This is a genomic window from Pseudomonas azadiae (assembly GCF_019145355.1).
Classification (GTDB): Bacteria; Pseudomonadota; Gammaproteobacteria; order Pseudomonadales; family Pseudomonadaceae; genus Aquipseudomonas; species Aquipseudomonas azadiae.
Genome location: NZ_JAHSTY010000002.1, coordinates 1,531,808 through 1,760,116 on the forward strand (window position 1 = coordinate 1,531,808; position 228,309 = coordinate 1,760,116).

205 protein-coding genes, 1 tRNA gene and 6 pseudogenes (1 of these 212 running past the window's edge) are annotated in these 228,309 nt (G+C 60.4%); 127 read left to right on the forward strand and 85 right to left on the reverse strand.

What is annotated here, in order from left to right; all coding sequences use genetic code 11:
• Positions 1 to 84 precede the first annotated feature (84 nt).
• Positions 85 to 1,041: a LysR family transcriptional regulator gene (locus tag KVG91_RS23355; RefSeq protein ID WP_169378857.1), complete on the forward strand. Its 957-nt coding sequence runs from the start codon at positions 85 to 87 to the stop codon at positions 1,039 to 1,041.
• A 127-nt stretch (positions 1,042 to 1,168) separates the two neighbouring features.
• Here KVG91_RS23355 and KVG91_RS23360 read toward each other — a convergent pair whose 3' ends face one another.
• The 4 genes from KVG91_RS23360 to KVG91_RS23375 all read right to left on the reverse strand — a co-directional run bounded on the left by KVG91_RS23360 (position 1,169) and on the right by KVG91_RS23375 (position 4,880).
• On the reverse strand, positions 1,169 to 1,582 hold the full coding sequence (locus KVG91_RS23360; RefSeq protein ID WP_225927046.1) for a putative quinol monooxygenase: 414 nt from the start codon (positions 1,580 to 1,582) through the stop codon (positions 1,169 to 1,171).
• Positions 1,583 to 1,828: 246 nt separating this feature from the next.
• A complete protein-coding gene (locus KVG91_RS23365; protein WP_169378856.1) occupies positions 1,829 to 2,608 on the reverse strand; it encodes a carboxymuconolactone decarboxylase family protein in 780 nt (259 codons plus the stop codon).
• A 55-nt stretch (positions 2,609 to 2,663) separates the two neighbouring features.
• A complete protein-coding gene (locus KVG91_RS23370) occupies positions 2,664 to 3,650 on the reverse strand; it encodes an aldo/keto reductase (protein ID WP_217894968.1) in 987 nt (328 codons plus the stop codon).
• A 243-nt stretch (positions 3,651 to 3,893) separates the two neighbouring features.
• Positions 3,894 to 4,880 carry an aldo/keto reductase gene (locus tag KVG91_RS23375; protein ID WP_169378854.1) on the reverse strand — a complete coding sequence of 329 codons (987 nt, stop codon included), beginning with the start codon at positions 4,878 to 4,880 and terminating at the stop codon, positions 3,894 to 3,896.
• A gap of 279 nt (positions 4,881 to 5,159) precedes the next feature.
• Between KVG91_RS23375 and KVG91_RS23380 the strand changes: the two genes are divergently transcribed.
• The 3 genes from KVG91_RS23380 (at position 5,160) to KVG91_RS23390 (ending at position 7,929) form a co-directional block, all read left to right on the forward strand.
• Positions 5,160 to 6,068 (forward strand): LysR family transcriptional regulator, encoded by a 909-nt coding sequence (locus KVG91_RS23380; protein ID WP_169378853.1) that lies wholly within the window; start codon positions 5,160 to 5,162, stop codon positions 6,066 to 6,068.
• A gap of 276 nt (positions 6,069 to 6,344) precedes the next feature.
• Positions 6,345 to 6,662 carry a helix-turn-helix domain-containing protein gene (locus tag KVG91_RS23385; protein WP_169378852.1) on the forward strand — a complete coding sequence of 106 codons (318 nt, stop codon included), beginning with the start codon at positions 6,345 to 6,347 and terminating at the stop codon, positions 6,660 to 6,662.
• The gene (locus KVG91_RS23390; RefSeq protein WP_169378851.1) at positions 6,655 to 7,929 is read left to right on the forward strand and encodes a type II toxin-antitoxin system HipA family toxin; all 1,275 of its coding nucleotides are present in this window, start codon (positions 6,655 to 6,657) and stop codon (positions 7,927 to 7,929) included. The genes KVG91_RS23385 and KVG91_RS23390 overlap by 8 nt, the downstream gene beginning before the upstream one ends.
• Before the next feature lie 215 nt (positions 7,930 to 8,144).
• On the opposite strand, the gene KVG91_RS23395 is transcribed toward KVG91_RS23390, so the two are convergent.
• Together KVG91_RS23395 and KVG91_RS23400 are read right to left on the reverse strand one after the other, a co-directional pair.
• The gene (locus KVG91_RS23395; protein WP_169378850.1) at positions 8,145 to 8,501 is read right to left on the reverse strand and encodes a type II toxin-antitoxin system RelE/ParE family toxin; all 357 of its coding nucleotides are present in this window, start codon (positions 8,499 to 8,501) and stop codon (positions 8,145 to 8,147) included.
• Between the two features lie 2 nt (positions 8,502 to 8,503).
• Positions 8,504 to 8,794 (reverse strand): type II toxin-antitoxin system ParD family antitoxin, encoded by a 291-nt coding sequence (locus KVG91_RS23400; RefSeq protein WP_169378849.1) that lies wholly within the window; start codon positions 8,792 to 8,794, stop codon positions 8,504 to 8,506.
• 302 nt (positions 8,795 to 9,096) lie between these two features.
• On the opposite strand from KVG91_RS23400, the gene KVG91_RS23405 reads away from it, so the two are divergent.
• Positions 9,097 to 10,080 carry a 5'-nucleotidase gene (locus tag KVG91_RS23405; protein WP_169378875.1) on the forward strand — a complete coding sequence of 328 codons (984 nt, stop codon included), beginning with the start codon at positions 9,097 to 9,099 and terminating at the stop codon, positions 10,078 to 10,080.
• 868 nt (positions 10,081 to 10,948) lie between these two features.
• Here KVG91_RS23405 and KVG91_RS23410 read toward each other — a convergent pair.
• Positions 10,949 to 11,842 (reverse strand): AraC family transcriptional regulator, encoded by an 894-nt coding sequence (locus KVG91_RS23410; protein WP_169378848.1) that lies wholly within the window; start codon positions 11,840 to 11,842, stop codon positions 10,949 to 10,951.
• A 138-nt stretch (positions 11,843 to 11,980) separates the two neighbouring features.
• On the opposite strand from KVG91_RS23410, the gene KVG91_RS23415 reads away from it, so the two are divergent.
• From KVG91_RS23415 to KVG91_RS23425, 3 genes are read left to right on the forward strand one after another with little or no spacing between them, the layout of a single operon-like run.
• Complete coding sequence (locus KVG91_RS23415) at positions 11,981 to 12,724, forward strand: SDR family NAD(P)-dependent oxidoreductase (RefSeq protein ID WP_169378847.1); 744 nt, start codon at positions 11,981 to 11,983, stop codon at positions 12,722 to 12,724.
• Between the two features lie 17 nt (positions 12,725 to 12,741).
• A complete protein-coding gene (locus KVG91_RS23420) occupies positions 12,742 to 13,143 on the forward strand; it encodes a VOC family protein (RefSeq protein WP_169378846.1) in 402 nt (133 codons plus the stop codon).
• Positions 13,140 to 14,114 (forward strand): saccharopine dehydrogenase family protein, encoded by a 975-nt coding sequence (locus KVG91_RS23425; RefSeq protein ID WP_169378845.1) that lies wholly within the window; start codon positions 13,140 to 13,142, stop codon positions 14,112 to 14,114. The genes KVG91_RS23420 and KVG91_RS23425 overlap by 4 nt, the downstream gene beginning before the upstream one ends.
• A 24-nt stretch (positions 14,115 to 14,138) precedes the next feature.
• Here KVG91_RS23425 and KVG91_RS23430 read toward each other — a convergent pair whose 3' ends face one another.
• Positions 14,139 to 14,798, reverse strand: coding sequence for a TetR/AcrR family transcriptional regulator (locus KVG91_RS23430; RefSeq protein ID WP_169378844.1), 660 nt, complete (start codon positions 14,796 to 14,798; stop codon positions 14,139 to 14,141).
• A gap of 153 nt (positions 14,799 to 14,951) precedes the next feature.
• Between KVG91_RS23430 and KVG91_RS23435 the strand changes: the two genes are divergently transcribed.
• Both KVG91_RS23435 and KVG91_RS23440 read left to right on the forward strand, forming a co-directional pair.
• Positions 14,952 to 15,692 carry an SDR family NAD(P)-dependent oxidoreductase gene (locus KVG91_RS23435; RefSeq protein ID WP_169378843.1) on the forward strand — a complete coding sequence of 247 codons (741 nt, stop codon included), beginning with the start codon at positions 14,952 to 14,954 and terminating at the stop codon, positions 15,690 to 15,692.
• Positions 15,693 to 15,770: 78 nt separating this feature from the next.
• Complete coding sequence (locus KVG91_RS23440) at positions 15,771 to 16,181, forward strand: VOC family protein (RefSeq protein ID WP_169378842.1); 411 nt, start codon at positions 15,771 to 15,773, stop codon at positions 16,179 to 16,181.
• Positions 16,182 to 16,389: 208 nt separating this feature from the next.
• Here KVG91_RS23440 and KVG91_RS23445 read toward each other — a convergent pair whose 3' ends face one another.
• The 3 genes from KVG91_RS23445 to KVG91_RS23455 form a co-directional block, all read right to left on the reverse strand.
• On the reverse strand, positions 16,390 to 17,004 hold the full coding sequence (locus KVG91_RS23445; RefSeq protein WP_169378841.1) for a nitroreductase family protein: 615 nt from the start codon (positions 17,002 to 17,004) through the stop codon (positions 16,390 to 16,392).
• Between the two features lie 70 nt (positions 17,005 to 17,074).
• Positions 17,075 to 17,428, reverse strand: a complete 354-nt coding sequence (locus KVG91_RS23450) for a putative quinol monooxygenase (protein ID WP_169378874.1) — start codon at positions 17,426 to 17,428, stop codon at positions 17,075 to 17,077.
• A gap of 88 nt (positions 17,429 to 17,516) precedes the next feature.
• Positions 17,517 to 17,714, reverse strand: coding sequence for a tautomerase family protein (locus KVG91_RS23455; protein WP_003445639.1), 198 nt, complete (start codon positions 17,712 to 17,714; stop codon positions 17,517 to 17,519).
• A gap of 149 nt (positions 17,715 to 17,863) precedes the next feature.
• On the opposite strand from KVG91_RS23455, the gene KVG91_RS23460 reads away from it, so the two are divergent.
• Positions 17,864 to 18,766, forward strand: coding sequence for a LysR family transcriptional regulator (locus KVG91_RS23460; protein ID WP_169378840.1), 903 nt, complete (start codon positions 17,864 to 17,866; stop codon positions 18,764 to 18,766).
• A gap of 203 nt (positions 18,767 to 18,969) precedes the next feature.
• Here KVG91_RS23460 and KVG91_RS23465 read toward each other — a convergent pair whose 3' ends face one another.
• The gene (locus KVG91_RS23465) at positions 18,970 to 19,884 is read right to left on the reverse strand and encodes a LysR family transcriptional regulator (RefSeq protein ID WP_076954862.1); all 915 of its coding nucleotides are present in this window, start codon (positions 19,882 to 19,884) and stop codon (positions 18,970 to 18,972) included.
• Between the two features lie 268 nt (positions 19,885 to 20,152).
• Between KVG91_RS23465 and KVG91_RS23470 the strand changes: the two genes are divergently transcribed.
• The 4 genes from KVG91_RS23470 (at position 20,153) to pgm (ending at position 26,443) form a co-directional block, all read left to right on the forward strand.
• Positions 20,153 to 21,175, forward strand: coding sequence for a zinc-dependent alcohol dehydrogenase family protein (locus tag KVG91_RS23470; protein ID WP_169378839.1), 1,023 nt, complete (start codon positions 20,153 to 20,155; stop codon positions 21,173 to 21,175).
• A 706-nt stretch (positions 21,176 to 21,881) separates the two neighbouring features.
• The gene (locus KVG91_RS23475; RefSeq protein WP_169378838.1) at positions 21,882 to 23,291 is read left to right on the forward strand and encodes a hypothetical protein; all 1,410 of its coding nucleotides are present in this window, start codon (positions 21,882 to 21,884) and stop codon (positions 23,289 to 23,291) included.
• Positions 23,288 to 24,694 (forward strand): aminotransferase-like domain-containing protein, encoded by a 1,407-nt coding sequence (locus tag KVG91_RS23480; RefSeq protein ID WP_169378837.1) that lies wholly within the window; start codon positions 23,288 to 23,290, stop codon positions 24,692 to 24,694. The genes KVG91_RS23475 and KVG91_RS23480 overlap by 4 nt, the downstream gene beginning before the upstream one ends.
• Before the next feature lie 105 nt (positions 24,695 to 24,799).
• The gene (gene pgm / locus KVG91_RS23485) at positions 24,800 to 26,443 is read left to right on the forward strand and encodes a phosphoglucomutase (alpha-D-glucose-1,6-bisphosphate-dependent) (RefSeq protein ID WP_217894944.1); all 1,644 of its coding nucleotides are present in this window, start codon (positions 24,800 to 24,802) and stop codon (positions 26,441 to 26,443) included.
• A 147-nt stretch (positions 26,444 to 26,590) separates the two neighbouring features.
• Here pgm and KVG91_RS23490 read toward each other — a convergent pair whose 3' ends face one another.
• On the reverse strand, positions 26,591 to 27,286 hold the full coding sequence (locus KVG91_RS23490) for a pirin family protein (RefSeq protein WP_169375323.1): 696 nt from the start codon (positions 27,284 to 27,286) through the stop codon (positions 26,591 to 26,593).
• Between the two features lie 219 nt (positions 27,287 to 27,505).
• Here KVG91_RS23490 and KVG91_RS23495 point away from each other — a divergent pair, with 219 nt between their 5' ends.
• Positions 27,506 to 29,965, forward strand: a complete 2,460-nt coding sequence (locus KVG91_RS23495) for a UvrD-helicase domain-containing protein (RefSeq protein ID WP_169375324.1) — start codon at positions 27,506 to 27,508, stop codon at positions 29,963 to 29,965.
• A 50-nt stretch (positions 29,966 to 30,015) separates the two neighbouring features.
• On the opposite strand, the gene KVG91_RS23500 is transcribed toward KVG91_RS23495, so the two are convergent.
• Positions 30,016 to 30,288, reverse strand: coding sequence for a DUF1652 domain-containing protein (locus KVG91_RS23500; protein WP_169375325.1), 273 nt, complete (start codon positions 30,286 to 30,288; stop codon positions 30,016 to 30,018).
• 249 nt (positions 30,289 to 30,537) lie between these two features.
• Between KVG91_RS23500 and KVG91_RS23505 the strand changes: the two genes are divergently transcribed.
• From KVG91_RS23505 to KVG91_RS23560, 12 genes are all read left to right on the forward strand, one after another.
• Positions 30,538 to 31,347, forward strand: a complete 810-nt coding sequence (locus KVG91_RS23505; protein WP_169375326.1) for a helix-turn-helix transcriptional regulator — start codon at positions 30,538 to 30,540, stop codon at positions 31,345 to 31,347.
• A 51-nt stretch (positions 31,348 to 31,398) separates the two neighbouring features.
• Positions 31,399 to 32,805: an NAD(P)/FAD-dependent oxidoreductase gene (locus KVG91_RS23510; RefSeq protein ID WP_169375327.1), complete on the forward strand. Its 1,407-nt coding sequence runs from the start codon at positions 31,399 to 31,401 to the stop codon at positions 32,803 to 32,805.
• A 26-nt stretch (positions 32,806 to 32,831) separates the two neighbouring features.
• Complete coding sequence (locus KVG91_RS23515) at positions 32,832 to 33,173, forward strand: cupin domain-containing protein (RefSeq protein ID WP_169375328.1); 342 nt, start codon at positions 32,832 to 32,834, stop codon at positions 33,171 to 33,173.
• A gap of 60 nt (positions 33,174 to 33,233) precedes the next feature.
• Complete coding sequence (locus tag KVG91_RS23520) at positions 33,234 to 34,313, forward strand: polyamine ABC transporter substrate-binding protein (RefSeq protein ID WP_169375329.1); 1,080 nt, start codon at positions 33,234 to 33,236, stop codon at positions 34,311 to 34,313.
• 349 nt (positions 34,314 to 34,662) lie between these two features.
• Entirely contained in the window at positions 34,663 to 36,096 is a 1,434-nt protein-coding gene (locus KVG91_RS23525) for a serralysin family metalloprotease (protein WP_169375330.1), read from the forward strand.
• Between the two features lie 50 nt (positions 36,097 to 36,146).
• Positions 36,147 to 36,515 carry an AprI/Inh family metalloprotease inhibitor gene (locus KVG91_RS23530; RefSeq protein WP_169375331.1) on the forward strand — a complete coding sequence of 123 codons (369 nt, stop codon included), beginning with the start codon at positions 36,147 to 36,149 and terminating at the stop codon, positions 36,513 to 36,515.
• A gap of 101 nt (positions 36,516 to 36,616) precedes the next feature.
• Positions 36,617 to 38,368 (forward strand): type I secretion system permease/ATPase, encoded by a 1,752-nt coding sequence (locus tag KVG91_RS23535; protein WP_169375332.1) that lies wholly within the window; start codon positions 36,617 to 36,619, stop codon positions 38,366 to 38,368.
• Positions 38,365 to 39,678, forward strand: a complete 1,314-nt coding sequence (locus KVG91_RS23540) for an HlyD family type I secretion periplasmic adaptor subunit (RefSeq protein WP_169375333.1) — start codon at positions 38,365 to 38,367, stop codon at positions 39,676 to 39,678. Before KVG91_RS23535 ends, KVG91_RS23540 begins: the two co-directional genes overlap by 4 nt.
• A 2-nt stretch (positions 39,679 to 39,680) precedes the next feature.
• Positions 39,681 to 41,021 (forward strand): TolC family outer membrane protein, encoded by a 1,341-nt coding sequence (locus tag KVG91_RS23545; RefSeq protein ID WP_169375334.1) that lies wholly within the window; start codon positions 39,681 to 39,683, stop codon positions 41,019 to 41,021.
• 32 nt (positions 41,022 to 41,053) lie between these two features.
• On the forward strand, positions 41,054 to 44,011 hold the full coding sequence (gene eprS, locus KVG91_RS23550; protein ID WP_169375335.1) for an autotransporter serine peptidase EprS: 2,958 nt from the start codon (positions 41,054 to 41,056) through the stop codon (positions 44,009 to 44,011).
• Between the two features lie 91 nt (positions 44,012 to 44,102).
• Complete coding sequence (locus KVG91_RS23555) at positions 44,103 to 47,213, forward strand: autotransporter domain-containing protein (protein WP_169375336.1); 3,111 nt, start codon at positions 44,103 to 44,105, stop codon at positions 47,211 to 47,213.
• A gap of 53 nt (positions 47,214 to 47,266) precedes the next feature.
• Positions 47,267 to 48,691 (forward strand): polyurethane esterase, encoded by a 1,425-nt coding sequence (locus KVG91_RS23560; protein WP_169375337.1) that lies wholly within the window; start codon positions 47,267 to 47,269, stop codon positions 48,689 to 48,691.
• Between the two features lie 60 nt (positions 48,692 to 48,751).
• On the opposite strand, the gene KVG91_RS23565 is transcribed toward KVG91_RS23560, so the two are convergent.
• Positions 48,752 to 48,976, reverse strand: coding sequence for a YgdI/YgdR family lipoprotein (locus KVG91_RS23565; protein ID WP_078824690.1), 225 nt, complete (start codon positions 48,974 to 48,976; stop codon positions 48,752 to 48,754).
• A 187-nt stretch (positions 48,977 to 49,163) separates the two neighbouring features.
• Between KVG91_RS23565 and KVG91_RS23570 the strand changes: the two genes are divergently transcribed.
• Together KVG91_RS23570 and KVG91_RS23575 are read left to right on the forward strand one after the other, a co-directional pair.
• Positions 49,164 to 50,810, forward strand: a complete 1,647-nt coding sequence (locus tag KVG91_RS23570) for a VRR-NUC domain-containing protein (RefSeq protein ID WP_169375338.1) — start codon at positions 49,164 to 49,166, stop codon at positions 50,808 to 50,810.
• Positions 50,807 to 53,071 (forward strand): ATP-dependent DNA helicase, encoded by a 2,265-nt coding sequence (locus KVG91_RS23575; RefSeq protein WP_169375339.1) that lies wholly within the window; start codon positions 50,807 to 50,809, stop codon positions 53,069 to 53,071. Before KVG91_RS23570 ends, KVG91_RS23575 begins: the two co-directional genes overlap by 4 nt.
• Before the next feature lie 5 nt (positions 53,072 to 53,076).
• Here KVG91_RS23575 and KVG91_RS23580 read toward each other — a convergent pair whose 3' ends face one another.
• Positions 53,077 to 54,027 (reverse strand): alpha-E domain-containing protein, encoded by a 951-nt coding sequence (locus tag KVG91_RS23580; RefSeq protein WP_169375340.1) that lies wholly within the window; start codon positions 54,025 to 54,027, stop codon positions 53,077 to 53,079.
• A gap of 2 nt (positions 54,028 to 54,029) precedes the next feature.
• Positions 54,030 to 55,439, reverse strand: coding sequence for a circularly permuted type 2 ATP-grasp protein (locus KVG91_RS23585; protein WP_169375341.1), 1,410 nt, complete (start codon positions 55,437 to 55,439; stop codon positions 54,030 to 54,032).
• Between the two features lie 406 nt (positions 55,440 to 55,845).
• Here KVG91_RS23585 and KVG91_RS23590 point away from each other — a divergent pair, with 406 nt between their 5' ends.
• From KVG91_RS23590 to KVG91_RS27845, 3 genes are all read left to right on the forward strand, one after another.
• Positions 55,846 to 56,391: a hypothetical protein gene (locus KVG91_RS23590; RefSeq protein WP_169375342.1), complete on the forward strand. Its 546-nt coding sequence runs from the start codon at positions 55,846 to 55,848 to the stop codon at positions 56,389 to 56,391.
• A gap of 80 nt (positions 56,392 to 56,471) precedes the next feature.
• A complete protein-coding gene (locus KVG91_RS23595; RefSeq protein WP_169375343.1) occupies positions 56,472 to 56,663 on the forward strand; it encodes a hypothetical protein in 192 nt (63 codons plus the stop codon).
• Positions 56,664 to 56,674: 11 nt separating this feature from the next.
• Positions 56,675 to 56,809, forward strand: coding sequence for a hypothetical protein (locus KVG91_RS27845; RefSeq protein ID WP_256592792.1), 135 nt, complete (start codon positions 56,675 to 56,677; stop codon positions 56,807 to 56,809).
• A gap of 55 nt (positions 56,810 to 56,864) precedes the next feature.
• Here KVG91_RS27845 and KVG91_RS23600 read toward each other — a convergent pair whose 3' ends face one another.
• From KVG91_RS23600 to KVG91_RS23615, 4 genes are all read right to left on the reverse strand, one after another.
• Positions 56,865 to 61,874 (reverse strand): glycosyltransferase family 32 protein, encoded by a 5,010-nt coding sequence (locus tag KVG91_RS23600; RefSeq protein WP_225927047.1) that lies wholly within the window; start codon positions 61,872 to 61,874, stop codon positions 56,865 to 56,867.
• Between the two features lie 432 nt (positions 61,875 to 62,306).
• Positions 62,307 to 63,527 (reverse strand): GGDEF/EAL domain-containing response regulator, encoded by a 1,221-nt coding sequence (locus tag KVG91_RS23605; RefSeq protein WP_169375344.1) that lies wholly within the window; start codon positions 63,525 to 63,527, stop codon positions 62,307 to 62,309.
• A gap of 9 nt (positions 63,528 to 63,536) precedes the next feature.
• On the reverse strand, positions 63,537 to 63,917 hold the full coding sequence (locus KVG91_RS23610; protein WP_169375345.1) for a response regulator: 381 nt from the start codon (positions 63,915 to 63,917) through the stop codon (positions 63,537 to 63,539).
• Positions 63,902 to 65,242, reverse strand: a complete 1,341-nt coding sequence (locus tag KVG91_RS23615; RefSeq protein ID WP_169375346.1) for a sensor histidine kinase — start codon at positions 65,240 to 65,242, stop codon at positions 63,902 to 63,904. Before KVG91_RS23615 ends, KVG91_RS23610 begins: the two co-directional genes overlap by 16 nt.
• Positions 65,243 to 65,523: 281 nt before the next feature.
• On the opposite strand from KVG91_RS23615, the gene KVG91_RS23620 reads away from it, so the two are divergent.
• The 5 genes from KVG91_RS23620 to xylB are packed head-to-tail and all read left to right on the forward strand — an operon-like array spanning position 65,524 to position 71,488.
• Complete coding sequence (locus KVG91_RS23620; protein ID WP_169375347.1) at positions 65,524 to 67,056, forward strand: sugar ABC transporter ATP-binding protein; 1,533 nt, start codon at positions 65,524 to 65,526, stop codon at positions 67,054 to 67,056.
• Positions 67,049 to 68,026 carry an ABC transporter permease subunit gene (locus KVG91_RS23625; protein WP_169375348.1) on the forward strand — a complete coding sequence of 326 codons (978 nt, stop codon included), beginning with the start codon at positions 67,049 to 67,051 and terminating at the stop codon, positions 68,024 to 68,026. Before KVG91_RS23620 ends, KVG91_RS23625 begins: the two co-directional genes overlap by 8 nt.
• Positions 68,027 to 68,060: 34 nt before the next feature.
• Positions 68,061 to 68,993 carry an ABC transporter substrate-binding protein gene (locus KVG91_RS23630; RefSeq protein ID WP_169375349.1) on the forward strand — a complete coding sequence of 311 codons (933 nt, stop codon included), beginning with the start codon at positions 68,061 to 68,063 and terminating at the stop codon, positions 68,991 to 68,993.
• A gap of 24 nt (positions 68,994 to 69,017) precedes the next feature.
• Positions 69,018 to 70,010 carry a LacI family DNA-binding transcriptional regulator gene (locus tag KVG91_RS23635; protein ID WP_169375350.1) on the forward strand — a complete coding sequence of 331 codons (993 nt, stop codon included), beginning with the start codon at positions 69,018 to 69,020 and terminating at the stop codon, positions 70,008 to 70,010.
• 17 nt (positions 70,011 to 70,027) lie between these two features.
• A complete protein-coding gene (xylB, locus tag KVG91_RS23640; RefSeq protein ID WP_169375351.1) occupies positions 70,028 to 71,488 on the forward strand; it encodes a xylulokinase in 1,461 nt (486 codons plus the stop codon).
• Between the two features lie 124 nt (positions 71,489 to 71,612).
• On the opposite strand, the gene KVG91_RS23645 is transcribed toward xylB, so the two are convergent.
• Positions 71,613 to 72,062 (reverse strand): Lrp/AsnC family transcriptional regulator, encoded by a 450-nt coding sequence (locus tag KVG91_RS23645; RefSeq protein ID WP_169375352.1) that lies wholly within the window; start codon positions 72,060 to 72,062, stop codon positions 71,613 to 71,615.
• A gap of 109 nt (positions 72,063 to 72,171) precedes the next feature.
• Between KVG91_RS23645 and KVG91_RS23650 the strand changes: the two genes are divergently transcribed.
• A complete protein-coding gene (locus KVG91_RS23650) occupies positions 72,172 to 73,077 on the forward strand; it encodes a DMT family transporter (protein WP_169375353.1) in 906 nt (301 codons plus the stop codon).
• Here the strand turns inward: KVG91_RS23650 and KVG91_RS23655 are convergent.
• Entirely contained in the window at positions 73,055 to 75,034 is a 1,980-nt protein-coding gene (locus KVG91_RS23655) for a peptidase U32 family protein (protein WP_169375354.1), read from the reverse strand. The genes KVG91_RS23650 and KVG91_RS23655 overlap by 23 nt on opposite strands.
• A gap of 70 nt (positions 75,035 to 75,104) precedes the next feature.
• Entirely contained in the window at positions 75,105 to 75,485 is a 381-nt protein-coding gene (locus KVG91_RS23660; protein WP_034105287.1) for a RidA family protein, read from the reverse strand.
• 178 nt (positions 75,486 to 75,663) lie between these two features.
• Here KVG91_RS23660 and KVG91_RS28145 point away from each other — a divergent pair.
• Positions 75,664 to 76,431: pseudogene (locus KVG91_RS28145) on the forward strand (PAS domain-containing protein); the annotation flags it as partial.
• A 111-nt stretch (positions 76,432 to 76,542) separates the two neighbouring features.
• Positions 76,543 to 77,019: pseudogene (locus KVG91_RS28150) on the forward strand (methyl-accepting chemotaxis protein); the annotation flags it as partial.
• A 73-nt stretch (positions 77,020 to 77,092) separates the two neighbouring features.
• Here the strand turns inward: KVG91_RS28150 and KVG91_RS23670 are convergent.
• The gene (locus KVG91_RS23670) at positions 77,093 to 77,962 is read right to left on the reverse strand and encodes an isocitrate lyase/PEP mutase family protein (RefSeq protein ID WP_169375356.1); all 870 of its coding nucleotides are present in this window, start codon (positions 77,960 to 77,962) and stop codon (positions 77,093 to 77,095) included.
• A 366-nt stretch (positions 77,963 to 78,328) separates the two neighbouring features.
• Positions 78,329 to 78,589: a metallothionein gene (locus KVG91_RS23675; RefSeq protein WP_169375357.1), complete on the reverse strand. Its 261-nt coding sequence runs from the start codon at positions 78,587 to 78,589 to the stop codon at positions 78,329 to 78,331.
• A gap of 198 nt (positions 78,590 to 78,787) precedes the next feature.
• Here KVG91_RS23675 and KVG91_RS23680 point away from each other — a divergent pair, with 198 nt between their 5' ends.
• On the forward strand, positions 78,788 to 79,018 hold the full coding sequence (locus KVG91_RS23680) for a hypothetical protein (protein WP_169375358.1): 231 nt from the start codon (positions 78,788 to 78,790) through the stop codon (positions 79,016 to 79,018).
• Between the two features lie 21 nt (positions 79,019 to 79,039).
• Here KVG91_RS23680 and KVG91_RS23685 read toward each other — a convergent pair whose 3' ends face one another.
• The 4 genes from KVG91_RS23685 to deoC all read right to left on the reverse strand — a co-directional run bounded on the left by KVG91_RS23685 (position 79,040) and on the right by deoC (position 87,683).
• On the reverse strand, positions 79,040 to 79,267 hold the full coding sequence (locus tag KVG91_RS23685; protein ID WP_169375359.1) for a hypothetical protein: 228 nt from the start codon (positions 79,265 to 79,267) through the stop codon (positions 79,040 to 79,042).
• Positions 79,268 to 79,398: 131 nt separating this feature from the next.
• On the reverse strand, positions 79,399 to 84,855 hold the full coding sequence (locus KVG91_RS23690; protein ID WP_169375360.1) for a WGR domain-containing protein: 5,457 nt from the start codon (positions 84,853 to 84,855) through the stop codon (positions 79,399 to 79,401).
• Positions 84,843 to 86,045 (reverse strand): M48 family metalloprotease, encoded by a 1,203-nt coding sequence (locus KVG91_RS23695; RefSeq protein ID WP_169375361.1) that lies wholly within the window; start codon positions 86,043 to 86,045, stop codon positions 84,843 to 84,845. Before KVG91_RS23695 ends, KVG91_RS23690 begins: the two co-directional genes overlap by 13 nt.
• Positions 86,046 to 86,999: 954 nt before the next feature.
• Positions 87,000 to 87,683 carry a deoxyribose-phosphate aldolase gene (gene deoC, locus KVG91_RS23700; RefSeq protein ID WP_169375362.1) on the reverse strand — a complete coding sequence of 228 codons (684 nt, stop codon included), beginning with the start codon at positions 87,681 to 87,683 and terminating at the stop codon, positions 87,000 to 87,002.
• Positions 87,684 to 87,811: 128 nt separating this feature from the next.
• Between deoC and deoR the strand changes: the two genes are divergently transcribed.
• On the forward strand, positions 87,812 to 88,570 hold the full coding sequence (gene deoR, locus KVG91_RS23705) for a DNA-binding transcriptional repressor DeoR (RefSeq protein ID WP_169375363.1): 759 nt from the start codon (positions 87,812 to 87,814) through the stop codon (positions 88,568 to 88,570).
• Here the strand turns inward: deoR and KVG91_RS23710 are convergent.
• The 5 genes and pseudogenes from KVG91_RS23710 to KVG91_RS28160 all read right to left on the reverse strand — a co-directional run.
• Positions 88,567 to 89,613, reverse strand: a complete 1,047-nt coding sequence (locus tag KVG91_RS23710) for an aldose 1-epimerase family protein (RefSeq protein ID WP_169375364.1) — start codon at positions 89,611 to 89,613, stop codon at positions 88,567 to 88,569. The genes deoR and KVG91_RS23710 overlap by 4 nt on opposite strands.
• A complete protein-coding gene (fucP, locus tag KVG91_RS23715) occupies positions 89,610 to 90,941 on the reverse strand; it encodes an L-fucose:H+ symporter permease (RefSeq protein ID WP_169375365.1) in 1,332 nt (443 codons plus the stop codon). Before fucP ends, KVG91_RS23710 begins: the two co-directional genes overlap by 4 nt.
• Positions 90,942 to 90,969: 28 nt before the next feature.
• Positions 90,970 to 91,890: a ribokinase gene (gene rbsK / locus KVG91_RS23720; RefSeq protein WP_169375366.1), complete on the reverse strand. Its 921-nt coding sequence runs from the start codon at positions 91,888 to 91,890 to the stop codon at positions 90,970 to 90,972.
• Between the two features lie 195 nt (positions 91,891 to 92,085).
• Positions 92,086 to 92,949: a methyl-accepting chemotaxis protein gene (locus KVG91_RS28155; RefSeq protein WP_404822463.1), complete on the reverse strand. Its 864-nt coding sequence runs from the start codon at positions 92,947 to 92,949 to the stop codon at positions 92,086 to 92,088.
• A pseudogene (locus KVG91_RS28160) lies at positions 92,944 to 93,699 on the reverse strand (HAMP domain-containing protein); the annotation flags it as partial. The pseudogene KVG91_RS28160 and the gene KVG91_RS28155, both read right to left, overlap by 6 nt.
• Positions 93,700 to 93,856: 157 nt before the next feature.
• Between KVG91_RS28160 and KVG91_RS23730 the strand changes: the two are divergent.
• Both KVG91_RS23730 and KVG91_RS23735 read left to right on the forward strand, forming a co-directional pair.
• Positions 93,857 to 95,062, forward strand: coding sequence for a multidrug effflux MFS transporter (locus KVG91_RS23730; RefSeq protein ID WP_169375368.1), 1,206 nt, complete (start codon positions 93,857 to 93,859; stop codon positions 95,060 to 95,062).
• A gap of 114 nt (positions 95,063 to 95,176) precedes the next feature.
• Positions 95,177 to 96,034, forward strand: a complete 858-nt coding sequence (locus KVG91_RS23735; RefSeq protein ID WP_169375369.1) for an SDR family oxidoreductase — start codon at positions 95,177 to 95,179, stop codon at positions 96,032 to 96,034.
• Between the two features lie 123 nt (positions 96,035 to 96,157).
• Here the strand turns inward: KVG91_RS23735 and KVG91_RS23740 are convergent, their stop codons facing one another.
• Together KVG91_RS23740 and KVG91_RS23745 are read right to left on the reverse strand one after the other, a co-directional pair.
• Complete coding sequence (locus KVG91_RS23740; RefSeq protein WP_169375370.1) at positions 96,158 to 97,072, reverse strand: site-specific integrase; 915 nt, start codon at positions 97,070 to 97,072, stop codon at positions 96,158 to 96,160.
• A gap of 108 nt (positions 97,073 to 97,180) precedes the next feature.
• On the reverse strand, positions 97,181 to 98,005 hold the full coding sequence (locus KVG91_RS23745; protein WP_169375371.1) for a M949_RS01915 family surface polysaccharide biosynthesis protein: 825 nt from the start codon (positions 98,003 to 98,005) through the stop codon (positions 97,181 to 97,183).
• Between the two features lie 412 nt (positions 98,006 to 98,417).
• On the opposite strand from KVG91_RS23745, the gene arnC reads away from it, so the two are divergent.
• The 15 genes from arnC to KVG91_RS23820 all read left to right on the forward strand — a co-directional run bounded on the left by arnC (position 98,418) and on the right by KVG91_RS23820 (position 115,766).
• Positions 98,418 to 99,449: an undecaprenyl-phosphate 4-deoxy-4-formamido-L-arabinose transferase gene (arnC, locus tag KVG91_RS23750; protein ID WP_169375372.1), complete on the forward strand. Its 1,032-nt coding sequence runs from the start codon at positions 98,418 to 98,420 to the stop codon at positions 99,447 to 99,449.
• Positions 99,446 to 101,449 carry a bifunctional UDP-4-amino-4-deoxy-L-arabinose formyltransferase/UDP-glucuronic acid oxidase ArnA gene (arnA, locus tag KVG91_RS23755; protein ID WP_169375373.1) on the forward strand — a complete coding sequence of 668 codons (2,004 nt, stop codon included), beginning with the start codon at positions 99,446 to 99,448 and terminating at the stop codon, positions 101,447 to 101,449. Before arnC ends, arnA begins: the two co-directional genes overlap by 4 nt.
• Positions 101,449 to 102,333 (forward strand): 4-deoxy-4-formamido-L-arabinose-phosphoundecaprenol deformylase, encoded by an 885-nt coding sequence (gene arnD / locus KVG91_RS23760; protein ID WP_169375374.1) that lies wholly within the window; start codon positions 101,449 to 101,451, stop codon positions 102,331 to 102,333. The genes arnA and arnD overlap by 1 nt, the downstream gene beginning before the upstream one ends.
• The gene (arnT, locus tag KVG91_RS23765; RefSeq protein WP_169375375.1) at positions 102,330 to 103,985 is read left to right on the forward strand and encodes a lipid IV(A) 4-amino-4-deoxy-L-arabinosyltransferase; all 1,656 of its coding nucleotides are present in this window, start codon (positions 102,330 to 102,332) and stop codon (positions 103,983 to 103,985) included. Before arnD ends, arnT begins: the two co-directional genes overlap by 4 nt.
• A complete protein-coding gene (gene arnE, locus KVG91_RS23770) occupies positions 103,982 to 104,329 on the forward strand; it encodes a 4-amino-4-deoxy-L-arabinose-phosphoundecaprenol flippase subunit ArnE (RefSeq protein ID WP_169375376.1) in 348 nt (115 codons plus the stop codon). The genes arnT and arnE overlap by 4 nt, the downstream gene beginning before the upstream one ends.
• The gene (arnF, locus tag KVG91_RS23775) at positions 104,326 to 104,739 is read left to right on the forward strand and encodes a 4-amino-4-deoxy-L-arabinose-phosphoundecaprenol flippase subunit ArnF (RefSeq protein ID WP_169375377.1); all 414 of its coding nucleotides are present in this window, start codon (positions 104,326 to 104,328) and stop codon (positions 104,737 to 104,739) included. Before arnE ends, arnF begins: the two co-directional genes overlap by 4 nt.
• A complete protein-coding gene (locus KVG91_RS23780; RefSeq protein ID WP_169375378.1) occupies positions 104,736 to 106,124 on the forward strand; it encodes a UDP-glucose dehydrogenase family protein in 1,389 nt (462 codons plus the stop codon). The genes arnF and KVG91_RS23780 overlap by 4 nt, the downstream gene beginning before the upstream one ends.
• Positions 106,125 to 106,127: 3 nt before the next feature.
• The gene (locus KVG91_RS23785; RefSeq protein ID WP_169375379.1) at positions 106,128 to 107,750 is read left to right on the forward strand and encodes a phospholipid carrier-dependent glycosyltransferase; all 1,623 of its coding nucleotides are present in this window, start codon (positions 106,128 to 106,130) and stop codon (positions 107,748 to 107,750) included.
• Between the two features lie 63 nt (positions 107,751 to 107,813).
• The gene (locus KVG91_RS23790; RefSeq protein ID WP_169375321.1) at positions 107,814 to 108,179 is read left to right on the forward strand and encodes a type VI secretion system contractile sheath small subunit; all 366 of its coding nucleotides are present in this window, start codon (positions 107,814 to 107,816) and stop codon (positions 108,177 to 108,179) included.
• A gap of 144 nt (positions 108,180 to 108,323) precedes the next feature.
• A complete protein-coding gene (locus KVG91_RS23795; protein WP_169375380.1) occupies positions 108,324 to 109,034 on the forward strand; it encodes an HPP family protein in 711 nt (236 codons plus the stop codon).
• Positions 109,035 to 109,302: 268 nt separating this feature from the next.
• The gene (locus tag KVG91_RS23800; protein ID WP_225927048.1) at positions 109,303 to 110,922 is read left to right on the forward strand and encodes an acyl-CoA dehydrogenase family protein; all 1,620 of its coding nucleotides are present in this window, start codon (positions 109,303 to 109,305) and stop codon (positions 110,920 to 110,922) included.
• 1 nt (position 110,923) lies between these two features.
• Positions 110,924 to 112,543: a cytochrome P450 gene (locus KVG91_RS23805; RefSeq protein ID WP_169375381.1), complete on the forward strand. Its 1,620-nt coding sequence runs from the start codon at positions 110,924 to 110,926 to the stop codon at positions 112,541 to 112,543.
• A complete protein-coding gene (locus tag KVG91_RS23810) occupies positions 112,540 to 113,391 on the forward strand; it encodes an alpha/beta hydrolase (protein WP_169375382.1) in 852 nt (283 codons plus the stop codon). Before KVG91_RS23805 ends, KVG91_RS23810 begins: the two co-directional genes overlap by 4 nt.
• A 116-nt stretch (positions 113,392 to 113,507) precedes the next feature.
• The gene (locus KVG91_RS23815) at positions 113,508 to 114,611 is read left to right on the forward strand and encodes an enoyl-CoA hydratase/isomerase family protein (protein WP_169375383.1); all 1,104 of its coding nucleotides are present in this window, start codon (positions 113,508 to 113,510) and stop codon (positions 114,609 to 114,611) included.
• 3 nt (positions 114,612 to 114,614) lie between these two features.
• On the forward strand, positions 114,615 to 115,766 hold the full coding sequence (locus tag KVG91_RS23820) for an acyl-CoA dehydrogenase family protein (protein WP_169375384.1): 1,152 nt from the start codon (positions 114,615 to 114,617) through the stop codon (positions 115,764 to 115,766).
• Positions 115,767 to 115,899: 133 nt separating this feature from the next.
• On the opposite strand, the gene KVG91_RS23825 is transcribed toward KVG91_RS23820, so the two are convergent.
• Genes KVG91_RS23825 through KVG91_RS23840 form a run of 4 tightly spaced genes read right to left on the reverse strand, consistent with a single transcriptional unit; the run spans position 115,900 to position 119,786 of the window.
• Positions 115,900 to 116,673 (reverse strand): enoyl-CoA hydratase, encoded by a 774-nt coding sequence (locus KVG91_RS23825; RefSeq protein ID WP_169375385.1) that lies wholly within the window; start codon positions 116,671 to 116,673, stop codon positions 115,900 to 115,902.
• Positions 116,674 to 116,684: 11 nt separating this feature from the next.
• Entirely contained in the window at positions 116,685 to 117,812 is a 1,128-nt protein-coding gene (locus KVG91_RS23830) for an acyl-CoA dehydrogenase (protein WP_169375386.1), read from the reverse strand.
• A gap of 9 nt (positions 117,813 to 117,821) precedes the next feature.
• The gene (locus KVG91_RS23835) at positions 117,822 to 119,006 is read right to left on the reverse strand and encodes an acetyl-CoA C-acyltransferase (protein ID WP_169375387.1); all 1,185 of its coding nucleotides are present in this window, start codon (positions 119,004 to 119,006) and stop codon (positions 117,822 to 117,824) included.
• A 12-nt stretch (positions 119,007 to 119,018) separates the two neighbouring features.
• Entirely contained in the window at positions 119,019 to 119,786 is a 768-nt protein-coding gene (locus KVG91_RS23840) for an SDR family NAD(P)-dependent oxidoreductase (RefSeq protein WP_169375388.1), read from the reverse strand.
• A gap of 202 nt (positions 119,787 to 119,988) precedes the next feature.
• On the opposite strand from KVG91_RS23840, the gene KVG91_RS23845 reads away from it, so the two are divergent.
• The 5 genes from KVG91_RS23845 (at position 119,989) to KVG91_RS23865 (ending at position 129,277) form a co-directional block, all read left to right on the forward strand.
• A complete protein-coding gene (locus tag KVG91_RS23845) occupies positions 119,989 to 121,047 on the forward strand; it encodes a tetratricopeptide repeat protein (RefSeq protein ID WP_169375389.1) in 1,059 nt (352 codons plus the stop codon).
• 143 nt (positions 121,048 to 121,190) lie between these two features.
• Complete coding sequence (locus KVG91_RS23850) at positions 121,191 to 122,690, forward strand: ATPase domain-containing protein (RefSeq protein ID WP_169375390.1); 1,500 nt, start codon at positions 121,191 to 121,193, stop codon at positions 122,688 to 122,690.
• Positions 122,690 to 124,360 (forward strand): response regulator, encoded by a 1,671-nt coding sequence (locus KVG91_RS23855; RefSeq protein ID WP_318840912.1) that lies wholly within the window; start codon positions 122,690 to 122,692, stop codon positions 124,358 to 124,360. Before KVG91_RS23850 ends, KVG91_RS23855 begins: the two co-directional genes overlap by 1 nt.
• 171 nt (positions 124,361 to 124,531) lie before the next feature.
• A complete protein-coding gene (locus KVG91_RS23860; RefSeq protein ID WP_169375391.1) occupies positions 124,532 to 127,867 on the forward strand; it encodes a hypothetical protein in 3,336 nt (1,111 codons plus the stop codon).
• A gap of 84 nt (positions 127,868 to 127,951) precedes the next feature.
• Positions 127,952 to 129,277: a YopT-type cysteine protease domain-containing protein gene (locus KVG91_RS23865; RefSeq protein WP_169375392.1), complete on the forward strand. Its 1,326-nt coding sequence runs from the start codon at positions 127,952 to 127,954 to the stop codon at positions 129,275 to 129,277.
• Positions 129,278 to 129,313: 36 nt separating this feature from the next.
• Here the strand turns inward: KVG91_RS23865 and KVG91_RS23870 are convergent, their stop codons facing one another.
• The 5 genes from KVG91_RS23870 to KVG91_RS23890 form a co-directional block, all read right to left on the reverse strand.
• Positions 129,314 to 129,691 carry a response regulator gene (locus tag KVG91_RS23870; RefSeq protein WP_003217591.1) on the reverse strand — a complete coding sequence of 126 codons (378 nt, stop codon included), beginning with the start codon at positions 129,689 to 129,691 and terminating at the stop codon, positions 129,314 to 129,316.
• 78 nt (positions 129,692 to 129,769) lie between these two features.
• A complete protein-coding gene (locus KVG91_RS23875) occupies positions 129,770 to 130,963 on the reverse strand; it encodes a hybrid sensor histidine kinase/response regulator (RefSeq protein ID WP_169375393.1) in 1,194 nt (397 codons plus the stop codon).
• Positions 130,957 to 131,556 (reverse strand): chemotaxis protein CheB, encoded by a 600-nt coding sequence (locus tag KVG91_RS23880; RefSeq protein WP_169375394.1) that lies wholly within the window; start codon positions 131,554 to 131,556, stop codon positions 130,957 to 130,959. The genes KVG91_RS23875 and KVG91_RS23880 overlap by 7 nt, the downstream gene beginning before the upstream one ends.
• Positions 131,553 to 132,383, reverse strand: a complete 831-nt coding sequence (locus KVG91_RS23885; RefSeq protein WP_178115045.1) for a CheR family methyltransferase — start codon at positions 132,381 to 132,383, stop codon at positions 131,553 to 131,555. The genes KVG91_RS23880 and KVG91_RS23885 overlap by 4 nt, the downstream gene beginning before the upstream one ends.
• A 15-nt stretch (positions 132,384 to 132,398) precedes the next feature.
• Positions 132,399 to 135,896, reverse strand: a complete 3,498-nt coding sequence (locus tag KVG91_RS23890) for a response regulator (RefSeq protein WP_169375395.1) — start codon at positions 135,894 to 135,896, stop codon at positions 132,399 to 132,401.
• A gap of 238 nt (positions 135,897 to 136,134) precedes the next feature.
• Between KVG91_RS23890 and KVG91_RS23895 the strand changes: the two genes are divergently transcribed.
• Positions 136,135 to 136,494 (forward strand): response regulator, encoded by a 360-nt coding sequence (locus KVG91_RS23895; protein ID WP_169375396.1) that lies wholly within the window; start codon positions 136,135 to 136,137, stop codon positions 136,492 to 136,494.
• Positions 136,495 to 136,639: 145 nt separating this feature from the next.
• On the forward strand, positions 136,640 to 138,040 hold the full coding sequence (locus tag KVG91_RS23900; protein ID WP_169375397.1) for a DUF1254 domain-containing protein: 1,401 nt from the start codon (positions 136,640 to 136,642) through the stop codon (positions 138,038 to 138,040).
• Positions 138,041 to 138,093: 53 nt separating this feature from the next.
• On the opposite strand, the gene KVG91_RS23905 is transcribed toward KVG91_RS23900, so the two are convergent.
• Positions 138,094 to 138,765, reverse strand: coding sequence for a DUF3313 domain-containing protein (locus KVG91_RS23905; protein ID WP_169375398.1), 672 nt, complete (start codon positions 138,763 to 138,765; stop codon positions 138,094 to 138,096).
• A gap of 107 nt (positions 138,766 to 138,872) precedes the next feature.
• Positions 138,873 to 139,367, reverse strand: a complete 495-nt coding sequence (locus KVG91_RS23910; RefSeq protein WP_169375399.1) for a hypothetical protein — start codon at positions 139,365 to 139,367, stop codon at positions 138,873 to 138,875.
• A gap of 186 nt (positions 139,368 to 139,553) precedes the next feature.
• On the opposite strand from KVG91_RS23910, the gene KVG91_RS23915 reads away from it, so the two are divergent.
• Complete coding sequence (locus KVG91_RS23915) at positions 139,554 to 140,246, forward strand: aspartate/glutamate racemase family protein (protein ID WP_169375400.1); 693 nt, start codon at positions 139,554 to 139,556, stop codon at positions 140,244 to 140,246.
• On the opposite strand, the gene KVG91_RS23920 is transcribed toward KVG91_RS23915, so the two are convergent.
• The 5 genes from KVG91_RS23920 to KVG91_RS23940 form a co-directional block, all read right to left on the reverse strand.
• Positions 140,243 to 140,755, reverse strand: coding sequence for a GNAT family N-acetyltransferase (locus KVG91_RS23920; protein WP_169375401.1), 513 nt, complete (start codon positions 140,753 to 140,755; stop codon positions 140,243 to 140,245). The two genes, KVG91_RS23915 and KVG91_RS23920, sit on opposite strands and share 4 nt — an antisense overlap.
• A gap of 59 nt (positions 140,756 to 140,814) precedes the next feature.
• Entirely contained in the window at positions 140,815 to 141,534 is a 720-nt protein-coding gene (locus KVG91_RS23925; RefSeq protein ID WP_169375402.1) for an HNH endonuclease family protein, read from the reverse strand.
• On the reverse strand, positions 141,531 to 142,805 hold the full coding sequence (locus tag KVG91_RS23930; protein WP_169375403.1) for an AAA family ATPase: 1,275 nt from the start codon (positions 142,803 to 142,805) through the stop codon (positions 141,531 to 141,533). Before KVG91_RS23930 ends, KVG91_RS23925 begins: the two co-directional genes overlap by 4 nt.
• 102 nt (positions 142,806 to 142,907) lie before the next feature.
• The gene (locus KVG91_RS23935; RefSeq protein WP_169375404.1) at positions 142,908 to 144,047 is read right to left on the reverse strand and encodes a glycerate kinase; all 1,140 of its coding nucleotides are present in this window, start codon (positions 144,045 to 144,047) and stop codon (positions 142,908 to 142,910) included.
• 91 nt (positions 144,048 to 144,138) lie between these two features.
• Positions 144,139 to 145,245: a sugar diacid recognition domain-containing protein gene (locus tag KVG91_RS23940; RefSeq protein WP_169375405.1), complete on the reverse strand. Its 1,107-nt coding sequence runs from the start codon at positions 145,243 to 145,245 to the stop codon at positions 144,139 to 144,141.
• Between the two features lie 162 nt (positions 145,246 to 145,407).
• Here KVG91_RS23940 and KVG91_RS23945 point away from each other — a divergent pair, with 162 nt between their 5' ends.
• Positions 145,408 to 146,718: an MFS transporter gene (locus KVG91_RS23945; RefSeq protein WP_169375406.1), complete on the forward strand. Its 1,311-nt coding sequence runs from the start codon at positions 145,408 to 145,410 to the stop codon at positions 146,716 to 146,718.
• 270 nt (positions 146,719 to 146,988) lie between these two features.
• Here KVG91_RS23945 and KVG91_RS23950 read toward each other — a convergent pair whose 3' ends face one another.
• The gene (locus KVG91_RS23950; protein WP_169378713.1) at positions 146,989 to 147,693 is read right to left on the reverse strand and encodes an SDR family oxidoreductase; all 705 of its coding nucleotides are present in this window, start codon (positions 147,691 to 147,693) and stop codon (positions 146,989 to 146,991) included.
• Positions 147,694 to 147,794: 101 nt separating this feature from the next.
• Between KVG91_RS23950 and KVG91_RS23955 the strand changes: the two genes are divergently transcribed.
• The 3 genes from KVG91_RS23955 (at position 147,795) to rarD (ending at position 150,706) form a co-directional block, all read left to right on the forward strand.
• A complete protein-coding gene (locus tag KVG91_RS23955) occupies positions 147,795 to 148,697 on the forward strand; it encodes a LysR family transcriptional regulator (RefSeq protein ID WP_169378714.1) in 903 nt (300 codons plus the stop codon).
• A gap of 80 nt (positions 148,698 to 148,777) precedes the next feature.
• Positions 148,778 to 149,788, forward strand: a complete 1,011-nt coding sequence (locus KVG91_RS23960) for an aldo/keto reductase (protein ID WP_169378715.1) — start codon at positions 148,778 to 148,780, stop codon at positions 149,786 to 149,788.
• 36 nt (positions 149,789 to 149,824) lie between these two features.
• Positions 149,825 to 150,706, forward strand: coding sequence for an EamA family transporter RarD (gene rarD, locus KVG91_RS23965; RefSeq protein WP_169378716.1), 882 nt, complete (start codon positions 149,825 to 149,827; stop codon positions 150,704 to 150,706).
• A 57-nt stretch (positions 150,707 to 150,763) separates the two neighbouring features.
• Here the strand turns inward: rarD and KVG91_RS23970 are convergent, their stop codons facing one another.
• Entirely contained in the window at positions 150,764 to 151,924 is a 1,161-nt protein-coding gene (locus tag KVG91_RS23970) for a dermonecrotic toxin domain-containing protein (RefSeq protein ID WP_169378768.1), read from the reverse strand.
• A gap of 304 nt (positions 151,925 to 152,228) precedes the next feature.
• Here KVG91_RS23970 and KVG91_RS23975 point away from each other — a divergent pair.
• A pseudogene (locus KVG91_RS23975) lies at positions 152,229 to 152,822 on the forward strand (reverse transcriptase domain-containing protein); the annotation flags it as partial.
• A 79-nt stretch (positions 152,823 to 152,901) separates the two neighbouring features.
• On the opposite strand, the gene hppD reads toward KVG91_RS23975, so the two are convergent.
• Positions 152,902 to 153,978, reverse strand: a complete 1,077-nt coding sequence (hppD, locus tag KVG91_RS23980; RefSeq protein WP_169378717.1) for a 4-hydroxyphenylpyruvate dioxygenase — start codon at positions 153,976 to 153,978, stop codon at positions 152,902 to 152,904.
• A 243-nt stretch (positions 153,979 to 154,221) separates the two neighbouring features.
• The gene (locus KVG91_RS23985; protein WP_169378718.1) at positions 154,222 to 155,145 is read right to left on the reverse strand and encodes a DMT family transporter; all 924 of its coding nucleotides are present in this window, start codon (positions 155,143 to 155,145) and stop codon (positions 154,222 to 154,224) included.
• Positions 155,146 to 155,221: 76 nt separating this feature from the next.
• Between KVG91_RS23985 and KVG91_RS23990 the strand changes: the two genes are divergently transcribed.
• The 3 genes from KVG91_RS23990 (at position 155,222) to KVG91_RS24000 (ending at position 158,295) form a co-directional block, all read left to right on the forward strand.
• A complete protein-coding gene (locus KVG91_RS23990) occupies positions 155,222 to 156,091 on the forward strand; it encodes a LysR family transcriptional regulator (RefSeq protein ID WP_169378719.1) in 870 nt (289 codons plus the stop codon).
• A 98-nt stretch (positions 156,092 to 156,189) separates the two neighbouring features.
• Complete coding sequence (locus KVG91_RS23995; RefSeq protein WP_169378720.1) at positions 156,190 to 157,731, forward strand: EAL domain-containing protein; 1,542 nt, start codon at positions 156,190 to 156,192, stop codon at positions 157,729 to 157,731.
• Positions 157,732 to 157,929: 198 nt separating this feature from the next.
• On the forward strand, positions 157,930 to 158,295 hold the full coding sequence (locus tag KVG91_RS24000; RefSeq protein ID WP_169378721.1) for a histone-like nucleoid-structuring protein, MvaT/MvaU family: 366 nt from the start codon (positions 157,930 to 157,932) through the stop codon (positions 158,293 to 158,295).
• 111 nt (positions 158,296 to 158,406) lie between these two features.
• On the opposite strand, the gene KVG91_RS24005 is transcribed toward KVG91_RS24000, so the two are convergent.
• Positions 158,407 to 158,943, reverse strand: coding sequence for a DUF4946 domain-containing protein (locus tag KVG91_RS24005; RefSeq protein ID WP_169378722.1), 537 nt, complete (start codon positions 158,941 to 158,943; stop codon positions 158,407 to 158,409).
• Between the two features lie 197 nt (positions 158,944 to 159,140).
• Between KVG91_RS24005 and gloA the strand changes: the two genes are divergently transcribed.
• The gene (gloA, locus tag KVG91_RS24010; RefSeq protein WP_169378723.1) at positions 159,141 to 159,662 is read left to right on the forward strand and encodes a lactoylglutathione lyase; all 522 of its coding nucleotides are present in this window, start codon (positions 159,141 to 159,143) and stop codon (positions 159,660 to 159,662) included.
• Positions 159,663 to 159,775: 113 nt separating this feature from the next.
• Here gloA and ahpF read toward each other — a convergent pair whose 3' ends face one another.
• From ahpF to KVG91_RS24025, 3 genes are all read right to left on the reverse strand, one after another.
• Positions 159,776 to 161,341 (reverse strand): alkyl hydroperoxide reductase subunit F, encoded by a 1,566-nt coding sequence (gene ahpF / locus KVG91_RS24015; protein ID WP_169378724.1) that lies wholly within the window; start codon positions 161,339 to 161,341, stop codon positions 159,776 to 159,778.
• Positions 161,342 to 161,461: 120 nt separating this feature from the next.
• Positions 161,462 to 162,025, reverse strand: coding sequence for an alkyl hydroperoxide reductase subunit C (ahpC, locus tag KVG91_RS24020; protein WP_003191303.1), 564 nt, complete (start codon positions 162,023 to 162,025; stop codon positions 161,462 to 161,464).
• A gap of 144 nt (positions 162,026 to 162,169) precedes the next feature.
• On the reverse strand, positions 162,170 to 163,102 hold the full coding sequence (locus KVG91_RS24025) for a site-specific integrase (RefSeq protein ID WP_169378725.1): 933 nt from the start codon (positions 163,100 to 163,102) through the stop codon (positions 162,170 to 162,172).
• Between the two features lie 170 nt (positions 163,103 to 163,272).
• Between KVG91_RS24025 and KVG91_RS24030 the strand changes: the two genes are divergently transcribed.
• Positions 163,273 to 164,280, forward strand: coding sequence for a DNA-binding protein (locus KVG91_RS24030; protein ID WP_169378726.1), 1,008 nt, complete (start codon positions 163,273 to 163,275; stop codon positions 164,278 to 164,280).
• Here the strand turns inward: KVG91_RS24030 and gorA are convergent, their stop codons facing one another.
• Complete coding sequence (gorA, locus tag KVG91_RS24035; RefSeq protein WP_169378727.1) at positions 164,281 to 165,639, reverse strand: glutathione-disulfide reductase; 1,359 nt, start codon at positions 165,637 to 165,639, stop codon at positions 164,281 to 164,283.
• A 105-nt stretch (positions 165,640 to 165,744) separates the two neighbouring features.
• Complete coding sequence (gene galU / locus KVG91_RS24040) at positions 165,745 to 166,584, reverse strand: UTP--glucose-1-phosphate uridylyltransferase GalU (protein WP_046068218.1); 840 nt, start codon at positions 166,582 to 166,584, stop codon at positions 165,745 to 165,747.
• A gap of 305 nt (positions 166,585 to 166,889) precedes the next feature.
• Between galU and KVG91_RS24045 the strand changes: the two genes are divergently transcribed.
• The 11 genes from KVG91_RS24045 (at position 166,890) to KVG91_RS24095 (ending at position 175,758) form a co-directional block, all read left to right on the forward strand.
• Positions 166,890 to 167,075: a hypothetical protein gene (locus KVG91_RS24045; protein ID WP_169378728.1), complete on the forward strand. Its 186-nt coding sequence runs from the start codon at positions 166,890 to 166,892 to the stop codon at positions 167,073 to 167,075.
• Between the two features lie 509 nt (positions 167,076 to 167,584).
• The gene (locus KVG91_RS24050) at positions 167,585 to 168,094 is read left to right on the forward strand and encodes a fimbrial protein (protein WP_169378769.1); all 510 of its coding nucleotides are present in this window, start codon (positions 167,585 to 167,587) and stop codon (positions 168,092 to 168,094) included.
• Between the two features lie 51 nt (positions 168,095 to 168,145).
• Entirely contained in the window at positions 168,146 to 168,706 is a 561-nt protein-coding gene (locus KVG91_RS24055) for a fimbrial protein (protein WP_169378729.1), read from the forward strand.
• A 19-nt stretch (positions 168,707 to 168,725) separates the two neighbouring features.
• Positions 168,726 to 171,329, forward strand: coding sequence for an outer membrane usher protein (locus tag KVG91_RS24060; protein ID WP_169378730.1), 2,604 nt, complete (start codon positions 168,726 to 168,728; stop codon positions 171,327 to 171,329).
• Positions 171,326 to 172,087: a fimbria/pilus periplasmic chaperone gene (locus KVG91_RS24065; protein ID WP_169378731.1), complete on the forward strand. Its 762-nt coding sequence runs from the start codon at positions 171,326 to 171,328 to the stop codon at positions 172,085 to 172,087. Before KVG91_RS24060 ends, KVG91_RS24065 begins: the two co-directional genes overlap by 4 nt.
• A gap of 21 nt (positions 172,088 to 172,108) precedes the next feature.
• The gene (locus KVG91_RS24070) at positions 172,109 to 172,681 is read left to right on the forward strand and encodes a fimbrial protein (protein WP_169378732.1); all 573 of its coding nucleotides are present in this window, start codon (positions 172,109 to 172,111) and stop codon (positions 172,679 to 172,681) included.
• 10 nt (positions 172,682 to 172,691) lie between these two features.
• On the forward strand, positions 172,692 to 173,186 hold the full coding sequence (locus KVG91_RS24075; RefSeq protein ID WP_169378770.1) for a fimbrial protein: 495 nt from the start codon (positions 172,692 to 172,694) through the stop codon (positions 173,184 to 173,186).
• Between the two features lie 13 nt (positions 173,187 to 173,199).
• Positions 173,200 to 173,679: a fimbrial protein gene (locus KVG91_RS24080; RefSeq protein WP_169378771.1), complete on the forward strand. Its 480-nt coding sequence runs from the start codon at positions 173,200 to 173,202 to the stop codon at positions 173,677 to 173,679.
• Positions 173,680 to 173,690: 11 nt separating this feature from the next.
• Positions 173,691 to 174,239: a fimbrial protein gene (locus tag KVG91_RS24085; RefSeq protein ID WP_169378733.1), complete on the forward strand. Its 549-nt coding sequence runs from the start codon at positions 173,691 to 173,693 to the stop codon at positions 174,237 to 174,239.
• A 98-nt stretch (positions 174,240 to 174,337) separates the two neighbouring features.
• Positions 174,338 to 175,309, forward strand: coding sequence for a fimbrial protein (locus tag KVG91_RS24090; protein ID WP_169378734.1), 972 nt, complete (start codon positions 174,338 to 174,340; stop codon positions 175,307 to 175,309).
• Between the two features lie 167 nt (positions 175,310 to 175,476).
• Positions 175,477 to 175,758, forward strand: coding sequence for a hypothetical protein (locus KVG91_RS24095; RefSeq protein ID WP_169378735.1), 282 nt, complete (start codon positions 175,477 to 175,479; stop codon positions 175,756 to 175,758).
• Between the two features lie 9 nt (positions 175,759 to 175,767).
• On the opposite strand, the gene KVG91_RS24100 is transcribed toward KVG91_RS24095, so the two are convergent.
• Together KVG91_RS24100 and KVG91_RS24105 are read right to left on the reverse strand one after the other, a co-directional pair.
• Complete coding sequence (locus KVG91_RS24100; RefSeq protein WP_025856013.1) at positions 175,768 to 175,998, reverse strand: hypothetical protein; 231 nt, start codon at positions 175,996 to 175,998, stop codon at positions 175,768 to 175,770.
• Positions 175,999 to 176,126: 128 nt separating this feature from the next.
• The gene (locus tag KVG91_RS24105) at positions 176,127 to 176,480 is read right to left on the reverse strand and encodes a hypothetical protein (RefSeq protein ID WP_169378736.1); all 354 of its coding nucleotides are present in this window, start codon (positions 176,478 to 176,480) and stop codon (positions 176,127 to 176,129) included.
• A 212-nt stretch (positions 176,481 to 176,692) separates the two neighbouring features.
• On the opposite strand from KVG91_RS24105, the gene KVG91_RS24110 reads away from it, so the two are divergent.
• The 11 genes from KVG91_RS24110 to KVG91_RS24160 all read left to right on the forward strand — a co-directional run bounded on the left by KVG91_RS24110 (position 176,693) and on the right by KVG91_RS24160 (position 186,586).
• Positions 176,693 to 176,995 carry a DUF1883 domain-containing protein gene (locus KVG91_RS24110; RefSeq protein ID WP_027606593.1) on the forward strand — a complete coding sequence of 101 codons (303 nt, stop codon included), beginning with the start codon at positions 176,693 to 176,695 and terminating at the stop codon, positions 176,993 to 176,995.
• Between the two features lie 25 nt (positions 176,996 to 177,020).
• A complete protein-coding gene (locus KVG91_RS24115; protein ID WP_090219980.1) occupies positions 177,021 to 177,188 on the forward strand; it encodes a hypothetical protein in 168 nt (55 codons plus the stop codon).
• 4 nt (positions 177,189 to 177,192) lie between these two features.
• Positions 177,193 to 177,858 (forward strand): DNA oxidative demethylase AlkB, encoded by a 666-nt coding sequence (gene alkB, locus KVG91_RS24120; RefSeq protein WP_169378737.1) that lies wholly within the window; start codon positions 177,193 to 177,195, stop codon positions 177,856 to 177,858.
• A gap of 75 nt (positions 177,859 to 177,933) precedes the next feature.
• On the forward strand, positions 177,934 to 178,980 hold the full coding sequence (gene ada / locus KVG91_RS24125; RefSeq protein ID WP_169378738.1) for a bifunctional DNA-binding transcriptional regulator/O6-methylguanine-DNA methyltransferase Ada: 1,047 nt from the start codon (positions 177,934 to 177,936) through the stop codon (positions 178,978 to 178,980).
• A 120-nt stretch (positions 178,981 to 179,100) separates the two neighbouring features.
• Entirely contained in the window at positions 179,101 to 180,159 is a 1,059-nt protein-coding gene (locus KVG91_RS24130; protein WP_169378739.1) for an NAD(P)H-dependent flavin oxidoreductase, read from the forward strand.
• A 265-nt stretch (positions 180,160 to 180,424) separates the two neighbouring features.
• Complete coding sequence (gene modA, locus KVG91_RS24135; protein ID WP_169378740.1) at positions 180,425 to 181,177, forward strand: molybdate ABC transporter substrate-binding protein; 753 nt, start codon at positions 180,425 to 180,427, stop codon at positions 181,175 to 181,177.
• Complete coding sequence (gene modB, locus KVG91_RS24140) at positions 181,178 to 181,858, forward strand: molybdate ABC transporter permease subunit (protein WP_169378741.1); 681 nt, start codon at positions 181,178 to 181,180, stop codon at positions 181,856 to 181,858.
• Between the two features lie 2 nt (positions 181,859 to 181,860).
• Positions 181,861 to 182,940: a molybdenum ABC transporter ATP-binding protein gene (gene modC / locus KVG91_RS24145; RefSeq protein ID WP_169378742.1), complete on the forward strand. Its 1,080-nt coding sequence runs from the start codon at positions 181,861 to 181,863 to the stop codon at positions 182,938 to 182,940.
• A 75-nt stretch (positions 182,941 to 183,015) separates the two neighbouring features.
• Entirely contained in the window at positions 183,016 to 184,065 is a 1,050-nt protein-coding gene (locus KVG91_RS24150) for a DNA topoisomerase IB (RefSeq protein WP_169378743.1), read from the forward strand.
• 124 nt (positions 184,066 to 184,189) lie between these two features.
• Positions 184,190 to 185,812 (forward strand): ABC-F family ATP-binding cassette domain-containing protein, encoded by a 1,623-nt coding sequence (locus tag KVG91_RS24155; RefSeq protein ID WP_169378744.1) that lies wholly within the window; start codon positions 184,190 to 184,192, stop codon positions 185,810 to 185,812.
• A 69-nt stretch (positions 185,813 to 185,881) separates the two neighbouring features.
• Positions 185,882 to 186,586: a YoaK family protein gene (locus KVG91_RS24160; RefSeq protein WP_169378745.1), complete on the forward strand. Its 705-nt coding sequence runs from the start codon at positions 185,882 to 185,884 to the stop codon at positions 186,584 to 186,586.
• A gap of 143 nt (positions 186,587 to 186,729) precedes the next feature.
• Here the strand turns inward: KVG91_RS24160 and KVG91_RS24165 are convergent, their stop codons facing one another.
• The 4 genes from KVG91_RS24165 to KVG91_RS24180 form a co-directional block, all read right to left on the reverse strand.
• Positions 186,730 to 187,083, reverse strand: coding sequence for a hypothetical protein (locus KVG91_RS24165; RefSeq protein WP_169378746.1), 354 nt, complete (start codon positions 187,081 to 187,083; stop codon positions 186,730 to 186,732).
• A 172-nt stretch (positions 187,084 to 187,255) separates the two neighbouring features.
• Positions 187,256 to 187,567, reverse strand: a complete 312-nt coding sequence (locus KVG91_RS24170) for an AzlD domain-containing protein (protein WP_169378747.1) — start codon at positions 187,565 to 187,567, stop codon at positions 187,256 to 187,258.
• Positions 187,564 to 188,259: an AzlC family ABC transporter permease gene (locus tag KVG91_RS24175; RefSeq protein ID WP_169378748.1), complete on the reverse strand. Its 696-nt coding sequence runs from the start codon at positions 188,257 to 188,259 to the stop codon at positions 187,564 to 187,566. Before KVG91_RS24175 ends, KVG91_RS24170 begins: the two co-directional genes overlap by 4 nt.
• A gap of 71 nt (positions 188,260 to 188,330) precedes the next feature.
• Positions 188,331 to 188,546 (reverse strand): hypothetical protein, encoded by a 216-nt coding sequence (locus tag KVG91_RS24180; RefSeq protein ID WP_005788169.1) that lies wholly within the window; start codon positions 188,544 to 188,546, stop codon positions 188,331 to 188,333.
• A gap of 249 nt (positions 188,547 to 188,795) precedes the next feature.
• Here KVG91_RS24180 and KVG91_RS24185 point away from each other — a divergent pair, with 249 nt between their 5' ends.
• The 10 genes from KVG91_RS24185 to KVG91_RS24230 all read left to right on the forward strand — a co-directional run bounded on the left by KVG91_RS24185 (position 188,796) and on the right by KVG91_RS24230 (position 199,987).
• Positions 188,796 to 190,079, forward strand: a complete 1,284-nt coding sequence (locus tag KVG91_RS24185; protein WP_169378749.1) for an arsenic transporter — start codon at positions 188,796 to 188,798, stop codon at positions 190,077 to 190,079.
• Between the two features lie 13 nt (positions 190,080 to 190,092).
• Positions 190,093 to 190,566 carry an arsenate reductase ArsC gene (locus tag KVG91_RS24190; RefSeq protein WP_169378750.1) on the forward strand — a complete coding sequence of 158 codons (474 nt, stop codon included), beginning with the start codon at positions 190,093 to 190,095 and terminating at the stop codon, positions 190,564 to 190,566.
• Positions 190,563 to 191,249, forward strand: a complete 687-nt coding sequence (gene arsH / locus KVG91_RS24195) for an arsenical resistance protein ArsH (RefSeq protein WP_169378751.1) — start codon at positions 190,563 to 190,565, stop codon at positions 191,247 to 191,249. Before KVG91_RS24190 ends, arsH begins: the two co-directional genes overlap by 4 nt.
• Before the next feature lie 50 nt (positions 191,250 to 191,299).
• A complete protein-coding gene (locus KVG91_RS24200; protein WP_169378752.1) occupies positions 191,300 to 192,091 on the forward strand; it encodes a helix-turn-helix transcriptional regulator in 792 nt (263 codons plus the stop codon).
• Positions 192,092 to 192,165: 74 nt separating this feature from the next.
• Entirely contained in the window at positions 192,166 to 192,777 is a 612-nt protein-coding gene (locus KVG91_RS24205; RefSeq protein WP_169378753.1) for a LysE family transporter, read from the forward strand.
• Positions 192,778 to 193,226: 449 nt separating this feature from the next.
• Positions 193,227 to 193,754: a DinB family protein gene (locus KVG91_RS24210; RefSeq protein ID WP_169378754.1), complete on the forward strand. Its 528-nt coding sequence runs from the start codon at positions 193,227 to 193,229 to the stop codon at positions 193,752 to 193,754.
• A gap of 216 nt (positions 193,755 to 193,970) precedes the next feature.
• Positions 193,971 to 194,057 (forward strand) — tRNA-Leu (locus KVG91_RS24215).
• 371 nt (positions 194,058 to 194,428) lie between these two features.
• Positions 194,429 to 195,232 (forward strand): response regulator transcription factor, encoded by an 804-nt coding sequence (locus tag KVG91_RS24220; protein ID WP_169378755.1) that lies wholly within the window; start codon positions 194,429 to 194,431, stop codon positions 195,230 to 195,232.
• A 29-nt stretch (positions 195,233 to 195,261) separates the two neighbouring features.
• Complete coding sequence (locus KVG91_RS24225; RefSeq protein WP_225927050.1) at positions 195,262 to 197,634, forward strand: hybrid sensor histidine kinase/response regulator; 2,373 nt, start codon at positions 195,262 to 195,264, stop codon at positions 197,632 to 197,634.
• Between the two features lies 1 nt (position 197,635).
• A complete protein-coding gene (locus tag KVG91_RS24230; RefSeq protein WP_169378757.1) occupies positions 197,636 to 199,987 on the forward strand; it encodes a TonB-dependent receptor in 2,352 nt (783 codons plus the stop codon).
• On the opposite strand, the gene KVG91_RS24235 is transcribed toward KVG91_RS24230, so the two are convergent.
• The 6 genes from KVG91_RS24235 to KVG91_RS24260 all read right to left on the reverse strand — a co-directional run bounded on the left by KVG91_RS24235 (position 199,971) and on the right by KVG91_RS24260 (position 206,550).
• Positions 199,971 to 201,056: a sensor domain-containing diguanylate cyclase gene (locus tag KVG91_RS24235; protein ID WP_169378758.1), complete on the reverse strand. Its 1,086-nt coding sequence runs from the start codon at positions 201,054 to 201,056 to the stop codon at positions 199,971 to 199,973. The two genes, KVG91_RS24230 and KVG91_RS24235, sit on opposite strands and share 17 nt — an antisense overlap.
• Before the next feature lie 131 nt (positions 201,057 to 201,187).
• Complete coding sequence (locus KVG91_RS24240) at positions 201,188 to 201,583, reverse strand: response regulator (RefSeq protein WP_169378759.1); 396 nt, start codon at positions 201,581 to 201,583, stop codon at positions 201,188 to 201,190.
• Positions 201,580 to 203,763 carry a PAS domain-containing sensor histidine kinase gene (locus KVG91_RS24245; protein WP_169378760.1) on the reverse strand — a complete coding sequence of 728 codons (2,184 nt, stop codon included), beginning with the start codon at positions 203,761 to 203,763 and terminating at the stop codon, positions 201,580 to 201,582. Before KVG91_RS24245 ends, KVG91_RS24240 begins: the two co-directional genes overlap by 4 nt.
• Before the next feature lie 117 nt (positions 203,764 to 203,880).
• Complete coding sequence (locus KVG91_RS24250) at positions 203,881 to 204,381, reverse strand: CinA family protein (RefSeq protein WP_169378761.1); 501 nt, start codon at positions 204,379 to 204,381, stop codon at positions 203,881 to 203,883.
• A 23-nt stretch (positions 204,382 to 204,404) separates the two neighbouring features.
• Complete coding sequence (locus KVG91_RS24255; protein ID WP_169378762.1) at positions 204,405 to 205,490, reverse strand: zinc-binding metallopeptidase family protein; 1,086 nt, start codon at positions 205,488 to 205,490, stop codon at positions 204,405 to 204,407.
• Positions 205,491 to 205,620: 130 nt separating this feature from the next.
• Positions 205,621 to 206,550 (reverse strand): ZIP family metal transporter, encoded by a 930-nt coding sequence (locus KVG91_RS24260; RefSeq protein ID WP_169378763.1) that lies wholly within the window; start codon positions 206,548 to 206,550, stop codon positions 205,621 to 205,623.
• 355 nt (positions 206,551 to 206,905) lie between these two features.
• Here KVG91_RS24260 and KVG91_RS24265 point away from each other — a divergent pair, with 355 nt between their 5' ends.
• The 4 genes from KVG91_RS24265 (at position 206,906) to KVG91_RS24280 (ending at position 208,596) form a co-directional block, all read left to right on the forward strand.
• Positions 206,906 to 207,082 (forward strand): con-10 family general stress protein, encoded by a 177-nt coding sequence (locus KVG91_RS24265; protein ID WP_169378764.1) that lies wholly within the window; start codon positions 206,906 to 206,908, stop codon positions 207,080 to 207,082.
• A gap of 293 nt (positions 207,083 to 207,375) precedes the next feature.
• Positions 207,376 to 207,726: a con-10 family general stress protein gene (locus KVG91_RS24270; RefSeq protein WP_076954898.1), complete on the forward strand. Its 351-nt coding sequence runs from the start codon at positions 207,376 to 207,378 to the stop codon at positions 207,724 to 207,726.
• 53 nt (positions 207,727 to 207,779) lie between these two features.
• Positions 207,780 to 208,331, forward strand: coding sequence for an ATP-dependent Clp protease proteolytic subunit (locus tag KVG91_RS24275; RefSeq protein ID WP_169378765.1), 552 nt, complete (start codon positions 207,780 to 207,782; stop codon positions 208,329 to 208,331).
• Positions 208,332 to 208,356: 25 nt separating this feature from the next.
• Complete coding sequence (locus tag KVG91_RS24280; protein ID WP_169378766.1) at positions 208,357 to 208,596, forward strand: DUF2934 domain-containing protein; 240 nt, start codon at positions 208,357 to 208,359, stop codon at positions 208,594 to 208,596.
• Between the two features lie 471 nt (positions 208,597 to 209,067).
• Here the strand turns inward: KVG91_RS24280 and KVG91_RS24285 are convergent, their stop codons facing one another.
• Positions 209,068 to 209,337, reverse strand: coding sequence for a DUF6555 family protein (locus KVG91_RS24285; RefSeq protein ID WP_169378772.1), 270 nt, complete (start codon positions 209,335 to 209,337; stop codon positions 209,068 to 209,070).
• A 453-nt stretch (positions 209,338 to 209,790) separates the two neighbouring features.
• Here KVG91_RS24285 and KVG91_RS24290 point away from each other — a divergent pair, with 453 nt between their 5' ends.
• Entirely contained in the window at positions 209,791 to 210,624 is an 834-nt protein-coding gene (locus KVG91_RS24290) for an SRPBCC family protein (protein WP_217894945.1), read from the forward strand.
• Positions 210,624 to 211,794: pseudogene (locus KVG91_RS24295) on the forward strand (zinc-dependent alcohol dehydrogenase). The gene KVG91_RS24290 and the pseudogene KVG91_RS24295 overlap by 1 nt, the downstream one beginning before the upstream one ends.
• A 60-nt stretch (positions 211,795 to 211,854) precedes the next feature.
• On the opposite strand, the gene KVG91_RS24300 reads toward KVG91_RS24295, so the two are convergent.
• The 4 genes from KVG91_RS24300 to KVG91_RS24315 all read right to left on the reverse strand — a co-directional run bounded on the left by KVG91_RS24300 (position 211,855) and on the right by KVG91_RS24315 (position 215,679).
• Positions 211,855 to 212,580 carry a DUF892 family protein gene (locus KVG91_RS24300; protein WP_169374471.1) on the reverse strand — a complete coding sequence of 242 codons (726 nt, stop codon included), beginning with the start codon at positions 212,578 to 212,580 and terminating at the stop codon, positions 211,855 to 211,857.
• Entirely contained in the window at positions 212,577 to 213,752 is a 1,176-nt protein-coding gene (locus tag KVG91_RS24305) for a hypothetical protein (protein ID WP_169374472.1), read from the reverse strand. The genes KVG91_RS24300 and KVG91_RS24305 overlap by 4 nt, the downstream gene beginning before the upstream one ends.
• 149 nt (positions 213,753 to 213,901) lie before the next feature.
• Entirely contained in the window at positions 213,902 to 215,233 is a 1,332-nt protein-coding gene (locus KVG91_RS24310) for an APC family permease (protein WP_225927051.1), read from the reverse strand.
• A 131-nt stretch (positions 215,234 to 215,364) separates the two neighbouring features.
• Positions 215,365 to 215,679, reverse strand: coding sequence for a hypothetical protein (locus KVG91_RS24315; protein ID WP_169374473.1), 315 nt, complete (start codon positions 215,677 to 215,679; stop codon positions 215,365 to 215,367).
• Between the two features lie 418 nt (positions 215,680 to 216,097).
• Here KVG91_RS24315 and cyoA point away from each other — a divergent pair, with 418 nt between their 5' ends.
• The 5 genes and pseudogenes from cyoA to cyoE form a co-directional block, all read left to right on the forward strand.
• Positions 216,098 to 217,042 (forward strand): ubiquinol oxidase subunit II, encoded by a 945-nt coding sequence (gene cyoA, locus KVG91_RS24320; protein WP_169374474.1) that lies wholly within the window; start codon positions 216,098 to 216,100, stop codon positions 217,040 to 217,042.
• A gap of 2 nt (positions 217,043 to 217,044) precedes the next feature.
• Positions 217,045 to 219,018: a cytochrome o ubiquinol oxidase subunit I gene (cyoB, locus tag KVG91_RS24325; RefSeq protein WP_169374475.1), complete on the forward strand. Its 1,974-nt coding sequence runs from the start codon at positions 217,045 to 217,047 to the stop codon at positions 219,016 to 219,018.
• Between the two features lie 3 nt (positions 219,019 to 219,021).
• On the forward strand, positions 219,022 to 219,636 hold the full coding sequence (locus KVG91_RS24330; RefSeq protein ID WP_169374476.1) for a cytochrome o ubiquinol oxidase subunit III: 615 nt from the start codon (positions 219,022 to 219,024) through the stop codon (positions 219,634 to 219,636).
• A 1-nt stretch (position 219,637) separates the two neighbouring features.
• On the forward strand, positions 219,638 to 219,976 hold the full coding sequence (gene cyoD / locus KVG91_RS24335; protein WP_169374477.1) for a cytochrome o ubiquinol oxidase subunit IV: 339 nt from the start codon (positions 219,638 to 219,640) through the stop codon (positions 219,974 to 219,976).
• A pseudogene (cyoE, locus tag KVG91_RS24340) lies at positions 219,934 to 220,821 on the forward strand (heme o synthase); the annotation flags it as partial. The gene cyoD and the pseudogene cyoE, both read left to right, overlap by 43 nt.
• Here the strand turns inward: cyoE and KVG91_RS24345 are convergent.
• The 5 genes from KVG91_RS24345 to KVG91_RS24365 all read right to left on the reverse strand — a co-directional run bounded on the left by KVG91_RS24345 (position 220,802) and on the right by KVG91_RS24365 (position 224,549).
• The gene (locus tag KVG91_RS24345) at positions 220,802 to 222,403 is read right to left on the reverse strand and encodes a histidine kinase famiy protein (protein ID WP_178114965.1); all 1,602 of its coding nucleotides are present in this window, start codon (positions 222,401 to 222,403) and stop codon (positions 220,802 to 220,804) included. The pseudogene cyoE and the gene KVG91_RS24345 overlap by 20 nt on opposite strands.
• 111 nt (positions 222,404 to 222,514) lie before the next feature.
• Positions 222,515 to 223,024: a ferritin-like domain-containing protein gene (locus KVG91_RS24350; protein ID WP_169374478.1), complete on the reverse strand. Its 510-nt coding sequence runs from the start codon at positions 223,022 to 223,024 to the stop codon at positions 222,515 to 222,517.
• Between the two features lie 66 nt (positions 223,025 to 223,090).
• Positions 223,091 to 223,975, reverse strand: coding sequence for a manganese catalase family protein (locus KVG91_RS24355; protein WP_169374479.1), 885 nt, complete (start codon positions 223,973 to 223,975; stop codon positions 223,091 to 223,093).
• Positions 223,976 to 224,139: 164 nt separating this feature from the next.
• On the reverse strand, positions 224,140 to 224,370 hold the full coding sequence (locus KVG91_RS24360) for a hypothetical protein (protein WP_169374480.1): 231 nt from the start codon (positions 224,368 to 224,370) through the stop codon (positions 224,140 to 224,142).
• Positions 224,371 to 224,402: 32 nt separating this feature from the next.
• On the reverse strand, positions 224,403 to 224,549 hold the full coding sequence (locus KVG91_RS24365; RefSeq protein WP_169374481.1) for a hypothetical protein: 147 nt from the start codon (positions 224,547 to 224,549) through the stop codon (positions 224,403 to 224,405).
• A gap of 247 nt (positions 224,550 to 224,796) precedes the next feature.
• Here KVG91_RS24365 and KVG91_RS24370 point away from each other — a divergent pair, with 247 nt between their 5' ends.
• From KVG91_RS24370 to KVG91_RS24395, 6 genes are all read left to right on the forward strand, one after another.
• The gene (locus tag KVG91_RS24370) at positions 224,797 to 225,561 is read left to right on the forward strand and encodes an OBAP family protein (protein WP_169374482.1); all 765 of its coding nucleotides are present in this window, start codon (positions 224,797 to 224,799) and stop codon (positions 225,559 to 225,561) included.
• Between the two features lie 81 nt (positions 225,562 to 225,642).
• Positions 225,643 to 226,155 carry a short chain dehydrogenase gene (locus tag KVG91_RS28165; RefSeq protein WP_169374483.1) on the forward strand — a complete coding sequence of 171 codons (513 nt, stop codon included), beginning with the start codon at positions 225,643 to 225,645 and terminating at the stop codon, positions 226,153 to 226,155.
• A 42-nt stretch (positions 226,156 to 226,197) separates the two neighbouring features.
• On the forward strand, positions 226,198 to 226,479 hold the full coding sequence (locus KVG91_RS24380; protein WP_169374484.1) for a hypothetical protein: 282 nt from the start codon (positions 226,198 to 226,200) through the stop codon (positions 226,477 to 226,479).
• A 97-nt stretch (positions 226,480 to 226,576) separates the two neighbouring features.
• Positions 226,577 to 226,834 carry a DUF6555 family protein gene (locus KVG91_RS24385; RefSeq protein WP_169374485.1) on the forward strand — a complete coding sequence of 86 codons (258 nt, stop codon included), beginning with the start codon at positions 226,577 to 226,579 and terminating at the stop codon, positions 226,832 to 226,834.
• Positions 226,831 to 227,073: a hypothetical protein gene (locus KVG91_RS24390; RefSeq protein ID WP_169374486.1), complete on the forward strand. Its 243-nt coding sequence runs from the start codon at positions 226,831 to 226,833 to the stop codon at positions 227,071 to 227,073. The genes KVG91_RS24385 and KVG91_RS24390 overlap by 4 nt, the downstream gene beginning before the upstream one ends.
• A 411-nt stretch (positions 227,074 to 227,484) precedes the next feature.
• A protein-coding gene (locus KVG91_RS24395) for a CheR family methyltransferase (protein WP_169374487.1) crosses the window boundary here: on the forward strand, positions 227,485 to 228,309 show its beginning. Its footprint extends 3,318 nt past the window's final position; the window shows 825 of its 4,143 coding nt (coding positions 1-825); it begins with the start codon at positions 227,485 to 227,487; its stop codon lies off the right edge, out of view.

Below are 228,309 nucleotides of genomic sequence, written 5' to 3' on the forward strand. Positions count from 1 at the left end.
GGACTGTACGGCGGCCGAGCAATGCGCTACAAATCGAATCTCGCTTAAAGGCGATAACCTAAGGGTATCGATTAAAAGGAAAAAATGCGTAGTCCTGCGATCTCTCCCAGCCTGTTCAACCGCCTGCGCTACAAGCATTTGCATATGCTGGTGGCGCTGAGCTCCAGCCAAAACCTGCACCGCGCGTCACAGGCCCTGAACATGTCGCAGCCTGCCGCCACGCGTATGCTGCACGAGATCGAGGACATGTTCGGCTGCGATCTGTTCGAACGTTTGCCTCGGGGGATGCGCCCTACGGCACTCGGCCAGCAACTGATCAACTTCGCCGAGTCGGCGCTGAGTGGCCTGGACCGCTGTGCCGAAGATTTAACGGCGCGTAAGCAGGGCGGTTATGGCTACCTGTCCATCGGTACCATCATGGGCGCCGCGCCGGACCTGGTGATGGACAGCATTGCGCAGATCAAGTCGCTCAACCCGCAACTGCGTATCCGCATCATGGGCGACACCAGCGACCAAGTGATCCAACTGCTTGAACAGGGCCGTATCGATCTGGCGATCTCACGCCGCAACGCGGCCACCGACAACGAGCACTACAGCTTCGAACCCTTGGGCAATGAGCGCCTGATGGTAGTGGTACACGCCGGTCACCCGTTGGCCCAACGCGATCAGCTATCGCTGGCGGAATTGGTACGTGACTGGCCGTGGATTCTGCAACCGCAAACCAGCCCGGCGCGTATCAGCTTTGACTTGGCGTTGCAGGACCTGGCACTGCCCAGCCCGGCCGATATCATCGAATGCAGCTCGGTGTATTCGATGCAGCAACTGATCCAACTGACCGATGCGGTGATGGTGTTATCGGAAAGCGCCCTGCGTGACTACCTGAAGATGGGCTTGGTGGTGGCACTGCCGGTTGCGTTGGACGTGCGGCTGGCACCGTTTGGCTTGCTGATGCGCAAGGGCGAGCCGGTGAGTCGGGAATTGGGGTTGTTTATCGACTTGTTGCGGCAGAAAGCAGCCACTCTGGACGCTGCCCCTGCGTAGGCTCGGGCTTGATCGCGAAGGTCGTTGACGCGAACTGTCTGAATACGCGCGTTGTTCTCGGTTTCTCAGAAAAACCATTCAGCTTCATTGGTCATGCTCCTTCGCAAGATTGAAGGGACCTTGGCCGTCAGTCAGGCTGTAGCGCTTTGGCGCTGAGTTGGACGGGCTGTGTTTCAATCAGCTTGCGCGACACGATCATGGGCTGTGTGATCGCTACATATTTCTTGAAGTGCGGGGATTCGATGTGTGCTCGATAGGCTTCCTCGCTAGCGTAAATCTCAAAAAAACGAAGACTGTTGGGCTTTCCCTTTTCCGCGACTGAATAGATGGCGAGCACGCCAGGTTCAACGCGGATGGATTCTGCCATTTCTTCCCTGACGGCCACCTTGTAGGCTTCAAGCTGTGCCGGATCGATCACCAATTCGGCAATGCGTACAACGGTCGTAGGCGCCTCTTGTGCCTGCACCTTACCTGCTCCGAGGCTATATGCCATACCAGCGCAAAATACCGTCGGCAGGAGTCGGTTTCTGTTTTTCGTCATGTGATATCTCCTTGGGTCAATGGGGTCTGATGCAGCGGCAAATGACCTACCTTTCAAAGACCAGGTCATTGGCGAGGTAGCCAGCGTCGGGGGCGATGATCGTCTGCGCGTTCGACCCATCGGGATCGACGGCGCGAATGGAACCCTGTCGCATATCGCCCACCGATGCGATGAAGATGCGTCCATCTTTGTGAATGGCCTGCCGCGCCGAGGTTGTTTTCGGGCACGACGACCGAAAGCTGGCGATCAGTTGCGTCGTTTTTCGAAAACGCCCTTGGCGACGGGCAGGGCCGACATGGCGTTCGGCCAGCCAGCGTAGAAAGCCAGGTGGGTGATGACCTCCGAAGCCTGTTCTTCGGTCAGGCCGCTGTCCATCGCGCGGTTGAGATGGTAGGTGATTTGCTCGACCTGGCCGACGGAGATCAGCGCGGCGACAGTGACGAGGCTGCGGTCGCGGGGCTTGAGGTCGGGACGAAGCCAGAGATCGCGGAAGAGGTAATCGGTGGTGTACTGGACAAGGCCCGGCGCCACGGTGTTGAACTGCTCACCGACCCGTGCTGCACGCTGGGCTTCGGCTTTTTCATCGAGGGGCAAAGGGTCCGGGCGAATGGCCGGCAGTTGATCTGCCTCGATACCGCGCTTGGCGAATACCTCGCCTACAGGTCCGACCGCGGCCATGGCCTTGCCCCATCCCGAGTAATAGGCGAGGTGGGTGATGACTTCTGATATCTCTGCCGGTGTTACGCCGGATTCGATTGCCAAATCGGCATACTGGGTCAGCTCCGGCGCTTCGCCGCGCGCGATCAACGCCGCGAGGGTAACCAGGCTGCGGTCGCGACTGCTCAGGCCGGGGCGGTTCCAGACATCGCTGTAAAGGCGGTCCTGCGTGTACTGTTCGAGGGCGGGGGCGACCGACCGGACCTGCTCAGGCGAAAAGCGGCGGCCCTCGTTGGTTGGTTGCCGGGCTTCGGTGCTCGTGGTTGTCATGATGATGGCTCCTGCGATGATTGGGGCGAGGCGCTTCATATCTGTATCTCCTCGGCATGAACTGAAAGGTTGGAGCGAAGGCGGCACTCGCCGCTTAGCTGCGATCGAACTGGCTTTCGGTGAAGGGGTCGGCCCGGCCGCCGCGTAGGGTGATTTTGGCCAGGCCCGCATCGATCTCGCGCAGCTCGTTGGCGGTCAGTTGGACGTTTACCGCCCCGATGTTTTCGATCAGATGGGGATACTGCGTCGTGCCAGGGATCGGAACGATCCACGGGCGCTGGGCGATGACCCAGGCGAGGGCGAACTGGACAGCCGTCGTGTTCTTGCGTCTTGCCCAATCGCGGGCGAACTCCAGCAGCGCCATGTTGATGCGCAGTGCATCTGGCTGGAAGCGGGGCAGGTTATGCCGGCGGTCCGTCTGGTCGAAGCGATGGCTCGGATTGACTGCCCCTGCCAGGAAACTACGCGCCGTCGGGCAGTAAGGGACGAAGCCGATGCCAAGCTCCTCGAGGGTCGGAAAAATCCGTGTCTCGGGCTCACGCCACCACATTGCGTATTCGCTCTGGACTGCGGCAACGGGATGCACGGCATGGGCACGTCGGATCGTAGTGGCGCTTGCTTCCGACAGGCCCCAGTGTTTGACTTTGCCTGCCTGGATCAGATCCTTGATTGCCCCTGCAACGTCCTCGATCGGCACTTTAGGATCGGGGCGATGTTGGTAGAGGAGATCGATGTGGTCGGTCTTAAGGCGCTTGAGCGAGCCTTCAACGGCCCGACGGATATGGTCGGGATGGCTGTTGAGCGCGGTTGGCTGGCCTTCCTCGACGCCAAAGCCGAATTTGGAGGCGATCACGACCTGGTCGCGAACGGGGGCCAGCGCTTCGCCGACGAACGCCTCGCTGAGATGAGGTCCGTAGACCTCTGCGGTATCGAAGAAGGTGACCCCTTGCTCGAAGGCGGTACGGATAAGCGAAACCATCGCTTTACGGTCGCGTGGCCCGCCGCCGTAGTAACCCACCATCGGCAGGCATCCGAGCCCCATGCCGGAAACCTCCAGCGAGCCGAGTTTTCGAATGTTCATGGACTGCTCTTTGACGGGAGTCGCAGTGGATGGGCTGCTGCTTGCTGCGGTGTTGGTCGATTGCGCCAACGCCTGTCCGGCCTTCCCAAGTGACGTTGCTGCCAGCAGGACACCGCTCCCGGCGATGAGAAAGTTGCGACGATCAGTGGACACTTGATCGCCAACGAAACGATCGTCAGACGTTGTATCGCTCATAGACTGGATGCTCCATGTAGTTGAATGCGAGAACCTGACGCCCCAGCGCTACCAAGCGTAGGCTTGCGGCGCTTCGCCGCCGGGACCCGGCCAGATTTCTTCGAGGCATCGCACCGTGTCATCGGACAGGCTGACCGTTGTCGCACGAAGGGCATCTTTCAACTGCTCGACAGTCCGGGGACCGATGAGGGGCGCGGTAACGATAGGGTTTTGAAGAAGCCAGGCCAGCGCCACATCAGCAGGGGTCTCTCCCAGGTCCTCGCACAAACCTTCGTAGGCTTCGAGCTGAACCCTATGTTGTTCGATCCGCTTGGCCAAAGCCGGCCTTGCGCGACGACCGTTGGCCGCCTTTTTCAGGACCCCGCCGAGCAGGCCTCCGGCCAGAGGACTCCAGGGGATGAGACCCAGCCCGTAATGCCGGCAAGAGGGAATGACCTCCAACTCCACTGTGCGAGCTGCCAGGTTGTACAGGCTCTGCTCGGCGACCAGACCGAGAAAATGCCGTTCGTTGGCGGCCGATTGCGCGGTGGCAATGTCCCAGCCTGCGAAATTGCTGCTGCCGACATATAGGACCTTCCCCTGCTGGACAAGGATCTCCATGGCTTGCCAGATTTCCTCCCAAGGCGTGTGACGATCAATGTGGTGCATCTGATAGACATCGATGTGGTCGGTCTTGAGTCGACGCAGGCTGTCCTCGCAGGCCTTTCGGATGTGGTATGCCGATAGCCGTCGGTCGTTCGGGCCCGGGCCCATCGGTTGATAGACCTTGGTGGCCAGCGCGATCTGATTGCGTCGGTCACCCTGTTCAAGCCAGCGTCCAATTATTTCCTCGCAGAGGCCTGTACCTTGCTTGATGTCGGGCGACTGCTCGGTGCCGTAGACGTCGGCGGTGTCGATGAAGTTGATACCCGCCTCAAGCGCCTCGTCTAGAATCCGGAAGCTCGTGGCCTCGTCGGTGACGTCTCCGAAATTCATGGTGCCCAGGCACAGACGGCTAACCTGAAGGCCAGTACGGCCCAAATGCGTATAGTCCATTCTCTTGCTCCGTGACGTGATTGCGCCAAGCCGGAAGTTCATCCTGTCCAGGCGCGGGATGAATCCAGCATAACGATGCATACGCAGGTCAGTTACAGGGGCACGTAGGATGGACTTGTGAGGAATATTCAGGATCAGCAACGAAAAAACAGGCGAGACGTAAATTACTATGGACTAATGGCGCTGCCCGCCGAGCAGCACGGCATTGGGCGAGAAGGTGCACGATAAATATCACCGTGTGGCGAGGTAGCTCTCGTTTAACAGAGAGGTCGAATTGACATGCAGACCAGTCGCGCAGATGTAGCCGATCTGATTTATTTTCTGGCCATCGCGCGCCACCGCAGCTTCAGCCGTGCAGCTGTGGAGATCGGCGTGAGTGCTTCGGCGCTGAGCCACGCGCTAAAGGGGCTGGAAAGTCGACTTGGGGTTCGGCTGCTCAATCGCACCACAAAGAGTGTGACGTTGACAGCAGCCGGTGAGGCGCTTGCCCAATCGATCGGCGATCCTTTTGAGGCGATTGATACGGCACTGGAAACGCTGAACCGGTTCCGAGATACACCCAGTGGCAGGGTCAGGATCAATGCTGCTGTCGAGGCGGCAAATCTTTTACTGGCGCCTATTATGCCGGCCTTCATGGATCGGTATCCCGATGTCGAGATCGATATCGTTGCCAGTAATCGTTTGGTGGATATGACCGACGCCGGCTTCGATGCCGGAATCCGTTACGGTGGTACCGTCCCCGAGGACATGGTGAGTCGGCGCCTCTCGGCCGATATTCGCTGGGTTGTCGCGGGGGCACCCAGTTACCTTGAGCGGTTCGGAACACCCGAACATCCGGATGACCTGTTGAATCACCGATGCATCAGCAACCGTCTTGGAGATGATCGGGTTTATCGGTGGGAACTGGAACGCAATGGTGAGGCATTCCAGATCACCGTACCAACGTCCGTCACGGTCGACCAAGCTGAGACGGGCCTCATCGCGGTGCTCGGTGGTGCTGGCTTGATGTATTTCCCGCAGCCTCTGGTTGAGCCTTATGTGAAGGACGGGCGGCTCCGCCTGGTGCTTGCGGAGTGGGCCCCGCTGGAAGATGGCTTTCATATCTACTATTCGAGCCGACGGCAACTGCCAACAGGTTTGCGCTTACTGATTGATTTCATTCGAGAAGTTAAGCCTCTTGGCTTGTAGCCTGATCTGCAGACTTAAACCATTGCTTGGCTACGTACTCGAAGGTTCGCTCCTCAGGGGCGCAATGCAAGATATCACCAAGAATACGGATCTTAACGGTCCCCAAACAGTGCTCACTATTTTTGGCTTTATGGTAGATAAGTCCATTAAATTGTGGCTTAAGTTGCAAATTAATCGATAAGGCACAGGTTTAGGGAATTAACTCTCTTGATAGGCTGGAGCGTTAATTCTATAATTTTGGGGACTAAATCGCCCAGAATGGTCTTGGTGCACACTATGTTGGATTTAAGCTTCAGCAAGCCGAGCGAGGTCGTCAGGCGCCTCTGCGATCGCTTGCGTACAGAGCGCTTGGCGCTGGACATGACACAAGCCGACTTGGCCGGACGTGCCGGCATTGGCACAAACACAGTGTCGAACCTTGAAGCAGGGCGCAATGTTGGATTCGAGAACGTCGTTCGTGTGGCGATGGCTCTTGGTCGAACCAAGGAACTTGAAGGCCTGTTCCTGCCAAAGCTGGACAGCATCGAGGACATTCGGCGCTACGAAAACAGCGCCAATCGTCTGCGTTCAAAGAGGAAGCCCGGCAATGCTTGAGCAGGTGAACGTCTTCTACGAGGGCTGGGGTGAGCGATGGCAATGGGGCACGCTCGTCTCCACTACCGCGCTGACCGGTCGGCCGCTGATCGTGTTCCAGTACAGCAATGAAGCCAGGCAAAGGGGCTTGGAACTGTCCTCCTACACGCTCCCGTTGGAGGGGGCTCAGTTGCGCCAAGGTTTTCCAGACCACCAACTGTACTTGCCTGGGCCTGTTTACGATTCCTTGCCCGATGGGTGGGGCCTGTTGCTGATGGACCGTATGTTCAGGCGCCGCGGGCTCACCACGGCGCGCATCGGCTCACTGGAACGGCTGGCATACATCGGTTGCAACGCAATGGGGGCCATGACATTTGAGCCCGTGGCACCAGAAGGGCAGGTGTCTGAAGTCCATATCCCACTGGAGCAGCTTGCCGCCGAAGTGCAGGAAGTGCTCCATGGAGACGGCGGCGAGTTCCTGCAGACGTTGCTGCTGGTGGGTGGCTCGCCTCAAGGTGCGAGGCCCAAGGCCCTGGTCTATCGCGATCCAGAAACTGGCCGTTTTACCACTGTCGTTACGGCGGGCTTTGAAGCTTGGTTGGTCAAGTTCCCGGCGAAAGACGAGCATGCCGAGGTGTGTGCTATCGAGATGGTCTACGCCGAGTGCCTGCGCATGTGCGGCATCGAGACCCCTGACACGCAGTACTTCAGTCTGCCTAATGGGTTGGCTGCATTTGCCAGTAAGCGATTTGACCGCCGGGATGATCTGCGCGTCCCCATGCAAAGCCTCGCGGCCTTTACGGGGGCAAATTACCGGTCTCCGGGGGTATTGGACTACGTCAACTTCTTGCGGGCAACACAGATGTGTACCAACGACGTGCGAGAGATGGCGGTGGCCTTCGAACGTGCCGTCTTCAATGTTGCATTCAACAACCGAGACGATCATCCCAAGAACTTCGCCTACATCATGTCGCAAGACGGTCAGTGGAACCTGTCACCGGCTTACGACGTGACCTTCTGCGAGGGACCAGGTGGATACCACCAGATGGATGTGATGGGTGAAGCGCTGGCGATTTCCCGCAGGCAAATGCTTCGGCTTGCCGAGGAAGCCGAGGTGCCCCCGGATGTTGCAGGCAGAGTGATTGACGGCGTTTGTGATGTGGCGAGCCAGTTTGCGAGCATCGCAGAGAACCTCTATCCACAGGTTATTACTCAAGACACCTTGCGCACGATTCAAGGCCGCATCGATCAGAACGTAGCGCGGTTACACCGCGGTCATGTGGAATGATCAGGCTGAACAGCCCACCCGACGACGCCTAAAGACTCTCAGGATCGCTAAAAAACATTTTGACTGGGCTCTGGGACAATATTTTCAGGTCGATAACACTTTTGTTTGCCCCCACTTTTGCCCCCATTCGTACCGAGTGTGCGAGTGATCGCGAATGGCGATCTCGACGGACTTCGCTATTCCTTGCCAGTTAAGCCGTTGGGCCAGGTCGCTGATCAGTCGTTAGGCAAGTGCAACTGCACTTCCATGGCGTCATGAAGGAGTCTGGCGACCTCGATCACGTCGTCGTTTGTCACACGATAGAACACGATATGGCGTGGGCTTTTGACCGTTCCATGGGTTTGTTTGGCCTGCTGGCGTGAATAGATGAGGTGATAGCTGCGAAGGCCCGGTGCAAGTTCATCGCGGTCGTGGCTGCCAATGCGATAAGGCGTGTCGGCAAGCGCTTGCAGCGCCGCGAGGATCAGCGCCTGGTAGCGCTGGCGTGCTTGATCGCCGAACTGCGTCTGGGAGAGCCTAAGGATGTCGACAATGTCGGTGCGCGCCGGGTTAGAAATCCGATACTGCGGCATACTCAGTGCTTCTCTCTCGTGGAGAGGGTTGCCTCCAGGCTCAAGCCCTCGAGGTAGTTCTCCAGATCACCCTCGTTCACCTGGGTAAAGCGCCCGTGCTCAAGATCCATGATGCCGATCGAGGTCGCCTGACGCAGTGCCTCAATTTTGGCGGTGTCTTCGGCGACGCGCTGCTCCAATAAACGTAAACCTTCTCGCATCACTTCGCTGGCATTCTGATAACGGCCGGACTGCACCAAGTCATGGATAACCTGTTCCTGGTGAGGGGTGAGCACAACGTTTCGCGTCGCCATAACTAGCTCCAGTTCTATGCAAACAGGTACTTTTGATGTTGGCATATTATGCCAATTTCGCTCAGGAGAATAGCTTGGGGCCGACATCCGGCGATCAGGTGACGGCTGACTGGGCGCCAATCAGCAAGGTTCAAAGTCATCCTCCCATAATGAAAGCAACCGGCAGATTGATTTGAAGATTGATATGCCTGACTGTGCGTGGGAGGAGGCGCGCGATGTGTGCTTCTCGATCCGCCCTGAAATCGATCGGCATGTTCGATGCCCATCAATATTTGCGTTTAGAGGCATCAAGAGAGGTTCCAATGCCCTACGAGTTAGAAAATCGCCTGGTGATTGGCGTCGCTTCCAGCGCTGTGTTTGATTTGCTGTCATCGGACGCAGTGTTTCAGAGTCAGGGGGAGGAGGAATACCGCAAGTTTCAGCAAAAAAATCTGCACGTCCCGCTTCCTAAGGGGATAGCGTTCCCCTTCATCAAGCGTTTACTGTCAGTGAATGACCTGAGCGTCGATCCTACGGATCCGCTCGTCGAGGTGATACTTCTTTCGCGCAATGATCCCGACACTGGGCTGCGCGTACTGAAGACTATCGAGCACTACGGGCTTGGGATGACAAGGGCGATTTTCATGCAGGGAAAATCTCCTTATGAATACATACCAGCACTGAATATCGCTTTATTTTTGTCGGGTGACAAAAAAGACGTGGAAGCGGCTATCAGGGCCGGGTACCCGGCTGGCCAGGTTCTCGATTCAAAATTTGAAGACGACGAGACTGATAAAACCCTACGCATCGCATTCGACTTTGACGGCGTGCTCGCTGGCGATGAGTCCGAAACAATCATGCAGGCCTCTGGATTGTCTGAATTCCATGCGCACGAAGTGAAGAATGTCATGCAGCCCCATAACCCTGGGCCGCTGAAGGAATTCATGGTGCGGATATCCAAAATCCAGTCGGTCGAGGAGAAGCACAAAAAGCTCAATCCTGAATACGAAAACCGCATACGCGTCTCGATCGTCACAGCCCGCAATGCTCCGTCTCATGAGCGTGCGATGAATACACTCAAGAGTTGGGGTGTCATGGCCAATGACGCATTCTTCCTAGGCGGCATCGAGAAAGGAAAAATTTTAGGTGTATTGAAACCACACATCTTTTTCGATGACCAATCAGGGCACCTTAAATCGACTAGCGCAGTTGCTCCATCCGTGCACATTCCTTTCGGCATCACCAACCATGTCTCTACTGTGGATGCGATAGAGCCTGAAGCGGATCAGGTCCAGCAGGTGGTGTAAAACGGTGGCTTGAGCGCGTAGTACCACAGGAATTCGTATCGGTTCTGTGCTGCGCACCCGTTCCAGCCTTGATGACGACGTTGTCTCGTCGATTTGCAACCAGTCACCAACGTGTTCGATAGCGAATCCATTTCCCGAACGATGAACCCCAAGGTGGGTAGGGTTCAACGTGACTATCGATTCGGTAATTTCCGCCCGGTCTGGTCTGATCGGAGCGGTACCATTGATAGGTTGGTGGAGGAGAGGACACGGGTGCATCCAGTGCCTTACTATGCCCCAACTGACATAGCGTTTTTTCCATCCATGGCCAAATTCTTTCCAGCACTCGATCATGCGGAATTCCGCAGCAAAGGCGAATTTACGCTTTTTCAGGAACTAGCGGCACTTGACGATGGGTTTGCGAGGGTTGCTTCGCGCAGGGCCAATGACGGAGTGGCTCCTTGAGCCTCTGATGGTGAGCTCGCCACGTTCTGAGACAATCAGAGTAGGCCATGACAGGTGCTCCCGGTTTTCAATAACTCTCCGGGTTCCCATCGATACGTTGAAAACCTCAGGCCTGTCTATCAACTCGCAGAGCGTCCTGTCTTCGAGAAAAGGGCTGTTGGGCCTCCGGCTGAGGCATCCTCTTAAAGCATGTCTTCAGATGTGCCCCCACCTACAGCCCGCTGTGCTAGCGATCATGAATGGCGAATCCTGATAAACCCCAGCGTGGTTTTGGCTGGCTTCCAGTGTAATTCCACATTTGATCTGGAAGGAGGGGCCAGAACACAATCGTCAAGAGACCGGCTATCAGCGAGGCCACCCGGTAAATCGGAATTCGCTGACGGCCATGGATCTTTTCTAGCCGGTTACCCAACCCTCCAACTGGTTAGCGTCTGATGGCGCTCGTTTCCCCGAGGATCCTCCCGGCATCTTGTGCAGGTGGAAGTCCAAACACCCGTAAATAATCCCTGCTGAATTGTGTCGCACTTTCATAACCGACCTCGAAGGCAGCCGCCATGACACTCTTGGCGTGGGCCACCATCAGTGTTCTAGCCTGGAGCAGGCGAACCCGTTTTTGATACTGCAAAGGACTCAGGCTGGTGACTGCCTTGAAGTGGCGATGAAACGCCGAGACGCTCATTGATGCTCTTTGCGCCAATTGTTCCACCCCAATTGGCTCCGCAAAGTCACGGCGGATCCACTGGATCGCCATGTTGACTCGGGCCATCGCCGTATCCGGCGCTGCGATCTCCCGCAACATCCAGCCATGGGGGCCCTGGAGCACTCGGAAGATGATTTCCCGTTCATAAACCGGAGACAGGGCTGCGATCGCGTCCGGGTTCCCCATCAATCGCAGCATTCGTACCCACGCATCCATCAAATCGGTTGTGACTGGCGCTACTGAAAACCCGAGATTGTTCTCAGGGCGGCTGACAGGTTTGGGCAGGTCTTCAAATAGCGTCGACAACACAGTTGGATCAAGAGTAAGGCTGACTGCCAAGTAAGGTTCTCCTGATACGCTCGGATGCACAGACCCCACTGCTGGCAAATTAATGGACATGACGAAATAAGTCGCAGGGTCATACCGAAGCGTCCGATCCGCCACACTCATGCTTTTACTGCCTTGCAGGATCAGATTGATCATCGGGTCATAGACCGCCGCCAGCATGTGTTCGGGGATCTTGCCCTTGACCATGGCCACGCGGGGGATACCCGTTTCGGTACGGCGATTTTCAGCCTTGGCCGCGAGCGACCTGAGTTCATTCAGTTGATTGTCCATGCTGGGCATGCTGACGGCAGAACCCTGTGCCATGCAAGCGAAAAGCAGAAACAGGCAGGTTCCGAGTAGGAATGGGTACGCCCCTTGCGATCGTGATAAGTACTGTGGGGCCACCTATAAGCCACAGAGGAATATCAAATGAGCGTCATCGTCATTACCGGCGGCAGCCGTGGAATCGGTGCCAGTGCAGCCGAGCACATTGCTAGGCGCGGTATGGGTGTCATCTTGACCTACAACAATGATCCCCAGGCTGCCGCCTCAGTCGTGGAACGCATCGAGCGCGTCGGTGGCAAGGCTGTTGCTCTCAAGCTCGACGTGTCTGATGTCGGCAGCTTCGAAGCGTTTCGTAAGTCAGTAGTACTGACCTTACGGGACACCTGGAACGCCACCCTGCTGAGTGGCCTGGTCAACAATGCCGGGTACGGCCTGTTCAATCCCTTGGCAACTGTCACCGAGGCGCAGTTCGACGGCTTGTTCAACGTGCACCTCAAAGGGCCGTTTTTTCTCACTCAAACCCTACTGCCGCTGTTCGCGGAAAATGCCAGTATCGTCAACCTGACCAGTGCCACTACCCGCGTCGCCACCGCTGGCGTGGCGCCCTATGCTGCCTTCAAGGGCGGGCTCGAGGTGCTCACCCGTTACATGGCCAAAGAGTTCGGTGAGCGGCGCATACGGGCCAACGCGGTATCACCCGGCGCCATCCGCACCGAATTGGGCGGGGGGCTAAACGCTGAATTCGAGGCGAATCTTGCGGCGCAAACGGCACTCGGCCGGGTCGGCGAGCCAGAAGACGTTGCGCGAATTATCGCCATGTTGCTGTCAGAGGAGGGCGCCTGGATCAATGCCCAGACCCTCGAAGTGGCCGGCGGCTACAACATCTGAATCAAGAGGGTTTTGCCATGCTGGATCATATCTTTCTGTCCGTGAGCAATATCGAACGGTCCATCCGTTTCTACGAAGCTGCCCTGACCCCGTTGGGTATCACCGCGCGCCTGGACTACGACGGCAAGGATGGCCCACCGGGCCATCCTGACCTGAAAGGCTTTGGTGCCAACGGCCGGATGTTTTTCTGGTTGCGTGAAGGCGTTGTGGAAGGGCGCGCGGTACATGTTGGTTTTGTCGCAAGCAGCCAGGCTGAAGTTGATGCCGCTTATACCGCCGCCCTGCATCAGGGTGCGGTCGACAACGGCCCGCCTGGGGCACGCTTGCATTACGATCCCGACTACTACGCTGCCAATGTGCTGGACCCGGATGGGTACAGCCTCGAATTCGTCTACAAAAAATGGCAGCACGTCCAATGAGTACACTACTGATCTACGGAGCTACAGGCTATAGCGGTCGTATGGCGGCTGAGCGAGCAAAAGCGCTCGGTCTGGATTTCGAAATCGCCGCGCGTAATGCCAAGCGCCTCGAATCGCTCGCAGCGCAATTGGACGTTCCTTATCGGGTGTTTGATACCCATGATGCCGAAGACTCTTTATCTGGCATTTCAGTATTGCTGAACTTCGCCGGGCCGTTTGCACAAACGGCCGAGACGTTGATGCACGCTTGTATAAAGGCCGGCGTGCACTATCTGGACATCACTGCCGAGATCAATGTTTACCGCATGGCCGAGGGTCTGGGTACTGAAGCGGCTGCGAACCACGTCATGCTGTTGCCGGGGGTCGACTGGGATGTCGTTCCTACCGATTCGCTGGCGGTGCATGTTGCCAAGCGTGCAGTAAAACCGGTTGCGCTGAGTATCGCGCTTCAGGTCCCCGGGTCGATGTCTCGCGGGTCTGCGATGAGCGTCAGCGAAATCATCGGGGCAGGCGTGCTCACCAGGGTCGATGGCGAACTTATTGCGACGCCGGATGCCGCACCACGCCACTTTGATTTTGGCCACGGACCGGTCCCCTGTGCGCCGTTGTCATTCGGCGACCTAGTGACGGGATGGCATTCGACCGGCATCCGCAACATTGCGATGTTCGTGCATATCTCGGGCGACGCGTTTCCCGAAGGTGATCTGTCGCAGTTGCCTGATGGTCCCACACCCGAGCAAAGGGCTGCTCATCGCGCGCGGGCAGTGGTTGAGGTCACCGGGACTGATGGCGCAATCGCGCGCTCGGTGATTGATACCGTCAACGGCTATTCCTATACGCCGCTGGCGGCGGTAGAAGCTGCGCGGCGAGTAATGAACGGTGAGCAGCAGCCGGGTTTTGCAACGCCGGCCAACGTGTTTGGTGGTGGGTTTGCCGAGAGTATTGCCGGGACGGTGATCACCGATTTCTGAGGTGGGTGGTGGCCGTTCAAGATTTCAAGCCGAAGAACGCCCTGAGTCGAAGCTTTTTGGAAGATGCGCAGCACTGAGTGGCTCAGAAGTCTGCGGTGGCGCGTATTCTGCCAATTCCAGGGAAATTGCTTTGCCGGCAACTTGGGCTACTTCGATCAAGCGTTTTCGAGACAGGCCACTGCATGCGGCGGCGGATAGGCCTCGCAGGGTAATCAGCACGTAGTCGGCCAGCGTTTGCGCGCGTTGCGGGCAAACCTGGTCAAGATAACCCCGGATCGTCTGAATCGCGGCATCACCCAATGTCTCTGCCATGTTTCGGGCAATCGGGTCATCCGCCCGCATGCCCTCGGTGATCAAACATCCACGCAAGGTTTTATCTCGTCCGTATTGCGTCGCAGCGCTAATCAATAGTGCAGTCAGCGCTTGAGCAGGAGGTCGATCCGGCGCCAGAAGTCTGTCTAAACGTAGCGCGCTTTCACCGGCGTAACGACGCATCGCCCGCTCGAAGAGCTCCGCCTTGCTGCCGTAGGCGGCATAGAAGCTCGGGGGTTTGATGTTCATGGCATTGGTCAGGTCGGACAGGCTCACGGCGTCAAAACCGTGTTGATGAAACAGTGCCTGAGCGATGGCTATCCCTTGCTCGCGGTCGAAGGCGGGACGGCGCTGCCGGTTGTTTTCGTTCATGTTCATCTCGCTGAGTCGGTACCGTAACTGTAGCGACCGCTACAGCGTATATCAATCGCAGAGTGCAGGGTTTATGTAGTGGTTGATAAATAACTTGTTGGTGAGCGCAAACGCATGTAGTGTTCGCTACATAAATTCCTGAAGGTATTCCCAATGCAATTCAATAATAAACTCGTGCTGGTAACAGGCGGGTCTTCGGGCCTTGGCTTCGCGATTGCAGAAGCGTTCGCCAACCAGGGTGCCACTTTGATCATCACCGGGCGTCGCCAGGCCCAGCTCGACGATGCCGTGAGCCGCCTCGGTGCGCACGCGTCTAGCGTATGCACAGACATTTCGGACCCCGCCGACCTTGACGCGTTATTCGCTCACATACAGGCAGTCCATGGCCGTATTGATGTGCTGATTGCCAACGCTGGGACAGGTGCAATCGAGCCCTTGGGAGCAATCACCGTCGCAGGCTTCGATAAGCTGTTTACAACCAACGTCAAAGGCACGACTTTCACGGTGCAAGGGGCGCTACCCTTAATGGGCAAGGGGAGCAGTATCGTCATCATTGGCTCGACCGCATCGATCAATCCTGGCCCCGGCCTGGGTGTCTATGGGGCTACCAAGGCAGCGCTACGGGCGCTGGTGCGCAGCTGGATCCTGGATATCAAGGGTTCTGGCGTTCGTATCAACCTGCTCAGCCCAGGCCCGGTGAACACCCAATCTCTGCGCGATGTACTGGGCGAGAACGCACAGCAGATCATCGATGTTCTCAGCGAGAAGAGCACGCTTGGTCGTATCGGTCAGGCCCACGAGATCGGCCAGGCCGCGCTGTTCCTTGCAAGTGATGCGTCGAGCTACGTCAATGGCGCCGAACTGTTCGCCGATGGTGGTGCATCTCAGGTCTAGGCGGGTACGGAGCAGACCTCCCCCTGTCGTTAAAAAGCTGTATTCGCTGCCGATGAATCGGCCATCAAGGAGTACCTAATGAGCGACTTTACGGGGTCGGCAATAGATCATATGGGCATCGCTGTTTCGGACACCTCGTATTCTCAAGCCTTCTACGAACCCGTGCTCAGGCCGTTAGGGATTACCCTGGTGATGAGTATCGAGGCGAATCCGCCAGGGCCGAAGCCTCGACGACTGGGGTTTGGTTCTGGAGGAAAGCCGTTCTTTTGGCTGCATGACGCGTCCGTCGCCAGTCACGGGGTGCATATAGCGCTGATCGCCCCAAGTCGTGAGTCGGTTGATGCTTTCCACGCGGCCGGCATTGCTGCCGGCGGACGGGACAACGGGTCGCCGGGCATCAGGCCGCACTACCACGCCAATTACTACGCCGCTTATGTGCTGACACCTGATGGCGTGAATCTGGAAGCCGTTTGCCAAGTGGCCTCTTGATCGAGGCTCACATCAGGTCCATTTCAGATGCCAGGGGGCAGCCTCAATTTTTAGAAGCGGCATCGGCTACCAGCGGCAGCACCTCCGTCGCTGCGCGAAAGCGCCAATTACTGCGTTTGAGGATCGAACTGTTTGTCTCGGATAAATAGCGCCGAAACACGCCGCAAATAAAGTAAGCCGAGCTCATCACTAGAAAGAGCGACAAGCGCTAAACGAACTGCAATACGTTGCTTACTTCTTTACGCGGTTTCTGGGGCCAGTTGGCCACACCCGGGTAGCCAACCGTGATCAACATCACCGGCACTTCTTCATCCGACAGCCCAAACTCCTTGGCCACTGCAATTTGATCGAACCCGATCATCGGCGTCGAAACCAGGCCTTGGCCCTTGGCGGCCAACATCAGGGTCATCGCGGCTAGTGAGCCAGAGCGGATGGCTTCGTCGCGCTGCAATTGAGCGTTTTCCTTGTACATGCCTTGAGCCGCACCCACCCACATGTCATAGACGGACTGGTCAATGATTCCGGCATCCAGGGTCGGCTTCAATGCATCGGGCAAAGTTAGATGCGGGTTCAGGGTGCCGCAGACAATAAACGTCACAGCGGCGTCCACGACCTTTTGCTGACCGAATGCCAATGGCAACAAGCGCGCTTTGGCTTGAGTGCTGTGTACTGCTAGGAACTTCCAGTTTTGCAGGTTGAAGGCGGACGGCGCGTGCGTAGCCAAGTCGACCAACGCGGTGATCTGAGCGATCGTCAGTGAACGTTCAGTGTCGTAGCTGTTGGCGGAGACGCGAGACTTAATAACTTCAGCGATAGCGGACATGGTGATCTCTGTGCGGGATAAGGATAGGCAGGGCACGTTAGTCACTGTTGAACCTGCGCCTTGTTTCAATTCAGCGGCTGAAACCATCGAATGGGGTCATGTAAACGGCGCCGAACGGGTCCAGGCGCTTGCGGATTTCAGCGTCGGGGGTGCCGTAGACCACCAGGCTAGTGACGGTGCACAACTCCAGGAAACGCTGGCCGAAAGGCGCAAACGTGGTGTCGACGTGGCTTACCACGGCATCGACGTTATAACGCTCAAGGATGTGCACGGTACTGTTGTCTTCGTTGACGCTGTATTCGTAAACCAGTGTGCCCGGCTCAGCCTTGGTGGCAGCAACGATTGTGGCGATCAGTGCTTTGAATTCAGCGAGCTCTGCGGGCTTGACCGCGAGGGAGAACAGGCAGGAAATATGGGGATGCATGGTGGCGGTCTCCGGCAGATGGATGACAAAAGTCTGCACGGCCACATCGCTGGGTTAGCCGATGCATGCGGTGCAGGTTGGGGCAGCGTCAGGACTTTTCGGGTGCTTCGCCGAACAGCTTGCCGGCGCCGGCCCAATCCGAGGCGGCTACGTCTTCGAAAATCACATAGATGTAATTGGCATCGGTACCGGTGTGTTTAACGATGCTTTCGGTGATATCGGCTGCAACAGCAGCTTTCTGCGCGTGTTCTTTACCTTCGAACCAGCTCACACGTACGACGGGCATGAAATATTCCTTCTAGGGCATTGACTGGGAGAGGTGCGCGAAGTGCACCGTTGTCTGACTGGAATCCATCGTACTGTTGAACACTGTGGCGATAAACGGCCTGCAACTATAATCTTGGTAGATCAAAACTCTACAATGGCGGGCTCATCATGGTACCTATCGACTCCTTTCAGGGCGTCATCACCTTCGTTGTGGCCGCGCGTTCGTCCAGCTTTACCCAGGCAGCAGATCGCTTGGGACTGTCAAAATCTGCCGTTGGCAAGGCCATTGCGCGTTTGGAAGAGCGTCTGGGCACGCAGTTGTTTCATCGCACGACGCGACGGATATCTCTCACCGCCGATGGTGAGGCCTACTTCGTCGCGTGTTCCACGGCCTTGGAGGAAATCGGCACCGCTGAAAGCGGTCTGGGGCCAGGTGGTGGTGAACCTTCTGGCCGTTTGCGGGTTGATGTCCCGGTGGCCTTCGGACGGCGGGTCGTCGCGCCACTGTTGTTTGAGATCGCCAACAAATACCCGGCGCTGCAATTGAGCCTGACGTTTTCCGATCATCTGGTGGACCCGTTCGAAGAGGGTATTGATTTGTTGGTACGGTTCGGCGAACTGCAGGACACCAGCGGCCTGGTAGCGCGACGATTGACCCGCCAACGCTGGGCCGTCTGCGCTTCCCCTGACTACCTTGCGCGCTTTGGCACCCCGCAAACGCTGGAAGAGCTGACCCAGCATCGTTGCATCGTCGGCCATCGGCGCGGCCAGCCGCTGGCGTGGCGAGTGATGCAGGCGGGTCAGACCGTCCGTTACGCCCCTCCTTCAACGCACCAGATCGGCGATGGCGAAGTCATGATTCTTGCCGCCGTGGCTGGCGCCGGCCTGTGCCAGATGCCACGCAGCCTGTTCCAGAATGACATCGAGGCCGGCAGGCTGGTCGAGGTGCTGCAAGCCTATGAGCCTGAAGCGGTCGATGTGCATGCGGTCTGGCCGAAGGTGTCGCACCTTCGTCCCAAGGTTCGGTATGTGGTCGACGAGTTGGTCAAGTTGTGCGCGCATTGGCAGTAAACGCTGTACACGCAGTCATTCGCTGAACCGATCGAACATCAGTTGTCCGAACCATTTATTTCCGGGTCCGGTTGTATTTGCTCGGCCAGAATAAGTTGATGGCGATTTTGGGAAGCAACGGAACTGGAGGGCTGGGAAGTGAATGGATCTCCATGCCCATAAAAAGCCAGAAATGATCAGTTAAACAGCCTGTCCAACGACGCCTAAAGACTCTCAGGGTCGCCAAAAAACATCTGAATCCGCGACCGCAACCACCGCTCACCCGGATCATTATCCTGCGACCCACGCCACGCCATATGCAGTTCAAAACTGCGCACCGGCAACGGCGGGTCTTCCGCTCGCAGACCTCCAGCCGAGGTCAGCGCCTGCGCTGCGTAATCCGGCACGGTCGCCAGGATATCGGTACCCGCCAGCAGTGTGCCCAGGCCGTTGAACTGCGGCACCGCCAGTACCACGTGGCGTTTGCGGCCGAGTTTTTCCAGTTCTTCATCAATAAACCCGCTCAAGTCACCGGCAAACGAAACCAATGCGTGGGGGCGGGCGCAGAAGTCGTCCAGGCTCAGGGAGCCCGGTACGCTGTCGGCGCGCAGCAGTTTGGGCAGGCTGCGGCGCAGCACTTTGCGCTTGGCGTTGGCCGGCAGGTCGGCGGTGTAGCTCACGCCGATGGAGATTTCGCCGGAGGCGAGCAGGCCGGGCATCAGGATGTAGTTGACGCGGCGCACCACCAGTACGATGCCGGGAGATTCGGCGCGCAAGCGCTTGAGCAGTGGGGGCAGCAGGGCGAATTCGACGTCGTCGGACAGGCCGATGCGGAACACGGCGGTGCTGGTGGCCGGGTCGAATTCGGCGGCGCGGCTCACGGCGGTGGAAATCGAGTCCAGGGCCGGGGAGAGCAGGGCGAAGATTTCCACCGCGCGGGCCGACGGTTCCATGCTGCGGCCGGTGCGCACGAACAGCGGGTCATCAAACAGCCCGCGCAGGCGTGACAATGCCGCGCTGATGGCCGGCTGGCCGAGGAACAGTTTCTCGGCGGCGCGGGTCACGCTGCGCTCATGCATCAAGGTTTCGAATACGATCAAGAGGTTAAGGTCGACACGACGCAGGTCGTTACGGTTCATCTTGTGTCCTGGAAGAGTCAGCTGACTTGACGAAAGCGATCATATAAGAACCCCGGAGATTCCATTTGGAAGCATGACCGGCATGAATCTTACGGGGAAAGGCTGTTACTCTGCACAGGAAAATTGAGTTTTCCTACGATACTTGAAGGCTATTCCGCAGAGGCGGAATCAATGATGGGCATGTTGACTATTAATGGCGACCGGTGGTCTTACCCGCAAAGCCCAGATAGAGTTCATGGCATTAGACGTTACTTTGACGAGGTTTGCGATGTCCCGCACGATTCGTTTTCACAAGTTTGGTCCGGCCGAGGTGCTCAAATGCGAAGAGCATGCAGCCGCGCAGCCCGCACCGGGCGAAGTGCAGGTGCGTGTCGAAGCGATTGGCATCAGCTGGTACGACATTCTGTGGCGCCAGAACCTGGCGTCGTCCCACGCTCGTTTGCCGTCCGGCCTTGGCCATGAGATGGCCGGCGTAGTCGTTGCTGTTGGCGACGGCGTGGATGACCTGGCCGTGGGCGATAAGGTGGCCAGTTTTCCGGCCGAGAGCCCCAATGATTACCCGGTGTATGGCGAGCAGATCGTCTTGCCCCGTTCGGCCCTGACCCGGTACCCGGATGTCTTGAGCCCTATCGAGGCCAGCGTGCATTTCACGCCGCTACTGATTGCCTACTTTGCGTACATGGATCTGGCGCGGGTCAAGCCCGGGCAATTTGCCCTGGTGACTGACGCCAGCCACTGCGCCGGCCCGTCCTTTGTGCAACTGGGCAAAGCCCTGGGGGTACGAGTGATTGCAGCCACCAAGGACAGCGCGGAGCGCGAATATCTGCTCTCGCTGGGTGCGGAAAAGGTCATTGTCACCGAAGAGCAGGACCTGCTGATGCAAATCAACAAGTTCACCGACAACCGCGGTGTCGACGTGGTGTTCGATGGCTTGGGTGGCCCACAAATGTCGTTGCTCGGCGATGTACTGGCACCGCGTGGCAGCCTCGTGCTGTATGGCTTGCAGGGCGGCAACCAGACGCCATTCCCAGCGTGCGCGGCGTTCCAGAAGAATATCCAGTTCTTTGTGCATTGCATCGGTAACTTCACCGGCAAACCTGAGCTTGGCATTATCCAGGACCAAGTTGCCTTGCAGCGGGCCCTGCGGGATATCAACCAACTGACAGCCGACCGCGTGCTGGTGCCGCTGAAAACCACCGTGTTCCCTTTCAGTCAATTCGTGGAAGCGCACCGCTACATGGATGAATGCCCGTGCCGCGAGCGCGTCGCGTTGCAGGTTGAAGCTGTTTAGGGTGTAGGAATGTTCTCAATCGAGCATTCCTCGCCGTTGGCGCATGGGGCAAATGCGCCATATGACAGGGCTTAACTAGAGCGCCCATCCAGTGCCTCGCTGGCACTTTACCCCCCTGAATCCTGATTTTTTCGCCGACGCCGCCCTGAATTCCAGCGCGGCGTCTTTGTGTGCATGTGATTCGGTTGTTCGCCTTTATCCATCTGCATGGGTTTTCGACAAGCTTCTGTATCTATTAATCATTATTCCAGCGCTGATAATTACACCTTCACTTTCATCTCAAGGACTGAGCAATGATCGATTGTCTGATACTTGCGCCGCGAGTGCCTGAAACTAACGTTGAGGTGTTCCCGGAGCGCCAGGTAAGCAGGCGAGCCTATGGGCTGCGTCAATACAATAAGTGGGAAAGTATGTCGTGGTTATTTGTAAGACGCTTCTTTTAATAGTCAGTTAAAGGTGTGTAAGAGCTCGTAGGAAAGATCCTAAAGCCGCGATCGGATCCATTCAGGCCCAGTAAAGCAGGGGTTTCTCAACGTTTTCGAGGCGAGGGCTCCGCACGAGGGCGGGCATGTCATTTTGTTGCGTAGTGCTAGTGTCAAGTCAAAGACGCACACGGTAGTGCACGCATGTCTTACACACGTAATAGGTCGAGCAAATACTGTCAGCAGTTGCTTGAAATTGATATTTGAACTCAGGTAATAGAATGATGAGCACTATTCACGAGCAGGCGATGACTTATGTTTACCAGCAAGTTCTGCAACGTTTGATCGGGCACTTTACCCGCGAAGAACGAACGGCACTCCAGTTGTTGGTCCAGCGAATCATTGTCGCCGCAGGAGGCATGGAGCAAGTAGGCGGATACAAAGTGCTGGTGGCGCATGGGGGCGGCGAAGTGAGCAGCTACACATTGGCACTGTTGCGTGCCGCGCAGTTAACCATTGCTGGCCGAGCCCCGCGCACCTTTCACCTGCGCGTCGCAACGTTGAGGCATGGGGGAATGACCGAGAGCACGCTCGATGGCATCAACCAGGGCTATGGCCGTCTATTTCTGCACGACGATCCAAGGGTCGAACTGCTGATGGTGGAGAATCAGGAAGTACTGCCTTTTAACCACTTGCGGCCCGCATCAATCGCTGGGCGACAAATCAGCCAGCGCAATAGTCTGATGCTGGGTCACCTGAGCTCCGGTGATTGCCGCGCCACGTTGTGCAGCGATACCTACCTGGCACTGGGGGATTTTTACCAGCGTGTCACCTGTTGGCAGGGCGGGGTGCATGCACTGGTCAGCGGTGACTCACCGCGCAAGCAAAGTCATTTTCTGGCATGGCTTAAAAACATGGCACACGGCGCGGGTATCGCAATGCCCGACGCGTGGCCGTCGTCGCTCACCGGTCTGTTCGCCCAAATGAACGACTGGAGCACAGGTTATTATCGCGACGTGTACGGCGAGCATTATGTCGAGAGTGCGAACCCCAGCAAAGCCAGCCATCGTCACCTGGCCTACATCAGCGTCGCCGATTTGATTGACGACATAGACCTGCGAACCTCGACCATGCTCACCGAGTTCATGGCCTTCGCCCATGACCCGATGGGTTTTCACTTCAGCCACCCAGGCTACTCCAGCCCCCGGCTGATGGCTCATCTGCGTGGGCTCCAGGCCGAATGCCTGCGAGACCTGACCTATGAAGAAGGAGTGCAAGGTTTTATCCAGCGGTCGGCCCGGTACCTGCCCGAAGCGTTTCTCGCGCAGGCAGGCACCCGTGAAGGGCGCATGGAATCGAGCGCCTGTGCCCAGCAGTTCTTTGGGCTGGACGAAACTCAATTGATCTGCCTGCTGTTTTCACCGTTTATTCATCATGGTGAGCGGCTGGAAGGTTATCTGCGCCAGTGCCACCCAGGCATGCTGGTTGCGCTGCCCGAGCTGCACAAGGTCCTGCAGGGCCAGCCGTGCGCCGACATGCTGCAACAATGGGCGACTGACACCAGCGGCTTGCCGTTGCCTTTGTTGCAGCACCTGTACCGCAAACGGCCCTCGGGCAACGCAAGCAACAAATTGCGCAGTGCTGGCATCTCTGCCCATGGCAGTGCGCAGGCCTGTCAATTGTCCGGGCGATGACACTGCGCGGCGAGCGGCGGGCGGATTTCGCGTATCAGGCGGTTTACCGCTACATGATCAACCTGATCAACGACGTCAGCACCGATGCGCGGGTAAAGCTGCCGTCCCTGCGGCAGTTGGCGGGGCGCTTGAACGTATCGATCTCGACGGTCCAGTACGCCTATTCGCTGCTCGAGAAGGAGGGCAGGGTCTATTCGGTGGCCAAGTCGGGTTATTACGCCTGGCCGCTGTCGGCAAACCCGATGGTGGGGGCAGGGGGGGACCTGCTCGACCGGCTCTACGCAGCGGCGCGTCGCCCAGGCATGGTGGTGCTCAGTGGGGATGATCCCTCGTTGCTGGCATCTCTGGACAGCAGCCTGTTGCGCCTGGAACGCGAGCTGGTGCGCCAATACCCGCGGCAATTGCAACCGTGGGCGCAGCCCTGCGGTGTCTGGGAACTGCGTGCAGCGCTGGCGGCGCGGTATACCTCATCGCCCACGCGCTGCTGGCACGCCGATGACGTCTACATCGGTGCCGACCTGCGGGGCGTGCTGGACATTCTCATCGAGGTTCTGGGTCTTAAGGGAACCACGGTGATTGTGGAATCACCGTGCGATTGGCTGGTTCTGCGCCTGCTTCAGGATGCCGGGGTACGCATTATCGAATTGCCGTGGACGTCCCAGGGGCGTCTGGACCTGGTGAGCCTGGATCAGTTGTTGTGCGATGAACCTGTGCACCTGGTGTTGCTGTCATCCCGATTCAGCCTGCCGGCCGGGACCGTCATGCCGACCCAGGACCGCCTGGCCCTCGCGCAAATGCTCGATCAATATGGTTGCTGGTTGCTGGAAAACGACACTTTTGGCGAATTGGGCTTCAAGGAACCGCAGGCGGCGCTGCACGAGTTGGTGAACCCTGAACGATTGATGGTGTTTTCTTCGTTCGAGAAAGTATTGGGGTCGGAAGCGCCCTATGGCTATCTGCTCTCTCGGCGTATGAGCAGCGAGTTGCAGCGTCAGTTTTTGCTGCGTTCCTTTCGCCTGTCGTCGATCCGCCAGCGCGCCATCGCCCGTCTGTATCAGAGCGGACGAATCGACCAGCACCTGCGCGCTTTGCGCCTGCTGTTGCATCAGCAGGGGGAGCAGATGTGTCAACGCCTGGACCAGCATCTGGGCGATCAAGTGGCCTTCCGGCCGCCGGTTGCCGGGGCGACGTTCTGGCTGGGTTCCACAAGACCTGTGGATATGCGCCAGGTATTCCAGCGCCTGCTCGCCCGGCAGGTGGTGATTGCACCCGGTGAGTTATTCAGCGTCAGCGGCCTGCATCAGCAATATTTGCGCCTGAGCCATACCTTTCACGGGCAGCCCGACCTGGATATTGCCCTGGCTGCGATAAGCGAAGCGCTGCATCAGGCGCAGACCGATTGAATACGCGAAGTTTCTGTTAGTTTTGTCGGATCGATAACGTCGCGCGGTAGTCGAACTCTCAGTAAACTGCCTTCACTTCCGAATTCTTCTTTGCGAGGTCCATGCATGACAATCAGTCCTTTTGCGGGCAAACCGGCGCCAGCCCAGTTGCTGGTGGATCTCCCGCGACTGGTTACGGCCTATTACACCGGCCGGCCTGATGCAGCTATCTCCACCCAACGCGTCGCTTTTGGTACCTCCGGGCACCGTGGCAGCTCGTTCGATTTGAGCTTTAACGAATGGCACGTGCTGGCCATCAGCCAAGCCATCTGCCTGTATCGCGAAGCCCAGGGTATCAACGGCCCCCTGTTTGTTGGCCTGGACACTCACGCGCTGTCCACGCCTGCCGGTGCCAGCGCCCTGGAGGTGCTGGCCGCTAACGGCGTGCACGTGATGCTGGCCGAAGGCGATGAATACACGCCGACCCCCGCCATTTCCCACGCGATCATCTGCTACAACCGTGGCCGTACCAGCGGCTTGGCCGACGGCATCGTGATCACGCCGTCGCACAACCCGCCGCAGAGTGGCGGCTACAAGTACAACCCGCCCAATGGCGGCCCGGCCGACACCCATGTGACCAAGTGGATCGAAGCCAAGGCCAATGAACTGCTGGCCGCTCAATTGGCCGGGGTCAAGCGCATGCCCCATGCTCAGGCACTCAAGGCCGCCACCACCCATCGTCATGATTACCTCAATAGCTACGTGGCAGACCTGGTCAATGTGATCGACATGGACGCCATCCGCAGCGCAGACCTGCGCCTGGGCGTAGACCCATTGGGTGGCGCAGGTGTGCGCTACTGGTCGGCGATTGCCGAGCACTACCGGTTGAACCTGGAGGTGGTGAACACTGAAGTCGACGCCACGTTCCGCTTCATGAGCGTCGACTGGGACGGCCAGATCCGCATGGACCCGTCTTCCAGCTACGCCATGCAAGGCCTCATCGGCCTCAAGGAGCGCTTTGACGTGGCCTTCGCCTGCGACCCGGACCACGACCGCCACGGCATCGTCACCCCGTCCGGTGGCCTGTTGGCGCCCAACAATTACCTGGCGGTGTCCATCGACTACCTGTTCCAGAATCGCCCCGAGTGGCGCGCCGACGCGGCCGTGGGCAAGACCGTCGTCAGCAGCGGCCTGATTGACCGCGTGGCTGCGCGTATCGGCCGTCGTCTGTACGAAGTGCCGGTGGGCTTCAAATGGTTCGCCGATGGTTTGTTCGAAGGTTCGCTGGGGTTTGGTGGCGAAGAAAGCGCCGGCGCTTCGTTCTTGCGCAAGGACGGGACCGTGTGGAGCACTGACAAGGACGGCTTGATCCCCGCGCTGCTGGCGGCGGAAATGACCTCGCGCAAAGGCCAGGACCCCAGCCAGATCTACCGCGGCCTGACCGACGCCCTGGGCGAGCCGTTCGCGATTCGTGTGGATGCCAAGGCCACCCCGGCGCAGAAAGCCTTGCTCGGCAAGTTGTCGCCCGACCAGGTGACCTCCACCGAGTTGGCCGGCGAAAGCATCCAGCAGATTCTCAGCCACGCGCCGGGCAATAACCAGGCGATCGGCGGGCTGAAGGTGATGACCGAAAACGGCTGGTTCGCCGCACGGCCATCGGGTACCGAGGACATCTACAAGATCTACGCCGAGAGCTTTATCGGTGAAGATCACCTCAAGCGGTTGGTGGAAGAGGCGCAGGTGCTGGTGGACGGTGCTATCACCCAATAACGCTGAAAGACTGTAGTGAGCGGGCTTGCCCCGCGCTGGGGGGCAAAGCCGCCCTAAAACCAGGCACCGCGTTCTGTCTGACAGACAGCGGTATTTTATTGGGGCGGCTTCGCCCCCCAGCGCGGGGCGAGCCCGCTCACTACAGGTTCAGGCGAGGTCGACCAGCACGATCTCGCTGTCTTCAAGCGCTGTTACCCGCAAGACCTGCTCATCTTCAACCGCAACACCGTCTCGAGCTTGCGCACGCACGCCATTGACGTCAATCACTCCCGTCGTCGGTACGAGGTAGGCGCGACGCCCGCTCTCCAGTCGATATTCGGCGCTTTCCCCAGCCTTCAGGTTCGCCGCCACCAAGCGTGCATCAGCGCGGATGCGCAGGCTCTCGCTGTCTCCCGCCTTGCCGCTGGCAAGGGTCACAAAGCCTTCCAGGCCGCCTTTGGGAAACGGCTTGGCGCCCCACGACGGCGGCAGACCGGCTTCGTTGGGCATAATCCAGATCTGGAAAATCTTGGTCGGTGCGCCTTCCAGGTTGTACTCGCTGTGGGCGATCCCGGTGCCCGCGCTCATCACCTGGACATCACCTGCCTCGGTGCGACCCTTGTTGCCGAGGTTATCGGCATGGCTGATCGCACCTTCACGCACATAAGTAATGATCTCCATGTCGCGATGTGAATGCTGCGGGAAGCCGGTGCCTGGCGCGATGATGTCGTCGTTCCAGACCCGCAGGTTGCCCCAGTGCATGCGCTGGGGGTCGTGATACTCGGCAAACGAGAAGTGGTGATGGGCGTCAAGCCAGCCATGATGGGCGCCGCCCAGGGAGTTGAAAGGTGGCAGTTCAAGCATGATCGTCTCCTGTGGATGGCGCCTATGATCCTGCAGCTCATGATCGATAAAAAGCGTAAAAACTGCCTGATTCCTATCAGTCTATTAGATTGGTTGCAGGCGTTTTGACTTTCAGTTCATCGCCTAACTGCATGAACGCAAAGCAATTGGCTGGAATTGAGCGTCGATTCCGGCGACCATGGCGCCTGTGTCAGCCTCACACTCATCGCAGGAGTCCGCGTGTCGCTACAACCGCCTGATTTGCCCACTGATCTTCCCATTGAGCTGCGCCCGCTGGCAGAGATGCCTTGGCTCAAGCGCCTGGCCGCACGCCTGTTTGGCCATGGCCTTACGCGTTTGCGCGCCCAGCACCGGTTTTCCTGGTTGCACGGGCAGGCCGATGGCTTTCGCAGCGGGCATGAAGCGGGCGTCGAGTACGGCTATCGCGAGGGCAAGGCCGAAGGCATCGAGGAAGGCCGGCAGGTTCTGCTGATCCGCGATTTTCGCCCGGATGAGCACCGTGCGCCGGGGGTCGACGACAATCTCTTCAACGATTGGCGCCTGCCGCTCACCGCCGAGTTGAAGAGGCGCATCAAGGCGGATGTAGCGCGCTTGCTGCCGGCCCACGCTCAGCCGAGCACGGCGCAATGGAAAATGATTTTCAGCGACACACCGTCGACCTCGGTCATTGCCGGTGCCGGGGCGGGCAAATCCACTTCGCTGGTACTGCGGATCTTGCTGCTCACCCATTACCTGGGCTTTGAGCTCAGCTCCATGACGGTGGTGACCTTCACCCGGGAGTCGCGTAAAGACTTTATCAGCAAGCTCATGGAGGTTCTTGACCTTTGGGGCCAGCCCCTCGGAGTGAAAGAGGCCCAGGCCGTGGTGCGCACCTTCCACTCGCGCATCCTGCCGATGGTACGCAGCCTGCCGGGCTTTGAGCGTCTGCAAGCGTTCGAAAACCTCAGCTCGGGCTTTGAAGACGCCGACAGCAACCCCTTTGACCTGCGCATCAACGAAGCCCAGCGCCAGCACATGAATGCCTGTTACCACCGGCTGCACGGGCACCATGCGCGCTTCCGTGAACTCATCGCGCCACTGGCGCGCCACGGGCTGCAGCTCAAGGCGTTGGAAAGGGATCATCCCGACGTCCAAAAACGCGTGGCCGTGACCGAGCTGGCCGCCAAGCGTGATGAAGAACTCTGCGATGTGATCGAGGACCTGTGGTTCCGCGCGGGTGCCTGGCCGATCAGGGGCATTGAGCCCAATCGCCAGACCGTGGAGATCAACGGCGCGCAGTTTCATTGCCATGGCTATATTCCCGAGCTGGACGCCTGGGTGGTGCTGGGCTTCGACTCGCGTGAAAACCCCCAGATCAGCCGGCCGAACGCGAAACTGTCAGTGCGTGCAGAGTGGGCTGTTAAGCGCACCTTGTTTCAAGCTTTCTGTCATAAGCCGTTGATATGGCTAGATAACTATGAATCATCAAAGCGACTGTTAAGCAGCTTGGCCGGCGATGCCGCAGCGGGGCCGGGCTTTGATTACAAGGTCAAGGGTGAATTGTCCTCGGCGCCGTTGCTGGACAGTTTCGTGATGGCGGCAGGGTTTATCGAGAACCTTGGGCTCGACGTGCCGAGCGCCGTCGGGCAAATGAGCTTCGCCAAGGACGATCCGGACCGTTTCTTCTTTGAAGCCCTGAGTATCTTCTGGAAGGCCTTGGAAGATCATCTGCTTGGCCAGTCGCCACCGATCATGACGTATAACCGCATGTTTTCGCTGTTCGGCGAAAACACCCCGGAAAACCTCAAGCTGCTCAGCGACCCGCTGTTGCGGCCGTTGTCGCACCTGATGATCGACGAATTCCAGGACGTTTCGCCGCAAATCGTCTCGTGGATCCGCGCCAGCCTGCGCGAGATCCGCAGCCGTGGTCCGGCCATGCACGTTGGGCGTGGCGCACAGCAGTCATCGCTGCTGTGCGTGGGGGATGACTGGCAGTCGATTTACGGCTGGCGCGGGAGCTCGCCCAAATACTTCATGGCCTTCAACCAAGAGTTTCCGTCACCGGCCACCACCCGCGTGATGCTGGGTGAGAACTACCGCAGCCATCAGCACATCATCGACGCGGCCGAGCACATCGTACGCGCCGCGCCGGCGATCCCTGGTAAGAAGGCCAAGGCCAGTGGGGCGCCCAAGGCGTTGGTGCCGGTCAAGGTGCTGGAACGGGCCGACGCGGCAATGGGGCAGCAATTGCTGGAGCACTATCAAAAGGGCGATTCAATTTTGATGCTTTATCGAAGAAGCAGCGATAAGTTGTTGATTCAGGAGCATATTCAGGCGGTAGTTAATGTAGATTCTAGCTTGCCGCGCGAGGCGCGCAGGCTCAAGCAGTTGACTTATCACAGTGCCAAGGGGTTGCAAGCCGACGCGGTGTTTCTGCTGGGTGATTGCCAGCATGTCACCCGCTCACCCTATAAAAACCAGGTGTACCGCATGGCGGGCCTGGGCAAGGAAGGCGACAGCGAGCCCTATGACAATGCGCAGAAGGATGAGGTGTTGCGCCTGGCGTATGTGGGCATTACCCGGGCGGTGAGCCATTGCTACTGGTATGTGGAGAAGCCTGATGGCCAGGCGGTAAATGTGCCCAGGGCGTCGGAGCGCGTGGACGGTAAAAAGGCATTTTTCGACGATCAACGCAGTTAACGATGAACACAATTCAAATGTGGGATCTCCAGTGTTTGGTAGAGAGTTGATCAAGCCCGCAATAACTGCGGCGGCACAAATGAGGCCAGCTCATCTTCCACCGCCTCGATAATGCGCTCGACATCTGCCGCATTCATCACCGTGGCACAGGGGATCCCAGCAATGGCGATCAGGGTTTCGCCGCTGGCGCGGTCGAACAGGCGCACGATCATACTGCCCGGTGCGTCCATGCTGCCCTCGAAACCCATCGGATGAAAGTGCCAGCGCATCAGCTGGCAGGCGTTGGGAAACGTCACTTTGTTCATGTTGCCCACCTTGTTCATTGAGCGCTTCCTTTAGCTCGCGGCAGGGGGGCCAGGACCGTCAATGGTCGTGGCGTCGTAGAGCTTAAAAAATAGCATTCGTTCGCAATTGGCTGGTGATTTTTTTGGCCCCGTTCGGCAGTTGTCTTGACATGGATCATGTCTTACCTGTAATTGGGCAAAAGGCCATTACCCGGTGCCGCCAACTGGCGATTGTACGCGCCGGCAAACTTCGGCAATCTCCACGGTTTGTTCGCCCCAGAGCCCGCCATGCCAGACATCGCTGCAGACGATGATGCCCAGCACTCCCAAGCCACACGCGAGCTGGTACTGCGCCACCACCTGTGCTGGCGCCATCGGGATCTGGAGGGCGTGATGTCCTACTATCACCCGCACATCCAGTACCACGATTTCTTCCAGAACCGTGTGGTCGGTTTCGCTGAGTTGCGCGAATACCTGCAGGCCAGCATGCCGCGAGAAGCGGACGAGGCGATTGAGCACACTGACCGTATCCGTGTCGACGGCGATACCGCGTTTATCCAATACCGCATTACCTTGCGGGGCGGCCAGGGCCTGGTGTCGTTTCGCACCAGCGAAGCCATCACTGTGCGCGACGGGTTGATCTGGCGGGTCAACGAGTACGCGTCCCTGGTACACGAGCGACCTGCCCAGGCCGCGCGGCCTTCGTTCAGCCGCTTGGGGCTGTCGCCCCAGCAACTGGGGCACATGGCCAACGACCTGCAGCAGTATTTTGAACGCAAACAACCCTACCTGGACCCGGAGCTGGACCTGCAGCGCGTTTCCAGGGAGTGCGGCTACAGCCGCAATCAGATTTCCTATCTGCTGAATCAGGTGCTGGGACAAAGTTTCTATCGCTACGTCAACCAGGCCAGGCTCCAGCATTTGCTGGCCGCGCTGGACAAGGCCGTGCCGCCGATAAAGATCGACGACCTGGCGTTCGCGGCCGGTTTCAACTCGCTGTCGGCGTTCTACAGCGCGTTCCGCCAGCACACCGGCCAGTCGCCCAAGGCCTACGTCAAACACATTTCCCTGCGTGCACGCGCGCAAGACAATCCCTGACCGCGCGCTCTAGGATCCACCCTATCAAAACGAGGTAGGGGAGAACCCGGCATGCCGGCATGGCGCAACATCAGCTTATGGATGGACCAGTTGGACGACCCGCTGCGCGCGCGGCCAGCCCTGGAGCATGACTTGGACGTCAACGTGGCCATCATCGGCGCCGGCTATACCGGGCTGTGGACCGCGTATTACCTGAAACGCCAGGCCCCCGAGCTGAAAGTCGCGATTATCGAAGCGCAAACCGCCGGTTTTGGCGCGTCGGGTCGCAACGGCGGCTGGTTGATGGGCAACCTGTTGGGCGAAGACCGTTTGCTGGCCGGCCTGAATCCCGAACAGCGGCGCGCCTCGTTCGACCTGTTGCACGCCATTCCCGACGAAGTGGCCCAGGTGCTGGCGCGTGAAGGCATCGATTGTGACTACCGCAAGGGGGGCGCGCTGTACTGCGCAGCCCGTTACCCCGAGCAGGAAGGCAGCCTGCGCCGCTACCTGGATAAACTCTACGCCCAGGGCCTGACCGAGGCCGACTACCGCTGGCTCAGCCCGCAGCAACTGGCCGAGCAGATCCGCATCGCCAAGCCCTACGGCGGCATTTACGCGCCACACGTCGCAACCATCAACCCCGCCAAGCTGGTGCGCGGCCTGGCACGGGTGGTTGAAGCCATGGGCGTGACGCTCTACGAAAACAGCCTGGTCACCCATTGGCAGTCCGGCGGCCTGCGCACGGCTAAGGCCAGTGTCCGCGCCGGCTGGGTGGTGCCGGCGGTGGAGGGTTATGCCACCACCTTGGCGCCACTGGGCCGTTACCAACTGCCGGTACAAAGCCTGATCGTTGCCACCGAGCCGTTGCCGGCCAGTACCTGGGATGAGATCGGCTTGTGCCATGGCCAGGCATTTGGCGAAAGCAGCCGCCAGGTAACCTACGGCCAGCGTTCGGCGGATAACCGCCTGGTGTTCGGCGCGCGTGGCGGTTATCAGTTCGCCAGCAAACTGCGCCACAACTTCGACTTGACCGACAGCGAAGTGGAACTGCGTCGCTACCTGTTCGGTGAGCTTTTCCCACAGCTCAAGAACGTAAGGATCACCCATTCCTGGGGCGGCAACCTGGGTATGTCGCGCAACTTCCGACCGCACATGCTATGCGACCACAGAACGGGTATCGCGCTGTCGGGGGGGTATGGCGGGGAGGGCGTAGGCGCTACCCACTTGGGCGGGCGCACCCTGGCCGATCTGATCCTGGGGCGTGACACCGCGCTGACCCACCAGCCCTGGGTGATCCGCGAACGCGGCCTCGAGGCGCTCAGACCCTGGGAGCCCGAGCCGTGCCGCTGGCTGGGTTACAACGCGATCATTCGCAGTTTCGTCCATGAAGACCAAGTGCTGGCCAGCCCCAACACCGCCCCTTGGCGTCGCAAGCTGGCGACCGGCGTGGCCGGGTTCATGGAAAGCTTCATGCACTGAATTGTTTCATTCACACGGAAAAAGCCATGAGCATCACTCAATTCAAAGACACGTTGAACGCCCATTTGCCGGACTCATCGCCCGTGGCGGTGCCGCTGAACGAGCCCATCGCCGTGGCCTCGACCCTGAGTGTCGAGCGCAGCGACGGCGTCGAAACCGGCATCTGGGAGTGCACCCCGGGCCGCTGGCGTCGGCAGATCAAATCCCAGGAGTTTTGCCACTTCATCCAGGGCCGCTGCACCTTCACCCCGGACGCCGGTGAAATCGTCCATATAGAAGCCGGCGATGCACTGATGTTGCCGGCCAACAGCACGGGCATCTGGGATATCCAGGAAACCGTGCGCAAGACGTACGTACTGATCCTGTAACCCTTTGATCCTTGATCGCCTGCCATAACAACAGCCCTAAAACCGCCAGGAAATCGAACCATGAAAGCCATTGCCCTGTTGCCCTTGATGTTGGTGGCCTCTATCAGCCAGGCCGTCGAGACAGTGAAGATCTACAACTGGTCGGACTATATCGCGCCGGACACCACCAGAAACTTCCAGAAAGAAACCGGTATCGGTTTCACCTACGACGTGTACGACAGCAATGAAACCCTCGACGGCAAGTTGATGACCGGGAAATCCGGCTACGACGTGGTGTTCCCGTCCAACCATTTCATGGCGCGGCAGATCCAGGGCGGCGCCTTGAAGAAGCTCGACAAGCGTCAGTTGCCCAATTGGAAAAACCTCAACCCGGTGTTGCTCAAGGCCCTGGAAAACAACGATCCGGGCAACGTCCATGGTTTCCCATACCTGTGGGGCAGCACCGGCATCGGCTACAACATCGACAAGGTCAAGGCGGTACTGGGCGACAATGCACCGGTCGACTCCTGGGACCTGATCTTCAAGCCCGAGAACATGGCCAAGTTGCAAAAATGCGGCGTGGCGATTCTCGACAACGGCCCGGAACTGCTGCCGGCCGCGCTCAACTACCTGGGCTTGCCGCACCACAGCAAAAAGACTGAGGACTACAAGAAGGCTGAAGAGCTGCTGATGAAAGTGCGACCGTATGTGGCGTACTTCCATTCCTCGAAATACACCGCAGACCTGGCCAACGGCGATATCTGCGTGGCGGTGGGCTTCTCGGGCGACATCCTGCAGGCCGAAAGCCGTGCCAGGGAAGCCAAAAACGGCGTGAACATCGGCTACAACATTCCCAAGGAAGGCGCCGCGATCTGGTTCGACATGGTCGCCATGCCCGCCGACGCGCCAAACGAAAAAGCCGGCTATGCCTTCATGAACTACCTGCTGCGCCCGGACGTGATGGCCAGCATCACCAACTACGTGCATTACGCCAATGGCAACGCCGCGGCGGACAGCCTGGTAGACCCGGCAATCAGGGCGGACACCAAGGTGTACCCAAGCCCGGAAATGATGGGCAAGTTGTTTGCCTTGGAGGCGATGCCGTTGAATGTCGACCGGGTGCGTACGCGAGTGTGGAATACCATCCGTACCGGCCGCTAGGTTAGTTCAACAGTAGTGGCTGTTTAATGTTGCCAATGCCACTGTGGCAATCTATTGGATCCATTTACCAAGTGCCCCGCTCATGTTGAGCGCTTTAGCGCTATTTAATATTTAAATATGAGCGGTTAGTTTTTTGGCGGCCGAATCGTAATACCCCAATAAATACGGTAGAAAACTTGCGCTAGTTCACCGGTCGCGGATTTTCCACCCTGGAAATAGGACTAGACGAACGATTTGTAGTTGTGTCAGTTTCATGACGCCTTCAAAAGAGGCGAGTGATAGGACGATCTCGCCCGCGGGGTTCCTATCGATCAAAGACTGATGCACTTGCACACAAGGAAGTACGTATATGTCAAAAGTAAAAGACAAGGCTATCGTGTCGGCGGCGCAAGCCAGTACCGCCTACTCGCAAATTGATAGCTTCAGCCATCTGTATGACCGCGGCGGTAACCTCACGGTCAATGGCAAACCCTCCTACACCGTTGACCAGGCAGCCACCCAGCTGCTGCGCGACGGCGCGGCGTACCGCGACTTTGACGGCAACGGCAAGATCGACCTGACCTACACCTTCCTGACCTTGGCCTCCTCGAGCACCCTGAACAAGCATGGTATCTCGGGCTTCAGCCAGTTCAGCGCGCAGCAGAAAGCACAGGCTGTACTGGCCATGCAATCCTGGGCGGACGTGGCCAAGGTCACCTTCACCGAGAAAGCCACCGGCGGCGACGGTCACATGACCTTCGGCAACTACAGCAGCGGCCAGGATGGCGCAGCAGCCTTCGCCTACCTGCCCGGCACCGGCGCAGGCTACGACGGCACTTCGTGGTACCTGACCAACAACAGCTACACGCCGAACAAGACCCCGGATCTGAACAATTATGGCCGGCAGACACTGACCCACGAAATCGGGCACACCCTGGGCCTGGCTCACCCCGGCGACTACAACGCCGGCGAGGGAGCCCCAAGCTATAAAGACGCGACCTATGGACAGGACACGCGCGGCTACAGCCTCATGAGTTACTGGAGTGAGAGCAACACCAACCAGAACTTCAGCAAAGGCGGGGTCGAAGCCTATGCCTCTGGCCCGTTGATCGACGACATCGCCGCGATCCAGAAGCTTTACGGCGCCAACTACAGCACCCGCGCTGGCGATACCACCTACGGTTTCAACTCCAATACCGGGCGTGATTTCCTCAGCGCCAGTTCCAACGCCGACAAGTTGGTGTTCTCGGTATGGGACGGTGGCGGCAATGACACCCTGGACTTCTCCGGTTTCACCCAAAACCAGAAGATCAACCTCAATGAAACCGCGTTCTCCGACGTCGGCGGCCTGGTGGGCAACGTGTCCATCGCCAAGGGCGTCACGGTCGAAAACGCCTTCGGCGGCGCGGGCAACGATCTGATCATCGGCAACAACGCGGCCAACCTGATCAAGGGCGGGGCCGGCAACGACCTGCTCTACGGCGGCGGCGGTGCCGATCAACTGTGGGGCGGCGCGGGCAGTGACACCTTTGTGTTCGGGGCCAGTTCCGATTCCAGGCCAGGGGCGGCGGACAAGATCTTTGACTTCACCTCGGGTTCGGACAAAATCGACCTCAGCGGCATCACCAAAGGCGCCGGCCTGGCCTTCGTCAACGCGTTTACCGGGCATGCCGGCGACGCGGTGCTGAGCTACGCGGCAGGCAGCAACCTGGGGACCCTGGCGGTAGACTTCTCCGGGCAAGGCGTGGCGGATTTCCTCGTCACCACCGTCGGCCAGGCAGCGGTCAGCGACATCGTCGCGTGAGACAAGGGCGCGGCGTTTCGACGTCGCGCCTTTCACGATGGAGCGTGAAGATGCAGGGTATTTTCAAAGTGATCATCTGCGCGTTGCAGGTGATGTTCGTGTCGGCAGGAGCCCACGCAATGGCGAGCAGTCTTGTATTACCGACCACGGCCCAGTTGGCTGGGCATTGGCAGTTGCACCAGAAGGACCAGGCGTGCGCCCTTGATCTGCTTGAGCCGGCCAACGCCTTGGGCGGCGACGTGGCCTGTGCCGCACGCTGGTTGGGAGAAAAACCCCTGACCTGGTCGCCCACGCCAGACGGCATCTGGCTGTTCAATGCCGAAGGCAGCGGGATCACCCACTTGAATCGCCAGGAGAACGGTGATTACCAAGCGCGCACTTCAGTCGGCACCATCGTTGAATTAAAACGAATGCCTTAGTTGTCGTTATAAGCTTATTACTGACTTTATTAGTTGTTCGGCCCTTACCACTGGCTCGGGCAACTTATGCGTGCATTTCGGTTCAAGGAAGATCAAAACATATGGCCAAGCCCGCTGCCGTCGCGCCCTTATTCAAGGCGCTGGGTGAATACAAGAGCATATTGATCAGTATTGGTTGTTTCACGGCCTTGATTAACCTGCTAATGCTGGTGCCGTCGATTTACATGCTGCAAGTGTATGACCGGGTACTGTCCTCCCAGAACGAAACCACCCTGGTGATGTTGACGCTGATGGTCGTGGGCTTCTTTGTGTTTATTGGCACCCTGGAAGTGATCCGCAGTTTTGTCGTGATCCGTATCGGCAGCCAGTTGGAGCGGCGTTTCAACCTGCGCGTGTACAAAGCCGCGTTCGAACGCAACCTGCAATGCGGGCAGGGGCATGCAGGACAATCCCTGGGCGACCTGACCCATATCCGCCAATTCATCACGGGCCCGGCGCTGTTCGCGTTTTTCGATGCGCCGTGGTTTCCCATCTACCTGTTCGTGATTTTTCTGTTCAACGTGTGGCTTGGCGTGCTGGCCACGGCCGGTGCGCTGTTGCTGATCGGCCTGGCTTGTCTTAACGAATACTTGACCAAAAAGCCCCTGGGCGAGGCCAGTGCGTTCTCCCAGCAATCGACCCAGTTGGCCACCAGCCATTTGCACAACGCCGAGACCATCCAGGCCATGGGCATGCTCGGTGCGCTGCGCAAGCGCTGGTTTGCCGTGCATGGGCAGTTCCTGGGGTTGCAGAACCAGGCCAGTGACACCGGTTCGGTGATGACCTCGTTGAGCAAATCCTTGCGCCTGTGCCTGCAATCGCTGGTGCTGGGCCTGGGCGCGTTGCTGGTGATCCGCGGCGATATGACCGCCGGGATGATGATCGCAGGTTCCATCCTGATGGGCCGGGTGCTCAGCCCCATCGACCAGTTGATTGCGGTGTGGAAACAATGGAGTTCGGCCAAGCTGGCCTATCAACGCCTGGATGAATTGCTGCGCGAATTCCCGCCGGAGGATGAGCAGATGGCCTTGCCCGCGCCCAAAGGCCAGGTGAGTTTCGAACAGGTGAGCGCGGGCCCGCCAGGGCGGCGTCTGGCGACCTTGCATCAGGTCGGCTTCACCCTTGGCGCTGGCGAAGTGCTTGGCGTACTCGGCGCCTCGGGTTCCGGAAAATCCACCTTGGCCCGTGTGTTGGTGGGCGTGTGGCCAACCCTGGCCGGAACCGTGCGTTTGGACGGCGCGGATATTCACCGTTGGGACCGCGACGACCTCGGCCCGCATATTGGCTATCTGCCCCAGGACATCGAACTCTTCAGCGGCAGCATCGCCGACAATATCGCGCGTTTTCGTGAGGCCGACCCCGAGCGCGTGGTGAAGGCTGCGCAGCAGGCCGGCGTGCATGAGCTGATCCTGCGCTTGCCCCAGGGCTACGACACCGTCTTGGGCGACAACGGCGGCGGCCTGTCCGGCGGGCAGAAGCAGCGCGTCGCCCTGGCCCGTGCGCTGTATGGCGGGCCGCGTTTGATTGTGCTGGATGAGCCCAACTCCAACCTCGACACCGTCGGCGAAGCGGCGCTGGCCCGTGCCATCGCGCAGATGAAAGCCCAGGGCAGCAGCGTGGTCCTGGTCACCCACCGTTCCTCGGCGCTGGCCCAGGCGGACAAGTTGCTGGTGCTCAACGAAGGCCGCCTGCAGGCATTCGGGCCAAGCCAGGAGGTGCTGCGCGCCTTGTCCGGCCAGCAGGAAGCGCCGAAGGACAAGGCCGGCGTCAGTTTCAGTCGTCAGTACCAAGCCGCAGGGAATCCAGGCGCATGAGCAGCATCACTGTTGAACCAGGTTTCAAAGAGCGCGAAGCACGGTTTTTTGTGCGCATGGGCTGGCTGCTGACCGTGGTCGGTGCCGGTGGTTTTTTCCTGTGGGCCGGCCTGGCGCCGCTGGACCAAGGCATTCCGGTGCAGGGCACGGTGGTGGTGTCCGGCAAGCGCAAGGCCGTGCAAACCCTCAGCCCCGGCGTGGTCAGCCGCATTCTGGTGCGCGAGGGCGAGCGGGTGAAGCAGGGCCAGCCGCTGTTTCGCCTCGACCAGACCCAGAGTCAGGCCGATGTGCACTCGCTGCAGGCCCAGTACCGCATGGCCTGGGCCAGCGTGGCGCGCTGGCAGAGCGAGCGGGACAACCAACCCGGTGTGACGTTTCCCGCCGAGCTGAGCACCCAACCTGATCCGGCATTGGCGCTCGTACTCGAAGGCCAGCGCCAACTGTTCAGCAGCCGCCGCGAAGCCTTTGCCCGCGAGCAGGCGGGCATCCGCGCGAATATCGATGGCGCCACGGCGCAGCTCAACGGCATGCGCCGCGCCCGCAGCGACCTGACCGCCCAGGCGCAATCCCTGCGCGACCAATTGAGCAACCTGCAACCGCTGGCCGACAACGGCTACATCCCGCGCAACCGGCTGATGGACTACCAGCGCCAGTTGTCCCAGGTGCAACAGGACCTGGCACAGAACACCGGCGAAAGCGGCCGGGTAGAGCAGGGCATCCTGGAGTCGCGGCTCAAGTTGCAGCAGCACCGCGAGGAATATCAGAAGGAGGTGCGCAGCCAACTGGCCGACGCGCAACTGCGTAGCCTGACCCTGGAACAGCAGCTCACTTCCGCCGGGTTCGACTTGCAGCACAGCGAAATCAACGCGCCGGCGGATGGCATCGCGGTCAACCTCGGCGTGCACACCGAGGGCGCCGTGGTGCGTGCGGGCGAAACCCTGTTGGAAATCGTGCCCCAGGACACGCGTCTGGAAGTCGAAGGGCACCTGCCGGTGCACCTGGTGGACAAGGTTGGCACGCACCTGCCGGTCGACATTCTGTTCACCGCTTTCAACCAGAGCCGCACCCCGCGGGTACCGGGCGAGGTCAGCCTGGTCTCCGCCGACCAGATGCTCGATGAAAAAACCGGCGCGCCTTACTACGTGCTGCGCACCACGGTCAGTGACGCCGCACTGGGAAAACTCCACGGCCTGGTGATCAAACCCGGCATGCCCGCCGAGATGTTCGTGCGCACCGGCGAGCGCTCGCTGCTCAATTACCTGTTCAAGCCGCTGCTCGATCGCGCCGGCTCCGCGTTGACCGAGGAATGAGCATGAAGCCCGTGTTCATTGCCTTGCTATTGACTTGCGCCAGCGCCCAAGCCGCCATGGGCCCGTTCGACGTGTACGAGCAAGCCCTGCGCAACGACCCGGTGTTCCTCGGTGCCATCAAGGAGCGCGACGCCGGCCTGGAAAACCGGACCATCGGCCGCGCCGGCCTGCTGCCCAAGCTTTCCTACAACTACAACAAGGGCCGCAACAACTCCGAGGCGCACTTGCCGGACGGGCGCGGCGGCAGCTATCGCGACGACCGCAACTACAACAGCTACGGCTCCACCTTCAGCCTGCAACAGCCGTTGTTCGACTACGAGGCCTACGCCAACTACCGCAAGGGCGTGGCCCAGGCGCTGTTTGCCGACGAAAGCTTTCGCGACAAGAGCCAGGCGCTGCTGGTGCGAGTGTTGACCTATTACACCCAGGCGCTGTTCGCCCAGGACCAGATCGACATCGCCCGTGCCAAGAAGAAGGCCTTCGAGCAGCAGTTCCAGCAGAACCGGCACCTGTTCCAGCAGGGCGAGGGCACCCGCACCGACATCCTCGAAGCCGAGTCGCGTTACGAGCTGGCCACCGCCGAGGAGATCCAGGCGCTGGATGAGCAGGACGCGTCGTTAAGAGAGCTGGGCGCGCTGATTGGCGTGCAGAGCGTCGACATCCACGATCTGGCACCGCTCAACCAGGGCTTTGCCGCGTTTACGCTGAGCCCGGCGAACTACGACAGTTGGCATCAACTGGCGATCAGCAGCAACCCCACGCTCGCGTCCCAGCGCCAGGCCCTGGAAGTGGCGCGCTATGAGGTGGAACGCAACCGCGCCGGGCATTTGCCCAAGGTCACGGCCTACGCCAGTTCGCGCCAGCAGGAATCCGACAGCGGCAATACCTACAACCAGCGCTATGACACCAACACCATTGGCGTCGAGGTGAGCGTGCCGCTGTATGCCGGTGGCGGCATTTCGGCCTCCACCCGCCAGGCCAGCCGCGCGATGGAGCAGGCCGAGTACGAACTGGAGGGCAAGACCCGCGAGACCCTGATAGAGCTGCGTCGCCAGTTCAGCGCTTGCCTGTCCGGCGTGAGCAAGCTGCGCGCTTACCAGAAGGCCCTGGCTTCGGCCGAAGCGCTGGTGGTGTCGACCCGGCAAAGCATCCTGGGCGGCGAGCGGGTCAACCTCGATGCGCTGAATGCCGAACAACAGCTGTACAGCACCCGTCGCGACCTGGCCCAGGCCCGTTACGACTATTTGATGGCCTGGACCAAATTGCATTACTACGCGGGCAACCTGCGTGAGACCGACCTGGCCAAGGTGGATGAAGCCTTCGGCCCGGAGGGAAAACGGTAGGAGCGGCGATAACAATAAATAGGAGTGTACGGATGATCACGGATTCACCACGTTTCAAACCCTTCACCGCAGGCTCGTTGCTGCTGCTGTCCGTTGCGGCACAGGCGCAGTACACCGAGCCCGGTCAGCCGGGTAATCCAGCCAGTTGGCGTTCCGCCGAGTACCAGAGCGACTGGGGTCTGGGGCGCATGAAGGCGGATGAAGCCTATGCCGCCGGGATCAGCGGCAAGGGTGTGAAAATCGGAGCGCTGGACTCAGGTTTCGATGCCAATCACCCAGAAGCGTCCATGGACCGCTTCCACCCGGTCACCGCCAGCGGCACTTACGTGGATGGCAGTGCCTTCAGCACCACTGGCGCGCTCAACCCCAACAACGATTCCCACGGCACTCACGTCACCGGCACCATGGGCGCGGCGCGCGACGGCGTGGGCATGCATGGCGTGGCGTATAACGCACAGGTCTATGTAGGCAATACCAACGCCAACGACAGCTTCCTGTTCGGCCCGACCCCAGACCCCAAGTATTTCAAAGCGGTGTACAGCGCCCTGGTGGATTCCGGCGTGCGCGCCATCAACAACAGCTGGGGCAGCCAGCCCAAGGACGTCAGCTACCAGACCTTGGGCGATCTCCACGCTGCCTATGCCCAGCACTACAACCGCGGCACTTGGCTGGACGCAGCGGCGCAGGTGGCCAAGGCTGGCGTGATCAACGTGTTCAGCGCCGGCAACAGCGGCTATGCGAATGCCAGCGTGCGTTCGGCGCTGCCCTATTTCCAGCCGGAGCTGGAAGGTCACTGGCTGGCGGTGTCGGGGCTGGATCAAGCCAATAACCAGAAATACAACAAGTGCGGTATCGCCAAGTACTGGTGCATTTCCACCCCGGGTGCGTTGATCAACAGCACCATCCCCAATGGCGGTTACGGCGTGAAGTCCGGCACCTCGATGTCGGCGCCCCATGCCACGGGCGCGCTGGCGCTGGTGATGCAACGCTACCCCTACATGACCAACGACCAGGCCTTGCAGGTGCTGCTGACCACCTCCACTCAGCTGGACGGTTCGACCACCCAGGCGCCCAACACCACTGTGGGCTGGGGCGTGCCCGACCTGGGGCGGGCGATGCGCGGGCCGGGGCAATTGCTCGGTGTAATGAACGTAAATCTGGCCGCGGGGCAGAGCGATCGCTGGAGCAACGGCATCTCTGACCAGGCCCTGATCCAGCGCCAGGCCGAGGATGCTGCCGAGCACACCGCCTGGCAGCAAACCCTGAAAGACAAGGGTTGGCAAAACGGCCTGGGCGCCAATGCCAGCCAGCAGGACCAGACAGACTACGCCGTCGGCGCGGCACGTGACCAGGCTGCGGCGAACCGGGCCTACGCAGGCAGCCTGATCAAGTCCGGCGCGGGCACGCTGGTGCTCACTGGCGACAGCACTTACCGTGGAGCCACCAGCGTCAACGGCGGGTTGCTGGCGGTCAACGGTTCGCTGGCTTCAGCGGTGAGCGTGAACGACAGCGGCACCCTCGGCGGCTCCGGGCGGATTGGCGCGCTGTCGGTGAACAGCGGCGGCCGCGTGGCGCCGGGCAACTCCGTGGGCACCTTGCAAGTGGCGGGGGATGTGAATCTGGGCGCGGGCTCGACCTATGCCGTGGAACTCACGCCCACCGGCAGCGACCGAATAATCGCCGGCGGCCAGGCAATCCTCGGCGGCGGCAACCTTACGCTGGCCCTGGAAAACAGCCCGACGCTGCTCAGCGCGGCGCAGGCGCAAAGCCTGATCGGGCGCCAGTACGACATCCTCCAGGCGGCGGGTGGCATCCAGGGTCAATTTGGTCGGGTACTGCCCGATTACCTGTTCATTGGCGCCAGCCTCGATTATGCCGCCAATGGCGTGCGGCTGGACGTGGTGCGCAATGACGCGAGCTTCGCCAGCGTGGCTGCCAATCGCAATCAGCGGGCGGTAGCCAACGCCGCCGAACAACTCGGCGCGGGCAACCCGGTGTATGAGAGCGTGCTGCGCTCCGACTCCCTGGGCGCTGCGCGGCAGGGTTTGCAGCAACTGTCCGGCGAGATCTACCCGGCGCTGGGCGCCATGCTGATCAACGACAGCCGCCAACTGCGCGACGCCGTGGGTGAGCGGCTGCGCGAACAGCCTGTAACGGGGCAGAGCAACCTGTGGCTCAAGGCGCTTGGCGCCTGGGGCAAGACCGACAGCCGCAGCGAGACCGCCGGTTCCACTGCCTCCCTGGGCGGCTTGCTGCTGGGCATGGACGGTGCGCTGGATGAGCAGACCCGCGTCGGCGTGGTCGCGGGCTATAGCGACGGTTCGCTGAGTATGGGCAACGCCAGCCATGCCTCGGCGTCGGTCGACAGCTATCACATAGGCGCTTATGCCGGCCGCGAACTGGATGAGTGGCGCCTGAGCCTGGGGGGTGCGTACAGCTGGCACCGTGGCGATGTGAAGCGCGACCTGCAATACGGCGAGGTCAGCGCTAAGCAAAAGGCCAGGCTGGATGCGCGCAGTGCCCAGCTGTTTACCGAAGCTGCCTACCGCCTCCCGCTACAACCGCTGACGCTGGAGCCGTTCGCCAATCTGGCCTACGTGCACCTGGACAGTGATTCATTCCATGAAAGAGGCGATGCCGCCGCCCTGCAACGCGGCAGTGACCGGCGCGACGCCGTGCTCGGCACCCTCGGCCTGCGCGCGCTGAAGACCCTTGCACTCAACGATCACCAGCAACTGGACCTGTCCGGTTCGCTGGGCTGGCAACACAGCCTGAGCGCCGTCGAGTCTGAAGAACACCTGGCGTTTGTCGCCGGTGGCCCGTCATTCACCGTGCGCAGCGCACCGGTGCAGCGCGACGCGGCTCTGCTAGGCGCGCAGGCGAGCCTGGCGCTGAGCCCGGCCATGCGGCTCAACCTCGATTACAACGGCCAGTTGGGGGGTCGAGCGAAAACCCAGGGGGTGGGCTTGAGCCTGAACTGGCAGTTCTGAACACACCCCGAGGCCTGTTCCCATCTGGGATAGGCATCGTTTTGAACAGAGTGTTTCACCTACCGGCAATAAAAAACTAAGGAAGGTCACCGTGAACAAACGCAAGTCAGGGTTAACTAGCGCCATCCACACCGCCCTGGGCTATCCGTCCAGGGCCAACCGCAGCGCACCTTACGGCGCGCTGCTGTGTTGCCTGGCCAGCTTGGGAACCGCTCAGGCCGCGCCGTACGTAGAAACCGGCAAGACGGGCGATGCGGCCAGCTGGCGCAGCAATGAGTTCAAGGCCGACTGGGGCCTTGGCGCCGTGCACGCCGACACCGCGTATGCCGCCGGCTACACCGGCAAGGGCGTGAAACTGGGGATATTCGACCAGCCGGTATATGCCCAGCACCCCGAGTTTGCCAGCCCGGGCAAAGTGGTGACTGTGGTCACCGAGGGTATTCGTCAATACACCGACCCCTATATTCCGGTCAAAGCCGGTGACGCCTTTCGTTATGACGGCACGCCGTCGCTGGGCTCCAACGGCAAGCTGGGCAACCACGGCACTCATGTCGGCGGCATTGCCGCAGGCAACCGCGATGGCGGACCGATGCATGGCGTGGCGTTCAACGCTCAGATCATCAGCGCCGAGAACGGCGACCCAGGGCCCGAAGACGGCATCATCCTCGGTAACGACGGGGCGGTGTACAAGGCCGGTTGGGATGGGTTGGTCGCCAGCGGCGCGCGGATCATCAACAACAGCTGGGGCATCGGTATCGGCGACCAGTACGCCCAAGGCGGTCGTGACCCAGCGTTTGCGAACTTCACCCTCAAAGAAGCACAGGCCCAGTTCGACAATATCCGGCCGATCCTTGGCACGGTGGCAGGCGGCGCTTATCAGGGGGCGATCGATGCCGCCCGCAGCGGCGTACTGACCATCTTTGCCGCCGGTAACGACTACAACCGCAACAACCCCGATGCGATCTCAGGGCTGGCGTATTTTGTGCCACAGATCGCGCCCAACTGGTTGTCGGTGGCCGCGTTGCAGCAGAACCCAGACACCAGCAGCGCCAATCCTTATGTGATCAGCACCTTTTCCTCGCGCTGCGGGTACGCGGCGAGTTTTTGCGTGTCGGCGCCGGGGACCCGGATCTACAGCTCGGTGATCAATGGCACCAGCCTTGAAAACCTCACCACTGACTGGGCCAACTTCAACGGCACCTCCATGGCGGCGCCGCATGTGGCCGGCAGTGCTGCGGTGTTGATGGAGCGTTTCCCGTATATGAGCGGCGAGCAGATTTCCACCCTGCTCAAAACCACCGCCACCGACCTCGGCGCGCCAGGCATCGACGCGCTGTATGGCTGGGGCATGATCAACCTGGGCAAGGCCGTCGACGGACCGGGGATGTTTATCACTGCCGAAGATATTCCTGCCGAGTTTCGTATCGATGGCGCTTATGGCAGTGGCCAATTCGTCGCCGACCTGCCAGGCATCGGCGCGGTGGTGGATGCCGGCAAGCCGACCCAACGCCTGTGCAATGACGTGCACTGTGGCCTGGATGTGTGGCGCAACGACATCTCGGGTCATGGCGGCTTGACCAAGCTGGGCATCGGTTCGCTGGTACTGACCGGCAGCAATACCTACAGCGGTCCGACCCTGGTCAATCAGGGGCTGCTGGCGGTGAATGGCTCAATCACTTCCGACGTCACCGTCAGCCAGAGCGGCGTGCTGGGCGGCTCGGGGCGCGTCGGTTCGCTGCTGGCCAAATCCGGCGGCACCGTGGCGCCGGGCAATTCCATCGGCACGCTGAATGTGGCGGGAGACGTAACGTTCGAAGCAGGTTCCACTTATGCGGTAGAAGTCTCACCCACCAGCAGCGACCGCATCGTCGCCGGGGGCACCGCCACGCTCAATGGCGGCACCGTGACCCTGGCCCTGGAAAACAGCCCGACGTTATTGAGCAGCGCCCAGGCCACGAGTTTGATCGGGCGCCAATACGACATCCTGCAAGCGGCAGGCGGTATCACCGGCAGCTTCGGTGCGGTGCTGCCCGACTACGTGTTTATCGGTGGCAACCTGAACTATGCCGCCACCGGCGTGCAACTGGCGGTCGCGCGCAATGCCAACAGTTTTGCCAGTGCGGGCGCGACCGACAACCAACGCGCCGTGGCGGCCGCCGCCGAGCAATTGGGGGCGGGCAATGCCGTGTATGAAAGCGTGCTGCTGGCACCGAATGCGGCGTCGGCGCAGGGCGCGTTCCAACAGTTGAGCGGGGAAATCTACCCGGCGCTGCAGAGTGCGCTGGTCAATGACAGCCGCTATCTGCGCGAAGCCGTGGGCGAGCGCCTGCAAAACGGCGAAATGGGCGCCAGCAGCCAGACCGTCGACACGCGGGGCAACGTGTGGGTCAAGGCGCTGGGCGCATGGGGCAAGTCCGATGCGCGCAGCGACACGGCCGGCTACACCACCTCCATCGGCGGCCTGCTTGCCGGGGTCGACGGTGCGCTGGACGATGACACGCGCCTGGGCCTGGTCGCGGGTTACAGCGATACCTCACTGAACATGGGCAGCGGCACCCATTCCCGGGCCGCCGTCGACAGCTACCACTTCGGCGCCTACGCCGGGCACGAAATCGGTGCCTGGCGTTTGAGCGGTGGCGCCACCTATAGCTGGCACCGCGCGGATGTAAAGCGTGACCTGCAGTACGGCGAGGTCGCCGGCAAACAGAAAGCCAAGGTCGACGCACGCAGTACCCAAGTGTTCGGCGAAGCGGCGTATCGCGTCAATCTGCAGCCCCTGGCCCTGGAACCGTTCGCCAACTTGGCGTATGTCCACCTGGACACCGACGGCGTGACCGAAAAAGGCGATGCCGCTGCCCTGAAAAGCCGTGATGACCGCCGTGACCTGGTGTTGAGCACCTTGGGCGCGCGTGCGCTGAAAACCTTCAACGTCAATGACCACCAGCAACTGCAGCTGTCGGGGACCTTGGGCTGGCAGCACACGCTGAGCAGCACCGCGTCGCAGCAGCACTTGGCGTTCGCGTCGGGCGGCCCCTCTTTTGCGGTGCAGAGTACGCCGATGGCGCGCGATGCTGCGTTGGTGGGCGCACGCGCCAGCCTGGCATTGAGCAAAGAGGCACGGGTTAATTTCGACTACAACGGCTTGCTGTCCGGCAAGGAAAAGGTCCACGGGGTGGGGCTGAGCCTCGACTGGGCGTTCTGATGGTTCAACGCCCCGCAAGGGGCGGTATCCAACAATAAAAAAGAGGATGCACCATGGGTGTCTTTGACTATAAAAACCTCGGAACCGAGGGTTCCAAAGCGCTGTTCGCCGATGCCATGGCGATCACGCTGTATGCCTATCACAACCTGGATAACGGCTTTGCCGTAGGCTATCAGCACAACGGTCTGGGGTCGGGCTTACCCGCGACGCTGGTGGCGGCGTTGCTGGGCAGCAGCGATTCGCAAGGCGTGATTCCGGGCGTGCCCTGGAACCCCGACTCGGAAAAAGCCGCGTTGGAGGCGGTCCAAAAGGCCGGTTGGACACCCATCAGCGCCAGCCTCCTGGGGTATACCGGCAAGGTCGACGCGCGGGGTACCTTCTTTGGCGAAAAGGCCGGCTACACGACGGCCCAGGTCGAGGTGCTGGGCAAGTACGATGACGCGGGTAAGTTGCTCGAAATCGGCATCGGTTTTCGTGGCACCTCTGGCCCCAGGGAAACCTTGATCAGCGATTCCATCGGCGACCTGGTCAGTGACGTGCTCGCGGCGTTGGGCCCCAAGGACTATGCGAAAAACTACGCGGGCGAAGCCTTTGGCGGTTTGCTCAAGCATGTTGCCGACTATGCAAGCGCCCAGGGCCTGAGCGGCCACGACGTGGTGGTCAGCGGCCACAGCCTGGGTGGCCTGGCGGTCAACAGCCTGGCTGACCTGAGTGACAGCAAATGGAGCGGATTCTACAAAGACGCCAGCTACTTGGCCTACGCCTCTCCAACCCAGAGCGCTGGCGACAAGGTGCTCAATATCGGCTATGAAAACGACCCGGTATTCCGCGCGCTGGACGGCTCATCCTTCAACGGATCGTCGCTGGGCGTGCATGACCAGCCACACGCGTCGACCACCGACAACATCGTCAGCTTCAACGACCATTACGCCTCGACGCTGTGGAACGTACTGCCGTTTTCCATCGTCAACCTGCCGACCTGGGTCTCGCACCTGCCCACCGGGTATGGCGACGGCATGACGCGCATCCTCGAATCCGGGTTCTATGAGCAGATGACCCGCGACTCGACCATCATCGTCGCCAACCTGTCCGACCCGGCCCGTGCCACCACCTGGGTGCAGGATCTCAACCGCAACGCAGAGCCGCACACGGGCAACACCTTTATCATCGGCAGTGACGGCAACGACCTGATCCAGGGCGGTAGAGGCGCGGACTTTATCGAGGGCGGCAAAGGCAATGACACGATCCGCGACAGCAGTGGGCATAACACCTTTTTATTCGGTGGGCCGTTCGGTCAGGACCGAATCATCGGTTACCAGCCGACGGACAAGTTAGTGTTTACGGATGTGCAGGGCCGTGCCGATTATCGCGATCACGTCAACGTTGTGGCCGGGGATACGGTGATCAGTTTTGGTGGGAATTCGGTGACGTTGGTGGGGGTGAGCGGAGTGTCAGGGGAGGGGATCGTGATCAGTTGAAGATGCAATGCGATCAAATCCGGGGGCGGGTTGACCGACCCCAGCTTTGATCGGTGTTGACTAGTTTTCCTTGCGCACGGTAGCCACATCATCGGCCTTGACGCGTATACGCTTGCCGGCGATATCGGTGAATTCGTAAAAACCGTCGGCGGTCTTGGCGTTTGGTGTGTCCTTGGTCAAATACTGGGTACCATTTTGCAGCGTCACGACGGTTTGCGTGGCGCAACCGGCCAATACCAGAAAAGTGAGTGCAACCAGTGGCAGCCCCAAATTCTTCATGTTCATAACCCTTACCTTTAACCCTGGAAAGTCCCGCGCCAAAGGCCGCGGGGTATAAATGTTACGCCATCGACTCTCCCATCTGATTACTTTTATACAAAAAGTTGCGTGCGCCATTTATCTATTACTGATTGCAACAGGGCATTTGCACCGGCACTCTGTATGCATAACCAGTATTTGATCGGCGCGCACCATGGCCAACCCCCTCGAAGACCCGCACTATTACCTGCATAACTTCCGTCAGGTCCTGCATTGGCTGGGGCAGCGCTATGCAGATCTGCTCGATCCTGACGAACAGCATTTCATTCAGCAATTTGACAGGTTGCCCCAGGCGTCCCAGGCACTTTTGGTGCGAATGGTGATGCGCAAGGGTATGCATTTTCGTGGGGGCAAACTCAACTATCAGGAGATCGGCTGCCCCCACGCCGCTGCCGCACCGTTGCTGGCACTGGGTTGGGTTGACGCGCACCGCTTGCTGACTTTTGAAGAGCTGTTCGCCTTGCTGCAAAAAAGCGAGCTTCTCTGCGCGTTCAAGCCCTGGATCGAGCAGCCCAAGGGCAAGAAATCCGATTGGCTGGTAGGCCTGGCAGCGCAATTGGGCGACAGCCGCAGCTTTGCCAACTGGTGCCCCGACCTTGCCGATACCCTGTACAGCCTCACCGTGATGGAACTGTGCGATCGCCTGCGCCTGATGTTCTTCGGCAACTTGCATCAGGATTGGTCGGAGTTCGTGCTGGCCGACCTGGGTATCTACACCTACGAAAAAGTCGAGTTCTGTGCAGCATCCCGCAGCCTGCGTAGCCGTGAGGATGTGCACGGGTTTCTGTTCCTGCATCAGTGCCAGCAGGCCTTTGACACCGGCGAAGCGTTGGAGGACGTCCTGGCCAGGATCGCCACCCTGAATACCGATAACCCGTGGCTGGAAAAACGTCGGGCCAAGCTGTTGTTCCAGGTGGGGCAGTATTGCGAGCGCATCGCCGAACTGGCGTTGGCGCAGCGGATTTATCGCACGTGTGCCTACCCCGGCGCCCGCTCGCGGCTGATCCGCGTGCTCGAACGTCAGGAAGATTACGCCCAGGCCATGGCCTTGGTGCACACCGCGCAACAGGCGCCGGAAAGCGCCGCCGAGCAGCAGCACCTGCAGCGCGTAATGCCTCGCCTGCGCCGCAAGTTGGGCGAACCGGCCGTGCCCCGGGCCAAGCCACGGCCCATCACGCGGCTGGACCTGGCCCTGGCGCTGCCCGAGCCGCTGATGTCGGTGGAGTACTGCGTGCAGGCTCACCTCAGCGAACCCGAAGCGCCGGTGCACTATGTGGAAAACGGCCTGATCAATTCGCTGTTCGGCCTGTTGTGCTGGGACGCGATTTTTGCACCGTTGCCGGGGGCGTTTTTCCACCCATTCCAACGGGGCCCCGTGGACCTGCACAGTGAAGACTTCCACCATCGCCGCGCGCCGCTGTTCGCCGCGTGTTTCGAGCAGTTGCAGGACGAGCGCTACAAAGCCACCATCCGCCGGCGCTACCGCGAAAAGTGGGGGATCCAGTCGCCTTTCGTGTTCTGGAACCTGCTCAATGAAGAACTGTTGGAACAGGCATTGGCCTGCCTGCCCGCCGCACATCTGGGTTATTGGTTCGAGCGGCTGCTGCTGGATATCCGCGCCAACCGCGCCGGCTTGCCCGACCTGATCCAGTTCTGGCCGGCGCAAAAGACCTACCGCATGATCGAGGTCAAGGGCCCTGGCGATCGCCTGCAAGACAACCAGCTGCGCTGGCTGGAGTTCTGCGGCGAATACCAGATGCCCGTAACGGTCTGCTATGTGCGCTGGGCGCAGTCCCTTTGAGCTACAGCGTTGCCGTGCGCGCATTGTGCGAGTTCACGGCGAAGGTCGGCGACCTGGACCTGCGCTTTACCCCATCCCCCAGCGCCCAGGAAGGCATTGTCGGCCACCGCACCGTCGCCTCGCGGCGCAGCGCGCATTACCAGAGTGAGGTTGCGCTTGAAGGCGAATACCAGCAACTGAAGGTACGGGGCAGGGCGGACGGTTATGACCCCGACGCCAACCGCCTCGAAGAAGTGAAAACCTATCGCGGCGACCTCGACGCCCAGCCGGCCAATCATCGGCAACTGCATTGGGCCCAGGTCAAAGTGTACGGCTGGCTCATGTGCCAGAAACTCGGCCTGTCGGAGATTGACCTGGCGCTGGTGTACTTCGATATCGTCGGTGAAGGCGAGACGCTGCTGAACCAACGCTTTCAAGCCGCTGAACTGGAGCCGTTCTTCAACCAGCAATGCGCGCTGTTCCTGGGTTGGGCCCGGCAGGAAATGCAGCACCGCGAAGCGCGCAACCGCAGCGCGCAAGCCTTGGCGTTTCCCCATGCCGGTTTCCGTCCCGGCCAGCGCTCGCTCGCCGAGTCGGTGTACAAAGCCGTCAGCACCGGTCGCTGCCTGATGGCGCAGGCGCCAACCGGCATTGGCAAGACCATCGGCACGATTTTTCCGCTGCTCAAGGCCCTGGCGCCCCAGCAGCTGGACACGCTGTTCTTCCTGACCGCCAAGACGCCCGGGCGTAAACTCGCCCTGGATGCCGCCCACGTGCTGTATGCCGCCAGCCCCGACTTGCAACTGCGCGTACTGGAACTGGTGGCGCGGGACAAAGCCTGCGAACACCTGGACAAGGCCTGCCATGGCGATGCCTGCCCCTTGGCCAAGGGTTTCTACGACCGGCTGCCCGCCGCGCGCATCGCCGCGTCCAAGGTGCGCCTGCTGGACCAGCGCAACCTGCGCGAGGTGGCCCTGGCCCATGACGTGTGCCCGTATTACCTGAGCCAGGAAATGGCACGCTGGGCCGACCTGGTGGTCGCCGACTACAATTACTACTTCGATTTTGGCGCCATGCTGTTCGGCCTGGCCCAGCTCAACCAGTGGCGCGCGGCAGTGCTGGTGGACGAGGCGCATAACCTGGTCGAGCGTGCCCGTTCGATGTACAGCGCCAGCCTCGACCAGTACAGCCTCAAGATCCTGCGCGGCACCGCCCCCGAACCCTTGAAGAAACCCTTGCAGCGCCTCAACCGTGAGTGGAACGCGCTGCACAAGGACCAGCTCGCGCCGTACCAGGCCTATGCCACGCGGCCTGAAAAACTGCTGCAGGCCCTGAGCCTGTGCGCCAGCGCCATGGGCGAGTATTTTAACGAGCACCCCGAAGCCCTCAGTGGCGACCTGCAGGCGTTCTATTTCGAGGTGCTGCAATTCGCCAAGGTCGCCGAGCTGTTCAACGAACACTTCATTTTCGATATCAGCAAGCGCCAGCTCATGGGCAAGCGCAGCAGCTCGACCCTGTGCCTGCGCAATGTGGTGCCCGCCGAATTCATCCGCCCGCGGTTGACCGCAGCGCGCAGCAGCACGCTGTTTTCGGCGACCCTCAGCCCTCGTCATTATTACGCCGACTTGCTCGGGCTGCCGGCGGATACGACCTGGATCGACGTGGAGTCGCCGTTCAAGGCCGAACAGCTGCAGGTGCGCATCGTCGATGAAATCTCCACGCGCTTCGTCCATCGTCACGCCTCGCTGGAACCGATCGTTGAACTGATCGCCCGCCAGTACGCCCAACAGCCCGGAAACTACCTGGCGTTTTTCTCAAGTTTTGATTACCTGCAGCAGGTGGCGCAGCTGTTGGCCGAGAAACACCCGCACATCGCATTATGGCAACAGTCGCGCGGCATGGCCGAGGCCGAGCGCCAAGCCTTTCTTGACCAATTCACCGAGCACAGCCAGGGCATCGGCTTTGCCGTGCTGGGTGGCGCATTCGGTGAAGGCATCGATCTGCCGGGCGCCCGTTTGATCGGGGCCTTTATCGCGACGCTGGGCTTGCCGCAGCTGAACCCGGTCAACGAACAGATGAAACTGCGCATGGGTGCGATCTTCGGCGCCGGCTACGACTACACCTACCTGTATCCCGGCATCCAGAAGGTGGTGCAGGCGGCAGGCAGGGTGATCCGCAGCCAGCAGGACCGCGGCGTGGTGATGTTGATCGATGATCGGTTCGGCGAGGCGCGGGTGCGCCAGTTATTGCCGAGCTGGTGGGCACCCACGACTGGCGCCTGACGATTTCAGACTACTTCCAGGTAAGAGCTGTGAATCGCCTGGGCCAGTTCGCGCACTGTGTCGATGAACTGCGTGAGACGACTGTGCAGCCCGTCCGCCAGAATCTCTTCAATGCCGGTGTACCTCAGCCGTGCTTCGAACTCCGCCGCCAGCCGCTGCGCCGTGCGCCCGTAACTGCCAGGCAAATCCGCGAGGATATGACTCAACTCCTCGATACACGCATGCAACGAGCGCGGAACATCGCGGCGCAACAGCAGCAGTTCGGAGACCGAGCGTGCATTCAACGCATTCGGATACAGCTGCGTATAAGCCTCGAACGATGACAATGCACGGAGCAGGGCGCTCCACTGGTAATACCCGCGTGCCGACAAATCGCTGACTTCCTCGGACTCTTCGCCGAACATCTCGTAGCGCGCATCCAGCAGGCGTAAGGTGTTGTCCGCGCGCTCGACAAAGGTACCCAGACGGATAAACCGGTAGGCGTCATTGCGCATGATGGTTCCCGAAGTAGCGCCGCGGAACAGGTGCGAACGCTGCTTGACCCAGTCGCAGAAATGGCTGATGCCATGCCGCGCCAGGCCGCCGGCGGCGATGCTGCGTATTTCCAGCCAGGTGGCGTTGAGGTTTTCCCACATGTCGGCGGTGATGCGCCCACGCACCGCGTGGGCGTTGCCGCGTGCGGTGCGCAGGCAGTTGTAGATGCTGGCCGGGTTCTCTTCGTCAAGGGCGAAGAAGTGCAGCATGCGCTCGGCATCCAACTGTTTATGACGCTCCAGGTAGCTCTCCAGGGTGCCGCTGCTGAGCAACGACATGGCCAGTTCATCCAGGCCATCGCTACGCCCGGCCTGGGGCATCAGCGACAGGGAGTAACTGACTTCAAGCATGCGCGCCAGGTTCTCGGCGCGCTCCAGGTAACGGGACATCCAGTAAAGATTTGCGGCGGTTCTACTCAGCATACTCAGCCCTCCACCACCCAGGTGTCCTTGGTTCCACCGCCTTGCGACGAGTTGACGATCAACGAGCCTTCCTTCAAGGCCACGCGGGTGAGCCCGCCGGGCACCAGGCGGGTCTCCTTGCCCGAAAGCACAAAGGGCCGCAGATCGATATGCCGAGGCGCGATACCGCTTTCGACAAAGGTCGGGCACGTCGACAGGCTCAGCGTGGGCTGGGCGATGTAGGCATGGGGCCTGGCCTTGATGCGCTGGCGGAAGTCCTCGATTTCGGCGGCGGTGGCGGCCGGGCCGACCAGCATGCCGTAGCCACCGCAGCCCTGGGTTTCCTTGACCACCAGTTCCGGCAGGTTGGCCAGCACGTGGGACAGCTCATCGGGGTTGCGGCACTGGAAGGTCGGCACGTTTTGCAGTATCGGTTCTTCATCCAGGTAGAAACGGATCATATGCGGCACATAGGGGTAGATCGACTTGTCATCGGCCACGCCGGTGCCGATGGCATTGGCCAGCACTACGTTGCCTGCGCAGTAGGCGGCCACCAGGCCGGGCACGCCAAGCATGGAATCGGGATTGAAGGCGTGGGGGTCGAGGAAGGCGTCGTCGATGCGCCGGTAAATCACGTCCACGGGCTTGGGGCCGTCGGTGGTGCGCATGAATACCTTGAGGTCGTGCACGAACAGGTCGGCGCCTTCCACCAGCTCCACGCCCATTTCCCGCGCCAGGAACGCGTGTTCGAAGAATGCACTGTTAAAGCGGCCCGGCGTCAGCACCACCACATTGGGGTTGTCCAGGCGGCTCGCGCTTTTCAAGGTCTTGAGCAGCAGGTTGGGGTAGTGGTCCACCGGTGCGATGCGCTGTTTGGCGAACACTTCGGGGAACAGGCGCATCATCATCTTGCGGTCTTCGAGCATGTAGCTCACGCCGCTGGGGGTACGCAGGTTGTCCTCGAGCACGTAGTAGGTGCCATCGCCATCGCGCACCAGGTCCACGCCGGAAATATGCGAATAGACGCCGCGGTGCAGGTCCAGGCCGACCATGGCTTTTTGATAACCCTCGTTTCCCAGCACCTGCTCTGCCGGAATGATCCCGGCCTTGATAATGCGCTGGTCATGGTAGATATCGGCCAGGAACATGTTCAGTGCGTTGACGCGCTGGATACAGCCGCGCTCGATCACGGCCCACTCGCTGGCGGGGATGCTGCGGGGAATGATGTCGAAGGGGATCAGGCGCTCGGTGTCGTGTTCATCGCCATACAGGGTAAAGGTGATCCCGGCGCGGTGGAACAGCAAATCGGCTTCACGGCGGCGCTGGGCCAGCAGTTCCGGCGGCGTGTTCGCCAGCCAGCGGGAGAAATCCTGATAATGCGCACGACACACGCCGTCTGCATCATTCATTTCGTCAAAGAAAGATCGAGCCATTCCAGTACCTTGTCAGTGCCGAGGGGAGCAGGGGGGGGCACTGCCGTTTCAAAAAACGCATTTTTTATGAGCCCGTGGCTGATGGTGCCAGCGGGCCTGGTCGTTACTTTCTCGTGAGGCCGGCTCTGGGTCAGGGGGTAACGAATGCTCCTGTTTTCGGGCAGATGAATGGATAAAGCAATGCCTGTGCCGAATCGCTTTGACGCGGATGATTTACCCTGCGGCAAAAGAACATGTTGTAGCGGGCGGGCTGTTGTGGAGAGCGGGCTTGCCACAGTAAGCCCGCTCGCCACAACAAGCCTGCCCGTCATAAGGGCAGGGCCCGCCCCAATTGGGTGCGAACAAACTTGAACTTCACCCACCGCCAACTCTTCTAATAGGCCTCTAACACGCGTGGAGTAGCGATGTGCCCAGAATCATCTCACCCGACACCCCGGAATCGAGCCTGACCGATCACAGCGAACACAACGCGAAGATCTTCGGCTCGCCCAAAGATCGCCTCGACTTCTACCGCCGCGAAATCCAGTACGAAACCTCGATCCTGGCCAACCGTACCGATGCCTACCTGACGGCGCAGTCGTTCCTGGTGATAGCCTTTGTTTCCGGCATGGGTAACCTCAACCCGGAGTGGGGCAAATTGTTTACTTTGGTGGTCCCGCTTTTCCTGGCGCTGCTGGGCATTCTCAGCTCCCTGAACGCCTGGCCCGGCATTCGCGCCGCCTATGACATCATTGATCACTGGCATTTCAAGCAGAGCGAACTGCTGCGCAGCGAACCGGTGATGGGCTTGGCCTACGATGAATCCCCGCTGTTTTCCGAGGTGGAGTCCAGCCACAAGGGCTACCGCAAATCCTTGCTGTTTTCCGTGCGCACGCCCTGGATCTTCATGGTGTTCTGGATACTGCTCGCCACGTATGCGGTGTACATCCAGTTCGATAATCCGGGGTCGTAAGCAATTGGAACTTCAGGGCCCCGCGCACGACCTTAGGTTTACGCAGGCTGCATTTTCCCGATACTGCGAAGAGGTGACCCATGAATACAAGCCACGATCCCCAGGCCAGCGGTGGCAACGGACCGGCACCCGCTACAGCCGCCGACGCGCCCAAGGACCCGGTCCCGGCCAAAGACCCCACGGCCAAGGAAAACGACTACAGTCCGGATTTCAAGTCTGAGCCTGAGCCCAAGACTGAAACCGATGCCGATATCGATACCCAAGGCGGTTAGAGGAGACGGTCATGTCAAAAGAACTCGATGAAGAACTCAACGACCCGGGTAATGAAGACCCGGGTTCGTTGATGGATGATGCAGAAGTACCGTTGAACGATCTGGATGAAGCGGCAGATGTCGGCAACACAGAGGACCAGGACTGAGCATCAGAACGCTCCCGGCCCGTGCCCGTCTGACGAGCACGGCCGGGTGCAGGGATCAGGAATCGATCCAGGAGTGCTCGGCGCCAACCTGTACGTTGAATTTATGCTGAAGCGGAAAGTAATGTTCCTTCAGCTTTCCCAGCTGTTTTCTCACCTGCATGTGTAGTGTGTCGGGGGGAGAGATACCGCTTCGCTTATAGGACTGGCGCACAGAATCTTCAAACTGGACTATTGGCCCGTGGGATTGGAGTTTTTGTTCGACCACTTTGTTCTCCCTGGTGATGCCATCTAAGCCCAGGTCGTACATGTCAGGTCGCTTCAGCTTAAGATTGTCGTTGAACAATGTCGGGCCGACCGTTTCAAAAATCTTGCGTTCGTAGGCCGTGAACTCGGGTGTGTATTGCACTTGACCGCCGGGGCCCTTGCTCACCGTAGGGCGGTTAGCCTGGAAGTAGGCCTTGTTGGCCGCGAAGCGCTTTTTCATCTCGGCGATCATGTCAGTAATGACCGGGTTATTCGCCTGCGTGCCGAAATTGCTGGTGTTATAGAACACGGTGTAGTCGGTGAGACTATGGGCGACCGGCCTGTTGAGCAGTACATCACTCGCGCCGGCATTCACCGCATCCGCCCCGACCTTGGCCTGGATGACATCATCCGTATCCAGATAGAACCCCCCGTATTTGTTGATGATCGGGTACCGCGCGACGTCCGAGGCGGCGGCCAGGTTTTTTCCTTGCCCTTGCCGAAAGTAATCGTACATCTCTTCGCTTTTCAACTGCTTGAAGACGTCATCTTCCTGCAGGTTGCGCACTTCCAGACCCGGGGCCTTGCTCTCAAGTTTCTGCTTTATCTGCTGGAAAATGGCGGGGCTGTCGGCATCCACGTGCAGGATGGATTTATACCCGGGGGCCTGGGCGGCGTTCTTGGCCATGGTGTCGATCAACTTGGGGGGGATGTCCTGGCCCGCCCAAAAGTAGTGAATGTTTTGGGGTATCGGCTTTACATCCTTCGGGATTGTCAATCCCGGCACATCCACAAATGCATAACGATGCGCATCTGGCTTTTTCGCTTTCAAGAACTCGTTGAATGACCCGCGTTGCCATTTGCCTTTGCCGGTGCGCCAGAAGTACTGGTGATTGAGCGCGTCGGCGTCTTTCCAGGCGCCCGCCGCACTGTCGAAGATGACGTTATGGTCCGTGCCCTTGTAGTTGAGCTTGAAGGGCGGCGTTGAGCTATCCACGACCTTGATGTCATCCATGGGGACGACATAGGTGCTGTCCCCCAGCTTCCAGCGCGAGATGGGTTCGCTTGTGCCACCCAGCAAGCGCGCGGATCGGGTAGTGGGCTCCCATCCCGAAGCGCCCAGGTCCCTGACCGGAATATCGGGCCCTGTGCCCTTGGGGTGTCGGATAACGCGTTGACCGTTATTAAGCCGGGACTCATACAGCACCCCGTCGATCTTCACATATTCCTTCTGGCTACGGCCCACATAAACATTGGCTTGCAGGCCCTGGCTCGATAACTCGTTCGCGCCGACGTACTTGGCTTCATAACCCAGCAGTTGCGTGTCGATGGGCCTCACCTTGCCGCCGGCCGCTACTCGACTAGGGGTGAAATCTTTCAGAGGGGGACCCACGGGGTGTTTCTTGATCGCATCGTACCGGTGCCAATTGCCTTGAAACATGACGGCGGTGCCTTCTACCGTCTCTTGCCCGACCTTGAACTTCCCATTGGCTGCCAGGCCGTGTTGCTGGCTGGCGGCCGTCACTGCGTCAGCGCTGCCAACCGCTTGCAAGCTGTCTGAGCGACTGGCGCCTGGGGCCTCAACAACGAAATTTTCCAGCGGTTTGCCGTAGGCTTGCCGGGTGCGGGGATCATAGGCGTACCATTTGCCCGCGGACTCATCGAATTGGGCCAGGGCTTTGCTTTCAACCGTGCGATTGAGGGCCTTATAAGTGCCTTCGGCGATGTCCGGCTTTTTAGCCAATTCAAGCAGGTTGACGCTACGGTATGCCCGCAACTGCCGCAGGCCCTTATACCCCGCCCCAAGCACGCGTGCCGAGCCATTCACCACGCCGCGCGCCAAGTCATCCAGCCCGCCAACCGGATTGAGCGCACCCAAGGCCGCGCGTCCGACAATCTTGAGGTTATGCCCGAGCCTGGCGAGTGCCGCAGCGCCGGTTGCCGCGGCTTTCGCGCCTTTGAGCGCGCTACCGAAACCGACCAGAAAACCGAACACATCCCATGAAAGATCACCCAAGCCCTGGGCAATTTTGCCGTTTTGAAAATTGACGACAGCCGACCTGAACGGAATGAGGTTCAGGGCGAACGCTGCGGCTTTTTCATGGGTAGGCACTTCAGTATCAAAGGTGGTTTGCCCCCTGGCCGCGCTTTTCAGCCCAGTCATATCCATATCCCGGAGGATGGCGTCTGCCAGGTAGGCGGTTCTCGCGCTGCCGAAGCTGTCGGGCACACCGGCTGACCCCTTGGACTCGTCCGCAACCGTGGCGGGGTACTGGCCTTGCGGGGTGATCACCTTGAATTCGTTGAAAGGCCGGGACCCTTTGTAATAGGGCTCACCTGTCTTGAAGTCGCCCAAGTCGGGGCGCTGGGTGATTTTCCCCTGTAGGCGGTCCAGTTGGTAGTTGTAGATTTGGCCATCGCGTTCGATCTTGATCTGTACGCAACCTTCAGTCGATTTGTTGCGTTCACTGACGGTTATACCGCCCCATTCGTAATGGACTTCCTTGGCGACGGTGATTTTTCCGTACTCGAAATGCTGACGGTCCACCAATGGCAGTTTCGATACCATGTGTTTTATGTGCGCGGTGGTGGCCGTCTTGACCGCACCGGAATAAGCCGAGAATGCCGCATCGAACGCCTCGGACAGAGGCGGCAGTTGTTTGAGTTTTGCCAAGACGGCATTGATGTCGACTGCAGCCGATGAAGAGACCCAGGCACCCGGCCTGCCGTCAGGGGGCAAATCGGCGCCGCCCAACGTGACGGCTCGCAGAACGTCTCTACCGGTTTGCCCCCAGTTATCCCCGGAACTCGGTGCTGCCGGGACGCCCCGGCCATCGATGTACAAATCGAGTATCGAGTAGGGCCCCGGAAAATATCGGTTGGCAGGAACGACGCTGATGCATTTTTCTTCGAAGAGCTTTGGATCCAGGTCCGGCATGGCCTTTTTCAACTGCTCCAGCGCCATGCCCTTGGCGGTCGGCATCTCTGCCATGGAGGCGTGCGAGGCCTTCTGGAGCTCGCTGATCTGCGCTGAAAACAGGTTGCGCACGCGCGTCATCGCGGCGTCGGTTGCCGGATACGGCATTCCGTTGGCAACGGCCCAGTCCTTGAGGGCTGCGCTCTGGGCGACAAACTCCGTGTGCTTCTCTTCTTCAGATATGGGGGCGATGCTGGCCTGAACCATGACTTGGGCGTAGCTCATCGTCGCCGTCGCGCCCGGAGCGAGCGCTTCGATACGGGCAACCGCGGTGGCGAAGCTGACCCAACTGTGGGTGCCCAGGCGCAGGTCCTGCGGCATGTCCTTGACTAGGAACTCCGGTGCTCGGCTGCAAAGCAGCAGTCTGGCTTGAATGGCTGCCTGTTCAGGAGAGAAACGCTCGTCTGCCTGTGCCAAGTGGGTGGTTAACTCGCTGACAACCGTTGCAGCGGTCTTGCCCGCGTTTTGCGCGGATAACAGCGTGTAACCCGCTATATGAGTTTGCGCCGCTGCCGGCGAGCCCTGCGCGGGGATGGAAAGGTCCAGGGTCAAAGCTGCCAGCAGCCAGTCATTGACGCTGCCTTTGACCGAGCGCGCTTCGAATTGAGCCTGAATGGCCTTGCCCAATGCCTGCCCCTTGGGCGACTCGATCAAACTGTCGATCAGACGCCTTGGATCAGCGGTTTGCGCAGGGAGCACCTGTCTGCCGTCCAACAAATACGCCAATAGGCTCTTGGAGGGGCGCAGGTCGATATCACCGATTCTGCCCTGCAGGATAGCGGTTCTCAGTTGTTGTTCACTCACCGCATCCAAGGGTTCGGGCCATGCGCGCGCACCGCCATAGTTGCCGTTGGCGGGCGCCTTGGGAGAGGGGGTCAGCAACGCATTGACCAAGTTGTCCAGTTGATCAAGTGAGGTGGGAATGCTCCAGCCATGATCCTGGATGAATTGCCTCAGACTCACGCTATTGTGGTTGCCGGCGTTCGCAGGTGTGTAAGTCCCTGCGCTGTCGACATACACCACACGGGTGTCCAACTCGCGGGTTATTTCCGACAACTCCCGGGAACCTTCCCTGATAAAACCGGCCAGGTTCCGCAAATCGAGAGCAGCCCGGTGACGGTTGTGGATATCGGCCAACTGCGCCTGCTGTTCCTCAAGCCGTTCCTCGCTGCGGCTACTGAGCAGGTTCGAAAACAATTGCGGCTTCAGTTCGGTAAAGGCGTAGTCCCGTTGCAGTTCGGCCACGCGTTGCTTGATGGCATCGGGGGACAAGAGCACGGGCTCTTTATAAAAGCGCTGCACCAGGTTGAAGGGTGCACTGTCGGCAGTGGCTGATAACGGCGGAGAAACCGTAGTGTCGATGTCTCCCGATACGACGACTCGACCAGCATTCAAGAGCGGACCGCTGACCGCTGCCCAGCCTGGGTCGTCGAGCCCCAACGTATGCACCTCTTGTCCGGGGCCTGTTTTAAGCGTGAAAGAAATCTGGCCCGATGCCGGATTGATTTTTATCGAGTCTGGTTTTATGTCCCTGTCTTGCATCCACTGCTGGAGGTCAGGGGACCTGAACGCCTGACCCAATTGCCGCCACCACTGCCCGAAGGTCGAGTTGGCCGGGATGGGATAGAGTTTGAGGTTGGATCCTTGCCCTGGGTGCCCAATGGTCTTGGCCAGCGCGTTGCGATAAAGCGCCGCCAGTTCGCTGTCGCCTTCCGTGCGGGTATCGGGTTCATAAGTGTCGATGCCGGCAGGCTCGTCAGCCTCGCGCCGCAGCCTTGCAGGGCCCGTCTGAGGTAAATCGACGGGCATTTCAGGGGGGGTGTTTACACGGCTTGAACTGATCATCGTGGAGTGGCTCGTGATGTGATTGACAGGTTAATCGCCGAGGCATTGACTGCCTGCCGATTCACATCTGTGTCACCACCGTCCACGGTGATTCCAATCGCGAACTGCTTGTTTGTTGCTGTATCTATCCAGCGCCACTGTTACAGCGGCAGCCGTCGGCAATACCGCAAATCAGGATTGATCCGGTGGCGGGCCAGAGGGGGCGCTGAGTTTGAACAAAAGTAAATGTGGGAGCTGCCTCGCCCCGGCGAGGCTGCGAAGGCGGCGGCACTGCTGGCATTTTCTTCGCCTGACCCACCGCTTTCGCAGCCTCGCCGGGGCTCGACAGCTCCCACAGGGGATGAAATCAACCTCTGAAAGTTGTGCAGATACCCATGCGCATCGCAGGCAAGCCAGCTCGTACACAAGCCAGCGCCCGATCTCCCACAGGGTTTACAGACGCTCCAGCAACAAACGCTTCAAGGTGTCCACCGGCAACGGCCGGCTGAACAGGTAGCCCTGAATCTGATCGCAGCCGGCCTCTTTCAGGAACGCCAACTGCGCCTGGGTTTCCACGCCTTCGGCCACCACTCGCAGCTTGAGGCTGTGGGCCAGTTCGATGATGGTGCGGGTGATCGCCGCATCCTGCGGGTTGGTGGTGACTTCGCGGATAAACGCGATATCGATTTTCAACGTATCGATGGGAAACCGGCGCAGGTACGCCAGGCTCGAATAGCCGGTGCCGAAGTCGTCAATGGAGATCTTCACGCCCATGGCGTGCAGGCGCTGCAGGCTGGCGATGGTGTGCTGGGTGTTTTCCATCAGCGAGCCTTCGGTCAACTCGACCTCCAGCAAGTCGGGCGCCACGCCTGTTTGCGCGAGGATGCGGGCGATATCGGCAATCAGGTCGCCTTCGATCAGCTGATGGCCGGAGACGTTGACCGACACTTCCACAGGGCCAATGTCACCGCTTTGCCATTCGGCAATCTGCTGGCAGACGGTGTCGATGACCCAACGCCCAACGGGCACGATCAAGCCCAGGCTTTCCAGTATCGGCACAAACATGGCCGGGGACACCGCGCCATAATTGGGCCGCTCCCAGCGCAGCAGTGCTTCCAGGGCGCAGATCCGGCCACTGGCAACCTCGACTTTGGGTTGGTAATGCACGCTGAATTCACTGCGCTCGACGGCTTGGCGCAGCGCGTTCTCCAGGTCCTGGCGAGCCAGGTCGTGCACGTTCATACCGGTTTGCCGTGGCGTCAGGTCAGGCGTGTTGGCGGCCAGATCGCCGCGCGCCTTGAGCCGCAGCAGGTTACGCACGCGCAGCCATAGCTCGACCCGTTCCACCGGCTTGCTGATGAACTCCTCGGCGCCGGTTTCCAGCCCGCTCACGCGTGCGCTGGTTTCACTGAGCGCCGACAGCATGATGATCGGTATGCCCGCGGTGGCTTCATCGCCTTTGAGTCGGCTGGCCACTTCGTAGCCGTCCATGCCCGACATCATTACGTCCAGCAGGATCAGGTCCGGCGCCTGTTTCGCCACGCTTTGCAGGGCTTCTTCACCGCTGCCGGCGCTCAGGGTCAGGTAGCCTTCGTGTTGCAGCAGCGCTTCCAGGAGCTTGCGCACCTGGGGGTCATCATCAACGATCAACAACGTTGCGGGTTGGCTGGCCATGGAGCGGACTCACGTGAGGGGTCTGTCGGGCTGCAGCAAGGTGTCGATCACCTGGTACAGCTCTTTGTAACGAAGCGGTTTGATGATGTAGGCGTCGCACCCGGCCAACCGGGTCTTTTCACGGTCTTCTTTCATCGCCATGGCCGTCAGGGCAATGACCGGGATGTGCGCGGTCAGCGGGTCCTGCTTGAGCAGTGCGGTGGCGGCCAGGCCATCCATGCCGGGCAGCTGGATATCCATGAGGATCAAGGCCGGTTGCTCTGCGCGGGCCAGGGTCAGGCCGGTCTCGGCATCGGCTGCCCACAACACCGTATGCCCGGCATTGACCAGCAACAAACGCGCCAGGCGCATGTTGGCCTCATTGTCTTCAACGATCAGGATCTCGGCCATGGGGCCTCCGGGGTACGGTGCAGCGGCAACCATGCGACAAACCGCGCGCCGCAGCCTTCGCGGCTGGCCACGGCGACGCTGCCGCCATGCAAATCGGTCAGTTGCTTGACCATCGCCAGCCCCAGGCCCGTGCCTTCGAATTTGCGCGCCAGGCTGCTGTCGATCTGGCTGAACGCCTTGAACAGCTTGCCCATGTCGTCTTCGGCGATGCCTATGCCGGTGTCGCTGACGCTCAGTTCCAGGAACTGCTGGTGCACGCTCTCGGGCAAGGCAAAGTTGTACACCGGCCATTCACCGGGAATCTGCCCGACCTGCTCGCGCGCCACCTGGCGCACCGTCAACGTCACCGAGCTGCCGTGCTCGCTGAACTTGACGGCGTTGGCCAACAGGTTGTAGATGATCTGCTTGGTCTTGCGCAGGTCAAGTTCCAGGTAGCCCAAGTCTTCAGGGCAGTGCAGCTTCAACTGGATGCGTTGCAACGCGGCCTTTTCGCGCACGATCAGCAGGCTGTTGGCCAACAGGCCCGCCAGCTCGACGCTTTCCAGCTCCAGTTCCATCATCCCTGCCTCGACCTTGGACAGGTCGAGGATGTCGTTGATCAGCGACAGCAGGTGCTGGCCGCTGGTGAAGATGTCGCCGATGTATTCACGCTGGGTCTCGCTCATCTCGCCGACCAACCCGTCCTTGAGCGCCTCGGAAAAGCCGATCACCGCGTTCAGCGGCGTGCGCAGTTCGTGGGACATGGTGGCGAGGAACTCGGACTTCATGTGGCTGGCATGCTCCAGCTCCAGGTTCTTTTCTTCCAGGGCGCGCTCGAACCCTTTGCGTTCGGCTTCTTCCTGCTTGCGCGCGGTGTTGTCGGTGCCGATCAGCAGGTAACCGATGATGGTGTCGTGGCGGTTGCGCAGGGCCGTCACCGAGACCATGGCCGAGAGGCGACTGCCGTCCTTGCGGATATAGGTCAGCTCATAGATGTCTTCGATCCCCCGCGAGGCCTTGAACACCAGCGCTTCGAAGCCCGGCGTGATCGGCGTGTCCAGCTCCTGGCTGAGGGCGGCGGCGCGGGTGACCAGTTCGATGGGGTCGGAGATGTCCGCGGGGGTGATGCGGTTGACCACATCGGCGGCGGCATAACCCAGCATGCGTTCGGCGCCGACGTTGAAGATCTGGATCACGCCTTTTTCGTCGGTGGCGATGCTGGAAAAGTAGGCGCTGTTGAAGATCGCGTCTTGCAGGGCGCCGGTCTTGAGCAGGGTTTTCTGGCGCTTGAATTCGACGATTTTTTCCGCGCGCGATTGCGGCTGTTCGGGTAGCGGTGTGTCCATCGCTTCGTCCTTCCATGAGGTTCAGACCCGCCATCGTCAACTGGCGATGGCGCAGAGCATGCTCACAGAAGATCACCTGGCGGCAACGAGGAGGAGATGAGGTCAGTGGACAATAGCAGACAAACGGTAAATTCGATGCTTTCTGTGTTTAATCAACAAACTGGCCTGATGAATCGTTTCTTCTAGCGGAAAAAACCAGAGGCAAGCGCTTGCGTAAGCAAATGTATCTGGACTAGAGTCGGCCCACTGACCACAAAAATAATAATGCCAGGAGCTCATTCATGAGCCTTGAACCCTTGCTTGAGATGCAGGGCATCAGCAAAACCTTCAACGGTTTGCGCGTGCTCAAGAATGTCGGTCTGAAGGTCTACCCCGGCGAGATCCACGCCTTGATGGGAGAGAACGGCGCCGGCAAATCTACCCTGATGAAAATCCTTTCCGGCGCCTACCAAGCCGACTCCGGCGGTGACATCCGCATTGCCGGCGAACCTGTCGCCACTTTCGACCCTGCCACCGCCAAAGCCCTCGGCATCGCCGTGATCTACCAGGAACTGAGCCTGTGCCCCAACCTGAGCGTGGCCGAGAATATCTACCTGGGCCGTGAACTGCGGCGCGGCTGGACCATCGACCGCAAAGGCATGGAAGCGGGGTGCATCGAAGTGCTGCAACGCCTTGGCGCGCAGTTCACCCCGGCGACGCGGGTCAGCAGCCTGTCGATCGCCGAGCGCCAACTGGTGGAAATCGCCCGCGCCCTGCATGCCCACGCCAAGGTCCTGGTGATGGACGAGCCGACCACGCCGTTGTCATCCCGCGAGACCGACCGCTTGTTCGCGCTGATCAAGCAGCTGCGCAGTCAAGGGCTGGCGATCATCTATATCAGCCACCGCATGGCCGAGATCTACGAGCTGGCGGACCGTGTCTCGGTGCTGCGCGACGGCCAGTACATCGGCGAACTGACCCGCGATGCGCTGTCGGCCGAAGTGCTGGTCAAGATGATGGTGGGTCGCGACCTGTCGGGTTTCTACAAGAAGGAACACGCCGCGTATAACCCGGGCAACGTGGTGATGCGCGTGCGCGACATGGCCGATGGCAAGCGCGTGCGCAACTGCAGTTTCGACCTGCACGCCGGCGAAGTGCTGGGCATTGCCGGCCTGGTCGGGGCAGGGCGCACCGAGCTGGCGCGGCTGATCTTCGCCGCCGACCCGCGCACCTCGGGCACCCTGGAGGTGGTCGGCAAGACCGTCACCCAACTGCGCACCCCGGCGGATGCGATTCGCGCAGGCGTCGTGTACCTCACCGAAGACCGCAAGGCCCAGGGCCTGTTCCTGGACATGAGCGTGGCGGACAACATCAATGTCTGCGCCTGTGTGCCCGATGCGCATGCCGGCGGTGTGCTGGATCGCGGTCACGCGGCGCAACGCGCCAATGCTGCGATCAAGTCACTGTCGATCCGCGTGGCGTCGGGCAAGGTCAATGTCGGCGCACTGTCCGGTGGCAACCAGCAGAAGGTGTTGTTGGCCCGGCTGCTGGAGGTCAAGCCCCATGTGCTGATCCTCGACGAGCCCACGCGCGGCGTGGACATCGGTTCCAAGTCCGAGATCTACCGCATCATCAATCAATTGGCCCAGGCCGGTGTCGGCATTGTGGTGATCTCCAGCGAGTTGCCGGAAATCATCGGCACCTGCGACCGCGTGCTGATCATGCGCGAAGGCCAGCTGGTCGCAGAAGTCGGCGGCGCGTCAGGCCACGCTATTTCCCAGGAACGCATTATTGACCTCGCCACCGGTGGCGATCAGGTGGTTGCCCATGGCTGAGTTGAATGTAGCAACAATCGGTAAGGCAGAGCGCGCGCGCGAATTGATGCGCACGGTCGGCATGCTGCCGGTGCTGATCCTGCTGGTGGTGGGCTTCGCCCTGGCCAGCGAGAATTTCCTGACGATGCAGAACCTGTCGATCATCACCCAGCAGGCGTCGGTGAACGTGGTGCTGGCGGCGGGGATGACCTTTGTGATCCTCACGGCGGGCATCGACCTGTCGGTGGGGGCGATCCTTGCCGCGTCGGCGGTGGTCGCGTTGCAGGCCTCGATGTCGCCGCAGTTCGGCATGTTCGGGATTGCCGCCGGTATCGGCTTCGGGCTGTTGCTGGGGCTGGTCAACGGAGGCTTGATTGCGTTCATGCGCTTGCCGCCGTTTATCGTCACGCTCGGTGCGCTGACGGCCATGCGCGGTCTGGCGCGCCTGCTGGCGGACGACAAGACCGTATTCAACCCCGAGCTGCCGTTCGCCTTTATCGGCAATGACTCGATCCTCGGCGTGCCATGGCTGGTGGTGATCGCCGTGGCGGTGGTTGCGCTGTCGTGGTTCATCCTGCGCCGCACGGTGATGGGCGTGCAGATCTATTCGGTGGGCGGCAACCCGGAAGCGGCGCGGTTGTCGGGGATCAAGGTGTGGAAGGTGCTGCTGTTCGTCTACGCCATGTCCGGCGCGTTGGCCGGGCTGGGCGCGGTGATGAGCGCTTCGCGCCTGTTCGCCGCCAACGGCCTGCAACTGGGGCAATCCTATGAACTGGATGCAATTGCCGCCGTGATCCTTGGCGGCACCAGCTTTACCGGCGGCGTCGGCACCATCGGCGGCACGCTGATCGGTGCGCTGATCATCGCGGTGCTGACCAATGGCCTGGTGCTGCTGGGGGTATCGGATATCTGGCAATACATCATCAAGGGCATCGTGATCATTGGCGCGGTGGCGCTGGATCGCTATCGCCAGTCCGGTGCGCGGACCTGATTTCACTCCAATAACAATCACAAGAGAGACCCGCATGAACGTCAAACGCATTTTTCCCGTTATGGCCCTGGCTGCCTTGATGTCCCAGGCCGTCGAGGCGCGCGAGCTCAAGGCCCTCGGTATCAGCATGGGCTCGCTGGGCAACCCGTATTTCGTGACCCTGGCCGACGGCGCCACGGCCCGGGCCAAAGCGTTGAACCCCAGCGTCAAGGTCACCTCGGTATCGGCCGACTATGACTTGAGCAAGCAATTCTCGCAGATCGACAACTTCATCTCGTCCAAGGTCGACCTGATCCTGATCAACGCGGTCGACCCGTCCGCCATGGCGTCGGCGATCAAGAAAGCCCGTGACGCCGGCATTGTGGTGGTTGCGGTGGATGTGGACGCCAAGGGCGTGAACGCCACGGTGCAGACCGACAACGTCGAAGCCGGCAAGCTGGCCTGCCAGTACCTGGTCGATAAGCTGTCGGGCAAGGGCAATGTGATTATCCAGAACGGCCCGCAGGTCACCGCCGTGACCGACCGCGTCAAGGGCTGCAAGTCGGCATTGGCCGCGGCGCCGGACATCAAGGTGCTGTCCGATGACCAGGACGCCAAGGGCTCGCGTGAAGGCGGCTTGAATGCAATGCAGGGTTACCTTACGCGCTTCCCGAAAATCGACGGCCTGTTCGCGATCAACGACCCGCAAGCCATCGGTAGCGACCTGGCGGCCAAGCAGCTCAAGCGCAGCGGTATCATCATCACGTCGGTGGACGGCGCGCCGGACATCGAGAATGCGCTCAAGACCGACACGCAGATCCAGGCCTCCGCCAGCCAGGACCCTTGGGCCATGGCGCAGACCGCCGTGAATGTCGGCAATGACATTCTCAACGACAAGGCGCCGGCCGAAGCGGTGACCCTGCTCACGCCAAAACTGATCACCCGCGACAACGTCGGCACGTACAGCGGCTGGTCGAGTAAACGTTGATCACGCGATAAGAGGAGCCGCGCCGTGGTGACCATGGATGACGTCGCAAGCAGGGCGGGGGTGTCGACGTCGACGGTGTCCCATGTGTTGAACGGCACCCGCAAGGTCAGCCCGGCGACGGTGCAGGCGGTGCAGCAGGCGATCCATGCGTTGGGCTACATCCCCAACACCCTGGCGCGCTCGCTGGCGCGGTCGAGCACCAGCACGATTGGCGTGGCGATCTCGGCGCTGTCCAACCATTACTTCAGCGAAACCGTGCACGCGATCGAAACCGAGTGCGCCAAGCACGGCTACATGATGTTGTTTGTCGACACCCATGACGACCCGGAGCAGGAGCTGCGGGTGGTCACGGCGCTGCATCATCGGCGGGTCGACGGGATTGTGCTGGCGCCCTCGAATGGCTCCAAGGCCTTGGAATACCTGCGGGCCAACGAGATTCCAGCGGTGCTGGTGGACCGCATGATGAGCGAGGCGTTTGACCAGGTCGGGGTGGAAAACACACAGCCCACCCAGGCGCTGGTTGAACACCTGATCGCCCATGGCCACCGCCGGATCGGCTTTATCGCCGGACGCGAGGGGTTCAGTACCACGGATGAGCGAGTGGCCGGGTATCGCGCCGCGTTGCAGGCGGCGGGGCTGGCGTTTGATCCGCATTTGCTGGTCAATGGCGGTTCCAACACTGAGCCGGCGCGCGAGGCCACGGTGCAGTTGCTGGGTTTGGCCGCGCCGCCCACTGCGATCATGGCCGGCAACAACTTGATGACGCTAGGCGCCATGCATGCCTTGCGTGACGCTCACATCGCCGTACCGGGGCAGGTGGCACTGGTCGGTTTTGACGATTTCGACTGGGCGGACTTTTTCGAGCCGCGCCTGACCCTGATCGCCCAACCGGTCAAGGCGCTCGGCGCGCGTGCTGTCGGCCTGTTGTTGCAACGCATGGCTTGCCCCACGGCTGCGCCCCAAAGCGTGCGCCTGGCACCGAGCCTGCAACTGCGTCATTCCTGTGGCTGTCATTGATTTTTGGAAAAGTGCGTATGAACACTCCTGTTTCCCTCGGCATCGACCTCGGCACCTCGGAACTCAAGGCTATCCTCATGGACCTTGACGGCCGGGTGCTGGCTCGCACTGGCGTGCGCTTGAGTGTGTCGCGGCGCCACAGCGGCTGGTCCGAGCAGGCGCCGGAAGACTGGTGGCAGGCGTGCGTGCAGGCGCTTGCGCAACTGCGCGGGCATGTGGCGTTCGCCCGTGTGGCCTGTATCGGGCTGTCCGGGCAGATGCACGGTGCGGTGCTGTTGGGCGCCGACAACCGCGTGTTGTACCCGGCGATCCTGTGGGACGACTCGCGCGCTGTCGTCGAGGCCGAGCAACTGGGCGCCGAATTTTCCGGGGTCACCGGCAGCCTGCCCATGGCGGGGCTGACGGCGCCGAAACTGCTGTGGCTGCAGGCCCATGAGCCCGAGGTGTTCCAGGCGATTGACTGCGTGTTGTCACCCAAGGATTACCTGCGCCTGCGCCTGAGTGGCGAGCGTATCAGCGACATGTCCGATGCCGCGGGTACGTTGTGGCTGGACGTGGCGCGCCGTGAGTGGTTTGGCCCGATGCTGCGCGCCACCGGCCTCACGCCGGAGCAGATGCCCCGGTTGGTGGAAGGCGGAACCGCGAGTGCTTGTGTGACTGCGTCCGACCTGGGGCTGTCGACGGACGTGGTGATCGCGGGCGGCGGTGGCGATAACCCGGTAGCAGCCGTCGGGATCGGTGCGATCAAGGCCGGCGACGGCTTCATAACGTTGGGCACCAGCGCGGCCATCGTCGCCATTACCGATCACGCCGCCGGCAATCCGGCCAGCGCCGTGCACAGCTTTTGCCACGCATTGCCCAACCGCTGGTACACCATGGGCGCCATGCTGGCTGGCGCCAGTTGCCTGCGCTGGGTCACGCGGCTGACCAGCCAGCCGGACGAGCAGACGCTGCTGAACCAAGTGCAAGCGCAGTTGCCGATCGCGCTGCCAGTGCCCTTGGAAACACCGTTGTTCTTGCCGTACCTCGCCGGTGAGCGCACCCCCCATAACGACCCGTTGCTGCGCGGCGGTTTCATGAACCTGGGTCATGACTGCACCCCGGCGATGCTTGGGTATGCGGTGATGGAAGGGGTGGGTTTTGGTTTGCTGGATGCCTTGCATGCGGTGCAGTCGGCCGGCGCCGACGTCAGTGCTTGTGCACTGGTGGGCGGCGGAGCACGCAGCGCGTATTGGGCGCAGTTGTTGGCCAATATCCTGCAGCGGGAGATTTTTACGCTGCAAGGCAGTGAGTTGAGCGCATGCATTGGCGCGGCGAAGCTGGGGTTTTTGGCGATCGGGCAAGGGGATGGGTTGTTACAGGAGGGGATGCCGGTGAAGGCGCGGTATTTGCCGGATGTAGCTCAACAGTCAGTGCTGCAAGCGCGTTATCGCAAGTTCCGAGGGTTACTGGTAGCGGCCAAGACGCTGCACGCATAGGCACAACAGGTCTAACTGTGGGAGCTGGCTTGCCTGCGATAGCGGTGGGTCAGCAATACAAGTATCCACTGGCAGATCGCAGTCGCAGGCAAGCCAGCTCCCACAGTTGAACTGCTGCGCTCATCTAACGTTGCTCATCCGCCAACGGTGGCAAGCGCCGTTTCACCGGGGTTTTCTTGACGATGGCGGTATTGGTCTCGGCGTACGCGTTGATGCGGTCCAGCAGGCTGTCCAGATGATCCATGGTGCGCACATGCAGGCGCGCGATGAAGCAGTCCTCACCCGTGACTTTGTCGCATTCGGTGAATTCGGGGATCGCCTGGATCTGGCGTTCAACCTCCTGCAGTTTGCCGGGCAGGGGGCGGATGCGCACGATGGCTTGCAGCAGGTAGCCGAAATGCCTGGGGTCGATGTCGACGGTGTAGTGGGTCAGCACGCCGCGCTCCTCAAGACGCCGCAGGCGTTCGCCGACGCTGGGGGAGGACAGCCCGGTGATACCCGCCAGGGCCTTGAGCGACAGGCGCGAGTCGTCCATCAAGGCGGCGATCAGTTGCTGGTCGATGGTGTCGATCATGGTTTAAACCTAATAAGTAAAGGTGATTAAGGGTTTTTGCCTTTTTTAGTCGCTGGAGCCGCTGCCCAGCAGATTGCCATACTTGAGCCTCACTTGAGGAGCCTCAAACATGGATACATCCATCCGTCGCGGTTCGTGGGAAATGGTCGCCGCCATGCTGATTTCGGGCACTATCGGCTGGTTTGTGCTGGTGTCCGGCGTGTCGGTGATCGAGGTGGTGTTCTGGCGCTGCGTCATCGGCGGCCTGACCTTACTGCTGGTATGCGCCTGGCTGGGTTATCTGCGCGGGGATCTGCTCAGTTGGGCCAGGCTCGGCCTGGCCATGCTCAGTGGCGTGGCGATTGTCGGCAACTGGTTGCTGTTGTTTGAATCCTATTCCCACGCGTCAATCGCCATCAGTACGGCGGTGTACAACGTGCAACCGTTCATGTTGGTGATGCTGGCGGCGGTGTTTCTCAACGAAAAAATCACCCTGCAGAAACTCGCGTGGCTGGGCGTGGCGTTTCTCGGCATGCTGGCGATCGTCAGCGCCCATGGCGAACAGCAAACGGGGGGAGGGAATTATCTGGCGGGTATCGCGCTGGCGTTGGGGGCAGCGTTTTTGTACGCCGTGGCGGCGTTGATCATCAAGCGCTTGAAACAGGTGCCGCCGCATTTGATGGCGTTGATTCAGGTGATCACCGGTGCGTTGCTACTGGCGCCGCTGGTGCCCTGGGACAGCCTGCCGGCGCCCGGTAATGCCTGGGCGGCATTGGCGACCCTCGGCGTGGTGCATACCGGATTGATGTACGTATTGTTGTACGGGGCGATCCAGAAACTGCCGACGGCGATCACCGGCGCGCTGTCGTTTATCTATCCGATTGCGGCGATCCTGGTGGATTGGATTGCGTTCGGGCATCGCCTGGGCTGGCTGCAATGGCTGGGCGTAGCGGCGATTCTGCTGGCGGCGGCAGGGTTGCAGCGGGGCTGGAAATGGCCCCGCTCCCACAGCGTCAGTGCGTTCCCTGAAAGATGATATTTTCCGGGTTGAAATGCTCCACGGCACTGCCCGGCTGCGGCAACCCAAGGATATGCCCCTTGATCTTGCCCACCACGTGCATCTCGCACGGCTTGCAGTCGAACTTCAGGGACAGCACTTCATCGCCATGGATCAACTGCATCGGCGCGACCTTGGTTTTCACGCCCGTGACGCCCTTGGCCTGTTTAGGGCACAGGTTGAACGAAAAGCGCAGGCAGTGCTTGGTGATCATCACCGGCACTTCGCCGGTTTCTTCGTGGGCTTCGAAGGCAGCGTCGATCAGCTTTACGCCGTGACGGTGGTAGAAGTCGCGAGCCTTCTGGTTATAGACGTTGGCCAGGAACGACAAATGCGCGTCCGGGTACACCGGCGGTGGCGAGGTCTCGGCTTTGCGGCCGCCGCGCGGGTGGGCGGCCACACGGGCGGCGGTCAGCGCTTCGATCACTTCGCGGCGCAATGCCTTGAGCTGCGAATTGGGGATGAAGAACGCCTGCGGCGCATCCAGCGCGATGTCGGTCGCGTGGTATTCGGTGGTGCCCAGTTGACCGAGCAGGTCGCGCAGGGTATCCAGCGCCTGTTCCGGCTTATTGGCCACGCCAAACGGGCCGGGCAGGGTGGCGCTGGCGCTGATGCCTTCTTCGCTGGAGGCGGTGACTTCAAGCCGGTCTTCGCGCAGACGCGCGACCCAGGCCAGGCCGATACGACGTTCGGCGGAGGTCTTCTGCAAGGCCTGCTGCCAGTTGTGGTCCAGGTTGCGGTTCAGCGGATGGTTGGGGCGCACTTGCTGCAGGCCGGCCGGCATTTCGTTGGGCTCGACGCGGTAGCGGTAGCGCTTCTCGCCGTCTTCGTCAAACTCACCCTTGGGCTCGGCGATGTTGGCGCGAAAACCCACCACTTCACGCTTGACCAGCACGTTCAGGCCGTCGCCGTTGGACAGCGGCTCATGGGTGACCACCTGCAGGTCACGCTTGCCGACTTTTTCCACCACACCCACCGGCAGCCCGGTGAAGGTCGGGGTGTCAAAGGCGCCGATGTCGATCTTGCGGTCGCTGACGAAATAGTCGGTGCTGCCGCGGTGGAAGGTTTTTTCCGGGTCGGGCAGGAAGAAGTGCGCGGTGCTGCCGCTGGAGGCGCGGGCCAGGTCCGGGCGGTCTTCAAGGATCTCGTCGAGGCGCTGGCGGTAGTAGGCGGTGATGTTCTTCACGTAGCCCATGTCCTTGTAGCGGCCTTCGATCTTGAACGAGCGCACGCCGGCTTCGACCAGGGCGCGCAGGTTGGCGCTCTGGTTGTTGTCTTTCATCGACAGCAGGTGCTTTTCAAAGGCCACGACGCGGCCCTGGTCATCTTTCAAGGTATACGGCAGTCGGCAGGCCTGGGAGCAGTCGCCACGGTTGGCGCTGCGGCCGTTTTGCGCGTGCGAGATATTGCACTGGCCCGAGAACGCCACGCACAGGGCGCCGTGGATGAAGAACTCGACCGCGGCATCGGTCTCATCGGCGATGGCGCGGATCTCTTGCAGGTTCAGCTCACGGGCCAATACCAGCTGCGAGAAGCCCGCCTGGTCGAGAAACTTGGCGCGGCCGAGGGTGCGAATGTCGGTCTGGGTGCTGGCGTGCAGCTCGATGGGCGGAATGTCCAGCTCCATCACGCCCAGGTCCTGCACGATCAACGCGTCGACGCCGGCGTCGTAGAGCTGATGGATCAGCTTGCGCGCGGGTTCCAGTTCGTTGTCATGCAAGATGGTATTGATCGTGGTGAAAACGCGCGCGTGATAGCGACGGGCGAATTCCACCAGGGACGCGATCTCGCTCACTTCGTTGCAGGCATTATGGCGCGCGCCGAAGCTCGGGCCGCCGATGTAGATGGCATCGGCGCCATGCAGGATAGCCTCGCGCGCAATGGCGACATCGCGGGCAGGGCTGAGCAATTCCAGGTGATGCTTGGGCAAGGACATAGTTTTTTTAGTCAGGCTTGTCACGGTTGAGGTGCGCATTGTAGCTGTGAAATGCCTGACCGGCATCAACTCAGGCCTGAGCGGCCATCGCGGTCACTTCCACGCGCATGCCTTCTACCGCCAGCGCTGCCACGCCAACCGCCGCGCGCACGGGCCAGGGCTTGGCGAAAAAGCGTTTGTAGACCTCGTTGAAGGCGGCGCGATCAGCCATATCCGTCAGATAAATGGTCAGGTGCATCACCCGGTCCATGGAGCTGCCGGCCTTTTCCAGGGCGACTTTCAGTGCCTGCAGGGTGCATTCGCTCTGCTGGGTGATGTCACCCAGTTCCAGGCTGCCGTCGGCGCGGGTCGGGATCTGGGTGGACACCAGGATGCCGTTGAAGCCGATCACATCGGAGGAAATCGAATCGGCATCGGGGTCAGGAGTGTAGTGCAGGTCGTGGTTGGCCATGGGCGCCTCGCGGTGGCAAAAACAGAGGGCGCCCATGGTCCCCGAAAACAGCCCCAGGAGCAAATTGCTCAGCGTTTTTTTGACGCCATAAAATAATCATTCGAATCGCGTTAAGTCCCGTATTCCGGCGCCGATAGCCCGACTAGAGAACGGTTATTCGCACGGCTGAGGGTACGTCATGTTCAACACAACATTAAAAATAGAACTGGCGGCCAGGACGGCCGAAGTCACCGATTACAAAGGATTGATCGCAGCACTGGAACGCTCCATGGCCGTGGTCGAATTCGACCTCAACGGCAAGGTCCTGCGCGCCAATGACAATTTTCTCAAGACCCTGGGCTACAGCGCCGCTCAACTGGCCGGCAAATCCCACCGTGATTTTTGCCCGCCGGCGCTGACCGGCAGCCCGGCCTACAATCAGTTCTGGAGTGATTTGAAAGCCGGTAAATTCGTCTCCGGCACCTTCAAGCGCGTGGACGCCAGCGGCAGGACCCTCTGGCTGGAAGCCAGTTACAACCCAGTGCTGGATGACCGTGGCCAGGTGCTGAAAGTGGTCAAGTACGCCCTGGACGTCACCGCCAAGGTCGAACAGGAGGCGGCGACCCGCAGTAAACTCACGGCGTTGGACCGCGCAATGGCTGCCATCGAGTTCGACCTGAGCGGCCAGGTGCTGGATGCCAACCAGAACTTCCTGAATGTACTGGGCTATACGCTGGCGGAGATCAAAGGCAAACACCACCGCCTGTTTTGCGAACCAACCTTGATCAACAGCCATGAATACACGGATTTCTGGCGACGGTTGAACAATGGTGAATTCTTCACCGGGCAATTCAAGCGCATCGGCAAGCATGGGCGGGTGGTGTGGTTGGAGGCCAGTTACAACCCGGTCTACGACGGCGAAGGCAAGCTGATCAAGATCGTCAAGTTCGCCAGCGACATCACCGAGCGCGTGGAGAAGTTCGAGGAAGATTCGCGCGGCGCCTCACGGGCCTACCACATTTCCTCGGAAACCGAGCGTTTCGCCGAACACGGCACCCAGGTCATCCAGGAAACCGCGAGTGAAATGCGCCGCATCGCGGACAACATCGGCGCCTCGGCACGCTTGGTGGGGCAACTGGGTGATCGTTCCGAGCAGATCACTGCCATCGTCAACACCATCCGTGGCATCGCCGACCAGACCAACCTGCTGGCGCTCAACGCGGCCATCGAGGCGGCGCGCGCCGGCGATCAGGGGCGCGGTTTCGCGGTGGTGGCCGATGAAGTCCGGCAACTGGCCGGGCGCACCAGCCGCTCCACGGCGGAAATTGCCGAGATGATCGGCATGATCCTGTCGGAAACCCGCGACGCGGTGACCAGCATGAATGCCACCCAGGAAGGCGCGCAACGCGGCGTGAGCCTGGCCGATCAAGCGGGTTCGGTGATCCTGCAGATTCGCACCAGCACCAGTGATGCGGTGGAGGCCGTGAGCATGTTTGCCTCGAAGCTGGACGAGTCCGAAGTCATTCCTAAAACGGCGGTCGGTTGGGTGGGCTGAAGCGGTTGAGTCGGCCGACGGATCACGCCGTTTGTGGAGGAGGGGGGCCGGCCCCCTCGTTTCGGCGGGAAAATTACTCCTTTACATCCATGAACTCTTCAGCCCACGCCACGTAGCTTTCCGGCAAGGTGTACGTGTGCGTCAGCTCGGTGGCACTGAGGTTTGAGGTGCTGTGGGTCAGCTGGCGCTGGGCACGCAGGCTGTCATAGGTCGCCTTGATCGCGGCAAAATAGGCTGCGTGACCGGCAACTACCACGCGCACGCCGAGGCTGGCGAGGCGTTGGGCGTCATGCAGCTTTGGATTGCCGTAGGTCACCAGCATCAGCGGCACCGTCAGGTTCTCGGCGATTTTTTCCAGATGCTCGAAATCAGCCACGCCGACCATGCAGATCCCGTCGGCGCCGGCTTTCTGATAGGCCAGGGTGCGCTCGATGACCGCTTCGGTCGGCAACACACCGGCGTTGGTGCGGGCGATGATCGACAGTTGCGGATCAACCCGCGCTTCCAGCGCCGCGCGGACCTTGCCGATGCCTTCTTCAATCGAGATAAGGTCGGTGGACTTACGCCCGAACTGCGCAGGCAGCAGCGTGTCTTCAATGGTCAACGCGGCCACGCCGGCGCGCTCGAGTTCTTCGACGGTACGCATCACGTTCAGCGCGTTACCGTAGCCATGGTCGGCATCGGCAATGAACGGCAACTGGGCCACACGCCCGATACGGGTGGCCTGTTCTACGAACTCACTCAGGGTGATCAGCGCAAAATCCGGCGCCGCCAGGACCTGCAACGAAGCAACGGAGCCACCGAGGATACCCACTTCGAAACCCAAGTCGGCGGCGATACGCGCGGACATCGGGTCGAAGACGGAGGCCGTTTCTACGCAGGTAGGGGTGGCGAGCAATTCACGGAACTGGCGGCGCAGGGCTGAGTGAGAAATCTTTGGCATGTTCTTTCCTGGTTCTGGTCATCGTCACATGACGATCAATGTCTATTCATGGTGGTGCGAGATTACCATGCAGACGAACACGGGATGATGACGTTTCAGCACGAGCAAACGCTGACGCATGAATCTTCAGCCTACGCATAACCTGTAGCGAGCGGGCTTGCCCCGCGTTGGGCTGCGAAGCAGCCCCAAACCAGCCTCTACGGAGTATCTGATACACCGCATTCTGCTTACTGGGGCTGCTGCGCAGCCCAACGCGGGGCAAGCCCGCTAGCCACAGGGGGAGCTCGCCAGCCTCTGAAAGTTGTGTAGATACTTATGGCTATCGCAGGCAAGGCAGCTCCCCCATTATTTATGTGTGATGCCAGGTCAAGGCGAAATCGGGTCGCTCGCCGGGAAGGTTTCTTCCACGGCCTCATCGAGTTTCGAATCGCTGATGCTGCGTTCCTCCAGTGCAACGCCGCGCTCGCAATGGCAATTGTCCGAGGGGCACGGTTGCCCGGCCGGGTGCAGGTCGGCACATGCCTGGCTGCAATAGGCTTTGCCGTCGCGCTGATAGCGCGTGTCCTCGGTGACGTGGCAACTGCAGTCGGGGCACGCGCAAGGCAAATCGGTGGTGGCGTGGTTCATGAATCCTCCGCAAATTCAGTGATGTAAGGGTCGACACACCTGTTTTTGAACCCTGAAAAATCTGCAAGGTTTTAAAAAAACACGGTTTGAGTGATGAGCGGTGCAGTCGGCTACCGACCGGCAGAAAAAACGAACCGTCCACGGCCCAGGGCGTCCATGGAGGTAACAGCGTCAATCCATGAATGAGGAGGTTTACCGATGAATAACTACCCATTGGACGACAACGATGCCGGCCAGCGCAATCGCCAGATCGGCCACGCCATCGGCTTGGCCGCCGACGAGGTCGAGTTGTGGGTCACCTCGGTCGAGGAAGATGGCAGCGGCATGGGCTACGTGGTGCATTTTTCCGCAGGCACGCCCAGCGATGTCCTGGCCAAGGTCGAGGGATTGGGCGCTGACCGTACGATCAATATTGGCCCGATCGACTGAAACGGTCAGCGCTAAAGCCATTTATGGCTGTTTGTAGTGGCCGGGAACGTCATGGCCTTGGTCAACGGGTTTGGTGCGCTTTTGCACCTGAACGTCGCTCAACGACGCATCCTTGAGTTCAGGGAAGCGCTGCTTGAGCAGAGTCTGCGCCAACTGCGGGTCAAGGTCGTGTGCATCGTGCTCGAGCGTTCGGCTTTGTGGTTGGTTATCGACGATGAAGCTGACGAGGTAGTGCGGTTTTTCGAACATGGAGGTTTCCTCAAGGCAATTACCGATGGGGTATTTGTTTGAGCGGCGGAGCGCAGGAGGATTCAGAAAAAATGGCTGACAGCGCGTTCAAATTGAACGCGCTTGTCTCATTTATGCTGGACCGACCCGGCTCACTGCGGGGCGATTGAGCCCGGTTGCTCTTGATACCCCTTGCGCAGTTTCTCTGCGATCAGCTTTTGCGCTTCACGCAAAGCGCGCTCGGGACTGTCGAGGGACTTGATCAGGGTCTGGCCCTTGGTGCCGATACGGCCGAAATTTACCACCACCTCAGCCTCGGTGACGCCGATACGCCAGAACTTGTTGGAATTGCCTTCACCAAAAGTGAACTCGCGCATCAAGGGTGTCGCTTCAGGGGTGACTGGCGGCTGGGCTTGGATCTCAATGGTTTCCTCTGGCTGTTCCGGTTCTGGAAGTGCAGCGGCTTCCTCGCCCCTTAGCAACGCTTCGATGCGATTGAGCACCTCTTCTTGGTCACGCAGCCAGTCAATACTGAGCACGTCGATGATCTTCCAACCGAAACTGCGCAGTACCGTCGGGCGGAAGATGTAGCGCTCACGTACATCAGCGGTGGCCGCCATATCCCCGTCCAGCAGTACCCCGAGGCTGAAGTGTTCACCACTGGCGTCACTGATCGCGAGGTCGCAGCGGAACTGGGAACGTCCAACATATTCCTGAACCGAATGCCCACGTTTGCGCAACGCGGCAGCGAGCGCGCCGCGCAGGTGGTCCTTGGGCAGGCTGACGGCAAAGGACTGCTTGGCACCTGGATTGAGGTTGGCGAGGATACCCTGGGAGCGCGGCGCATCCCCGCTGGCACTGGCCTGGGCGAACTGCAGGAACGCACGCAGTGCGGCGGCCCCATCGTTGTGGGTGTTGGTGATGGCTTCGGACTCAATGCTGGAGACAATCGCCATGCGCTTGCGCGCGCGGCTGAAGATCACATTCAGGCGTTTTTCCCCACCGCGCTGGTTGATCGGGCCGAAGTTCATCAGCATCTTGCCGTTCGGTCCTGGCGCGTAGCAAATGCTCAGGATGATCACATCGCGCTCATCTCCCTGGACGTTCTCCAGGTTCTTGACGAACAGGCCATTGAACTGCCCGGCATCTTCACGCACGTATTCGCGCTCAAGCCGTGTGGCAAAGGCCGAGTCGCCGCTGGCCAAGTCTTCCAGGGCCTGCTCGATGGCGCCTTGCTGGGCCTCGGAAAAGGCCACGATACCCAGGCTCAGTCCAGTCTCCCGTTGCAGCAGCTCCCGTACCAGGTTAGCGATATACCGCGCTTCGGCCAGGTTGCTGCGGCTGAGGTAGACACCGTCGCTCATCCTCAAGAAGCTGATCGGGCTGTCGAGCAGCGTGTCGGCGCCGCGGATGGCTGACTGGGCGTCCGTGGAGTCCAGTGCGGTCTGGGCCGGGGCAGGGCGCTCGATACGGCGGTCGGGAATAGTGATCAGCCGCCCTTCGTAGAACGCCGCGTTGGAAAAACTGATCAAGGCTTCGTGGCGGCTGCGGTAGTGCCAGGCCAGGAGGGTGGCCGGCAAGTTTCGTGCGGCTTGGCTCAGCAGGCTATCGGCATCGAGATTGATTGCGATCTGTTCGCCATCCTCCATGGCAATCAGTTCGTTATCGTCTTGGTCGCCGGCACTGGAGAAGAAGTTGGTCGGTGGCAATTGCATCTCATCACCGACCACGATCACTTGCTGCGCACGGCTAAGTGCAGGCACGGCTTCTTCGCTGGGGATCTGACTGGCTTCGTCGAAAATCACCACGTCAAACAGGTCCGGTGTCAACGGCAGGGTGTCGGACACGGACAGCGGGCTCATCAACCAGATGGGCTTGAGGTCGTTGATCACGCGGCCACTGTCGCCACTCGCCATTTCGCGGATAGAGCGATAGCGCATGGTCTTGCCCAGCTCATGTTCCAGTTCACGGCGGCCTTTGGCGTAGGCTTTCTTGAACTCACGGGCCTGGGCGTCGAGTTGCGTCACTGACATCGCCGATTGCTTCACATGCTCCAGAAAACGCTGGTGCAACGTGGCGCTCAGCACGTGGGCGTTGCTTTTGAGCAGGTTGCATTCAGCCTGGCTGACCTGGCGTGCGGCCAAACCCAACGCCGGGCCGTCGAAGCGCGCCAGCTGTGGATTGGCGCGGTACAGGCGGGTCAGGTTTTCCTGGGCAATCAAACCGTCCAGTGCGCGTTGCGCCAAGGCGTACTGTTGCACGACCGCCAGGCAGACAGGATCGGCTTGGTGCAGCTCATTGAGCAGGGGCAGGGTGTCGGGCAGTTCGTCGAGTTCTTCACGCAGGTCACGCAGGTACTCGGCCAACTTACCCAGGCTCAGCGACGGGTCGAACACACAATGCTGCGCAACCAGCTCGGCCAAGCGCGCTACTGGCTGGCGCAGGCTGGCTTCCTGGCGTACACCGGGCAGGCCGTCCGGATTACCCCGCAGGCTCTCAACCCATTGGCGCAACAGCGGCGATGCGCTCAGTTGCTCAAGCAAGGCTTGCAGGTTATGCACGAACAGGTCGATATCCGGGATGCCATAACGGCCTTGCAAACGTTGCTGCTCGGCGTGCACTTCGGCAGTAGCGCGATGCTCGTCGGCCAGGTTGTCCAGCACGCTACGGAAACTGGGTCGAATCGCGTGCTGGCTGAAGTCGTAGCGTCGTTGCAATTCACTGCGCAGCCGCCACCAGCCGGGCTGCAGCCAACGCAGCAGCGAGCCTTCCAGCCGCTGTACCAGATCGATGGCAGCCTGGGTGTCCTGGGGCGCGAGTTTTTCACGCCAGTGGTGAGTAGATTCACGGGCGTTGTGTTGCTGTACGACCAGTGCTTGCAACGCCGCCTGCTCGGCGTGCAGCGCTTGGGCGCCTGATGAGCCCGGTTCCAGCAGGTCGAGGTGCGCTGCCAGGTTGGCGCTGGTCAATTGTTCGGCGGCCTGGGTCAGCACGCACGCATCCGCCAGGCGGGTGCCACCGGACAACAGGCTCGACGATGACTCCAGAAGTTGCTCGACGCTGTCGATCAGCCCACTGGCTTCATCCAGGAACGCCTTGAGTTGGCCGTATGCGTGTTCGTGGGTAATCAGGCTTGAGGCCAAGCGGCTGAAAGGGTGGCGTGCGAAGCTGTCGAGGCCGAAACGTTCTTTGAACGCCTGATAGACGCGACCGGTCAGCTCGCTTTGTGCCTGCCAGTGACGCCATTCGGGCAAACGTTCCAAGGCTTCGGGAGGCAGCTTGGCAGCAACGGGCGGCAGTTCGATCAAGTGACGTACCAGCCCGCGTACCGAGCATGCCAAGGACTCCGGCATTCCACGCATTGCCTGTTCAAAACGCTCTATCAAGCCCAGCTGCTGGCTCAGGCCAGCCAGTAAGGTGTCGCGCCTGGCTTGCGCCTGCGACGACTGCGCATCGCCAGCGATCCAGCGCTCATAGCACTCGCGCAGGTTGCCCACGAAGGCCTTCTTGTCGGTCTGGGAATCGTGGATCAGGCAGCACAAATCACCCAGTTCACTTTGTTGCAGGCGATGGAACACCACGTCCAGCGCCGCACGTTTTTCACAGACAAACAGCACTCGCAGGCCACGCCCGGCGTAGTCCGCAATCAGGTTAGTGATGGTCTGGGATTTGCCGGTGCCTGGCGGTCCCTGAATGATGAAGTTACGCCCGGTACGGGCCAGGCTGACGGCCGCATTCTGCGTGGCGTCGCCCGCCACCACGTTCCACTGTTCGGGCAACGGGATCGGGTCGGGGGTCTGAACCTCGACGTCCCGAGGCTCGATTGAGAACATCCGGTCAAACGCTTCGTTCTGCGCCGGTTCGTCGATCAATTGTGCATAGTCACACACCAGCGACATCTTGCGATAATTGAAGTTGGCCAGGGTCACCTGGGTCAGGTCTATGTCCCAGGCGTAGCGATGCCCTTGGTTCTCGGGCATGGCAAAAGTGCTGTTTTCGGCGCTGCTGGCAACCATCTGCGGGTGTTGGTTGCGAAGAACGGGTTTGGCGCCTACGGCCATGCGTAGCGGCAACTCGCTGGGCAGCACCTTCTGCTGGAACAACTGCAAGCCCAACGGACGGAAGTCTTCGCGATCGTAGCTGAAATCCGGCTTCGCCAAAGGCGTCGACATGCGCTGGCGGGCACGACGGCGCTGGAAGTGGTGCAGATGCTGCACGGCTTTTTGGTGGATCAGTTCGATTTGCGGTTTGCTTTGCAGGCGTAACTCGACGCCGGGCTCGGTCAGTTTGATCTGGCGCGCAATATCGGCGTGGATGTCTTCCAGCGAAGTCTTTTGCAGGTCGACGGTTTCCGGCAACTGGATGTCGTAGAGCTGACGCAATTGATGACGCAGTACCGGGTTGAATTCGGCCTCGGTTTCATCGCACTGCAACACGAACTGGTCACGTACGCCTTTTTTGCGACTCAATTCCACCGGCAACCACAGCAGCGGGGTGACGATGCGTTCTTCCGGCGTGTCCTTGAGGTTGTGCCAGCGCATGAACGCCACTACCAGGCGAAGGTTACTGAAGCCAAATTCGGCGCGGTCGCGGCGGGTTTCCTGGATGATGCGCTCCAGCGACGCCTGCAGCCAGGTCTGGTCTTCGAACCGTAGCCATTGCTGCAGGCCGACCGGTTTACCGCTCAGCACTTGTTCGGAGAATCCGCCGAAGGTGGGCTGCCAGGTGCACAGCGCTTCGGGCAGGATACTTTCAATGCGCATCACCAACGGAACGCTGGCCACGGTCAAGTTGACGTTGGCCTGAGTCGGCCGGAAATACAGCAAGCGATTGCGACGTGAAAGGTCAAACAACCGGTTGCGCAGATGTTCCAACACCACAGTGCGTCGCGAAGCCGGGCCTTCGGCCTGGGCCAACACACGCTCGACATCCAGGCTGGCGGGCTGTTCGCGCCAGGACTCCAAGCGGCGTGCCAGCGAGCCCACATCAGTGGCGCGCTCATGGCGGTTGAGCTCAGTCATCTCCACTATAAGGTTGGCCAGCACCGGGTTCAGTCGGCCATTGAGCTGGAACAGATTGCGACGGTGCCGGGCAAACGTCTCGAGGTCATTGATATCGGAGAAATCCAGCCCGCATGCCAGGCACGCCAGCAACTGGCCGAGCTGGAATATGTCGGTGATCTCATCGTGGTGCCCGAGGCGATGCTCCCAGCTATGCAGGTCAGGAAGGAACACCGGGTGGTCGATGGTTTGATGCAGATCTTCCTGGACTTGCAGGTCGGTAATGGCCACGCCGCTTTCCGAATCCCGAGTCAGGCGGACTTTGCCGACGACGTTAAGCGCCGACTCCGGATTGGGCTGCACCTGCTTGATCGCGTCCATCGCCAGCCGCGCAGGGACACCCTCCGGATTGCGCAATTGCAGCGTGCGCTCCGGCCCCTGTATCACATCGAGATAACTGAGCTGGGCGACACGTCCCAGTTCATGCAGTTGCGCCACTTGGCGTAGCAGCGGTAACGCCAGGAACAATACATCGTCGATGGGCAGGGCAGCGCCATCGTGGCTATTGAGTAACTCAGTGAATGTGACGGGTTGGATTACTGGGTCCATGTGTCGACCTCCGCTTTGAGCGCACGAACGATCGGGTCGAGCTCACGTTTTGGTAATTTGATATCGCGCTTGAGCACGTTGATAAAGTCGTCGGCGCTACCTAGTTTCTTGGCGGTGCGCGCGGCGTGCAGCAGGGCTTCATCCCGCAGGTCGCGGTCCACCAGGCTCAGGTCGAGCATGATGAAGTGCAGGTATTCATGGACGCTTGTGTCGATACGCTCGGCATTCAGCGTCGCCAGGTCGAGTGGCGTTTCGTTGTCTTTCCAGTCGGGAAAGAAACCGCGCACCTGGTTGAGCACAACTTCCGATTGCAATACGGATGGGCCGATGAAATGGGCAATAAAGCTGCGGGTGAGGGCGGTCAACTCGACCTGATCGGTCACGTCCAGACGATTGAGCGACAACGGTCCGTGCAAGCGGCGGTTTAGCCAGTTGTCCATATCCGGGAGTTGTTGCCACCAGCTGTCCACCGCTTGGGAGCGTAGAAACGTCTCCGGATGGGAAATGCCCTGGGATAACGGTGCATCCTTGCCGTCCAGCTCACGGGCCTGCTTCAGGTAGCTGGCGGCATCAACGCTGATAATCCCGGTGTGAACCTTAACCAGCGACGTAATCGACGCTTCTGGACCATTGGCAACCAGGGCGGCACCGCGGTCGGCATAGATTTCAGTGTGCAGGCTATAGAGACGTGCGGTCTGTTCCAGGCTGGCCGGCGTATTCACATCGGCCATGGCATGATTGAGAATCCGCTCGGCGGTGAGAAAGTCGCCATCGTGCTCCGACCATAAGCGGTAATGGGCCAGCTCATGCCCGAGCAACGCCAGCAACTCCTGGGCATCCAGGCGCTCAAGAATCGGTCCGTAAAACACCACATGCACTTCATCGGCCAGGTAGTACAGGCTCGCATTCATCGCACCGTCGCCAGCCTGGTAAAGGGTTGCGGGTGCCTTGATCTGCAAGCACTGCAGCGCCGTTTCACAGGCTTGATAGGCCTGCGGATGGGCCTCGGGGCTCAGGCGATAGGTGTCACGCAGCAATTGCGCGCGCACATCCTGGGCATGCTCCTGCTGAACGCCCAACGACGAGGCCCATTCCCACACGACAGCTTCATGGGCTTTCAGGTAGTCGACCACTCGCTGGTGGTAAGGCAGTGGCGTCAGGCTGCTGATGTCCAGCGCGGTGGTACTCATTGTTCAAACGTCCTTGAGAGGATACGGCTCCATGTACTGCGGTTGTGCAGCAGAGACTTGGGTCGGCATCCCGGTATCAATGATTGGTAACAAACGCGGAGCATACCTATGGGGAGGGGAAAATACTTGTGAAAGAAAGTGGACGTCGGGGGAGATTGTGGAATCAGGGCTTTAGACTGCTCATGAGCATATCGAGCGTAGTACGTGATTTAACATAATATACATTATGCGAACTGTCCTATACGGAGCTGGGGGGCTCTGGTGGTCAGATTTGAAGCCTGGCGAGACCTCTTCCTTCAGCTTGGCGATGCGTCCCCCGCATGCTTGAATGCCGGCCGACAAACGTGCCTCATCAATTGACGGAGAAATTGCAGGTGGCTTTGTACCGAATGGAAAACCGACTGGGACGCTGTAGCTGCTGTCGCAACGGCTGCTGCTGCGATCATCGCACTTATTATCTGGAGCTCTGACAAGGCTCAAAGAAAACGTGAACGGGCCGCAAGCGCGAAGCTCCTAGCTCAGATCATGACAACACCTGTTTGAGCCACGCAGAAAGCTATTTGCTCGACCTGATAAATGATGAAAACGCACGAAGGAAACTAGCTGAAAAAGCTGCACTGATCACACTTGATCTGCCGTCTCAGTTTTGGATAAGGCCGACTTTTTTAGCGAAACTGTCACCAATCGGCTTGCCAACGCGTTTTCCTAGGTTAACCGTCTCAAGGTAATGTCAGGCTTGCTCGGTGAGTTGTCAGCTTCGGCAAGCGAAGAAGAAATCAACCCTATGGCTGTTCTAACTCAAATCAAAGACGTAGAACAAGCCGCCGAGGAAGCCTGCCAGGCTCTCTTAAAGGCCGGAAAATCTTCTTAAGGTTTAGGTCTTCCCTACTCCACCTTTATAGCCAAATATTATAACTATGCTAAATAGTCATTTAGTTGAGTTATATACTTGATTCAGTAGCCAACCGCTGCCGTCAGCGCGCCACCCACAATCGCAATCCCCGAGCTGCTGCCCAGGCGTGTCGCTCCAGCCTCAATCATCTTCAACGCTGTCGGATAGTCGCGCACGCCACCGGACGCCTTTACGCCAACCCCGGCACCCACGGTCTGGCGCATCAGTGCCACATCTTCGACCGTAGCGCCGCCGCGGCTGAACCCCGTCGACGTCTTGACGAAGGCCACGCCCAGGTCGCGGCAGATTCCACAGGCCTGGACCTTCTGCTCGTCATCAAGCAGGCAGGTTTCCAGGATGACCTTCAACGGCACGGCGCCGCAGGCCTTGTGAACCTGGGCAATGTCTTCACGCACGGCGTCCAGCAGCCCGTCCTTCAACCAGCCGATATTGAGCACCATATCGATCTCCCCTGCCCCGGCGGCAATCGCCTGTTGGGCTTCGAACGCCTTGGTGCCGCTCAGGCCAGCGCCCAGAGGGAAGCCCACCACCGCACAAATCACCACGGATTTGTCGCTCAGGCACGATGCCGCGTAAGGCACCTGCCCAGAATTCACGCACACCGAATAAAAGCCGTGTTCCCGGGCCTCTTCGCACAAGGTGCGGATTTGTTCACGGGAGGCGTCGGCGGCGAGCAAAGTGTGATCAATGTATTTGGCTAATGCTGCGGGTGGAAGACTGTTCATTTAAGGGGTCCTTGCCTGTATGTTGCCAATGAGTGTGCGGAGCGTGTCACGACGCTCACTTCTATCAGTTGCGATATTAACATTTAATGTTAGTTATTTAACATCAACAATCAAGCCCTGGAATACTCGTGGACAGTAGAAAAGCCGAGCGACTGAAGCTTATCCAACAAGCCTTGCAAGACCAGAACGCCATTCACTTGAAGGAAATGGCCGCCCTGCTGGACGTTTCCGAGATGACCCTGCGCCGCGACCTCAACCACTTCAGCAAGCACCTGCGGCTGCTGGGTGGCTACATCACCCGGGTCGGCAACGAGGTCGGCGATTACCGGGTAGCCGAGCAGGACACGCGTCACGTCGAGGAAAAGCGCCGCATCGGTAAACTCGCCGCCCAGTTGATCCAGCCAGGCGACACGGTATTTTTCGACTGTGGCACCACGTCGCCGTTTGTCGTGGATTTCATCCCCGATGCGCTGGAGTTCACCGCGGTGTGCAGCTCGTTGAACGTGCTGCTCAAGCTGCAGAACAAGCCCAATTGCCACATCGTGTTGTGCGGCGGCACCTTCCACCGCAAGAACCAGGTCTTCGAAAGCAGTGCCGAAAGCAGCATTCTCGACAGCGTGCGTCTGACGTGGGCCTTCGTCACTGCCGCCGGCGTCAGCCAAGAATTTGGCGTGACGTGCTTTAACTTCAATGAAGTCGAGGTCAAGCAAAAGGTCATGCGCCTAGCGCAGCAACGCGTATTGCTCGCCGATTTCAGCAAGTTCGACACCGTACGCACCGCTCACTTCGCCGCTCTGCAAGACTTTCAGTACGTGGTCAGCGACAAGAAAATCCCCCGCGGCTATAAGGACGTCATCCAGGCCAACGGTGCGCAATTGCTGGTTTAACCCAACAGCTTCTGCCGTTCCTGCGCATTCAGGTAACCGGTGGTGACACTGAACGAAGCGCTGGCTCCAGCCGCCAGTTCGCGCACGTGACCTTTGGCTTTCTCGGCGTTATAACCCTCCGGCTCGCAGGTGGACGGCAGCACGAACGCCGCCACTTGCTGATCCGGCGTGTATAGGATCCAGCGCACGGCATGCTCGAACTGCTCGGGACGGTAACGGGTGTAGAACGCAGCTCCGTCGGGATGATCCAGCAGAAAGTGCGCCTGGCCGCTGGCGTCTGTGCCTACGCCGTCGAAAAAAAACACGATCTCCGGGTCGTACAGTGCCGGCTGTTCAAGGTGGGTCAATTGAGCCGGGTGCTCGGCCAGTTGCGCCATATAGGCGCTCCAGGCCGGTGTTGGCTTGACGTGGTCCGGCACGCTGGTCCGCAGGCGCATGCTCTGCAGGCCCTGCGGCTCGACAAACCGCGCACCGGTCACGAATGCGTAGTTCATGTGGGCCATGTACATCAGGTCCATGGGCTTGCCGGCCAGGTTCGTCACGTCCATCTCGATATCGAACAAAGCCGAATCGGCGCGCAGTGTCACGCCGGGACTCGCCCGGTAGCGATCGCCGAACCCCTTGGCATATTGATAAGAACCACGCAGGCGCAAAATGCCCTCGCCGACTTCCAGCCAGGCCGAGTCCATCGGCGCACAGGGCATCTCGCCGTGCAAGGCATGGGTGTCATCCGCCGCCGGGCAACCGTTGCGCAGCAAGCCGCTGTGAAACATGAAGCAGCCATAGGTATCAATGATTGTCGGGCTGGGCTTGGGTTGGTCGAACAGGTTGCTCATGGTCAAGTCGCAACCATCGAACACGGCTGACCAGATCATCTGACCCTGATAAGGCAATACCACCAGCCTTCCACGGCTGTTTTCAAGGCTCAGGGCCAGGACGCCGGACGGGTAAGTCCAGGCGCTGACCTTGAATGCCGGCGATTGCAGCAGGGTTTTTTCCTGCTCGCCGAACAGCGCAGGGTACAGTGGGATACGCGTATTCATGAGGCCACCGCCCCCGCCGCGCCCACCGGCAAGGTGCCGGGTTGGCGCATGCACTTTAGCGCATACATCACAATCACGATGAAGCACAGCAACGGCACGCTGTAGGCCAGTTGCATATTGCCGCCGCTGGCGTCGGACAGCAGGCCCTGGAAGATCGGGATCACCCCGCCGCCGACAATGCTCATCACCAGCAATGAACCGCCGACGCCGGTGTCTTCACCCAGGCCATCGATGGTCAGGCCGTAGATGGTCGGCCAGCACGGGCCGAGGAAAATGCTCACGCCGACGGCTGCATACACCGCCGAAATGTTCGGCACCAGAATCGTGTACGCCAGCAGCACGATGCACAGCACACCGTAGATCGCCAATACCTTGGCCGGATGCAGGCGCCGCATCAACAGGTTGGCGATCATCTTGCCGACAAAGTAGGCGGCAAAGGTGGTCAGTAGAAACCAGGAAGCGCTGCGCTCATTCATACCGCCCATTTGCATGGCCAGGCGAATGGTGAAACTCCAGACACCGACCTGCGCGCCCACGTAGAGAAACTGCGCCAATACCCCAAAGGTAAAACGCGGGTTGCGCCACAGTCGGCCCAGGCTCTGGCGCAGGCTGCCAGGCTTGCTGCCTGCGGGCTGATTACCCTTGCAGGCGGGAAATCGGGTAATGGCGATCAGGATAAATACCAGCACCAGCACGGCGATCATCCACTTGTAGGGCAACAGTGTGGACTGGATCATTTGCAACTGCTGCACCGCCGCCTCGGAAGCGCTCATCTGGGCCAGTTGTTCAGTGGTGGCGTCGGTGTCCTTGAACATCACAAAGCTGCCCACGTACACCCCGGTCATTGCACCGAAGGGGTGGAAGGTCTGGGAGATGTTCAAGCGCCGGGTCCCGGTTTCCCGTGGCCCCATCAGTGTCGAGTAGGTGTTGCACGCGGTTTCCAGGAACGACAGGCCGGCGGCGATCACAAACAGCGCCAACAGGAACATGCCGTACTTGGCCGTGGAGGCCGCCGGAAAAAACAACAGGCAACCGAACATATACAGCATCAGCCCGATCAGGATCGTGCTCTTGTAGCTGAAACGACGTACCACCATCGCGGCCGGAATCGCCACGAAAAAGTAGCCCAGGTAAAACGCCGATTGCACAAAGGCGGTCTGGAAATCACTGAGCAAAAACGCTTTCTTGAAGTGCGCGATCAGCACATCGTTCATGCTCGCCGCCGCGGCCCACAGTGCAAAAATGCTGCACAGCAGGATAAAGGCGAACCAGGGCGTGCGGTTCAGGTAGAAACCATCAGGTGTCTGTTGCAGCGCAGGTTTGTTCATTATTGTTCTCCGGGCTGGTTTGAAGGTGTTATCGCTGTTGCTGAAAGCGCTCGAACGTTTCGGCGTCGGGGTAAGACGTCTGCGTACCCAATCCCATGACCGAACAGGCGGAATACGCCACGGCCTGCTCCATGGCCTGGCGGATGTGGCCGTCGCGGTTCCAGTGATGGATGAAGCAGCCGATAAAGGCATCGCCGGCTCCCGTGGTGTCGCGGGCCGCCACCTGTACGCCAGGTACTTGGAACTCGCCCTCCTCGCCCACATACAGCGCACCGTGTGCGCCGAGGGTGACGATCACATGGCGAATGCCGTTGGCCACCAGGCTACGCGCGGCGGTTTGGGCTGACGCCGGCGAGTCCACCACCTGGCCGCTGATCAACGCCAGTTCCGATTCGTTGGGGATCAGAAAGTCAAGCTGCGCCAAGTGCTCGGCGCTCAGCCCGGCCAGGGCGGGTGCCGGGTTGAGCAGCACCGCGATGGCGTTGCGCTGAGCGAATTCGATGGCGTGGTAGACCGTCTCCAGGTTGATCTCCAGTTGCAGCACGATCAGCGTGCATTCGCGCAGGTCGGCCGCAGCGGAATCGATGTCCGCCGGCGATAAATGCGCATTGGCGCCTTTGACGATCAATATGCTGTTATGGGAATCGGCGCGGACGAAGATCGGCGCGACGCCGCTGGAGACGCCCGGCACGCGCTGTACATAACGGGTGTCGATGCCAAAGCGCTGGAAGTTGGCCACGGTGTTGTCGGCAAACATGTCGTCGCCGACCTTGCTCAGCATCAGGACATCGGCGCCAAGCTTGGCGGCCGCCACGGCCTGGTTGGCTCCCTTGCCGCCACAACCGAGGGCAAAGCCCGGCGCTTCCAGGGTTTCGCCCTGGGCCGGCATGCGGTCGATATAGGTAATCAAATCCACCATGTTGCTGCCGATGACTGCGATCTTGCTCATTGCTATTCCACCTTGTTGCAGCACGACCAGGCCGACGATGCCGCTCTTGTTTTGTTATTTAAATAACATTAGGTGTGAATATTCAATCTTTTTTTGCAGTAGTCGAGCAATGAATCCTGCGTAACGCACAAAAAAACCGGCCCGTGGTGGGCCGGTCGGTCAATCGCCGGTTTAAGTCAGGTAAGGTTGCCTGCGTTACAAGCTGAAGCGATCCACGGACTGCGATAACTTGCCGGCCAAACCCGACAGCTCATCGGTGGTAGAGGCGGTTTCCCCAATGATGCGGCTGTTGCTGGCCGACATCCCCGCAATCATCTCCACCTGGTGCGCGATTTCATTGCTGGCCAGGCTCTGCTCGCCGATCGTACGCGAGATATCGTTGACCATTTCGGTGGTGCTCAAGGTGGCCTGGAGAATCTCGCGGATCGCCCGCTCCACCTCGGCGGTCACCGCCATGCCTTTATCCACTTGGGCAACGCCCTCCTCCATGCTGGTGACCGCTTCGCGCGTGCTCTGCTGGATGCGGCCGACCATGCTGGCGATTTCCTGGGTCGACGCGCTGGTGCGTCCCGCGAGGCTGCGCACTTCATCGGCGACCACTGCAAAACCACGTCCCTGTTCACCGGCGCGTGCGGCCTCGATTGCGGCGTTCAGGGCCAGCAGGTTGGTTTGGTCGGCGATTCCTTTGATCACCTGGATAATGCTGAAAATCGCCTCGGACTCTTTGTCCAGCGTGCGGATTACCTGGGCCGATTGCTGCGCGGAACGGGCGATGCCGTCCATGTCGCTGACCACTTGGTGAATGACCCGGCCACCGTCCTTTGCCAGGATTTGCGCCTGGTTGGCCATGTCCAGGGCGCGCCCGGCGTGCCGGGTGATTTCCTCGATGCTGGCGGTCATTTCACTCGCGGCGGCGGCCATGGTGCTGGCCGCTGCGCTTTGCTGCTGGCTGCTGTCGGCGACTTCATGGCAGCCCTGGCTCAGTTGCCCGCTCATGCCGCTGACGCCATGGGCATTGCTGCGCACCACTTCGATCATGCTGCGCAGGTCGCGTTGCATGGTGGCGAGGCTGCGGATCAGCGAGCTGGCTTCGTCCTTGCGCTTGGGTTCTTCAATCGGCTCGCTCAGATTGCCGCGGGCGATGCTCGCGGCGATCCGGCTGGCGGTCTGCAGCGGCCCCATGATGCTCAGAATGACCCAGCGACCCTGCGCCAACAGCAACAAGAGGCTGGCAATCAGCACGGTGCCCAGGGTGAAATTGGCGGTGTGAATAGCTTGTTGTGTGCCGGCGCTGGCCCGGTGAGTGTGGTCCTCGATCAGTCCGCTCAGGCTCGCCATCTGGTCTTCCAGCTGGCCGAAAGCGGCATGGAAGGTATCCAGCTGCCCGCGCGCGGCTTCGGGATTGTCCAGCGCGAGTGCAACAATACGTTCGCCAGTGCTGATGTAGGTTTCGAGGCTGGGCTTGATGTTTTCCAGGCCCACCTTGATCGTGTCTTCCACCGGCAGCTTGAAGTTATCGCCAAGCACCTGGCGGAAGTGTTCGGCATGCTCCTTCAATGCGCTGTTGACCTCGGCCTTGGTGGTGGCGCTCTTGCCCAACCCCACCAACATCGCCGACAACACGTCGGCGCGCAGAGCGTCGTGCATCATGTCGGCCTCCATGTGGTTGCGCAGCACTGTCATGCTGACCTCGCTGTCCTGCACGGCCTCGTCCATGCGCATATTTCCCACGTAACTGACCAGGCTCATGATCAGCGCAGTGAGCAACCCGGTCGCTATCAACAGCATCAAGCGTATTTTGATCGTCATGCCTGTTATCCCCGTAGCCTGCGGCCGGTTGGGAGCCCAACCCGTTGAGCGTCGCTGATAACGTTATCGGCAGCGCCTGTCCGTTAGTGAAGCCCAAGTTTGCGGATCTGCGCGGATCCCTTAAGCTGGCGGCCCTTTGCTTGGCCCGGAATTGCACATGTCTCGACGTATCGCCCATCTCGCCCTGCTCCTGGGGCTGATCACCGCCGTCGGCCCTTTCGCCATCGACATCTACCTGCCGGCGTTGCCAACCCTGGGCGCCAGCCTGCACGCCTCGCCGGCGCTGGTACAGATGAGCCTCACGGTGTTCTTCGTCATCATTGGTGTGTGCCAACTGTTCTATGGGCCACTCAGTGATGTGTTCGGGCGCAAGCCGCCGATCTATGTCGGCCTGGTGATCTTTGCCGTCGGCAGTGTGGGCTGTGCCTTCGCGCCCAACATCGAAACGCTGATCGCTTTTCGTGCGCTGCAGGCGTTCGGCGCCTGCGCGGGCATGGTGATTCCGCGGGCGATCGTGCGCGACCTGTACACCGGCCATGAGGCCGCGAAACTGATGGCGCTGTTGATGCTGGTGATGAGTGTCTCGCCGATCCTCGCGCCGCTGGCCGGCAGCCTGGTGATCTCATTGTGGAGCTGGCGGGAAGTGTTTGCCGTGTTGGCCGTCGTGGCCGTGGCGTGCCTGGTGATGACCATCGTGCAACTGCCGGAAACCCATCCCGCCGAGCGCCGGCTGGGCAAGACCCTGGGCAACGCGTTCAGCAGTTATGGGGCGTTGCTGCGCGACCCTGTGTTCATCGGCTTATCGGTGGTCTGCGGCTTCGGCCTGGCCACATTCTTCGTGTTTATCGGCAGCGCGCCGTTCGTGTATATCGAGTATTTCGGCCTGACGCCTACGCAGTTCAGCCTGTGCTTTGCCCTGAACGCCGCGTCGTTCTTTGCCATGAGCCAATTGACCGCCCGCCTCAGCGCACGCTTTGGCCTGGCCCCGTTGATTCGCGGGTCTGTGATGGCGGTAGCGGCGGTGATGGTAGTGCTGGCGATCACCACGCTGTGGGTCGACAACCTGGCCTTGATGATGGCGCTGCTGTTTATCGGCTTCGGCTTTCTGGGCCTGCTGCTGCCGGCCGCCGGCGTATTGTCACTGGAGGATCATGGTGCGGTAGCCGGCTCCGCGTCGGCCTTGCTCGGGGCGATCCAGATGATCACCGCCGCCGTGTCGATGACCCTGGTCGGCGTGTTTGCCGATCACACGCCCGCGCCGATGTTGATCGGCATCGCGCTGTGCGCCGTCGCGGCCATGCTCACAACGCTGTGGACCTTGCGCCGCATGCCCGCGCACCTGGCAAGCGCCCCGCCCTCCTGAAAGGCATCGGCCCGACGCACACCATTCGTCGGGCCCGACCGGCATCCACTACAACTATCACTTAGCTGCCAACTACTAATCCCATAGCACCTCTGACAACTATGGAGATTAACCATGACTGACTATCCTCGCCCACCGTTCGCACCTCAGACTCAATCCGTGCCCGGCTCCCAGAAAAAAATGGATCCCTACCCCGATTGCGGCGAACAGAGTTACAAAGGCTCGGGTCGGTTGGCCAACAAAATTGCGCTGATCACCGGCGCCGACAGCGGTATCGGCCGCGCAGTCGCCATCGCGTTCGCCCGTGAAGGCGCCGACGTGGCAATCGCTTACCTGGATGAGCACGACGACGCCAAGGAAACCGCGCGCTGGGTCGAAGAAGCCGGACGCCAGTGCCTGCTGCTCCCCGGCGATATTGCACAGAAAAGCGTGTGCCAGGCGCTGGTCGACAAGACGGTCGAGCAATTCGGCCGCATCGATGTGCTGGTCAACAATGCTGCGTTCCAGATGAGCCATGAAACGCTCGAAGAAATCTCGGACGAAGAATGGGTCAAGACCTTCGATATCAACATCACGGCGATGTTTCGTATCTGCAAGGCCGCCGTGCCGCATATGCAGGCCGGCAGCTCGATCATCAACACCACGTCCGTCAATTCGGACATGCCCAAGCCGACCTTGATGCCGTATGCCGCGACCAAGGGCGCGATTGCCAATTTCACCGGTGGCCTGGCGCAGTTGCTCGGCAGCAAGGGCATCCGGGTCAACAGCGTAGCGCCCGGGCCGATCTGGACGCCGTTGATCGTGGCAACCATGACCGATGAAGATGTGCAGAACTTCGGCGCCGAAACCCCGCTGGGCCGGCCTGGTCAGCCTGTGGAGGTGGCGCCGATTTATGTGCTGCTGGCGTCGGATGAAGCCAGTTATATCTCCGGCTCGCGTTATGCGGTGACCGGCGGTAAGCCCATCCTCTAACCCAGTGTACAAGCTGGCTTGTGTGGGAGCTGGCTTGCCTGCGATGCAAACACCTCGGTGTATCAGTCATACCGAGGTGATGCTATCGCAGGCAAGCCAGCTCCCACATAAGCCCGGCTGCCATTACAGATCAAACCGATCCACCGCCCGCCGCCGCTCATTATCGTCGCGCACGTCATAACTGGCGGTGGTCTGGATATTGGTGTGGTGTGCCAACTTTTGCGCGATCGATAAATCATGCTCTTCAATCACCCGCGTGATGAACGAGCGGCGAAAGTCATGGGGCATGATCTTCACCCCCACCTGCTCACCGCGCTGACGGGCGATGTAGTAGATCGCGTGCTTGGTGATGCGCTCGCGGGTGATATGGCTGCCGCGACGGATACGGTTGAACAGGAAGCTGTCGTCCTGCTCGCCTTCCTTGAGCTGCTCGCGCCGAAACGCCAGCCATGCCTGCAACTTGGCAAACGCCCAGTCCGGCGCGTACTTGATCAACTCCTTGTTACCCTTGCCGATCACCCGCAGGCTGCGTTCTTCGAAGTTGAGCTGCGCCAGGTCGAGGTTGACCGACTCCGACTTGCGCATGCCCGAGCCGTAGAGAATGCCAATCACCGCTGCATCCCTCAGGCCTTGCGGGCGTGGGTCGGCGGCGCAGACTTCCATCATTTCGCGGATCAGGCTGCGCCGCAGGTTGCGGCCCTGGCTCAACCGCGTGCCGGAGGCGGCCTTGACCGTGCGCATGCGCAACAGGTGTTCCTGGCTGATCAGGTTCATGCGCCAGGCTTCGTTCATCACTCCGCGCACCGCGTTGACGTACAACGATGAAGTATTCGGCGCGTAACCGTCCTCGCGCAACGCGCCGACCAGAGCAATGACGTGTTCGGGTTGCAACAGGTGCCAGTCGATGTCTTCGAGGTTGATGTCCTCGAAGCCCAGGCGGTCGGCTGCATCTTGCAGCACATAGCGCATGGTCAGCTGGCTGGAGGGGGCCAGGCGGGTCAGGTACAGGGTCAGCGGGTTGCGGATAGACTCAGTCAATGTAGATCAGCCTTTGGATTAAATACCCCGAACAAGCCTTTGTTTAATTGAGGTATTTAGTGAATTGGCGAGGGCCGAGTCTAACCCAGGATCGGCCCTGGCACCAAGTCATGGGGCCGTGTCGTCTTCCTCGGTGGGCACCTGCGGCTGGAGCTGGGCCTGGCTCCATTCGCTGTCCTGCTTCTGCATCAGGGCGAACCAGTGCTCGCGCATGAACGTCAGGTAAGCCTGTGGCGCCTTGGCAAAGTCTTTTTCATCGCCATAACAGCCTGGCAACGGCAACTCGGTGCCCTGCTCCTTGTACTGGCTGACCAGCGCCTGCTGCCCGGCCACGCTGCAGTCCTTGGGCAACGGCATGCCACGCAGCGCCCCGGCCTCTTCATCCCACCAGGCCGCGCCGTAGCGGTCGACACCGCGCAAACGGTATTTCTGCGCCTTGCCGACATGCATGATCAGTTTGAATTCGTTGGGGCTGACGTCACTGGTGCAGGTGCGCGAATACCCCACGGTCGCCTGGGTGATGCCATCGCCGCTCAAGTCGGTGACCTTGGTCGCGGCCCTGTCGAAGCGCAGGGAAGCATCGAACTCGCAATGCTGCACGTCGTCGTAGAGCATCCACACGCGCTTTGGGCGGTTGCCGTCGATCAGGTACTGGGCCGCGTACACGAACGCCGACTGGGTGCCGTCGTCGTCCCGCTCGCCGATTTGCTCGGCGAGTACCAACAGGTTCCTGCCTTGTCTGTCGTCCCAGGTATAGGCGGCGATCTGCTTGCCGCGCACTTCCACGCCGTCCGGCACCTGGTCGATGCTGGCCAGCGCCACGGCGTCGTCAGCCTGCGCGGGGGCGGCGCACGCAACGGTCATCAACAACCCTATCAACGATCCCAACACAGCAGGCCGCAACTGGCCGCGTAAAAGCTGCACGCTATTCATCCGATCACCCTGGCAAGAGAGGGCTTACTTTACCGGCACTTGCAGCGCATTGCAGAGAAGATTCTTCACCAAGATTCATTGGCGACGCGCAGGCGCGCCCATTGAACCAAATACCCGCTTCACGGCTCCTATTTCGCCCGGCAACTAAAGCCTGCAGGCCCCTGGTTGTCTAGCTGAACCCTAGCTGTCTACCTGTCAAATAAACGAGTTTTTCATCTGTCTTTCATATCTGTTCCACATTTTTACGCTTAATCTTGAACACAGCACTTCATCGTTCACTGCGCTACAGCGTCTAACCTATTGATTACACTTCACCTTTGGCGCCGTTCCTGACGCTGCGACCTGGACTTTCGCCCAATGATTGCTGCTGTTTCCACGCTCCAAGTTGCTCAAACCCTGAGGTCATGAATCTTTGAAACCCTACCCTATTCATTGCGTGTCGATCGTTATCCCGGTCTACAACGAAGAAGAGAGCCTGCCGCAATTGCTGCTGCGCACAACCGCAGCCTGCAAGCAACTGGCCTACGAATACGAAATCATCCTGGTGGATGACGGTAGCCGCGACAATTCGGCGCAATTGCTGGAAGACGCAGCTTCAGAAGATGGCAGCAACGTGGTGGCGGTGATCCTCAACCGTAACTACGGCCAGCATGCGGCAATCATGGCCGGTTTCGAACAATGCCGGGGCGACGTGGTGATCACCCTCGACGCGGACCTGCAGAACCCGCCGGAAGAAATCCCGCGCCTGGTGGAGCAAGCCGCCCTGGGTTACGACGTGGTCGCCACGGTACGCAACAATCGCCAGGACTCGGCCTTTCGCCGCTGGCCTTCGCGCCTGATCAACCTGGCGGTGCAGCGCTCCACCGGCGTGGCCATGACGGATTACGGCTGCATGCTGCGCGCGTACCGCCGCACCATCGTCGACGCCATGCTCGCCTGCCGCGAACGCAGCACCTTCATCCCGATCCTGGCCAACGGCTTTGCCCGTCACACCACCGAGATCCTGGTGCACCACGCCGAGCGCGAACACGGCGAATCCAAATACAGCGCCATGCGCTTGATCAGCCTGATGTTCGACCTGCTGACCTGCATGACCACCACCCCGTTGCGCCTGCTGTCCATCGTCGGTTTCAGCCTGGCGGCGCTGGGCATGCTGTTTGCCTTTGCGCTGATCGTCATGCGCCTGGCCTTCGGCGCCGACTGGGCCGGCGATGGCTTGTTCGTGCTGTTTGCGGTGCTGTTCGTGTTCACCGGCGGCCAATTCATCGGCATGGGCCTGCTGGGCGAATATCTGGGCCGCATGTACAGCGACGTGCGCGCCCGCCCGCGCTTCTTTATTGAAAAAGTGCTGCGTAATACGCCGGCAGCACCGGCTCCGGTGGTCGTCGTCGACGGCCTGGTGTCCTCCCATACTTCTACTTCTGCGGATCAGGTCCAATCATGAGTTCAAAAGCTGTTGTCTTCGCGTACCACGATATTGGCTGTGCCGGGATTGAAGCGCTGCTCGCTACGGGTTACGACATTGCTGCCGTGTTCACCCATGCCGATGACCCCAAGGAAAACAACTTCTACGCCTCCGTCGCCCAGCTGTGCGCGCGCAACGGTATCCCGGTGCACGCCCCGGAAGACGCCAACCATCCGCTGTGGGTCGAGCGCATCGCCAAGCTCAGCCCGGACTACCTCTTCTCGTTCTACTACCGCAACCTGCTGAGCGAGCCCTTGCTGGCCACCGCGCGCCAGGGCGCATTCAACCTGCACGGCTCGCTGCTGCCCAAATACCGTGGCCGCGCGCCGGCCAACTGGGTGCTGGTCAACGGCGAAACCGAAACCGGCGTGACCCTGCACCGGATGGTCAAGCGTGCCGATGCCGGCGCGATCCTGGCCCAGCAGAAAGTCATCATCGAGCGCAACGACACCGGCCTGACCTTGCACGCCAAGCTGCGTGACGCCGCCAGCAGCCTGCTGCGCGATGCCCTGCCGCAACTGGCCGCGGGCAAGCTGACCGAAACCGCCCAGGACGAAAGCCAGGCCACCTGCTTTGGCCGCCGCACCGCCGCCGACGGCAAGCTGGAATGGAAAAAACCGGCGCAAGCGCTGTTCAACCTGGTTCGCGCCGTGACCCAACCGTACCCAGGCGCCTTCTGCGCCGTGGGCGAGCACAAGTTGATCGTGTGGCAAGCCGAGGTGGTCAAGGGCAACGAAGGTCTGGCGCCTGGGCGTGTGATCAGCGTCAATCCGCTGCGCATTGCCTGCGGTGAAGACTCGCTGGTGATCACCTTCGGCCAGCGCAACGACAATGGCCTGTACCTGGCCGGCCCGTCGCTGGCCAGTGAACTGGGCCTGGTCGACGGTTCCGTGCTGCGCGGTGCCGAGTCCGGCCGCAAGCCGCGCCGTACCCGCGTGCTGATCCTCGGCGTGAACGGTTTTATCGGCAACCACCTGTCCGAGCGCCTGCTGCGTGACGACCGCTACGAAGTCTATGGCCTGGACATCGGCTCCGATGCCATTGAGCGCCTGCGCAGCCACCCGAACTTTCATTATGTGGAAGGCGATATCAGCATCCACACCGAGTGGATCGAATACCACATCAAGAAGTGCGACGTGGTCCTGCCGTTGGTGGCCATCGCCACGCCGATCGAATACACCCGCAACCCGCTGCGCGTGTTCGAGCTGGACTTCGAAGAGAACCTCAAGCTGGTGCGCTATTGCGTCAAGTACAACAAGCGCGTGATTTTCCCGTCGACCTCCGAAGTCTATGGCATGTGCCAGGACCAGTACTTCGACGAAGACACCTCCAACCTGGTGGTGGGCCCGGTCAACAAGCAGCGCTGGATCTACTCGGTCTCCAAGCAACTGCTGGACCGTGTGATCTGGGCCTACGGCGCCAAGGGCCTGAACTTCACGCTGTTCCGTCCGTTCAACTGGATGGGCCCGCGCCTGGACCGCCTGGATTCGGCGCGTATCGGCAGCTCGCGCGCCATCACCCAACTGATCCTCAACCTGGTGGAAGGCACGCCGATCCGCCTGTTCGACGGTGGCGAGCAGAAGCGTTGTTTCACCGACATCGCCGACGGCATCGAAGCCCTGGCGCGCATCATTGATAACGACAATGACGTGTGCAACGGCCAGATCATCAATATCGGCAACCCGGAGAACGAAGCCAGCATCCGCCAACTGGGCGAAGAGCTGTTGCGTCAGTTCGAAGCCCACCCGCTGCGCGGCAACTTCCCACCGTTCGCCGGTTTCCGCGACGTGGAAAGCAAGGCGTTCTACGGCGCCGGTTATCAGGACGTGGCGCACCGCAAGCCGAGCATCGAAAACGCCAAGCGCCTGCTGAACTGGACGCCGACCGTGGAAATGAGCGAAACCATCGGCAATACGCTGGATTTCTTCCTGCGCGAGGCCATGCTTGAAATCGCCCAGTCTACCGAAGAAGCCAAATAATGCGGGCAGGCCTGCGCATCGACGTCGACACCTACCGTGGCACCCGTGAAGGTGTGCCGCGGCTGCTTGAGTCCCTGGACGAGGCAGGGGTCAAGGCGACGTTCTTCTTCAGTGTCGGGCCGGACAACATGGGCCGCCACCTGTGGCGCCTGATCCGCCCGCAGTTTCTGTGGAAGATGCTGCGCTCCAATGCCGCCGGCCTGTACGGCTGGGATATCTTGCTGGCCGGCACCGCCTGGCCGGGCAAGCCGATCGGCCGCGACCTGGGGCACTTGATGCGCCAGGCCAAGGCCGCCGGGCACGAAGTCGGCCTGCACGCCTGGGATCACCACGGCTGGCAGGCCAACACCGGGCGCTGGAGCGAGGCCCAACTGGTCGAGCAAATCCGCCGGGGTGTCGACAGCCTGAGCGACATCCTCGGTGAGCGCGTCGACTGTTCAGCCGCCGCCGGTTGGCGTGCGGACGAGCGCGTGGTGCAAGCCAAGCAAGTTTTCAATTTTCGCTACAACAGCGATTGCCGGGGCACCAGCCTGTTTCGTCCAACCCTGGCCGATGGCAGCGCGGGCACCCCACAAATTCCGGTAGACCTGCCGACCTTCGACGAAGTCGTCGGGCCGGTGGTGGCTGCCAAAGACTTCAACGGCTTCATCCTCGACCGGTTTGCCGCGTCGAAGCTCAACGTCTACACGATCCATGCAGAGGTAGAAGGGATTCTGATGGCCCACGATTTTCGCCAATTGCTCGCCCAGGCCGGGCAGCGCGGCATTGACTTCCAACCGCTGGGCGACTTGTTGCCGGCGGACCTCGCCACCCTGCCCCGGCAACAGCTGGTACGCGGCGCCTTGAGCGGCCGCGAAGGCTGGTTGGGAGTGCAACAGGTATGATCCGCCGCTGGGCCCTGCCTTTGCTCCTGCTGGCCTTTGGCGTGTTTTACCTGCTGCCGCTGGCCACCCATGGCCTGTGGATTCCGGATGAAACCCGCTACGCGCAGATCAGCCAGGAAATGCTGCTGACCGGCAAGTGGGCCGCGCCGCACTTCATGGGCATCCGCTACTTCGAGAAGCCTGCTGCAGGCTACTGGATGATCGCGCTGGGCCAGGCGATTTTCGGGCAGAACCTGTTCGGCGTGCGCTTTGCATCGGCCTTGAGCACCGGCTTGAGCATCCTCCTGGTGTATTGGGTGTCGCGCCGGTTGTGGAACGACCCGCAAAAGAGCCTGGTCAGCAGCGTGCTGTACATGAGTTTTGTCAGCGTCGCGGCCTTGGGCGGCTATGCCAACCTCGACCCGCAGTTCACTTTTTGGGTGAACCTGACCGGCGTGGCCTTGTGGTTTTGCTTCGACAGCACCACACGCAGCGCTCGGCTAGGGTCCTGGGCATTGCTCGGCCTGGCCTGCGGCATGGGCTTCATGACCAAAGGCTTCCTGGCCTGGTTGCTGCCGGTATTGATCGCCCTGCCCTACGCGCTCTGGCAGAAGCGGTTGCGTGAGCTGCTGGGCTATGGCCTGGTCGCCGTGGTGGTAGCGATTGTCGTCAGCCTGCCATGGGCACTGGCCGTTCACCTGCAGGAACCCGATTACTGGCACTTCTTCTTCTGGCATGAGCACATCCAGCGCTTTGCCGGCGAAGATGCGCAGCACGCCGAGCCGTTCTGGTATTACCTGCCGCTGCTGCTGGCGTTCAGCCTGCCGTGGATCGCATTGTTACCGTCAACCCTGCGTCAGGCCTGGCAGGACAAGCGCAGCGCGAACATCGGCTTCGTGCTGTTGTGGCTGTTAATGCCGTTGGCGTTCTTCAGCCTGGCCAAGGGCAAGCTGCCGGCCTACATCCTGCCGTGCCTGCTGCCGCTGGCCTTGCTGATGGGCCATACCCTGGCTGACAAATTGGCCGAGGGTCGTTACCGGGCCTTGCGCATCAACGGCTGGCTGAACCTGATCATGGGCGTTGTGGTGCTACTGGCCCTGACCTGGTTCCAATTGAAAAAGCCGGTCTACGCACCCGGCCAGGAAACCCTCAGCCTGGTGCTGGTGTTCACCGCGCTGTCCGGCTGGATCCTCGTCAACCTGCTGCAAGCGGCGCAGCCTTTGCGGCTGTGGGCGGCGCCGGTGATCGGCAGTTGGCTGATGGTGGCGTTGCTGCCGGCCGCATTGCCGCATTCGGTGGTGTACAACAAGACTCCGGATCAATTCATCATCGACCACCTGCAGCAATTGCAACCGGCCAGCGCTCTGCTGAGCAATGACCTGGGCGCGGCGTCGGCGCTGGCATGGCGCCTGGCGCGCCCGGACGTGACGCTCTACAACACCGTCGGCGAAGTCAAATACGGCCTCGCCTACCCGGATGCCGGCCATCACCAGGTGGACACCACCCAAATCCAGCAATGGATGAACGAGGCGCGCAAGAAGGGCTCGGTCGGTGTGGTAATGCGGGTCAAAGGTGAGGATGAACGGGCCGAAGTCGCCTTGCTGCCCAACGACGGCACGCGCTATGAACAAGGCAACATCGTGATCCTGATCTTTGCGCAGGTGACGCCTTGATCACGCTGCTGCTGCTATTGGCCGCCTGCCTGCTGACCTGCATGGGCCAGGTGTCGCAGAAATTCGCCGTGGACAGCTGGCGCGACCTGCCGGATGGCTGGGCGCTGAAACTGCGCTCGCCCTGGTTGTGGTCGGCGCTTGCGTGCCTGGGCCTGGGCCTGCTGGTGTGGTTGCTGGTGTTGCAGCGCCTGGAAGTGGGCATTGCCTACCCCATGCTCAGCCTGAATTTTGTGCTGGTCACCCTGGTAGCGCGCTTTGTGTTTGATGAGCCCATTGATGGCCGCCACTGGCTCGGCGTGGCCCTGGTGATTGCCGGTGTCGTGCTGTTGGGGCGCCAGGTATGAGCCGGGTCCGAGGTTTTGCCCTGGCGCTGGGCAGCGTCGGCCTGGTCAGTGCGGCCCAACTGGGTATGCGCTGGAGCATGACGCGCCTGCCGCTGCCCAACGCATGGCTGAGCGCGTTCAATAACGGCGGTATCGATCCCGGCGCCCTTGGCGTGGTGCTGCTGGCCATTTTCGCCTACGCCCTGTCGATGCTCTGCTGGCTCGGCGCGCTCAAGCATTTGCCTCTGGGCCGCGCCTATTCGCTGCTGAGCGTCAGCTATGCGCTGGTGTACCTGCTGGCGGCCAGCCTGCCGGTGTTCAACGAAGAATTTTCCGTTTCAAAGACCCTGGGGGTGGCGCTTGTCATCTTCGGTGTGTTGGTTATCAACTCTCGTCGTGCTAGCGCTACAAGTCCCAGGAATGCCCCATGAAAATCAGTGTATTTGGTAGTGGTTACGTCGGCCTGGTGCAGGCCACTGTATTGGCCGAGGTGGGTCACGACGTCATTTGCATGGACGTCGACCAGAACAAGGTCAAGCTGCTGCAGCAGGGCCATGTGAGCATCTTCGAGCCGGGGCTGGCGGCGATGGTGAAGGAGAACCTGGAGAGCGGGCGTCTGCACTTCACCTTTGACGAAAAGCTGGCCGTCGAGCACGGCGAGGTACTGTTTATCGCCGTGGGTACGCCTTCGGACGAAGATGGCTCGGCGGACCTGAAGTACGTGCTGTCGGTAGGCGATGCAGTGGCCCGGCACCGCAGGGATCCGGTGATCCTGGTGGAGAAATCCACCGTGCCCGTCGGCACCGGCGACACCCTGCGCGCGCACATCGAAAAGGCCCTGCACCTGGCCGGCCGGCACCTGGAGTTCGATATCGTCTCCAACCCGGAGTTTCTCAAGGAAGGCTCGGCCGTTGCCGACTGCCGCCGCCCGGACCGCATCATCATCGGTTGTGAGCGCGAAGCAGTGCGCGAGGTGATGCGCGACCTGTACGCCCCGTTCAACCGCAACCATGACCGCATCATCTTCATGGACCTGCGCAGCGCCGAGCTGACCAAATACGCCGCCAACTGCATGCTGGCCACCAAGATCAGCTTTATCAACCAGATCGCCGAATTGGCCGAACACCTGGGCGCCGACATCGAAGCCGTGCGCCTTGGCATCGGCGCCGACTCGCGCATCGGTTACCACTTCATCTACCCCGGCTGCGGCTACGGCGGCTCATGCTTCCCCAAGGACATGCGCGCGCTGATCCACAGCGCCAAACAGGCCAACTGCTCCAGCGATTTGCTCGAGGCGGTGGAAGCCATCAACCAGCGCCAGAAGAGCAAGCTGTTCGAACGCATCAATGCGTTCTTTCAGGGCAACCTGCGCGGCAAGACCTTTGCCCTGTGGGGCCTGGCGTTCAAGCCCAACACCGACGACATGCGCGATGCACCCAGCCGCGTGCTGATGGAAGCGTTGTGGGCCGCTGGCGCCAATGTCCGCGCCTTCGACCCGGAAGCCATGCAGGAAACCCAGCGCCTCTACGCGGACGAAACGCGCCTGATGCTGATGGGTACGCCGGAATCGACCTTGACCGGTGCCGATGCGCTGATCGTCTGCACTGAATGGCAACAGTTCAAGGCGCCGGACTTCGACCTGATCCACCAGCGCCTGAAAACCCCGGTGATCTTCGACGGACGTAACCTCTACGACGGCGAACGCCTGGCGCGCAAGGGCTTCCAGTATTACCCGATCGGCCGTGGCGATTCCTGCCAGTTGCCGATTCCCCAGCAGCAATGGCTGGCGCAGTTGCCGCAGGTTGTGGAAGCCTGATACGTGAACAAAGATCGACCGCCCCTGCTGAGCCCGACGATCCGCCGCCAATCCCTCGGCTTGGGCTTGCTGGGGCTGTTGCTGTTTATCGCCGGCAGCTGGCACCAGGCGATCATTGGCTTCGACTCACGCTTCGTGGTGTTCGCCCAGGAAATGTTGCGCCACGGGCCAGGCTTCTTTCCCACCACGTACGGGCAGCCCTATGCGGACTACCTGGCCACGTCGACGCTGCTGACCTGGCTGCTGTCGTTACCCACCGGTCAAGTCACCAGCCTCACCGCCTGGTTACCCACGGCGATTGCCTCGGCGTCGATCGTCATCCTGATCTATCGCCTGACGGCGCCCTACTCCCAGCGCTGGGGCCTGTTGAGCATTGCGATACTGCTGCTGAGCAGCACGTTTATCAGCGAAACCCGCGCAGTGTCCCTCGACCAGATGCTGGCGGCGATTGCCTTGGCGGTGTTCTATTTGGGGTATGCCCATGACCACTTCGCTGCGGCTAAGCGCCTGCATTGGCTGTACCTGCTGCTGATCCTCGGCTTTGCGGTGCGAGGGCCGATTGGCCTGGTCATTCCAACGGGCATGCTGTGCAGTTACTACCTGCTCAACCGCCAATGGCGCCAGCTCATCAGTTTTGGCTTGTTGGCGCTGGCCTTGCTGGTGGCCTGTGTTGGCCTGCTGTTGCTGATGGCCAAGCTCAGCGGCGGCGAAAGCTTCATGCAGGACGTGATCCGCATGCAGTTTCTGGGGCGCATGGATGGCAGCGAAGGCTCCAGTGGCGTGCTGTATTACTTCACCAGCTCCCTGGGCAACGCCGCCATGGCGTATCCGATGGCCCTGCTGGTGTTGTTGGCCATGCTGATCAGCGGGCGACGAGCGCCGGGGCCGGCGTTGCGGCTGGTGGGGTACTGCGCGGCGGCGGGGCTGCTGGTCATGCTCGGCCTTTCCATCCCCCAGGCGAAAAAGGCGCGTTATGTGCTGCCGATGTTGCCCATGGCGGCGATTATTGCGGCGTATCCGTTCCACGTCGCGCACGGGCGGCTGTTCGCCGGGTTGCGTGGGCTGATGCTGGGGCTCTGGACGTTGGTGCCGACGCTATTGATCGCCAGCCTGTTAATCGCACGTAAGCGCTACCCGGAGCAATTGAACGATCTGGGCTGGGTGTTCGGCGCGCTTGGGGCGCTGCAGGCCTTGGCCCTGTTAATGCTGCTCAAACCGCGTCTGCGCCCGGTCGGCCCCGCGTTTGCAGCGGTATTGGCCGTGTGGGGCAGCTATATCCTGGTGGTCGAGCCGCTGCTGCGCAGCGTCTATGACACCCGCACCTTCACCCTCCAGGTACATGAACAGGTGATGCAGCAGCGGGCGCCGGTGGTGTTGCACGGTTTGGGCAAAGACGCCAAGGCCATCAAGTACATGGTCAACCTCGACTGCGACCAGGTGCCGTTGTTTACTCAAAAGGCTACGGACCTCAAACCCATCCAGGGGCCCGCCTGGCTGGTGATGAGCGAAGCGGACTATGAAGGTTTGGCAGACCCGCGCTTTCGCGCCATCACCCCGACGTTGTCCGGTGAGTTCGACCGCAACCCTTACGTGCTGCTGCACCTGGACAAGACTGCGCAACCTTAATGTTTGCACCGCGCTCGCGGCGCAGAAAACTCCTACGCAGCTTTACGTAATGACTGGTGCCTTTTGCCTTTCCTGCACGCAAAACCCGGCGGTAAACTCGCCTCGGTGCGGTATTTATTGACCGCCACCGGCCATGGGTGGCAACAAGGACGAGAGGATGACGCCGTGCCAGATGATGTTTCGTTAGACAACGCCTCACTGGCCCGCGCCGAAGTGGGTGTCGGTTACGTGCCGTTACCGCCGCTGGAGCGCCTGAGAGGGTTGCGCGATGCCCTGGTGGCCTTGAAGGGCCCGCTGGCCAATGAACCGGGGCTCCAGGAAAACCTTCAAAGACGCTTTCTGGATGAAGACACCCGAAACCGCGTGCTCGGTAAAGTCTGTCGTCATTGTCCGACGGAGGCCGTTACAACTCACTATTTTTGCACTTGACCCTCATTAATATGCATTGGCGCGCTCTGTGCGAGGGCGGCACACTGCGCGGGTTCCTTCCCCCAAATGCTGGAACTTTCAAAGGGCTTTTCCGGGCAACCAGACAAGCCTTTTTTTTGCCCGCTGTTTATGGATCCTCTTTCAATGCTCGCTCGCTGGTTCCCCGCTGCTATCAACACCCGCCCCGCCGAATGGAGCCGTGCCGCCATCGGTATGGCCCTGGGCACCCTGTTCAGTGTCTGGCTGTGCTCCAAAGTGTTTGGCATGGACGTCGCGCTGCACCTGCTCGGCCCGCTCGGCGCGTCGGCCGTGTTGTTGTTCGCCGTCTCATCCGGTGCGTTGGCGCAGCCTTGGTCGATCATCGGCAGCTACCTGTGCGCGGGTGTGGTGGCCTTGCTGGTTACCCGCGTGCTCGGCCCATCCCTGGGCGGCGCTTGCCTGGCGGCGGGCATGACGGTGGTGGTGATGTGCTGGCTGCGCTGCCTGCACCCGCCGGCCGGTGGCCTGGCCATGACCCTGGTATTGGCCGACCCCGCCTCCGCCGCCCTCGGCTGGTACGAACTGGGCGCCGTGCTGCTGGGCGCCGGTGGCTTGCTGGCCTGCGCGCTGGCTTACAACAACGCCACCCGCACGCGCTATCCCAAAGGCGCTGCCGAACCAGCCCCCGCACTCCTGGTCAACCCCAACGCCGGCAGCGACCCCGCCATCACCGCCGCCGATCTGAAGCTGGCGCTGGCCGAAATGGAGCAGTTCTACGACGTCGAGCCCAGCGAGCTTGAACAACTGATCCACGCCGCTGAAACGCACGCCAGGCGCCGCAGCATCGGGGAAGTGCTGGCCAGTCGGGTGGTATGACAGGTGCGACGGACGGCGAATGCCGCACCTTGCAATGGGTCATGCGCGGGCTAGAGTCAATACACCACTTGTGGTTGTCTGCTGTTCACCCTGACGTCTGGATCCGCGTTGTTCCAGTAGCGAAGACAAAGGAATGTCTGGCTATGGATCAATGTCCATCGAGCGTCGTCGTGTATCGGTCATTTCCGTTACCTCCTCACGCCTCGCCTTGCCGGCGCTCCCGCTCAAGTGTTTCGACAGTCAATGTTGGAAACGGGAGAGCCCGGCCATGGACGCCACTTTAAAAGCGCTGTTCAGTTCATCGCTGTTTGAGCCAAGACAACGACATCAGCTCGACCTTCAGGCCTATATGGACCTGACCATCCAGCGCATGCATGCGATTTTTGATAGCGGCGCCATCAATAATGAGCTGTGGCTGGGGCAGTCGCGGCAACGGGCGTTCGCCAAGCTCTGCGAAATCATGGGTTGGCTGGGGGCATTCGATTACGCGCTGCACTCCTCGATCGTCGACCATATGATCGCCGTCGATGCGCTGTTCAACCACGCCAGCCCCCGCCAAGTGGCGCGCTATCGCGAAGAGGCCCTGCGCCTGCGCAAGGTCTATGCCTTCGGCTGTACGGAAGTGGGCGTGGGCACCGACGTGCGCAATGTGCAAACCCAAGTGACGTACGATCGTAAGCGGCACTGCCTGGTGCTCCATTCCCCCTCCCCCGAAGCCTGCAAATGCTGGATCGGCAATGCGTTGCGTGCGGCGCAGGTGGTGATGGTGATTGCACGCCTGATGGTGGATGGCGAGGACCAGGGGCATCACTGGTTTCGCGTGAAGATTCGTAAACGGGAAAACGGCCGCCTGCAAGAGGGTGTCCGGGTGATGGCCTGCGATCCCAAGGGCGGTATTCACGCCAATCAGGTCGCCGCGATCCGCTTCGACCAGATGGAACTCCCGGTCGATGCCCTGCTGCAACGGCACGCACACTTTACCCCCAAAGGTGTCTTTGTCAGTGACCTGCCATTGGGTGATCGCTTCATCCATTCGTTGAAGACCTTCCTTCAGGAGCGGCTGTTGTTCATGGCGGGCATTCGCCACAGCGCGGGCCTGGCGGCGCATCTGGGCTATCGGTTTGCCCGGCATCGGCTGATCCACGGGGCAGGTGGCCGCGAGCCACTCTTGCGTCAACCGCTGTTCCGCCAGCGCCTCTACGCCATACAGCTCAAAGCCTTGGCGCTCAAGTACCTGGAGCAAGCGGTACGCAAGCGCTTCGAGGCGCATTGGGCGCAGCCCCAACGACGTAAGGAGCTGCACCTATTGGCGGCACAGAACAAGTCAGTCGGCGCCTGGCTGGGGATCGAGGTGATCGGCCTGTCCCGCGAGCTGTGCGGCTCCCAAGGTTTTCACCACTACAACCAGATCGTCACGCAGCGCATGGACTGCGAAGTCGCCAATACCTTTGCCGGTGACAGCTCAGTGATGGCCTACCAGATCATCAAGGATGCGTTGGCGCGGCCACGCTTTGTCGGTAGCACGCCGACCAATCTTGGCCAGTGGGTAGAAGCGAAGATTGTCTCGCAATGCGCCGAGGCCGACGGGTATACCCATCAACAAGCCGTGGGCATGGCCTACGCGCGGGCGCTGGACCTGATCATCCAGGAAGTCGAAGGCCAGCGGCGGCTGGATAGCGAAACGCTTGGCGACCTGATCCAGGTGTTGCGCCCACCGTTGCATGCCTGGCTGGATGCCGGTGCCGATAGCCTCAGCCAGCATGCCAGCCAAAAACAGGTTGTGCGCCTGGCCGGCCTGCTCAGGCCGCCACGTGCGCTGGTCAGCGCGATGATCGATAAGCCTGACTACATCCGTCAATTCACGCGCTCACTGTATGAGGAGCAATGAAATGGCACTCCAGACCCCACCTGATTTTTCCGATCCGAAAATCATTCGCGATCCCTACCCGGCCTTCGCCTGGTTGCGCACGCACGACCCGGTGCACTGGTGCGAGCACCACAAGGCTTGGCTGCTCACCCGGTTCGCTGACGTCAGCGCCGCGCAGGTGGATGCTAAACGTTACTCATCCAATCGCATGCGCCAACTGGCGGACGCACAGTTATCCAAGGCAAAACGCGCGGTGCTGGAACCTTTTGTCAAGAAAGCGTCCCGCTGGATGTATTCGAAGGACGGCAAGGAGCATGAGGCAGGGCGTAAAGTCCTGGGCAAAACCTTCAGCCCGAGTTCTATCGAGGCGCTTGGCGGTGCGATTCGCAAGATTGTCGACAACCAGCTGAAGCAGTTGAGCCCTCGTCCGGAAATGATGGTTGAGCTGTTCAACAAGATCCCCGCATTGATTCTGGCGCATTTATTCAGGATTCCAGCGCGTGATGCTTTGAAAATCAGGGGTTGGACCGACGCCATTATCGTGTGCATGGTGGGCAGCACCGACCCGGCTTACGGCCCCAAAGAGGCGTTGCAGGCCATCGAAGAGATGTACGCCTATTTTTCGCGGCTCATTGATCAACGCCGACTTGCACCCGGAAACGACCTGGTCAGTCATGTCATTGCCGCCGCCGAAGCGTCGGGCATGAGCGAGGAAGACGGCCTGGCCCAACTGGCATTCGTCCTGGTTGCGGCCACCACCACCAGTGCCGACCAATTGGGCATCATCTTGTTCTACCTGCTGAACAAGCCTGGAAGGTGGACGGCAGTCAGAGAGCATCCTGATGCGCTGCTGGACGCGGCTATCGAAGAGGCATTGCGCATTTGCCCGGCCGGCCAGCTCAGTCATCGAGTGCTGACTGAGGACGTGGCACTGCACGGTAAAACGATGCGCCAAGGCGATTTGGTGTTTCTGGTGCGGGCGGCAGCCAACCGCGATCCCGCACACTTTTCCCGCCCTGATCAGTTCATCTTGAATCGCAAGAAGCAGGACCACTTGGCTTTTGGGCGCGGCCCGCATTTCTGCATGGGGCGGCTGCTGTTTAAACTGGAGGCCAACATTCTGTTTAGCGCCTTGCTGCGGCGTTTTCCGCACATGCATCTTATTAAAGGGCAGCCGCCGCAGTGGCGTGACAACAGCGTGCAGTTTCGTGGCTTGAGTCGGATTCAAGTGGATTTGGCTCCCGCCGCCGATGCTATTACCCGTTGTTTTTCCGCGGCGCCCTGGGAAAAGAAAGGTGGCTACTGCCGTGCGCTGCGCGCCGGCAACCTCATCATGACCAGCGGCACCGTCGCGTTCGATGAGCGAGGCAAGCCATTCGCCGAGGGCGATGTCTATGGTCAGACCTGGCGATGCCTGGAGATCATCGAAGCGGCGCTCAAACAACTGGGCATCGATCGTACCCGCGTGGTTGCCACGCGCATGTACACCACCGACATGGAGCTGTGGCGCGAAATCCTCAAGGCCCACAAGAAGTTTTTCAACAACTGCGAACCCACGACGATGTTGCTCTGCGTAAAGGCGCTGATAGCACCTCAATTCCTGATTGAAATCGAGACCCAGGCCGTGGTTGGCCAATCATGAACGTGGCCCATGAGCGCCAGGCGGTACGCGATGCAGTGGTCATGCGGGTAAGCGATATCACTCTGACCACTCAGGGCCGGCCGGTGCCGGTGAGGCTGTATCGGCCGGCGCATCCGGATCCGGCGCCGGTGCTGATGTTCTTCCACGGGGGCGGCTGGGTCGCGGGCGACCTGGACACCCACGACAGCTTCTGCCGAGTCATGTGCGAGTGGGCCGGCTGCGCGGTGGTGGCGGTGCACTATGCCCGCCCGCCCGAGCATCGCTTTCCCCGGGCAGTGGAAGACTGTTACGCCGCTACCGAATGGATTGCACGCGAAGGCGCCGACCTGGGGCTGGCCCCCTCACGCATGGCCGTCGCAGGGGGCGGTTCGGGGGGGGGCTTGGCTGCCGTGATTTGCCAGATTGCCAGGGATCTGGGAGGACCCGACATTAAGTTTCAGTTGCTGCTGTACCCGTTGCTGGATTGCCTGGCGCGCAATCGCTCCCGAGAGCAGTTCGCCGAGGGCTTCGGCCTGACGGCTGAAAAGCTGGAGGGGTATGTGAGCCATTACCTGCCACCAGGCATTCCCCGGAGTCACCCCTGGCTGTCGCCTGCACGGGCCGATCGCCTTGACGGTTTGCCTACTGCGCTGATCATCACCGCCGGCTGTGACCTGCTGCGCGATGAAGGACGTGCCTTCGCGCGCCGCCTGAAAAAAGCCGGTGTGCCGGTGTGCCACAAGGCGTACGCCGGTATGTGCCACGGTTTTATCAACTACCCTGGCGCGAACCCACAGGCCAGACGCGCCATCCTGCTCTGCGCCGAAGCGTTGGCGAGCCATTTCACGGAGGCCGGCACCTCTGCATAAATGCAAAAACGACCTGCACGATTGAAGGTTGTACTGGGCAAATTTGCGCTGGTACGATCACAAGAGAGTTCGCCCGCGAACATCTTGATAAAAACAATAAAAGCAGGGAGTTATCGATGACTGCTCAGGTTTCATCCGAGGCACGCCACGCAGAAACGCTTCAGGACGAAGTGCTCGCCGAGGTCCGCAACCATATCGGCCACCTCACCCTCAACCGTCCCGCCGGCTTGAATGCCATAACGTTGCCAATGGTGCGCAGCCTGGCGTCCCAGCTACAGGCATGGGCCGATGACCCGCAGGTGTATGCCGTGGTGCTGCGCGGCACCGGCGACAAGGCGTTTTGCGCAGGCGGCGATATTCGCTCGCTGTACGACAGCTTCAAGAACGGCGATACCCTGCACCAGGACTTCTTCGTCGAGGAATACGCACTGGACCTGGCTATCCACCATTACCGCAAGCCGGTCCTGGCGTTGATGGACGGGTTCGTCCTGGGCGGCGGCATGGGCCTGGTGCAAGGCGCGGATCTACGTGTCGTCACTGAGCGCAGTCGCCTGGCGATGCCGGAAGTGGCCATCGGTTACTTCCCTGACGTGGGCGGCAGCTATTTCCTGCCGCGCGTTCCTGGCGAACTGGGGATCTACCTGGGTGTTACCGGGGTGCAGATCCGCGCCGCCGACGCGCTCTATTGCGGCCTGGCTGACTGGTACCTGGAAAGCGCCAGGTTCGCCGACCTCGACCGCAAGCTCGACGGCTTGCAGTGGCAAGGCTCGCCGCTCAAGGACCTGCAGGGCGTGCTGGCTAAACTCGCCGTGCAGCAACTGCCCGATGCGCCGCTGGCCGCCTTGCGCCCCGCCATCGACCACTTCTTCGCGTTGCCGGACGTAGCGAGCATCGTTGAACAGTTGCAGGAAGTGACCGTCGCCGACAGCCGCGAATGGGGGCTGACCACCGCTGACCTGATGAAAACCCGTTCGCCGCTGGCCATGGCCGTCACCCTGGAGATGCTGCGCCGTGGCCGTCGCCTGCCCTTGGAGCAGTGTTTCGCCCTGGAACTGCACCTGGACCGCCAATGGTTCGAACGCGGCGACCTGATTGAAGGCGTGCGCGCCTTGATCATCGACAAGGACAAGCGCCCGCGCTGGAACCCGTCCACTTTGCACGAGCTGACCCCGAGTCAGGTGCAAAGCTTCTTCGATCACTTCAAGAAGGTTGTGAATTAAGCCATGCAAGACATTGAATACACAGAAGAACAAGTGATGATCCGCGACATGGCGCGCGACTTTGCCCGTGGTGAGATTGCGCCCTACGCCCAGGCCTGGGAGAAAGCCGGCTGGATCGACGACGCCCTGGTGGCGAAGATGGGCGAGCTCGGCCTGCTGGGCATGGTGGTGCCGGAAGAATGGGGCGGCACCTATGTCGATTACGTCGCGTATGCCCTCGCCGTCGAAGAGATTTCCGCCGGGGACGGTGCCACCGGCGCGCTGATGAGTATCCATAATTCAGTGGGTTGCGGCCCCATCCTCAACTACGGCACAGAGGCGCAAAAGCAAACCTGGTTGGCCGAACTCGCCAGTGGCCAGGCCATCGGTTGCTTCTGCCTGACCGAACCCCAGGCCGGTTCTGAAGCGCATAACCTGCGCACCCGCGCCGAACTTCGCGACGGCCAGTGGGTGATCAATGGCGCCAAGCAGTTTGTCAGCAACGGCAAGCGCGCCAAGCTTGCCATTGTGTTCGCCGTGACCGACCCGGACCTGGGCAAAAAAGGCCTTTCTGCGTTTCTGGTCCCGACCGATACCCCAGGTTTTGTGGTGGATCGCACCGAACACAAGATGGGCATTCGTGCCTCGGACACCTGCGCGGTCACTCTGAACCAGTGCAGCGTCCCCGAAGCGAACCTGCTGGGTGAGCGCGGCAAAGGCCTGGCGATTGCCCTGTCCAACCTGGAAGGCGGTCGCATCGGCATCGCCGCCCAGGCGTTGGGCATTGCGCGTGCTGCGTTTGAGGCCGCCTTGGCCTATGCGCGCGACCGCGTGCAATTCAAACAGGCGATCATTGAGCACCAGAGCGTGGCCAACCTGCTGGCCGACATGCAAACCCAGCTCAACGCTGCGCGCTTGTTGATCCTGCATGCGGCCCGCCTGCGCAGCGCGGGCAAGCCGTGCCTGTCGGAAGCGTCCCAGGCCAAGCTGTTTGCCTCGGAAATGGCCGAAAAGGTCTGTTCGTCAGCCGTGCAGATTCACGGCGGCTATGGGTACCTGGAGGACTACCCGGTGGAGCGCTACTACCGGGATGCGCGGATCACGCAGATTTACGAGGGCACCAGCGAGATTCAGCGGATGGTGATTGCCAGGGAGCTGAAGCACTACCAACTCTAGCTGAACACCGTAAAACCATGTGGGAGCTGGCTTGCCTGCGATAGCATCACCTCGGTCCGACTGATAAACCGAGGTGTCTGCATCGCAGGCAAGCCAGCTCCCACATTTGCTGCTCAGTGTCTGGAAGACCGAGTTATCGGTCCTTGAACGCCGGCGCCCGTTTGGCCACGAACGCCGCCATGCCTTCCTTCTGATCCTGCGTCGCGAACGCCGCATGGAACACCCGGCGCTCGAAGCGCACGCCCTCCGACAGGCTCACTTCAAACGCGCGGTTCACGCTTTCCTTGACCATCATGCTGATCGGCACCGACTTGCCGGCGATCAGGGTGGCGACTTTCAGCGCTTCTTCCAGCAACTCATCGGCCGGCACGATACGCGCGACAATTCCGCAGCGCTCGGCTTCCACGGCATCGATAAAACGCCCGGTCAGGCACATTTCCATGGCCTTGGCCTTGCCGACCGCGCGGGTCAGACGCTGGGTGCCGCCCATGCCCGGCAGCACGCCGAGGTTGATTTCCGGCTGGCCGAACTTGGCGTTGTCACCGGCCAGGATAAAGTCGCACATCAACGCCAGTTCACAACCGCCGCCGAGGGCGAAGCCGTTTACGGCGGCAATGATCGGCTTGCGGCGGTTGGCCACGCGGTCGCTGTCGCTGAACAGGTCGTCGAGGTAGATCTGCGGGTAGGTCAGCTCGGCCATTTCCTTGATGTCGGCACCGGCGGCGAAGGCCTTCTTCGAACCGGTCAGCACGATGCAGCCGATCTCGGGGTTGGCTTCCAGGCCGTCCAGCGCCTGGTTCAACTCGCTGACCAGTTGCGCGTTCAGCGCATTCAAGGCTTCGGGGCGATTGAGGGTGATCAGCCCGACGCGGCCCTGGACGTCGAGCAAAATGGTTTCGTAACTCATGTAGCGGCTCCTTAAAGATTGCGTGAGATGACCATGCGCTGGATATCGCTGGTGCCTTCGTAAATCTGGCAGACCCGCACGTCGCGGTAGATCCGCTCAAGGGGAAAGTCGCTCAGGTAACCGTAACCGCCCAGGGTTTGCAAGGCGGCGGAGCAGACTTTTTCGGCCATTTCCGACGCAAACAGTTTGGCCATCGAGGCCTCCACCAGCGCGGGTTTGCCGCTGTCGCGCAGGGCGGCGGCGTAATGCACCATCTGCCGGGCGACCGCGATCTGCGTGGCCATGTCTGCCAGGCGGAAGGCTACGGCCTGGTGTTCGATGATGGGCTTGCCGAAGCTTTCACGCTCGCGGGCATAGTCGCGGGCCGCTTCAAACGCGGCACGGGCCATGCCCACCGCTTGCGAGGCGATGCCCACGCGGCCGCCTTCGAGGTTGGCCAGGGCAATCCGGTAGCCTTCGCCTTCCTGGCCAAGTCGGTTGGCGACGGGCACGTTCACATCCTCAAACAGGATCTGGCAGGTATCGGACGCATGCTGGCCGAGTTTGTCTTCGACTCGCGCCACACTGTAGCCCGGCGAATCGGTCGGCACGATAAATGCGCTGATCCCGCGCTTGCCGGCCGCCGGGTCGGTCACGGCAAACACAATCACCACCCCGGCGTTCTGCCCGGAGGTGATGAACTGTTTGCAGCCGTTGAGCACGTAGTGATCGCCTTCCAGGCGTGCGCGGGTTTTCAGGCCGCTGGCGTCGGAACCCGCCTGGGGTTCGGTGAGGGCGAAGGCGCCGAGCATGGCGCCGCTGGCCAGGGGCTCGAGGAACTGCGCTTTCTGCTGGTCGTTGCCGAACGTGAGGATCGGCACGCAGCCGACCGAGTTGTGCACGCTCATGATGGTGGAACAGGCACCGTCGCCGGCGGCGATTTCTTCCAGCGCCATGGCGTAGGCCAGGTAGCCGGTGTCGCAACCGCCCCACTGCTCCGGCACCAGCATGCCGAAAAAGCCCAGTTCGGCCATTTCAGCCACGGCCTCCTTGGGAAAACGGTGTTCGCGATCCCAGTCGGCGGCGAAGGGTTTGAGGCGCTCCTGGGCAAATTGCCGGGCCGCATCGCTGATTTGCAACTGTTCGTCATTGGGCAGCATCGGGGTTCCTCAATACAGGCATTCGACGGCCATGGCCGTGGCTTCACCGCCGCCAATGCAGATGGCGGCAACGCCACGCTTGAGGCCGTTCTGGCGCAGGGCCGAAAGCAGGGTCACCAGGATCCGCGCACCGGAGGCCCCGATCGGATGGCCCAGGGCGCAGGCGCCGCCGTGGATGTTGACCTTGGCGTGGGGGATTTGCAGCTTGCTCATGGTCACCAGGCTCACCACCGCGAAGGCTTCGTTGATCTCGAACAGGTCAACGTCATCCAGATTCCAGCCGGTCCGGGTCATCAGTTTGCGGATAGCCCCCACCGGCGCTACCGGGAACAGGCCCGGCTCGTCGGCAAAGGCCGCGTGCCCATGGATGACCGCCAGGGGCTTGAGCCCGCGTTTCTCGGCCTCGGACTGACGCATCAGCAACAAGGCCGCCGCGCCGTCCGAGATCGAGCTGGAGTTGGCCGCGGTCACAGTGCCGCCTTCGCGGAACGCGGGTTTCAGGCTGCCGATCTTGTCCAGCCTGGCCTTGGGCGGCTGCTCGTCATGCAGGATGGTTTTCTGCTCTTTGCCGACGGTGACCTGGAGCGCAACGATCTCTGCGGCAAAGTTGCCGTGGGTAATGGCCTCTTGTGCGCGGGTCAGCGAGGCGATGGCGAATGCGTCCTGAGCCTCACGGCTGAAACTGTTGTGCAGGGCGCAGTCCTCGGCAAAGGAGCCCATCAGGCGGCCTTTGTCGTAGGCGTCTTCCAGGCCGTCGAGGAACATATGGTCGAGCACCCTGCCGTGGCCCATGCGGTAGCCGCTGCGTGCGCGGTCCAGCAGATAGGGAGCGTTGGACATGCTTTCCATGCCCCCGGCGATGACCACGTCAACGCTGCCGGCCATCAGTGCGTCGTGGCCCAGGATCGCCGCCTGCATGCCCGAGCCGCACATCTTGTTGAGGGTGGTGCAACGCGTGGCCTTATCCAGCCCGGCAGCCAATGCCGCCTGGCGCGCGGGCGCCTGGCCGAGGCCTGCGGGCAGTACGCAGCCGAACAACACTTCGTCCACGGCATCGCTGGCGATACCGGCACGTTCGACCGCGGCACGAATCGCGGCGGCCCCCAGCTGCGGCGCGGTCAGGCCCTTGAGGTCGCCCTGGAACCCGCCCATGGGCGTGCGCACGGCGCTGACGATAACGATGGGATCTGTCATGGAGAACTCTCCTTACTTGGCCGCCATGCGCAAAGCGCCGTCGAGACGGATCACCTCGCCATTGAGCATGCTGTTTTCAATGATGTGCCGCACCAGCGCGGCGTATTCGTCGGGTTTACCCAGGCGTGGCGGAAATGGCACGCCCGCGGCCAGTGACTCGCGTACCTGCGGGGTCATGCCGGCCATCATCGGCGTTTCGAAAATGCCGGGGGCGATGGTCATCACGCGAATGCCGAAGCGCGCGAGTTCACGTGCGGCCGGCAATGTAAGGCTGGCAATCGCGCCTTTGGAGGCCGCGTAGGCAGCCTGGCCGATCTGCCCGTCAAAGGCGGCCACAGACGCGGTATTGATGATCACACCGCGCTCGCCGTCGGCATTCGCTTCGGTCTGCGCAATGGCCGCCGCCGCCAGGCGCAGCAGGTTGAAGCTGCCGATCAGGTTGACGTTGATCACCTGGGCGAAGCTGGCCAACGCATGGGGGCCGTCCTTGCCGAGGATTTTTTCGCCACGCACCACGCCGGCGCAATTGACCAGCCCATGCAACCCGCCAAATGCCGCAACCGTGGCCTGCACGGCAGCCTCGGCGGCCGCTTCCTGGCTGATATCCGCGACTACGCTGCGGGCGTTATCCCCCAGCTCGCGGGCCTTGGCCGCCACGGCATCGGCATTGAGGTCGACCAGCATCACCTTGGCACCCGCATCAATCAGCATCTGTGCGGTCGCCGCACCGAGGCCCGAAGCGCCGCCGCTGACCAGAAAGATCTTGTTTTCAATCTGCATTATTGTTGTTCCCTTGAACGGTCCGAATGGGCCCAATAGTCGCCTTGGAGCGCCATCGCGGCAATGGTCAAAGCCTTCAAGCGGTCTGACCGTTTTGGCCATGGGTTTCTTTCATAACCTGTAGTCAGCGGGTTTGACACCTGCGGTGGTCTGACCGAAGCTGATGGCTTTGCACTCACTGCCCCAGTTCCCGGACGCCTGCATGTCAAAGTCACGCCGTTACTCCATCATCGGCCTGTGCGCCCTGTTGTCTATTGCGCTGATCACTTGGTATTTCTCCCGCGCCACGCCGGTCGCCGTAGCCCCCGCGATTGCCCATGGTTATTCCAAAGCCCTGAAACAGGCGCACAACGGTGAGCCGGGAGCCGCCCGCGTGCTGTACCAGCAGCTCGGCCGGCCGGACCTGTCGCCCGAACGCCGCGCGGCGTTGCATGCCGAACTGCCCAATTACCCCAGCCCCCAAGCCTTGAAACTGGCGGATAAAGACTTGAACAGCGCTTCGCCGCAGGTCCGCGAGGCCGCCATCCACAGCATTGTCGGGCTGGTGCCCACCGGTCAGCGCACGCTGTTGCTCGGCCCGGTACTGGATGACCCCGAACAAGCTGTGCGGTTTGCCGCCGCCAACGCCTTGCTGGGTCTGTCGCCCGATACCCTGGGCTTGTATTTCGGTCCGTTGCAGCAGGTGCTGGATGAATTTGTGAAAACGCTCAAGGCCCAGCCCGAAACCGCCGAGGGCTGGATCCAACTGGCGCGACTGTACATTCATAGCGCCCAGTTGCCGGAAGCCCAGCATGCGCTGGAACAGGCCATGCGCCTGCAGCCGGACAACCTGCAAGCCGTGGTCGCGCAAATCGAGCTGCTGGATAAACAGGGCAAGACCGACGAGTCCCGCCAACTGCTGGCGCGCCAACTGGCGGCGCACCCGGAATCGGCGTATCTGCAACACGCACTGGGGATGTGGCTACTGCACCATGGCGAGCGGCCCTACGCCCTGCTCGGCCTGTCCAAAGCCGTGGAACTGGAACCGGACAATCAGGATTACCGCTACGACCTGGCCACTACCCTGCACGCCCAGCAGGAACTGGAAGCCGCCCAACGCCAACTGGAAGACATCATCCAGCGCCACCCAGCCAATCGCAAGGCGCGGGTGTTGCTGATCAGCTACTGGAAGGAAAGCGGCCAGCTGCAGAACGTACAGGTACTGCTCGCGCAACTTGAGCAACAGAATCCGGACGATCCGGCGTTGCAGCAAGGCCTGTAGCGACGCGCCCGAACACCTGTAAGCCCATGCCCCTGTTGTACAAATTTGATGAATCGTTGAACCGCTACAAGCCGCTACGGTCAAGTGAATATGGCGCGCCCAGGGCGGCGCGCTCTTATTTGTACGTGACCTGAGGGCACTCCTTGTCTATACCCAACGAGCTGTTCAGTGAAAAGGCGGCCACCGGCATTGAAGGTCTTGATGACATTCTTTCCGGCGGGCTATCGCGCAGCCACCTGTTCCTGCTGGAAGGTGAACCCGGTACCGGTAAGACCACCGTCGCCCTGCATTTCCTGCAGGCCGGCGCGAAAAACGGCGAGACATCGTTGTACATCACCCTGTCCGAAACCGAGCGCGAACTGCGCCAGGGCGCCAAGTCCCACGGTTGGGACCTGGACGACAATATCCATATCTTCGAGCTGACCCCACCCGAAAGCCTGCTCAACGCCGAGCACCAGCAAAGCCTGTTGTACTCCTCCGACCTGGAGCTGGGCGAAGCCACGCGGCAGATTTTTGAAGCGGTGGAGCGTTTCAAACCGACCCGTGTGGTGCTCGACAGCCTGTCGGAAATCCGCTTGCTGGCGCAGAGTTCACTGCGTTATCGCCGGCAGATCCTGGCGATCAAGCATTACTTCGTGCGCTATGACGCCACCGTGCTGCTGCTGGATGACCTGACCACCGAATCCCTCGACAAGACCGTGCACAGCGTGGCCCACGGGGTGATTCGCCTGGAAGAACTGACCCCCAACTACGGCGCTGAACGCCGTCGGGTGCGGGTGGTGAAATACCGGGGGCAAAAGTACCGCGGCGGTTTCCACGACTTCACCATCATGGGCGACGGTGTGCATGTGTTCCCGCGACTGGTGGCGGCGGAACACCGTGGCGGCTACAACCGCCAGACCCTGTCCAGCGGCATCGCCGAGATGGACGCCTTGCTCGGCGGTGGTGTCGAGACCGGCTCAAGCAGCCTGATCCTGGGTCCGGCCGGGACCGGCAAATCCTTGATCTCGATGATCTTTGCCGCCGCCGCTGTCGGCCGTGGCGAAAAGTCAGCACTGTTCATTTTTGATGAAGAGTTAGGCTTGTTGTTCGAACGCATGAAGAACATGGGCATCGACCTCCAAGCCCTGCAGGCCACCGGCAACCTGTTGATCGAGCAGGTGGACGCGGCCGAGCTGTCGCCCGGCGAATTCTCCCATCGGGTAAGGCGCTGCGTGGATAAACTCGGGATCAAAACCGTGGTAATTGACAGCATCAACGGCTACCAGGCCTCGATGCCTGAAGAAAATGCGTTGATCCTGCACATGCATGAGCTGCTGCTGTACCTTAACCGCCGCGGCGCAGCGACGTTCATGACGGTGGCCCAGCATGGCCTGGTAGGTGACATGCAAACCCCCGTCGATATTACCTACCTGGCCGACACCGTTATCCTGCTGCGTTACTTCGAGGCGTTGGGCAAGGTCCGTCGCGCCATCTCGATCATCAAGAAAAGGACCGGGTCCCATGAATCGACCATTCGCGAATATCGCATCAGCAGCAGCGGCATGACGCTCGGCGAAGCACTCAATAACTTCCAGGGCGTGCTACGTGGCATTCCGACCTATATGGGCGCGGGACAACCGTTGCTTAAGGATGAGGACTAGTGCCAACCCGATCCCTGGCTGCCGAGCGCGCGATCATTCTTGCCCCCTTGGGGCGTGACAGCGCGCTGGCACTGACGATGCTCAATGAAGCCGGCTATGCCGGCGTCATTGCCAACAACCTGGAAATGCTCTGCGAGATGCTGGCGCAAGGCGCCGGGCTACTGATCATCGCCGCCGAAGCGCTGCGCGGTGCCAATCTGGAGCCGTTGCTGGAGCAGTTGCATGAGCAGCCTGCCTGGTCGGACTTGCCCATTGTGCTGATGACCCACCATGGCGGCAGCGAGCAAAACGGCTCATCGCACTTGAGCGGGCTGCTGGGCAACGTGACGTTTCTGGAGCGCCCGTTCCACCCGGTGACGCTGATCAGCCTGGTCAGCGCTGCGCTGCGCGGCCGGCGCCGGCAATATGAGGCGCGCGACCGCCTGGTCGATCTGAGCCAGAGCGAGCTACGGTTGCAGCGCACGATGGAAACCCTGGAGCAGCAGGTCGAGGAACGTACCGCGCAGTTGCGCAGCAACGAAGAAGCGCTGCGCCAATCGCAAAAAATGGAAGCCGTCGGCCAATTGACCGGTGGCATCGCCCATGACTTCAACAATATGTTGACCGGCATCATCGGCAGCCTGGAGTTACTGCGACGACGGGTATCGCGAGGCAAACTCGATGACCTGGACAGCCTGATAGACCTGGGCGTCACCTCCGCCAATCGCGCCGCCAGCCTCACTCACCGCCTGCTGGCCTTCTCCAGGCGCCAGTCCCTGGACCCCAAGCCTGTGGAGATCAACAAGCTGGTGTCGTCGATGGGCGAACTGCTCAAACGCAGCATCAACGAAAGCATCGCGCTGGACATGCGCCTGAGCGAAGCATTGTGGACCGCAGAGGCCGATCCCAACCAGCTCGAAAGCGCATTGCTCAACCTGGTGCTCAACGCGCGGGACGCCATGCCCGGCGGCGGCAGCCTGATCGTGGAAACCACCAACCGCCACCTCGACAGCGTATTCACCGCCGCCTACGGCACGTTGACGCCAGGTGACTACGTGGAACTGAGCGTCAGCGACACCGGTTGCGGCATTCCCGAGAGCGTGATCGGCCGCGTCTTCGATCCGTTCTTCACGACCAAGCCGATCGGCCAGGGCACCGGCCTTGGGCTGTCGATGATCTACGGGTTCACCCGCCAATCCAACGGTCACGTGACGATCCACAGCGTCGTCGGCGAAGGCACCACCGTCAGCTTGTTCCTGCCGCGTTTTGTCGGCGAAGTGGTTGCCGCCGAGACCGCCAACCCTGCCCTGCTGCCCTACGCCAACGCGGGCGAGACGGTGCTTATCGTTGAAGACGACCCGGCGGTACGGATCCTGGTCAGTGCGGTGCTCAAAGAACTGGGCTACGCCTACGTCGAAGCCGGCGACGCGAATGCGGCCATGCCGATCATCGAGTCCGATCAGCGCATCGACCTGATGATCAGCGATGTCGGCCTGCCCGGCATGAACGGCCGCCAGTTGGCGGAAATCGGCCGGCAGATCCGGCCTGAACTCAAGGTGTTATTCATCACCGGCTATGCCGAGCATGCGGCCGTGCGCGGGGGGTTCCTGGACCCGGGCATGCAACTGATCACCAAGCCTTTTACATTCGAGCTGTTGACAGCGAAGGTCAGGGAAATGATCAAGCAGTAACCACTACGCTGGCACCACTGTCAGGCACCAGGCGGTGGTCCTGTATTATTCAGCCAATATTGCGCATGGGGATTTTGGAATCAATTGTTTCTGTCAGGTCACGAATGGGTAGCAAACCATCGCAGAAGGACGCTGCGAACCTAGTCGAAAAGCCCGATTGAGACTGCGCTGATGACCCTGTCCGCGAATCGCTTTAACCCGCCGCTTGCTCCTGCTGTCCCGTATGAAAACCCCTCTATCCAGACCTCCCGCCTATCGCTGTCGGCCCCGCAAACCAATCCGCCGCAACAGACGGCAGGCCTTGACGGTGACGATCAGCTGCTTGAGCAGTATGCCCGGCATTTGCGTACTAACAGTGACGCGCCCTGGCTCCTCGGTGGTGATCTGATTGGACCGATTCCGCCTGATTCGACGCTCGGGAAATGGCGCCTGCACCTAGAGACTCTGCTGCAGTCTCCGGATGTCAAGGCCTGGGCGCGGAGCAACAGGATTGACCTTTCAAAAGCGATTGGGTTGTTTGCGGCGCGCGGCAATACCCCAGGTTTTGCTTCGTTCACTGTCAAGCCATTGGCTGGCACAGGCAGCCAGCTAGGTACCGTTAAGTATTTCGGCAGTTTCGTCGGCGATAGAAGCCACACGCTGCCCTTGTCCTGGCCGCTCATCATGCAGGCAGCGGCTGTCCTGGCGAACGGCCAAGCCGTCATATTCGCGCCCAGGGGTGACATGGCGCGAGTCAAGGACGTGGCGGCGTTTTATGGCGAGTCCCTTCCCGCGACCAAGGACGCCACCCTCGAACGTGCTACGCAGCTGGAGAAGCAGAAGGTTTTTGCTGGGCGCGCGCACTTGAACAAAGACGAAGTGTTCGAAACTCAAAAGAGTCAGAGAGGCGATCTCAGTAACCTGAACGCATTTAACAACCAGATCACCCATTCGCTATTGGATGCATTTGTGCCGTTGTACCTCGGTGCTCAGCAGAGAACCCAATTGCAGCCAGGCGCCGCCGGATACTTGGACCCTGATCAGTTCAAGGCCAAGGTAAAAGACGATCTGGAAACGCTTCTGGGTCGCCTCACCCTGCCCATCGACCCGCACTCCTCGTATTATCGGGAGCAGGCGCTGGCGCCTGGCGACAGCGTGAGCCTCAAGCGCTTTATCGAAGACAGCGGTTGGTTGATGCCAACCACCCTTGCAGAATTGCGCAATCTTTATAGCAGCAGCGCCGCCCCTTCCCCCCTGTCGCCACCCTATGGAAATCTGGGGGGCGCCTTGTCCTGGCCAGTTCCTCCAAACCATCAGGAACAACTGGGCAGTTACCAGCCGCTTGCGATGTTGCCGGGGGCCAAATACGGTCTGTTCAGGCAATTGACCAGCAAGCTGGCTCTGGATGCGTCAACGATGGCCCAGCCGCGCAAGGTTATCGAAAGCATTCTCGACTCAGCCGAAGGGCTGCGTGTGGGTAAATCACTGCAAGCCAAATTCGCGGGCATTTCGACCGAGACCAGTGTTGCGGATTGGCTGTTGACGGCGCTGCAATTGTCCTTGGATCAGGAAACCCTGCTGGAGCGTTCCAGCGTTCCCAATCGCAATAAGGTTGCAGGTTTCGACCTGGCAAATCCCGAGCACTATGGCAAACATCCTTCGACGGTGGTCAAAGCGCTGTCCGACCATCTTGAGAGTAAGCAAAAAGCCACTACCGAAATGGCGCCAGTGGCCGCTCACTTACTGTTGTCGCGCCGGGCGCCTGCTTATCTGGTCAAGGACATCCCCGCCGGCCTTACCTACGGGTCCCACTCGTGGGTCAGCCTTGAGGTTGCCGTGGCGCGCCAGGAAGCCAAGGCACCGGGGTCGACTACGCTTATGACCTATGAGCAAGTCATCAACCTTGCTGAGCTGGCGCCCATCACCGTTGAAGACCGGGCGATAGAAGCCTCTGCGCAAAGCGCTGCGCTTAAGGATTGGGGAGTGGCCAACGGTGTTATCACTGCTAACGACAAGGGTGAGTACACGCCGGACCAGATGGCCGGTGTGCGCGCGGCTTTCAACGCCCAACTCGTTGAGTTGGCGCACGGGGCACAAGCCTCCTCCAGTGAGATGCCTACGCGTCGTGCATTGGCACTCCAAGCGTTGAAGAAGCAATTTGGCGAAGGCATCGACTTCGAAAAACGGAACCTTGAAGCGATCATCAAAAATCGAGATGACGTAGGCCCGCAGTCGCTCGTCGATATTTACATGAACGGCGGCGTTCCAGTGGGGCTTCGAGGTTTGCAGTGTACTGACCCCAGCGTGCCCATTCACCGCCTGCAGGTGGTGCACAACTTACCCGATATCAATGAGGCGTTCGCCAAAGCGTTTTCTGCCTATTGCGCCACAATGCACAAAGCGCTGGGCGCACAGGTCAAGCACCTGATCGCTACCCTGCCCTTGGAAGATCGCAAGAATATTGAGTACGGTAAGCTTGCGACCTTCAAACAGGTAAAAGTCAGCACGAATAACTTCGCAGTCACCAGCAGAACCCCCCTGACCAATAGGAGGAGCCTGCTTTTGCGAACCGAACGCCGGGGCGTTGTCACTGTTTATGAGATTAACCTGGAGCACAACACACTGCGCCGGCGTGACGACTTGAAAAACGTGACTCCCGGCGAATTGGTCGAGTACCCGCAGGCAGGTGTATCTTCTTCTGAATACCCAACTGTACGGCCGGCGGGTCACTCTGCAGCGACGATCACTGACCAAGTGCCCTCTGACAACATTCCCAATAGCTTTGCCAGTGCCCGAACCGCCTACATCGCCGACGCACTGCTGACCCATACCGATTTGGCTTCATTTGAAGATCAGGCCAGAGACCAGACCGCCTTCGATACTGAGTTGCCTTGGTACAAACACGCCAGGAAGTTTCTCGCAAACTTTATTCCTTTATATCCGGCGATCAAAAACTTCCAGGCGGGGAATATAGGTGAGGGCATCATAGACTTGGCGTTTGACGTATTCGGTTTCATGGTCGGGCTGGGCGCTGCTGCAAAAGCCGCCAAAGGCATACAAACCGGGACGTCCGCCCTCAACAGGCTGGGCAAACTTACCAAAATATTTGGCCGAACGGCCATCCCTGCGCTCAACCCCTTCGACACCTTTTTCACGCTGGCAGCGCTTCCTCTCAAAGGCCTGAAACAGGGCGCCGTGGGCGGGTACAAGCTGGCGGCCGGCAGCATTGGCAGTTATGACGTACTCAAGGCGGGCAAAACCGCCGACGCCTCCGCTTACGGAACGTTCAAATTCAACAACGACTTCATGGAGGGGCCTGCGGTTTTAAAACAAGGCAAGTGGTACGGCTATAACCCCATCACGCAACAGCCATATGGCTCGCCGCTGAAGAATTTTTTACCTGCGGCACGCATCGAGCTGGATCATTTCGGTAAGTGGGCCCGCGCATCGGACCCCACCATGAGCCTTGATGAGGGCGTCGTCAAAACATGGAAACGCGTTGTGAGTGACCATCGCAACGGCGCATAAAAATCCCAGTTTGAAGACGGCTACACGTTTGGAGACCCGACGATCGTTGGTGGACTTTCCCGTACCTCATCGATTGAAGACGTCATGCGTCTGGCCAGTAAAGAGGGTATGACAGCGCAACAGATAGGCGTGCTCGTGCGACGCTACGATGACATCGCCTACCAGGTCGGCAAGAGCAGTTCCACTCGTTTTATAAACAGCGTAGAGCCACGATTCGGTAACGTAGTGCCTATGCCTCAAGTGGTGTACTTCAGTCAAACAGCGCAATTGTCAGAGGGGCAATGCGCCGCTCTTTCGCGGGCCATGGCAACCGCCATGGCGCACGGCAAGGAAAAAACCTTGATCAGTAACATGTACACCGCCGCAGCCTTTCCTTCTGATCCGGCTTCGCGCAGCTTTATCGAGCGGCTGAGCAAACTTCAGGTTCAAGTAGGTAGCGAAACCAGCTTTCATGCACAGATGCCCATTCGACAGCTGTCCTACCAACACATGGTTAAAGAGCTGGACGCGGCCACCGCATCGAAATCCATCATGATTGACTCGGCGCGACATGCAATGGCGGCGGGCGTGCGAATCGAAGGAGGGCAAAAGTCATTCTATTTTTATGACCCCAACATTGGCGTTGCGACATTCTCCAACGCTGATGCCATGGAAGCGGGCCTGAAAAAAGTCTTTCATGATAAAAAGCTCAAACAGCACTATAAAACCCATAGCACAAAGGCCAATACGCTGGAATTCAAAGTCTTTGATCACGACGACGCCTGGCAGGTCAAAAACAGCGTGCACACCGATGACTTTAAAAAACTCTACGAAGACCCGATTATTCCCTCGCGTGCGCCTCGCAGCCTCTCCCACCTTGAGTTGAAAAAAAACTGGGAGACATTTCATGCCCACCCGGAAAACCAGGGTTTGATCTGCTACATGGCGGCTTTACGCGTAGGACAGGCGGAAAAGACACTCTCCCCCAACGTGTTCGACGCTGTTTTTGCCAAGACGCAAGCCTTGACGACTACCAACTATACGCCCGGTTACCTGGACCTCATGGGAATCAGGCCCGATAACCTGAAAACCACCTTCAATGCCGCCGACATCAAAGAATCCGGGCTTATCAACTTCAAGCACGCCCATGAAGGTGGGGAGTTCGGCCACACGGTTTATATCCAGAAGACCAAAAACAACGAGTTGTTCCTGTGGAATACAAACAATCCGGACCTGGATGTGGCGATGATCAGAAATGGCAACCCACCCCAGATCTACGGTGGGCTGACGGTGTACAACCTGGACAATGCCAACGGTAGAGGCCTTCAAACCTTCCTCGAAGGATTCGACGGAAAGTCAGGCTGGCAATTCGCGTTTACACCGTCAAGCGTGCTCAACGCGAACGTGCAGAAACTTACGCCCCAAGGTTGAGAAATGAGCGGCGCCTGCCGGTAGGCGCCGCATCCTTCAGGCCAGCAAACGCTGGATATGCTCTTGCAGCGTATCCAGGTCGAACGGCTTGGCCAGGATCGGTGCATTGCGCGTGATCGGGCTGTTGCAGTCGAGGATTTCCTGCGGGTAACCGCTGATAAAGATCACTTTCAGTTCCGGTCGCAACTTGATCGCCGGCTCGGCGATCTGCACCCCGGAGATTCCGCCGGGCAGGCGATAGTCGGTGACCATCAGGTCCAGGTGCGGCTTGGTCGCGAGGATTTCGAAGGCCTGCTCCCCATCAATCGCTTTCAATACGCGATAGCCCAGGCCGGCCAGGTACTCACCCAGCACAAACATAATGGATTCGTCGTCCTCGACGATCAGAACGACATCTTGCGCATCTTCACTCATGGGAAGCCTTTGTCCGGTCAATTGCTGCAATTACGACCCTGGGGTCACGCAGAGGTTGCGTCGAGGTGACGATTGATTTCATGTCGACGCTTCGAGCGGCAAACACACCCGGAACAAGGCGCCCTCGCCTATGCGGCTCTCGACCTCGATGGTACCGCCATGGGCGGTAACGATCTGCTCGGAAATAAACAGCCCCAAGCCCAGGCCGGCGGCCACTTGGCTGGCGGAGACGCGCTCGAACTGCTGGAAAATCCGCTTCTGGTTTTCTTCGCTGATCCCAATCCCATGGTCGCGCACTTCCACGCGGGCTTCGCTGTGCTCGCTGTACACGCGCACCTCCACCGGGCTCTTGGCCCCGTAGCGCAGCGCGTTGGTCAGCAAGTTGGTAATCACCTGCTCGATACGGAACTCATCCCAATGGCCTTCCACGGGGCCTTCCACAACCAGTTGCATGGAAGACTCGGCGGCCGCCACCTGAGGTGCGAAGTTCTCCACCAGGTTGCTCACCAGTTGCGCCAGGTCGAAACGCGCGGGGCGTATCGATAATTTGCCGGTGCGGATGCGCGACACGTCGAGCATGTCTTCGATCAAGCGGATCAGGCTCTGGATCTGGCGCTCGTCGCGGTCGACCATGGCGCGCATCTTGTCCAGGGTGAACGCTGCGGCGTTGTCCCGGGCCAGGTGCATCTTGCGCAGTTGGGTCTCCAGAATCAGCCCGTTGAGCGGCGTACGCACTTCATGGGCAACGATCGACATGAAGTCGTCACGCATGCGCACCGCCTGTTCCAGCTCGGCCTGGGTGGACTGCAGGCGCGTGAGCAGCAGCTCCTGCTCGCGACGGCTGCGTTCAAGCGCCTCCACCTGCTGCTTCATCGCCTTGCTTTGGCGATACAGGTCGACAAAAATGTTGACCTTGCTCTTGACCGCATGGATATCCAGCGGTTTGTGCAGGAAGTCCACGGCGCCGCTTTCATAGCCCTTGAAGGCATAGTTGAGTTCGCGGCCGGCGGCGCTGACGAACACGATCGGGATGTTCTTGGTTTTTTCGGTGCCGCGCATCAGCTCGGCCAGTTCGAAACCATTCATGCCGGGCATCTGCACGTCCAGAATCGCCATGGCGAACTCGTGCTCCAGCAACAGGGACAGGGCCTCGTCGGCGCTCAAGGCCTTGAACACCTGGCGGTCCTCGCGCTTGATCAGCGCTTCGAGGGCCAGCAGGTTTTCCGGCAGGTCGTCGACGATCAGCAGTTTGGCCTGGATAGGACTTAACATGGGGAATATTCCAGGGAAGCCAGTAATGAGCCAATCCGGCTCAAGGTAAGAATATGGTCGGGCGTATGCAACGCCAGGGCTGCCAGAGGCATGACCGCGACCCGTGCTTCAGTGGGTTCTTGCACCACCGTGGTGCCACCCTGCTGCTTGACCTGGGCCAGGCCCCGCGCGCCGTCGTGGTTGGCCCCGGTCAGCAGGACCGCCAACAAACCCGCGCCATAGGCATCCGCCGCGGACTCGAACAGATAGTCGATGGACGGCCGCGAGTGGTGCACACGGTCTTCCTGGCTCAGCGAGAGGCTGCGATCGTGCTCCACCGACAGGTGATAGCCGGGCCCGGCAAAATACAGGGTGCCAGGCTTGATCGACTCTTTGTCACGGGCTTCCACCACGGGCAGCGCAAGGCGACGGGCAAACACTTCGGCCAACTGGCTGCGGCGCTCGTCCGGCAAATGCAGCACGGCAATGATCGGCAGGCCGAAACCCTTGGGCAACACGCCGAAAATACTCAGCAACGCCTCGACACCGCCGGCGGACGCGCCGACGACGATGGCTTCAATCCCGCGAATGGGGCTGGATGCAGCGTCGTTCATGATTTTCGGTAGATCCGTTCCTGCTTGACCAAAGGCTCGAATTGCTTGCTGTAGGCGGAAAAATCCAGGGTTTCCTTGCTGCCCAGCACCAGGAAGCCGCGATGGCACAGCGACTCATGAAACAATCCAAACGCTCGATCTTGCAATTTTTTATTGAAGTAAATCAATACGTTACGGCAAGAAATTAATTGAGTTTCTGAGAATACACTGTCCGTCGCCAGGCTGTGATCAGCAAAGGTGACATTCTCGCGCAGCGTCTTATCGAAAATCGCGTAATCGTAAGCAGCTGTGTAGTAGTCGGCAAATGAACGCTGGCCGCCGGCCTGCTGATAGTTGGCGGTGTAGGCCCGCACGTTCTCCAGGGAAAAGATGCCCTGCTTGGCTTTGTCCAGCGACGCCGGGTTGATATCGGTGGCGTAGATGATCGTGCGCTCCAGCAACCCTTCTTCGCGTAGCAGGATAGCCATGGAGTACACCTCCTCGCCCGTGCTGCAGCCGGCGATCCAGATCTTGATCGACGGGTAGGTCTTGAGCAGCGGCACCACTTCCCGGCGGATCGCCAGGAAGTGCGACGGGTCGCGAAACATTTCGCTCACCGGGATCGTCAGGAACTGCAGTAACTGCATGAACGCCGCCGGGTCGTGCAACACACGCTCCTGCAAGGCAGAAATGGTTGCGCAGTCGAACTGGCGCAGGGCGTGGGCCACGCGACGCTTCACCGACGCCCCGGAATAATCCCGGAAATCGTAGCTGTACTTGAGGTAAATCGCCTCGATCAAGAGACGCAGCTCAATGTCGTCGCTTTTTTCCAAGAAACTTTTTTCCAAGAAGCGTTGCTCCACTTAAATGCGTTCCATCTTGGGTAGCCATACGCGAATCAATGAAAACAGACGATCCAGGTCGATCGGCTTGGCCAGGTAATCGTTGGAACCGGCCGCAAGGCAGCGTTCCTGATCGTCCTTCATGGCCTTGGCCGTCACTGCGATGATCGGCAGTTTCTTCCAGCGCGGGTCCTGGCGAATCAGGGCCGTGGCCTCGTAACCGTCCATCTCCGGCATCATCACGTCCATCAGCACCAGATCGATATCCTCGACTTCGTTGAGTTTGTCGATGGCTTCACGCCCGTTACGCCCGATCACCACCACCGCGCCCTTGTGCTCCAAAGCACTGGTCAGGGCGAAGATGTTGCGCACGTCATCGTCCACCAGCAGGATCTTGCGGCCCTCGAACACCTTGTCGCGGCTGCGTGCGGTCTTGAGCATCTTCTGGCGATCATGGGACAGCTGGGATTCGACTTTGTGCAGAAAGAGTGTGACCTCATCCAACAGGCGCTCCGGCGAGCGGGCGCCCTTGATGATGATCGAGCGCGAATACTTGCGCAGCTCGTTTTCTTCATCGCGGGTCAGGTTGCGCCCGGTGTAGACGATGACCGGCGGGAACGAGCAGATGTCCTCGGTGGCCATGCGCTTGAGCAACTCGTTACCGAGCATGTCCGGCAGCTTGAGGTCGATGATCATACAGTCGTAAACGTTGGTGCGCAGCAGGTCCAGGGCGGCCTGGGCGTATCCGACATCGGTGATTTCGATATCCTCGTCACCGATCAAGCGGGCAATGCTGTCACGTTGCAGGTCGTCGTCCTCCACCAGCAGCACACGCTTGACCTTCTGGGTCAGCTTGGCTTCCAGGCGTGCGAACACGTCCTTGAGTTCTTCGCGGGTGGTGGGTTTGACGGCATACCCGATGGCACCCATGTGCATGGCGGCTTCGACGCGGTCTTCCACGGAAATCACATGCACCGGGATGTGGCGGGTATTGGGATGTTCTTTCAGACGTTGCAGCACGGTCAGCCCGGAATGGTCCGGCAGGCGCATGTCCAGCAGGATCGCGTCGGGAATGTAGGCCTCGGCCAGGCTGTAGCCTTCGTCCGCGCCATGGGCCACCAAGCAGTTGTAGCCCAGCTCGTGGGCCAGGTCGAAGAGGATGCGGGCGAAGTTCGGCTCGTCTTCCACCACCAGAATGCAGCGGGTGGTGAATGGGGCCTTGTCGCGGTCATCGGCGAAACGCGGAATTTGCTTGGTCTCGGCCACCGGCAGCGGCGCCACGTTGATCGGTGCCGGCGCGGGCGCTGCCACCACTTGACGCGGCTGCTCGATCGGCGCGGCGTCTTCTTCGCGCTCGACATACTGCTCCGGCAGTACCAGCGTGAACACGCTGCCCCTGCCCGGTTCGCTGGTGACACTGATGTAGCCGCCCAGCAACGTGGCCAGGTCGCGCGAGATCGACAGGCCCAGGCCGGTGCCGCCGTAACGGCGGTTGGTGGTGCCGTCGGCTTGGCGGAAGGCTTCGAAGATGCTTTCCTGCTGGTCCGGCGCAATGCCGATGCCGGAATCGCGCACGGTAAAGGCGATACCTTCCCCCGGTGCGCGCGACACTGACAGGCTGACCTCGCCCTGTTCGGTGAACTTGATCGCGTTGGACAGCAGGTTCTTGAGGATCTGCTCCAGGCGCTGGCGATCGGTAAACAGCATGCCCGGCGCGTCTTCCTGCACCTCGACCTGGAAGGCCAGTTTGCGATCGGCCGCCAGCGGTTCAAACATGCCGCGCAAACCGTCGACCAGCCGCGCCACGCTGGAATTTTCCGGACGCATTTCCAGCTTGCCGGCTTCAACCTTGGAGATATCCAGGATGTCGTTGATCAGGTTGAGCAGGTCATTGCCGGCCGAATAGATCGACTCGGCAAACTTGACCTGTTCGGCGCTGAGGTTGTCCTGCGGGTTCTCGGCCAGCAGCTTGGCCAGGATCAGCGAACTGTTGAGCGGCGTGCGCAGCTCGTGGGACATGTTGGCGAGGAATTCGGACTTGTACTTGCTGGAGCGCTGCAGTTCTTCGGCGCGGTCTTCCAGCTCGAGCTGGGCCTGATTCAGCTCGATGTTCTTGCGATCCATGGCGTCGCGCTGCTCGGCCAGGGTCTCGGTTTGCTCCGCCAGTTGCTCGTTGGTCTGCTCCAGCTCAGCCTGTTGGGTTTCCAGGTGGGCCTGGGACTCTTTGAGGATGCGCGACTGTTCTTCCAGCTCTTCGTTGGCCGTCTTGAGTTCTTCCTGTTGCACTTGCAGCTCTTCGTTAAGCTGTTGGGTCTCGGCCAGCACTTCCTGCAGGCGCTGGCGATAGCGTGCGGCTTCGATGGAAGTGCCGATATTGCCGGCGATCAGCTCCAGCAGCTCTTCGTCACGTTCCTCAAGCGGGCGCAGGAAGCCCAGCTCGATCACACCATTGACGCGATCATCATCCGTGGTAGGCACGACCAGCACGCTGCGGGTATGGCCTTCACCCAAGCCGGAGCTGACCTTGAAGTAATCCACCGGCACGTCGTCGAGGCGAATCAGGCGATCGAGCTGGGCAGACTGGCCGATGATGCCTTCGTCGCTGTAGATCGCCTGCTCCTGCTGTTCCTGCTCACGCGAGAAGCCATAGGTGGCCACGCGCCGCAGGCCGCCGTGTTCTTCACGCACATACAGCGCGGCCACGGCCGAGCCCATGTATTGGGCAAAAAATTGCAGGATGTTGCGCCCCAGCATGTTCAAGGTGAGCTGGCCGAGCACCTGTTCGGCCAGTTCAGTCTGGCCGTTGCGCAGCCAGGCTTGCTGCTCCAGGCGCCGAGCGATCTTCTTTTGGGACGCGAGGTTTGCGCTGTAACTGTCTGACAAGGCAACCAGATTCTTACGACCGATATATGCCAGCAAGCCACTCAGGCCGAGCACAAACACCAGGTACAGGGTGACGCTGATCACGGTGGTGCGGGTGACTTCGGCATTGCGTGTGATGCGGAACTGCTGCTCCATCGCCACCGCGTCGTCGTATTCCTTGCGGATCTCATCGGTCAGACGCTTGCCGCGCCCTGCCTTGACCGCGCTGCGGTAATCGCCGCTGTTGCGCTGCATGTCAATCATCGACTGGGCGTAGTTGTTCCACTCCACCTGCAAGGCTTCCAGGCGCTTGAGACGGTCCACCTGCTGTGGGTTATCCGCCACCAACTCCTGCAGGTTGCGCAGGTCGGCAATGATGCGCGGCTTGGCCACCTCGTAGGGGTCGAGGAAATGCTCATCACCGGTGATCAGGAACCCGCGCATGCCGGTTTCCAGGTCGACGGTCAGCTTCGACGTCTCATTGAGGTTGTTGATCACCCGGTCGGTGTGCTCGACCCATTGGATCACCGACAACAAATAGGTGATCAGGCAGACGAAAAACACCGCACTGAGCACGCCCACACCCAGGGGCAATGCTACGTTTCGGCTCAGTAGGGTACGAAAGCTCTTTTCATCGACGGACGACGCGGGAGTCATGGGCATGCCTTGGCCAAAGGTGGAAAACCCGGGAGTTTGCCCCAAAGTGGCAGGCAAGACCATTTTTCTAGGTCGGTTTTGTACAGATTCCTACAGAGGAACAGGCTATTCTCTCTGGTCTTTCGTATCGCATTGTTTTTGAGTCCGGCGGGAACTTGTCATGAGTGCACGCTTACTCAAGCAAGAGGCCTGTCAGAACGGCCGCCTGTAACCTCGCCTTTTTCGGGAAACCCATACTATGTCCGCAGTCACCTCCACCATCCTTGTCGTCGAAGACGATGCCATCGTGCGCATGCTGATCGTCGATGTTCTGGAGGAGTTGGAATTCAGCGTGCTGGAAGCCGCCGATGCTGAAGAAGCGCTGGCGCAGGTGCGAAACACCGATCAGGTCATTGACCTGATGATGACCGACGTCGGCCTGCCGGACATGGACGGCAAGCAACTGGCAACCCTGGTGCGCGAGCTGCGCCCTTCCCTGCCGATCCTGTTCGCCAGCGGCTATGCCGAAAACATCGATGCGCCGGCCGGTATGCAGGTGATCGCCAAGCCGTTTTCCATCGATCAGTTGCGTGACAAGGTCAAGTCCATGCTGCCTTGACGCAAGCGTCGCTCGAATGCCGCCTGCCTGGGCGGCATTTTTGTGTCAGGTGCGTAGAGATTTACGTGACCTGCGACGCGGAAAACCGGAAACTCTGCGCTTTATCGCCCGCCCCATAAAAGCATTCTTGGAAGGACGCAACATCATGATTGGAAAACCGACGCGCCTGCTGTTGGCGAGCCTCTCGATACTCGTCAGCTCCGGCGCCTGGGCCGACTTCACCGCGACGCCGAGTGAAGCGCGGGCCATTGCCAAGGAAGCCTACCTGTATGGCTTCCCGGTGGTGGAGATGTACAAGACGCTCTACACCCAGGCCGTCGACAAGGGCGGTGCCAACTTCAAGGCGCCGCTGAACCATATCGGCCATGGCGCGCAAACGCTGACCCCGAAAGACACGGCCGTCGCAACACCCAATCCGGACACGTCCCTCTCCTTCGTCTGGATGGACCTGCGCACCGAGCCCCTGGTGCTGACGCTGCCCAAGATAGAAGACAACCGTTATGACTCGGTGCAGTTGATCGACCTCTACACACACAACATCGCGTACCTGGGCACCCGCAGCACCGGCAACAACGGCGGCCATTACATGATCGCCGGGCCCGATTGGAAAGGTCAGCAGCCCGTCGACGTGGACCGGGTGGTCTACAGCGAAAGCACTATCGCCTACGCCCTGTATCGCACCCAGGTGTTTGATGAAAAGGACCTGAGCAAGGTCAAGCAGATCCAGAACGGCTACACCGTGCAGCCGCTGAGCCGCTACGTGAAGCAGGCGCCACCGGCCAGGGCCGCCCGCATCGAATGGCCCAAGCCCACGGCAACCATGAGCGACAGCCCGCAACTGTTCCGCTACCTGAACTTCATGCTCGCCTTCGCGGCGCCCCAGGACAGCGAAAAGGAGTTGATGGCACGGTTCGCCAGGATCGGTATTGCGCCAGGCGCGCCATTCAAGGTCAACCAACTGAGCGCCGAACAACGCAAGGCGCTGGAAGATGGGATCGCGGATGGCCAGGCAGCGTTTGCCGCGTTCAAAAAAGACCGGATTGATACACGCCAGGTCTCCAGCGCGGCGCTGTATGGCAGCCGTGACCGCCTGAAAAACAACTACCTGTATCGTTATGCCGGGGCCAGCCTGGGTCTGTTCGGCGGTTCCAGCGACGAGTTTGCGTCCTTTACCTATGTTGACGACAGCGAGGGCAAACCCGCCAACGGCGCGCGCCATAGCTACACCGTGCATTTCGCCAAGGACCAATTGCCCCCGGCCGATGCGTTCTGGTCCCTGACCCTGTACGACGCCAAGACCCACCAACTGGTGCCCAACCACAAGAAGCGCTACCAGATCAATTCGCGCATGCTCCCCGACCTCAAATGGGACGCCGACGGCGGCCTGACCCTGGCGCTGCAGCATCACGAACCGCCGAAGGCTGAACAGCGCAACTGGCTGCCGGCGCCCCCCGCGCCCTTCTACGCGGTGCTGCGCATGTACCTGCCGGAGCCGCAAGTCAGCAGTGGCCAGTGGCAGCTGCCGCCGTTGACACCGCTCAAGTAGCGCCACCTGGCCGGCGGTTGCCACAGCCCGCCGGCCAGACATGCGTTTAGAGTTCAGCGTTTTTTCAGTTTCAGGTAGGACTGGTGCAAGTCCGCCGCCCAGCCATCGACAACCCCTTTCACATCGTCGGCCCGCATCACTTGCGAGTCGTTGGCCAACGGCTTGCCGGTGCCTTTGCGCACCACTTGGGCCAGCACCTTGCCACTGGCGCCATCGAGGAACTGCGCCTCGGTGCCCAACGTGGTTTCCTGGTCGCGAATGCCTGTACCGGTACTGACCGCCGCGGCCACCAGTGCCACCGGCACAAACTCATAGGGCTTGAGCCCTTCAGTCTTGCTGCTGACTGCCGTGATTGCCGCGCGCACCACGATCACGCCTGGCCCGGGCCCGTCAGCCAGAGGCAGCGACTTGGCCAGTTCGCGCTTGAGCGCGCGGTTGAAGTCATCGTTGATACCACGCAGGGTGCTGTCCGGAATCTTTGCGGTGGCCTGGGGCTCGGGGTAGAACTGCGTCGGTTCGACGTACACCGCGCGGTAGCGGCTCAGGTCGAGCGTGGGATCGACCCAGCGCATCACTTCGGCGCCGGACGGCGACTTGGCTTGCTTGAGTTGACTGTAGTCGGAGAGAAACCCTGAATATTCATCCGGTTGCGTAATCTTGCTGGCGCAGCCCGCCAGCGCAAGCGAGGCGACGCACAGCACGGTCATCATTTGCCCAAGTTTCATCTTTGAACTCCCTGGCAGTCGGCGTTGGAACATTGAGCTCTAGGTATAGCCAATCCCTGGAAAATAGCTCTGTTTCACACGCCGGTTCAGCAGGCAGGCGCAAAGCCTCAGGCGCGTTCGCGCGGAATCAGGCTCTGCAATTGCGAGGCCAGGAAGTTCGCGTCGAAGCCAAAGGTGTCCGGGTCTTTCAGGCCGTTGGTCTTCTTCCACCGCCAGTCGTTTTTATCCGCGGGCAGCACCAGTGAAACGCTGCCGTGGCGTGCCGCGGTCAAGCCCATTACAGACACAGAGATCAAGCCGCCGGCGCCCATCACGTCCGGCACGAACTCCACCGATTTGCCGGTGATCTGCACGGTGAGTTTCTCGGTCTTGAACGGCGATGTCTCCACGGGCACGCTCGGGCCGCTGGCCACGTAGGCTTCACGGTGAACGTCCAGCAGCCCCACGGTCTTCACCGGTTCCAGCCACAGCTCGATCTGCCCGAACAGCTCGCCGAGCTTTTGCGCCCAACGGGCCGACTGCAGGTCAAATTGCTGCTTTTTGTGCGCTTCGCTATCGGCGTAATGACGAAGCATCTCGCCCAGTTGCTGTACATCGTCCATTGCGGGTTCCTTGAGTGAGCCAGAGTGCAAAGCCCGATCATGGCAGATGCGGCGGCTCAGCGTACGGCTTAAAACCTGGGCCAGCCAGGCATCACAAACTGCACCGGTCATTTGGCGGTCAACTGCGTATGACGAATCCGCCGCCGATGGGTAAGGTGAAGCGACTGTCATTGTCAGGAGCATCGCATGCGCACCATCGGCCTTATCGGCGGCATGAGCTGGGAGTCCAGCGCCGAGTACTACCGCATCATCAACCAACGCGTGCGCGACAAGCTTGGCCCGCTGCGTTCGGCGCAACTGTTGATGTACAGCGTGGATTTCGGTCCGGTGGAGCAGGCTCAACACGCCGGTCGCTGGGATGACGCCGCGCGGATCCTCGAAGCGGCCGCACGTCGTTTGCAGGCCGGTGGTGCCGAGTGCGTAGTGCTGTGTACCAACACCATGCACTTGGTCGCGCCGCGTATCGAAGCAGCGGTGTCGATTCCATTTCTGCATATTGCCGATGCCGCCGGCGCGGCTGCGGTGCAGGCCGGCACGCTCACGGTCGGCCTGCTTGGCACCGCGTTTACCATGGAGCAGGACTTCCTCAAAGCGCGCCTGGCGGCACAGGGCCTGACCGTGCTGGTGCCTGAGGCGCCGGAGCGCCAGGCCGTGCACCGGATCATCTATGAAGAGTTGTGTGTCGGCGTGATCAGCGATGCCTCACGCAAGGTATACCAGGGCGTGATCCAATCCCTGGCCGCACGTGGCGCCCAGGCGATCATCCTTGGCTGCACGGAAATCAGCCTGCTGATCAAACCCGAACACAGCGACCTGCCGCTGCTGGACACCACTGAGCTGCATGCGCAGGCTGCGGTGGCGTTTGCGTTGCAGGACTAAGCCGGCATGCGCAGGCGCGCCATGCTCAGGGTGTCGACAAACCGGCCGTCACGCACGGCGTAATCGCGCAGCACGCCTTCGACCTCGAAGCCGAACTTGCGATACAGCGCCTGCGCCGCCTGGTTGTCGGCGTACACCGTGAGTTCCACCCGGTGCAGGTTCATCCAATTGTCAGCCACCTCCAGCGCGGCCGTCAGCAAGCGGGAACCGACGCCCTTGCCCTGCCACGCCGTCGCCACACCCATGCCGAACGAACCGACATGGGCCTGGCGCACGCGCAGGTACTGTTCCAGGCCAAGCTGGCCGATCACTTCATCGCCGTGCACAGCCACCAGCTGCAGCCGTCGCTCATTGTCCATCACCAGGCGCTTGCGCCACGCCGCGGCGGACTGGAAAGGCATTTGCAGCACCTGACGGCACACGGCCGGCTCGTTATAGAGCGCAGTGACGCCTTCAAGGTGGGCTTCGGTGAAGCGCTGGATGACGATAGCGGGTTCTGGCGGGTGCATTGTGTTTCGTCCTTTGAAAACAAGTGGCCGGGCAGTTTCGCGGGTTTTACGGGCAACCTTCAAGTCCTTAGCTGGCCACGGACGCGCGCAGCGCGTCTTTCAAGACGCATTGCATGGAGCTCGGCTTGCTGCTTAAGCGCCTGACAGTACTCGGGAAGGCAATGCTGAGCATCGGGTGTATCCACTTCGTCAGCCAGGCGCCGAGCAGTTGCAGCGGATATAGGGGTACCGCGCGGCTTCAACCGGCCCTTGATAACAGCAGCCCTGTCGTTGACCAACGTAGGATGGTTGAGTTTAAGAACGTCGATAGTGATGATGGCTTCAGGCGTCAGACCTTCTACATAGCCATCGCTGGAATATCTGAAGTGGCGCTCGATATTGACTGTCAGGGGCGAAACAAAAGGCTTTCGGGCCGAGTCGTAGTCATCTTTTTGCACGGCGCCATAAGCGCAAGCAATGCCGGTTTGACTGGATGGGTAACACGCCACCAAGTTGGCGTAGGCAATGCTCTGGGCCTTGTAATGCTTTTGTGGGAGTACATGCTCAATGTGGCAACTGAATTGTGTGCCCTGCCCCCTTGACTGGCATTCGGCGGCTGTCGGTAAGCGCCTTAATGTATAAGCACATAGATGAAATTGCTCTTTTAGAAGAGACTGCCGCACCGGCTCACTCGGAAAGCTGCTGCCCTTACCGTAGAAAAGATTGTGCTGCGTCTCGCGGTTTTCCCTTCGCCATTCAATCAACGCCCTTGGTTCGGCACCCTTTTTGATAGACCTCACGCTCCGCCCTCTTCTAGCGACCTTAGAGAGTCTATATTTGCTTGGGCTTCAAGCACGTCAGGGATTCTTCCAACCTGTTCGCGCAACTGTGCAAGGTCAGCTTGGGCAGACTCAAGATTGTCAGCGTCAAGGTCGCGATGGATTTTCCGAAGTTGTTGGCTGACGTACTGGTTCTGGGCCAGGCCGCCCATCAGCTCCTCGATAACCTCACCACTGCGAAGGCCCAAGGCCCGTTCCGGATGACCTAGATATTGGCCGTCTTTGAGTAGCATCACGGATTCAGCAGGTAACTCTCCCAATATCTGCGGAGAGTGAGTCGTAATGATGAATTGGCAGTTGGGGAATGTTTTTTCCAGATTGGCGACAACAGTTCGCTGCCAACCTGGATGCAGGTGGAGGTCCAGTTCGTCGATAAGGACAACGCCCCTTCCTTCCAATGGGTCGAGTACCTCGCAGTTAAGCAATGTCAGCCTGCGGGCTAGGTCTCCGACCAGTGCCAACAGACATTTCTCTCCATCCGAAAGTTGCAGCACGTTGAATTCGAGTCCGCCTTTTAGAACCGTCATTCGCAGCGCAGGCTTGCGGCGAATGCGGACATCTCTAAAGCCAGTAAAGGTTTCGATTGCCCGGCGAACAACCGAAAGCGCGGGATCTCGATAGCCAGGAGTATCCCGGCTATTTTCATTTTCCAGATCTTCTTGATTGCGGAACCAAATAAAGAACCGTTTGAAGTCCGCACCGCCATGTCCGAGCGCGTCGTCATAACCCTCAGCAATAGCATTCACCAGGCGTTCGCGGACCCGTAGCGGCACGTCCAGCACAGCTCGGTGAACATCGTAGTAAACCGCCAAGGGCAGCTCGATCGGCCCACCACCCTCAAATTCGTGCTGAGTGATGCCGTATTCAACACCATCGGCAGCATCATTCAATCGAGACAACTCGCTGCTGCGCTCACGTGGATGTTTGCCAGCCTTGCGATTCAGCGCAATCGCCCAGTCTACGGCGTAGTTTTCAAACAATTGTGTATCGACGTGCAAGCGTGTGAATTCGGCCCCAACTCTGATGTCATCTTTCGCGATTGTCCTTGACTTAGAGGGTTGACCAACCATACGGGCGGTCAAATTCGAAAGCGTAATCGCCAACGCATCCAGAATCGAAGACTTGCCCACGCCATTGACGCCCACCAAAGCGACAGTCTGCTTACCCTCGAAATCGAGTTCCATTTTCTCGATGCCGCGGAAATTGACGAGGGTAAAACGCTTGATCTGCATGATCGGCTTCCAACGTGCCCGGCCAGGTCAGCCAGTCTTCAAGGTAAGCAGCGATCATAGTAATTATCGACAGCTCTGTCACGACGCCAACGACAGCCTCTATCAACCCCTTGAGGCTACCTGCCATAGCCGCGCAATGTCCGCCGCTCGTTCGCGCAACAACCTGGGCGCCTCTGCGCACGCTTGCTCCAGGCTCATGGGGCCGGATGGCAAGGCGAACGCGGCATCCACGCCATGGGCATACATCTGCTCATAGCCATCACCCAGGGTGCCGGCGATGACGATCACCGGTACGCCGTGCTGCTGTGCGATGCGCGCCACACCGAAGGGGGTTTTGCCGCGCAGGGTCTGGGCGTCGAAGCGGCCTTCGCCGGTGATCACCAGGTCAGCGCCGCGCACGGCTTGCTCCAGGCCAACCAGTTCGGCCACCACCTCGACACCGGCGCGGAACTGCGCGCCCAGAAAAGCCTTCGCCGCAAAACCCAGGCCGCCGGCGGCACCGCTGCCGGGTTCGTCGCGGACATCCTTGGGCAGCACCTTGGCGCAATGGTCGGCGAAGTGACCCAGGGCAGCGTCCAACTGTTGCACCTGCTCGGGACTCGCGCCTTTTTGCGGGCCGAAGATAGCGGAGGCACCGTGGGCCCCGCACAGCGGGTTGTTCACGTCGGCGGCGATTTCAAAGCGGACCCGGGCCAGGCGTGGGTCGAGTTGCTCGAGGTCGATACGCGCCAGACCCGCCAATGCCAGGCCGCCAGCTGCAACGCTGCGGTTTTCGGCGTCGAACAGCTGCACGCCGAGGCCCTGCATCGCGCCCGCACCGCCGTCGTTGGTGGCGCTGCCGCCGATCGCCAGGATGATGCGCTGCGCCCCCAGGTCTAAGGCCGCGCGGATCAGTTCGCCGGTGCCATAGGTGGTGGTTTTGCAGGCATCGCGTTGCCCCGGCGGCACCAATTGCAGCCCACTGGCTTCGGCCATTTCGATGATTGCGGTATGGCTGTCGGCCAGCCACCCCCAGCGCGCTTCAACCCTTTCGCCCAAGGGGCCGCGCACGGTGTGGCGACGCAGCTCGCCGTTGCAGGCGGCCAGCACCGAGTCCACCGTACCTTCACCACCGTCCGCCATTGGGCATTGGATCACCTGTGCGTCCGGCCAGACCTGGGCCAACCCTGCCGCAATGGCTTGGGCAACGCCTTCAGCGCTCAGGCTGTCCTTGAACGAGTCGGGGGCGATGATGATTTTCATGGGTGTTCTCCGGTTTTTATGCCACCCATGCTGCCAGTTGGCAGGACCGCTGACGCCGGTCCGATGCACAAGTGCGCAGGCACTTTGTTGTTCATTCCGACAAAGCCTTGGGCAGCAGCTGTACGCCCAGGTAGAGCGCGAGCATGCCGTCCAGGGTGAGCGGGTCGACGCCGCTGAGCTCGGCAATGCGCTCCATGCGGTAGCGCAGGCTGTTACGGTGAATGCCCAGCGCATCGGCACACGCCTGGCTTTGCCCATCGTGTTCGCACCAACTGCGCAGCGTGGCCAGCAGTTGGCCGTTGGCGTCCTTGGCCATTACTTTGCGCAGGGGGTTGAGCAGCTCGTCGAGCGCGTCGTCGTTGCGATGCCGCCAGAGCATCACGGGCAGGCGATAGCGATTGAGCGTCAGCAGGCGCGACTGCGGCAGTATATCGCGGCCATAGGCGAGCAAATCACCGACGCGCCGATAGCAGCGGCGCAGGCCGGCCAGCCCTTGCGCCTGCCCGCCAACCGCCACGCGCAGGATGTTCCAGCCGAGGCCTTCAAGTTTTTCCAGCAGCCGTGGGTTATCCACCGGGACCGCCGCCGGGCGGCACCACAGCAGTGAGTACTGTGCCGAGCTGACACACCAGCTATCCGGGTAACGTGAGGCCAGCCAGGCGCTCAAGTCTTGCGCCGATTGCCCCGCGCCCAGCTCGAACAGGTACGGCGTGCGCGCCAGTTGCGGCTTGAGCCCCAGTTGCTGGGCTTCGTCCACCAGGCGCGGCGATTCACCGGCGTCGGCCAGCAGCAAGGCCAGCAGGTCATCGCAGCGCTGGCGCCGCCATTGCTGCTCGGCCTGCTGGTGGCGGTGGCTGACGAGCATTTCGGCGGTCATGCGCACCAGTTCTGCATAGGTACGCAGGCCTTCCGGTTCGCCGGTGATGCCCAGCACGCCGATCAAGCGGTCGTCATGCAACAGCGGCAGGTTGATCCCCGGTTGCACGCCCTTGAGGTGCTTGGCGGTCTGGCCGTCGATTTCCACCACGCGGCCATTGGCGAGCACCAGTTGCGCGCCTTCATGCCGGGTATTGATCCGCTCAGGCTCACCGCTGCCGAGAATCAGGCCCTGGCTGTCCATGACGTTGACGTTGTAGGGCAGAATCGCCATGGTTCGATCGACAATATCCTGCGCAAGGTCATGATCAAGCTCGAACATGCGATTTAAGTTTCCTTGAAAGCGTGGTTGTTCACAGGCACAGCGCAAAGCCGGCTTCGCTGTGCGCGAGCACAAAGACAGCAGCCTGCCGGGTGGCCGAGACTCAATGGGCGATCAACGTTACCCTCGCATCGCGAAAAATCATAATAAAGAGAGATTGCCATGTCACAGAGCGCCGCGACCCCCTTGGCCACCGATGACGATAAAAACGCCATCTACAAGCGCATTACCCTGCGCTTGATCCCCTTCATTTTCATCTGCTATCTGTTCAACTACCTGGACCGGGTAAACGTCGGCTTTGCCAAGTTGCAGATGCTCGATGCGTTGAAATTCAGCGAAACCGTCTACGGCCTCGGCGCCGGGATCTTCTTTATCGGCTACGTGCTGTGCGGCGTGCCGAGCAACCTGGCGTTGACCCGGTTCGGTCCGCGGCGCTGGATTGCGCTGATGATGATTGTCTGGGGCACGCTGTCCACCTGCCTGCTGTTTGTCACCACGCCGACGCACTTCTACACCCTGCGCCTGTTCACGGGCGCCGCCGAAGCCGGCTTCTTTCCCGGTGTGGTGCTGTACCTCTCGCAATGGTTCCCGACCTTCCGCCGTGGGCGGATCATGGCGCTGTTCATGTCAGCCATCCCGGTCTCCGGTTTGCTCGGCAGCCCGTTCTCCGGCTGGATCCTCAACCACTTCGCCGCCGGCCAAGGTGGCCTGGCGGGTTGGCAGTGGATGTTCCTGTTGCAAGGCGTCCCTACCGTGATCCTGGGCGCCCTTGCCTACTTCCTGCTCAGCGACAGCTTTGCCCATGCCAAGTGGCTCAAGCCCCACGAGCGTGCGGTACTGGAAGCCGACCAGGCGACCGATTTGGCGAACAAACCCAAAACCAGCACCGACTCCCTGGCCGAGGTGTTCAAGAACCCGGCGATCTGGGCGTTCGGCCTGATCTACTTCTGCATCCAGAGCGGCGTTTACGCCATCAACTTCTGGCTACCGTCGATCATCAAGAACCTGGGCTTCAGCGATAACCTGGTGATCGGCTGGCTCAGTGCGATTCCCTATCTGCTGGCCGCGGTGTTCATGCTGCTGGTGGGACGTTCCGCCGACTTGCGCAAGGAGCGCCGCTGGCACTTGGTGGTGCCGATGTTGATGGGCGCGATTGGCCTGGTGATCGCAGTGAATTTCGCCACCACCCCGGCCATTGCAATCCTCGGCCTGACCATCGCCACCATGGGCGCCCTGACCGGCCTGCCGATGTTCTGGCCGGTGCCCACCGCCATGCTCAGTGCGGGCGCGGCGGCAGGTGGCCTGGCGTTGATCAACTCCATGGGCCAGATGGCCGGCTTCCTCAGCCCGTATATCGTCGGGTTTGTGAAGGATGCCACCGGGTCCACGGACACGGCGCTTTACCTGTTGGCGGCGGTGATTGTCGGCGGCAGCGTGTTGGCGTTGCGGATGACGCGTACTCTCAAAGGCTAGTGAGATCCGTGTGGGAGCGGGGCTTGCCCGCGATAGCCATAGGTGTCTACACAATTTTGTAGTGAGCGGGCTTGCCCCGCGCTGGGTGGCGAAGCCGCCCCAATAAAGACACCGCGCAGTTTCAGACAAGCCCAATTCGCCTGGTTTGGGGCGGCTTCGCCACCCAGCGCGGGACAAGCCCGCTCACTACAGGGAATTGCCAGTCTCTGAAAGTTGTATAGAGGCCTATGCCATCGCAGGCAAGCCTGCTCACACCTGTTGGTACTGTATTTACAGCAGGCCGCCGCCGTCGATGTCGATCACGCTGCCGGTCATGTAGCCATTTTCCATGGCCAGCACATACCCTGCCGCCACTTCCTGCGCCTGCCCTACGCGCCCCACCGGCAATGCACCGCCCGCCTTGGCAAACATCGCCAGGCGCTGGTCTTCGGCCAGCCCTGCATACGCGGGGGTATCGATTACGCCTGGGCTGATCACATTGACACGTCGCGGCGCCAGCTCTTTGGCCAGTTGCTTGCCCAATGCTTCAGTCGCGGCATTGATGCCGACCTTGATGAATTGCCCCGGCGCCAGCTTGCGCCCCAGTTGCCCGGACGTCAGGCTGATGCTGCCGTGTTCGTCGAGAAAGGGCAGCGCCAATTGGATGGCCCGCAGCGAGCCCCAGAGTTTGACGTTGAAGTTTTCCTGGGCCTCATTCAGGTCGGTTTCGATCAATGGCTTGGCACGCACACTTGGCCCCGAGGTGTAGACCAGGTGATCAAAACGCCCCACGCGCTCGAACAGACGTTGCAGCGACACGGCATCGGTGACATCCACCGGTTCGCTGCGCAGGCCGTTTTCAACGCCGGACGCCAGACGTCGCCCGGCCAGCACCACCTGTGCGCCGCGCGCGGCGGCGGCCTTGGCCACCGCCGCACCGATACCGCTGCTGCCGCCAATCACAATGACCGTTTTGCCGTTGAGGGGAGAAGTCATGGGGAAGATTCCTGTGGGAGAAAGTGAGCGTTCATCTTCCCAGCTTGGCAATCGACGAAAAATCCGGGTAAAACGACAAGATCTTTAAAGGATTTTTACAAATGAGCTCGATCCTTGATCTTGAAGTCTTCGTGCGCACCGCCGACACGGGGAGCCTGTCGGCCGCCGCACGCGGCCTGGGTTTGACGCCGGCGGCCGCGAGCATCGCGCTCAAGCGCCTCGAAACCCGACTGGGCATTCGCCTGCTGGCGCGTTCTACGCGCAGCATGCGTTTGACCGAAGAAGGCCGGCGTTACCTTGACAGCGTGCGCGTGGCACTGGCGGCATTGTCCGAGGGCGAACAAGCGCTCAAGCAGCAAAGTCAGGGCCTGACGGGGTTGCTGCAGTTGGCCGCGCCGTCGGATTTCGGGCGCAATGTGGTGCTGGGTTGGCTGGATGAATTCAAAGCGCAGCACCCCAATATCCGCTTGCAGTTAATGCTCAACGACAGCAACGCCGACCTGTTCCGCGAAACCGTGGACATCGCCCTGCGTTTCGGCGTGCCCCAGGATTCCAGCCTGGTGGCGCTGCCCATCGCGCCCGAACATTGCCGCGTCGCCTGTGCCAGCCCGGCGTACCTGGCGCGTCACGGCATGCCCCGTGAGCCGATGGACCTGGCCCGGCACAGCGCGCTGCGGTACATGCGCCAGGGCCAGGTGAGCAAGACCTGGCGCTTTCGCCAGGGCACGCAGTTGCAAGAGGTCGACGTGAGCGGGGATTTCCTCAGCGATGACGGGGAAATCGTGCGGCGCTGGGCGTTGGCGGGCCACGGGGTCGCGTACAAGGCCAGGCTCGATGTGGTCGCGGATATTGCCGCCGGCCGGTTGGTGCCGCTGTTCGAGGAGTGGACGGGAGAACCTGCGCCCTTCAACCTGATGTGCCCCCACCGCCTGCAAGTATCGGAACGGGTGAAGGTGCTGCATCGCTTTTTGCTTGAGCGGTGCCAGGCATTGCTGGGCACCTGACGAAATGCCTGCAGGGCTTGTCCCAGAGCCTCTGAGTCTGGTATTGCATGGGGCACATTTGCTGCCTCGAGGAGTTATCCATGATTTACCGCACATTGGGCCAGTCCGGTTTGAAGGTCAGCGCCTTGACCCTGGGCACCATGATGTTTGGCGAACAGACCAGCACCGAGGACTCGCTGCGCATCATCGCCAAGGCCTGGGACCAGGGCATCAATTTTATCGACACGGCGGACGTCTACACCGGCGGGCGCTCCGAGGAAATCGTCGGTGAGGCCATCGCGCGGCAGCGTCAGGACTGGATCGTGGCGTCCAAAGTCGGATTCGGCCCGGCTGACGGAGTGCCCAACCGTAGCGGCCTGAGCCGCAAGCGCCTGTTCAATGCGCTGGACGCCAGCCTGGCGCGGCTCGAGACCGATTACCTGGACATCTACTACCTGCACCGCGAAGACCACAACACCCCGCTTGAAGTGACGGTGTCGGCAATTGGCGACCTGATCCGCCAGGGCAAGATCCGCTATTGGGGCCTGTCCAACTATCGCGGCTGGCGCATCGCTGAAGTGATTCGCGTGGCTGAACGCCTGGGCGTGGATAAACCCATTATCAGCCAGCCGCTGTACAACATCGTCAACCGTCAGGCCGAGGTCGAGCAGATCACCGCTGCAGCGGCCTACGGCCTGGGTGTGGTGCCTTACAGTCCGCTGGCCCGGGGCGTGCTCAGCGGCAAATACGCCCCGGATGTCACGCCCGAGCCCGGCAGCCGTGCCGCGCGCCAGGACAAGCGCATTCTGGAAACCGAGTGGCGGGTTGAATCACTGCGCATTGCCCAGCAGATCCAGCAATACACTCAAGGGCGTGGCGTGGGGATCGTCGAGTTCGCAATCGCCTGGGTGCTGAACAATGCGGCGGTGAGCTCGGCGATTGTCGGGCCGCGAACCGAGGCGCAGTGGGACGCCTACACCGGAGCGCTGGCGGTGAAGATCAGCGCTGAGGACGAGGCGTTCATTGATTCGTTGGTCACGCCAGGGCATTCGTCCTCGCCGGGGTTCAACGATGTCGGGCATTTTGTATCCGGTCGATTGGCACGCCTGTAGACTACCCGCGCAATAATTGGCCTTCGCGAGGACAGCGTGTCTAAAGGTGTTGTGTTATCGGTCTTGGCCTCGGTGTTGTTTGCCGTGATGTATTACTTCACATCACTGCTTACGCCCCTGAGTGGCCTGGACATTTTCGGCTGGCGCATGTTGCTCACCGTGCCCTGCATGACGGTGTTCATGCTCGTCAGCGGCGAGTGGCGCAGGGTTTGGGAACTGCTGCGCATGCTCGCGGCCAAGCCACGGCTGATCGGCGGCGTACTGGTGTCGTCGGCCTTGCTCGGCGTGCAGCTGTGGTTGTTCATGTGGGCGCCGCTCAATGGGCGCAGCCTGGACGTGTCCATGGGGTATTTCCTGCTGCCGTTGACCATGGTGCTCACCGGGCGCCTCGTCTACGGCGAGCGCCTGTCGCGGCTGCAACAGATCGCCGTGGTGTTCGCCGCGCTGGGCGTGTTGAACGAGCTGTATCAGGCCGGTGGTTTTTCCTGGGCAACACTGGTGGTGATCATCGGCTACCCGGTGTATTTCGTGGTGCGTAAATACCTGAGCACCGACCATTTGGGTGGGCTATGGCTGGACATGGCGTTGATGCTGCCGCTGGCCTGGTGGTTTGTACAAAGCGGCGAACAAGGCTTTGCCGTACTGGATGGGCATCCAAAGCTCTATGCATTGATTCCCATGCTGGGCCTTATCAGTGCCTCGGCGCTGGTGAGTTATATCATTGCCAGTCGCTTGTTGGCGTTCAGCCTGTTCGGGCTGCTGAGCTATGTGGAGCCGGTATTGCTGCTGGGCGTGGCGCTGCTGTTGGGCGAAGGGATCGAGGGCGGACAGTGGCTGACCTATATTCCGATCTGGCTGGCGGTGATGGTGCTGGTGTATGAGGGGTTCAAGCATTTGGTGCGTCAGCGCCGGGCTTGATGGGAGGCTGAGAGTGGAGTCGGCTGTGGGGGCGTCCGTACCCCTCTGTCGACTGAGTCAGGTCCTGACTTCGGTTGTCGGCACTTCAGGTGTGCCGGCAACTTTTTCAATGACGTTGGCGGTATTGTCCAACCTCTTTCGCCACTTACCGTAATAGGGGATCTTGTTTTGAGCTTGGTTGCCTGCGCTTTCCAGCACGGCATCCATCTCTTGCTGATCGACACCAAACAGCTTGCCGATACGATTGTCGCGATTCAATTCAAGCAACGTTCCTTTGACGGGGTCTTTCAAGATGGTTTCGATGGAGTGCGCTATGTCTTCAGGAACGCCCAGCGCTTTCAACGCGGTGGCGAGGCCATGCCCAGGACTTCTGAGTTGCTTCAGGAATTCGTCGTAAAGACCGTTTAGATTATTCGCACCCACATTGTCCATGGAAACACTGGTTATTTTTTTGCGGAACTCATTGAACGTCATGGGTTCAAGCGGCTTGTTTTCGTTCAACCCATTTTGAACGAAATAAAATCTGCGTCCCTTGCCGTCCTTTTTTTGGCCGCCGCCTTGCAAGTTTCCATAAGCGTCGTAGCAATAGACGATGGCTTCTCCATCTGGCCGATATCCGACATAAAACGCCTTGCCATCTGGCTCCAGTTTATAAAGCTGCGTTCGTACCAGCCCGTCGACCTGAACGGGTGGGATCGAAGCGTCTTTGTTTAAACGCTCGAAGATATCCCCCTTCTCATAACCAAAACTTCCCACCACTGCATTGATATCGCCATCAGCGAACATACCGAATTTCTGGTTGACCCGCTCCTCCTGCTTGGGCGCTTGATCATTGGCAAAATGCTTTGTAAATCGCTTGCGCTCAGTCGGGTCATTGGCCACTTCTTTGAGCCAGTCCGTCATCTCCTGCGCATTATTGAACTCATGAAACGAGGTCACGTCGTCTTCCGGCATGTACAGGATGAAATTAGGCCCCTCTTCTGTAGGCGGCACCCGCTTGATCATTATCATGTCGTTGGACTGAGCACCATCAACGGCAAATGTCGAGACCTGCACCCCTGGACTTCCCGGTTTGTTGGGTGACAGCGCGGCCTTCGTCAGTTGATACCCTTTGGCGCTGAGTGTGTTGCCCAAATACTCGGTTTCACTGTCATCGACAAACTTTTTACGCGCCTGATCGACCGGTTCTGAATGACCGGTTGAATGGACATTGCGCACTGGCCCTGCCTGCTCAGTTGATAAAGATGGCTCGACTGGGCGTTGTGGGATAGGAGAATTTACAATCATAAGAAGGTCTCTTCATGGTGGAAGCGCAGGCCTTTTCTGCGTCCTACCCCCTGTGTGATATTTGAAGAACCATCTGTTCCTATTAAGCCGCAGGTCATTTGCAACACGATGCATCAAAAAAGCCCGGTAAAAAACCGGGCTGTTTTGCTTGTGCGCCAGGCATGGCGCGTTGCGCGTAAGCGCAACCAGCTTGGCTGTGGTGGCCTCGCTGGTGACTTGGAGGTGAAAGTCCTCTACACACCCGGCAACAGCGGGTCACCGCTGGTGCGTGGAACTCGATTTGGAAAAGTTCTTCGATCGGGTCAATCACGATGTATTGATGGGTTACATCGAGCGTCAAATCGAAGACAAGCGTGTGCTCGCGCCGACCCGTCGCTATCTCGAAGCGGGAACGATGTCGGGCGGGCTCGTCGGCCGACGGCAGGAAGGGACGCCGCAAGGCGGCCCACTGTCGCCGTTGTTGTCGAATATCCTGCTCAACGAACTCGACCACGAGTTAGAGCGACGGGGCCATCGATTCGTACGCTATGCCGACGATGCGAACATCTACGTGCGCAGCCAGCGGGCAGGTGCACGGGTGATGGCTGGGTGCGACATAAACTTCGCTGTATCATCTGGCGCCAATGGAAGCAGCCCTCTACGAGGGCCCGCCTTAATGCGCCTGGGACTCAACGAGGCGCGTGCTTGTAACTCGGCATTCAATGGTCGAGGCCCTTGGTGGAGCTCCGCAGCCTCCCATATGAATCAGGCGCTGCCAAAGAAATTATGGGATCGACTCGGGTTGGTCTCGATACTGGATACGATAACCCGGCTTAACCGCTTAACCTGAACCGCCGTATACGGAACCGTACGTACGGTGTGAGAGGACGGCGGACGCGAATCCGCCTCCTACTCGATTAGCCTGTCGATCAATCGGCGGTCAGTACACCACGACGCACCTGGTCGCGCTCGATCGACTCGAACAGCGCCTTGAAGTTGCCCTCGCCAAACCCGTCGTCGCCTTTACGCTGAATGAATTCGAAGAACACCGGGCCCATCAGGGTTTCCGAGAAGATCTGCAGCAGCAGGCGCTTGTCACCGGCAACCGACGAGCCGTCCAGCAGGATGCCGCGCGATTGCAATTGATCCACTGGCTCGCCATGGTTCGGCAGGCGGCCTTCGAGCATTTCGTAGTAAGTGTCTGGTGGCGCGGTCATGAAGCGCATGCCGATCTTCTTCAGCGCGTCCCAGGTTTTGATCAGGTCGTCGGTGAGGAACGCTACGTGCTGGATCCCCTCGCCATTGAACTGCATCAGGAACTCTTCGATCTGCCCGGCGCCCTTGGACGACTCTTCGTTCAAGGGGATGCGGATCATGCCATCCGGCGCGCTCATGGCCTTGGAGGTCAGGCCGGTGTACTCGCCCTTGATATCGAAGTAGCGCGCTTCACGGAAGTTGAACAGCTTCTCGTAGAAGTTGGCCCAATAGGCCATGCGCCCGCGATAGACGTTGTGGGTGAGGTGGTCGATGACCTTGAGGCCGGCACCTTGCGGGTTGCGCTCCACGCCTTCGAGGTACACGAAGTCGATGTCATAGATCGAACTGCCTTCGCCGAAACGGTCGATCAGGTACAGCGGCGCACCGCCGATGCCCTTGATCGCCGGCAGGTTGAGTTCCATCGGGCCGGTGTCGATGTGGATCGGCTGTGCACCCAGTTCAAGAGCACGGTTGTAGGCTTGTTGCGAGTCCTTGACGCGGAACGCCATGCCGCACACCGACGGGCCGTGCTCGGCGGCGAAGTAAGAGGCGATACTGTTGGGTTCGTTGTTGAGGATCAGGTTGATCTCGCCCTGACGGTACAGGTGCACATTCTTCGAGCGGTGGCTGGCGACTTTCGTGAAGCCCATGATCTCGAAGATCGGCTCCAGGGTGCCTGGGGTTGGCGATGCGAATTCGATAAATTCAAAGCCCATCAGGCCCATTGGGTTTTCGTATAGATCTGCCATGGTGGCACCTCATCATTCTTGTAATGAATACTGTTATTTGCGAGCAAGGATGAGGTGGCGGGGTGGCGCGCAGGAAAGGCCTCGCACGCTGCGGGCGAGGAAGTCACCGAAGATGAGGGCGCAGCCAAATAGCTTCATGGTGTCATCGGTCTCTGACGGCTTAGGCTTACGTGAGCGCAAGTCCATATTCTTGTATGCGTAAATCGATTCTACACAGCGTAACAGTGTTTGTCCGTACTCTTATCAAATCCCCATTGCCTTGGCCTGCGCAAGGGGTTTGTTGCACAGGCAGATACCCGACAGGATCACGGCACCGCCAACCATCATGGGCAGGGTCAACTGTTCGCCCAGCAGCACGGCACCACAGATCACGGCCGTGAGCGGGTTCAGCGCAATAAACACGCCGGCGCGTGTCGCGCCGATTTGGCGGATGCCATCGTAATAGCCGATATAAGCCAGCGCCGAACCCAGCACACCGAGGTACATCAGGCTGAGTACTTGGGGGGAATGCAGGCGGCCCATGGCCTCCAGGCTGAAACGCCCCATGACCAGCGTGACGACGCTAAGCATCAGGGTGCCCAACAGTATCGACCAGGTCACCGTCTGCAACGGCCCGAGGCTCTGGTTCAGTTCGCGGGAAAGCAACGAGTAGACGCCCCACCCCGCTACGCAGCCGACAATCAGCAGATCCCCACGCCAGGTGCCGGTTGCTTCGCTCAGCACCTGGGGGTTGCGACTGACGATGACCAGGGCAGCGCCCGTCAGACATAACGCAATACCCGTGATCTTGCCGCCATTCAGGCGTTCCTTGAATAACCACCATGACGCCAGTGCGATGACTGCGGGGTTCAGCGCCACGATCAGTGAGGCCCGGGATGCGTTGATGTACTGCAACCCATAGAAGAAACACAGGTTGTAAAAAAAGATGCCGAAGAAACCCAGCATCGCCAGGTGCATCATCTGCGGGAGACTCGGGCGAGCCAAGGGGATGCGCGCGAACCCCAGGAACCCGAGCAACGCCAGGCTGGCCAGCACAAACCGCAGGCTGGCCGCCAGCAAGGGGTCGACTGCCTCGCTCAGGTAGCGACCGGCCACGAACGTCCCGCCCCAGATCATGGTGACGGCGGCCAGCTTCAGGTAAGTGATGCGGTCCGAAGGTAAATGCACGGGAGTTGACTCTTATGACTTGGGATTGGCCCATTCTTCTGGTAATAGGTCCTCATCGTAAAATGAGTGATGACTCATGACCTTGACCCAACTCGAAATCTTTTCCCTGGTCGCCGAACTGCAAGGTTTCACCAGCGCGGCACACCGCCTGGGTATCAGCCAATCGGCGGTGTCCCATGCAATCAAGGGCCTGGAGCAGGAGCTGGGCGTTGCGCTGTTCAGGCGTCACCAGGCCCAGGTGGAACTCAGTGATATTGGCGCGCAGTTGCTGGGCCGCGCCCGGGCCATGCTTGGCCTGGCCAACACCTTGCAGCAGGAAGCGGCGGATGCGCGCGGCATGAAACGCGGCACGCTGCGCATCGGTTCTTTCGGCCCGACCGCCTCGGCCCGCCTGCTGCCGAAAATCCTCGGCCGGTTTCGGCTGGAATACCCTGGGATCGAAGTGCATGTGGACGAGGGGCCGGACAGGCAAGTCATCCAGTGGCTCGACGAGCGCCGTATCGACATCGGCTTTGTGGTGCTGGAACAGGAACGCTTCGACACCTTCGCGCTGTTCGAAGACCAGATGGTTGCGCTGTTGCCGGCCGGGCATCGGCTGGCGGCGTGCGAGCAGGTGAGCCTCAAGGACCTGTGCGACGACCCGTTCGCGCTGACCGAGGCCGGCTCCACTGAACTGGTGGTGCGTCTGTTCAACGAGGCGCGGTTGACGCCGAACGTGCGTTATCGCTGCTCGCAGTTATTGAGCACTCTGGAGACCGTCAGCCGGGGCGATGCCGTGAGTGTGGTGGCGCAGGCATCCTTGCCGGTGGCGGGCGATCCGCGTTATGTGCAGCGTGCGCTATCACCCCGAGTGCCGCGTCGGGTTGGCCTGGCCGTGCTCGACCGGCGCCAGTCTTCGCCGGCGACGCTTGCCTTTATTCGTATTGCCCAGGGCCTGGCGCTGTAGCGCTGCAGACTGGCCAAATGGCTAGGTGGCACGAGCTAATTTGGGCCTGGCGATCTATCATCGATTGAATCTGACCTTTGCAACAGGCCGTTCACTTCATGCCCCTGACCGTCAACGGCCCGCGAAAACGCGCCACTCGTTACTTGATCACCTGCTTGAGTACCTTACTGCCGATTGCGCTCGGGGTGGTCATCTTGCACTGGCAAGCCGAACGCACCCTGCAACAAAGCACCGCCCAGAGCGCCCAGGAAGCGGTGCGCCAATTCGACCTGATGCTCGACAACACCGCTCTCGCCGCCCAGGCGCTCCTGCCTCTGGCTGGACAGCCCTGCGATAACGGGGCGCAGTTGGCCCTTCGCGAACAAGTCACACGCCGGCCATTCGTACGCGCTACGACCCTGTCCTGGCAAAAAAACATCTACTGCAGCTCGTTGTTTGGCGGCGACTATGAGCAGCCGGTCAATCCGGATGATTACGTGGATGGCAACTTATGGCTGATGAATGGCAACCCGGTGACGCCGGGCACCGCCCTGCTGGTTTATCGGCTAGCGGACGGTGATAAGGCGGCTTTTGCGTCCATTGATGGTTATCACCTGGCCAATACCCTGCGCCTGATCAGCCGTTATGCCCACGTCGTGCTGCAAGTCGGTCCGAATTGGCTGGGGGCTGATGGCGAGGTGCATGGCGGCGCTGTGCCAGTATTTGCGGTCGCCGATCATCAGTTGGCGTCCGAGCGCTACCACTACCGTGTCGAAGCGGGCATGCCGGCCGGTGAAGTGTGGCGGTATATGCAGGCCCGATACCCGGCACTGTTCAGCCTGGTGATGTTGTTCAGCGTGCTGGCGGGCCTGTTGGCGCATTGGCTGCAACAGCGCTCATCGGCACCGACCCATGAACTGCAACGGGCGCTGGGCGCCAACGAGTTCATCCCTTACTTCCAACCGGTGGTGTGCGGCGACACCCGTGAATGGGCCGGCTGCGAGGTGCTGATGCGCTGGCAGCACCCGAAGGAGGGGCTGGTGCGCCCCGACCTGTTTATTCCGCTGGCCGAGCACTCGGGCCTGATCGTGCCGATGACCCGCGCGCTGTTGCGCCAGACCGCCGCGCAATTGGCCCCCCATGCGGCGCACCTGCGCCCTGGGTTCCATATCGGCGTGAATATCACCGCCCGTCATTGCCAGGACCTGGCGTTGGTGGATGACTGCCGTGAGTTTCTCGGCGCGTTTCCCATAGGCCAAGTGACCCTGGTGCTGGAATTGACCGAGCGCGAACTGATCGTGCCCACCGACATCACGCGTCGCCTGTTCGACACGCTGCATCAAATGGGCGTGATGATTGCGATTGATGACTTTGGCACCGGCCACTCAAGCCTGGGTTACTTGCGCAACTTCAATGTGGACTATTTGAAGATCGACCAGAGTTTTGTCGCCATGATCGGTGCCGATGCACTCTCTCGGCATATTCTGGACAGCATCATAGAACTGTCCGGCAAGCTCGACTTGGGCATCGTTGCAGAGGGTGTGGAAACCGTTGAACAGTGCGAATACCTGGCCGCGCAAGGCGTGGATTTCATGCAGGGCTACCTGTTCGGCAGGCCGTTGCCGTGCGAAGAGTTTATTAAATCCCTGGGCAGCCATTGATTAGCCATGCATTCAATACACTGAAATAATGTTGTTTAGACAAAAGACATGATTTACTCACGACGGATTAACTACTACAATTTTTCCTGCCTGTGCAGAATTCGCAGGACGACTTCTTTCTTGGGTCGCCTTAAAGCGCTTGGCTTATAGCTTTGTCTGCCGTTGATATCAGCCAACTACACTATTGGAGTACAGATTTTGTCCAGACTCGCCGAATTTCGCGCAGCAGAAAAAGCCCTTCAAGAGCAGCTTGCGCAGCTGGAATCCCTGAAGAACGACGCTGGCCTGAAGAAAGAAATCGAATTCGAAGAAAAGCTTCAAGCCCTGATGAAGTCCTACGGCAAAGGCCTGCGCGACATCATTTCCATCCTTGATCCAAACCCGGGCAAGTCCAACGCCAGCGCCGCTGCCGCCCCAAAACAGCGCCGCGCACGTGTGGTCAAGGTTTACCAGAACCCGCACACCGGTGAGCTGATCGAAACCAAAGGCGGCAACCATCGCGGCCTCAAGGCGTGGAAAGAAGAGTACGGTGCCGCCACCGTGGATTCCTGGCTTCGCGGCTGATCGTTTGCACTAACAAAGAGCCCCGCGCACGCGGGGCTTTTTTTATTCAACGGTTCGAAAACGAACTTAAATAACCTTTCATCGTGTTCAGAATCATCGGACACTACACACTTAAAGTTTCAGGCTATCGCGTACCGAACTGACTTCATCCTTGCTTGCCTCATAGGCATCAGCCTGCCCTGCGTATGAAAAAACATAGGCTTTATCGGTATCAACCGCGCCCACCAATGTTTGAGAAAGCACGTGGCGGCCGTTTTCTGTAATCATGCAAGTAGTTTCCAGCGCGTCTAGACGGCTCAATGTTGTAGGGCGCATCTTGCTGCACACACTTTGATACCCGCCTTGAGCAAAATCCTTCTGGATGGACTTGCGCATCTCCATCAGCACGCCTTGCAGGTTAACCTTGTGCCCCGCTTCAATAGGCGTACCGGTCAACTCCATGACCATCAAGGTCGCGCCATTTTCATCGTGTTTGATTGCACGCTGCCGAGAGACAGATTGAGGCTGTGCAGGGGCCGCATCGTCAGGCATCACATCTTCGATCTGCCAGCCGCTGGGCCAGTGAATGTCCGGGGCGGCCGCCAGTACGAAGGGACTGCCCAATAGCAGACACACAGCACTCAACAGCGGTTTACGAAATTCGATCATTGCCAACACCACCCAAGGTTCCAGCGCCGAAGTTTGAGCCCCGGCCCCCTTGGGTCGCAAGGCCTGCGTGGGGTTTTTCATTTGGCGCCCGACGCAGGCCTTGCGTATCATGGCCGGGTTGCACGGATGCCAGCCGCAAGCCAAGGAACCGCTCATCTCTGAGAGCAGCGTTTGCCCCACTTTTTTCTGGAGGGCCCATGAGCCTGCACGAACTGAACACCTTCCCGGGCGTCACTGCCCAACCTGACAGCGCCACCACCCATTTTGTGTTCAACCACACCATGCTGCGGGTCAAGGACATCACCAAGTCGCTGGATTTCTATACCCGCGTCCTGGGTTTTTCCCTGGTTGAGAAACGCGACTTTCCGGAAGCCGAATTCAGCCTGTACTTCCTGGCCCTGGTGGACAAATCCCAGATCCCGGCCGACGCCGCCGAGCGCACCCAGTGGATGAAGTCGATCCCTGGCATCCTGGAACTGACCCACAACCACGGCACTGAAAACGATGCCGACTTCGCCTACCACAACGGCAACACCGACCCACGTGGCTTTGGCCATATCTGCATCTCGGTGCCGGATATCGTTGCCGCCTGCGAACGCTTCGAAGCCCTGGGCTGCGACTTCCAGAAGCGCCTGAGCGATGGCCGCATGAAGAGCCTGGCGTTCATCAAGGACCCGGATGCGTATTGGGTCGAGATTATCCAGCCGGCGCCGATGTAATAAGCACTGCGTGACGCGGAGCGTCACCGGATGCATTCCCATGCGGAGCGTGGGAACGAGAAATAAAAAAACCCCATGATCGCTCATGGGGTTTTTCATTTGCGGGTTGGCATTTACGCCGGCGCGGAGGTGCGAATCAAGTGATCGAAAGCGCTCAGGGAAGCCTTGGCGCCCTCGCCTACTGCAATCACGATCTGCTTGTACGGCACTGTCGTAACGTCACCTGCCGCGAACACGCCTGGCAGTGACGTTTCGCCACGGGCATCGACGATGATTTCGCCGCGCGGTGTCAGCTCCACGGTGCCTTTGAGCCAATCGGTGTTAGGCAGCAGGCCGATCTGCACAAAGATCCCTTCCAGGTCGATGGTCTTGAACTCGCCGCTGTCGCGATCCTTGTACGCAAGGCCGGTAACTTTCTGGCCGTCGCCCTTCACTTCGCTGGTCAGCGCACTGGTGATCACGTCAACGTTCTGCAGGCTGTAGAGCTTGCGCTGCAACACAGCGTCGGCGCGCAACTTACTATCGAACTCAAGCAAGGTCACGTGGCTGACGATGCCGGCCAGGTCGATGGCCGCTTCAACGCCGGAGTTGCCACCGCCGATCACCGCCACACGCTTACCCTTGAACAACGGACCGTCGCAGTGCGGGCAGAAGCACACGCCCTTGGCCTTGTATTGCTGCTCGCCCGGTACACCCATTTCGCGCCAGCGGGCGCCAGTGGCGAGGATCACCGTCTTGGACTTGAGGCTCGCGCCGCTTTCGAAACGGATTTCGTGCAAGTCACCGGCGTTTTTCGCCGGGATCAGGCTGCTGGCACGTTGCAGGTTCATGATGTCCACGTCGTATTGACGCACGTGGGCTTCCAGGGCGCTGGCCAGTTTCGGGCCTTCGGTTTCCTGTACCGAGATGAAGTTCTCGATGGACATGGTGTCCAGCACCTGGCCACCAAAGCGCTCAGCGGCAACACCGGTGCGAATGCCTTTGCGTGCGGCGTAGATCGCTGCTGAAGATCCGGCCGGGCCACCGCCGACAACGAGCACGTCAAAGGCGTCCTTGGCGCTGATTTTCTCGGCGGCTTTTTCGATACCGCTGGTATCGAGCTTGGCGAGGATTTCTTCCAGGCCCATACGGCCCTGGCCGAAGTTCACGCCGTTCAAGTAGACGCTTGGCACCGCCATGATCTGGCGCTCATCAACTTCCGCCTGGAACAGCGCGCCGTCGATGGCGACGTGGCGGATGTTCGGGTTGAGCACGGCCATCAGGTTCAGCGCCTGGACCACGTCCGGGCAGTTCTGGCAGGACAGCGAGAAGTACGTCTCGAAGCTGAACTCGCCTTTGAGGGCGCGGATCTGTTCAATCACTTCGACACTGGCCTTCGACGGGTGGCCACCGACTTGCAGCAGGGCCAGCACCAAGGAAGTGAATTCATGGCCCATGGGGATGCCGGCGAAACGCAGGCTGATATCGGCACCCGGGCGGTTGATGGAGAACGACGGCTTGCGCGCATCATCACCATCGGTGTTCAGGGTAATCAGCGTGGTGAGGCTGACCACATCCTGCAACAGAGCGAGCATTTCCTGGGATTTCGCACCGTCGTCGAGGGAGGCGACGATCTCGATCGGCTGGGTGACCCGTTCCAGGTATGACTTCAACTGAGCTTTAAGATTGGCGTCCAACATACGGGCGATTTCCTTTAATTCTGGGTAAAAAAAACGCCCGAGCGAATCTCGCCCGGGCGTTTTAGGGCGGTGCAGCTTACTTAAGGTGCGGCAAAATCCGCCCTGAGGTGTTTCACAGACTTAGATCTTGCCGACCAGGTCCAGGGACGGAGCCAGAGTGGCTTCGCCTTCTTTCCACTTGGCTGGGCATACTTCGCCTGGGTGGGCAGCCACATACTGAGCGGCCTTGATCTTGCGCAGCAGCTCGGAAGCGTCACGGCCGACACCGCCGTCGTTCAGTTCAACGATCTTGATCTGACCTTCCGGGTTGATCACGAAAGTACCGCGGTCCGCCAGGCCAGCTTCTTCGATCAGTACGTCGAAGTTGCGGGAGATGGTCAGGGTCGGGTCGCCGATCATGGTGTACTGGATCTTGCCGATGGCTGGCGAAGTGTTGTGCCAGGCAGCGTGGGCAAAGTGGGTGTCGGTGGAAACGCTGTAGATTTCAACGCCCAGCTTTTGGAACTCGGCATAGTTGTCAGCCAGGTCTTCCAGCTCGGTTGGGCAAACGAAGGTGAAGTCGGCTGGGTAGAAGAACACTACCGACCACTTGCCTTTCAGGTCAGCGTCGGTCACATCTACGAAGCTGCCGTTTTTGAATGCGGTGGCTTTGAACGGTTTTACTTGGCTGTTGATGATAGGCATCGTTGATTCTCCGTCAGGGTTGTAGAAGGGCTTGGTAAGTTGATGAGATGAATCCTACCCACTCTCTCGGTCGATGGCTCATTGGCAAACCTGATGCTGACGATTGGTTTTCCCTATCAGGTGACTGTATTAATAGAAGAAACCCTAAAGAAGCGGTTGAGTCGCCAACGTCATCCCAAGGAAGGGCGTTGCTTCAACATAGCGCATGGCGGATTTCATGTCGCTCCACCCGACGTAACTCATCAGTGACTTCAAATCCCAACCGCTGCGGTGGGCCCACGTCGCAAAACCCCGGCGCAGCGAGTGGCTGGTGTATTGCTCGGCAGGGATGCCGGCGCGCTCCAGCGCCTGGCGCAGCAGCGGGATCACGCTGTTGGGGTGCAACCCCTCCTCTCCCAGGTTGCCCCAGCGATCAATGCCACGAAACACCGGGCCACGCACCAGCGCGGAGGCGCTGAGCCACTCGCTGTAGGCGTGCACCGGGCACAAGCGCAGCAGCGCCGGGGTGTGATAGGTCTTGCCGAGGTTGTCGCGATCGCTTTTGCTGCGCGGCAGGTACAGGCTGATGCCGGCACCTGGCGCGGCTTGGACATGCTCGATGGCGAGGCGACACAACTCATCGCTGCGAAAGCCGCGCCAGAAGCCCAGCAGGATCAGTGCAGTGTCGCGCTTGGCGCGCAGCAATCGCGGCGAGTCTTGTGCCGCAGCCGCCTCTTTCGCTTCGACCTCAAGCGCCGCAACCACCTGCTCCAGATGCTTGAGCTGCAACGGCTCGGCCTGTTTCTGTCGCGCCGGGTGCACGGCACGAATGCCCTTGAGCACTTTGCGCACCACGGGCGCTTTGGTCGGGTCGGGAAAGCCCTGGCTGGTGTGCCACTGCGCCAATGCCGACAACCGCAGCTTCAACGTATTGACCGCCAAGACCCCCGCATGCGCGACCAGATAGCGCGCCACGCTGTCGCTGGTCGCAGGCAGAAACCCGCCCCAACTCACTTCGAAGTGCTCGATGGCCGCGCGGTAACTGCGTCGCGTGTTGTCGCGGGTGGCGGCGTTGAGATAACGGTCCAGATCGCTCATGGGGGGCCTATTCGTACTGCTCGCGGGCGCATTGGCGGATTCAAAGCGCATGACACGGGATAATACGCCAATATCCCATCTGTTAAATCATGAATTTCAACGCGTTTTAATCCCTGATATAGTATGTATGTACATAATACATACCACAGTACCAAATCGACGGAGATCCCATGGCTCGCGGCGGCATAAACAAAGCAGTTGTTCAAACGGCACGCTTGGCGATCCTCGCCCGCGGCGAAAACCCCAGCATCGACGCGGTACGCATCGAAATGGGCAACACCGGTTCTAAAACCACCATTCATCGCTACCTGAAGGAACTGGATGAGAGCGAGACGCGCCTCACCATCACCGAAGCGCCAATCGATGACGAGCTCGGCGAACTGGTTGCGCGCCTGGCCCAGCGCTTGAAAGAGAAAGCCCAGGAGCCTATCGACCTGGCCCTGGCGCAATTCGAACAGCACAAAGCCGCCCTGCTCGCCCAACTGGAAGCCCTTGAAGAGGCCCACGGCCAACTCAAGCAGCAATTCGATATCCAGGCCGCCGCCCTCGCGGAACAAAGCGCTGCACTGCAAACCGCCAGCACCAGCCTGCAGACCGAACAAACCCGTAATGCCGGGCTGAGCCAGGCGTGCAGCGATTACGAGCTACGCATCAGCGACAAGGACGAACAGATCCGCTCGTTGGAAGAAAAACATCTGCACGCCCGCGATGCGCTGGAGCACTACCGCAACGCGATCAAGGAGCAGCGCGAACAGGAACAACGCCGTCATGAAGGCCAGTTGCAACAGGTACAGGCGGAGTTGCGCCAGGCTCAGCAGAGCGCCATGGTGCGCCAGGACGAGATCACCCAACTGCATCGCGACAATGAGCGGCTATTGATCGAACATCGGGTGACTGCTAAGGAATTGGCGGCGCTGCAAGAGCAATCGCGCAAAGACCAGACCCATCAGCTCAAGCTGAGCGAACAGGTCAGCCTGATTGACAGCGAACGCACCCTGCTTCAGGAGCGTCTGCGGGTTGCCTTGCTGGAAAGCCAGTCGCGCCAACAGGCGCTGACCGAGCACCAGCACGCCAACAAGCGCCTGGAACTGGACCTGGTCAAGGCCCAGGCCAGTATCGAGGCATTGCGCCTGGCGGCCGCCGTTGCAGCGACGCCAGAGGTAACGCCCGACGCTTGATCAGCCCGCCACAGGCGTACGCATGGTGACAAACTCTTCGGCCGCCGTGGGGTGCACGCCAATGGTGTCGTCGAAATGCTGCTTGGTCGCGCCCGCCTTCAGCGCGATCGCCAGGCCCTGGATGATTTCGCCGGCATCCGGGCCGACCATATGGCAACCCAGCACCTTGTCGGAGTCGGCGTCGACGATCAGTTTCATCAGGGTCTTTTCCTGGCAGTCGGTCAGGGTCAGCTTCATCGGCCGGAAACGGCTTTCGAAGACCTGCACCTTATGGCCCTTCGCTTTCGCGTCTTCTTCGGTGAGGCCAACCGTGCCGATGTTCGGCAGGCTGAACACCGCCGTCGGGATCATTGCGTAATCCACCGGGCGATAGTGCTCAGGCTTGAACAGGCGTCGCGCCACCGCCATGCCTTCAGCCAGGGCAACCGGCGTCAACTGCACGCGACCAATCACGTCACCAATGGCCAGGATCGACGGTTCGGCGGTCTGGTAAAGGTCGTCCACTTCAACGAAACCACGCTTGTCGAGCGTGACCCCGGTGTGTTCCAACCCGAGATTATCCAGCATCGGACGCCGGCCGGTGGCGTAGAACACGCAATCGGCCTCCAGTACGCGACCGTCTTTCAGCGTGGCCTTGAGGCTGCCATCGGCTTGCTTATCGATACGCTCGATATCGGCGTTGAATTGCAGGTCGAGGCCGCGCTTGGTCAGCTCTTCCTTGAGGTGAGTGCGCACCGAGCCGTCGAAACCACGCAGGAACAGGTCGCCGCGGTACAACAGCGTCGTCTGGGCGCCCAGACCGTGGAAGATACCGGCAAACTCAACGGCAATGTAACCGCCGCCGACGACCAGTACGCGCTTGGGTAATTGCTTGAGAAAAAACGCTTCATTGGAGCCAATGGCGTGTTCATGCCCTGGAATCTCCGGAATCTGCGGCCAGCCGCCCGTAGCAATCAGGATGTGCTGGGCGGTGAAACGCTCGCCGTTGATCTCGACCTGATGCGGACCAACCAGGCGCGCATGCCCCTCATGCAGAGTCACGCCACTGTTGACCAGCAGGTTGCGATAAATGCCATTGAGACGGTTGATCTCACGGTCCTTGTTCGCGATCAGAGTCGCCCAATCGAAATTCGCTTCGCCAAGCGACCAGCCAAACCCGCTGGCCTGCTCAAACTCTTCGGAGAAATGCGCGCCGTATACCAGCAGCTTTTTCGGCACGCAGCCGACGTTGACACAGGTGCCACCCAGGTAGCGGCTTTCCGCCACGGCCACCCTGGCACCAAAACCCGCAGCAAAACGTGCCGCACGCACACCGCCGGAACCGGCGCCAATTACATACAGGTCAAAATCGTAGGCCATTTCACTCTCCTCGGCAGGACATCAGCATACCGCCTTACATGGGGCTGAAAAACGAAAAAGCCACCCGAAGGTGGCTTTCTCTTGGAACAGGCTGGCTGACGTGGATCAGTAAGCCTTGCCAGTCTTGTAGAAGTGCTCGAAGCAGAAGTTGGTCGCTTCGATGTAGCCTTCAGCACCACCGCAGTCAAAACGCTGGCCTTTGAACTTGTAGGCGATGACGCAACCGTCTTTGGCTTGCTTCATCAGGGCGTCGGTGATTTGAATCTCGCCGCCTTTGCCCGGCTCGGTTTCTTCGATCAACTTGAAGATGTCCGGCGTCAGGATGTAGCGACCGATGATGGCCAGGTTCGATGGCGCGTCTTCAGGGGCTGGCTTCTCGACCATGTCACGGACGCGGATCAGGCCGTCACCAATGTCGTCACCGGCAATCACGCCGTACTTGTTGGTTTGCGATGGGTCCACTTCCATGACCGCAACGATGGTGCAGCGGTATTTCTGGTACAGCTTGACCATCTGGGTCAGCACGCCGTCACCGTCGAGGTTGACACACAAGTCATCCGCCAGCACCACGGCGAACGGCTCGTCGCCGATCAGTGGGCGACCGGTCAGGATGGCGTGGCCGAGGCCTTTCATCTGCGTCTGGCGAGTGTAGGAAAACGAGCACTCGTCCAGCAGTTTGCGGATGCCGACCAGGTATTTCTCCTTGTCGGTGCCCTTGATCTGGTTTTCCAGCTCGTAGCTGATGTCGAAGTGGTCTTCCAGCGCGCGCTTACCGCGGCCGGTCACGATGGAGATTTCGTTCAGACCGGCATCCAATGCCTCTTCGACCCCGTACTGAATCAGTGGCTTGTTCACCACCGGCAGCATCTCTTTGGGCATGGCTTTGGTCGCTGGCAAGAAGCGAGTGCCGTAACCGGCTGCTGGGAACAAGCATTTCTTGATCATATGGGTCCTTACATAGGGCTGTGTGTACGGAATTCGGCGCAGTCTAATCAGGCCGCAGTCACCTTACAATGGCTCCTGCTGGCGTTGCGATGTCATCATAGAGAAAAAATGTCGGCGTAAGTTCCGCTAATCTTGCGAAGCGGGTTCCCACCGGCAGGGCAAAATTGCCTGCACCTCGGTGTTTCAAGGGCTGCGACCCTTTTAGCACGCTTTCGTCCCCGGCACACTGACCGAGAATAACGCGCGCGGTCCTGTGACATTTGGCGCTATCATTACGCCCTTGAACCAGACCACGAGATTGATAGATGTCAGAACCAAAAGGCGTAAACGGCTACCTGATCACGCAGCGCGAGGACGGCTGGCACCTGATCAACTTCCACGGCGACAGCGTCGCCGGAGCCTTTGCCACCGAAAGCCAGGCGATTGCGGTAGCCGAAGTATTTGTGGATGAAGCAGGCCATGCGTCGAGCAAACGGCCCAAGGGCAAGTAAGTTCCGCAAGCGTGTACATGAAGCCCCGTTTACGGGGCTTTTTTGTGGGCGCTTATTAGAGGCAGGCTAATTGAGACGGCAGTTGCGCGGTTACACAAAGCCCCTTGATCAATATTGTATTCCCGAAAATGTAATCCTATTCTGACGGAAGTAATAACAGCTTGTGCTTCCACGCCCGAATGTAGTCAATTTCCGACAGTCAATTATTGATTTTTGGCAAAATGCCATATTCCTCTTACACATCTCGAAATAACACGGCTACGCAACTAAGCGAATCGGGCGACTTACTTTTTTTGAGGCAAGCCTGACAATTGCCGGCGTTCGAACGCAGTCCCGAGTGGCAATACAACTAGTTGGAAAATTAGCATTTCCCAACCTGCACTCTGGTCAGCGGCGAGCTGAGTTCCCTGCACGTTTTTAACTTTAAGAACGACGGTTCGGTCCACGCCTGCCTGCAGGGATCCTTTACGACGTTATTAACAGATGGGTCTTTGCTGATGAAAATTGAAATGAAAACTGCACTGTTGTCGATCGGGCTGCTGATGGGCTCGATGTCCGCTGCCCAGGCGGCGGATGGAACAGTCACATTCTTGGGTTCGGTGCACTCGGGTGCCTGTTCGATCAAGCCTGACTCCGTGGATCAGACCGTTCATCTGGGGGCAATTGCAAAGCATCAATTGCAAACGGGCGGCAAATCCGAAGCCCGCCGTGTATTGATTGAACTGGAAGGCTGCGATCTCACTGGCCTTACCGACAATACCGTGACCACCACCTTTACCGCGGCGCCATCAAGTGCTGTTCCAGGTGCGATCGGCACCGTCGGTGGCGCGGGCGGCATCGGCATCATGATGACCCACGGCAGCAAGCCCATCGAGCTGGGCGTCGCCACGACGCCGCAAGCCATTGTCGCCGGGGATAACACGCTCGAGTTCGGCGCCTACGTACAAGGTGCCGCGACGGCCCCCATTGTTCCCGGCGATTTCAGCGCAGTCACCAACTTCACCTTGGCTTATCAGTAAGTGATTCCCCCCGCCATTCACAGGGCGGGGGGAAGCTGACGGGAGATAAAGGTGAAAACACTCAAACACCTTGCCATCACCTCATGCTTGGCATTGCTCATCAGCCCTGACGCGAACGCGCAGCCGCCAGCGCAGGGCGACGGCGTCGTCACGCTGGGCGGAGAAGTCATCGACTCGGCGTGCGGGTTGGAGTTGGCCAGCGCCGACCAGTCCATCGAAATGGCGCCTGAGCCTATAGGCCGGATTCTGCGCAATACGATGGGGGAACCCCATCCCTTCCAGTTGCGCCTGGTCAACTGTTCGCTGAGCCGTCCGGACCCGCAGCGCCCCGGTGCAAGCCTGCCGGACTGGCAGCATCTGCAGGTGACGTTTGACGGTCCCCGCGACCGGGAGGGCCGCTCGTTTGCCGCCTCGGGTTTCTCACAGGGGGTTGCCTTTCATATCTGGGACGCCGCCGGCCAGGAGAGCGTTCCAGGCGAACCCATGGCGCTGCTTCCGCTGACTGAAGGCGACATGACCCTGCACTACACGATTCGCCTGGTCGGTAACGGACTGCAACTTGTGCCGGGTGCCCACGGCGCCGCCGTGCGATTCAAGTTGGATTACTTTTGAACATTGATGGACTGCTTTCATGTTGAATGCGTCGAAGATCAAAAATACGCTTCGCCCAAGCCTGTTTGGTGGGTTGATATCCGTGGCGGGATCGGCATTGGCTGCCGGGGATATTGAGTTTAATACGGATGTTCTGGATCTGATTGATCGCACTAATATTGACTTGTCCCAGTTTGCACGCAGCGGTTTTATCCTGCCGGGGACTTATTCAATGGTGGTGCAGATAAACCAGCAATCGCTTTCTGAACAATCGATAGCGTTCTACCCGCCCGACAACGATCCCAAAGGCAGTGAGGCCTGTTTATCGGCCGGCCTTGTGGAGCAACTGGGCCTGAAAGCCTCCGTTGCCGCAGAACTTGTTTGGTGGAAAGGCGGGGAATGCCTGGATATCCGGGGTTTGCCGGGCATGCAGGTCAATGGCGACCTGGCGACCGCCACGCTGAACATTAACCTGCCGCAAGCTTACCTTGAGTACAGCGCCATCAACTGGGACCCGCCCTCTCGCTGGGATGAAGGGGTGCCCGGGCTGTTGATCGACTACAACATGACGGCGCAATCGAGCCACCAGAAGAATGACCGGGTGCGCAACGATTTGAGTGGCAACGGAACACTGGGTGCCAATGCCGGAGCCTGGCGCTTGCGGGCGGATTGGCAGGGGCGTGTCGACAAAGACCGCGAACGGGCAGACAGGCGTTCCAGGCTGGAATGGAGTCGGTACTACGCCTATCGCGCCATCCCTGCGCTCAAGGCACGCCTGGTGGTGGGCGAGAACTATCTGTATTCGGACCTTTTCGACAGCTTCCGCTTTACCGGTGCAGCCCTCAATTCCGATGAGAGCCAACTGCCACCCAACTTGCGCGGTTACGCGCCGGAAGTTGTCGGTGTTGCCAAGACCAATGCAAGGGTCATCATCAGCCAGCAAGGCCGCGTGCTGTATGAAACGCTGGTTGCCGCGGGCCCTTTTCGTATCCAGGACCTTAATGACGCGGTGTCCGGCCGGCTGGACGTGCGCGTGGAAGAACAGGACGGTTCGGTACACAACTTCCAGATCGACACGGCAGGCGTCCCCTACCTCACTCGCCCAGGCCACGTTCGCTACAAACTGGCCACCGGACGCCCTTCCGACCTGCAATACGGCGGTGATGGCGACGTTTTCGGTTCGGGCGAGTTCTCCTGGGGCGTAAGTAACGGCTGGTCGCTGTTTGGTGGTGGCATCACCGATAACAACTACCGCGCCCTGACGGTCGGTGCAGGTCGAGACTTGCTGGTGTTCGGTGCCGTCTCGGTGGACGTGACCCAAGCCCGCGCAAACGTGTGGCACGAGACACTCTCGGGCAAGTCCTACCGCCTTCAATATTCGAAGAACTTTGAACAATACGACAGCCAGATAACCTTCGCCGGCTACCGTTTTTCTGAAAAGAATTACTTGAGCATGAGTGAGTACTTGGATGCTCGCCATTACGGGAGGAACGGTGAGCTCGCCGGGCGCTACAAGTACGATGGGTACACAGAAAACTGGAAGCCCATTGGCGGCAGCAAGGCGCTTTATACAGCGACGATCAACAAGCATTTTCGTGATTTAGGCGCCACCGTCTACGCCAGTTATAACAAACAAACCTATTGGGAGCGGCCCGCCACCCAGCGCTGGAACTTGTCCGTGTCACGTTACTTCAATGTCGGCACTGTCAAGAACATGAACCTGTCCCTGAACCTTCATCGCACTCAGGAATATAACTATAAGGATAACGGCATAGCGTTGACGGTCAGCCTGCCCCTGGGGCGCAGCGGTACCTTGTCGATGGACGCCAACAGAGCCGCAGGCGATAACCGTTTCGCCACGCGCTACGCCGATCGCCTGGATGAACGCAACAGCTACCAGCTCAGCGCTGGCAACAACGCCGCCAGCGGTTACCTGAGCCATATCGGTGACCAGGCGGACATCGACGTCGCCGCCAGCAAGCAAGAAGGCGGTTACACCACCCTCGGAGTGTCCGCTCGCGGCGGCGGTACGCTGACGCCTTACGGTGGCGCATTGCATCGTACCAACAGCACGGGCGGCACCCGCCTGATGGTCGATACCGGCGGGGTACCCGATGTGCCCGTGCGCGGTTACGGCACACCGACCCGTAGCAACGCCTTCGGCAAAGCGGTCATTTCCGACATCGGCAGTTATCAGCGGATGGCGGCCAGCGTCGACCTGGAACGCTTGCCAAGCAATGTTGAAGCCACCCAATCGGTCACGCAACTGACGCTCACCGAAGGCGCCATCGGCTACCGGTCCCTGGCGGTGATTGCCGGTGAAAAAGCCATGGCGGTGGTTCGTCTGCCGGACGGCAGCTCACCGCCCTTCGGCGCGACGGTGAAGAACCTCAAGCAGCAAGACACCGGCATCGTCAACGACGGCGGCAATGTCTACCTGAGCGGCATCCAGCCTGGCGCAGAGATGACCGTCAGCTGGGGTGGTTCAGAGCAGTGCATCGTCACCCTCCCCGTCCTTCTACCTACTGATGGCTTGACCGACGCCCTGCAACTGGGCTGCCGAATGGTAGCCCGTGATCAATCCCTGCCCGAGCCGGATGCACTGACCGGCACGCGTAACGATACGGAGAAAACATCCTCATGATGCTGAACACGCGCTACACACTCCCGGCCTGCGTGATGCTGGCCCTGGGCTTGAGCCAGAGTGCCAACGCCGCGATCGGGCTGGACCGTACCCGGGTGATTTTTGATGGCGGCAAGGACGCCACCAGCGTGAACATCACGAACAACAACACCCAGTTACCGTATCTGGCCCAAGGCTGGATCGAAGATGAAGCCGGTCAAAAGATCACCACGCCCTTGGTCGTGCTACCGCCGGTTCAGCGTGTGGAGCCAGGCAAGCAAAGTCAGGTCAAGGTCCAGGCGCTGCCGGCGGCCAAATCCTTACCGCAGGATCGGGAGACGGTCTACTACTTCAACCTCAGGGAAATTCCGCCGCGCAGCGATAAGTCCAACACCCTGCAAATTGCGCTGCAGACCCGGATCAAATTGTTCTATCGACCGCAGGCCATTGCGCCGAGTCAGCAAGACCTGTCCAACCCCTGGCAGGAAAAACTGACCCTGACGCGCGCCGGTGAGCACTACACAGTCAGTAACCCGACGCCTTACTACGTCACGTTGGTGGATGCGCGCAGCACCAAGGACGGCAAAACCGCACCGGGCTTCGAGCCGTTGATGGTCCCACCAAAAGGTTCGCTGACCTTGGGGCCCACCGCCAAGGCGCTCGGCGCGGCCCCTTACCTGGCCTACGTGAATGATTACGGCGGCCGCCCGCTGATGGCCTTCACCTGCAGCGGCGACACCTGCAAGGTGAACGCGCAAGCATCAACGCCCAATGAGTAGCGCCTGCCGCCGGAGAACACCATGAAGTCACACACTGTGAAGGCCTTGGGCGGGCTGCTCCTGGCCTCTGTGGGCGGCGCGCAAGCCGAGGATGTCGAGGGCATGAGCGGGATGCTGAATATTTCCGGAAGCATGCATGAAATTCCCTGCGTGCTGGAAATGACCTCACGGCATCAAACCATCGACCTTGGCGCCGTATCGACCAGCCAACTGCAACGCCCCGGCGATCAGGCAAGGCCGGTGTCATTCCAATTGCGCTTCAACGACTGTCAGCGTACCGCCGGCAGTATTCGCAGCGAACGTACGGGCAACCTGACGTGGAGCGCCTTTCAACCGGTGCTGTCGGTCGCGTTTTATGCACCCGCCGATACCGATGATCCGCGGTTGGTAAAGGTCCAGGGCATCACGGGAATGGGCTTGCGCTTGACCGACCCCCAGGGGCGGGATGTCCAGCTGGGCTCAAGGGGCGAACCCTTGTTCCTCCCGCTGGGCAGCAACACCCAGACCTGGACCGTTCAACCCATGCGCACGGCCGCACCGTTGACCAGCGGGGCATTTCGGGCTGTGGTCGACTTCAGGCTCAATTATGAGTAAGGGCATGACAATGGCTAAGCCAACCGGCCCGCGGGCCTTTCTTATCGGTGGCGGCCTGCTGTGGGCCGCCAGCCAGAGTGTGCACGCCGACAGCAACCTGACCATCCGCGCGGTCATTGTTGCGCCTCCGCCGTGCGTGATCAACGGCGGGAGTACGCTGGATGTGCCGTTTGGCAATGACCTGCTGACCTCGCGGGTAGACGGGGTCAATTATCGTCGAGCGGTGCCGTACACCGTCACCTGCAACTCGCCCGCCAATAATGCGCTGACCCTTGAACTCAAGGGCACGGCGGCAGCCTTTGACAATCGCGTGCTCATGACCGGCAAAGCGGACCTTGGGGTAAAGCTGTTCGCAAATGGTGCCGACTGGCCACTCAATACAGTCGTGAAATTTACCTACCCGAACTTTCCAGCGGTGCAGGCGGTGCCTGTCAAACGTGCGGGCAGCAAGCTGACCGGAGGCGCCTTTGATGCGGCCGCCACGCTGGTGGTCGATTATCAATGAAGAGGACATTTCAATGACAGGTTGGCAGCAGCGAGCGTTGCTCGCCGTGTGTTCCCTAGGCCTTTGCAACGGCGCGTCGGCCAACGTGACGTTCAGCGGGACGTTGAACGAACCGCCTCCCTGCACGATTGATGCGGGCAATACGATTGAGGTCGACTTTGGGGATGTCGGGATCAGGCGCGTCGACGGCACGCACTACCGGCGAGGCGTGGGTTATGCGATCAACTGCGGCAGCGACACCCTGCCCTGGGCGCTGAAACTGAGCGTCAACGGCACACCGACGGCGTTTGACGGCTCGGCGGTGCAAACCAGCGTGCCGGGCTTAGGTATTCGACTCTTTCAGAACAACGTGCCGTTTCTACTCAATACGCCGCTGGATATCACCCTGTCGTCACCGCCGGCGCTGGAAGTCGTTCCCGTCAAACAGCCCGGCGCCGTGCTGACCCCCGCAAGGTTTACGGCGGTGGCCACGCTATTGGCCGAATACGAGTAGGAGCTGAGCTTATGCAACATGCAATAGGGCCTAAAGGATGGCCATGTGCCGGGCTGGCGTTACTGCTGAGCATCGGCCTGGTGACCGATGGCCATGCGGCGGACAACCTGAGTTTCAAGGGCAACCTGGTGGAAGAGGCCTGCACGATCCGTCCGGGTGACGAAGCGATCACCCTGCAACTCTGGGATGTCACCAGCAAGTATCTCTACCTCAATACACGCACGCGGGGCCAGGGTTTCAAGGTGCACCTGGAGGACTGCGATACCACGATTGGCAAAACGGTCACCATCACGCTGGGCGGCCGGGAAAACCCGGCGCTGCCCGGGTTGTTCGCGCTCGATGGTGGCAGTGGCGCGTCGGGCATCGGGCTTGGCATCGAAACGCCAAACGACAAGCCGTTGCCCTTGAATACCGCCAGCGACGAGCAGGCGTTGAGCAATGGCAGCAATGTTATTGCACTCAAAGCCTATGTGCGCGGTGAGCCGGATGCAATCAGGGACCAGAGCATTGGGCACGGCAATTTCACCGTGACCTCGACATTTACCCTGGACTATCCCTGACCGCCTCAGACAAACCTCAACTCTTCCCGGACAGCTTTGCAACACGGACAGAACGTCCGTCGGGCAACGTCCGGGGGGAGGAGCAACGAGAGATCATAATGAAACGACTATATGGCGCCACGGTGCTTTGCCTGCTGATGGCTGTTGCAACAAACGCGAAAGCAGCTCAATGCCGCGTGAACGGCGGTCCATGGCAGCAGGTAGATAACGGCGGGACGCTGAACCTCCAAGTTCCGGTAACGGTAAAGCTAGGCTCGGACACTACCCGTATTCTCCTCGAAGGGGTAAGGCTGGAATGCCGTTTCACGCCCTACGGCGGCACTCCTGCCTGGTGGGAGGACTATTGGGCGACGTCCGCACAAGCTGGCCCCGCCTGGACGCCCGGTCCGAAATTCGTCAGCCAGGGCACCGGTTTGCGCATCAACGGGGTTTTCCGAAATACGCCAGTTCCGGATGGCATTCGGATCTCGACCATGCGCAATAACGCCCTTGGTGTCCCTGTCGACGTAACGCCTTATATCTTGATACGCAATAACCCAACGAACCCGATTGACGTTCGAGTAGGTGACGTACTTGGCGTGTTACGTCTGAACCAGACCAATAATTACAATACACAGCGCACAGGGCTCATGCTTACGTACACAGCCGCCAACAACTTCTCCGTCTCCCCCTCCACGTGCACGATCAACAATAACAACCCGATCGAAATCAACTTCGGCAACGTGAACCAAAGGGAAATCGGCGCAGACCCACTGACGACCCCCATCCGCAGTAACCGCAGACTTACCTACTCATGCCCTACCGGCGGGATCACCACCCCAATCACCATTACCTACAAGGGCACGCCCTCGTCATTCGACACACGCCTCCTGACGATGAGCAATCCAAACGTGGGCACAGCCATGGTGCGCGCCGGGTCGGCGGTGCGGGTCAATAGCTCGTTCCTCACCCACATCACCAACAGCGTGGGCGGAGACGACGTGACATTTGCTCTTGTCCAGCGCCCTGGCTCCCTGCCTGCGGCCGGGCCCGTCACGGGAAGCGGCGTGCTGGTGATGGGCGTGCCCTGACACGCCTGGAGGGCTGAAGTATCGGTCTTCTGGCGTCATGCCGTGGGTCGCGCAGTCGCGGAACTTGATTCTGCGACTGCACACCAGGTGGCAATTCGCTATAATCGCGCACCAACGCCCCACGACAGTGTCAGCGTCCCCTCCAACACCCTCGACGATGAACCCTTATGAACAAGTTTCTGGCACTGACTGCGGTACTGGCGCTCGCCGGGTGCACCACCACCTCTGACGTCTATCTGAAAAACGGCGAACAGGGCCTGACGGTCGACTGCTCAGGCGAAGCCAATTCCTGGGCCAGTTGCTACGAAAAAGCCGACGCTTCCTGCGCGGGCACCGGCTACCGTATCGTCGGCACCGAAGGCACGCCTTCGCTCAAAGAGAGTGAAAAGACCCTGGGCCAGGACGTAGGCAACTTCAAAGGCCGCAGCGTGGTTGTGGTCTGCAAGTAAGCGTTATGCCTACAGCTGGATGTCGGCAAACTTGATGCCCAGGCCGCGAATGGTCTCGACCAAGTCATCCAGGCGCGGGAAAGACTCGACTTCATCCTGATCGTCCACCAGGAAAAAACTGCGGCCGCCGCTTTTTTTGAAGAAGACAATCCACTCCCCCAGGTCGGCCGGGTTCTGGATGATATGGGTCGCCGTTATCTGGCCTTCGGCCTGGCGAGCCCTGACGTGTTCACGCTTCATGAAAGATTCCCAAAAAACGGATGCCGGCATCACCGGCAACTCGCAGAACGCGCTAAAAAAGCCCAGCGCCACGCTCGCGGGGCCAGGCTTTTTATCGGATTAAAAAGTAGTGAGTGAAATGGGCCGTATCAGCCGGAGATGCACTCTTCGCCAGCCTTCTTCACGTCACCTGGACGGATCGGCACGTTGGACATGCTCTCGTAGAGCTTGATGCTGCTGCCACTGGAACGTTCATCAATTTCGAAAATGGCCGACGGGTCCGCCGAAAACTTTTGCGGCACGATTACCTGCACGCCACCTTCCTTATGCGGTTCAATCTGCGGCGGCCGGCGGGTAGCGGAGAGTTTGTGCACTACACAGGCGGCGTATTCCTGCGGCTTCTTTCCGGAAATGACCACCAAGGTCGGCGGGGTCTGCTTGATATCCGCGACCGAAGCACACCCACCAATCGCCAGGGCCAGCACCAACACACTCCACTTCATATAAAACCTCCGATAAAGACCCTACGACAGCGGGGATGGTAAATTTCTCCCGCCCACGTAGGATTTATCCCTGATAACTCGGTAAATAACTGTTTTTAATTGTCGACGTCGTTGAAGACGACCCGATAATAAACGCGCTGGGGCTGATAAACTCCATCTTAACCTACGTATCGTTCTGATTTTTCAGAAAAAGCCCTTCTGGAGACACCCCAATGAAATTCATCCACCAGCGCGAGCACCTCAACGAGGGGGACATTGTCGTCATCGAATGCTCGCAAACTTGTAATATCCGTCTGATGAGCGACGCGAATTTTCGCAGCTTCAAGAACGGCGGCCGCCACACCTATCACGGCGGCGCCTTTGACACGTTCCCTGCCAAAATCACCGCGCCGAGCACCGGGTTCTGGAACATTACCCTGGACGTGGTCACGCGCCGCGCCATCAGCGTGACCCGCAAACCCGCGTTGTCCCACAAGATCCGCATTGTGCGACGCACCAGCACCAAGCTGAGCTGATCTGAACCTTTCACAGGAAATAGCCGTGACGACCACTACCAAATACGTGATCAAGTACAAGCTCAACGGCGAGCGCCGCTTTGAGTTCGCGCAACTGTCCAGCAACAGCGTGGAAGAAGCCAAGCAGGCGCTGGCGAAAATTCATGATGCCAGTGATGAGATCACCGACATCAATGTGAGCAAGGCGCTGTAAGACCATGCCTGGCCCCACCGCGGACCTGTTCGCCGAGGACGCGCTGCAGCAACCTGCCGGGCGCGAGCAAATTGGCGAACAGTCCTACGTGCTACGCGGTATCGCCCTGCCCTGGGTTGAGCGCCTTCTGCCAGAACTGCGGCGAGTGCTGGCTCAATCGCCGTTTCGGCAAATGGTCACACCCGGTGGCTTTACCATGTCGGCGGCGTTGAGCAGTTGCGGCGACCTGGGCTGGACCACCGACAGTTCCGGTTATCGCTACACCCCGCTCGACCCGCGCAGCCAGCAGCCCTGGCCGCTTATGCCCGATGTCCTGCGCGAATTGGCGGTGCTGGCGGCGGCAGAGGCCGGTTTTCCCGACTTTGCACCCGACGCCTGCCTGATCAACCGTTATGTGCCCGGCGCGAAAATGTCCTTGCACCAGGACAAGAATGAACGCCGCTACAGCGAACCCGTCGTGTCGCTGTCGCTCGGCTTGCCGGCGATTTTCCTGTTTGGGGGGCACGCGCGCGGTGACAAGGCCCGGAAAATCTCGCTGTTCCATGGCGACATGGTGGTCTGGGGCGGCGTCGACCGCCTGCGCTTCCACGGCGTGATGCCGATCAAGGATGGCGTGCACCCGGTCATGGGCCCGCAACGCATCAACCTGACCTTTCGCACCGCCGGTTAATTTGACCGCAAGCTTCAGAGTGCCAGGTGTTGACGGCACGACTAATCTGGCCAGGATCCGTCAAGAGTGTCGAGCATGACTACCGAACAAGACCCGCGCTGGGCAGCGATTCTCGCCCGTGATCCCAAGGCCGATGCGCTGTTCGTCTATGGCGTGAAGACGACCGGCGTGTATTGCCGCGCCAGCAGCGTTTCGCGCTTGCCACGCCCGGAAAACGTCGAGTTCTTCGACACCCCCGCACAGGCCGAAGCCGCCGGATATCGTGCGAACAAACGCGCCGCCGCAGACCAGACCCAGCTCGCCGCGCAGCATGCACAACGGGTGGCCGACGCCTGTCGGCATATCGAACAGGCCCAGACGCCACCCAGCCTGAACGCACTGGCCGCACACGCCAAGCTGAGCCCCTTCCACTTTCACCGCGTGTTCAAAGCCGTGACCGGCCTGACGCCCAAGGGCTACGCCAACGCCCATCGTTCGCGCAAGGTGCGCGATGGCCTCAAGGGCTCGCACTCGGTGACCGATGCGCTGTATGACGCGGGCTTCAACTCCAATAGCCGCTTTTATGAGTCGGCCAACCAGCTTCTGGGGATGAAACCCAGTGACTACAAGGCTGGCGGCACCCACAACGCGATCCTTTTCGCTGTCGGGCAATGTTCGCTCGGGGCCATCCTCGTGGCACAAAGCGCCCGTGGCGTGTGCGCGATCCTGCTGGGCGATGACCCGCATCAGTTGGTGCGTGACCTGCAGGATCAATTCCCCAAAGCCGACCTGGTGGGTGCCGACCAACGCTTCGAACAGTTGATCGCTCAGGTCGTCGGCTTTGTCGAAGCGCCCGCACTTGGCCTGGACTTGCCGCTGGATCTGCGTGGCACCGCGTTCCAGGAACGGGTGTGGCAGGCCTTGCGCGAGATTCCACCGGGCAGCACGGCCAGCTACGCCCAGATTGCCGAGCGAATCGGCGCGCCGACGGCGTTCCGCGCGGTGGCACAGGCCTGTGGCGCCAACCGCCTGGCGGTGGCAATCCCGTGCCACCGCGTGGTGCGCAGCGACGGCGACCTGTCGGGCTATCGCTGGGGAGTAGCGCGCAAGCAGCAGTTGCTGGAACGCGAAAGCGAAGGCTGAACCCACATGCTTCACACACCACGAAACATCACCTGAGTCCAGTGAATAAAACAGACTGGCCGCAGGCCCAAGGCCCTGTTAAAACAGCGCAAAGCCCCACTGACGCTGGAGACACACCCCATGAGCACCTGGCCAGACACCCGCCTTCTCGACCTGCTGGGCATCGAGGTTCCGATCATCCAGGCTCCCATGGCGGTCGGCACCACCACGGCCATGGTCATTGCCGCCAATAACGCCGGCGCGCTGGGCTCACTGCCGGCGGCGGCACTGAGCATCGAACAATTGCGCGACGCGCTGACCGAGATCCGCCAGGCCAGCTCGCGTCCCATCAACGTGAATTTCTTCTGCCACCAGCCGCCTGCGCCCGACGCCGCCCGCGATCAGCGCTGGAAGGCATTGCTGGAACCCTACTACCGCGAATTGGGTGCCGACTTTGATGCGCCAACGCCGGTCTCCAACCGCGCACCGTTCAACGACGCGGCGTGCCAGGTGGTCGAAGCGTTCCGCCCTGAGGTCGTCAGTTTTCACTTCGGCCTGCCGGAAAAGTCGTTGCTGGATCGGGTAAAAGCCACGGGCGCCAAAGTGCTGTCGTCGGCCACCACGGTAGAGGAAGCCGTCTGGCTGGAACAACACGGCTGCGATGCGATCATCGCCATGGGCATTGAAGCCGGCGGCCACCGGGGTTTGTTTCTGAGCGATGACCTCAACACCCAGATCGGCCTGTTCGCCCTGGTCCCGCAAATCGTCGACGCCGTCAGCGTGCCCGTGATTGCCGCCGGCGGCATCGGCGATGCGCGCGGGATCGTCGCGGCATTCGCCCTGGGCGCCTCGGCGGTACAGATCGGCACCGCTTACCTGTTTACCCCCGAAGCCAATGTCACCGCCTCCCACCGCCATGCATTGCGCCACGCCCAGGCCAGTGAAACCGCGCTGACCAACCTGTTCACCGGGCGCCCGGCCCGGGGTATCGTCAACCGGGTGATGCGTGAATTGGGGGCGATCAACCCGGCCGCCCCGGCATTCCCGACCTCCGGCGGCGCGCTGATGCCGCTCAAAGCCAAGGATGAAGCCGGCTTCAGCAACCTGTGGTCAGGCCAGGCGCTGCGCCTGGGCAAAGACATCAGCAGCTATGACCTGACGCGCGAACTGGCGGAGCAGGCGCTGGCCAAGCTCAAGTAGAGGCGTCACCTGCGGCAACGTTGCGCTGTACCGGCACTGGGCAACCGCTATATATTCGCGTACATAGCGATTAAGCCTTCTATCCTGGCTCCTTGTAGTGAGCGGGCTTGTCCCGCGCCGGGGGGCGAAGCCGCCCCATATCAGGCGCCTGGGTTCTAACTGGAACTCCGCGGTGTCTTGATTGGGGCGGCTTCGCCACCCAGCGCGGGACAAGCCCGCTCACTACAGGTGCAAGCCAGCCGTACGTATTCAATGGAGCTGTTCGATGACGATTCACGCCTCACGCCTGGCCGGCCTGGTTGCGGCCCTCGCTTTCGGTTCGGTGCATGCCGATGAAGTCCAGGTGGCCGTGGCCGCCAATTTCACCGCACCGATTCAGGCGATTGCCGCCGATTTCGAAAAAGCCACCGGCCATACACTGGTCGCTGCCTACGGCGCTACCGGCCAGTTCTACACCCAGATCAAGAATGGCGCGCCGTTCCAGGTGTTCCTGAGCGCCGATGACACGACGCCGCAAAAGCTCGAAGCCGAAGGCGAGACGGTCAAGGGGTCGCGCTTCACTTACGCCGTCGGCGCGCTGGCCCTGTGGTCGGCGCAGCCAGGTTACGTCGACGCCCAGGGCGAAGTGTTGAAACAGAACCAGTTCAAGCACCTGTCGATCGCCAACCCGAAAACCGCGCCTTACGGCCTCGCCGCCACCCAGGTACTGGCCAGGGCAGGCCTCATCGAACAGGTCCGGGACAAGCTCGTGGAAGGCCAGAACATCACCCAGGCCTATCAATTCGTCTCCACCGGCAATGCCGAGCTGGGCTTCGTCGCCTTGTCGCAGATCTATAAGGACGGCAAAGTCACCCGCGGTTCGGCCTGGATCGTTCCGGCGTCCATGCACGATCCGATCAAACAGGACGCGGTCATCCTCAACACGGGCAAAGACAGCGTTGCGGCCAAGGCGCTGGTTGAGTACCTCAAGGGGCCTGACGCCGCCGCCATTATCAAGTCCTACGGTTACGAGCTCTGAATGCCGCTGTCGAGCGCCGATTTTTCCGCGATCTGGTTGACCATAAAGCTGGCGTCACTGACCACCGTGATCCTGCTGGTCATCGGCACCCCGATTGCCCTGTGGCTGTCGCGCACCCGTTCCTGGTGGCGCGGGCCCATTGGCGCCATCGTCGCCTTGCCGTTGGTATTGCCGCCGACGGTCATCGGCTTCTACCTGCTGCTGACCATGGGGCCCAATGGCTTCTTCGGCCAGTTCACCCAGTGGCTGGGGCTGGGCACCCTCACCTTCAGCTTTGCCGGGCTGGTCATCGGCTCGGTGATTTACTCCATGCCGTTCGTGGTGCAGCCGTTGCAAAACGCCTTCTCGGCCATCGGCACGCGCCCATTGGAGGTGGCCGCGACCTTGCGCGCCAACCCGTGGGATACCTTCTTCAGCGTGGTCCTGCCCTTGGCACGCCCGGGGTTTGTCACCGCCGCCATCCTGGGGTTTGCGCACACCGTCGGTGAATTCGGCGTAGTGTTGATGATCGGCGGCAACATCCCGGACAAGACCCGGGTGGTGTCCGTACAGATCTACGACCACGTGGAAGCCATGGAATATGCCCAGGCCCACTGGCTGGCCGGCGCCATGGTGGTGTTCGCGTTCCTGGTATTGCTCGCGCTCTACGCCAGGCGCAAGACCCCGATGAGCTGGAGCTGACGATGATTGATGTACGCCTGCACCTCACGTATCCGGGCTTTGCCCTCGACGTGGATGTGCACGTGCCCGGCCGCGGGGTGACCGCGTTGTACGGGCATTCCGGCTCCGGCAAGACCACCTGCCTGCGCTGTATCGCCGGGCTGGAGCGCGCCGACGAGGGCTTTATCCAGATCAACGATGAAGTCTGGCAAGACAGCCGCAAGGGGCTGTTCGTAGCCCCGCACAAACGCGCGCTGGGCTACGTGTTTCAAGAGGCCAGCCTGTTCGCGCATTTGTCGGTGCGGGCCAATCTTGAGTTCGGCCTCAAGCGCATTCCGCGCCAACAGCGCCGCGTGGACATGGCCCAGGCCACGCAATTACTGGGCATCGGCCACCTGCTCGATCGCCAGCCACACCACCTGTCCGGCGGCGAGCGCCAACGCATCGGCATCGCCCGCGCATTGCTCACCAGCCCGAGCCTGCTGTTGATGGACGAGCCCCTCGCGGCCCTGGACAGCGCGCGCAAAAGCGAAATCCTGCCCTACCTTGAACGCCTGCACGATGAGCTGGATATCCCGGTGCTGTATGTCAGCCATGCCAGGGATGAAGTCGCGCGCCTGGCCGATCACCTGGTCTTGCTCAGCGACGGTAAGGCCTTGGCCAGCGGCCCCATCGGCGAAACCCTGGCGCGGCTCGACCTGCCGCTGGCGCTGGGCGACGACGCGGGTGTGGTGATTACCGGCACGGTGAGTGCCTACGATGAGCACTATCAATTGCTCACATTGCAACTGCCCGCCAGTACCCTGCAGATGCGCGTCGCCCATGCGCCGTTGGCTGTGGGCAAGGCGTTGCGCATCAAGGTGCAGGCGCGGGATGTCAGCCTCAGCCTGCAAGCGGAGGAACACAGCAGCATCCTCAACCGCCTGCCGGTGACGGTTACCCAGGAGATTGCGGCGGATAACAGCGCGCATGTGCTGGTGCGCCTGGACGCCGATGGCACACCGTTGCTGGCGCGCATCACGCGGTTCTCGCGCGATCAATTGCACCTGCACCCAGGGCAGGCGCTGTGGGCGCAGATCAAGGCGGTCGCGGTATTGGCGTAGCAAACCTTTTGGCACGTCCGCAAGCGGCTGCGGTCAATCAGACATACCGGCCTGATTTGCCAAGGAACCCGCACCATGCCCGATTCTGCTTTACCTGCCGACCTGCCCCGCGACCTGCACTACGTTGACGACACCCAGCCCGGCATCCGCCGAAAAAAAGTGCGGGGCGCGTTCCAGTACTTCGGCCCCAAAGGCGAACGCATCACCGATGCCGACGAGATCAAGCGCCTCAACGCCCTGGCCGTGCCGCCCGCCTACACTGATGTGTGGATCTGCGCCGACCCGCGCGGCCATCTGCAAGCCACTGGCCGCGACGCACGCGGGCGCAAGCAATACCGCTATCACACACGCTGGCGCGAAGTGCGCGATACCGACAAATACTCACGGCTGCAGGCGTTCGGCAAGGCGCTGCCGAAACTGCGCAGACAGCTCGAAGCGCAAATTGCCGAACCGGGCTTCACTCGCGAAAAAGTGCTGGCCACGGTGGTGATGCTGCTGGATGCGACGCTGATCCGGGTCGGCAATACCCAGTATGCGCGGGACAACAAGTCCTACGGGCTGACCACCCTGCGCACCCGCCATGTGGACGTCAAAGGCAGCGAGATCCAGTTTCAGTTCCGCGGCAAGAGCGGCGTCGAGCATCAGGTCAGCGTCAAGGATCGGCGCCTGGCCACGGTGGTCAAGCGTTGCCTGGAATTGCCGGGGCAGAACCTGTTCCAGTATCTGGACGAGGACGGCGAGCGGCACACTGTCAGTTCCCACGACGTGAATGAATATCTGCATCGCCTCACCGGGGCGGACTTCACCGCCAAGGACTACCGCACCTGGGCCGGCACCGCGATGGCGCTGGCGGTGCTGCGCGAACTGCAGTGGCAGCCTGAGTCCGACGCAAAAAAACACGTGGTGGCCATGGTCAAGGACGTCGCCAAGCAACTGGGGAATACCCCGGCGGTGTGCCGCAAGTGCTACATCCATCCCGCCGTGCTCGAGCACTTCAGCCTCGGTGAGCTCTCCAGACTGCCCAAGCCGCGCCTACGCAAAGGGCTCAAGGCCGAAGAGGTTGCGTTGGCGATGTTTCTTGAACAGCTTGCGGCGCACTTGCCGGAAAAAGCCAGGACGGGTTAGGCTGCGCCTCCCTCCTGCCTCACGGGACGACCGCCGACGTGAACAACTAAGCCTTCCAGAATGTATCTGCAACGAGCCGCCTGGCGCGCTTGTTGGCCTGTCCGACATTTTTTTGGAGGTGCTGATGACTGACGTCAACCGGCTGCCCACACTTGTTTCCCTGCAACACCTGAGCTTCCAGTTCGCCAATGGCGAAACCTTGCTGGACGACGTGACCTTGTCCATCGATCACACCCCTACCGGCATCGTGGGGCGCAATGGCCGGGGTAAAAGTGTGCTGGCCAAATTGATCGCCGGGCTGCTGCTGCCCTCCTCCGGCACCTTGAGTCGCCCGGCCGAGGTGGCTTACGTGGCGCAGAACGTGGTGATCGTGCCGGGCGAAACCATCGCTGACATCACCGGTACCGCAGCGATACTCGCAGCCCTCAAGCGCATGACCCAAGGTGCCGCGCACGTCGACGACCTGGCATTGATCGACGACCGCTGGGACCTGGCCGAGCGCTGGCGCAGCGCCCTGGACGCTGCGGGTTTGTCGCAACTGTGCCCGGACGCCCCGGCCGACCAGCTCAGCGGCGGCCAACTGGCCCGCGTTGCGGTGATCGGTGCGCTACTCGCTGCGCCAGAGCTGCTGGTGCTCGACGAGCCTACCAACCACCTGGACAGCAACGGCCGTGCATGGCTATTGCGCGTACTCGGCGATTGGCGCGGCGGCCTGGTGGTCGTCAGTCATGACCGGCAACTGCTCAATACTCTGGGGCGCATCATTGAACTCTCCCCCCTCGGCGTTCAGGTGTTCGGCGGCAACTACGCGGCCTACCGCGCCCAGCGCGATGCGCAACAACAGGCCGCCGCCGCCGCGCTGGAGCATGCGCGCCTGGCGCGCAGCCGCGAACATAGGCGTCTGCAAAGCGAGCACGACAGCCTGCAACGTCATGCCGCCCGCTCACGTCAGCAGGCGCAAACCGCCAACGTCGACCGCTTCACCAAGGCACGCTGGAAAGGCGCCGCCACGCAAATCGTCAGCAGCGTGCGCAGCGCCCATGGGCAACGCAAACACACGCGGGACGCGCAAGTACGCCAGGCCTACGAACGGGTCGTGGATGAAACGCCAACCCTGCTGGCCGTGCCCGCCTGCGCGGTGCCCAATGGCCGACAGGTGTTATCGCTGGTCGATGCGCAGTTGCCATGGCTGCCGTCGACCCGCCTCAACCTTCATCTGGCCGGCCCGGTGCGTGTCGCTGTGCGCGGGCCGAACGGCTGCGGCAAGTCCACGCTGCTCAAGGTGCTTGCCGGCGATTGCGCCTTGGCCAGTGGGGAATGCAGCGTGCACGTGCCCAGCGCCCATATCGATCAGCACCTTGCGCTGCTGGACGCGCATCGCTCGGTTGTCGAGCAGCTCAACCTGCTCGACACGCCGCTGGCCGAAGCCCAATTGCGCACGCGCCTGGCCCTGCTGCAACTCGACGCCTTGCGCGTGACCCAGCCTGCGGGGCAACTCAGTGGCGGTGAACGCTTGAAAGCCGCCATGGCGATTGCCTTGTGGCGCGAAGTGCCGGCGCAACTGCTGTTGCTGGACGAGCCGACCAACCACTTGGATGTGGAATCGGTGGAGGCTTTCGAACAGGCGCTGCGAGGGTTTACCGGCGCGCTGATGGTGGTGTCCCATGACCCAGTGTTTGTGCGAGCGATCCGGCCAACCCATTTCCTGGACTGGCAGCCTGCGGGTTGGACCCTGACGTGTGCCTGAGGTCATTGCATGCGCGCTCAAAGCATCCTACGGTAGTGGCCGGATAATCTCACCGAGGAGCCCGGCCCTATGCTGCCTTCGCCCCGCAAGCCTCACGCCAACGCCGCACTGGCCCATCAACAACGCTGGCGTGGCCGGGTCGGGCTGATGCTGGTGGCCAGCCTGTCGGTGCTGGCGGGGATGACCGATGCCATCGGCTTCATGGCCAGCGGTGACTTTGTGTCGTTCATGAGCGGCAACACCACGCGTCTGGCGGTGGCAATCAGTGCGGGGGACTTGGGCCTGACCGGCCGGCTGCTGTTGCTGGTGGCCACCTTTGTCGCCGGCAATGCCTTGGGCGTGGTGGTCAGCCGACTGAGCCGTCGCCGTGCGCTGCCGTTGCTGTTGTGTATTGCCGCCTTGCTCTGCGCCGCCGCACTGCTGCCCCTCGCCGATACACTGCCTGCGCTGCTGGCGGCGATCATCGCGATGGGCATGCTCAACGCTGCCGTGGAAGAGGTCAACGGATTGCCGGTGGGACTGACTTACGTCACCGGCGCGCTTTCCCGGTTTGGTCGCGGGCTTGGGCGTTGGCTGCTCGGGGAGCGCCGCAGCGGCTGGCGCGTGCAATTGATCCCGTGGGCGGGCATGTTCGTGGGCGCGGTGATCGGCGCGCTGCTGGAGCAGCAGATGGGACTCAAGGCGCTGCTGATCAGCGGCGTACTGGCCGGACTATTGGGGTTGGTGTCGCTGAAGATACCAAGGCGCTGGCAGTTGGGTTACATGCCGCGCTGAAAAAAGAGGATGCTCGCCCGGCGTTCAGGCCTCGACGTCCATGTACTGGTAAAGAGCTATCATGCCGGGCGAGCGGGTGAATCATATGCCAATGCCTTGCGCCTGTCGTGCCAGGTATTTCCTAAATCGCCTTAGGCAACGGACTACAGGCAAGTCGCGAGTGCGGCCAAACGACGCTTGGCGGGCATCGTGTCCTCTGCCGCGTAATACTTGATGGTTGAACCGGCACCCGCGCTTTGCACGTCGACAAAGTAGTCACCCGCCGTGGTGTACACGGTAAAACCACCCGCCCCGATCGGCTCCTTGAAGCCACCGGCATCAACGCCGAACACGCTTTCGTCCTGCCAGCCGAACTGCACGCATTCGGCAACCACCAGGGTGGTCTTGTCCGAAGCCAGGGTTTTATAGGGCGCGCCCGCGCGCGCCTCCTTCATCTTCGAACCCGCGCAACCGGCCAACGCGGCCAGTACCAGTGCGCCTATTACCACCTTGTGCATGCCATTGCTCCGTTGGAAAAAACGCGACTGTATCATTGCCGTGGGCCGGTCTGACGACTGCATGAACTTTGTTTCACTGCCAGGGGGAAGATGCGTCGCTTAGAGTAACCACGCTCATTTTTGGAAACCTCCCTTCTGCCCGCTCCCCGGCGGGCTTTTTTTCGTCCGGGTTTCAGATCAGCCAGCGAAACAGGTAAAACAACCCCATGCTCAGCAGCACCGTGATCAACACATTGCGCGTCCAGAACATCAATGCCACTGCGCTGATCCCCGCCAGCAGGTAAGGGTTGGCCAGGCTCAGGTTTAGTTGATGGTCGTGCAGGAAAATGATCGGCCCGCAAATCGCCGTCAGCATGCCCGGTACCGCAAACCCGAGGAACTCGCGCGCGCCTCGGTTGAGGCGCACCGGCAGGCGCGGTTCGATGAACAGGTAACGGTTGAAAAATACCACCAGCCCCATGGCCACAATCATGATGTAGATCATCGCTGCCCTACTCCCAGGCGCTTGCAGGCATAGCCCGCGCTCATGCCCAGCACGCCGGACACCACCACCGCCGATTCCCAGTGCAGGAAACTCAACCACACCGAAAACAGCAACGACACCGCCACACAGACTACCGTGGGAATGTCACGCACCACCGGTGTGATCAGCGCGATAAACGTGGCGGCGATGGAGAATTCGAGGCCAAGCTGGTCAAGACCGGGAATGCTTTTGCCGAGCACGATGCCGGCCAGGGTGAACAGGTTCCAGATGATATAGAACGTCAGGCCGACGCCCAAGGCGTACCAGCGGTTGAAGGTCTGGCGATCGAAGTGGTTGACCAGCGCGAAGAATTCGTCGGTCAACAGAAAGCCCAGGCTCATGCGCCAGCGGGTTTTGAGGGGCGCGAGGACCGGGCGCAAGTGCATGCCATACAGCAAATGCTGGGAGGTCAGCAGCAACGTGGTCAATACGATGGAAATCAGGCTGGCACCGCTCTTGACCATTCCGATGGCGACCAGTTGCGCGGCACCGGCAAACACGATGGCGGACAAGCCCTGGGCTTGCAGAGGGGTGAATTGGGCATCGATGGCCATGGAACCGGCCAGCAGTCCCCACGGCGCACAGGCCAGGGACAAGGGAATGACGGCGATGGCGCCGCGCGCGAAGGCATATCGAGGTAAGGCAGTGGGCATGGAAACGGCTCATCGACAAACAGTCGCCAAGCATGCCAGCGTCACAATGGGCGTGTCTTGAACGATCTTGCTCAGGCGAGCCTTACCGACACCTGTTCCACCGAATCCCGTGCTTCGCGCAGCTCATAGGCGTCCTGGTTGAGGCGGTGGATGGTATTGAGCAGGCGCTGGCGCAGCACTTCATCGCCGAGTTTTTCGACGGCGCGCATCAGGTCGAATGCCGCGGTTTCGTTATTTTCCGCGACGGAATCCAGGGTCTTGCGCAGGTTGCGAGTGGCACGGGTCACACGGTTCTTCCTTCATCAGTAATGGGCGGGCACATTAGGACATTCATGTTTCATTTTAATTTCAACCACTTGTGGCGGATTTCGGTATCTTTGATCCATGTCAAATCGATACAAGGTTTGACTGAATGAAACGCAGCGATGCTATTGATCCACCCGGGCAAGAACTTTACGGACGCCAACCGATCCATGCTCTGCCTACCCTACTACTACGCGCCAGCAGCCCCTGCTGAGCCACCGGAGCGCTGATCGATGCTTGTCGCCATTGCCATTTTCATCTTCACCATCGTCCTGGTCATCTGGCAGCCCAAGGGCCTCGGCGTCGGCTGGAGCGCCACAATGGGCGCGATCCTGGCCCTGGCCTGCGGTGTGATCAGCCTGGCCGACATTCCGGTGGTGTGGCACATCATCTGGAATGCCACCGGCACCTTCGTCGCGCTGATCATCATCAGCCTGTTACTCGACGAGGCCGGTTTCTTTGCCTGGACCGCACTGCATGTGGCGCGCTGGGGACGTGGCCGCGGCCGGCGTCTGTTTGCTTATATGGTGCTGCTGGGCGCGCTGGTGTCGGCGCTGTTCGCCAACGACGGCGCCGCGCTGATCCTTACGCCGATCGTGATATCGATGCTGCTGGCCCTGCGCTTTTCTCCGGCGGCGACCCTGGCATTCGTCATGGGCGCCGGTTTTATCGCCGACACCGCCAGCCTGCCGCTGGTGGTGTCGAACCTGGTCAATATCGTCTCGGCGGACTATTTCAAGATTGGCTTCAACGAATATGCCGCGGTGATGGTGCCGGTCAACCTGGTCAGCGTCACGGCCACGCTGGCGGTGCTGTTGTGGTATTTCCGCCGCGATATCCCGCAGGCCTACGACCCGGCCGACCTTGATGACCCTGCCAGCGCGATTCACGACCGCGCCACCTTCCGCGCCGGTTGGTGGGTGCTGGGCATCCTGCTGGTCGGTTGCTTTGCCCTGGAACCGCTGGGCATCCCCATCAGCGCCATTTCCGCGGTGTGCGCGGTGTTGCTGTTGGTGATCGCCGCCAAAGGCCACATGATTTCCACGCGTAAAGTGCTGAAAGAAGCACCGTGGCAAATCGTGATCTTTTCCCTGGGCATGTACTTGGTGGTCTATGGCTTGCGCAACGCGGGCCTCACTACCTACCTGGCGACCTGGCTCGATACGTTCGCCACTTATGGCGTATGGGGCGCGGCCATGGGCACGGGCGTGCTGACGGCCCTGCTGTCGTCTGCGATGAACAACTTGCCGACCGTGTTGATTGGTGCGCTGTCGATCGAGTCCAGCCATGCCATGGGCGTGGTCAAGGACGCGATGATCTACGCCAACGTGATCGGCAGCGACCTGGGCCCGAAAATCACTCCGATCGGCAGCCTGGCGACGTTGCTGTGGCTGCACATTCTGGCGCGCAAGGGCATCACCATTACCTGGGGCTATTACTTCAAGGTCGGGATCGTGTTGACGCTGCCGGTGTTGTTGATCACGCTTGCCGCCCTCGCCTTGCGCCTGAGTCTTTGAAGGAGACGCCGCCATGAAAGTCCTGTTCATGTGTACCGCCAACAGCTGCCGCAGCATTTTGTCCGAAGCGGTGTTCAATCACCTGGCCCCACAGGGTTTCGAAGCCGTCAGCTCCGGCAGCTTTCCCAAGGGCCAGGTGCTGCCGCGCAGCCTCGCCACGCTGCAGGCGGCGGGCATCAGCACCGAAGGTTTGTACAGCAAAGGCAACGATGCGTTTGAAGGCAGCCCGCCGGACGTGGTGATTACCGTGTGCGATAAAGCTGCCGGTGAAGCCTGCCCGGTGTACTTCGGGCCGGCGCTGAAAGCGCATTGGGGGTTGGAAGACCCTTCGGATGTCCAGGGCGACGACGCGGCTGTGCAAGCGGCATTCGACGCTACGCTGGCCGTCATCGCAACCCGTTGCCGGGCATTCCTTGCGCTGCCCTTCGCCGACCTGGGCGCCACTGAGCTGAAGACGGAACTCGACCGTATTGCGGTGCTGTCATGACCTCCTTGCCCAACCTCAATATCACCCTTTCTGCGCCGCTGCATACCGGGCCGACGCATCCACCGCGCATCCTGCTGCTTTACGGATCGACCCGTGAACGCTCATTCAGCCGCCTGCTGGTAGAAGAAGCCGCGCGCCTGTTGCACCACTTCGGCGCCGATACGCGGATCTTCAACCCCAGCGGGCTACCGCTGCCCGACGACGCCCCCGGCGATCACCCGAAAGTCCAGGAACTTCTGGAACTGATGCAGTGGTCCGAGGGCCAGGTGTGGTGTTCGCCGGAGCGCCACGGATCGATGTCGGCGGTATTCAAGGCTCAGCTCGACTGGGTGCCGCTGGCCCTTGGCGCGGTCCGTCCGACCCAAGGTAAAACCCTGGCGGTGATGCAAGTGTCCGGCGGTTCCCAATCCTTCAACACCGTCAACCAACTGCGGGTACTGGGCCGTTGGATGCGCATGTTCACCATCCCCAATCAATCCTCGGTGCCGAAGGCGTTCATGGAGTTCGACGATCAGGACCGCATGAAACCGTCCGCCCTTTACGACCGCGTAGTCGATGTGATGGAGGAACTGGTGAAGTTCACCGTATTGCTGCGAGATCGTCCAGACTTGGTGGACCGCTACTCGGAGCGCAAGGAAAGCGCCGATGAACTCTCGCAACGTGTCAATCAACGGTCGATCTGAGCGCGCCTGCCAGCGTATGCTCGTGCTTGTCCCCTGACCGAGTTGAACCGATGAGCGCCGTGCAAAACGCCTGGCTGGGCCATTACGAAATCAGCAGTACCACCTGCGCCGGCCTGCAGTTTGCCCGCCACAGCCATGATGAATGCGTGATCGGCGTAAATCTGGTCGGCGAGGAAAAGATCTGGCTGGACCGCCGGGAGTTTTACGCAGGCCCAGGCTCAATCACCTTGTACAACCCCGGCCAGATTCAAGGCGGCGGTGCGGCAGACGGTGTGCCCTGGCACTTTGTGAGCCTGTACGCTACGGCGAACCAACTGGCGGCGGACCTTGGGCTGGCGCATCTGGAGTTTGATCGTTCGTTGTGCTTTGAGCCCGATCTTGCCCAACGGCTGGCGACGACGATCAAAGGAGCATCGAGCCCCGACACGCTGGTTCGCGACCTGAACGAGGAGACCTTGGTGCTGCTGTTGGGCGAGGTGGTGAACCTCAGCGGTGTGCGTCTGCCAGGCAGCGCCAAAGCCGGCAAAGCCCTCATCAACCATGCCCAGCAAATGCTCGCCGCACACCTGCACCAGTCGCTGACATTGGATCACCTTGGCGCCGAACTTGGATTTTCCAAGTTCCACCTTCTGCGCGCTTTCCAGAAAGAAACCGGGCTGACGCCCCGTGAGTGGGCCATGCAGTTGCGCACCCGGCGCGCCAAGGGCTTGCTGCGCCAGGGCGTGTCGCCCAGCCAGGCCGCGCATGACCTTGGCTTCAGCGACCAGAGTCACCTGAGCCGGCATTTTCGCGCCGCCTACGGCATCACCCCAGGCCACTATCAAAACGCAGTGAAACGCTGAACAGTGCAATCTGGTTCAAGACACCGCTGTTGTCGATCCTCACACTGCCCGCCCTCTCTTGAAGGAATGCGGGCATGCTGACGATCTTTTTTTACGCACTCTTATTCGGTTTTGTCTTTTGCCTCTCCCCCGGCGCCGTACTGGCAGAAACGCTGCGCCGTGGCCTGCTCCATGGCTTTGTCCCGGCACTCCTGGTGCAGGTTGGCTCACTGGTGGGCGATGCGGTGTGGGCGGTGATCGGCCTGACCGGGATCGCCCTGCTGATCCAGCATGACGCAGTGCGCGTGCCGTTGACGGTGATCTGTGCGTTGTACCTGGCCTGGCTGGGCATCCGCAGCCTGATCGATGCCTGGAAGCTACCGGCACCCGACGAGGCACCTGCCAGCAGCCGGAAAAATGCACTGGCGGTTGGCGCGGCGATCTCTCTGGCCAACCCGAAAAACATCGTCTACTGGGGCGCACTGGGCAGTGCGCTATCGGGCATCGTTGGCGCCACGCCCAGCCATGGGCAGACCCTGATGTTTTTCGCCGGGTTCATGCTGGCTTCGGTGTTGTCATGCTTTTTGATTGCGGCGCTGGTCAACCTGTTGCGCAAGAACGCCTCGGCGTTGTGGCAACGCATCAGTTATGGCGCTTGCGGGGTGGTATTGATCTACCTGGCGGTGCTGGCGGCAAAAGGGGTATGAGGTAAAAACCGGCAGCGGACCAGCGTTGCAGCTGCGATGGTGCTCACAGATGCAGCTCGATTCCACCTGACACAGGCGATCTCCTGTGGGAGCTCTCGAGCTTTAGCGAGGCAGCGATAGCGGTGGGTCAGGCAAGAAGATACCAGCAATGCCGCCGCCTTCGCAGCCTCGCTGGGGCTCGACAGCTCTCTTATCAAACTCAAAATAATCTAATGACTTTTCAAACGTTAAAATTTCATCCTGAAATCTTGAATCTTGCATAAGTAATTTCAGACAACTGCATTTTTGTGGCGAGCGGGCTTGCCCCGCGTTGGGGTGCGAAGCGCCCCCAATGAAGACGAATCCGGTGTATCAGGCCTACAACCATAGCCCGGCCTCGCCGGAACACCATGACCGCCGGGCGGCCACGGCCTATCATGACGCCTGCGCGAGGTGTAGAGAGAGCCCAAGTGAACCGGATTGAGCACGTAATATTGATGGCCCGCTATAACCAATGGATGAACCGCAAGCTCTACGAGGCGGCCGGCAAGCTGTCGGATGCAGAGTTGCAGTTGGACCGCCAGGCGTTTTTTGGCTCGATCCTCGGCACGCTCAACCATCTCGCCTTGGGGGACACCGTATGGCTCAAGCGTTTTGCCCGACACCCCGCAGGCTATGCGGTACTGGCGTCGTTGGACGCCATCGCCACGCCCGCCGATCTGGCGCAACCGGCATTTGTCGACATCCGTGAGCTGGCGCCCCGGCGTACCTGGCTGGACCAGCTCATCATCGACTGGGCCCACACGCTGCAGGAGCCTGAGCTGGACCATCGCCTGCACTACCACAACATGCGGGGGGCGCCCGCTGAGAAGCCCTTCTTCAGCCTGCTCGTGCATTTTTTCAATCACCAGACCCACCATCGGGGTCAGGCAACCACGCTGCTGACCCAGGCGGGGCTGGATGTGGGGACGACGGATTTGCTGGCGCTGATTGACTGAGCGGGATTCAGGCCAAGCCCCACGCCCCCCCGGCGCAAATGCTTCAAAACCCATACTTCCCCTCGCGGCAGGCTTCTTCGCATCGGTTGCAAGGCTCGTGTAGATCACTGATCTACCGAGCTTTTTCATGTGCCCCTCATGCAGTAAAGCCGCAAAGCCACCTTGCGCCGCAGCGCTTGGATCTATATATTCCCAACCCTGCTGCACCGCGCTGCCGCCCGAATGGCGAAACTGGTAGACGCATGGGACTTAAAATCCCCCGCTCGTAAGGGCGTCCCGGTTCGATTCCGGGTTCGGGCACCATCTCTTGTTCCACTGACGGCCTGTAAAGTCCGTGGAGCCCTTTAAACCCGCCTTTTGGCGGGTTTTCCGTTTATGGCATTCCTCCAAGATCTACTCGCAACAGCGAGTATCACGGACGGGGGCGGGCCATCGATCGCCCGTTGCAGATTTGCACGCTTCAGTTCTCTCTACATCTGCCGCTATTGCTATATCAATTTGTCACCGACCCGAGACATGTCATATCTTCGCAAAACTGTCTACAGTGCCGACCCATCGGCAAGACAACCCGGCACACAGACAACGCTTGACTGAATACCGGCTGCCGAGTCCCTTGGGCCCCACCGGTAATGTCGCGACTTAGACCCGGCGAAACACAATAAGAGAACTGGCGAATGAACGATGGACAGTACGAAAGGCGGGCAGCAGCGGCATCCGACGCGTTGCCGCATATCCTGCTGATCGACGATGTCCCTGAAGATATCCGTGCCACGCTCTTGCTGTTAAAGACCCAACCCTGGCGCCTTTCGGTGGCCAGCGATGCCCATCAGGGCTATCAACGGGCTCTCGCGCTGCGTCCGGACCTGATCGTGCTGGATGTTCACATGCCACACATGGACGGCTTCAGCCTGTGCAGGCTGTTGCGCGAGGCGCCGGCCACGCGGCATACGCCGATCCTGTTCCTGTCGTCGGCAAATACGTCATTGGAGCGCCTCGAAGGACTGGCCGTGGGCGCGGTGGACTACATCCCCAAATCCTATGCCCCGGAAGAAGTACTGGCACGCATCAAGATCCACCTGCAATTGACGTGGCGAGCGCCGCCGGCCCTTCAACACAGCCCGCCCGAGCCGGCGCCGCAAGGCGATGAAATCGTATTGAGAGCGGCGATGCGACTGATCGAACACCAGCTGGACGATGTGCCGTCCCTGCCCTGCCTTGCGCAAAAAGTCGGCACCCATGAGAAACGCCTCTCCGCCATTTTCCGTGAGCACTTGGGGCTGACCGTATTCGCCTACATTCGCGATGCCCGGCTGCGGCGTGGCCAGGCATTGCTCTGCGAAAGCGCCATGAGCGTGCAAGATGTCGCCGAATTGGTGGGCTTTCGCAATGCGTGCAACTTCGCCACCGCATTCCGCCAGCGAATCGGCATGACGCCCAGTCAGTTTCGCCAGCAATCCCTGGGCATCGAGCACGCCTGATGCGGCTTCTTCAGTTTCTCTTGCTGATAATGGCAGTGTTATCCGCAGGCCTGCTGCGCGCTGCCCCCGTGGAAATCTGCCAGGCCGAGCACCTGAAACTGATGCCCGCGATACATATTTTCGAGGACACCCAGGCCAGCTTGAGCCTCGAAGACGTTGCTCAGTTGCCCGAAGCGCGTTTCAACACCATGACGCCAAGCTGGCCGACCCAAGGTTATAGCCGCTCCGCGTTCTGGTTAAAAGTGCAGCTCACCAATTCGAGCGACGCGGCGTGTTCGCGCCTGCTGGTGGTCGGGGCGCCACGCCTGGAGGACATCCGCGTCTACCAACGCACAAACGGGCGCTGGAGCGATGCGCACGCCGGCGCTGCCCATCCCTTGGCCGAATGGCCCCAGCCACCGGCGCGTCAGCCGGCATTCCCGATCTCGCTGGATGCTCGGGAGAGCGCCACCGTGTTCGTCCGGGTGGCAAGCCATTTCCAAATGCTGATCGAGCCGCAACTGTGGTCCGAACCTGCGCTGCTGCGCAGTCAGCAACAGACCTACCTGAGCGACGGACTCACCCTTGGCATTGTCCTGCTGGTCGTGCCGTTCGGCCTGATCGTAGGCTGGATCCTGCGCTCCCGCTTACTGACCGTGAACGCGGGCGCGGTCTTCAGCTACATCCTGCTGACCTGCATCCTGAACGGCTACCTGGTCTACTGGCCCACTGCGCTGGGCTGGACACGCGAGTTGTTGGCCTGCGCCAGCGCGGTCTCGTTCGTGCTGTTCCTGGCCTACATGCGTGTACTGCTGCAGGTATCCAGCCTGCCTAAAGCCGTTGGCTGGAGCTATTGGGTGCCACTGTCAGGCTGCATCATCGGTCGACTCTGGTGGCTGACAGTCGATCCGGTCCAGGGCGCGCAAGTAGTCCAGGTGTCGCTGATGAGTTTCTACGCAGCGCTGCTCGCCACGTTATTCATGGCCTGGCGCAGACGCCTGAGCTACAGCTGGATGGCCTGGCTGGTGCCGGGGCTCTTGATCGGCCAATTGCTGATGCGGATTTTCTTCCCTCAGGAACAGTTGCCCTGGCAGTCGCCGCAAAGCAAATACAGCTTATCGTCCACGCTGGCAGGCGTCGCGTTGCTGGTGTGCACCTTGATCATGGAAGTCGCCCGTAGCCGCGACCGGGAAAAGCATGCGCTGTGCAGCCTGGAGCAACAACGCCAGGCCGAGCACGAACGCCTGGAAAGCACTGTTGCGCTGCGCACCACGCAGTTGCGCGAATCCCTGGCGGCCCGTAGTGCGTTGATGGCGCGGATCAGCCACGACCTGCGCTCGCCGTTGGTACGCATCATCGACTATGCGCGCCTGCTGCACGCGGGGCCGAACCGCGATTATCCAGCCACGATCGAACGCAATGCCCGCCAGCAACTGGAACTGATCGATGAGATGCTCGAATTCTCCCGTGGCGAACTGGAGCAAATGCAGCTGAGCCTCGCGCCGGGTTATCTGTACGGCTTCCTCAAGGAGATCGCCGATGAGGCCGGCTTTCTCGCCGCGCGTCAGGGCAACACCTTCGAAGCGGTGCTGGCGGATGACCTGCCGCCACTGGTCGAGGCCGACTTCAAGCGTCTGCGGCAAATCCTCATGAACCTCCTGGCGAACGCGGCAAAGTTCACTCGCGACGGTCAGGTCCGTTTCGAGGTGAGCGCTCACCCGGCGGCGAACGCTGAGGGCGTGGTGCTGCGCTTCAACGTGATCGACACCGGCATCGGCATTGATCCACAAGAGTTCGAACACCTGCTGCAACCGTTCCGCCGTGGTCGCAATGCGCAGCGCCATGACGGCAGCGGACTGGGCTTGTCCATTGTCACGCAATTACTGGCGCACATGGACAGCCGGCTCGAACCACACGCCACTGAACGGGGCGGCAGCCACTTGAGTTTCAGCCTGCGCCTTAAATGCGCCGGGGAACAGGATCTGGAGCTGGGCATCGTCGACAATAACGCCGCGCCGCTCGACGGCCGGGGCAAACATGTTCTGCTGGTAGATGACATCGATCAGAACAGCGAATGGCTGTATGACCTGCTCGCCGGCTACGGCTTTGACGTGAGCATGGCGGCGAACGGCGAAGACGCTTTGGCCTGCCTGGCCGCACAATCGGTCGACCTGCTGATCAGCGACCAGATGATGCCCGGCATGGACGGCTGGGAACTGCTGCGAGCGGTGCGCAACCGCTGGGGTCATCTGCCCGTGATGCTGTATTCGGCAGTTCCACCCCGCAGGCCGCAGGATTATCCAGACGCCCTGGCCTTCGATGCGGTGCTGCTCAAGCCCGCCGACAGCCGAGAATTGCTGGCATGGGTCAAGACGCTGGCCGGCCCGGACACGATACGTCGCCAGATGGCCCGGGAGCTTTAGCATGCCGGGTTCAGGTTATCGCTTGCTCTGGCTCGCCTGGCTTGCGGCGCTGCCCTGGGCGTCGACGAATGCCGCACTACAGTCACCCGGCGCCCTCACGCTCGACGAATCAACCGTCACCGCCCGACGCCGCGAGGAGGCGTTGCAAGACGTGCCGGTTCCGATCAGCGTCCTCTACGGTGACGCGCTGGACGCCGCCGGCCTGCATCGGCTTCAAGACATCCAACAGCGGATACCCGGCCTGGTGGTGTCCGGTCACGACGCCCGTTTCGCCGGCTTCGGCCTGCGCGGCTTCGGCGCCACCGCTTACAACGATGGCCTGGAGGGTAGCGTCGGCACCTACGTCGATGGCGTTTACCAGGCGCGCCAGGGCATGGCCTTCACCGAGTTGATGGACATCGAGCGCATCGAAGTCCTGCGCGGGCCGCAAGGCACGTTGTTCGGCAAGAACACCACCGCCGGCGCGCTGAGCATCATGACCCGCCAGCCGACCTTTGAACCCGAAGCCAACCTCGAAGCCAGCCACGGCGAGCGCGGTTTGCGCGAATATCGCGGGATGATTTCCGGGCCGCTGCAGGGCGATGTACTGGCCGGGCGACTGAACATGTTCAACAGCGCGGTCGATGGCTCAGTCGACAACCTGCACGATGGCAGCCGCCTCGGCGACGCCGACAGCCAGGGCCTGCGCGGCCAATTATTGTGGACGCCGACGCCGGACTTCAGTGCGCGCCTGATCGCCGATTACGCCGAGCAAAACGAGGCCGGTAACGTGCTGCTGGTCAATCACTACAGTGCCCAGACTCGCCAGCGCGCCAGATTCCTCGGCTATCCGCTGGCCGAACCCGACCCTTACCGGCGTGAGGCACGCATCGACGCGCCGGGCCGCCCGCATACCCTGCAGAACGGTGTCTCATTGGAGTTGAACCGGGACTTCGACGAGGCCCTTCGTTTTACCAGCATCACCGCCTACCGCGACTGGGACTACCGCGCTACCCGCGACGGCGACAGCACAGCGCTGTCGGTGGCCGAGTCCGACACCGCGCTGGGCCACCGACAGTTCAGCCAGGAATGGCGCCTGTCCGGCACGGTCGGCTCGTCCATCGACTATGTCGCCGGGCTCTATTACTTGCGTCAGCAGCTTGACCGCAGAATCGACGTCGAATTCGGCAAGGACGCCGCGCCGTGGTTTGTCGGCGACCAACTGGAATCGCTGAAAAAACGTTATGGCATTAACTTCACCGCGCCAGACCAGGTGCCGGCCCTGCTGCTGGAGGGCGCCCGGCAACGGTACGATGGCGAGCAAAAGGGCGACAGCCGCGCTATTTTCGGTCAGCTTTCCTGGCGTCCGGTTGACCCGCTGGAACTCACCGGCGGCCTGCGCTACAGCCAGGAGCGCAAAGACGGTTGGGTCTCCCGCGACGTCAGCCACCTCGCCCCGCTCAATGGCTTGCCGCCGGCTTTTCAGGCGGGCGGGCAATTGTTGCGCGGCATCGCGCTCGGCGGTGGTTATTACCGTGAAGACTCGATTGAAGAAAACAACGTCTCCAGCCTGCTCAGCGCCAGCTACCGCTTCAACGCTGCGGTGATGGGCTATGTCAGTGGGTCGCGGGGCTACAAGGCCGGCGGGATCAACTTCGACGTGGTCGGCCCGTTCACCTCCCCCACGTTCGAGCCGGAGCGCGCCACGTCCCTGGAACTGGGCCTGAAGACGCGCTTTTGGGACGAGCGCGCAATGCTCGACCTCGCCGTTTACCAGACCGATGTCGACAACTACCAGGCGCTCACCTACAGCCCGCCGACCTCGCTGTTCGCCCCACCGCTGCGGGACAACCTGATCAACGTCGGCAAAGTCCGCCTGCGCGGCATCGAACTGGACTCCGCCTGGCAACTCGCTCCCCAACTCAGCGCACGCCTGGGCCTGGCCTGGAGCGATGCGCGCTACCGCAGTTTCCCCAACGCCCCGTGCCCACCGGCCTCTAGCCAATGGACCTGCGACCTCAGCGGCGACCGTCTCTACAACGCGCCGCAATGGAGCCTCAGCAGCGGCCTCGACTACACCCACCCGTTGCCGTATGGGTTGGAAGCCTATAGCGGCATCGACTACAGCTTCAGGACCGGCTACTCCGGCACCCTCGAAGGCGGCGAAGGCAGCTATCAACCCAGCTACGGCCTCACCCACCTGCGCTTGGGCCTGCGCAGCCAGGACCGTGCCTGGGAAGTGGAAGGCTGGGTGCGCAACGTCTTTGACCGCCAGTACATCACCGCCGTGTACTCATTGCTCGGCGCCGGTGACTACGGCGTCATGACCGGCAGCGAGCGAACCCTGGGCACCACCGTCAGGCTTCGCTATTGACCGAAATAAACCGCGTCGGGCAAAACGCCAGACGATTACCGCCGGCCTTTTTCGACAGGTACATCGCCTGGTCCGCCTTGCTGATCAGCCCATCGACCTGCAGCCCATGCTCTGGATAAAACGCCACGCCGATACTCGCGGCAATCTCCACCGTCTGCGTGCCAATCAAAATCGGCGCGTTGGCCGCCTGCAACATCCGCTCGAGCAACGGCTGGCTGTCTTCCACCGCCTGCAGCCCCACCAGCGCCGCCACAAACTCATCACCCCCAAGCCGCGCCAATGTATCGCCTTCACGCAACGTCGCGTTGATCCTCGCCGCGACAATCTGCAACACCCGGTCGCCCCAATCATGCCCATAGCTGTCGTTAAGCGCCTTGAAGCCATCAAGGTCAATAAACGCGATCGCCACTTTCTGCTGATCGATACGAGCCTTGCCCAACGCCTGGCGCATCCGCTCGGCCAACAGCAACCGATTGGGCAGTTGCGTGAGCGCGTCATACCGGGCATCACGTTCCAGCAACTGCAGGCGCTGCTTCATCTGCGTCATGTCGCTGCACAGCGCTACGTAGTGCTGAACGTTGCCGTGGCGGTCATGCACCGCACTGACGCTGATCCGGGAGGTCATCTCCCGCCCGTCCTTATGGCTGCTCTGAATCTCACCGGACCAATGCCCGTGGAAATCCAGCGCGTTCTTCATCGGTGCATAAAACGCCGCGAGCCGACGCACCATGCGATGGGAATTGAGCTCGCGCCCCAGTATTTCGTCCTGCCCGAAGCCGGTGAGCCGGGTGAAGGCCTCGTTCACGGCAATCACCCGGCCGAACGGGTCGACCACGATGATCCCGTCGCGAGCGTGGCTGAACACGCTCGCGGCCAGCTCCGGGCATAGGGCGTTGAGGCGACGCTCGAGAGCGGCATCGTCACGGGTGGCCGGGCAGGTCCTGGCATCGAAGCCTCGCTGGGCCAGGCAGGTGGCGAGCCAGGAAAGCGACGTATGCAGGCGGGTCAGTGCATGCGTGGCGAGCCTGGAGTTAAGGCAGTAGCGACGGATGAAGGTGCGCAGGTTCATGGTGGGAACACGGTGCTCGTTGCAGCGGGTTGAGTGAGCGGGGATTATCAAGGCCCCGGCCCGCCGGGGCCTTTGCTCGACCGGACGGGAGCTTTGCGGGAGGGGATGGATTGGAAAGATTTTCTCGGGCTTCAGACGGGGCGGTCAGTCGCTGGTTTTACCGCCTGATATTCCAGCGTCAGTGCGACTTTAAGCCGAAGGTCTACCTCGGCAAACGGCTTATGCAGCACAGGGCAGTCGGCAAATTCTCCCGGCAGGCCGCTGACGCCGTAGCCGGTGCTGAATAAAAACGGAATGTTGCGTGCGCGCAGAACCCGGGCTACCGGAAATACGCGCTCTCCAGCCAGGTTCACGTCCAGGATCGCCAAGTCTGCCTCCACCACGGTGGCCACTTGCAGCGCCTTTGCGAGTTGGGCCACGGAGGCAACCACCGTGCATTCCATGTCTTCGAGCATTTCCTCGATCAACATCGCAATGGCGCCCTCGTCTTCAACCAGCAGCACCCTGATCCCTGTGAGCGAGGTCATCCTTTGTTCTCGGCGACCATGAACGAGAAGCGACAGTGAACGCCCTCACGGGCGAACTCGAGTTCAAAAGAACCGCCCAGATCGCGCTCGATGCAGCGCTTCATCAACCGCGAACCCAGTCCTTCGCGCGTAGGCTGTGACACAACGGGGCCGCCCTGTTCGCGCCAGTCCAGGGCGAGTAGCGCTCCGTTCGGTTGGGGTTGCACGTGCCAACTGACGGACAGCGTCCCGGTCTCGGTGGACATCGCGCCATATTTTAGGGCGTTGATTGCCAGTTCATTGAGCGTCATGGTGAGGCTCAGGGCGACGCGGGTGTCAACATCGATAGCGTCACCGGCAACGACGATGCGGCCGGGCTCATTGCCAAGCACTGGCATCAACACTTCGTTGGCCAGCACGCCCAATGGGGTAAGGCCCCAATGCCGCTTCGTCAGCAGGTCGTGGGCACGCGACAATGCCAGCAGTCGGGCTTCGAACCGGGTATAGCCGTCCTTGGCATCCAGCGCGTTGCGCGCTGTCTGGGCCGCCAGGGACTGGACCGTAGCCAGCGTGTTCTTGACCCGATGATTAAGCTCGTCAATCAGGTTCTTTTGTCGGTCTTGCGCCTGATTTCGCTCGGTAATATCCACGAGCATGTTGATGGCGCCGATCAGGTTTCCGTGCGCATCGTGCAGCGGGGTCGGATAAGGTGCAAAGGGCACGCGGGTGCCATCCGGTCGCTGCGCGATGGCCTCGACGCCCCGTATGGGCCGGTTTTCCTTGAGCGCCACGGCCATAGGGCATTTGTCGTGAGGCAGAGGGGTGCCATCGGTGTTAAACAGTTTCCATGTTACGCACCACGGGTCGCCCAGTTGCGGCGTGCGGCCCGACAACTCGATTGCCGCACGGTTGTAAAATGTGATGCGCCCCTCGGCGTCGGTGGTGTAGACGGCGGCCGGCAGCGCCTCGAGTAGATCGCGCATGTGTCGCTCGCTTTCAAGCACCCGATTTTCCATCTCTCGCGTCAGCGTGACGTCGTGGATGACCCGCACACCATAGCGAAAGCGGCCATCAGGCGCCCTGACCGAGGAGCTATGAACATCCAGATAGAGGGGCTGGCCATCGAGCCTCAGGGCCCGCTTGCGCAACACGTAGTTGTCCAGTTCACCCGCCACCTGCCGTGCGTATAACGCTGCGTCCTGCTCAATACTGTCTGGATGGGTATAGTCCAGGAAGGTCATCGCCAGCAGTTGCTCGCGGGACCGGCCGAGCATGGTGCAAAGGGCATCGTTCACGCGCAGCAGGTGACCGTCCTCTCCCGCCTCGGCAATGCCGATGGTCGCCGCCTCGTAGGTAGCCGCAAGCCGGTCATCGCTCTCTTGGCGCTCAGTTTCGGCGTCATGCGCGCGGGTCACATCGATTGTGAAGCAACGGGTGTTGAAGAATTTGCCGTCTTCAAATCGACCATTGGACGTGATCGCGACGTGTTTGATGCCGCCATCCTTCGTTCTCAGACGCGCCGGGTAACTCTTCAGGCAGTCACCACTACCGAGCTTGCTGAGGATGTCGCCGATCACCGGCTCATCCAGATGGAACTCGGTGATGTGGCGTCCGATATATTCACTCGCTGAATAGCCCAGCAGCGACAACTCCGCGTTATTGGCCCGCAGGATAATGCCTTCGCCGCTGACAATATGGAGGCCCACGGCGCTGTTTTCGAAAAAGTCTTCAAGATCGGAGCTTTTGCGCCGCAATTCTTCGGCGAGTGCGTGGTGCGCCGAAACGTCCTGAAAGCAGTTGATCGCGCCCTGGACTGCTCCATGCCGGTCTCTGAGCGTGCGGATATTCATAAGCGCGACGAACCGCGATCCATCCGGGCGCTCAATCAAGACTTCCTGGTTACGTGCGCTCAGGCCCGCATTGAGCGTCGAGGCCATCGGACACTCGTCAACCGCTAACGGCGCGCCGTCTGTCGTGTAAAGCCGATACGAGCCGCAAAAGCGGTCCCCGTTCGCACCCAGGGCAGGTGTCCTTCCCCACAGATTGGTCGCTTCGCTGTTGAACCTGACGAGCCACCCGCCGCGGTCGCAGAGGTAAATAGCCCCCGGAATGGCATCGAGCGAGCGACTCCCCATCGCGACCAGGCTCTCATACTCACTGGGTCCTCTTGCCTCTCTGGGGAACTCGTCAACATTCAACATATTTCATCCTCGATGCACCGGTGTTGAAACGCGCCTGCGATCGACGTCTTTGGCTCTTCCTTGAGTGTATAGGCTCAAACGCATTCCACTGCGATAAAAATGTTGAAAACGACCTGCTCAACCTCTCTCCCCCGCCAACGCCCGCTCATGGAAATACGGCAGACGCTCCAACGCGTGAACAGCCGCATACAGCTGCACCTGCTCGCGCGAGCCGATAAACCGCTCTTTCCTGCTGAACAGGCACAGGCCCTGCGGGCTGCGGTACGCCCAGGCAAAACAGACTGTCCCGGCGGGTATGCCGTCCATGTCATCCGGGCCAAGGATGCCTGTGGTCGCCACAGCAACATCGGCTTCACTGTCGCGCAATGCGCCTTGGGCCATTTCCCTGGCGACTTCGCAACTGGTCAAGTTGAACGTTTCGATCGTGTACGCGCGCACGTTCAACAATCGCTGCTTTGCCTGCGGTGAATAGACGACGTAGCCGCTGTCGATGAACGCACCGCCCCCTGCAACTTCCGACAGCAGGGTTATTATCTTGCCGGCGGTGCAGGATTCAGCGGTGGTGATCACCAGTTCGTTGGCTTTCAGAAACTCGATCGTTGCGGCGGCTGTGTTCATTCCACTCTCTCCCAGGGTAGCGATCAGCAGGTGGCCAGGTATTCGCAAAGCGATGCCGAGCACGCCTGGATGGCCCCGTCTAAAATCAGTTCATATCCGTGCGTGTTTTCCGTCGGTATCGCGATGCAACCGGCGCGGGCCGATGAGCCGTTGCTCAATACCGCACTGGCGTCCGACGCGAAATCGACCAGCAATGCGTATTGGGGCGTGTAACCACAGCGCTCTGCCGCAGCGGCCAAGGACGTTACGACCGTGCGGGTGTAGTAGCCTTTTTCGTCGCCGGTGTTGATGATCGGACTGATGCTCAGCTGTGTGCCGTACTCGGCCATCACCGGGCCGACCTCGACCGCGATGGTGGTATCGCCGGGCAGCGTCGCCGAGGCGTACATCGCGCCGGCGTTGCACTCTTCTTCCAAGGTCGTGAACACAAAATAGGCATCGCAGGCCAGGTCATCGCGACGTTGACTCAAGCGGTGCGCCGCATCGATCACTGCCGCTATCGGTGCGCGATCATCCAGAAAATGCGCCGCGATGGCATCACCGACGCGAAACGGTTCACGCCAGTGGCGACTCAACACCACCCGCGTTCCCGGCCGCACGCCCTGGGCGCGCAACCTGTCTATCGAAGCGCGGGTCACCACATGCACATCGTTCCAATGCACGTTCCCGGACATCACGTCCGCGCCTTGAGGTGCATTTTGCGTCGCGTGCATTGAACCGAAAGACAACACCCCAGGCACGATGGCTTGATCGCCCAGGATGTCGACCGGACACATGCCGAAATTCACCGGATTGGCGCCGCCCAGGGCCGTGACTCTCAAGGTGCCGTCGTCATCGATGCATTTTACGACCATGGCAATTTCGTCCATATGGGCCATGATCCTGACAGCACGCTTGGGTCCGCTGCTCGCCCGCCGCCCCTTGATCAAGCCCACAACGTTGCCGGCGGGATCAACCCAGGTTTCGTCGCAAACCGGCGTCATGGCATTCAGGCAGATTTCGCGAACTTCATCCTCTTGCCCGCCTGGTCCACGGGCCATCAGGAGCTGCTTCAATAATTGATCATGCTGGCTGGCGTCGCCGCTGGCTTCGCGTCGTATATCAGACATTCTCGGCTCTCGATCACGGACGGGTGAATGACAAATGGCGCCCTCGCATCGGCGCCTCACACATCAAAAATGACTGGAGGCCCTGCACGCTTGTTCAGATTATTTTTGCCGTTCGCGAAGACGTAGCCCATCACCCCAGCGCAGTGTCCAGGAACATCATCACCGCGAAGCCGAGCATCAAACCGAGGGTGGCCGGGGTTTCGTGGCCGTTGCGATGGGTTTCGGGAATCACCTCGTGCGAGACCACAAAGATCATCGCGCCGGCTGCGAGCCCCAAGGCAATCGGGTAGCCGAGGGCGAACCCACTGGAAATGCCCAGCCCCACCACCGCACCCAAGGGTTCCATCAGCCCCGAGCCAATCGCAATCAGCGCAGCGCGAACGGCTGAGACCCCGGTGACGCGCAGCGCCAGGGCAACCGCCAAGCCTTCCGGGATATCCTGGATCGCGATGGCGGTGGTCAGGGGCATGCCGACGCGAAGGTCACCATTGGCAAAGCTGACACCGATGGCCATGCCTTCCGGCAGGTTATGCAGGGTAATGGCGAGTACGAACAGCCAGACGCGATTGAAGCGCTCGGTCTGGGGGCCTTTGCGCCCGGATGTTGAATGTTCATGAGGCACGAAGCGATCCAGGCCGATCATCAGCGCGACGCCAAGCCCCAGTCCCAGGACGACCACGCACGCGGCCCACATCGGGTTGCCCGTAATGTCCTGTGCCGCCTCGATCCCCGGCAGGATCAGGGAAAACGAACTGGCCGCCAGCATCATGCCGGCGGCAAAACCGAGCAGGGTGTCCTGGGTGCGTGAACGGATGTCACGCAGCACCATCGCCGCCATCGCGCCGAGGGCCGTCGCCGCAAAACCGCTGAGGCCTCCCAGCAACGCATAACGCAGGTTGGACGCATCGGCCCCGACGATGGCGCTGTACCCGCTGACCAGCAGCAACAGCGTCACGGCAACCGTGGTGGTCCAGAACAACGCGCCGGCCCATCCTTGACTGGACACATGGCTCAGCCAGCTGCGCGGAGTTGCCTCATCGGATGTCGACAGGTCAGGCATCATTTCCTCCTTTATCAGAAACAGGGACCTGGCATGCAGCACCTCCAAGTCTGTGGCGTACGTTAGGGTGTTAGCCCGCCCGAGAGGTTCCTTATTTAACGGCGCCGTCCATCCTTATAAGCGAAGCGGCGCAAGATGCTATTAACTTAATATCATTTACCCAGCCTCATACCCGTCAAAACTTAGACGAAGCGGCGGCTAAAACCTCTACTTGTATAAGTTTTTATTGACTAACTACCGTTCATCGCCGTTTTGAAAAATTCTCAAAACATTTCGGAGGCTGGCCTTATCGGAATCTATGTCCGTTGCAGTAAACGGACATAAGCGAAACCTCAATTACAGTTGGAGTATCCCTATGACGACCGGTAATAAAAACCCAGGTAATTTCGCCAACGATCCCCAGAAAGCATCAGAGGCAGGAAAGAAAGGTGGCAAGGCTTCTGGCGGCAACTTTGCCAACGACCGCGAGAAAGCCTCGGAAGCTGGCCGTAAAGGTGGCCAGAACAGCCATGGCGGCGGCCGCAAGTCGTAACGATATCAAAAGGGAACTTACCATGCGTACGTCAGTTGAACATCAGCGAAGCGAGTTACATCATCGGCCTAGCATGCAAGTGCGAGTTGACCCGAGGGTCCTTGTTCGTTCGAACGCGTCTGCGTGTTATGAACATCGGCGAGGCGTTGAACTGGCTGAAGCAACTATCGATGCGTCGCAAACTCGCCCGCTGTGCGAAAGGCAATTATAAACTGCGCCTTGAACCGCGCAGGTAAGTGCACCACAGATAGAAACGAAACTTGTATACCGACATAACGACGAGGTAACTGAACATGAGCACTAAAGACAACGATGGCAAAATGAGCGTCAGCGAAGCGGGTAAGAAAGGTGGCGAAGCCACCTCAGCTTCCCATGACAAAGAGTTCTATCAGGAGATCGGCAGCAAAGGTGGCCAAAACAGCGGCGGCAACTTCAAGAATGACCCCGAGCGCGCCGCCGAGGCCGGTAGCAAAGGCGGCCAGAACAGCGGCGGCAACTTCAAGAACGATCCCGAGCGCGCCGCTGAAGCCGGTAGCAAAGGTGGCCAGAACAGCGGCGGCAACTTTGCCAACGACCGTGAGAAAGCCTCGGAAGCTGGCCGTAAAGGCGGCCAGAACAGCCATGGTGGCGGACGCAACAGTTAATGTGCTTGATGCAGGGGAGCCATGCTCCCCTGCCTTGACTGATGAGGGACACCATGCCTTTACACATTATCAACTTCACCGCGCCGGTCACCGCCTCGACCTGCAGCCAACTCATCGAAAAAGCCTCCCTGGCCGTCCAGCAAGATGCCTCGGGCCTGGTAGTGAACATCGCCACCATGGGCGGTGAATGCAGCTACGGCTTTACCATGTACAACTTTCTGCTGGCACTGCCGATCCCGGTCCATACCCACAACCTGGGCACCGTGGAGTCGATGGGCAACATCATCTTCCTGGCCGGTGAGCGCAGGACGGCGTGCAGTCACAGCAAATTCCTGTTCCATCCATTTCATTGGCATGTGCAGGGTGCCGTGGACCATTCGCGCATGTCCGAATACGCCATGAGCCTCGACTACGATTTGCAGCTTTATGCGCGCATTGTCGCCGAACGCACACAAGACGCCAGTGAAAAACTCGAAACCGAAAAATACCTGATCGCCGCGCCGCGCATTCTTGATCCGCAACAAGCCATGACCGCCGGCCTGATCCACGCGATCGAACTTCCGGTCATCAAGGCCGATTTTGTCAGTAGCTTCATTCACTCCTAGCGTTAACCAGAACGGGAGAACCCCAATGGACGAAGAAACAATTCGACTCACCGCTTACCGCATTTGGGAACAGCAAGGCAAGCCTGACGGCCAGGACTTTGTGCACTGGTTGCAAGCCAGGGACGAACTCGGGCCCGTCCAGACTGATGGTTTGTCGGGCTCGATTGAAAGCAGTGTCATGCCCCCTATACCCGACCGGTCAAAGCGCCCGTCAACGCGCTCGGCCACCGCGCAAAAACCCCGCAGCAAAAAGCTCAAGGCCTGAGACGGCAGCACCAGGCGTTCGGACGCGTCTGTCGTGATGCGAGCCGATAAAAAGCCCGGCAGCCGCCCGAACGCCCTCTTCGAAATTCCAATACTGGCGTTTGAATATCAACTAAGCGCTCGTTTGAAAATCTTCCCTTTTTTTGTTGAAAACAATCACGTCATAATTGAAGGTGGGTGACCGTTTCAATTCAGGGAGGAATCAATGTGTCTGATCTACAAGCGAACCGCCGTTGCGTTCAATGCAAACAACCCTTTGAACCGACTACGGACGAACCCGCCTATCTGGTGTGCACAGCCTCCGAAATGCTCTGCCCGCACTGCAGGCAACAGTATCTGGCGGACTTGATGAAGGACGCACTTCAACGCAGCGTCCTCAAGTTATGCATGCTGCAGGAGCGACGGAGAAAACAGTAAGCTTTACACTTAATTAACGTCGTATTCAAATGCATGTCCTTAACTAACCCCGCACTCAGTCGGGGGGTGGGGGCACATAGGGCTGCGCAATAAATGGAATACTGCCGGAAGGCCGCCACTTGACGTTCTCAAGGCCGTAGCGTTCTGCAAGAGGTTTGCTGACCCGCTTGATCTTTTCATGGCGTGAGCGTGGGATTATGCCGATTCCCGCATCACAAGATGCCCAATGCCACGCCTCTGCGTTATTCATGACCTCGGCCCTTATAATGAAAGACTTTGGCTCATGCTGGTATTCGTACTCGATAATGTATAAAGAATTTTTCATATGCGCTCCTTCTGATTTTTTGTTATTTGAGCAGCGCGAAGGTTCAGATTTTTCTCCTAAAACAGCACTTTGCGTAACGCCGAATTGCGCCTCCCTTGTAATATGACCATTCGTCGGCAGTTGGTAAAAAAAACACAACCGTTTTCGCTTTTCTTGTTTCTCAATACTGAGTCTGTTCACTCCAGGCTCTGGTAAAAACTCCTGTCTTGCCCGTACTCCGTACGGGCTTTTTTTTGGCGGCTCATAAGGCCGCCACGTTTAAGCGAGACCCTGACTAAGTGCGTACACCCCCATAAGCGAAAGGGCCGTTTATTCTCAAACTGTAAGCAGGTGTTGCAACGAACAGCATGAACTTCAAGACGGGGAACCTTTCATCCCCAATCTTGAAATGCGGTGGAACCTCAAACGGCGCAGGTTTTTCTATCGCAGACACATCCATCGGAGGACCGAACCATGACTGACCAGCCACTGATATCGACCCACACCCGGCCTGGCGCGCACCGAAGCGGCACGATGACCAAGGCTGAGCGCACGCTTTCGCTGACGGCCGGCGTTGCGCTTTTGCTGCATGGCTGGCGCAAGGGCGGGTTGGGCGGCGCACTGCAGATCGCGGCGGGCGCCTACGGCGTGTTCCGCGGTACAACCGGGCACTGCGCACTCAAGCAGGCGTTGACGCCAACCCCCTACGAAACGCAATTCAGCAGCGAACACCAGTGGCCGCTCAGCGAGGCAATTACCCGCAGCATCACGATCCTGCGTCCGCTGGAGGAGGTGTCTGCCTTCATCGCCAGGCCCGAGAACATCGGCCCGCTGCTGCGCTGGGTCGACAGTGTCGAACAACTGACCCCCGACACCGCGCGCTGGAACCTGCGCGCCCCGGCCGGGCGGCGCCTGCAATGCACGCTGGTGCAGAGCGACACACAGGATCCCCATGTGCTGCACTGGAAAACCCCGGGCGATGCGCGCTGGGCGCACGACATCACCGTGTCTCTGACCCCGGCCCCGGCCGGCCGTGGCACTCAGGTCAAGGCCGTGGTGGTGTGCAAGCCGGCGCTGGGCAAACTGGGCTATGGCCTGGCCCGTGCGATCAGCGTGTTCAGCGACAAGGCCTTGCTCAACGCCTTGCAGGCGGTGAAACAGCAACTGGAGACCGGTGAGGTCAGCAACAACCGCCTCAGGCCGGACCAGGATGACGACTTTTTTTACGTACACGCCGGCACTGACCACGTCGCAACCGATCACTCGTCAGCCAAAACCGGCGTAGTTATTGAAGGAGGACCCCACTGATGCGCGCACTTACTTGGCAAGCACCCAACCTACTGCAAGTCGACAATGTCGCCGACCCTGCGATCCTCAACCCCCGGGACGCGATCATCCGTGTGACGCTGTCGTCTGTCTGCGGTTCGGACCTGCACTTGCTCGGCGGCTACGTACCGGCCATGAAGCCCGGCGATATCATCGGCCACGAATTCATGGGTGAAGTGGTCGAGGTCGGCAAAGGCGTCACGGGCCTGCGCAAGGGTGACAAAGTGGTCACCATCTCGATCATCGGCTGCGGCAACTGCGAGCCGTGCCAGCGCAGTGATTTCTCCTGCTGCGACAACTCCAACCCAAACCCATCGGCGACGGACCTGGTGTACGGCCAACCGTGCTGCGGCATCATCGGCTACAGCCACGCCTTTGGCGGTTACCCAGGCAGCCACGCGACCTATGTGCGGGTGCCGTTTGCCGACGTCAACCTGTTCAAGGTGCCCGAAGGCGTGACCGATGAGCAGGCGCTGTTCGTTTCGGACGCGGCGCCCACTGGTTACTTCGCGGCAGACAACGCCGATATCCAGCCCGGCGACACCGTGGCGGTGTGGGGCTGCGGCGGCGTTGGCCAAGATGGCGATCTGCAGCGCCTACCTGTTGGGCGCCGAGCGGGTGATTGCGATTGACCGCTACCCCGACCGGCTGCGCCTGGCCGAAGAGCGCGGCAAGGCGATCCCAATCAACTACGAGAAAACCAATGTGCACGACGCCTTGCTGGAGCTGACAGGCGGGCGTGGGCCGGACCGCTGCATCGACTGCGTGGGCATGGAGGCGCATGGCACCGAGATCGACTACGCCTATGACAAGGCCAAGCAACTGCTCAGGCTGCACACCGAGCGCGGCAGCGTGCTCAGGCAGGCCATACGCGCCTGCCGTAAAGGCGGCACGGTGTCGGTGGTCGGCGTGTACGGCGGGTTGCTCGACAAGTTCCCCATGGGCGCGATCGTCAACAAGGCATTGACCTTGAAAGCCGGACAGCAACCGGGGCAGCGGTACGCAGCGACACTGTTTGAGCACATCCAGAAAGGCGAGCTCGACCCCGCCTATTTGCTGACCCATCCCATGAGCCTGGAAGACGGGGCGCAAGGCTACAAGTTGTTCAAGGAAAAAACCGATAATTGCCTGCGGGCGGTGTTCAAGCCCTGAAGGCCAATACGCGTGGTTTCACACCGATACCCGGCGTGAAACCACGCAGCGCGCAAAGCGTCAGCTCACTTGTGCAAGCAGGTCATCGCGGATGAACTGGCGAACCGTCGCCAGGTGTGTTTCTTCCTGCTGCAACGCGTGCTCGAAGCGCTTGGCAATCAGCGGGTGTCCCCCTGCGCGGGCGAGTTCGATCAACAGTTCCCACGCCGCGTTGTCTTCCAGTTCGATGGTCAGAATCGCACTCATCGACTGAGAGACCGTCGTGCGCGGGTCAGTCAGTACCTGCAGCACACCCATGGCCTTGACCCCGACCATGTCCGCACACGGCGTCATGGCGGTGGGGTCGGCGCCCAGGGTTTCGATGGCTTCGCGCACCAGGTTCATGTGCTCGAGTTCTTCGGCCTGGATCTGGCGCAAGGTGTCCACCAATGCGGGGTTGGCGCCCGGTGCCGACGTGGCCTTGGCCACCATCGCTTCATACAAGCGCACGCCGGTACGCTCAAAGGCCAGGCGTTCGCCGAGCTTGTCGAGCAGCACTTCAGGCGCCTTGCCGATGGTTTTGTCCAGGGCGGTCTTGACCACGCCTTTGGCGCTGCCTGGCGCAGGCACCGAACCGATCAGATCGGCTTCACGAATAGCGCGTTCGCGCTCGGCGGTGTAGGCGCTCATGTCGCCGGGGACGTCGGCGGGAAACATGCGCGTGGCTTCCAATTGACGTGCGGTGCCTTCTGGCGACATTTGCGCGCCGGTGCGGTTGGTGCCGATGATCACTTGACGTTCGCTCATTGCTGTTCTCCCGCAGGGTTGAGTTCGGTACCGGGTTTGAAGGTGTAGCCAGCCGACACCACGTTGGCCGGAACGCCCTCACTGTTAAGGCGTGCACGCTGATCCAGAGAGGCCTGCCCTTCCCTTTCCTTAGGCACGTAATCGATGCCATGGGCACGCAGGTCGACCTCGCGGGACAAGGTCTCGCGCACGAAATCGCGCTGGCTCTTGAACTCGATCATGCGCGGCAGCGGGCCGGCCAACACCTCGGCGGGATCGCGACGTTCGTATTGCTTGAACAACTCGCAGGCCAGGTTGAGATGCCCCAGTTCGTAGTCGACGAAGCGTTCCCAAAGTGCCTTGAGGCGCGGGTTTTCTTCCTGCTCGGCGCAACTGGCGTAGGTGTAGACCTCCATCGCCTCATGCACCAGCCACTTCTCCATGAAGGTTTCACTGGGGTCCTGCAACGAGCCGTACTGGGTCACGTGCTGCTCCTCGACCGAGGCGATTTCGGCATACAGCGCGCGCGCCACGGGGTCGGCGAACAGCGGACCGATGTTCATGTAGTAATCGTGAGTCTGGTATTCGGCTCCGGTGATCAGCGCCGCGTGGATCTTGGTGATCAGCGCGGCGTTTTCTTTCTGATAGTTGTCACGCAGGTCATCGCCGGGGGCGCGGTGGTGCTCGCTGGTGGGCCTGCCGGGCACCAGGTCGGTGTAGCCCTGCAGGATGTTGTTGGCGTCCTTGCCTTCCAGCCGGTCGAGCATGGCGGCATAGCGGTAGAGATGGTCGAAGTCTTCCAGCAGGCCGAAGCGATAGGTCTGGGCCTGGTAAGGGTCGGGCTCATTCTGGGCGACGGCGGCCGTCACTTCGATCGCGACCTGTTCGTAGGCAACCGTGGTTTCCAAGGGGGAATGGTCGGCCGACAACAGCCAGTTGACCGCGGTCATCTGGTGTTGCTCGACACGACGGATCTGCGCCAGCGGCAGCTGCAACGCCTTGTGAAACCGCGAGCCGAAGTGCTTGAGCCGCAAGGCGTCGGATTCAACGCCGTTCATCAAAATTACCCGCACTCGAGTGAATGCATCATCGTCCAGCTTGCTGATCGGCTTGCCGGCCAGGTCACGCCAGGTAAAGTTCTGCTTGTCCAAGGGCGTGCCCTTGTTATCCAGCAGATTGTCGATTTTGGACATGGGTCGATCTCCTTCATCAGTCGTCACTGAGTGACTTTTTCAAAGAGCCGGCATCAGGAATTGCGGCCCTGTTTTGATGACAAGAAGATCGCGGGAAGACATCGAAATTTTGTGGTTGTCCTCCGATGAGCGGTCAGCCAGGCGCTGCCTCAGCCAGGCTCCGCAACCGGCGTCGCCAAGCGGTTGCACGCGTACAGCGCAATGCCCAGCAGCATCAGCGCACCACCGCGCAACCAGGTGTCCAGGCTTTGCTGGCTGAGCAGGATCAGGCACGAAACAATCGCCAGCACCGGCACCCAGGTCGGTACACGAAAATGTTGTTCGGCGATGGTGTCGCGGCGCAGTACCAGCACCGCCAGGTTGGTGCTGAGGAACACGAAGAGCAGCAACAGCACGACCGTCTCGGCCAACGCCGCGAGCGTGCCGGTCAAGGTCAAGGCGATGGCCACGAGGGTGCTTGCGATGATCGCGACCCAGGGCGTACGCCGCTTGGGCAGCACGCGCGAAAGCGGCTCCGGCAACAGGCCCATGCGCGCCATGCCGTAGGCCAGGCGGCTGGCCATGACCATGGTCAGCAGCGCGCCGTTGGCGACCGCCACCAGTGCGATAAAGGCGAAGAGCTGGGGCGGGATGCTCAAGCCCGAGGCACGCACCACTTCGAGCAACGGCGCCGAGGTGGCCGTGAGCTTGTCCATCGGCAGCACCACCGACGCGGCGACACCGACCGCCATATACACGATGCCCGCCGTGACCAACGCGGCAAACAGCGCGCGTGGATACACCGTGCGCACGCCGCGTATTTCTTCGGCCAGGTTGGCCGACGTTTCAAACCCCACAAACGAGTAGAACGCCAGCAACGCGGCGCCCAGCACGGCGAGCATCGGGTTGACGCCGGCCTTGAACTCCAGCGCGCGGCCGAGGTTGGCTTCGCCGGACTGTATGCACCAGGCCGCGGCCACCACCACCAACAGCAACCCGGAGAGTTCGACGCAGGTCATGACCATGTTGGCCCCCAACGACTCCTTGATACCGCGAGCATTGAGCAGCGCCACCACCACCAGGAATATCAGCGCGGCAATATGGGGAGACACCTCGACAAACGCCGCCAGGTAGTCGCCGGCAAACGCCAGGGACAGCCCCGCCGCGCTGGTGACGGCGGCGGCGAGCATGCTGAAGCCGACCAGGAACGAAATCAGCGGTGACTTGAATGCCTTTTCGGCGAACACCGAAGCGGCGCCGGCATGGGGGTACTTGGTGACCAGTTCCGCGTACGAGCCTGCCGTGAGCATGGCGAAGAACAACGCCACCAGCAGCGGCACCCAGATCGCCCCGCCCACCTCGCCGGCGATGGTGCCGGCCAGCGCGTACACGCCAGCGCCGAGCACATCGCCGAGGATGAATAGAAACAACATCGGGCCCGTCACGGCGCGGCGCAAGGACGGTTTGGAGGGTGCGGCTTGGCTCAAGCTGGATTCGGACATGGGCGGCTCTGGCGTGGGTTGCAAAGAGCGATCATCCGGCACGGGCCGGCTGACGCGGGGCTATCTACAATGGAAAATGCCCGCGCCACCAAAGTTCCGTTTTCCGCTGGGAATCCAGCGAAGCGCCCCCGTCAATCGTCGTCGTGCAGGTGCGCGTCGGCGCAGGGCAGCCGTCCCGATTCCCCGCCGGCAATCCGTTCCGCCTGATCAATGCCGCGTTTGAGCGCGTCGTGCACGGTCCATTGCGCACCAGGCAACTGCTGGGTGCGTTCGACCACACATTGCCCCGTGGCGGTATAGACGCTGACCAGCACTTCAATATCGGCGTCTTCGCGCTCACGGGCCCTGACTTCGATATGGCAGCCGTTTTCCACTTCCTGGGTAAAGCACTCTTCCTCGAGTGCCTTTTCGGCCCAAGCCTTATAGGTATTACCACGAATAAACATAACTGTTCTCCCAGACCGTTAGTGGGTTGGCCTTCAAGTAAGACCTGAATGCTTTAGCAGGGATTCCGTCTTTTTTCCAAGACCCATTGCATCATGCGCCTATAAAAACCTGTTGCCGTTTCGTTTGTTAAACCGTTCGTCAGGCGAAGTTACAAATTGTTAAACCAACCCCGGGACGTCTATTCAAAATGTTCGGGAGCGCGGTGAAACACGCCCCGCAGAGCGGCCGCGAAAGCCAACAGATCCGGGCAGTGGATGCAGCTTTTCCACTGGCGGCGCCGTATCGCCTGGCGTTATGCACTTGACTGCGCCACGCATTAACAAGCGCAGCGCCGGCGTTTCGCTTAGTTAACTTGCGAACGCGGGCGCTACCGTTTCGGCACCGCAACAACGGAAGTTTTCAATACAGGAGCAAGGCATGAAACGAGCGATTGGTTATTGCCTGGTATATATCGCCAGCATTTTCCTATTAACCGGCTGCAACCTGATTGTGTTTAACCCCAAGGGGCAGGTTGCAGCCGATGAACGCGACCTGATTATCCTCGCCACCAGCTTGATGCTGCTGGTGGTCGTTCCAGTGATCGTGCTGACATTTGTGTTTGCCTACCGCTACCGCGCCACCAATAAAAAGGCCCGCTACTCACCGCGCTGGGCCAGCTCGCACAAAATCGAAGCGGTGGTATGGGGCGTTCCGCTACTCATCATCATCGCCCTGGGGTGGGTGACCTGGAAAACCACCCACGCACTCGACCCCTATCGTCCGCTCGACTCAGAGACGCCACCGATCAATGTGCAAGTGGTGGCCACCGACTGGAAATGGTTGTTCATCTACCCCGACCTGGGCATCGCCAGCGTCAATGAGCTGGCCCTGCCGGTGCATACGCCGGTGAGTTTCACCGTCACCTCCGACGCGGCCATGACGTCGTTCTTCATCCCGGCCCTGGGCGGGCAGATCTACGCCATGGCCGGCATGCAGACCAAGTTGCACCTGATCGCCAACGAGACCGGCGAGTTCAGGGGGATTGCCGCCAACTACAACGGCCCGGGTTTTTCCGACATGCATTTTGCCACGCTGTCGCTGAGCCCCGCCGACTTCCAGGCGTGGGTAGCCAAGGTCAAGGGCGCCGCAACGCCCCTCGACCAGGCCCGTTACGCGCAATTGGCCAAGCCCACCACCCGACACCCGGTGACCTATTACTCGACGGTCCAGGAGCGGCTGTTCCTGGACATCGTCGACAAATATGAAGGCATGAACAAGGCAAGGAAACCCGAGCGCAACCAGACCCAATCGAACGGTGCTGAATCGAACGGCACCGGCACGCGCGCCGATCAACACCCCAGTCTGCTGGCCGAGGAGCAATAACAATGTTCGGAAAACTGTCATGGGACGCGATTCCAACCACTGAGCCCATTGTGATGTACACCCTGACCTTCATCGGGCTGATTGGCGTGGCGATGGTGGGATCGATCACCTGGAAACGCAAATGGGGCTATCTGTGGCGCGAGTGGTTCACTTCGGTGGACCACAAGAAGATCGGCTGCATGTACATCATCGTCGCGCTGGTGATGCTGCTGCGCGGTTTCTCCGACGCGATCATGATGCGCACCCAGCAAGCCATGGCCGCCAGTGGCGGGCCGGGGTATCTGCCGCCGGAACACTACGATCAGATCTTCACCGCCCACGGCGTGATCATGATTTTTTTCGTGGCCATGCCCTTCGTGGTCGGCTTGATGAACGTTGTGGTGCCGTTGCAGATCGGCGCACGCGACGTGGCTTATCCGTTTCTCAACGCGCTGAGCTTCTGGCTGTTCGTGGCCGGTGCCGCGCTGGTCAACGTCTCACTGGGGATCGGTGAGTTCGCACGCACCGGTTGGGTCGCCTACCCGCCGTTATCCGGGTTGGCGTACAGCCCCGGGGTCGGGGTGGACTACTACATCTGGTCACTGCAGATATCCGGCATAGGCACGCTACTGACGGGGCTGAACTTCTTCGTCACGATCTTGAAGATGCGCACCGAAGGCATGACCTTGTTCAAGATGCCGGTGTTCACCTGGAATGCGCTGTGCACCTCGGTGCTGATCCTGGCGTCGTTTCCGATTCTCACCGCCACCCTGCTGATGCTGACCCTGGACCGTTACCTGGGCATGCACTTCTTCACCAACGAGGCCGGCGGCAACCCGATGATGTACGTCAACCTCATCTGGGCCTGGGGGCATCCGGAGGTGTATATCCTCATCCTGCCGGCGTTCGGGGTATTTTCGGAGATTGCCGCGACGTTCAGCAGTAAACGGCTGTTCGGCTACGTGTCGCTGGTGTGGGCAACGATCGCGATTACCGTGCTGTCGTTCATCGTGTGGCTGCACCACTTTTTCACCATGGGCGCGGGGGCCAACGTCAACGCGTTCTTCGGTATCATGACCATGATCATCGCCGTGCCGACCGGGGTGAAAATCTTCACTTGGCTGTTCACCATGTACCGTGGCCGGGTGCGCTTTGAAACCCCGATGCTGTGGACCCTGGGTTTTATCGTGACCTTCAGCATCGGCGGGATGACCGGGGTACTGCTGGCCGTGCCCGGCGCCGATTTCTTGCTGCACAACAGCCTGTTCCTGATCGCGCACTTTCACAACGTGATCATCGGCGGCGCCGTGTTTGGCTACATGGCCGGCCTGACCTACTGGTTCCCCAAGGCCTTTGGCTTCCGCTTGAACGACAAGCTGGGCCGCATCGCGTTCTGGTGCTGGCTGATCGGCTTCTATTTCGCCTTCATGCCGTCGTACGTGCTGGGCTTCATGGGCATGACCCGGCGCCTCAACCATTTCGACAATCCGGAATGGCGGCCGTGGCTGCTGCTGGAAGTGCTGGGCGTGGTCATCATTCTCTGCGGCGTAATCGCCCAGGCTCTGCAGCTGTACGTCAGCATCCGCAACCGTCACCAATACCGCGACCTCACCGGCGACCCGTGGGACGGCCGCACCCTGGAGTGGGCCACCTCCTCCCCGCCGCCGCTGTACAACTTCGCCGAGCAACCCAAGGTCAGCGACCTGGACGCCTATTGGGGCATGAAGGAGCGTGGCGTCAGCACCCTCAGCCACACCGACTACCGCGCCATCCATATGCCGCGCAACACCGCCTCGGGCCTGGTGATCAGCCTGTTCGCGCTGATCTGCAGCTTCGCCCTGGTCTGGCATATCTGGTGGCTGGCGGCGTTCGGGCTGGTGGCTTCGGTGGTCGCGTTCGTGGTGCGCAGCTACGACGAAGACACTGATTACTTCGTGCCCGCCGAAGAAGTTGCGCGCATCGAAACGGCACGTCTCAAAGACCTGGCAGAGGCTTGATCCATGTCCAACACCGTGATTGAAAAAGACGTCGCTCATACCCAGGAACACGGGCATGAGGACGCGGGTTCCCTGAGCGTATTCGGGTTCTGGATCTACCTGATGACCGACTGCATTCTGTTCGCGACCTTGTTCGCCGGCTATGCGGTGCTGCGCGACAGCGTGGCGGGCGGTCCGTCGACCGTGGATATTTTCGAACTGCCGTATGTGCTTGCCGAAACCATGCTGCTGTTGCTCAGCAGCATCACCTACGGCTACGCGATGCTGGCGATGAACCGTGGCGAGCAAAGCCAGGTGCTGCGTTGGCTGGGGCTTACGTTCGTGCTCGGTGCTGGCTTCATCGCCATGGAAATCAACGAATTCCATCACCTGATCGCAGAAGGCTACGGACCGGACCGCAGTGCGTTCCTCACCGCGTTCTTCACCTTGGTCGGCACCCACGGCGCGCACGTGCTCACGGGACTGATCTGGATGGCGGTGCTGATGGTGCAGATTCGCCAGAAAGGCCTGACCAACACCAACGCCACCCGGCTCAGTTGCCTGAGCCTGTTCTGGCACTTCCTGGACGTGGTGTGGATCTGCGTCTTTACCGTGGTCTATCTGTTGGGGGTGGTGTGACATGTACAAGCAAAGTTCGATTCACAGCAGCGCCGGTTCCAGCCATGGCAGCAGCCGCTCCTACCGGGTCGGATTCCTGGTTTCGGTTGTGCTGACCCTGATCCCTTTCGCCCTGGTGATCTTCCCCTCGCTGCCACGCACCATCACCGCCTGGCTGGTGGTGGCGCTGGGGGTCATCCAGATCGTGGTCCACCTCAAGTTCTTCCTGCATCTGGATACGGCCGAGGAACAACGCTGGAACCTGGTTGCGCTGATTTTCTCGGCGGTCATCATTCTTTTGCTGGTAGGACTTTCGCTATGGATCATGGGCAGTATTCACCACAACATGCTGGCGCACTGAGGTACTGGCTGGGGCTGCTCAACGCCGGGATTCAACTGACCAAGCCGGGGATTATTTTCGGTAATCTCGCGTCGGTGCTGGGGGGCTACTTCCTCGCCGCCGGCGGGGGCCCGGCAGAACCCCTGCACCTGTTGGCCACCCTGCTCGGCACCGCACTGGTGATCGGTTGCGGCTGTGTCATCAACAACTGCGCCGATCGGGACATCGACCGGCGCATGGTGCGAACCTGCCATCGCGCGCTGGCGCTGCGGACCATCGCGGTACCCACCGCCGCCAGCTATGCCATCGCACTCGGCGTCAGTGGTTTCGGCCTGCTCTGGGCCGGCAGCAATCTGCTGGCCTGCTTGCTGGCGCTGGTCGGGCTGGTGATCTATGCGGGGGTCTACACGTTCTGGCTCAAGCGGCGTTCCCACTGGGGCACCTTGGTCGGCAGCCTCTCCGGGGCAATGCCGCCGGTGATCGGCTATTGCGCGGTCACCGCAAGGTTCGACGCCACGGCGATGATGCTGATCGTGGTGTTCTGCTTTTGGCAGATGCCTCATTCACACGCCATCACCGTGATGCGCCGCGAGGATTTCCGCGCGGCGCGCCTGCCGCTGCTCACCTTGTCCCAGGCCCACCGGCAAATACAGGCGTACACCCTGGCCTTCTGCGCCAGCACGTTGGTGCTGGGCGTGGTGGCCCAGATGGATCTACTGTATTTCGCCGTGGTCAGCGCCCTGGGGGGCTACTGGCTGGCGCTTGCCAACAGCAGCGTGCGCCGGGTCGATCCAGCGCGCTGGGCGCGCTCGATCTTCGGGTTCTCGATTCTGTTGGTGATGGCCCTTAACCTGGTGCTGGCGCTGTCCACGCTGTGTCGAGCAACGTGCGAATCTTCCTGGGCAGCTCAGCGGGCTGATAGGGTTTGGCAATCAACTCGAATTCATGCACCTGTATATCGGCACGTTCCAGCGAATCCTTCGCGTAGCCCGTCGTAAGCAGCACCTTGGTGTGCGGATACAAGCGCGCTATCTCGCGCGCGAGTACCGCGCCATTCATCTCGCCGGGCATGATCAAGTCACTGAACACCAGGTCGTAGGTCGCGCCGGCGAGCCGGTCCAATGCCTCGGCGGCCGTGTGCGCAATGTCGGTGCGATAACCGTAGTCGGCCAGAATCTCCTGGGCAAGCTCGGCCACCTCCGGCCGATCTTCCACGATCAGGATGCGTTCATCGCCTTGCAGCGACGTGGCCGCGGGCGTCTGCTCGACCCAGAGTTGGCTGTCGTCCGCCGGAAAATACAGGCGAACTGTCGTGCCCACGCCTGGGTAGGAATAGATGCGCGCAGTGCCACCCGATTGCTTGACGAAGCCGTACACCATCGACAACCCCAACCCCGAGCCCTTGCCTTCCTCCTTGGTAGTGAAGAACGGCTGAATGACTTTTTCCTGGACGCTCTCGGCGATGCCGTTGCCGTTATCGCTGATCGAGATGCCCACGTAGCGGCCCTCGGCCAGGCCATCGCGTTGCGCACCGGCATCGCCGGGAACCTGGACGTTGCAGGTCTTGACGGTCACCGTCGGCTCCGCACGCCCTTGCAGCGCATCCTGGGCGTTGGATAACAGGTGCCGCACCGCCAGCTCCGCCTGCGCCGGATCGAGACGGCAGTTCCACAGGTCCTGGGCGAGATCCACATGCAGCCGCACATCATGCAGCGCCTGGGCCATGAAATCGGTTCGGCCGAGCAAAGTGTTCAGATTGATCACACGGCTGTCCAGGCGTTGCTTGCGTGAGAACGCCAGCAACTGCTGGGTCAACGACTGGGCCTTATCGGCGGCGGCCCTGGCACGGCTGGCGCTGTTGAAGATGCGCTGCGGATCCAAGCCGGGGCGCTTGGCGCTCTGCTGGATCAGTTCGAGATAACCGACCATCACCTGCAGCAGGTTATTGAAGTCATGGGCGATGCCGCCGGTCAATTGCCCAAGCGCCTCCAGGTCCTGGGCGCGACGTACGCGCAGCTCCGCGTCGTGACGCCGGCTCACGTCCAACTGGGAGGCGAAGAAGTACACCAGTTGCCCTTGCTCATTGAACAGCGGCGAAATAAACACTTCGTTCCAGAAGGTCGAGCCATCCTTGCGGTAGTTGAGTACTTCCACGCACACCTCATGGCGGCATGTCATGGCCTGCTGCACTTGCTGCAGCGCACGCTGGTCGGTTTCCGGTCCTTGCAGGAACCTGCAATTGCGCCCGATCACTTCATCCTGTTCATACCCCGTCAGCCTCAGGAACGCCTGATTGGCGAAGATGATCGGATTGTCGGGCTGGGCGGGGTCGCAAACGATCATCGCGCTTTGACTGGTTTCCATAGCCGCGAAAAACAGGTCTTTGCGGTTGGAAGAAAGCCGCGCTGGATCGATACGTTCGACCACGGGCTTTTTCTTGCTTGCCAAGGTTCACCTCCAGGTACGTGGTGCGTGTTCCATGGACCGTGAAAACGTCGCGCAGTGCCGCTGCTGCGCTAAACAGGCGCCCGCCGTATCGGTCGGGCGCCGCGCGTTGCATCAGCGCTTGGCCTCTTTGTCGGGGTCGGCGGAACGCCGCAGGAACGCTTGCGTCAGTTCGGGCAAGTGCTCGAGCAACCACTCGGCCATGGCGATTTCCTGCGGCAGGATCTGTTCGCAAGCCGCCTGAGTCTCGGTATCACCGGCTTCCTTCGCCGCGGCGATAAGCGCGGTGTAGCTGGAAATTTCCACATGTTCAAACACGTAACCGGCCATCGCGCCCTTGATGACTTCGTCACTCATCAGCGAGCCACCGACCGCCTGGCCGAAGGCCATCAGCTTGCCCCCCATGTCTTTCAGGGTCGACGCGCTCCCACCCAATCGCGTCAGGCACTGGTCAATCAGTTGTTGCTGGCCAAGGGTTTCCTCAATGTGCTGGTCGATCCGCGCCTTGAGCTGAGGGTAATGCTCCAGGCGCTCGGACTGCGCCTTAAGCATCTTTTCGGCCTGCTGCTCCATCGCATGGGCATCACGCAGCCAATCGAGCAGGTTTTCCTGTGGAGTCGCCATATCGTTAGTCCTCTTGATGAAAAAATGGCATGCGCCGCACGCCCGAAAGCGTGCGGTTGTATCAGGTTAAATGTCAGGCTTGGGCTGGAAACCCGAACCCAGGTCAGCACCGGTCACGGGGTCGCTGGAAGGGTCCGAAAGCGTGCGAACCTTCATCGCACTCAACATCGCTTCATCATCGGCGTCCAGCTGCACGGTGGCCAAGCCATCGCCGCCATCGACCGCGGGTTGCGGGCTTTCCACGAACTCCCACTCTTCGCCCTGGTTCCACGGGCCACGCATACTTTCCGCGCCTTGGGACATGTTGAAGTACACATTGGTGAATTCCGGCATGCCCGGCAGCTTGCCCTGGGGGAAGTTCGGCTGGATCGCATGCAGCGCCTTTTCAAAGGAAAGCTGGTGCGCGATTTCCCGGGTCATCAAAAAGCCCAGGGCCTCTTTTACGCCTGGATCATCCGTAACATTCATGAGCCGCTCGTAGACCATTTTGGCGCGGGCTTCGGCTGCGATATTGGAGCGCATGTCGGCGGTGGGTTCACCGATGGTGTCGATGTAGGCCGCTGTCCAGGGCACGCCTGCGGAGTTGACCAACGGCGCACCGCCACCGTACAACAGGGTAGTGATATGGGAGTCGTTGCCGGCCCCGTTGAGCGAGCGATACAACTCGCCCTCCTCTTCAACGCCCTCGGCAATTCGCCCCTTGGCGCCTTTGTTGAGCATCACGATGATGGAGCCGATGACTTCAAGGTGGCTGAGTTCTTCGGTAGCGATGTCCATCAACAAATCCTTGCGCCCTGGATCGTCTTCAGCCAAGGCCTGGGTAAAGTAGCGGGACGCTGCCGCCAGCTCCCCATGGGCGCCGCCAAACTGTTCCAGCAGCAGGTTGGCCAGGCCCGGATTAGGCTCGGCGACGCGGACGGTGTATTGAAGTCGCTTGTTATGTAGAAACATGAACAAATCTCCTCAGGCTTATCAAAAAGCGACGGCACTTTGAAGTGCGCGCCTACTTTCATGTGAAGTAACCGGCGCCGGAAATTTCAAAATAAATACGCAGATTACGACCAGCGGTTACGCCTGGACGGCCAAGCGAAACGGCCATCTGTGCCGCCAGATATTCAATCGGCGCGCTCGTTGTCAGGGTCGGGAACGATATCTATCTCGGGTATTCCGTTGGGTGGCAAGACGTCAGCATCCGGGGACTTTTCAAGGTGACCGGGATGGTCCCAGTCGGTCGCCGCGTTAGGGTCCTCGTCACGTCCGGCGGTACCGATCACATTGCCGTCATCATTAGGTTTCCCCAGATCCTCAACGGGTCGGTTCTGGGTGTTGGATGGGTGATGTTTCATGGAAAAAATCTCCAAGTCACAAAATGGAAGCCTTACTTGCTCTCGTCTGCCTTGCCTTCTTGCATCTGCACCGAAGCCTTGCCGTCGGCATTCTCTTTCGTGGCGTTATCGCCGCTGTCAAAGCAGCCGTGGAGCATAAAAACGCTGCACAGTCCAAGGCACATCGATAACTTTTTCATGTTCGTTCACCTGCTGGAGTGTCGAGTGATTCAACCTGGCAAAACGAAGCCGGACTTCGTCAGCACACGCAGTATCTGGCCGAGGTGATACTGGCTGTGTTCAATAAAATCGGCTCGAGGCTGACGAGCGGTCCCGAGCGAAAACCGATTGAACGCCTCTTTCGGCCCTCCTTCTAAACAGTGGCAAACCTCAATCCGGCAAGGCCTCCCCCTCGGCCTTGTCAATGACCCACGGAAGGACTCCGCTATGAAAAAAAACCTCCGGAACACCACGGTTCCAGCACTCTGCCTGATGGCGTCCGTCAGTCTTCTAACGGCCTGCGCCGGCAACGACACCGCATCGAATGTCGTGGCGCCCGGTGCCGCGAAATCGCCCACCACCCGATCGCTCGATGCGGGCGCCGCGATGCTCCAGTCGCGCCCGCCCATCGATGCGTTGAACGCCTACCTGGACGGCTTTCACTTCTACAACGGCCACCCCGATGTGCAAATGGAGGCCCACCACTATTGCTCGATCCTCAACGAAGAAGTGATCCAGTGCGTGATCTACGACGGCAACCGCAAGGATGCCAAGTTGATGGGCGTGGAATACATCATCAGCAAGCAGCTGTTCAACACGCTGCCAGCGGCCGAAAAGGCGCTGTGGCACAGCCATGTGCATGAAGTGAAATCCGGGCAACTGGTCGCGCCGGGCATTCCAGAAGTGGCCGAACATGCCTTGATGGAGAAGCTCGTCAATACCTATGGCAAGACGTGGCACACCTGGCATACCGACCTCAACAAGCGCCTGCCCCTGGGGGTGCCGCAATTGATGATGGGCTTTACCGCTGACGGCCAGGCTGACCCGGCCATGGTCGCCGAGCGCGACCAGCGGCTGGGCATAGACAGCGCCGAGAAGAAGAAGGCCCGCGCAGACATCGTCGCGCCGCCCGTCGCGCCGGGTGCGGATGCATGGCGCCAGGGCAACATCATCCAGATTATCGACCCGACCGAAACGCCTCATCGGCACTGAAAACGCCACTCGGGCATTTGGATTGAACGATCATTTGCTGACCCGCCTCTATCGCAAGACCAGCCAATGGAGGATGTCAACATGATTGATCCAGCAACCGGAATGAGACCTGGCGAACGCTACACAGTGGACAGCCTGGAACGAACGAGGAACTTCAGCGGTTTTTTCCTTGACGGAAAATACTACCTGGGCCCCGAACTGCTGACCGCCGTCGGCTGGCTCGAGGGCCAGACGTTTATCTACGACGAGCTCGATGCCACCGGCGAGCCGGTCTTCCCCGACCGCGTCGCCGGCACGATCGAAGACCTGACGCTGATACTCGGCGATGGCGCCCGGTTGAAACTGCATCAGATGCCCGTGCATGTGAACGAGGAAACGCCCGAATCCGCGCCTTCCGCCCATGAGCGCGGCGCCGCAGCTGGCACGTCGTCGGGCAGCCCGTTTCCAAAGGAGCACGGCGAACCCCGCGTCGACGGCGGCCAGGGAACAACCCGCCACACGCCTTATTGGTTAATTGCAGCCGGCGCAATTTTGTTACTTGGTGGCCTCACCGTCGCGCGCAACTATCGACTGAACAACAAGCGGCACACATGAACCCTGGGGCGAACGCCGCCTTTTTTGCATGAGGTAATAAACATGTCCTACAACTTCGAAGGCACCGCCAACGTGATCACTGCCTCGCGCCATCTGGGAACGGAGTCAGATGAACGTCTGAATAATGCGGTGGATATCCGAATGACCAGCAGTGGCAAACCCACCATTGTGCGCCTGGATTTCGACTCGCCACTGGAGTGGCCTGGCAACCCCACCTTTGTGACCGTCAACCTGCCGGATGGCACGTCTGTGAGCGGAGTGATTGCCGAAATAGAGCGCCCTATCGAGGGCCCGGGCTGGGTGACTTTTACAGTGGATGACTGATTGTATAAGTCTCGATCTCGGCCATCGAATTGTCGGACAGTTTTTTGAATTTTCTCTGACGTCAAATATCTGTACTTCATGAGCATAAGGAGTCCTCATGAAACACAACGATTTATTCACTATCCGGTATCGCCTGCACGGTGAACAAAGGTCTTTCATCGTGCGTGCCGCGCAAATGAACAATGCCGAGGCATGGCATTGGGCCAGTTGCGATGCCGGCGTGGCAGTCATACCCAGATTTGGTCAACACACCCTCAAGCGCGTGTCTAAACCGATGGCGGAAAAATACGGCATCACCGATGTGCGCTGGAGCGGCGCCGAAGCGATTCAGTGGGCAGAGGGCCTCACACAATGAACAGCCAGATACTTGGTTACACAACAGGGCAAACGTGGGACGACGAGATCGCGCACAACACCGAAATGTTTTTCGAAGCCGATCGACTGGATGCGCAAGCGTACAAGATCATCGAGAACTACAGCGGCGAGGCGGCGACCTGGACGCGCTTTCTGGAAGCCAAGAAAGCCGCGGATGCGCAACGCACCGCGGCTTATCGGGACTGGATTCGCATTCGCCGGGCAATGCGCAAACAGTAATCACCGGCGCTTTCCAATGTGAGCGCTGGCTTGCCTGCGATTGCCATAGGTATCTACACAATTGTAGTGAGCGGGCTTGTCCCGCGCTGGGGGGCGAAGCCGCCCCAAAAACCACACCTCGGTTTTCAGATAAAAACCGAATTGTCTGGATTAGGGCGGCTTCGCCCCCCAGCGCGGGGCAAGCCCGCTCACTACAGCAACTACGCCACTCGTCAGTTTGAATAAACCTTTGCAACCCTCCCGTCTCAACCGAGAGTAAACGTTATGAAGGAGCGGTCGAGTTTGGCACGCAAGCATTCTGTTACGAGCCGGTTTTCAGCTATATTTCACCTCCCGCTCACTCATCACCCTCGCTTGAATTCGTGCCCATTACACGTTCTTCTCGTGTGCAGTTAACCAAGGTTGGTATTTATGAAGTCTGCCCCTCTGCGGTCCCCCAACGTTCCGCAACGCAAGGATCTGACCCCGAGCACCTTGACCTTTCCTGTGGTCGGCATTGGCGCGTCGGCGGGCGGGCTGCAAGCGGTGAAAGCATTTTTCGAGCACATGCCCAAAGACTGTGGCATGGCGTTCGTCGTGGTTTTGCACCTGTCCCCTGAGCATCAAAGCGTAGCGGACAAAATCATCCAGGAGTCCACCGGCCTGCCGGTCACACAAGTCAACGACACGACGCCTATCGAAAAGAATCGCGTGTATGTCATATCGCCTGCACAGCGATTGACGATGAATGATGGCTATCTGGGCGTATCGCCTTCGTCGCGCGCAGGCGGCACGCACATTGCCATCGACCTGTTTTTTCGCGACCTGGCCGACACGCACAAGGAACGCGCGTTTTGCCTGATCCTCTCAGGCACCGGTTCCGACGGCGCAGTGGGGCTTTCACGCATCAAGGAGCAAGGCGGCATTACTCTGGTGCAAGCGCCGGAAGATGCCGAGTTCGACGGCATGCCGCTGGCGGCGATCGAAACGCAAATGGTCGATCTGGTGCTGCCGGTGGTGGAGATGCCACAGAAGTTGCTGGAACTATGGCGCAACGCCCAGTCGATTATCCTGCCCAATGCCAATGACCCCGAGATCCATACCACCCCTCCCGTGACCGAACGCGACGCAGCCGTGGCCGAGCAATTGCTGCTGGACATCCTGATCCAACTGCGCGCCAGCACCGGGCACGATTTCAAGCACTACAAACGCGCCACGGTGTTGCGCCGTATCGAGCGGCGCCTGCAAGTCACCGCC

What these genes read in the sequence shown, in the direction of transcription:
- KVG91_RS24100 (WP_025856013.1), bottom strand. Translation starts at nt 175,998, where the DNA reads ATGAAGCGTGAACACGTCAGGGCTCGCCAGGCCGAAGGCCAGATAACG.
- modB (WP_169378741.1), top strand. Translation starts at nt 181,178, where the DNA reads ATGCCGCTGTCGAGCGCCGATTTTTCCGCGATCTGGTTGACCATAAAG.
- KVG91_RS28165 (WP_169374483.1), top strand. Translation starts at nt 225,643, where the DNA reads ATGATTGATCCAGCAACCGGAATGAGACCTGGCGAACGCTACACAGTG.
- KVG91_RS23830 (WP_169375386.1), bottom strand. Translation starts at nt 117,812, where the DNA reads ATGCTGCCCAATGACGAACAGTTGCAAATCAGCGATGCGGCCCGGCAA.
- KVG91_RS24190 (WP_169378750.1), top strand. Translation starts at nt 190,093, where the DNA reads ATGAAAGTCCTGTTCATGTGTACCGCCAACAGCTGCCGCAGCATTTTG.
- KVG91_RS24110 (WP_027606593.1), top strand. Translation starts at nt 176,693, where the DNA reads ATGAAATTCATCCACCAGCGCGAGCACCTCAACGAGGGGGACATTGTC.
- KVG91_RS23845 (WP_169375389.1), top strand. Translation starts at nt 119,989, where the DNA reads ATGTCAAAGTCACGCCGTTACTCCATCATCGGCCTGTGCGCCCTGTTG.
- KVG91_RS23475 (WP_169378838.1), top strand. Translation starts at nt 21,882, where the DNA reads ATGAGCACTATTCACGAGCAGGCGATGACTTATGTTTACCAGCAAGTT.
- KVG91_RS23505 (WP_169375326.1), top strand. Translation starts at nt 30,538, where the DNA reads ATGCCAGACATCGCTGCAGACGATGATGCCCAGCACTCCCAAGCCACA.
- KVG91_RS24185 (WP_169378749.1), top strand. Translation starts at nt 188,796, where the DNA reads ATGCTTGTCGCCATTGCCATTTTCATCTTCACCATCGTCCTGGTCATC.
- KVG91_RS24285 (WP_169378772.1), bottom strand. Translation starts at nt 209,337, where the DNA reads ATGAAAAATTCTTTATACATTATCGAGTACGAATACCAGCATGAGCCA.
- arsH (WP_169378751.1), top strand. Translation starts at nt 190,563, where the DNA reads ATGACCTCCTTGCCCAACCTCAATATCACCCTTTCTGCGCCGCTGCAT.
- KVG91_RS23415 (WP_169378847.1), top strand. Translation starts at nt 11,981, where the DNA reads ATGAGCGTCATCGTCATTACCGGCGGCAGCCGTGGAATCGGTGCCAGT.
- KVG91_RS23840 (WP_169375388.1), bottom strand. Translation starts at nt 119,786, where the DNA reads ATGCAGATTGAAAACAAGATCTTTCTGGTCAGCGGCGGCGCTTCGGGC.
- KVG91_RS24390 (WP_169374486.1), top strand. Translation starts at nt 226,831, where the DNA reads ATGAACAGCCAGATACTTGGTTACACAACAGGGCAAACGTGGGACGAC.
- KVG91_RS24165 (WP_169378746.1), bottom strand. Translation starts at nt 187,083, where the DNA reads ATGCACAAGGTGGTAATAGGCGCACTGGTACTGGCCGCGTTGGCCGGT.
- KVG91_RS23680 (WP_169375358.1), top strand. Translation starts at nt 78,788, where the DNA reads ATGAATAACTACCCATTGGACGACAACGATGCCGGCCAGCGCAATCGC.
- KVG91_RS24025 (WP_169378725.1), bottom strand. Translation starts at nt 163,102, where the DNA reads ATGAGCGATCTGGACCGTTATCTCAACGCCGCCACCCGCGACAACACG.
- KVG91_RS23445 (WP_169378841.1), bottom strand. Translation starts at nt 17,004, where the DNA reads ATGTCCGCTATCGCTGAAGTTATTAAGTCTCGCGTCTCCGCCAACAGC.
- KVG91_RS24270 (WP_076954898.1), top strand. Translation starts at nt 207,376, where the DNA reads ATGAGCACTAAAGACAACGATGGCAAAATGAGCGTCAGCGAAGCGGGT.
- KVG91_RS23915 (WP_169375400.1), top strand. Translation starts at nt 139,554, where the DNA reads ATGCGCACCATCGGCCTTATCGGCGGCATGAGCTGGGAGTCCAGCGCC.
- KVG91_RS23465 (WP_076954862.1), bottom strand. Translation starts at nt 19,884, where the DNA reads ATGAACCGTAACGACCTGCGTCGTGTCGACCTTAACCTCTTGATCGTA.
- KVG91_RS28155 (WP_404822463.1), bottom strand. Translation starts at nt 92,949, where the DNA reads ATGCAACGCGACCTGCGCAGCATGATCGAAGTGGTGCGCAGCAATGCC.
- KVG91_RS23395 (WP_169378850.1), bottom strand. Translation starts at nt 8,501, where the DNA reads ATGCCGCAGTATCGGATTTCTAACCCGGCGCGCACCGACATTGTCGAC.
- KVG91_RS23420 (WP_169378846.1), top strand. Translation starts at nt 12,742, where the DNA reads ATGCTGGATCATATCTTTCTGTCCGTGAGCAATATCGAACGGTCCATC.
- KVG91_RS23950 (WP_169378713.1), bottom strand. Translation starts at nt 147,693, where the DNA reads ATGACTTCTCCCCTCAACGGCAAAACGGTCATTGTGATTGGCGGCAGC.
- KVG91_RS23515 (WP_169375328.1), top strand. Translation starts at nt 32,832, where the DNA reads ATGAGCATCACTCAATTCAAAGACACGTTGAACGCCCATTTGCCGGAC.
- KVG91_RS24300 (WP_169374471.1), bottom strand. Translation starts at nt 212,580, where the DNA reads ATGAGCGAACGTCAAGTGATCATCGGCACCAACCGCACCGGCGCGCAA.
- KVG91_RS23595 (WP_169375343.1), top strand. Translation starts at nt 56,472, where the DNA reads ATGAATACAAGCCACGATCCCCAGGCCAGCGGTGGCAACGGACCGGCA.
- KVG91_RS23940 (WP_169375405.1), bottom strand. Translation starts at nt 145,245, where the DNA reads ATGTTCGAGCTTGATCATGACCTTGCGCAGGATATTGTCGATCGAACC.
- KVG91_RS23675 (WP_169375357.1), bottom strand. Translation starts at nt 78,589, where the DNA reads ATGAACCACGCCACCACCGATTTGCCTTGCGCGTGCCCCGACTGCAGT.
- KVG91_RS24075 (WP_169378770.1), top strand. Translation starts at nt 172,692, where the DNA reads ATGGCTAAGCCAACCGGCCCGCGGGCCTTTCTTATCGGTGGCGGCCTG.
- KVG91_RS23625 (WP_169375348.1), top strand. Translation starts at nt 67,049, where the DNA reads ATGGCTGAGTTGAATGTAGCAACAATCGGTAAGGCAGAGCGCGCGCGC.
- arnT (WP_169375375.1), top strand. Translation starts at nt 102,330, where the DNA reads ATGATCCGCCGCTGGGCCCTGCCTTTGCTCCTGCTGGCCTTTGGCGTG.
- KVG91_RS23820 (WP_169375384.1), top strand. Translation starts at nt 114,615, where the DNA reads ATGCAAGACATTGAATACACAGAAGAACAAGTGATGATCCGCGACATG.
- KVG91_RS24255 (WP_169378762.1), bottom strand. Translation starts at nt 205,490, where the DNA reads ATGTCTGATATACGACGCGAAGCCAGCGGCGACGCCAGCCAGCATGAT.
- KVG91_RS23565 (WP_078824690.1), bottom strand. Translation starts at nt 48,976, where the DNA reads ATGAACATGAAGAATTTGGGGCTGCCACTGGTTGCACTCACTTTTCTG.
- KVG91_RS23930 (WP_169375403.1), bottom strand. Translation starts at nt 142,805, where the DNA reads ATGCAGATCAAGCGTTTTACCCTCGTCAATTTCCGCGGCATCGAGAAA.
- KVG91_RS27845 (WP_256592792.1), top strand. Translation starts at nt 56,675, where the DNA reads ATGTCAAAAGAACTCGATGAAGAACTCAACGACCCGGGTAATGAAGAC.
- KVG91_RS24235 (WP_169378758.1), bottom strand. Translation starts at nt 201,056, where the DNA reads ATGAACCTGCGCACCTTCATCCGTCGCTACTGCCTTAACTCCAGGCTC.
- KVG91_RS24045 (WP_169378728.1), top strand. Translation starts at nt 166,890, where the DNA reads ATGTCAGAACCAAAAGGCGTAAACGGCTACCTGATCACGCAGCGCGAG.
- KVG91_RS24310 (WP_225927051.1), bottom strand. Translation starts at nt 215,233, where the DNA reads ATGTCCGAATCCAGCTTGAGCCAAGCCGCACCCTCCAAACCGTCCTTG.
- hppD (WP_169378717.1), bottom strand. Translation starts at nt 153,978, where the DNA reads ATGGCAGATCTATACGAAAACCCAATGGGCCTGATGGGCTTTGAATTT.
- KVG91_RS23920 (WP_169375401.1), bottom strand. Translation starts at nt 140,755, where the DNA reads ATGCACCCGCCAGAACCCGCTATCGTCATCCAGCGCTTCACCGAAGCC.
- KVG91_RS23800 (WP_225927048.1), top strand. Translation starts at nt 109,303, where the DNA reads ATGGACGCCACTTTAAAAGCGCTGTTCAGTTCATCGCTGTTTGAGCCA.
- KVG91_RS23910 (WP_169375399.1), bottom strand. Translation starts at nt 139,367, where the DNA reads ATGGACGATGTACAGCAACTGGGCGAGATGCTTCGTCATTACGCCGAT.
- KVG91_RS23585 (WP_169375341.1), bottom strand. Translation starts at nt 55,439, where the DNA reads ATGGCTCGATCTTTCTTTGACGAAATGAATGATGCAGACGGCGTGTGT.
- KVG91_RS23520 (WP_169375329.1), top strand. Translation starts at nt 33,234, where the DNA reads ATGAAAGCCATTGCCCTGTTGCCCTTGATGTTGGTGGCCTCTATCAGC.
- gorA (WP_169378727.1), bottom strand. Translation starts at nt 165,639, where the DNA reads ATGGCCTACGATTTTGACCTGTATGTAATTGGCGCCGGTTCCGGCGGT.
- KVG91_RS23375 (WP_169378854.1), bottom strand. Translation starts at nt 4,880, where the DNA reads ATGGACTATACGCATTTGGGCCGTACTGGCCTTCAGGTTAGCCGTCTG.
- KVG91_RS23390 (WP_169378851.1), top strand. Translation starts at nt 6,655, where the DNA reads ATGCTTGAGCAGGTGAACGTCTTCTACGAGGGCTGGGGTGAGCGATGG.
- KVG91_RS23645 (WP_169375352.1), bottom strand. Translation starts at nt 72,062, where the DNA reads ATGATCGACACCATCGACCAGCAACTGATCGCCGCCTTGATGGACGAC.
- KVG91_RS23945 (WP_169375406.1), top strand. Translation starts at nt 145,408, where the DNA reads ATGTCACAGAGCGCCGCGACCCCCTTGGCCACCGATGACGATAAAAAC.
- KVG91_RS24240 (WP_169378759.1), bottom strand. Translation starts at nt 201,583, where the DNA reads ATGACCTCGCTCACAGGGATCAGGGTGCTGCTGGTTGAAGACGAGGGC.
- KVG91_RS23600 (WP_225927047.1), bottom strand. Translation starts at nt 61,874, where the DNA reads ATGATCAGTTCAAGCCGTGTAAACACCCCCCCTGAAATGCCCGTCGAT.
- KVG91_RS23355 (WP_169378857.1), top strand. Translation starts at nt 85, where the DNA reads ATGCGTAGTCCTGCGATCTCTCCCAGCCTGTTCAACCGCCTGCGCTAC.
- KVG91_RS23405 (WP_169378875.1), top strand. Translation starts at nt 9,097, where the DNA reads ATGCCCTACGAGTTAGAAAATCGCCTGGTGATTGGCGTCGCTTCCAGC.
- KVG91_RS23510 (WP_169375327.1), top strand. Translation starts at nt 31,399, where the DNA reads ATGCCGGCATGGCGCAACATCAGCTTATGGATGGACCAGTTGGACGAC.
- KVG91_RS23900 (WP_169375397.1), top strand. Translation starts at nt 136,640, where the DNA reads ATGATTGGAAAACCGACGCGCCTGCTGTTGGCGAGCCTCTCGATACTC.
- KVG91_RS23955 (WP_169378714.1), top strand. Translation starts at nt 147,795, where the DNA reads ATGAGCTCGATCCTTGATCTTGAAGTCTTCGTGCGCACCGCCGACACG.
- KVG91_RS23410 (WP_169378848.1), bottom strand. Translation starts at nt 11,842, where the DNA reads ATGGACAATCAACTGAATGAACTCAGGTCGCTCGCGGCCAAGGCTGAA.
- KVG91_RS23440 (WP_169378842.1), top strand. Translation starts at nt 15,771, where the DNA reads ATGAGCGACTTTACGGGGTCGGCAATAGATCATATGGGCATCGCTGTT.
- KVG91_RS23400 (WP_169378849.1), bottom strand. Translation starts at nt 8,794, where the DNA reads ATGGCGACGCGAAACGTTGTGCTCACCCCTCACCAGGAACAGGTTATC.
- KVG91_RS24305 (WP_169374472.1), bottom strand. Translation starts at nt 213,752, where the DNA reads ATGTCCAAAATCGACAATCTGCTGGATAACAAGGGCACGCCCTTGGAC.
- KVG91_RS23570 (WP_169375338.1), top strand. Translation starts at nt 49,164, where the DNA reads ATGGCCAACCCCCTCGAAGACCCGCACTATTACCTGCATAACTTCCGT.
- arnF (WP_169375377.1), top strand. Translation starts at nt 104,326, where the DNA reads ATGAGCCGGGTCCGAGGTTTTGCCCTGGCGCTGGGCAGCGTCGGCCTG.
- KVG91_RS24130 (WP_169378739.1), top strand. Translation starts at nt 179,101, where the DNA reads ATGAGCACCTGGCCAGACACCCGCCTTCTCGACCTGCTGGGCATCGAG.
- KVG91_RS24315 (WP_169374473.1), bottom strand. Translation starts at nt 215,679, where the DNA reads ATGTTTATTCGTGGTAATACCTATAAGGCTTGGGCCGAAAAGGCACTC.
- KVG91_RS23530 (WP_169375331.1), top strand. Translation starts at nt 36,147, where the DNA reads ATGCAGGGTATTTTCAAAGTGATCATCTGCGCGTTGCAGGTGATGTTC.
- KVG91_RS24080 (WP_169378771.1), top strand. Translation starts at nt 173,200, where the DNA reads ATGACAGGTTGGCAGCAGCGAGCGTTGCTCGCCGTGTGTTCCCTAGGC.
- KVG91_RS23860 (WP_169375391.1), top strand. Translation starts at nt 124,532, where the DNA reads ATGACCCTGTCCGCGAATCGCTTTAACCCGCCGCTTGCTCCTGCTGTC.
- KVG91_RS24260 (WP_169378763.1), bottom strand. Translation starts at nt 206,550, where the DNA reads ATGCCTGACCTGTCGACATCCGATGAGGCAACTCCGCGCAGCTGGCTG.
- KVG91_RS24355 (WP_169374479.1), bottom strand. Translation starts at nt 223,975, where the DNA reads ATGTTTCTACATAACAAGCGACTTCAATACACCGTCCGCGTCGCCGAG.
- KVG91_RS24060 (WP_169378730.1), top strand. Translation starts at nt 168,726, where the DNA reads ATGTTGAATGCGTCGAAGATCAAAAATACGCTTCGCCCAAGCCTGTTT.
- KVG91_RS23660 (WP_034105287.1), bottom strand. Translation starts at nt 75,485, where the DNA reads ATGGCCAACCACGACCTGCACTACACTCCTGACCCCGATGCCGATTCG.
- KVG91_RS24250 (WP_169378761.1), bottom strand. Translation starts at nt 204,381, where the DNA reads ATGAACACAGCCGCCGCAACGATCGAGTTTCTGAAAGCCAACGAACTG.
- ahpC (WP_003191303.1), bottom strand. Translation starts at nt 162,025, where the DNA reads ATGCCTATCATCAACAGCCAAGTAAAACCGTTCAAAGCCACCGCATTC.
- KVG91_RS23935 (WP_169375404.1), bottom strand. Translation starts at nt 144,047, where the DNA reads ATGAAAATCATCATCGCCCCCGACTCGTTCAAGGACAGCCTGAGCGCT.
- KVG91_RS23545 (WP_169375334.1), top strand. Translation starts at nt 39,681, where the DNA reads ATGAAGCCCGTGTTCATTGCCTTGCTATTGACTTGCGCCAGCGCCCAA.
- KVG91_RS23730 (WP_169375368.1), top strand. Translation starts at nt 93,857, where the DNA reads ATGTCTCGACGTATCGCCCATCTCGCCCTGCTCCTGGGGCTGATCACC.
- KVG91_RS24030 (WP_169378726.1), top strand. Translation starts at nt 163,273, where the DNA reads ATGGCTCGCGGCGGCATAAACAAAGCAGTTGTTCAAACGGCACGCTTG.
- KVG91_RS24085 (WP_169378733.1), top strand. Translation starts at nt 173,691, where the DNA reads ATGCAACATGCAATAGGGCCTAAAGGATGGCCATGTGCCGGGCTGGCG.
- KVG91_RS24280 (WP_169378766.1), top strand. Translation starts at nt 208,357, where the DNA reads ATGGACGAAGAAACAATTCGACTCACCGCTTACCGCATTTGGGAACAG.
- KVG91_RS24230 (WP_169378757.1), top strand. Translation starts at nt 197,636, where the DNA reads ATGCCGGGTTCAGGTTATCGCTTGCTCTGGCTCGCCTGGCTTGCGGCG.
- KVG91_RS24380 (WP_169374484.1), top strand. Translation starts at nt 226,198, where the DNA reads ATGTCCTACAACTTCGAAGGCACCGCCAACGTGATCACTGCCTCGCGC.
- KVG91_RS24005 (WP_169378722.1), bottom strand. Translation starts at nt 158,943, where the DNA reads ATGATCGAATTTCGTAAACCGCTGTTGAGTGCTGTGTGTCTGCTATTG.
- KVG91_RS23610 (WP_169375345.1), bottom strand. Translation starts at nt 63,917, where the DNA reads ATGGCCGAGATCCTGATCGTTGAAGACAATGAGGCCAACATGCGCCTG.
- KVG91_RS23655 (WP_169375354.1), bottom strand. Translation starts at nt 75,034, where the DNA reads ATGTCCTTGCCCAAGCATCACCTGGAATTGCTCAGCCCTGCCCGCGAT.
- KVG91_RS23815 (WP_169375383.1), top strand. Translation starts at nt 113,508, where the DNA reads ATGACTGCTCAGGTTTCATCCGAGGCACGCCACGCAGAAACGCTTCAG.
- KVG91_RS23370 (WP_217894968.1), bottom strand. Translation starts at nt 3,650, where the DNA reads ATGAACATTCGAAAACTCGGCTCGCTGGAGGTTTCCGGCATGGGGCTC.
- KVG91_RS23735 (WP_169375369.1), top strand. Translation starts at nt 95,177, where the DNA reads ATGACTGACTATCCTCGCCCACCGTTCGCACCTCAGACTCAATCCGTG.
- KVG91_RS23745 (WP_169375371.1), bottom strand. Translation starts at nt 98,005, where the DNA reads ATGAATAGCGTGCAGCTTTTACGCGGCCAGTTGCGGCCTGCTGTGTTG.
- KVG91_RS24090 (WP_169378734.1), top strand. Translation starts at nt 174,338, where the DNA reads ATGAAACGACTATATGGCGCCACGGTGCTTTGCCTGCTGATGGCTGTT.
- KVG91_RS23710 (WP_169375364.1), bottom strand. Translation starts at nt 89,613, where the DNA reads ATGAATACGCGTATCCCACTGTACCCTGCGCTGTTCGGCGAGCAGGAA.
- KVG91_RS23540 (WP_169375333.1), top strand. Translation starts at nt 38,365, where the DNA reads ATGAGCAGCATCACTGTTGAACCAGGTTTCAAAGAGCGCGAAGCACGG.
- modA (WP_169378740.1), top strand. Translation starts at nt 180,425, where the DNA reads ATGACGATTCACGCCTCACGCCTGGCCGGCCTGGTTGCGGCCCTCGCT.
- KVG91_RS23385 (WP_169378852.1), top strand. Translation starts at nt 6,345, where the DNA reads ATGTTGGATTTAAGCTTCAGCAAGCCGAGCGAGGTCGTCAGGCGCCTC.
- ada (WP_169378738.1), top strand. Translation starts at nt 177,934, where the DNA reads ATGACTACCGAACAAGACCCGCGCTGGGCAGCGATTCTCGCCCGTGAT.
- KVG91_RS24290 (WP_217894945.1), top strand. Translation starts at nt 209,791, where the DNA reads ATGACTGACCAGCCACTGATATCGACCCACACCCGGCCTGGCGCGCAC.
- KVG91_RS23685 (WP_169375359.1), bottom strand. Translation starts at nt 79,267, where the DNA reads ATGTTCGAAAAACCGCACTACCTCGTCAGCTTCATCGTCGATAACCAA.
- KVG91_RS23615 (WP_169375346.1), bottom strand. Translation starts at nt 65,242, where the DNA reads ATGGACACACCGCTACCCGAACAGCCGCAATCGCGCGCGGAAAAAATC.
- KVG91_RS23455 (WP_003445639.1), bottom strand. Translation starts at nt 17,714, where the DNA reads ATGCCCGTCGTACGTGTGAGCTGGTTCGAAGGTAAAGAACACGCGCAG.
- cyoA (WP_169374474.1), top strand. Translation starts at nt 216,098, where the DNA reads ATGAAACGAGCGATTGGTTATTGCCTGGTATATATCGCCAGCATTTTC.
- KVG91_RS23880 (WP_169375394.1), bottom strand. Translation starts at nt 131,556, where the DNA reads ATGAACGACGCTGCATCCAGCCCCATTCGCGGGATTGAAGCCATCGTC.
- KVG91_RS24370 (WP_169374482.1), top strand. Translation starts at nt 224,797, where the DNA reads ATGAAAAAAAACCTCCGGAACACCACGGTTCCAGCACTCTGCCTGATG.
- KVG91_RS24065 (WP_169378731.1), top strand. Translation starts at nt 171,326, where the DNA reads ATGATGCTGAACACGCGCTACACACTCCCGGCCTGCGTGATGCTGGCC.
- KVG91_RS24160 (WP_169378745.1), top strand. Translation starts at nt 185,882, where the DNA reads ATGCTGCCTTCGCCCCGCAAGCCTCACGCCAACGCCGCACTGGCCCAT.
- KVG91_RS24360 (WP_169374480.1), bottom strand. Translation starts at nt 224,370, where the DNA reads ATGAAACATCACCCATCCAACACCCAGAACCGACCCGTTGAGGATCTG.
- KVG91_RS23560 (WP_169375337.1), top strand. Translation starts at nt 47,267, where the DNA reads ATGGGTGTCTTTGACTATAAAAACCTCGGAACCGAGGGTTCCAAAGCG.
- KVG91_RS23470 (WP_169378839.1), top strand. Translation starts at nt 20,153, where the DNA reads ATGTCCCGCACGATTCGTTTTCACAAGTTTGGTCCGGCCGAGGTGCTC.
- KVG91_RS23580 (WP_169375340.1), bottom strand. Translation starts at nt 54,027, where the DNA reads ATGCTGAGTAGAACCGCCGCAAATCTTTACTGGATGTCCCGTTACCTG.
- KVG91_RS24150 (WP_169378743.1), top strand. Translation starts at nt 183,016, where the DNA reads ATGCCCGATTCTGCTTTACCTGCCGACCTGCCCCGCGACCTGCACTAC.
- KVG91_RS23695 (WP_169375361.1), bottom strand. Translation starts at nt 86,045, where the DNA reads ATGAGTACCACCGCGCTGGACATCAGCAGCCTGACGCCACTGCCTTAC.
- ahpF (WP_169378724.1), bottom strand. Translation starts at nt 161,341, where the DNA reads ATGTTGGACGCCAATCTTAAAGCTCAGTTGAAGTCATACCTGGAACGG.
- KVG91_RS23490 (WP_169375323.1), bottom strand. Translation starts at nt 27,286, where the DNA reads ATGCTTGAACTGCCACCTTTCAACTCCCTGGGCGGCGCCCATCATGGC.
- arnD (WP_169375374.1), top strand. Translation starts at nt 101,449, where the DNA reads ATGCGGGCAGGCCTGCGCATCGACGTCGACACCTACCGTGGCACCCGT.
- KVG91_RS24095 (WP_169378735.1), top strand. Translation starts at nt 175,477, where the DNA reads ATGAACAAGTTTCTGGCACTGACTGCGGTACTGGCGCTCGCCGGGTGC.
- KVG91_RS23895 (WP_169375396.1), top strand. Translation starts at nt 136,135, where the DNA reads ATGTCCGCAGTCACCTCCACCATCCTTGTCGTCGAAGACGATGCCATC.
- KVG91_RS23425 (WP_169378845.1), top strand. Translation starts at nt 13,140, where the DNA reads ATGAGTACACTACTGATCTACGGAGCTACAGGCTATAGCGGTCGTATG.
- KVG91_RS23795 (WP_169375380.1), top strand. Translation starts at nt 108,324, where the DNA reads ATGCTCGCTCGCTGGTTCCCCGCTGCTATCAACACCCGCCCCGCCGAA.
- cyoB (WP_169374475.1), top strand. Translation starts at nt 217,045, where the DNA reads ATGTTCGGAAAACTGTCATGGGACGCGATTCCAACCACTGAGCCCATT.
- KVG91_RS23865 (WP_169375392.1), top strand. Translation starts at nt 127,952, where the DNA reads ATGCGTCTGGCCAGTAAAGAGGGTATGACAGCGCAACAGATAGGCGTG.
- KVG91_RS23870 (WP_003217591.1), bottom strand. Translation starts at nt 129,691, where the DNA reads ATGAGTGAAGATGCGCAAGATGTCGTTCTGATCGTCGAGGACGACGAA.
- KVG91_RS23480 (WP_169378837.1), top strand. Translation starts at nt 23,288, where the DNA reads ATGACACTGCGCGGCGAGCGGCGGGCGGATTTCGCGTATCAGGCGGTT.
- rbsK (WP_169375366.1), bottom strand. Translation starts at nt 91,890, where the DNA reads ATGAGCAAGATCGCAGTCATCGGCAGCAACATGGTGGATTTGATTACC.
- KVG91_RS24200 (WP_169378752.1), top strand. Translation starts at nt 191,300, where the DNA reads ATGAGCGCCGTGCAAAACGCCTGGCTGGGCCATTACGAAATCAGCAGT.
- gloA (WP_169378723.1), top strand. Translation starts at nt 159,141, where the DNA reads ATGAGCCTGCACGAACTGAACACCTTCCCGGGCGTCACTGCCCAACCT.
- KVG91_RS23450 (WP_169378874.1), bottom strand. Translation starts at nt 17,428, where the DNA reads ATGCATCCCCATATTTCCTGCCTGTTCTCCCTCGCGGTCAAGCCCGCA.
- KVG91_RS24155 (WP_169378744.1), top strand. Translation starts at nt 184,190, where the DNA reads ATGACTGACGTCAACCGGCTGCCCACACTTGTTTCCCTGCAACACCTG.
- KVG91_RS23360 (WP_225927046.1), bottom strand. Translation starts at nt 1,582, where the DNA reads ATGACGAAAAACAGAAACCGACTCCTGCCGACGGTATTTTGCGCTGGT.
- KVG91_RS23460 (WP_169378840.1), top strand. Translation starts at nt 17,864, where the DNA reads ATGGTACCTATCGACTCCTTTCAGGGCGTCATCACCTTCGTTGTGGCC.
- KVG91_RS24050 (WP_169378769.1), top strand. Translation starts at nt 167,585, where the DNA reads ATGAAAACTGCACTGTTGTCGATCGGGCTGCTGATGGGCTCGATGTCC.
- KVG91_RS23380 (WP_169378853.1), top strand. Translation starts at nt 5,160, where the DNA reads ATGCAGACCAGTCGCGCAGATGTAGCCGATCTGATTTATTTTCTGGCC.
- KVG91_RS23500 (WP_169375325.1), bottom strand. Translation starts at nt 30,288, where the DNA reads ATGAACAAGGTGGGCAACATGAACAAAGTGACGTTTCCCAACGCCTGC.
- KVG91_RS24265 (WP_169378764.1), top strand. Translation starts at nt 206,906, where the DNA reads ATGACGACCGGTAATAAAAACCCAGGTAATTTCGCCAACGATCCCCAG.
- KVG91_RS23835 (WP_169375387.1), bottom strand. Translation starts at nt 119,006, where the DNA reads ATGACAGATCCCATCGTTATCGTCAGCGCCGTGCGCACGCCCATGGGC.
- KVG91_RS23960 (WP_169378715.1), top strand. Translation starts at nt 148,778, where the DNA reads ATGATTTACCGCACATTGGGCCAGTCCGGTTTGAAGGTCAGCGCCTTG.
- KVG91_RS23995 (WP_169378720.1), top strand. Translation starts at nt 156,190, where the DNA reads ATGCCCCTGACCGTCAACGGCCCGCGAAAACGCGCCACTCGTTACTTG.
- eprS (WP_169375335.1), top strand. Translation starts at nt 41,054, where the DNA reads ATGATCACGGATTCACCACGTTTCAAACCCTTCACCGCAGGCTCGTTG.
- KVG91_RS24350 (WP_169374478.1), bottom strand. Translation starts at nt 223,024, where the DNA reads ATGGCGACTCCACAGGAAAACCTGCTCGATTGGCTGCGTGATGCCCAT.
- KVG91_RS24330 (WP_169374476.1), top strand. Translation starts at nt 219,022, where the DNA reads ATGTCCAACACCGTGATTGAAAAAGACGTCGCTCATACCCAGGAACAC.
- KVG91_RS24205 (WP_169378753.1), top strand. Translation starts at nt 192,166, where the DNA reads ATGCTGACGATCTTTTTTTACGCACTCTTATTCGGTTTTGTCTTTTGC.
- modC (WP_169378742.1), top strand. Translation starts at nt 181,861, where the DNA reads ATGATTGATGTACGCCTGCACCTCACGTATCCGGGCTTTGCCCTCGAC.
- KVG91_RS24365 (WP_169374481.1), bottom strand. Translation starts at nt 224,549, where the DNA reads ATGAAAAAGTTATCGATGTGCCTTGGACTGTGCAGCGTTTTTATGCTC.
- KVG91_RS24385 (WP_169374485.1), top strand. Translation starts at nt 226,577, where the DNA reads ATGAAACACAACGATTTATTCACTATCCGGTATCGCCTGCACGGTGAA.
- KVG91_RS24225 (WP_225927050.1), top strand. Translation starts at nt 195,262, where the DNA reads ATGGCAGTGTTATCCGCAGGCCTGCTGCGCGCTGCCCCCGTGGAAATC.
- KVG91_RS23630 (WP_169375349.1), top strand. Translation starts at nt 68,061, where the DNA reads ATGAACGTCAAACGCATTTTTCCCGTTATGGCCCTGGCTGCCTTGATG.
- KVG91_RS23805 (WP_169375381.1), top strand. Translation starts at nt 110,924, where the DNA reads ATGGCACTCCAGACCCCACCTGATTTTTCCGATCCGAAAATCATTCGC.
- KVG91_RS23990 (WP_169378719.1), top strand. Translation starts at nt 155,222, where the DNA reads ATGACCTTGACCCAACTCGAAATCTTTTCCCTGGTCGCCGAACTGCAA.
- KVG91_RS24105 (WP_169378736.1), bottom strand. Translation starts at nt 176,480, where the DNA reads ATGAAGTGGAGTGTGTTGGTGCTGGCCCTGGCGATTGGTGGGTGTGCT.
- KVG91_RS23780 (WP_169375378.1), top strand. Translation starts at nt 104,736, where the DNA reads ATGAAAATCAGTGTATTTGGTAGTGGTTACGTCGGCCTGGTGCAGGCC.
- arnA (WP_169375373.1), top strand. Translation starts at nt 99,446, where the DNA reads ATGAGTTCAAAAGCTGTTGTCTTCGCGTACCACGATATTGGCTGTGCC.
- xylB (WP_169375351.1), top strand. Translation starts at nt 70,028, where the DNA reads ATGAACACTCCTGTTTCCCTCGGCATCGACCTCGGCACCTCGGAACTC.
- KVG91_RS23890 (WP_169375395.1), bottom strand. Translation starts at nt 135,896, where the DNA reads ATGACTCCCGCGTCGTCCGTCGATGAAAAGAGCTTTCGTACCCTACTG.
- fucP (WP_169375365.1), bottom strand. Translation starts at nt 90,941, where the DNA reads ATGAACAAACCTGCGCTGCAACAGACACCTGATGGTTTCTACCTGAAC.
- alkB (WP_169378737.1), top strand. Translation starts at nt 177,193, where the DNA reads ATGCCTGGCCCCACCGCGGACCTGTTCGCCGAGGACGCGCTGCAGCAA.
- KVG91_RS24170 (WP_169378747.1), bottom strand. Translation starts at nt 187,567, where the DNA reads ATGATCTACATCATGATTGTGGCCATGGGGCTGGTGGTATTTTTCAAC.
- KVG91_RS23365 (WP_169378856.1), bottom strand. Translation starts at nt 2,608, where the DNA reads ATGAAGCGCCTCGCCCCAATCATCGCAGGAGCCATCATCATGACAACC.
- KVG91_RS24245 (WP_169378760.1), bottom strand. Translation starts at nt 203,763, where the DNA reads ATGTTGAATGTTGACGAGTTCCCCAGAGAGGCAAGAGGACCCAGTGAG.
- KVG91_RS23905 (WP_169375398.1), bottom strand. Translation starts at nt 138,765, where the DNA reads ATGAAACTTGGGCAAATGATGACCGTGCTGTGCGTCGCCTCGCTTGCG.
- KVG91_RS23535 (WP_169375332.1), top strand. Translation starts at nt 36,617, where the DNA reads ATGGCCAAGCCCGCTGCCGTCGCGCCCTTATTCAAGGCGCTGGGTGAA.
- KVG91_RS23620 (WP_169375347.1), top strand. Translation starts at nt 65,524, where the DNA reads ATGAGCCTTGAACCCTTGCTTGAGATGCAGGGCATCAGCAAAACCTTC.
- KVG91_RS23690 (WP_169375360.1), bottom strand. Translation starts at nt 84,855, where the DNA reads ATGGACCCAGTAATCCAACCCGTCACATTCACTGAGTTACTCAATAGC.
- KVG91_RS23525 (WP_169375330.1), top strand. Translation starts at nt 34,663, where the DNA reads ATGTCAAAAGTAAAAGACAAGGCTATCGTGTCGGCGGCGCAAGCCAGT.
- deoC (WP_169375362.1), bottom strand. Translation starts at nt 87,683, where the DNA reads ATGAACAGTCTTCCACCCGCAGCATTAGCCAAATACATTGATCACACT.
- KVG91_RS23825 (WP_169375385.1), bottom strand. Translation starts at nt 116,673, where the DNA reads ATGAGTTACGAAACCATTTTGCTCGACGTCCAGGGCCGCGTCGGGCTG.
- pgm (WP_217894944.1), top strand. Translation starts at nt 24,800, where the DNA reads ATGACAATCAGTCCTTTTGCGGGCAAACCGGCGCCAGCCCAGTTGCTG.
- KVG91_RS23810 (WP_169375382.1), top strand. Translation starts at nt 112,540, where the DNA reads ATGAACGTGGCCCATGAGCGCCAGGCGGTACGCGATGCAGTGGTCATG.
- KVG91_RS23435 (WP_169378843.1), top strand. Translation starts at nt 14,952, where the DNA reads ATGCAATTCAATAATAAACTCGTGCTGGTAACAGGCGGGTCTTCGGGC.
- KVG91_RS24220 (WP_169378755.1), top strand. Translation starts at nt 194,429, where the DNA reads ATGAACGATGGACAGTACGAAAGGCGGGCAGCAGCGGCATCCGACGCG.
- cyoD (WP_169374477.1), top strand. Translation starts at nt 219,638, where the DNA reads ATGTACAAGCAAAGTTCGATTCACAGCAGCGCCGGTTCCAGCCATGGC.
- KVG91_RS23605 (WP_169375344.1), bottom strand. Translation starts at nt 63,527, where the DNA reads ATGGCCAGCCAACCCGCAACGTTGTTGATCGTTGATGATGACCCCCAG.
- KVG91_RS23875 (WP_169375393.1), bottom strand. Translation starts at nt 130,963, where the DNA reads ATGTTAAGTCCTATCCAGGCCAAACTGCTGATCGTCGACGACCTGCCG.
- KVG91_RS23430 (WP_169378844.1), bottom strand. Translation starts at nt 14,798, where the DNA reads ATGAACGAAAACAACCGGCAGCGCCGTCCCGCCTTCGACCGCGAGCAA.
- galU (WP_046068218.1), bottom strand. Translation starts at nt 166,584, where the DNA reads ATGATCAAGAAATGCTTGTTCCCAGCAGCCGGTTACGGCACTCGCTTC.
- KVG91_RS23670 (WP_169375356.1), bottom strand. Translation starts at nt 77,962, where the DNA reads ATGCCAAAGATTTCTCACTCAGCCCTGCGCCGCCAGTTCCGTGAATTG.
- KVG91_RS24275 (WP_169378765.1), top strand. Translation starts at nt 207,780, where the DNA reads ATGCCTTTACACATTATCAACTTCACCGCGCCGGTCACCGCCTCGACC.
- KVG91_RS24175 (WP_169378748.1), bottom strand. Translation starts at nt 188,259, where the DNA reads ATGCCCACTGCCTTACCTCGATATGCCTTCGCGCGCGGCGCCATCGCC.
- KVG91_RS24070 (WP_169378732.1), top strand. Translation starts at nt 172,109, where the DNA reads ATGAAGTCACACACTGTGAAGGCCTTGGGCGGGCTGCTCCTGGCCTCT.
- KVG91_RS23650 (WP_169375353.1), top strand. Translation starts at nt 72,172, where the DNA reads ATGGATACATCCATCCGTCGCGGTTCGTGGGAAATGGTCGCCGCCATG.